200 protein-coding genes, 5 pseudogenes and 1 riboswitch (1 of these 206 cut by a window edge) are annotated in these 230686 nt (G+C 63.1%); of the genes and pseudogenes, 123 read left to right on the forward strand and 82 right to left on the reverse strand.

Going from position 1 to position 230686, the window contains the following annotated elements:
* From PQR54_RS06565 to PQR54_RS06575, 3 genes are all read right to left on the reverse strand, one after another.
* Positions 1-218, reverse strand: partial view of an ABC transporter ATP-binding protein gene (locus PQR54_RS06565; protein WP_408244593.1) — the beginning only. The gene continues 850 nt to the left of window position 1, outside the view; only the first 218 of its 1068 coding nucleotides appear in the window; its start codon is at positions 216-218; its stop codon lies off the left edge, out of view.
* Complete coding sequence (locus tag PQR54_RS06570) at positions 211-1980, reverse strand: ABC transporter permease (protein ID WP_408244594.1); 1770 nt, start codon at positions 1978-1980, stop codon at positions 211-213. Before PQR54_RS06570 ends, PQR54_RS06565 begins: the two co-directional genes overlap by 8 nt.
* A 97-nt stretch (positions 1981-2077) precedes the next feature.
* Positions 2078-3166, reverse strand: a complete 1089-nt coding sequence (locus PQR54_RS06575) for an ABC transporter substrate-binding protein (protein ID WP_408244595.1) — start codon at positions 3164-3166, stop codon at positions 2078-2080.
* A 37-nt stretch (positions 3167-3203) separates the two neighbouring features.
* Here PQR54_RS06575 and PQR54_RS06580 point away from each other — a divergent pair.
* Positions 3204-3557: pseudogene (locus PQR54_RS06580) on the forward strand (response regulator); the annotation flags it as partial.
* Positions 3558-3927: 370 nt separating this feature from the next.
* Here PQR54_RS06580 and PQR54_RS06585 read toward each other — a convergent pair.
* The 3 genes from PQR54_RS06585 to PQR54_RS06595 all read right to left on the reverse strand — a co-directional run bounded on the left by PQR54_RS06585 (position 3928) and on the right by PQR54_RS06595 (position 7088).
* Positions 3928-5079 (reverse strand): CmpA/NrtA family ABC transporter substrate-binding protein, encoded by a 1152-nt coding sequence (locus PQR54_RS06585; RefSeq protein ID WP_408244596.1) that lies wholly within the window; start codon positions 5077-5079, stop codon positions 3928-3930.
* A 10-nt stretch (positions 5080-5089) separates the two neighbouring features.
* Positions 5090-5665: an ANTAR domain-containing response regulator gene (locus tag PQR54_RS06590; protein WP_012427528.1), complete on the reverse strand. Its 576-nt coding sequence runs from the start codon at positions 5663-5665 to the stop codon at positions 5090-5092.
* Between the two features lie 181 nt (positions 5666-5846).
* Positions 5847-7088 (reverse strand): cyanate transporter, encoded by a 1242-nt coding sequence (locus tag PQR54_RS06595; RefSeq protein WP_408244597.1) that lies wholly within the window; start codon positions 7086-7088, stop codon positions 5847-5849.
* Between the two features lie 563 nt (positions 7089-7651).
* Between PQR54_RS06595 and PQR54_RS06600 the strand changes: the two genes are divergently transcribed.
* The 5 genes from PQR54_RS06600 to PQR54_RS06620 all read left to right on the forward strand — a co-directional run bounded on the left by PQR54_RS06600 (position 7652) and on the right by PQR54_RS06620 (position 13142).
* On the forward strand, positions 7652-9169 hold the full coding sequence (locus tag PQR54_RS06600) for a CoA-acylating methylmalonate-semialdehyde dehydrogenase (protein ID WP_408244598.1): 1518 nt from the start codon (positions 7652-7654) through the stop codon (positions 9167-9169).
* A 199-nt stretch (positions 9170-9368) separates the two neighbouring features.
* Complete coding sequence (locus PQR54_RS06605) at positions 9369-10550, forward strand: GGDEF domain-containing protein (protein ID WP_408244599.1); 1182 nt, start codon at positions 9369-9371, stop codon at positions 10548-10550.
* A gap of 56 nt (positions 10551-10606) precedes the next feature.
* The gene (locus PQR54_RS06610; protein ID WP_408244600.1) at positions 10607-10969 is read left to right on the forward strand and encodes a translation initiation factor Sui1; all 363 of its coding nucleotides are present in this window, start codon (positions 10607-10609) and stop codon (positions 10967-10969) included.
* A 335-nt stretch (positions 10970-11304) separates the two neighbouring features.
* A complete protein-coding gene (locus tag PQR54_RS06615; protein ID WP_408244601.1) occupies positions 11305-12324 on the forward strand; it encodes an alcohol dehydrogenase in 1020 nt (339 codons plus the stop codon).
* A 74-nt stretch (positions 12325-12398) separates the two neighbouring features.
* On the forward strand, positions 12399-13142 hold the full coding sequence (locus PQR54_RS06620) for a GntR family transcriptional regulator (RefSeq protein ID WP_408244602.1): 744 nt from the start codon (positions 12399-12401) through the stop codon (positions 13140-13142).
* A 237-nt stretch (positions 13143-13379) separates the two neighbouring features.
* On the opposite strand, the gene infA is transcribed toward PQR54_RS06620, so the two are convergent.
* The 3 genes from infA to PQR54_RS06635 form a co-directional block, all read right to left on the reverse strand.
* Positions 13380-13652, reverse strand: coding sequence for a translation initiation factor IF-1 (gene infA, locus PQR54_RS06625; protein ID WP_012427521.1), 273 nt, complete (start codon positions 13650-13652; stop codon positions 13380-13382).
* Positions 13653-13783: 131 nt separating this feature from the next.
* Entirely contained in the window at positions 13784-14065 is a 282-nt protein-coding gene (locus PQR54_RS06630; protein WP_408244603.1) for a hypothetical protein, read from the reverse strand.
* A 589-nt stretch (positions 14066-14654) separates the two neighbouring features.
* Complete coding sequence (locus PQR54_RS06635) at positions 14655-14873, reverse strand: hypothetical protein (RefSeq protein WP_106277571.1); 219 nt, start codon at positions 14871-14873, stop codon at positions 14655-14657.
* A gap of 193 nt (positions 14874-15066) precedes the next feature.
* Between PQR54_RS06635 and PQR54_RS06640 the strand changes: the two genes are divergently transcribed.
* From PQR54_RS06640 to PQR54_RS06650, 3 genes are read left to right on the forward strand one after another with little or no spacing between them, the layout of a single operon-like run.
* Positions 15067-15711, forward strand: coding sequence for a helix-turn-helix transcriptional regulator (locus PQR54_RS06640; RefSeq protein WP_408244604.1), 645 nt, complete (start codon positions 15067-15069; stop codon positions 15709-15711).
* Between the two features lie 56 nt (positions 15712-15767).
* Positions 15768-15962: a DUF1653 domain-containing protein gene (locus tag PQR54_RS06645; protein WP_408244605.1), complete on the forward strand. Its 195-nt coding sequence runs from the start codon at positions 15768-15770 to the stop codon at positions 15960-15962.
* 25 nt (positions 15963-15987) lie between these two features.
* Positions 15988-16182, forward strand: coding sequence for a YqaE/Pmp3 family membrane protein (locus PQR54_RS06650; RefSeq protein ID WP_408244606.1), 195 nt, complete (start codon positions 15988-15990; stop codon positions 16180-16182).
* 31 nt (positions 16183-16213) lie between these two features.
* Here the strand turns inward: PQR54_RS06650 and PQR54_RS06655 are convergent, their stop codons facing one another.
* Together PQR54_RS06655 and PQR54_RS06660 are read right to left on the reverse strand one after the other, a co-directional pair.
* Positions 16214-16525, reverse strand: coding sequence for a 2Fe-2S iron-sulfur cluster-binding protein (locus tag PQR54_RS06655; RefSeq protein WP_134464075.1), 312 nt, complete (start codon positions 16523-16525; stop codon positions 16214-16216).
* 76 nt (positions 16526-16601) lie between these two features.
* Positions 16602-18596: a sigma-54-dependent Fis family transcriptional regulator gene (locus PQR54_RS06660; protein ID WP_408244607.1), complete on the reverse strand. Its 1995-nt coding sequence runs from the start codon at positions 18594-18596 to the stop codon at positions 16602-16604.
* A 400-nt stretch (positions 18597-18996) separates the two neighbouring features.
* Between PQR54_RS06660 and PQR54_RS06665 the strand changes: the two genes are divergently transcribed.
* On the forward strand, positions 18997-19287 hold the full coding sequence (locus tag PQR54_RS06665; protein ID WP_012427513.1) for a DUF1488 family protein: 291 nt from the start codon (positions 18997-18999) through the stop codon (positions 19285-19287).
* Positions 19288-19442: 155 nt separating this feature from the next.
* Here the strand turns inward: PQR54_RS06665 and PQR54_RS06670 are convergent, their stop codons facing one another.
* The 7 genes from PQR54_RS06670 to PQR54_RS06700 all read right to left on the reverse strand — a co-directional run bounded on the left by PQR54_RS06670 (position 19443) and on the right by PQR54_RS06700 (position 26136).
* Entirely contained in the window at positions 19443-19973 is a 531-nt protein-coding gene (locus PQR54_RS06670) for a cytochrome b (RefSeq protein WP_408244608.1), read from the reverse strand.
* Between the two features lie 133 nt (positions 19974-20106).
* The gene (locus tag PQR54_RS06675; protein ID WP_408244609.1) at positions 20107-21408 is read right to left on the reverse strand and encodes an NCS2 family permease; all 1302 of its coding nucleotides are present in this window, start codon (positions 21406-21408) and stop codon (positions 20107-20109) included.
* A gap of 152 nt (positions 21409-21560) precedes the next feature.
* A complete protein-coding gene (locus tag PQR54_RS06680; protein WP_408244610.1) occupies positions 21561-22058 on the reverse strand; it encodes a YaiI/YqxD family protein in 498 nt (165 codons plus the stop codon).
* A gap of 192 nt (positions 22059-22250) precedes the next feature.
* Complete coding sequence (locus tag PQR54_RS06685; RefSeq protein ID WP_408244611.1) at positions 22251-22508, reverse strand: DUF4148 domain-containing protein; 258 nt, start codon at positions 22506-22508, stop codon at positions 22251-22253.
* Between the two features lie 129 nt (positions 22509-22637).
* Complete coding sequence (locus PQR54_RS06690) at positions 22638-23411, reverse strand: slipin family protein (RefSeq protein WP_408244612.1); 774 nt, start codon at positions 23409-23411, stop codon at positions 22638-22640.
* Positions 23408-25015 (reverse strand): NfeD family protein, encoded by a 1608-nt coding sequence (locus tag PQR54_RS06695; protein ID WP_408244613.1) that lies wholly within the window; start codon positions 25013-25015, stop codon positions 23408-23410. Before PQR54_RS06695 ends, PQR54_RS06690 begins: the two co-directional genes overlap by 4 nt.
* Positions 25016-25098: 83 nt before the next feature.
* Complete coding sequence (locus tag PQR54_RS06700) at positions 25099-26136, reverse strand: AraC family transcriptional regulator (RefSeq protein ID WP_408244614.1); 1038 nt, start codon at positions 26134-26136, stop codon at positions 25099-25101.
* Between the two features lie 270 nt (positions 26137-26406).
* Between PQR54_RS06700 and PQR54_RS06705 the strand changes: the two genes are divergently transcribed.
* The 10 genes from PQR54_RS06705 to PQR54_RS06750 all read left to right on the forward strand — a co-directional run bounded on the left by PQR54_RS06705 (position 26407) and on the right by PQR54_RS06750 (position 35998).
* Positions 26407-27540 carry an acyl-CoA dehydrogenase gene (locus PQR54_RS06705; protein WP_408244615.1) on the forward strand — a complete coding sequence of 378 codons (1134 nt, stop codon included), beginning with the start codon at positions 26407-26409 and terminating at the stop codon, positions 27538-27540.
* 111 nt (positions 27541-27651) lie between these two features.
* A complete protein-coding gene (locus PQR54_RS06710) occupies positions 27652-29343 on the forward strand; it encodes an AMP-binding protein (protein ID WP_408244616.1) in 1692 nt (563 codons plus the stop codon).
* Between the two features lie 72 nt (positions 29344-29415).
* Positions 29416-30927: a CoA-acylating methylmalonate-semialdehyde dehydrogenase gene (locus PQR54_RS06715; protein WP_408244617.1), complete on the forward strand. Its 1512-nt coding sequence runs from the start codon at positions 29416-29418 to the stop codon at positions 30925-30927.
* Between the two features lie 24 nt (positions 30928-30951).
* Positions 30952-31866, forward strand: coding sequence for a 3-hydroxyisobutyrate dehydrogenase (gene mmsB, locus PQR54_RS06720; protein ID WP_408244618.1), 915 nt, complete (start codon positions 30952-30954; stop codon positions 31864-31866).
* Complete coding sequence (locus tag PQR54_RS06725; RefSeq protein ID WP_408244619.1) at positions 31863-32681, forward strand: enoyl-CoA hydratase; 819 nt, start codon at positions 31863-31865, stop codon at positions 32679-32681. Before mmsB ends, PQR54_RS06725 begins: the two co-directional genes overlap by 4 nt.
* On the forward strand, positions 32678-33826 hold the full coding sequence (locus tag PQR54_RS06730; protein ID WP_408244620.1) for an enoyl-CoA hydratase/isomerase family protein: 1149 nt from the start codon (positions 32678-32680) through the stop codon (positions 33824-33826). Before PQR54_RS06725 ends, PQR54_RS06730 begins: the two co-directional genes overlap by 4 nt.
* A 47-nt stretch (positions 33827-33873) precedes the next feature.
* Positions 33874-34119, forward strand: coding sequence for a hypothetical protein (locus tag PQR54_RS06735; protein ID WP_408244621.1), 246 nt, complete (start codon positions 33874-33876; stop codon positions 34117-34119).
* Between the two features lie 100 nt (positions 34120-34219).
* Positions 34220-34402 carry a CsbD family protein gene (locus PQR54_RS06740; RefSeq protein WP_408244622.1) on the forward strand — a complete coding sequence of 61 codons (183 nt, stop codon included), beginning with the start codon at positions 34220-34222 and terminating at the stop codon, positions 34400-34402.
* Between the two features lie 78 nt (positions 34403-34480).
* Positions 34481-34723, forward strand: a complete 243-nt coding sequence (locus PQR54_RS06745) for a CsbD family protein (protein WP_116120687.1) — start codon at positions 34481-34483, stop codon at positions 34721-34723.
* A gap of 189 nt (positions 34724-34912) precedes the next feature.
* On the forward strand, positions 34913-35998 hold the full coding sequence (locus tag PQR54_RS06750; protein ID WP_408244623.1) for an AI-2E family transporter: 1086 nt from the start codon (positions 34913-34915) through the stop codon (positions 35996-35998).
* 65 nt (positions 35999-36063) lie between these two features.
* Here the strand turns inward: PQR54_RS06750 and PQR54_RS06755 are convergent, their stop codons facing one another.
* The 5 genes from PQR54_RS06755 to PQR54_RS06775 all read right to left on the reverse strand — a co-directional run bounded on the left by PQR54_RS06755 (position 36064) and on the right by PQR54_RS06775 (position 41408).
* Positions 36064-37320: an MFS transporter gene (locus tag PQR54_RS06755; protein WP_408244624.1), complete on the reverse strand. Its 1257-nt coding sequence runs from the start codon at positions 37318-37320 to the stop codon at positions 36064-36066.
* A 109-nt stretch (positions 37321-37429) separates the two neighbouring features.
* Positions 37430-38287: a siderophore-interacting protein gene (locus PQR54_RS06760; RefSeq protein WP_408244625.1), complete on the reverse strand. Its 858-nt coding sequence runs from the start codon at positions 38285-38287 to the stop codon at positions 37430-37432.
* A 96-nt stretch (positions 38288-38383) separates the two neighbouring features.
* Positions 38384-39268, reverse strand: coding sequence for a PadR family transcriptional regulator (locus PQR54_RS06765; protein ID WP_408244626.1), 885 nt, complete (start codon positions 39266-39268; stop codon positions 38384-38386).
* Positions 39269-39961: 693 nt separating this feature from the next.
* Positions 39962-41062, reverse strand: a complete 1101-nt coding sequence (locus tag PQR54_RS06770) for an alkene reductase (protein ID WP_408244627.1) — start codon at positions 41060-41062, stop codon at positions 39962-39964.
* Positions 41010-41408: an NAD(P)-binding domain-containing protein gene (locus PQR54_RS06775; protein ID WP_408244628.1), complete on the reverse strand. Its 399-nt coding sequence runs from the start codon at positions 41406-41408 to the stop codon at positions 41010-41012. The genes PQR54_RS06770 and PQR54_RS06775 overlap by 53 nt, the downstream gene beginning before the upstream one ends.
* 79 nt (positions 41409-41487) lie before the next feature.
* On the opposite strand from PQR54_RS06775, the gene PQR54_RS06780 reads away from it, so the two are divergent.
* From PQR54_RS06780 to PQR54_RS06790, 3 genes are all read left to right on the forward strand, one after another.
* Positions 41488-41844, forward strand: coding sequence for a winged helix-turn-helix transcriptional regulator (locus PQR54_RS06780; protein WP_408244629.1), 357 nt, complete (start codon positions 41488-41490; stop codon positions 41842-41844).
* Between the two features lie 543 nt (positions 41845-42387).
* Positions 42388-44490, forward strand: coding sequence for a 2Fe-2S iron-sulfur cluster-binding protein (locus tag PQR54_RS06785; protein ID WP_408244630.1), 2103 nt, complete (start codon positions 42388-42390; stop codon positions 44488-44490).
* 152 nt (positions 44491-44642) lie between these two features.
* On the forward strand, positions 44643-45161 hold the full coding sequence (locus PQR54_RS06790; RefSeq protein ID WP_408244631.1) for a DUF3331 domain-containing protein: 519 nt from the start codon (positions 44643-44645) through the stop codon (positions 45159-45161).
* 122 nt (positions 45162-45283) lie between these two features.
* Here PQR54_RS06790 and PQR54_RS06795 read toward each other — a convergent pair whose 3' ends face one another.
* From PQR54_RS06795 to PQR54_RS06820, 6 genes are all read right to left on the reverse strand, one after another.
* Complete coding sequence (locus PQR54_RS06795; protein WP_408244632.1) at positions 45284-46126, reverse strand: alpha/beta fold hydrolase; 843 nt, start codon at positions 46124-46126, stop codon at positions 45284-45286.
* A gap of 402 nt (positions 46127-46528) precedes the next feature.
* A complete protein-coding gene (locus PQR54_RS06800; protein WP_408244633.1) occupies positions 46529-47146 on the reverse strand; it encodes a glutathione S-transferase family protein in 618 nt (205 codons plus the stop codon).
* 77 nt (positions 47147-47223) lie between these two features.
* Positions 47224-47697, reverse strand: coding sequence for a nuclear transport factor 2 family protein (locus PQR54_RS06805; protein ID WP_408244634.1), 474 nt, complete (start codon positions 47695-47697; stop codon positions 47224-47226).
* A gap of 22 nt (positions 47698-47719) precedes the next feature.
* A complete protein-coding gene (locus tag PQR54_RS06810) occupies positions 47720-48538 on the reverse strand; it encodes an alpha/beta fold hydrolase (protein ID WP_408245002.1) in 819 nt (272 codons plus the stop codon).
* Between the two features lie 228 nt (positions 48539-48766).
* Positions 48767-49414 (reverse strand): isochorismatase family protein, encoded by a 648-nt coding sequence (locus PQR54_RS06815; protein ID WP_408244635.1) that lies wholly within the window; start codon positions 49412-49414, stop codon positions 48767-48769.
* 441 nt (positions 49415-49855) lie between these two features.
* Positions 49856-51301: an aminotransferase-like domain-containing protein gene (locus PQR54_RS06820; protein WP_408244636.1), complete on the reverse strand. Its 1446-nt coding sequence runs from the start codon at positions 51299-51301 to the stop codon at positions 49856-49858.
* Positions 51302-52229: 928 nt separating this feature from the next.
* Between PQR54_RS06820 and PQR54_RS06825 the strand changes: the two genes are divergently transcribed.
* From PQR54_RS06825 to PQR54_RS06835, 3 genes are all read left to right on the forward strand, one after another.
* Complete coding sequence (locus tag PQR54_RS06825; RefSeq protein WP_408244637.1) at positions 52230-53159, forward strand: AraC family transcriptional regulator; 930 nt, start codon at positions 52230-52232, stop codon at positions 53157-53159.
* A gap of 384 nt (positions 53160-53543) precedes the next feature.
* Positions 53544-54410: a helix-turn-helix domain-containing protein gene (locus tag PQR54_RS06830; protein ID WP_408244638.1), complete on the forward strand. Its 867-nt coding sequence runs from the start codon at positions 53544-53546 to the stop codon at positions 54408-54410.
* 439 nt (positions 54411-54849) lie between these two features.
* A complete protein-coding gene (locus PQR54_RS06835; protein WP_408244639.1) occupies positions 54850-55713 on the forward strand; it encodes an MBL fold metallo-hydrolase in 864 nt (287 codons plus the stop codon).
* Between the two features lie 43 nt (positions 55714-55756).
* Here the strand turns inward: PQR54_RS06835 and PQR54_RS06840 are convergent, their stop codons facing one another.
* On the reverse strand, positions 55757-57154 hold the full coding sequence (locus tag PQR54_RS06840) for a dihydrolipoyl dehydrogenase (RefSeq protein WP_408244640.1): 1398 nt from the start codon (positions 57152-57154) through the stop codon (positions 55757-55759).
* Positions 57155-57322: 168 nt separating this feature from the next.
* Between PQR54_RS06840 and PQR54_RS06845 the strand changes: the two genes are divergently transcribed.
* The 3 genes from PQR54_RS06845 (at position 57323) to grxC (ending at position 59156) form a co-directional block, all read left to right on the forward strand.
* Positions 57323-58273, forward strand: coding sequence for an AraC family transcriptional regulator (locus tag PQR54_RS06845; RefSeq protein ID WP_408244641.1), 951 nt, complete (start codon positions 57323-57325; stop codon positions 58271-58273).
* A gap of 218 nt (positions 58274-58491) precedes the next feature.
* Positions 58492-58836 (forward strand): DUF4148 domain-containing protein, encoded by a 345-nt coding sequence (locus PQR54_RS06850; RefSeq protein ID WP_408244642.1) that lies wholly within the window; start codon positions 58492-58494, stop codon positions 58834-58836.
* Between the two features lie 56 nt (positions 58837-58892).
* Positions 58893-59156, forward strand: coding sequence for a glutaredoxin 3 (grxC, locus tag PQR54_RS06855; protein WP_408244643.1), 264 nt, complete (start codon positions 58893-58895; stop codon positions 59154-59156).
* A 137-nt stretch (positions 59157-59293) separates the two neighbouring features.
* Here grxC and PQR54_RS06860 read toward each other — a convergent pair whose 3' ends face one another.
* Positions 59294-60757: an MATE family efflux transporter gene (locus tag PQR54_RS06860; protein WP_408244644.1), complete on the reverse strand. Its 1464-nt coding sequence runs from the start codon at positions 60755-60757 to the stop codon at positions 59294-59296.
* 560 nt (positions 60758-61317) lie between these two features.
* Between PQR54_RS06860 and PQR54_RS06865 the strand changes: the two genes are divergently transcribed.
* From PQR54_RS06865 to PQR54_RS06890, 6 genes are all read left to right on the forward strand, one after another.
* Entirely contained in the window at positions 61318-62466 is a 1149-nt protein-coding gene (locus PQR54_RS06865) for a branched-chain amino acid ABC transporter substrate-binding protein (protein ID WP_408244645.1), read from the forward strand.
* Between the two features lie 163 nt (positions 62467-62629).
* A complete protein-coding gene (locus PQR54_RS06870) occupies positions 62630-63067 on the forward strand; it encodes an ectoine synthase (RefSeq protein ID WP_408244646.1) in 438 nt (145 codons plus the stop codon).
* Positions 63068-63150: 83 nt separating this feature from the next.
* Positions 63151-64251 (forward strand): M14 family metallopeptidase, encoded by a 1101-nt coding sequence (locus tag PQR54_RS06875; protein ID WP_408245003.1) that lies wholly within the window; start codon positions 63151-63153, stop codon positions 64249-64251.
* Positions 64252-64272: 21 nt separating this feature from the next.
* On the forward strand, positions 64273-65133 hold the full coding sequence (locus tag PQR54_RS06880) for a VOC family protein (protein WP_408244647.1): 861 nt from the start codon (positions 64273-64275) through the stop codon (positions 65131-65133).
* Positions 65134-65419: 286 nt separating this feature from the next.
* The gene (locus PQR54_RS06885) at positions 65420-66490 is read left to right on the forward strand and encodes a Glu/Leu/Phe/Val dehydrogenase dimerization domain-containing protein (protein WP_408244648.1); all 1071 of its coding nucleotides are present in this window, start codon (positions 65420-65422) and stop codon (positions 66488-66490) included.
* 440 nt (positions 66491-66930) lie between these two features.
* Entirely contained in the window at positions 66931-67554 is a 624-nt protein-coding gene (locus tag PQR54_RS06890; RefSeq protein WP_408244649.1) for a cytochrome P460 family protein, read from the forward strand.
* 168 nt (positions 67555-67722) lie between these two features.
* On the opposite strand, the gene PQR54_RS06895 is transcribed toward PQR54_RS06890, so the two are convergent.
* Positions 67723-68637, reverse strand: a complete 915-nt coding sequence (locus PQR54_RS06895; RefSeq protein ID WP_408244650.1) for a glutaminase — start codon at positions 68635-68637, stop codon at positions 67723-67725.
* A gap of 170 nt (positions 68638-68807) precedes the next feature.
* On the opposite strand from PQR54_RS06895, the gene PQR54_RS06900 reads away from it, so the two are divergent.
* Positions 68808-69557 carry an AraC family transcriptional regulator gene (locus PQR54_RS06900; protein WP_408244651.1) on the forward strand — a complete coding sequence of 250 codons (750 nt, stop codon included), beginning with the start codon at positions 68808-68810 and terminating at the stop codon, positions 69555-69557.
* A gap of 37 nt (positions 69558-69594) precedes the next feature.
* On the opposite strand, the gene PQR54_RS06905 is transcribed toward PQR54_RS06900, so the two are convergent.
* Complete coding sequence (locus PQR54_RS06905; protein ID WP_408244652.1) at positions 69595-71172, reverse strand: DHA2 family efflux MFS transporter permease subunit; 1578 nt, start codon at positions 71170-71172, stop codon at positions 69595-69597.
* A gap of 281 nt (positions 71173-71453) precedes the next feature.
* On the opposite strand from PQR54_RS06905, the gene PQR54_RS06910 reads away from it, so the two are divergent.
* The 3 genes from PQR54_RS06910 to PQR54_RS06920 all read left to right on the forward strand — a co-directional run bounded on the left by PQR54_RS06910 (position 71454) and on the right by PQR54_RS06920 (position 74426).
* Entirely contained in the window at positions 71454-72113 is a 660-nt protein-coding gene (locus PQR54_RS06910; RefSeq protein WP_408244653.1) for an alpha/beta hydrolase, read from the forward strand.
* Between the two features lie 190 nt (positions 72114-72303).
* On the forward strand, positions 72304-73356 hold the full coding sequence (locus tag PQR54_RS06915; protein ID WP_408244654.1) for a rod shape-determining protein: 1053 nt from the start codon (positions 72304-72306) through the stop codon (positions 73354-73356).
* A gap of 281 nt (positions 73357-73637) precedes the next feature.
* Entirely contained in the window at positions 73638-74426 is a 789-nt protein-coding gene (locus PQR54_RS06920; protein ID WP_408244655.1) for an alpha/beta fold hydrolase, read from the forward strand.
* Positions 74427-74644: 218 nt separating this feature from the next.
* Here the strand turns inward: PQR54_RS06920 and PQR54_RS06925 are convergent, their stop codons facing one another.
* Positions 74645-75046 carry a hypothetical protein gene (locus tag PQR54_RS06925; RefSeq protein ID WP_012427389.1) on the reverse strand — a complete coding sequence of 134 codons (402 nt, stop codon included), beginning with the start codon at positions 75044-75046 and terminating at the stop codon, positions 74645-74647.
* A 410-nt stretch (positions 75047-75456) separates the two neighbouring features.
* On the opposite strand from PQR54_RS06925, the gene gltA reads away from it, so the two are divergent.
* The 5 genes from gltA to PQR54_RS06950 all read left to right on the forward strand — a co-directional run bounded on the left by gltA (position 75457) and on the right by PQR54_RS06950 (position 82329).
* Complete coding sequence (gene gltA / locus PQR54_RS06930) at positions 75457-76755, forward strand: citrate synthase (RefSeq protein WP_408244656.1); 1299 nt, start codon at positions 75457-75459, stop codon at positions 76753-76755.
* A 225-nt stretch (positions 76756-76980) separates the two neighbouring features.
* Entirely contained in the window at positions 76981-79254 is a 2274-nt protein-coding gene (locus tag PQR54_RS06935) for an amylo-alpha-1,6-glucosidase (protein WP_408244657.1), read from the forward strand.
* Between the two features lie 107 nt (positions 79255-79361).
* Positions 79362-80216: a MurR/RpiR family transcriptional regulator gene (locus tag PQR54_RS06940; protein WP_408244658.1), complete on the forward strand. Its 855-nt coding sequence runs from the start codon at positions 79362-79364 to the stop codon at positions 80214-80216.
* 197 nt (positions 80217-80413) lie between these two features.
* Positions 80414-81742 carry an aspartate aminotransferase family protein gene (locus PQR54_RS06945; RefSeq protein WP_408244659.1) on the forward strand — a complete coding sequence of 443 codons (1329 nt, stop codon included), beginning with the start codon at positions 80414-80416 and terminating at the stop codon, positions 81740-81742.
* Positions 81743-81774: 32 nt separating this feature from the next.
* A complete protein-coding gene (locus PQR54_RS06950; protein WP_408244660.1) occupies positions 81775-82329 on the forward strand; it encodes a carboxymuconolactone decarboxylase family protein in 555 nt (184 codons plus the stop codon).
* A gap of 259 nt (positions 82330-82588) precedes the next feature.
* On the opposite strand, the gene PQR54_RS06955 is transcribed toward PQR54_RS06950, so the two are convergent.
* Positions 82589-82897, reverse strand: coding sequence for a DUF4148 domain-containing protein (locus PQR54_RS06955; protein ID WP_408244661.1), 309 nt, complete (start codon positions 82895-82897; stop codon positions 82589-82591).
* Positions 82898-83246: 349 nt separating this feature from the next.
* Between PQR54_RS06955 and PQR54_RS06960 the strand changes: the two genes are divergently transcribed.
* Positions 83247-83672 carry an OsmC family protein gene (locus tag PQR54_RS06960; RefSeq protein ID WP_012427331.1) on the forward strand — a complete coding sequence of 142 codons (426 nt, stop codon included), beginning with the start codon at positions 83247-83249 and terminating at the stop codon, positions 83670-83672.
* 191 nt (positions 83673-83863) lie between these two features.
* Here the strand turns inward: PQR54_RS06960 and PQR54_RS06965 are convergent, their stop codons facing one another.
* Positions 83864-84976: a patatin-like phospholipase family protein gene (locus PQR54_RS06965; protein WP_408244662.1), complete on the reverse strand. Its 1113-nt coding sequence runs from the start codon at positions 84974-84976 to the stop codon at positions 83864-83866.
* 190 nt (positions 84977-85166) lie between these two features.
* On the opposite strand from PQR54_RS06965, the gene PQR54_RS06970 reads away from it, so the two are divergent.
* From PQR54_RS06970 to PQR54_RS06980, 3 genes are all read left to right on the forward strand, one after another.
* Positions 85167-85805 (forward strand): TetR/AcrR family transcriptional regulator, encoded by a 639-nt coding sequence (locus tag PQR54_RS06970; protein WP_408244663.1) that lies wholly within the window; start codon positions 85167-85169, stop codon positions 85803-85805.
* 31 nt (positions 85806-85836) lie between these two features.
* Positions 85837-87417 carry an MFS transporter gene (locus tag PQR54_RS06975; RefSeq protein ID WP_408244664.1) on the forward strand — a complete coding sequence of 527 codons (1581 nt, stop codon included), beginning with the start codon at positions 85837-85839 and terminating at the stop codon, positions 87415-87417.
* A gap of 485 nt (positions 87418-87902) precedes the next feature.
* A complete protein-coding gene (locus PQR54_RS06980) occupies positions 87903-88175 on the forward strand; it encodes a YodC family protein (RefSeq protein WP_408245004.1) in 273 nt (90 codons plus the stop codon).
* Between the two features lie 72 nt (positions 88176-88247).
* Here PQR54_RS06980 and PQR54_RS06985 read toward each other — a convergent pair whose 3' ends face one another.
* Positions 88248-88559, reverse strand: a complete 312-nt coding sequence (locus PQR54_RS06985; RefSeq protein WP_408244665.1) for a superinfection immunity protein — start codon at positions 88557-88559, stop codon at positions 88248-88250.
* A 222-nt stretch (positions 88560-88781) separates the two neighbouring features.
* Between PQR54_RS06985 and PQR54_RS06990 the strand changes: the two genes are divergently transcribed.
* The 3 genes from PQR54_RS06990 to PQR54_RS07000 all read left to right on the forward strand — a co-directional run bounded on the left by PQR54_RS06990 (position 88782) and on the right by PQR54_RS07000 (position 92721).
* Positions 88782-90242, forward strand: coding sequence for a M20 family metallopeptidase (locus tag PQR54_RS06990; protein WP_408244666.1), 1461 nt, complete (start codon positions 88782-88784; stop codon positions 90240-90242).
* A 55-nt stretch (positions 90243-90297) separates the two neighbouring features.
* A complete protein-coding gene (locus PQR54_RS06995) occupies positions 90298-91401 on the forward strand; it encodes a malate/lactate/ureidoglycolate dehydrogenase (RefSeq protein WP_012427322.1) in 1104 nt (367 codons plus the stop codon).
* Positions 91402-91836: 435 nt separating this feature from the next.
* Positions 91837-92721: a crotonase/enoyl-CoA hydratase family protein gene (locus tag PQR54_RS07000; RefSeq protein ID WP_408244667.1), complete on the forward strand. Its 885-nt coding sequence runs from the start codon at positions 91837-91839 to the stop codon at positions 92719-92721.
* An 87-nt stretch (positions 92722-92808) separates the two neighbouring features.
* Here PQR54_RS07000 and pdeR read toward each other — a convergent pair whose 3' ends face one another.
* Both pdeR and PQR54_RS07010 read right to left on the reverse strand, forming a co-directional pair.
* Positions 92809-94812 (reverse strand): cyclic di-GMP phosphodiesterase, encoded by a 2004-nt coding sequence (gene pdeR, locus PQR54_RS07005; protein WP_408244668.1) that lies wholly within the window; start codon positions 94810-94812, stop codon positions 92809-92811.
* 226 nt (positions 94813-95038) lie between these two features.
* A complete protein-coding gene (locus tag PQR54_RS07010; RefSeq protein ID WP_408244669.1) occupies positions 95039-99499 on the reverse strand; it encodes a DEAD/DEAH box helicase in 4461 nt (1486 codons plus the stop codon).
* Between the two features lie 257 nt (positions 99500-99756).
* Between PQR54_RS07010 and PQR54_RS07015 the strand changes: the two genes are divergently transcribed.
* Positions 99757-100809 carry an aldo/keto reductase gene (locus PQR54_RS07015; RefSeq protein ID WP_408244670.1) on the forward strand — a complete coding sequence of 351 codons (1053 nt, stop codon included), beginning with the start codon at positions 99757-99759 and terminating at the stop codon, positions 100807-100809.
* 79 nt (positions 100810-100888) lie between these two features.
* Here PQR54_RS07015 and PQR54_RS07020 read toward each other — a convergent pair whose 3' ends face one another.
* Entirely contained in the window at positions 100889-101260 is a 372-nt protein-coding gene (locus PQR54_RS07020; RefSeq protein WP_408244671.1) for a carboxymuconolactone decarboxylase family protein, read from the reverse strand.
* A gap of 116 nt (positions 101261-101376) precedes the next feature.
* Between PQR54_RS07020 and PQR54_RS07025 the strand changes: the two genes are divergently transcribed.
* Positions 101377-102336 carry a cupin domain-containing protein gene (locus tag PQR54_RS07025; RefSeq protein ID WP_408244672.1) on the forward strand — a complete coding sequence of 320 codons (960 nt, stop codon included), beginning with the start codon at positions 101377-101379 and terminating at the stop codon, positions 102334-102336.
* Here the strand turns inward: PQR54_RS07025 and PQR54_RS07030 are convergent, their stop codons facing one another.
* The 4 genes from PQR54_RS07030 to PQR54_RS07045 all read right to left on the reverse strand — a co-directional run bounded on the left by PQR54_RS07030 (position 102337) and on the right by PQR54_RS07045 (position 105450).
* On the reverse strand, positions 102337-102906 hold the full coding sequence (locus PQR54_RS07030; RefSeq protein WP_408244673.1) for an FUSC family protein: 570 nt from the start codon (positions 102904-102906) through the stop codon (positions 102337-102339). It abuts the gene before it with no gap.
* A 66-nt stretch (positions 102907-102972) separates the two neighbouring features.
* Positions 102973-104292, reverse strand: coding sequence for a cation:proton antiporter (locus tag PQR54_RS07035; protein ID WP_408244674.1), 1320 nt, complete (start codon positions 104290-104292; stop codon positions 102973-102975).
* 91 nt (positions 104293-104383) lie between these two features.
* A complete protein-coding gene (locus PQR54_RS07040) occupies positions 104384-104770 on the reverse strand; it encodes a DUF3175 domain-containing protein (RefSeq protein WP_408244675.1) in 387 nt (128 codons plus the stop codon).
* Between the two features lie 152 nt (positions 104771-104922).
* Positions 104923-105450 (reverse strand): PRC-barrel domain-containing protein, encoded by a 528-nt coding sequence (locus tag PQR54_RS07045; RefSeq protein ID WP_408244676.1) that lies wholly within the window; start codon positions 105448-105450, stop codon positions 104923-104925.
* Between the two features lie 364 nt (positions 105451-105814).
* Between PQR54_RS07045 and PQR54_RS07050 the strand changes: the two genes are divergently transcribed.
* Positions 105815-106108 (forward strand): hypothetical protein, encoded by a 294-nt coding sequence (locus PQR54_RS07050; protein WP_408244677.1) that lies wholly within the window; start codon positions 105815-105817, stop codon positions 106106-106108.
* A gap of 102 nt (positions 106109-106210) precedes the next feature.
* Here the strand turns inward: PQR54_RS07050 and PQR54_RS07055 are convergent, their stop codons facing one another.
* Entirely contained in the window at positions 106211-107530 is a 1320-nt protein-coding gene (locus PQR54_RS07055; protein WP_408245005.1) for a DNA topoisomerase IB, read from the reverse strand.
* A gap of 191 nt (positions 107531-107721) precedes the next feature.
* Here PQR54_RS07055 and PQR54_RS07060 point away from each other — a divergent pair, with 191 nt between their 5' ends.
* The 5 genes from PQR54_RS07060 to PQR54_RS07080 all read left to right on the forward strand — a co-directional run bounded on the left by PQR54_RS07060 (position 107722) and on the right by PQR54_RS07080 (position 110435).
* Positions 107722-108063 (forward strand): hypothetical protein, encoded by a 342-nt coding sequence (locus PQR54_RS07060; protein ID WP_012427309.1) that lies wholly within the window; start codon positions 107722-107724, stop codon positions 108061-108063.
* Positions 108064-108207: 144 nt separating this feature from the next.
* On the forward strand, positions 108208-108759 hold the full coding sequence (locus PQR54_RS07065; protein WP_408244678.1) for a type 1 glutamine amidotransferase domain-containing protein: 552 nt from the start codon (positions 108208-108210) through the stop codon (positions 108757-108759).
* A 94-nt stretch (positions 108760-108853) separates the two neighbouring features.
* The gene (locus tag PQR54_RS07070) at positions 108854-109417 is read left to right on the forward strand and encodes a DUF4142 domain-containing protein (RefSeq protein WP_408244679.1); all 564 of its coding nucleotides are present in this window, start codon (positions 108854-108856) and stop codon (positions 109415-109417) included.
* Complete coding sequence (locus PQR54_RS07075) at positions 109414-109758, forward strand: DUF1488 family protein (protein ID WP_408244680.1); 345 nt, start codon at positions 109414-109416, stop codon at positions 109756-109758. Before PQR54_RS07070 ends, PQR54_RS07075 begins: the two co-directional genes overlap by 4 nt.
* A gap of 95 nt (positions 109759-109853) precedes the next feature.
* Complete coding sequence (locus PQR54_RS07080; RefSeq protein WP_408244681.1) at positions 109854-110435, forward strand: hypothetical protein; 582 nt, start codon at positions 109854-109856, stop codon at positions 110433-110435.
* Between the two features lie 107 nt (positions 110436-110542).
* Here the strand turns inward: PQR54_RS07080 and PQR54_RS07085 are convergent, their stop codons facing one another.
* Positions 110543-110785, reverse strand: coding sequence for a hypothetical protein (locus PQR54_RS07085; RefSeq protein ID WP_408244682.1), 243 nt, complete (start codon positions 110783-110785; stop codon positions 110543-110545).
* A 369-nt stretch (positions 110786-111154) separates the two neighbouring features.
* Here PQR54_RS07085 and PQR54_RS07090 point away from each other — a divergent pair, with 369 nt between their 5' ends.
* Positions 111155-111607: a PA2169 family four-helix-bundle protein gene (locus tag PQR54_RS07090; protein WP_408244683.1), complete on the forward strand. Its 453-nt coding sequence runs from the start codon at positions 111155-111157 to the stop codon at positions 111605-111607.
* Positions 111608-111812: 205 nt separating this feature from the next.
* Here the strand turns inward: PQR54_RS07090 and PQR54_RS07095 are convergent, their stop codons facing one another.
* A complete protein-coding gene (locus tag PQR54_RS07095; protein ID WP_408244684.1) occupies positions 111813-112154 on the reverse strand; it encodes a BON domain-containing protein in 342 nt (113 codons plus the stop codon).
* 510 nt (positions 112155-112664) lie between these two features.
* Here PQR54_RS07095 and PQR54_RS07100 point away from each other — a divergent pair.
* From PQR54_RS07100 to PQR54_RS07175, 16 genes are all read left to right on the forward strand, one after another.
* Complete coding sequence (locus PQR54_RS07100; RefSeq protein WP_408244685.1) at positions 112665-114146, forward strand: RNA polymerase factor sigma-54; 1482 nt, start codon at positions 112665-112667, stop codon at positions 114144-114146.
* Between the two features lie 138 nt (positions 114147-114284).
* Complete coding sequence (locus tag PQR54_RS07105) at positions 114285-115463, forward strand: pyridoxal phosphate-dependent aminotransferase (protein ID WP_408244686.1); 1179 nt, start codon at positions 114285-114287, stop codon at positions 115461-115463.
* 186 nt (positions 115464-115649) lie between these two features.
* Positions 115650-117398 (forward strand): S10 family peptidase, encoded by a 1749-nt coding sequence (locus tag PQR54_RS07110; RefSeq protein ID WP_408244687.1) that lies wholly within the window; start codon positions 115650-115652, stop codon positions 117396-117398.
* A gap of 182 nt (positions 117399-117580) precedes the next feature.
* Positions 117581-118327, forward strand: coding sequence for a FadR/GntR family transcriptional regulator (locus tag PQR54_RS07115; RefSeq protein ID WP_168790285.1), 747 nt, complete (start codon positions 117581-117583; stop codon positions 118325-118327).
* Positions 118328-118702: 375 nt separating this feature from the next.
* A complete protein-coding gene (locus PQR54_RS07120) occupies positions 118703-119035 on the forward strand; it encodes a helix-turn-helix domain-containing protein (protein WP_408244688.1) in 333 nt (110 codons plus the stop codon).
* Between the two features lie 3 nt (positions 119036-119038).
* The gene (locus PQR54_RS07125) at positions 119039-120367 is read left to right on the forward strand and encodes a type II toxin-antitoxin system HipA family toxin (protein ID WP_408244689.1); all 1329 of its coding nucleotides are present in this window, start codon (positions 119039-119041) and stop codon (positions 120365-120367) included.
* A gap of 201 nt (positions 120368-120568) precedes the next feature.
* Positions 120569-121312 (forward strand): (Fe-S)-binding protein, encoded by a 744-nt coding sequence (locus tag PQR54_RS07130; RefSeq protein ID WP_408244690.1) that lies wholly within the window; start codon positions 120569-120571, stop codon positions 121310-121312.
* Positions 121309-122703 (forward strand): lactate utilization protein B, encoded by a 1395-nt coding sequence (locus tag PQR54_RS07135; RefSeq protein WP_408244691.1) that lies wholly within the window; start codon positions 121309-121311, stop codon positions 122701-122703. Before PQR54_RS07130 ends, PQR54_RS07135 begins: the two co-directional genes overlap by 4 nt.
* Positions 122690-123277 carry a LutC/YkgG family protein gene (locus tag PQR54_RS07140; protein ID WP_408244692.1) on the forward strand — a complete coding sequence of 196 codons (588 nt, stop codon included), beginning with the start codon at positions 122690-122692 and terminating at the stop codon, positions 123275-123277. Before PQR54_RS07135 ends, PQR54_RS07140 begins: the two co-directional genes overlap by 14 nt.
* A gap of 73 nt (positions 123278-123350) precedes the next feature.
* Positions 123351-124235 carry a LysR family transcriptional regulator gene (locus PQR54_RS07145; RefSeq protein WP_408244693.1) on the forward strand — a complete coding sequence of 295 codons (885 nt, stop codon included), beginning with the start codon at positions 123351-123353 and terminating at the stop codon, positions 124233-124235.
* Between the two features lie 155 nt (positions 124236-124390).
* Entirely contained in the window at positions 124391-125404 is a 1014-nt protein-coding gene (locus tag PQR54_RS07150) for a succinylglutamate desuccinylase/aspartoacylase family protein (RefSeq protein ID WP_408244694.1), read from the forward strand.
* A 37-nt stretch (positions 125405-125441) separates the two neighbouring features.
* Positions 125442-126857, forward strand: a complete 1416-nt coding sequence (locus PQR54_RS07155) for an MFS transporter (protein WP_408244695.1) — start codon at positions 125442-125444, stop codon at positions 126855-126857.
* Positions 126858-127131: 274 nt separating this feature from the next.
* Entirely contained in the window at positions 127132-128019 is an 888-nt protein-coding gene (locus tag PQR54_RS07160; RefSeq protein ID WP_408244696.1) for an MBL fold metallo-hydrolase, read from the forward strand.
* An 82-nt stretch (positions 128020-128101) separates the two neighbouring features.
* The gene (locus PQR54_RS07165) at positions 128102-129928 is read left to right on the forward strand and encodes a VRR-NUC domain-containing protein (protein ID WP_408244697.1); all 1827 of its coding nucleotides are present in this window, start codon (positions 128102-128104) and stop codon (positions 129926-129928) included.
* Positions 129925-132189: an ATP-dependent DNA helicase gene (locus PQR54_RS07170; protein WP_408244698.1), complete on the forward strand. Its 2265-nt coding sequence runs from the start codon at positions 129925-129927 to the stop codon at positions 132187-132189. The genes PQR54_RS07165 and PQR54_RS07170 overlap by 4 nt, the downstream gene beginning before the upstream one ends.
* Before the next feature lie 123 nt (positions 132190-132312).
* On the forward strand, positions 132313-133164 hold the full coding sequence (locus tag PQR54_RS07175; protein WP_408244699.1) for an alpha/beta fold hydrolase: 852 nt from the start codon (positions 132313-132315) through the stop codon (positions 133162-133164).
* Here the strand turns inward: PQR54_RS07175 and PQR54_RS07180 are convergent.
* From PQR54_RS07180 to PQR54_RS07195, 4 genes are all read right to left on the reverse strand, one after another.
* A complete protein-coding gene (locus PQR54_RS07180) occupies positions 133103-135772 on the reverse strand; it encodes a mechanosensitive ion channel family protein (RefSeq protein ID WP_408244700.1) in 2670 nt (889 codons plus the stop codon). The genes PQR54_RS07175 and PQR54_RS07180 overlap by 62 nt on opposite strands.
* Before the next feature lie 350 nt (positions 135773-136122).
* A complete protein-coding gene (locus tag PQR54_RS07185; RefSeq protein ID WP_408244701.1) occupies positions 136123-136473 on the reverse strand; it encodes an NIPSNAP family protein in 351 nt (116 codons plus the stop codon).
* Positions 136474-136614: 141 nt separating this feature from the next.
* Positions 136615-138366, reverse strand: a complete 1752-nt coding sequence (locus PQR54_RS07190) for an MFS transporter (protein ID WP_408244702.1) — start codon at positions 138364-138366, stop codon at positions 136615-136617.
* Positions 138367-138591: 225 nt separating this feature from the next.
* The gene (locus PQR54_RS07195; protein ID WP_408244703.1) at positions 138592-140028 is read right to left on the reverse strand and encodes a sigma 54-interacting transcriptional regulator; all 1437 of its coding nucleotides are present in this window, start codon (positions 140026-140028) and stop codon (positions 138592-138594) included.
* Between the two features lie 1346 nt (positions 140029-141374).
* Here PQR54_RS07195 and PQR54_RS07200 point away from each other — a divergent pair.
* The 4 genes from PQR54_RS07200 (at position 141375) to PQR54_RS07215 (ending at position 144832) form a co-directional block, all read left to right on the forward strand.
* Entirely contained in the window at positions 141375-141662 is a 288-nt protein-coding gene (locus tag PQR54_RS07200; RefSeq protein WP_408244704.1) for a hypothetical protein, read from the forward strand.
* 67 nt (positions 141663-141729) lie between these two features.
* Entirely contained in the window at positions 141730-142932 is a 1203-nt protein-coding gene (locus PQR54_RS07205; protein ID WP_408244705.1) for a CpaE/TadZ family protein, read from the forward strand.
* A 164-nt stretch (positions 142933-143096) separates the two neighbouring features.
* The gene (locus tag PQR54_RS07210) at positions 143097-143390 is read left to right on the forward strand and encodes a hypothetical protein (RefSeq protein ID WP_408244706.1); all 294 of its coding nucleotides are present in this window, start codon (positions 143097-143099) and stop codon (positions 143388-143390) included.
* Between the two features lie 14 nt (positions 143391-143404).
* Positions 143405-144832 carry a nicotinate phosphoribosyltransferase gene (locus tag PQR54_RS07215; RefSeq protein ID WP_408244707.1) on the forward strand — a complete coding sequence of 476 codons (1428 nt, stop codon included), beginning with the start codon at positions 143405-143407 and terminating at the stop codon, positions 144830-144832.
* On the opposite strand, the gene PQR54_RS07220 is transcribed toward PQR54_RS07215, so the two are convergent.
* From PQR54_RS07220 to PQR54_RS07230, 3 genes are all read right to left on the reverse strand, one after another.
* Complete coding sequence (locus PQR54_RS07220; RefSeq protein WP_408244708.1) at positions 144829-146682, reverse strand: ABC transporter ATP-binding protein/permease; 1854 nt, start codon at positions 146680-146682, stop codon at positions 144829-144831. The two genes, PQR54_RS07215 and PQR54_RS07220, sit on opposite strands and share 4 nt — an antisense overlap.
* Before the next feature lie 5 nt (positions 146683-146687).
* A complete protein-coding gene (locus PQR54_RS07225; protein ID WP_408244709.1) occupies positions 146688-147578 on the reverse strand; it encodes an extracellular solute-binding protein in 891 nt (296 codons plus the stop codon).
* Positions 147579-147659: 81 nt separating this feature from the next.
* Positions 147660-148586 carry a hypothetical protein gene (locus PQR54_RS07230; RefSeq protein WP_408244710.1) on the reverse strand — a complete coding sequence of 309 codons (927 nt, stop codon included), beginning with the start codon at positions 148584-148586 and terminating at the stop codon, positions 147660-147662.
* Positions 148587-148819: 233 nt separating this feature from the next.
* Between PQR54_RS07230 and PQR54_RS07235 the strand changes: the two genes are divergently transcribed.
* From PQR54_RS07235 to PQR54_RS07245, 3 genes are all read left to right on the forward strand, one after another.
* Entirely contained in the window at positions 148820-149308 is a 489-nt protein-coding gene (locus PQR54_RS07235) for a molybdopterin-dependent oxidoreductase (RefSeq protein ID WP_408244711.1), read from the forward strand.
* 168 nt (positions 149309-149476) lie between these two features.
* Entirely contained in the window at positions 149477-150022 is a 546-nt protein-coding gene (locus PQR54_RS07240) for a nitrogen fixation protein NifQ (RefSeq protein WP_408245006.1), read from the forward strand.
* Between the two features lie 52 nt (positions 150023-150074).
* A complete protein-coding gene (locus PQR54_RS07245) occupies positions 150075-150476 on the forward strand; it encodes a winged helix-turn-helix domain-containing protein (protein WP_408244712.1) in 402 nt (133 codons plus the stop codon).
* A 27-nt stretch (positions 150477-150503) separates the two neighbouring features.
* Here the strand turns inward: PQR54_RS07245 and PQR54_RS07250 are convergent, their stop codons facing one another.
* From PQR54_RS07250 to PQR54_RS07260, 3 genes are all read right to left on the reverse strand, one after another.
* Positions 150504-151856, reverse strand: coding sequence for a DUF2325 domain-containing protein (locus PQR54_RS07250; protein WP_408244713.1), 1353 nt, complete (start codon positions 151854-151856; stop codon positions 150504-150506).
* 148 nt (positions 151857-152004) lie between these two features.
* Positions 152005-152556 carry a hypothetical protein gene (locus tag PQR54_RS07255; RefSeq protein ID WP_408244714.1) on the reverse strand — a complete coding sequence of 184 codons (552 nt, stop codon included), beginning with the start codon at positions 152554-152556 and terminating at the stop codon, positions 152005-152007.
* A 226-nt stretch (positions 152557-152782) separates the two neighbouring features.
* The gene (locus PQR54_RS07260; protein WP_408244715.1) at positions 152783-153658 is read right to left on the reverse strand and encodes a LysR family transcriptional regulator; all 876 of its coding nucleotides are present in this window, start codon (positions 153656-153658) and stop codon (positions 152783-152785) included.
* Between the two features lie 122 nt (positions 153659-153780).
* On the opposite strand from PQR54_RS07260, the gene PQR54_RS07265 reads away from it, so the two are divergent.
* The 3 genes from PQR54_RS07265 (at position 153781) to PQR54_RS07275 (ending at position 156943) form a co-directional block, all read left to right on the forward strand.
* Positions 153781-155346 carry an MFS transporter gene (locus PQR54_RS07265; protein WP_408245007.1) on the forward strand — a complete coding sequence of 522 codons (1566 nt, stop codon included), beginning with the start codon at positions 153781-153783 and terminating at the stop codon, positions 155344-155346.
* A 123-nt stretch (positions 155347-155469) separates the two neighbouring features.
* The gene (locus PQR54_RS07270; RefSeq protein ID WP_408244716.1) at positions 155470-155961 is read left to right on the forward strand and encodes a nuclear transport factor 2 family protein; all 492 of its coding nucleotides are present in this window, start codon (positions 155470-155472) and stop codon (positions 155959-155961) included.
* A gap of 94 nt (positions 155962-156055) precedes the next feature.
* Positions 156056-156943, forward strand: coding sequence for a 2OG-Fe(II) oxygenase (locus tag PQR54_RS07275; protein ID WP_408244717.1), 888 nt, complete (start codon positions 156056-156058; stop codon positions 156941-156943).
* Between the two features lie 19 nt (positions 156944-156962).
* On the opposite strand, the gene PQR54_RS07280 is transcribed toward PQR54_RS07275, so the two are convergent.
* From PQR54_RS07280 to PQR54_RS07295, 4 genes are all read right to left on the reverse strand, one after another.
* Positions 156963-157613 (reverse strand): cation diffusion facilitator family transporter, encoded by a 651-nt coding sequence (locus PQR54_RS07280; protein ID WP_408244718.1) that lies wholly within the window; start codon positions 157611-157613, stop codon positions 156963-156965.
* 278 nt (positions 157614-157891) lie between these two features.
* Positions 157892-158326: a GNAT family N-acetyltransferase gene (locus PQR54_RS07285; RefSeq protein WP_408244719.1), complete on the reverse strand. Its 435-nt coding sequence runs from the start codon at positions 158324-158326 to the stop codon at positions 157892-157894.
* 37 nt (positions 158327-158363) lie between these two features.
* Entirely contained in the window at positions 158364-159803 is a 1440-nt protein-coding gene (locus PQR54_RS07290) for an MFS transporter (RefSeq protein ID WP_408244720.1), read from the reverse strand.
* Positions 159804-160167: 364 nt separating this feature from the next.
* Positions 160168-161049, reverse strand: coding sequence for an isocitrate lyase/PEP mutase family protein (locus PQR54_RS07295; RefSeq protein ID WP_408244721.1), 882 nt, complete (start codon positions 161047-161049; stop codon positions 160168-160170).
* Positions 161050-161252: 203 nt separating this feature from the next.
* Between PQR54_RS07295 and prpR the strand changes: the two genes are divergently transcribed.
* The 4 genes from prpR (at position 161253) to PQR54_RS07315 (ending at position 167140) form a co-directional block, all read left to right on the forward strand.
* Complete coding sequence (gene prpR / locus PQR54_RS07300) at positions 161253-163244, forward strand: propionate catabolism operon regulatory protein PrpR (protein WP_408244722.1); 1992 nt, start codon at positions 161253-161255, stop codon at positions 163242-163244.
* Between the two features lie 138 nt (positions 163245-163382).
* Positions 163383-163946, forward strand: coding sequence for an alkyl hydroperoxide reductase subunit C (gene ahpC / locus PQR54_RS07305; protein ID WP_116145125.1), 564 nt, complete (start codon positions 163383-163385; stop codon positions 163944-163946).
* A 152-nt stretch (positions 163947-164098) separates the two neighbouring features.
* Positions 164099-165691, forward strand: coding sequence for an alkyl hydroperoxide reductase subunit F (ahpF, locus tag PQR54_RS07310; protein WP_408244723.1), 1593 nt, complete (start codon positions 164099-164101; stop codon positions 165689-165691).
* A gap of 294 nt (positions 165692-165985) precedes the next feature.
* Complete coding sequence (locus PQR54_RS07315) at positions 165986-167140, forward strand: alkane 1-monooxygenase (protein ID WP_408244724.1); 1155 nt, start codon at positions 165986-165988, stop codon at positions 167138-167140.
* Positions 167141-167238: 98 nt separating this feature from the next.
* Here the strand turns inward: PQR54_RS07315 and PQR54_RS07320 are convergent, their stop codons facing one another.
* Both PQR54_RS07320 and PQR54_RS07325 read right to left on the reverse strand, forming a co-directional pair.
* Entirely contained in the window at positions 167239-167652 is a 414-nt protein-coding gene (locus PQR54_RS07320) for a DoxX family protein (RefSeq protein WP_408244725.1), read from the reverse strand.
* 74 nt (positions 167653-167726) lie between these two features.
* Positions 167727-168452, reverse strand: coding sequence for a pirin family protein (locus PQR54_RS07325; protein ID WP_408244726.1), 726 nt, complete (start codon positions 168450-168452; stop codon positions 167727-167729).
* A 131-nt stretch (positions 168453-168583) separates the two neighbouring features.
* Between PQR54_RS07325 and PQR54_RS07330 the strand changes: the two genes are divergently transcribed.
* Entirely contained in the window at positions 168584-169471 is an 888-nt protein-coding gene (locus PQR54_RS07330; RefSeq protein WP_408244727.1) for a LysR family transcriptional regulator, read from the forward strand.
* Here the strand turns inward: PQR54_RS07330 and PQR54_RS07335 are convergent.
* Positions 169468-170484, reverse strand: coding sequence for a 1-aminocyclopropane-1-carboxylate deaminase (locus tag PQR54_RS07335; protein WP_408244728.1), 1017 nt, complete (start codon positions 170482-170484; stop codon positions 169468-169470). The genes PQR54_RS07330 and PQR54_RS07335 overlap by 4 nt on opposite strands.
* Positions 170485-170647: 163 nt before the next feature.
* Here PQR54_RS07335 and PQR54_RS07340 point away from each other — a divergent pair, with 163 nt between their 5' ends.
* The 10 genes and pseudogenes from PQR54_RS07340 to PQR54_RS07385 all read left to right on the forward strand — a co-directional run bounded on the left by PQR54_RS07340 (position 170648) and on the right by PQR54_RS07385 (position 185560).
* The gene (locus tag PQR54_RS07340) at positions 170648-171175 is read left to right on the forward strand and encodes an Lrp/AsnC family transcriptional regulator (protein ID WP_408244729.1); all 528 of its coding nucleotides are present in this window, start codon (positions 170648-170650) and stop codon (positions 171173-171175) included.
* A gap of 164 nt (positions 171176-171339) precedes the next feature.
* Positions 171340-171882, forward strand: coding sequence for a peptide-methionine (R)-S-oxide reductase MsrB (gene msrB, locus PQR54_RS07345; protein ID WP_408244730.1), 543 nt, complete (start codon positions 171340-171342; stop codon positions 171880-171882).
* 27 nt (positions 171883-171909) lie between these two features.
* On the forward strand, positions 171910-172653 hold the full coding sequence (gene msrA / locus PQR54_RS07350) for a peptide-methionine (S)-S-oxide reductase MsrA (RefSeq protein ID WP_408245008.1): 744 nt from the start codon (positions 171910-171912) through the stop codon (positions 172651-172653).
* 369 nt (positions 172654-173022) lie between these two features.
* On the forward strand, positions 173023-173919 hold the full coding sequence (locus tag PQR54_RS07355; protein WP_408244731.1) for a MipA/OmpV family protein: 897 nt from the start codon (positions 173023-173025) through the stop codon (positions 173917-173919).
* 201 nt (positions 173920-174120) lie between these two features.
* Positions 174121-176243: pseudogene (gene katE / locus PQR54_RS07360) on the forward strand (catalase HPII).
* Between the two features lie 746 nt (positions 176244-176989).
* A complete protein-coding gene (locus PQR54_RS07365; RefSeq protein ID WP_408244732.1) occupies positions 176990-178765 on the forward strand; it encodes a cytotoxic necrotizing factor Rho-activating domain-containing protein in 1776 nt (591 codons plus the stop codon).
* Between the two features lie 605 nt (positions 178766-179370).
* On the forward strand, positions 179371-182934 hold the full coding sequence (locus PQR54_RS07370) for a response regulator (RefSeq protein ID WP_408244733.1): 3564 nt from the start codon (positions 179371-179373) through the stop codon (positions 182932-182934).
* A gap of 18 nt (positions 182935-182952) precedes the next feature.
* A complete protein-coding gene (locus PQR54_RS07375) occupies positions 182953-183798 on the forward strand; it encodes a CheR family methyltransferase (RefSeq protein WP_408244734.1) in 846 nt (281 codons plus the stop codon).
* A gap of 10 nt (positions 183799-183808) precedes the next feature.
* Positions 183809-184423, forward strand: a complete 615-nt coding sequence (locus PQR54_RS07380; RefSeq protein ID WP_408244735.1) for a chemotaxis protein CheB — start codon at positions 183809-183811, stop codon at positions 184421-184423.
* Positions 184424-184432: 9 nt separating this feature from the next.
* Positions 184433-185560: a hybrid sensor histidine kinase/response regulator gene (locus PQR54_RS07385; protein WP_408244736.1), complete on the forward strand. Its 1128-nt coding sequence runs from the start codon at positions 184433-184435 to the stop codon at positions 185558-185560.
* A 40-nt stretch (positions 185561-185600) separates the two neighbouring features.
* On the opposite strand, the gene PQR54_RS07390 is transcribed toward PQR54_RS07385, so the two are convergent.
* Positions 185601-186479 carry an alpha/beta fold hydrolase gene (locus PQR54_RS07390; RefSeq protein WP_408244737.1) on the reverse strand — a complete coding sequence of 293 codons (879 nt, stop codon included), beginning with the start codon at positions 186477-186479 and terminating at the stop codon, positions 185601-185603.
* A 143-nt stretch (positions 186480-186622) separates the two neighbouring features.
* Between PQR54_RS07390 and PQR54_RS07395 the strand changes: the two genes are divergently transcribed.
* Complete coding sequence (locus PQR54_RS07395) at positions 186623-187441, forward strand: helix-turn-helix transcriptional regulator (RefSeq protein ID WP_408244738.1); 819 nt, start codon at positions 186623-186625, stop codon at positions 187439-187441.
* A 136-nt stretch (positions 187442-187577) separates the two neighbouring features.
* On the opposite strand, the gene PQR54_RS07400 is transcribed toward PQR54_RS07395, so the two are convergent.
* On the reverse strand, positions 187578-188519 hold the full coding sequence (locus PQR54_RS07400) for a LysR family transcriptional regulator (protein WP_408244739.1): 942 nt from the start codon (positions 188517-188519) through the stop codon (positions 187578-187580).
* A 231-nt stretch (positions 188520-188750) separates the two neighbouring features.
* Here PQR54_RS07400 and PQR54_RS07405 point away from each other — a divergent pair, with 231 nt between their 5' ends.
* From PQR54_RS07405 to PQR54_RS07415, 3 genes are read left to right on the forward strand one after another with little or no spacing between them, the layout of a single operon-like run.
* On the forward strand, positions 188751-189950 hold the full coding sequence (locus PQR54_RS07405; RefSeq protein ID WP_408244740.1) for an amino acid aminotransferase: 1200 nt from the start codon (positions 188751-188753) through the stop codon (positions 189948-189950).
* A 43-nt stretch (positions 189951-189993) separates the two neighbouring features.
* Positions 189994-190785, forward strand: a complete 792-nt coding sequence (locus PQR54_RS07410; RefSeq protein WP_012427250.1) for a class II aldolase/adducin family protein — start codon at positions 189994-189996, stop codon at positions 190783-190785.
* A gap of 4 nt (positions 190786-190789) precedes the next feature.
* Positions 190790-191773 carry a 2-dehydropantoate 2-reductase gene (locus tag PQR54_RS07415; RefSeq protein WP_408244741.1) on the forward strand — a complete coding sequence of 328 codons (984 nt, stop codon included), beginning with the start codon at positions 190790-190792 and terminating at the stop codon, positions 191771-191773.
* Positions 191774-191830: 57 nt separating this feature from the next.
* Here PQR54_RS07415 and PQR54_RS07420 read toward each other — a convergent pair whose 3' ends face one another.
* The 4 genes from PQR54_RS07420 to PQR54_RS07435 all read right to left on the reverse strand — a co-directional run bounded on the left by PQR54_RS07420 (position 191831) and on the right by PQR54_RS07435 (position 197334).
* Positions 191831-192022, reverse strand: coding sequence for a hypothetical protein (locus tag PQR54_RS07420; protein WP_132377342.1), 192 nt, complete (start codon positions 192020-192022; stop codon positions 191831-191833).
* 19 nt (positions 192023-192041) lie between these two features.
* Positions 192042-193793 (reverse strand): FAD-dependent oxidoreductase, encoded by a 1752-nt coding sequence (locus tag PQR54_RS07425; RefSeq protein ID WP_408244742.1) that lies wholly within the window; start codon positions 193791-193793, stop codon positions 192042-192044.
* A gap of 162 nt (positions 193794-193955) precedes the next feature.
* On the reverse strand, positions 193956-195908 hold the full coding sequence (locus tag PQR54_RS07430) for an AI-2E family transporter (RefSeq protein ID WP_408244743.1): 1953 nt from the start codon (positions 195906-195908) through the stop codon (positions 193956-193958).
* A 136-nt stretch (positions 195909-196044) separates the two neighbouring features.
* A complete protein-coding gene (locus PQR54_RS07435; RefSeq protein WP_408244744.1) occupies positions 196045-197334 on the reverse strand; it encodes a DUF445 domain-containing protein in 1290 nt (429 codons plus the stop codon).
* A gap of 226 nt (positions 197335-197560) precedes the next feature.
* Here PQR54_RS07435 and PQR54_RS07440 point away from each other — a divergent pair, with 226 nt between their 5' ends.
* The 3 genes from PQR54_RS07440 to PQR54_RS07450 are packed head-to-tail and all read left to right on the forward strand — an operon-like array spanning position 197561 to position 202204.
* Positions 197561-198703 (forward strand): metallophosphoesterase family protein, encoded by a 1143-nt coding sequence (locus tag PQR54_RS07440; RefSeq protein ID WP_408244745.1) that lies wholly within the window; start codon positions 197561-197563, stop codon positions 198701-198703.
* Positions 198700-201324: an AAA family ATPase gene (locus tag PQR54_RS07445; RefSeq protein ID WP_408244746.1), complete on the forward strand. Its 2625-nt coding sequence runs from the start codon at positions 198700-198702 to the stop codon at positions 201322-201324. Before PQR54_RS07440 ends, PQR54_RS07445 begins: the two co-directional genes overlap by 4 nt.
* A 43-nt stretch (positions 201325-201367) precedes the next feature.
* Entirely contained in the window at positions 201368-202204 is an 837-nt protein-coding gene (locus tag PQR54_RS07450; protein WP_408244747.1) for an alpha/beta hydrolase, read from the forward strand.
* Between the two features lie 19 nt (positions 202205-202223).
* Here the strand turns inward: PQR54_RS07450 and cobJ are convergent, their stop codons facing one another.
* The 4 genes from cobJ to cobG are packed head-to-tail and all read right to left on the reverse strand — an operon-like array spanning position 202224 to position 206858.
* Positions 202224-203927, reverse strand: a complete 1704-nt coding sequence (cobJ, locus tag PQR54_RS07455) for a precorrin-3B C(17)-methyltransferase (RefSeq protein ID WP_408244748.1) — start codon at positions 203925-203927, stop codon at positions 202224-202226.
* Complete coding sequence (locus tag PQR54_RS07460) at positions 203924-204655, reverse strand: precorrin-2 C(20)-methyltransferase (RefSeq protein ID WP_310818466.1); 732 nt, start codon at positions 204653-204655, stop codon at positions 203924-203926. Before PQR54_RS07460 ends, cobJ begins: the two co-directional genes overlap by 4 nt.
* On the reverse strand, positions 204656-205282 hold the full coding sequence (locus PQR54_RS07465) for a precorrin-8X methylmutase (RefSeq protein WP_408244749.1): 627 nt from the start codon (positions 205280-205282) through the stop codon (positions 204656-204658).
* Positions 205275-206858: a precorrin-3B synthase gene (cobG, locus tag PQR54_RS07470; protein WP_408244750.1), complete on the reverse strand. Its 1584-nt coding sequence runs from the start codon at positions 206856-206858 to the stop codon at positions 205275-205277. Before cobG ends, PQR54_RS07465 begins: the two co-directional genes overlap by 8 nt.
* 84 nt (positions 206859-206942) lie before the next feature.
* Positions 206943-207121: riboswitch (cobalamin riboswitch) on the reverse strand.
* A gap of 84 nt (positions 207122-207205) precedes the next feature.
* Between cobG and cbiE the strand changes: the two genes are divergently transcribed.
* The 4 genes from cbiE to cobM all read left to right on the forward strand — a co-directional run bounded on the left by cbiE (position 207206) and on the right by cobM (position 211189).
* Complete coding sequence (gene cbiE / locus PQR54_RS07475; RefSeq protein ID WP_408244751.1) at positions 207206-208579, forward strand: precorrin-6y C5,15-methyltransferase (decarboxylating) subunit CbiE; 1374 nt, start codon at positions 207206-207208, stop codon at positions 208577-208579.
* Positions 208579-209676: a cobalt-precorrin-5B (C(1))-methyltransferase gene (locus PQR54_RS07480; RefSeq protein ID WP_408244752.1), complete on the forward strand. Its 1098-nt coding sequence runs from the start codon at positions 208579-208581 to the stop codon at positions 209674-209676. The genes cbiE and PQR54_RS07480 overlap by 1 nt, the downstream gene beginning before the upstream one ends.
* Positions 209677-209678: 2 nt before the next feature.
* Positions 209679-210401 carry a cobalt-precorrin-6A reductase gene (locus PQR54_RS07485; protein WP_408245009.1) on the forward strand — a complete coding sequence of 241 codons (723 nt, stop codon included), beginning with the start codon at positions 209679-209681 and terminating at the stop codon, positions 210399-210401.
* Between the two features lie 62 nt (positions 210402-210463).
* Positions 210464-211189: a precorrin-4 C(11)-methyltransferase gene (cobM, locus tag PQR54_RS07490; protein ID WP_408244753.1), complete on the forward strand. Its 726-nt coding sequence runs from the start codon at positions 210464-210466 to the stop codon at positions 211187-211189.
* Between the two features lie 95 nt (positions 211190-211284).
* Here the strand turns inward: cobM and metE are convergent, their stop codons facing one another.
* Complete coding sequence (gene metE / locus PQR54_RS07495) at positions 211285-213579, reverse strand: 5-methyltetrahydropteroyltriglutamate--homocysteine S-methyltransferase (protein WP_408244754.1); 2295 nt, start codon at positions 213577-213579, stop codon at positions 211285-211287.
* 135 nt (positions 213580-213714) lie between these two features.
* Here metE and PQR54_RS07500 point away from each other — a divergent pair, with 135 nt between their 5' ends.
* Positions 213715-214647 carry a LysR family transcriptional regulator gene (locus tag PQR54_RS07500; protein ID WP_408244755.1) on the forward strand — a complete coding sequence of 311 codons (933 nt, stop codon included), beginning with the start codon at positions 213715-213717 and terminating at the stop codon, positions 214645-214647.
* Positions 214648-214674: 27 nt separating this feature from the next.
* Here PQR54_RS07500 and PQR54_RS07505 read toward each other — a convergent pair whose 3' ends face one another.
* Together PQR54_RS07505 and speB are read right to left on the reverse strand one after the other, a co-directional pair.
* The gene (locus tag PQR54_RS07505) at positions 214675-215760 is read right to left on the reverse strand and encodes a polyamine ABC transporter substrate-binding protein (RefSeq protein ID WP_408245010.1); all 1086 of its coding nucleotides are present in this window, start codon (positions 215758-215760) and stop codon (positions 214675-214677) included.
* A 57-nt stretch (positions 215761-215817) separates the two neighbouring features.
* The gene (gene speB / locus PQR54_RS07510; RefSeq protein WP_408244756.1) at positions 215818-216795 is read right to left on the reverse strand and encodes an agmatinase; all 978 of its coding nucleotides are present in this window, start codon (positions 216793-216795) and stop codon (positions 215818-215820) included.
* Between the two features lie 191 nt (positions 216796-216986).
* On the opposite strand from speB, the gene PQR54_RS07515 reads away from it, so the two are divergent.
* From PQR54_RS07515 to PQR54_RS07525, 3 genes are all read left to right on the forward strand, one after another.
* Positions 216987-217883, forward strand: a complete 897-nt coding sequence (locus tag PQR54_RS07515) for a LysR substrate-binding domain-containing protein (protein WP_408244757.1) — start codon at positions 216987-216989, stop codon at positions 217881-217883.
* Positions 217884-218068: 185 nt separating this feature from the next.
* Entirely contained in the window at positions 218069-218962 is an 894-nt protein-coding gene (locus PQR54_RS07520) for an AraC family transcriptional regulator (protein ID WP_408244758.1), read from the forward strand.
* A 2-nt stretch (positions 218963-218964) separates the two neighbouring features.
* On the forward strand, positions 218965-220089 hold the full coding sequence (locus PQR54_RS07525; protein ID WP_408244759.1) for an alpha/beta hydrolase family protein: 1125 nt from the start codon (positions 218965-218967) through the stop codon (positions 220087-220089).
* 66 nt (positions 220090-220155) lie between these two features.
* Here the strand turns inward: PQR54_RS07525 and PQR54_RS07530 are convergent, their stop codons facing one another.
* Positions 220156-221649 carry an MDR family MFS transporter gene (locus tag PQR54_RS07530; protein WP_408244760.1) on the reverse strand — a complete coding sequence of 498 codons (1494 nt, stop codon included), beginning with the start codon at positions 221647-221649 and terminating at the stop codon, positions 220156-220158.
* 215 nt (positions 221650-221864) lie between these two features.
* Between PQR54_RS07530 and PQR54_RS07535 the strand changes: the two genes are divergently transcribed.
* From PQR54_RS07535 to PQR54_RS07555, 5 genes are all read left to right on the forward strand, one after another.
* Positions 221865-222131, forward strand: a complete 267-nt coding sequence (locus PQR54_RS07535; RefSeq protein WP_408244761.1) for a DUF1488 family protein — start codon at positions 221865-221867, stop codon at positions 222129-222131.
* A gap of 297 nt (positions 222132-222428) precedes the next feature.
* Positions 222429-223580, forward strand: a complete 1152-nt coding sequence (locus PQR54_RS07540) for a porin (RefSeq protein WP_408244762.1) — start codon at positions 222429-222431, stop codon at positions 223578-223580.
* A 145-nt stretch (positions 223581-223725) separates the two neighbouring features.
* Positions 223726-224034 carry a DUF4148 domain-containing protein gene (locus PQR54_RS07545; protein WP_408244763.1) on the forward strand — a complete coding sequence of 103 codons (309 nt, stop codon included), beginning with the start codon at positions 223726-223728 and terminating at the stop codon, positions 224032-224034.
* A gap of 356 nt (positions 224035-224390) precedes the next feature.
* Positions 224391-225026: a carbonic anhydrase gene (locus PQR54_RS07550; protein WP_408244764.1), complete on the forward strand. Its 636-nt coding sequence runs from the start codon at positions 224391-224393 to the stop codon at positions 225024-225026.
* Positions 225027-225145: 119 nt separating this feature from the next.
* Positions 225146-225874, forward strand: a complete 729-nt coding sequence (locus PQR54_RS07555; protein WP_408244765.1) for a carbonic anhydrase — start codon at positions 225146-225148, stop codon at positions 225872-225874.
* A gap of 94 nt (positions 225875-225968) precedes the next feature.
* On the opposite strand, the gene PQR54_RS07560 is transcribed toward PQR54_RS07555, so the two are convergent.
* The 3 genes and pseudogenes from PQR54_RS07560 to PQR54_RS07570 all read right to left on the reverse strand — a co-directional run.
* Positions 225969-226556, reverse strand: a complete 588-nt coding sequence (locus PQR54_RS07560) for an alpha-ketoglutarate-dependent dioxygenase AlkB (protein ID WP_408244766.1) — start codon at positions 226554-226556, stop codon at positions 225969-225971.
* Positions 226557-226678: 122 nt separating this feature from the next.
* Positions 226679-227143 (reverse strand): annotated as a pseudogene (locus tag PQR54_RS07565) (trehalase family glycosidase); the annotation flags it as partial.
* Positions 227144-227184: 41 nt separating this feature from the next.
* Positions 227185-227286, reverse strand: a pseudogene (locus PQR54_RS07570) (PA14 domain-containing protein); the annotation flags it as partial.
* A gap of 126 nt (positions 227287-227412) precedes the next feature.
* On the opposite strand from PQR54_RS07570, the gene PQR54_RS07575 reads away from it, so the two are divergent.
* Positions 227413-228312: a DMT family transporter gene (locus PQR54_RS07575; RefSeq protein ID WP_408244767.1), complete on the forward strand. Its 900-nt coding sequence runs from the start codon at positions 227413-227415 to the stop codon at positions 228310-228312.
* A gap of 324 nt (positions 228313-228636) precedes the next feature.
* Positions 228637-229620, forward strand: a complete 984-nt coding sequence (locus tag PQR54_RS07580; protein ID WP_408244768.1) for a DUF4148 domain-containing protein — start codon at positions 228637-228639, stop codon at positions 229618-229620.
* A gap of 46 nt (positions 229621-229666) precedes the next feature.
* Here the strand turns inward: PQR54_RS07580 and surE are convergent.
* Positions 229667-230444 (reverse strand): annotated as a pseudogene (surE, locus tag PQR54_RS07585) (5'/3'-nucleotidase SurE).
* Positions 230445-230686 lie beyond the last annotated feature (242 nt).

Below are 230686 nucleotides of genomic sequence, written 5' to 3' on the forward strand. Positions count from 1 at the left end.
CGCGTGGCGGCGTCGAAAAACGCCTTGCCGTCCAGTTCGATGCGTCCCGCCGACGGTTGTTCGAGACCGGCCACCGCGCGCAGCAGCGTGGTCTTGCCGCTGCCCGACGCGCCCAGCAGGCAGACCACTTCACCGGGGTTCAGCTCGAAAGACACGCCCTTGAGAATCGGGTTGTCGCCGTAGCTTAGAAAGAGATTGTCGACCGAGAGCTTATCCATGCAATTTCACTCCGAAGCGCAGCGCGACGCCGAGCCCGGCGCCGACCATCGCGATGTTGATGACAGAAAGCGCCGCGACCTGATCGACCGCGCCGGTCGCCCACAGCGACACCAGCAGCGCGCCGATCACTTCGGTGCCGGGCGAGAGCAGATAGACGGCGGTCGAGTACTCGCGCTCGAAGATCATGAAAATCAGCAGCCATGCCGCGAGCAAACCGAAGCGCACGAGCGGCAGCGTCACATCGAGACTCACGCGTGCACGTGTGCCGCCGACGCTGCGTCCCGCTTCTTCGAGTTCGGGGCCGACCTGCAGCAGCGCGCTCTGAATCAGACGCATGCCGTACGCGAGCCACACGACCGTGTACGCGATCCAGATGCTCCACATGGAGTTCTTCAGTTCCTTCAGTCCCGGCACGAAGAGAAAGATCCACAGGAACGCGAGACCGGCGAGCAACCCCGGTACCGCGCGCGGCAACAGCACGAGGTAATCGAGCAGACGCGTGGCCCAGTCGTTGCGGCGATGGCCAGCAAATGCCACCAGCGAATAGAAGCCCACCGCCAGCGCCCCGCCGATCACGCCGATGCCGAGCGTGTTCAGAATCGCGCGCACCAGGTTGTCCTGCTCGAACAGTTCGATGAAGTTGGCGAGCGTGAGCACTTCGGCGAGATGCACGCCTTGCCCCCAGTTGGTGACGAACGCGCGCAACGTGATGCCGGAGATCGGCACGAAGACCGTCAGCAGCAGCCATAGCGCCACGATAGCGAGCGCGACCCAGCGCCACGCGCCGAGCGGCAGCACGGTCTGGCGTCCCGCCTTGCCCTTGACCGTGACGAAGCGGTTCGCGCTCTTCAGGAGCCGCCGTTGCAGCAGCACGAGCGGGAATGTGATCGCGACGATGCACATCGCGACCGCGGCCATCAGGTGATAGGAAGGCACGCCGAGCTTGTTGGTGAGCTTGTAGAGATACGTGGCCAGCACGAGGTGTCCTTCGGGATCGCCGAGCACGAGCGGCAGGCCGAACACTTCGAAGCCCAGGAAAAACACCAGCACGCCGGCGAATAGCAGCGCGGGCAGCGTCATCGGCAGACTGACGTCGAGCGCGACGCGAAACGGCCGCGCGTCGGCGACACGCGCCGCTTCCTCGACGTCCGAGCCGAGATTGCGCAGCGCCGCCGATGAATACAGATACACATGCGGCACATGCGTGAGGCCGACGATCACCGTGATGGCGAACACCGAGTAGACGGTCCACGGCGCTTCGGCGGTGCCGAACAGCTCCATCCACCAGACCGAATAGAAGCCGACCGGGCCGGCCGCGACGACGTAGCCGAAGGCGAGCACCATCGGCGAGACGAACACGGGTGTGAGCAGCAGCGGTTCGAGCCAGCGACGGCCGGGCAGGTCGGTGCGCACCATCAGGAACGCGAGAATGCCGCCGAGGGGAATCGAGATGAAGAGCATTCCGGCTGCAATGACAAACGAGTTTTTCAGTGCGGACCAGAAGTCCGGGTCGCTGAAAATGAATCCGAAACCGGCGAGGCCGAAGCTGCGCTTCGCGTCGAAGAACGGCGCGTTCAGCACGCTCTGCAACAGGATGAAGCCGAGCGGCAGCGCCACCGCCACGGTCAGCACCGCGATGACGAGCCAGCGCAGCAGCCCCATGAACGGCTCAAGTGCGCCGCGCGGTATCGCTTCGTTGGAGCGGCCGTTTGCCGCGTGTGATTGCGCGGCGCGGTGTCCGGTTGCGCTAGTGGAAGGCATGAGGGTCCCCCTGCGGCACGCTGGCCGCATATCGACAGGTATGGAAAGAAGGGCCGCCGCGCGTCAGTGCGGCCGCGTGCGTGTCAAACGCAAATGGCTAGCGCTTGATCGACTGTTGCCACTGCTTGAGGAATTCGAGCCGCTTCGACTGATCGAGATAGACCAGCAGGTCCGCGCCGATCGGGACTGGTTTGAGCGAATTGCCGAGTTGCTTCGTGAGGCCCGCCATCGACGTTTCGCCTTCCATGTCGGCGCGAATCGAGAACAGGTTCGCCTGTTTCGCCAGCAACGTCTGGCCGCGTTGCGAGAGCAGGTAGTCGACCCACAGCTTCGCGGCGTTCGGGCTTTGCGCTTTCTTCGAAATCGTCACGAGCCGGCTCGCCACCAGCGTGTAGTCCTTCGGGTAGACATAACCGATCGACGGATCTTTCTTCGCCTTGGTCAGCGCATACGAGCCGAGAATGTTGTAGCCGATCAGGTTCTCGCCCGAGGAGATGCGCTCCATCATCGCGCCCGTGCTCGATTGCAGCTTCGGACCGGTGGCACCGATGGCCTTGACCAGATCCCACGTAACCCGCGGGTTGACGCGTGCGTCCTGGGTCAGATAGTTGAAGCCGACGCCGGACTTTTCGATGTCGTAAGTTGTGACGCGGCCTTTGAACTTGTCGGGTTTGGCTTGCAGCAGTTTGATCAGATCGGCGCGCGTTTGCGGCACGTCGCCGGCCGGCACGAGGCGTTTGTTGTAGACGATCGCGAGCGGCTCGTACGTGGTGCCGTACGCCTGCTTCTGATACTGCGCCCACTGCGGCAACTGCTTTGCTTCGGGCGATTCGTAAGTGGTCATCAGGCCGTCGTTGACGAGCTTGATCTGCAGGTCCATGGCCGAGCTCCACAGCACGTCGGCGCTAGTGCTGCTGGCCGCGTTTTCGCTGATATAGCGGTTGTACAGCTCGGTGCTGTTCATGTCGTTGTATTCGACTTTGACGCCGTAGAGGCTTTCAAAATCCTTGATGAGTGAACGCACCAGCGCGGTGTCGGTGACCGAGTAGACGATCAGCTTGCCTTCCTTTTTCGCGCCGTCGATCGTGGCCTGGTAATCGTTGGGGTAACCGGATGGAAGGGCCGCCCACGCTGAATTTGCTGCGAATGCGACAGCGACGGTTAGGGCCTTGAAGATGGTTTGCACGTCGTCCTCCAGATAATTTGGTGTTGGTTTTGTGTAGGTGAATGAAGACAGTCCGATCACGTCCCGCTTGCTCACCAGCGCGCTGACCAGCGAGACACTCGCCGTCGACTGCATGCACGAACGCGAATCCGCCGGCCACGGGTTGCGCACTCAGGACTATGCGCTGGTGATTCTCGACATCGGCTTGTCGAGGCTTGACGGAACTGGAAGTGCTGCGCCGTTTTCATTCACGTCGCAATGCAGTGCGACGTGCTGATACTCAACGCGCACGGCTCGGTGGGAGAGCGCGTGCGCGCTCTCGATCCCGGTACCGACGACTGTTTTCGCCAAGCCATTCTCGCTCACGAACCTGGGTGCGCGCGCACGTGCGCTGCTACGTCGCAGCCACGGCGATATCGATGTCGCGATGGATAGGGTGACTAACGATCGCCAGAGAGAGGGGGCATTCAAGGCGGCTGAATCGCGCTTTGCAGCAGGCGGGGCGTAGCGTGCGGTGGTTGCTCTTGCTGTCGCGGCTCGATGCGGACAGAGGCTATACACTCGGGCATGCGGCGGTGCCGCTTCATATGGTCACGCGCAGCGTGACGCTCGACTGATTGCCGCTTAGCACGCTCGCTCGGTATCGGTCCCGTTTTCGAGCAGGACGTGCGTGTGGAAGTGGCAGCCAGATCAATCTGCTAGCTGCTAGCGGAACGGGGCGGCGCGGCAATCTGATCGATAACGCCATGCGGCGTTACTCAGCCACTTAACGACCCAACCACTCAGCGGCGAATCGAAAAGCGCTGTGCGTAAGCAGTCGGTGACGTACCGTCGCCCCACGTTTCGCCGTCAATCAAAACCTGAGAAACACCTCGTTCCGGCACAGCCACGTTCACAGCGACGGCCGCCTCGCGATACAACTGCGTCTGGTTGATTCGCGCGGCAATGTCCGCATAATCCGCGCGCGCGTCGATCATGCCCCAGCGTTCGAACTGCGTGAGAAACCACGCGCCTTCGAACTTATGCGGGTAGTTGACAGCGCCGTTGTCGAAGAAGCGCATGGGTAGACCACCCGGCGCGGAAGCGGCAATCTGCTTGCCCAGACGCGCCGCAATTAACGTTTCGTCGATGCCGACATACTCGGGCCGCGCGAGCCAGCGCGCGATTTCCTCGCGATGCCCCGCGCCGTCGAGCCAGCGGCACGCTTCGAGCATGGTCTGCACGAGCGCGCGCGCGGTATTCGGATTCGCGCTGACAAAATCGCGCCGGCATGCCAGCACTTTGTCGGGATGATCCGGCCACACTTCGCTCGTATAAGCGATCGTTCTGCCGACACCTAACGCTTCCGCCTGCGCGTTCCAGGGATCGCCGACACAGAGGCCGTCGAGTCTGTCTTCGGCGAGCGCCGCGACCATTTGCGGCGGCGGAATCGCCACGCTCTCGATCTCGCGCAACGGATCCACGCCTTGTGACGCGAGCCAGTAGTACAGCCACATCGCGTGCGTGCCGGTCGGGAAGGTTTGCGCGAAGACCGGTTTGCGGCCGAGCGTCGCGAGCGCCTTGGGCAGCGTGCCGTGTTCTGCGAGCGCATCGGCGAGACGGTTCGACAGCGTGATGGCCTGGCCGTTGCGGTTCAGCACCATCAGCACGGCCATCTCCGTTTGCGGTCCGCCAAGGCCGAGTTGCACGCCGTAGACGAGTCCGTAGAGCGCGTGGGCCGCATCCAGATCGCCTGACAGCAGTTTGTCCCGCACGGCGGCCCACGACGGCTGACGCGACAACTCCAGCGTGAGGCCGTGCGCATGACCGAATTCGAGCAGCTTGGCGGCGACGAGCGGCGCGGCGTCCGAAAGCGCTACGAAACCGAGCCGTAAATGAGTCTTCTCGAGTGGCCCCGATGCGGACGTGGTGGCGAGTGAAGTAGGAGAGTTCATGGACGGCGCTTCATTTGAGCGAGTCAGCCGCCGCGACGATGGCGCGCGCGACCTCGGCGAGTTTGACGCCCTGGTTCATCGCGCGTTTGCGCAGGTTGGCGTAGGCGGCGTGTTCGGTGATTTTCTGCTGATCCATCAGGATGCGTTTGGCCCGATCGATCAGCTTGCGCTCGGCGAGTTCGTTCTCGACTTGCGCGAGACGTTCGCGCAACTGCGATTCCTGTGCAAAACGCGCGAGCGCGACTTCGAGGATCGGCGCGAGACGCTCGGTCGCGAGACCTTCGACGAGATAGGCCGTGACGCCCGCGCCGACGGCGTCGCGAATCAATTGCTGGTTGGCGTCGTGGCTGAACATCAGCACCGGACGCGGCGCGGTGGCGTTCATCACGGCAAGCTGTTCGAGCGTGTCGCGCGACGGCGATTCCGTATCGATGATGATGACGTCCGGCCGCTCGCTCTGCACCACCCGATGCAGCGCTTGTGGCGTGGCTGTGCTCGCCAGCATCTCGTAGCCGAGGCGGGCAAGGGCGTCGCGGAGGTCGCCGATGGGCTTATCGGTGTCGGTTACGAGGAGAACGCGCAGCATGGAGTGGGATTTTATCGACGGCTAGCTAACCATAAAGCAACGGTTATGCCAAGCGACCCATGCGACGGCGAAACGAAAGCAATCACAGACTTAGCGGCTGCACGGACAGCCGCCGCTGCACCTGCGCGGGGCACGCCCGGCCGATGCACCGAAGCGGCGCATGGCGGCGCGGCTCACCTCATCAGTGCCACTCGCCGTAACTGCGGGGCGAGAACAGAAAACCGACCGCGATCATCGCGACGACGCAGCCGGCCAGCATGATCCACGCGACGCTGAAGCTCCCGCTCCAACCTCGCGCGACGCCGGCCACGACCGGCGCGATAGCCGCCACGATGAAGCCGACGCCCTGGGTGAACGCGACGAGCTTGCCGGCCACACGATGGTCGGCCGAATGATCCATGGCGGTCACGAGCGTCAACGAGAAAGTCCCGCCCAGTCCCGCGCCAGCCAGGCCGACCCACAGCAAAGGCGCGGCGTCGGGCCAGACGATCAAGCCGAGCAGACCGGCCAGTTGCACGGCGAGGCCGAGCGTGAGCCACGGCCGGCGATCGCGGAACGACGCCGCCGCGAGCGGCAGCAACATGGCCGCGGCGGCCTGGAACACCGTCATGCCTGCCAGCAGCGAACCGCTTGCCGCGACGCTCACGCCGCGCTGCTGGTAAAACGCCGGCAGCCACGCGACGAGACTCGTATAGCCGCCGTTGACGATGCCGAAGTAGAGGCCGAGTGTCCATGCACGCCGCGTGCGCCACAGCGAAAGGGTGGCGGCATTCGTGGAAGCAGCGTGAGCGGCGGCGCTGTTCGAAGAGGACTGCCGGTTCAACGCCCCCCAGCAGAGCAGCGCGACGCAAGCCGGAAGCGCCCACACCGCGAGCCCCGCATGCCATGACTGCGCCGCGCGACTCACCCACGGACTCAAACTCGCGCCCAGGCCGCCGCCGCCCATCATGGACGCGGAGAACACGCCCATGGCGAGCGGCACGCGCGCATGAAAGCGCTGCTTCATCACGACGGGCAGCAGCGCCTGGATCGCCGCGACGCCCACGCCAGCGAGCAACGCCGTGGCGAGCAGCGCCGCGCCGCTCGACGCCGTCCACCGCGCCGCGCAGGCCAGCGCGATGGCCAGCAAGCCGAGCGCGACACCGCGTGTTTCGCCGATCGTGCGAGTCAGCGCACCCGCGCCGAATGCACCGATGCCCATCGCGACGACCGGCAGGCTGGTCAGCAACGACGCGCCGTAGAAGCTGAGGCCGGTTGCGGCGCGGATCGTCGTCATCAAAGGGCTGATCGATGTGAGCAGCGGGCGCAGATTGATGCCGATCACGACGATCGCCGCCAGCCAGACAACGTCCTGCCACTTCAGCGCCGTGGCGGCGTGGCGAGCGGGAGTGCGGGTCGGGTTGGCGCTGGAGGGCGAATTCACAATGGTCCTGGTGGAGAGGGATGGCAGCGTTAAAAACCGTGCGAGGCCCGGTTTTGGTCAACCATAATAACAAAAAATGGTTAACCATTTTCGTGATGCCCGGTATAACGCGAAGCCCTTTGCGAGCGCTCGCCGCTCTACCTTCCACCCGGATAGCTATTGCAGATACCGCACGATGAGCCGCGTGGCCTCGTCGACGAGCGCTGCGAACGCTTCGTTCGAAAGACTTTCGGCATGGTGCACGACCGCTGTATGCGTCGCTCCATGACGGCGCTCATGAGCGCCTCTTTGCCAAAGAAACCCCTGAGACGAGTGTGTCCTGAATCTCGGTATGACTGGCGCGTGCGTTCATGGCTGCAGGTCAAGCGTTAGCTGAAACTCGATTTGTTCCTGCTACGCAAGACTGTTTGTCGGACGAGGGTGTTCGAAATCCTAATCAATGCGCCTACATTGGCGTCTATCGGAGCGGTCGGCGCGATCGGTATTGCAGCCGGACAACCCACGTTCGAAGACATGAGGGTGCGCGGCGCGAACAGCGCCCGTATCCCGCGATAGGAGCAGACATGAGCGAAGGAAATCAAGGCGCTGTGCGCGAGTTGAGCCATTTCATCGACGGCCGACGTGCCGCTGGCGCGAGCGGGCGGTTCGGCGACGTATACGATCCGGCGCAAGGCCGCGTGGCGGCTCGCGTGCCGGTCGCAAGCTCAGCGGAAGTCGACGCGGCCGTCGCCGCCGCGAAGGCCGCGTTCCCGGCCTGGAGCGAAACCGCGCCGCTCAAGCGCGCCCGTTTGATGTTCAAGTTCAAGGAACTGCTCGAAGCGCATTCGGACGAACTCGCCGAGCTCATTACGCGCGATCACGGCAAGCTGCTTTCGGACGCGAAGGGCGAGGTAGTGCGCGGCATCGAAATCGTCGAATTCGCGTGTGGCATTCCGAGCCTGCTCAAGACCGACTTCACCGATCAGATCAGCGGCGGCATCGACAACTGGAACCTACGTCAGCCGCTCGGCGTGGCGGCCGGCGTCACGCCCTTCAATTTCCCGATGGTGGTGCCGTGCTGGATGTTCGTGATGGCAGCGGCATGCGGCAACACGTTCGTGCTCAAGCCCTCGGAGCGCACGCCGTCGGCATCGATCCGGCTGGCCGAGCTGTTCATCGAGGCGGGCTTTCCCAAAGGCGTCTTCAATGTCGTGCATGGCGGCAAGGCCGTCGTCGATGCGCTGATCGAACATCCCGACGTGGCCGCGATATCTGTCGTCGGCTCGACGCCGGTCGCGGAATACATCTACAGCGAAAGCGCAAAGCGTGGCAAGCGGGTGCAGGCGTTGGGCAGTGCGAAAAACCATCTGGTGGTCATGCCAGATGCCGATCTCGATCAGGCGGTCGATGCGCTGATCGCGTCGTCGTACGGCTCGGCGGGCGAGCGCTGCATGGCGACCTCGGTCGCGGTGGCGGTAGGGCGTATTGGCGACGAGCTGATCGAGCGACTCGCGCCGCGCGTGCGCTCGCTCAGGATCGGCGGCGGCATGGAGCCGGATCTGGACATGGGGCCGCTCATCAGCGCCGCGCATCGCGCCAAGGTGTTGGGCTATATCGATGCGGGCGTGGCGGCGGGCGCGAGACTCGTCGTCGATGGTCGCGGCCATAGCGTGCCCGGCCACGAAGAAGGCTTCTTTCTCGGCGGCTCGCTGTTCGACGACGTGAAACCCGATATGAGCATCTATCGGGAAGAGATTTTCGGGCCGGTCCTGTCGGTTGTCCGCGTGCCGGATCTCGCGAGCGCGATAGCACTCGTCAATGCGCACGAACTGGGGAACTGCGTATCGCTCTTTACATCCGACGGCGGCGCGGCGCGCGCATTCTCCCGGCAGATTCAGATCGGCATGGTGGGCATCAACGTGCCGAGTCCGGTGCCGCCGGCGTGGCATTCGTTCGGCGGCTGGAAGCGCTCGCTGTTCGGGGATCATCACGCATACGGCGAGGAAGCCGTGCGTTTTTATACGCACTACAAGAGCGTCATGCAGCGCTGGCCGGACAGCATCGCCAAAGGCGCGGAATTCGCGATGCCTGTGGCGCATTAAGCCGGTCTGGGCGTTGCGACGCCTCTCTCTACTGCATTGGCAAGCCGCTCGCCGACGGGCTCCCTCGCCCGCGCGACGAGCGGGGCCCGAAGAGGGCGGTTGCCGAGCTTCAGCCCTGCCAATCATCATGCCGTAGAAATTTTCAGCGTAAAATGCCGCTGCCACCGCGATATGCCGGTGTAAAGCTCTCCCGTCAGCGATGCATGTCGATCTCCTTACCCTCTATTTCCTCGCCATCGGAACGCTCCTCGCCAGTTCCGCGATGACCCTCTGGGAGCATCGAACTCATCCCCGCCGAAGCAGGGAATTAAGGATACTGGCAGCCGGCTACGCCACTCTCGCAATCGGCTGTGCCTTCGCTTTGTTTCGTCGCGATCTGCCCGGCGCGATGGGCTCGGGCTTGAGCAACTTCGTGATTGTCGGCGGCTATCTGTTGATCCTGCGCGGCGTTGCATCCCTGAATGGCCGGAAATACGATGCGGCTTCGATTGCCATGCTCCTTCTGGTCGCGCTGACATGGGCCGTATGGGGCGCGCGCTGGCAGGACGTCTTATGGAACTACGTGAGTGCGATTCCAATCGCGGTGGCTTCCTGCCTGACCTCGCGCGAACTGCTGCGAAGCGACGGGATGAAATCGCTGAAGTCGCGGCACATCGCCGTGATGGTGTCGGGCGGGCATGGGCTCTTCTATGCCGCCAGAGCATTCGTGTTGCCCTGGTTGGGGACGTCGTATGGGCAAGATCTGCTGTCCGTCGTCAGCAAAATCACGATGTACGAGGGCGTGCTGTATTCGGTCGTTCTGCCGATGACCTTGCTGACGCTCATTCGCGAAGAAACGCATGGCCGGCTGCTGCAGGAATCGCAAACGGATTATCTGACCGGTCTTGGCAATCGCCGATGGTTTTTCGAAGAGGGCGCGCGCGTCATGCGCGAAGTTGGCGTATCGCGGCCCGTTTCACTGCTTGCCTTGGATCTCGATCACTTCAAGCGGATCAATGATCGATACGGTCACGAGACGGGTGACGCGGTTCTGAAGTCGTTCGCGGCAATTACGCGCAGCGTGACGGGGCCCGAAGCGATGCTTGCCCGCATCGGCGGAGAAGAGTTTGCTGCCTTGCTGCCTGGCCATGACAGCCTGCGTGCCGAAGAAGTGGGCGATGCCATTGTTCGACGTTTCGCGGGAACCGTCTTGCACAGGATTAACGACGTCGACATACGAGCCACGGTCAGCATCGGCCTCGCGCAGCAGTCTGGAAGCGAAGCGCCCACGCTCGCGGACCTGCTGGCAGCCGCCGACCAGGCGTTATACCGCGCGAAGTCGCTGGGCGGTAACCGGCTTGAAATGGTGCGGACCGCCGTGCGCGGCACGGCCACCTGCTGATGGCGTTGCCTAATGCGTCGCGCTTCCCGACTTAAGTGTCTTTGAGTAAGCCAATCATGAAAAGTAGTTCGAAAGGCGGCCTTGTCTATTCCACCGACAGTGGGCGAATGTGTCCCGAATGCAGCCGGGCACTCGCGCAATGTGTCTGCAAGACGGTCGCCAAAACACGGGTGATGGGCGATGGCGTGGTGCGAGTGTCTCGGGAAACCAAGGGCCGCGGCGGGAAAAGCGTGACGCTCGTGAAGGGGCTCGCGCTCGATCCTCTAGCCCTGGCCTCGCTAGGCAAGCAGTTGCGCACGGCCTGCGGTTCAGGCGGGACGGTCAAGGATGGCGTGATCGAAGTGCAGGGCGATCATTGCGAGCGAGTCGTCGAGGCACTAAAGAAGGCTGGCCACGACGCGAAGCGGGCCGGGGGTTAAAACCCAGCGCTTGAACGAGCTTCGCCACCTGCGGATCGATTTCCGAATTGAGTGCTCGCGCCCGCGCCCACAGCCACAGGCTGGCACCCGACGCGGTTCGCAGACCTGGAAAGCGGCTTTTTTTAACGCCAATCACGTTGAACTCGCCCACCCCGATTCCGATTGCACGACCCGTTCCAAACAGACTCAACGCCGCTCGCAAGATCGGCGAGGCCGGGTCGCGCCGCCGAAAATTTGGCGTAAGCTGAGCGCTTGACCGGAGGGCGACGTCGAAGGCAAATCTGCGAACCGGGCTCGGTCAACTCGCGTTCGTCTCTTGCATAAGGAGGAAAGCGATGCGGACGATGAAGGCAGTGCAGGTGGCAAAGGCTGGCGGGCCCCTGGAACTCGTCGAACGGGACGTGCCGGAACCGGGCGCCGGACAGGTGCTCATCAAAATCCAGGCGTGCGGTATTTGCCACAGTGACGTGTTGACGAAAGAAGGGCAGTGGCCGGGTCTCGAATATCCGCGGGTGCCTGGACACGAGATTGCAGGCGTCATCGATACGGTCGGCGCGGGCGTGGAAGGATGGACGGCGGGGCAGCGCGTCGGCGTCGGCTGGCACGGCGGACATTGCGGCCGGTGCGAGCATTGCCGTCGCGGCGATTTTGTTTTGTGTAAGCACGCACTCGTGCCTGGCATCAGCTACGACGGCGGCTATGCCGAGTTCATGGTGGCCCCGGTCGAAGCGCTGGCGCGCATTCCAGATGATCTTTCCGATGTCGATGCCGCACCGCTTCTGTGCGCAGGCATCACGACATTCAACGCGCTGCGCAACAGCGGCGCGCGCGCCGGGGATGTAGTCGCCGTGCTCGGCATCGGCGGACTCGGCCACCTCGGCGTGCAGTTCGCGCGAAAGATGGGATTCGTCACGGTCGCCATCGCGCGCGGGCAGGACAAGGCAAGTCTCGCGAAAGAGCTGGGCGCTCATCACTACATCGACAGCACGGCGGCGAACGTCGCAGAAGCGCTGCAGGCGCTGGGCGGCGCTCGCATCATTCTTGCAACCGTCACCAGCGGCAAGGCAATGAGCGCCGTGGTGGGCGGCCTGGGATTGAACGGCAAGCTGATCATGGTCGGTCTCTCCGAAGAGCCCGTCGAGGTGCCGATCGCGCAGTTCATCATGGGGCGCAATTCGGTGCAAGGCTGGCCGTCTGGTACGTCAGCGGATTCTCAGGACACGCTCGCCTTCAGCGCCCTATCGGGCATCAAGCCGATGATCGAAGAATTCCCGCTAACCAAAGCCGCCGACGCCTACGACCGGATGATGAGCGGCGCTGCACGATTCAGGGTTGTGCTCAACACGGGCCAATAAGAGCGCGACTGACGGCCGGAGCCGATGCCGCTAGAATGCCTGCCGATATCGCTCCGTTCCCGACCACTGAATTCATGGCTCCACGTCCCCGCCGTTCGTCGCCTGCCGACACCGAAACGCCCGTTCAAGCCGCACGCGACGACGATGCGGTCAGCGTCGAAGAGCGCATTTATGCGTCCATTACCGCGGCGTTGTTGCAAGGGCGGTTGCGGCCGGGGGCGCAACTCGTCGAACGCGATCTCGCTGCCGCGTTCGGCTGCACGCGTGGCGCGCTGCGCAAGGTGCTGGCGAGGCTGGGCTTCGAGGGTAAGCTGGTGCTGGAGGCGAATCGCGGGGCGTTCGTGCCGTCGCCGTCGGAAGAGGACATTCGCCAGGTGTATCGCGCGCGGCAGATCGTCGAGGCGGGCATCGTCGCGGCTCTGTGCGGGGCGTTGAGCGCGTCGCGCAAGCGGCGCTTGCGCGCGCACGTGCGCAGCGAGGAGAAGGCAACGAGCGCGGGCGCCGTCGAAGAATCCGTGCGCCTTGCCGGCCAGTTTCATGTGCTGCTGACGGAGCTGGCGGGCGGCACGGAATTGCTCGGGCTGGTCGGCCAACTGGTCGCCAAGACCGAGTTGTATAAAGCGCTGTTCGACCCCTCAAAGGGCTCGACCTGCTCCGCGGACGAACACACGCAAATCATCGACGCACTCGATGCGGGCGACCTCGATGTTGCCCTGTCGGCTATGCGCGAACATCTGGCGGAACTGGAGGAGCGGGTAGTCGAGCAGGTGCGCAAAAACGCCGCCGGAGAAGATCTCGGTGCGGTGTTCGGGCGTTAAGCGTGCTTATGGGGAAGCGAGGACGGGGTGAAACCCCGCTGGCAACAGAAAGCGCCAGTGCCAGAGAAATTCAAGCAAAACCAGGCTGCGGCAAAGCGATGCCGCAGCGCGCCGCTCAGGCTCGAATCAATGGATCAGCGAGTCAAGCCGGAGAAGGCGCGCGAATGGCTTCGCGTACAACTCATCGCAATGGGTCACGCCAGGACCGTGCAGGGCGCGGTCAGCGTGCCGCCGGACTTAACGGCGACGGAATTGCGTGTTGCGAGCACCGCCGCCACCGGTGGCGCGCTCGTCTTTGTGGCGGAAATTGATCCGGCCTTTGGTCAGGTCGTAGACCGACAGTTCAAGCGTCACGCGGTCGCCCGCGAGAATACGGATGTGGTTCTTGCGCATGCGTCCGGACGCGTAAGCGCCAACCACGACGCCGTTGTCGAGCGTCACGCGGTAACGGCTGTCCGGAAGTACTTCGTCGACGATACCGTCAAGTTCAAGCAGTTCTTCTTTCGCCATGCATAACTCCTGGTCGATGGGATAAGGGGTGTTGGTCGCCCACGCCGGGCAGCACAACATCAGATGGGGGCAAAAGCGGGCTTTTCGAGCCCGCCGTAGTGCGGTACCGGCCTATGTGCCGATAATACCGCTCAAAGATCGGCGACGGACTGGCCGTCTACACGGCCGTCGATCAATTGTTCGGCGTGGGCCATGCACGCAATGCGCGCCTTGCCCGTGCCGTCGAACGGAAACAGGTACTGCAGACGGAACACACGCCCGTCGGCGGACGCATTGGCGCCCACGCGGCAGATGCGCACCGACGCGTCGTAGCCGGCGTCCGCATTGCGGCTCGTCTGACCGTCCGCCGGGCGGCGCGGATAGACGAGCGGGTGAATCTCATATCCCTTGTACGTCTTGACAACTGAATTCATGAAGCACGTGTCCTGTAATACGTGGCCGGCGTGTCACGCGTGTTACGCGCGACACGACAGGCCGGGCAGCGCAGCACCCTGGGGCGCGCCGCCATGGAAAAAGATTGGCACAGGCCCACTGGCAAGGGCTTGAGCGCGGCCGCGCAAAATCGCGGATTCGATGGAGAAGAAACACGCTGATGTCGCGCGGACACCGGGCGCGTAAATGCTGAACACTCAGCTGCACAACTCGCGACGGCTAATGCATGCGACGCATTGCCGGAGTGACGGGATCGCCGACAGGCGGCGGTCGAACAGTCGGGGGTGGTGCGCAGACGCCGGTTTGGGACTATCCAGCGTTGCCTGATGTTGCCTGGTCAAGCCGGTTGCTGCCTGGTAATGCGAATGCGGGGCACAGCTATTCCAATATGATGCACTAAATGGGGCTAATTGGATAGCAAAAAGTTCCACGCAGGGGCAAACCGCCCGGCAGGCGGGGCTTCGAGGGCGACTCAGCGGTCGCGGCCGGCATGCCGGAGTATGAGCGGCACGCCGGGTGAGGGGTTGCGCCGTCACGGCGCGGGCACTGGACGATCAACAGACTCTTGCTTCAGCGGGAAGTTTCGGCGACACGCTTCTGCAGCTCGCGCGACGCAGCCAGCGGAATGCGGGCGTCATCCCAGCCGGCCAGCCATTCGACTTCCTTCGACGTGAAGATCTGTCCGTGATTGCGCAGCGTGTATTGCAGCGAATCGATGATGTGATTGCGGATGATTTCCGGCGTGCCTTCGTCATCGAGCACGGCGCGAAACGCTTCAAGCGTGGCCATCTGTTGCTCCGTGAAATAGATGGGTCTGTTATCGCACGAAAAAAATTCGCTCGCCAAGCGGACAAAATTCGCCGCGTGAAGAAGCGCATCAGCGTTCGTTTTTTGCGGGCGTGCCCGGCGTCATGGTCGCCGTGCTCGGGCCGGGTGGCTACAATGGCGAGTTGCCGCATCCTTCGAACACTGCGACTGCTCCATGCGCAACCCAAACGTGTCTCCTGTGAAAGACCTGCTGCTCGAGCGCTACGCTCCCATTGCCGATGGCATCGCGGCGCTTTTCTACCCGTGTGCCGAAGTGGTGATTCACGACCTGCGCGATCAGACCATCGCCTACCTCGTGAACAACCTGTCCAAGCTCGAAGTCGGCGGGCCGTCGGTGCTGGACGAAGTCCATTACGCGGCGCGCGGCCGGACCATCGGCCCGTACGAAAAGCTCAACTGGGACGGCCGGCGCATGCGTTGCGTGAGCAACATCCTGTTCGACGACGACGGCAAGCCGGCCGGCATGCTGTGCATCAACTTCAATATCGCGGTGTTCGAAGACGTGCGTTCCACGCTCGATCTGTTCATCAAAGGCGGCAATCTGACGGACGCGCCCGCGGAGGAACTGTTCCGCGACGACTGGCAGGACCGCATCAACACGTATCTGCACACGTGGCTGCGCGAGCGGCAGATCGGCATCAATGCGCTCACGCGGGAGCACAAGCGGGAAATCGTCGAGGCGCTGCACGCACAAGGCGCGTTTCGCGGCCGCAGTTCCGCGAACTACGTGGCCGCCGTGCTGACGATGGGGCGCGCAACTGTCTACAAAATTCTCAAGCAGATGAAAGAGAGCGGCTGACGGTTCAGCCGTTGCCGTGCTTTTTCGTCGAGATGGGTCGATTCAGGGAGAAAGGAATGGTGCGTTACCGGCACTACAAAGGTGGGCTTTACGAACTGGTTTGCGAGGCCACGCTCGAGTCGGATCCGACGGTCACGATGATCGTCTACAAAGCGGCCAATGGTACGATCTGGACGCGTCCGGCTTCGGTATTTTTCGAAATGGTCGAAGTCGACGGCGCCAAGGTGCCGCGCTTCGCACCGATCAACTAATCGCTATCAACAACAGGAAATCTGCATGCGTCTTCTGCTTGCCATCATTCTGCCGTGGTTCCAGTTTTTCACGATCGGCCGCCCGATCGCGGGCATCATCTGCCTGATCCTGCAGATCACGTTGATCGGCTGGATTCCGGCCGCGATCTGGTCGGTGTATGCGCTGAGCCAGTACAACACCGACAGAAAAATCGCCCGGGCGATGGGTAATGGGCGGTAAGACTGGGTGCGCGGCGCGGATGCGCCGCGTTCTACTTGAGCGGCGGTAGTTCGGCCGCGTCTGGTGCTTCGATCACTACATCCGATTCCGCGATCGCTACGCACGGCAGAATATAGCCTTCCTGTTTTTCTTCCCGGCTGAGTCCGGGCCACTCGATCGTGTAGCGCACGCGTCCCGCCGTCATTTTGCACAAACACGTACGGCACGTCCCATTGCGGCACGAGCGCGGCAAACGCAGATTCGCAAAGCCGGCGGCTTCGAGAATCGTCAGCGAATCGGGCGCTTCGAAGCTGTAGCCGAGCGGCTCGACACGAACGAGAGGCGGGCGGGTGGAGTCGGACATCGTGTGAGTCTGTGACGGATTGCGATTGCGCCACACTTTACACGTTGCCGCTTCAGTTGCCTTTCCCGCCGCGTCTTCAATGAGTCGAGCTGCCACGCCGCAAATACCGGTACACCGTATTGCGCGCCAGGCCCAACTCACGCGCCGCCGCCGACACATTGCCGTCGAGCCGTTCGAGCGTTTGCGCAATCAGCGTGGCCTGCCATGCCTCCATCTTGCTGGTCGCCGGCTGCCCTTGTGTCTGCGCCGCGGCGCGGACCTCATCGCAGAACCGAGAGCCCGCACGCGTTGCCGGCGACTGCGCGCACGGCTCAGCCGCGGTGTCGATGCAATCCTGCAAAAAGTCCTCGGGCAAATCATCGAGTTCGATCTGGTCAGCGCCTTCGGCCATGATGCTCGCGGTGCGCAACACGTTGGCCAGTTGCCGCAGATTGCCCGGCCAGCGGCATTGCGCGAAGCGTTCGAGCACGTCGGCGGACACGCGACGCGGCAAGCGTTCGCCATCGGGCTGCAATTCCAGCATGCGCGTGACGAGCGCGCGAAGATCGGTGCGCTCGCGCAGCGCCGGCAAGGTCAGGACGAGTCCGTTGATCCGGTAATACAGATCTTCGCGGAACGTGCCGGCTTCGATCATTGCGCGCAGGTTGCGGTGCGTTGCGCAGACGATGCGCAGATCCACCGGAATCGCCCGCGTCCCGCCGAGCGGTACGACGTTGCGCTCCTGCAGCACGCGCATGAGGCGCACCTGCTGGGCGAGCGGCATGTCGCCGATTTCGTCGAGGAACAGCGTGCCGCCGTCGGCCTGCACGATCTTGCCGACGCTGCCGCGTTTCTTCGCGCCGGTGAACGCGCCGTCTTCGTAGCCGAACAACTCCGCCTCGATCAGCGTCTCGGGCAACGACGCGCAATTCAGCGCGATGAAGGGCGCGGCCCGGCGCGGCGAGTCGTGATGGATGGCGCGCGCGAGCCACTCCTTGCCGGTGCCGGTCTTGCCGAGCACCAGAATCGGAATATCGCGGCCGCGCAGCTTGGCGACGCGCCGCAGGATCGCGGCGACTTGCGCGTCGCCGGTATCGAGCGTTTCTAAAGTGGCAAGGGGCGCGGGATCGCCGTAGCGCGACGTGTGACGCACGTCGCCGGACAATGGCGCGCGTGCCGCCGTGCCGGCCAAACTCTCCGACGGCGCGACATAACGCGGCAGCGCATATTCGCCGCGCGCCACCACGCGCACGCCGCTTGGCAGCGTCAACAGAATGTTTTCACCGGGTGCGCGCGCGATCTGCTGCAATAGCCTCGAGAAGGCCATGCCGAACAGCGCATCGAACGGCTGCCGTTGCAGTTCGCCGAGCGGTTGCCCGAATTGAAACAGCGCACTGCGATTGGCCGACAGAAACGTGCCGTCCGGCGCGAACGCCGCGAGCCCTTCGAACAGCGTGCCGATGAATTCCCCGCGCGCGTGAAAGTGCACGCGGATCGCGTCGGCGAATTGATTGGAGAACAGATGATTTTCGATCATCTGCGCCGACATTCTCACGAGCGCGAGCGTGTGTTTGTGAAAGCCGCGCGTGTCGCCGCTCACGTCGAGCGCGCCGATGGTGCGTCCGAACGGATCGGCAATCGGCGCGCACGAGCAGGTGAGAATCCGGTTGGCGTGCAGGAAGTGCTCTCCCGCGTGCACGACGGTCGGCTGCGCATCGACCAGCGCGGTGCCGATCGCATTGGTGCCGCGATCCGCCTCGGCCCACGACACGCCCGGACACAGCGCGACGCGATTGGCCTTTTCGACGAAGTCGCTGTCGCCGAGACTATGCAGGATCACGCCGTGATTGTCGGTGAGCAGCACCATGCTTTGCGTATCGACGATCTGCGCATGCAGCGTCTCCATGACCGGAAGCGCATGCGTAAACAGCGATTGATTGCGCTCGACGAGTTCACGCAGCGCCGGCCGCGGCAGCGGATGAAAGTCCGGCGTCTCCGACGCGCGCAAGCCGATTTCGAGCGAGCGGGCGTGAGCTTGCGCGATGACAGCGGGCCGGCCGACAGCGGGCGGCGTGACGGAACGTTGGGTCAAGGCATGTCTCCGGTGAATCGGATACGGCGGGTACATAGCCCTCCGCTCGATGCCGCAGCGCAACATGCGCGCGCACGGCCGAACACCGATATTACAGGACGAATCGTGCTGCACACGGCAGGGAAAAAACGGAGGCGCCGGCGCGGCATGCCTCAAAAAAACGCGCACGGCACCAAAATCAGGCAAACGGAAAGGAAAACTTGCGCCGTGGCCGAACTCGTCTAAAGTGAATCAAATCACCTCCGCGGGCCGCGAACTATTGCGCTGCCCCATTCAGGTGACGAGCCCGCGTCGTCGGCATTGGACAAGGAGGTTGACGCTAGCGACGCGATCAGACGCAACCGGCGTGCGCACTACCCGGCTACACCATGCGCAGCACCTACCTTCCAGGTGAACACCCATGCAGATCCTATTCCCGAATGAAACTCCTGAATATTCAGGTCGCGAACTCACCTTGGCGTTCCCGGCGATGGTCGATGGGCAGAGGGTGGAATGCATGATCACGGCGGAGGCACTGGAAGACCATTACGGCGCCGCATCGCCGCGTCTGGAGGACATGGTCGGCGCATTCGACACGCATCGCGCCCGGATCGAAGCCGCTACGCGCCGCCTGATCTCGGAAACGAGAGCGCAATGTCTCGTGCTGAGAAGCGGCTATGTGCGCTTTTACGAGGCCAACTGGCGTAATTGACTGAAGGCGTTTCCAACCTCCAGTCGGTCAACGCCGCAAGCAGGGAAAGCCGCGCAAGAAGCAGAAGCCCGGGAAACCAACGCGCGGCACCGAACCCTTTCAAAGCGTCCGCGGCCATGTACGCCGCCGATGTGCGAATTTGAGCGCATTCGCGCTCAAATCATCCGCCGCAGCGTCCGATCCTTGAGCACCACGTGATGCGCGATCGCCGCCAGCGCGTGCAAGCCAATCACCCAATAGAACGCATTGCCGAGCCACTCATGCGCCGTCTTGAGCAACGGACGCGCAACAGGATCCGCGCCGACCAGCGTGTAATTGATGTTGACCCACGCCAGCGTGACCGGATGTCCGCCGGTGTTGATCATCAGAATGCCGAGCAACGGCTGAACGAAGATAAAAACGTACAACGCGAGATGCGCGGCCCGCGCCAGAAAGGCGAGCAGCCGGTTGCTGTCCACTTCGGCGGGCGCGCCGGCCCACAATCGCCACAGCAGACGCAATGAGGCCAGTCCCAGCACCAGCGTGCCGCACCAGAAATGCACGCTGCTCCAGAACGCGCGGCTGTCGCTGCCCTTTGGCCCGCGAATCTCGATCGCCAGATAAGCCAGCGCGATCAGCAGAAACATCGCCCAGTGGAAGAAAATTGCGGGCGCCGTATAGCGGTCCGAGGTGCGGCTGTAAGACATGTAGGGGACTCCCGTGTCCAGGTCGATCGTTTTTATGAATCATCGGATGATAAACGGTGCCCGACCCGAATGGGCACCGTCAATAAACCGCCGTTGATCCAGACCGGAGTTCGGCTCACGGGCGCCCGTGTTCCTATTCGCTGCCGAGATAGAAATAGCGGAACAGGAAAATCGCCGCGATGATCCACACCACCAGCTTCACTTTGCGCGCCTGGCCGGTCAACAGCTTCAGGCCCGCATACGAGATGAAGCCGAACGCGACGCCATTGGCGATCGAATAGGTGAAGGGCATCAGCAGCGCGGTGAGCGCGGCCGGCACGACTTCGGTGGCGTCGTCCCACGGCAGGTCGAGCATTTCGCGCAGCATCAGGCACGACACGTACAGCAGCGCCGGCGCCGTCGCATAGCCGGGCACCACGCCTGCCAGCGGCGCGAAAAACAGCGCCGCGAGAAACAGCACGGCAACGGTGATCGCCGTCACGCCCGTGCGGCCGCCGGCCTGCACGCCGGACGCGCTTTCAATATAAGCGGTGGTCGACGACGTACCCAGCATCGAGCCGGCCAGAATGGCGGTGCTGTCGGCGAGCAGCGCGCGGTTCAGCCGATGCATCTTGCCTTCCACCAGCAACCCCGCGCGATTGGCCACGCCCATCAGCGTGCCGGTCGCATCGAACAGTTCAACGAGGAAGAACACGAGGATCACGTTCAGCACGCCGCCCGAGAGCGCGCCGCGAATATCGAGCTGGAACAGCGTCGGCGAGATGGACGGCGGCGCGGAGACGATGCCGTGAAACTGATTGCCCCCGAAGAAAAAGCTCAGCACGGTCACGCCGACGATGCCGATCAGGATCGAACCACGCACCCGCAGATGGTCCAGCGTGACGATCGCGAAGAAGCCGATCACCGCGAGAATCACGTGCGGGTTGTGCAGGTCGCCGAGCGTCACGAGCGTCGCGGGATTACCCACCACCACGCCCGCCGACTTCAGCGAAATGATCGCGAGAAAGAGGCCGATGCCGCCGGTGATGGCAATGCGTATCGAATGCGGAATGCCGTTGACGATCACCTCGCGCACGCGAAACAGCGTGACGATCAGGAACAGGCAGCCGGAAATGAACACCGCGCCGAGCGCGGCCTGCCAGGTGAAGCCCATGCCTTTAACGACGGTGTACGCGAAGTACGCGTTCAGCCCCATGCCCGGCGCGAGCGCGATCGGATAGTTCGCGTAGAGACCCATGATCAGCGAAGCAAGCGCGGCCACGATGCAGGTCGCGACGAACACCGCGTCTTTCGGCATGCCGGCGTCGCCGAGAATCGCCGGGTTGACGAAGATGATGTAAGCCATCGTCAGGAAGGTGGTCAGTCCGGCGAGCACTTCGGTGCGCAGGTTGGTGCCGGCGGCTTCGAAGCCGAAGTAGCGTTTTATGGAGTCCATGAGGCGGGTCTCTCGTCGTTCAGAAAGCGTTTGTTGTGATTGGAGCGATGAAGGCGCCGCGTCGCCGGGCTAGGGCGCGGGGCCACGGCCGGATTGTAGTCAGGATTGGCGGCGGCGTGCCGCATTGTGTGGCTCGGCGGCCGTGTAAAGGCTCATTCGACGGGCGGTTCGTCGGGAGATTGTGGCGCCGATGCATCAGGCTGCGGCCGTTGGCGCGCGAGCCAGCGGTCCAGTTCGCCCGCGAAGCTTTTGCTGTCGCGCTGGCTGAAGGCCGCAGGCCCGCCGGTATCGACGCCGCTGCTGCGCAACTGGTCGAGCATCGAGCGCATGCGCAGCCGTTCTTCGATCGTGCCGGGCGTGTACCAGTTGCCGCGCGGGTCGAGCGCCTGCGCGTTTTTGGCCAGCACGGCGGCGGCGAGCGGAATGTCGGCGGTAATCACGAGATCGCCCGCGACGACGCGTTCGGCGATGAGATCGTCGGCAGCGTCGAAGCCGGCCGGCACCTGGATCGCGCGGATCAGCGGCGACGGCGGCACGCGCAGAAACGAATTGGCGACCAGCGTCAGCGTCGTGTTGGTGCGGCGCGCGGCACGGTACAGCATGTCCTTGATCACGACGGGGCAGGCGTCGGCGTCAACCCAGATTGACATGGTTGGGATTCCGGCAGCGGGTTGTCGAAGGGGCGAGATGATACCTTGCCAGCGCGCAGAGCGGCGCGGCAAGCGAATTTACGATGTTGCGGGGAAGGGGTAAAGCAGAAAACCAGGAAAGGCATGCGAGCCCGACCACGCCCGCGACCGTTGCGGTCGCAGGCAGCCCCGCATGCCGCGCGGTGGCTCGCGTTACTGCGTCATCGTCCCACCCGATTCCTGCGCGCGCCGTGCCGCGACGATGCGGCCCGCGCGTTGCGCGTTATCCGGATAGTTGATCCAGTCGAGCGGATCGTAGCCGGCGGCACGCCATTCGGCCAGATCGGCTTTCACCTGGGCGCGCGTTTTCGGCGCCGACGGATCGTAAGGGCGCGCCGACTGCGCAAACGCGGTGCTCATACTCACGGCGGCCAACAGCGCGCCGAGTCCAGCTAAAGAAACGATTTTCATGACGAGCTCCTATGGAGCGGTTAAAAACGACCCCGACATTCTAGTTTTGCTATGCATTTCGAGTAAGGCGATTGAAGGCAATGCACCATTTCGCCCAGTGAATCAAACCGGGCTGAATGATCCTGCGGCTTACGGTGCCGACGGCTTGCTGAATCGGTCCAACACAGCGCTCAGCAGGTCGATCGGCAGCGGGAAGACGATCGTCGAGTTCTTGTCGGCGGCAATCGTCGTGAGGGTTTGCAGGTAGCGCAACTGCATGGCCTGGGGCTGGCGCGACAGCGTCTGCGCCGCTTCCAGCAGGTGCTGCGAGGCCTGCAATTCGCCCTCCGCGTGAATCACCTTGGCGCGCCGCTCGCGCTCGGCTTCGGCCTGGCGGGCAATCGCGCGGATCATCGTTTCATTGATATCCACGTGCTTGATTTCCACGATCGACACCTTGATGCCCCACGCATCCGTCTGGGTATCGAGCACTTTCTGGATATCGGCGTTCAGTTGCTCGCGATCCGCGAGCAGTTCGTCGAGTTCGTGTTTACCGAGCACCGCGCGCAAGGTCGTCTGCGATAACTGGCTGGTCGCCTCGAAGTAGCGCGCCACCTGGATCACGGCTTTCTCCGGATCGACCACACGGAAATACACCACCGCGTTGACCTTCACCGAGACGTTGTCGCGCGTGATCACGTCTTGCGGCGGCACGTCGAACACGACGGTGCGCAGATCCATGCGCACGGCCTGCTGCACGATAGGAATGATCAGCACGAGGCCGGGCCCCTTGACCTTCCAGAAACGCCCGAGCATGAACACGACGCCGCGTTCGTACTCCCGAAAAATCCGTATCGATGAAGCAATCAGCGCGGCCACCAGCAGAATCAGAATGCTGGTGAAGCCGAATGTGAAACCGATCATGAGCTTTCTCCTTGTTGTCGTGCTTCCGTGGGCACCACGGTCAACGTCAGGCCGCGCCGCGCGGTGACGCGCACCGCATGGCCCGCCGCGACCGGGGCCGTGCTGGACACCCGCCAGCGTTCCCCATGCACTTGTGCCCAACCGCCCAGCGCGCCGTCCGCCGTGAGGTCCGCAGGCGAGAGGCCGCCGTCGAGCACCACGCCCACACTGCCGATCATTGCTTCCGAACCCGTCACCACCGGACGGCGCCGCGCACTCAGCGCGAGCCGCGAAACGCCCAGCACGAACACCACGCTGAACACGGTCACGGCGGCGATCATCGGCAGAGGGATGCCGTAGCCGGGCACGTCGGTATCGATCAGCATCAGCGCGCCGATCACGAACGCGACCACGCCGCCGAAGCCGAGCGAGCCGAAAGTCGGCAGAAACGCCTCGCCGATCAGGAAAGCGATGCCGAGAAAGATCAGGCCGAGGCCGACGTAGTTGATGGGCATCATCTGCATCGCGAACAGCCCGAGCAGCAGGCTGATCGCGCCGACCACGCCGGGCAGCACGAAGCCCGGATTGGCGAATTCGAAGAACAGGCCGTACATGCCGATCATCAGCAGGATCAGCGCGACGTTGGGATCGGTGATTACCGCGAGAAAGTGACTGCGCCAGTCGGCTTCCAGCGTGACGATCGGGGCGTTGGCTGTGTTGAGCTTGACGTTGCCCGCGCTCGTGACGAGCGTGCGGCCGTCGACCTGGCGCAGCAGGTCGGGCACATCGCGCGCATTCAGATCGACGACGTGTTGCGCGAGCGCATCCGCCGCCGACAGGCTCACGGCTTCGCGAACCGCGCGCTCGGCCCAGTCGGCGTTGCGTCCGCGCATCTGCGCGAGGCCGCGGATGTAGGCGGCGGCGTCGTGGACCTGCTTGCGCATTTCGGTCGATTGGGTGTCGAGCGGCAGGGCGCTGGCGGAGCCAGCGGGCGCGGATGCTGCGGGTTTCGTTGGGTTGCCGGCGCCGGTATCGCCAGCGCCGTTACCCGCAGCGCCGGCATTACCACCGCCCGCACCACCGCCAACACCCGGCAACCCCGGCGTTGCGCCGCCCCCCGGCGGTTCGGCGCCGCCGATGCCCATCTGGATCGGCGTCGCCGCGCCGAGATTGGTGCCCGGCGCCATCGCCGCAATGTGGCTTGCATAGACGATATACGTGCCGGCGCTCGCCGCGCGCGCGCCGCTCGGGGCGATGAAGGTGGCGACCGGCACCGGCGAGCCGAGAATCGCCTTGATGATCTGCCGCATCGACGTGTCGAGCCCGCCCGGTGTGTCCAGTTGCAGCACGGCAAGCTGCGCGCGATCTTCAGCGGCGCGCTGCAGGCTGCGCACGATGAAGTCGGCGCTGGCCGGACTGACCGCGCCGTTCACCGGAATGACGACGACGCTGTTGGGGGCGACGGCGGCGCGCAGCGGCACATTCGATTCGCACGACGCGAACCCAAACGCCAAAAGCATGCCGAGCACGGTCATGCCGCGCATCAACCGGCCCACCATATCGCCGCGGATAAGCGACATGCGCGAGCCGGACTGCCGGAACGGGAGACGTGGATACGTGCTCATCGCTGACGGCTGCCGCGCCCTGCCGACATGTATCGGCTGACGCGGGCCGATACCCCAAAGAAGGCTGGCCTGCTCCTTACAGCTTAGTCCGATTCCGCCTTGCGCGTGAAATCCGCGCGCGCCGGCCGGTAGTCGGTCGGCCGCATGCCGGTCCACTTGCGAAACGCGCGATGAAACGCGCTCGGTTCGGCAAACCCAACGGAGGTCGCGATGTCGGCGATGGTGCGGTCGGTGTCCTGCAGCTCACCGATCGCGATATCGCGCCGCAGGTCGTCCTTGATCGACTGGTAGGTATAGCCTTCCTGTTTCAAACGCCGCCGCATGGTGGCCTCGGCGACGTGCAGGCGTTCGGCCATCTGATCGGCGGCGGGCCAGCCGGCCATCGGCATGGCGCGCAGCATCTTGCGCACGCGCGCCGCGAGCGAGCCGGGATTGCGGTACTTGACGATGAAGCTGCCGGGCGCGTCGCGCAGGAAGGGTTTGACGGACTTGGTCGTCTGGATCACGGGCAACTCGAGAAACGCCGGCGCGAGATCGACGTACGACTCGGCCTGCTCGAAGCTCATGTGATCGCAGAACATCAGCCGGTACTCGTGCGCGGCGGATGGTTCGGCGCAGCGAAAGCGCGCCTCGAGCAGCGGAATGCGCCGCCCGACCAGCCAGCACAACAGCCCATACACGAGGATGAAGTAGGTCGCATAGGCGAACATGGCCGGCGGCGGCGCGTCGTTGTTTTCGACGAAGCGCAGACGGACGCGCTGCGCATCGGTTTCGATCTGCACGCCTAGATCGTCCAGCACCAGCCGCATGAAGCCGACCGCGCGCGCCAGCGCCTGCGCGCCGTGACGCGCGGTGAGCGCGGTCTGCGTCATGGCGATGAAACTGCCGCTTTTCATGCGATGCGAATCCTGGCCGAAGAACTCGTCATCGAGCGCGCGGGCAATGGCGGCCCACAGCGCGCCGTATTGCGCCGACGACACGCGGCTTTTCGGCGACGCCAGCATCGGTGCGGCGATGCCGGCGGCTTCGGCGAGCGGCAGCGCGTCGAGGCCGCGCGAGCGCGCCAGCGCGAGCGCTTCCTCGACCATGCTGACGGAAATCGTCCCTTTATCGTTTTTCATGCGTATCCGGTTTGACGGTGAAGCTGGCAAAAGCGCTCAACATTTTCCTTGTGGCAATTCGCCAAGTGCCTGAAATCGTGTACTTATGTGGATTCATATCGTACCAGTATGGCAAATGCGCTCAGTGAGAATGATCGGGCTGAGCATCGAACCTGCCGGTCGGCTTGCCTACACTGGGCCTCGACCGATCGCGCTCCGCCTGGCCTCACAGACCCGAACGTGGGGCGGCCAACCAGCCGCGATCAAACGCACAGCACAGGACCGAGCGCCATGGACAGCTTCTACACCGACGAACAACGGATGATCCGCGACGCGGCTCGCGACTTCGCCACCGAACAGCTCGCGCCGCACGCGGGCCAATGGGATCGCGACGCGCAACTGCCCGCCGAGGTCGTCAGGCAGATGGGCGAACTCGGTTTTCTCGGCATGATCGTTCCGGCGCAATGGGGCGGCTCCTACACGGACTACGTGGCCTATGCGCTCGCGCTCGAAGAGATCGCCGCCGGCTGCGCCGCCTGCGCCACGCTGATGAGCGTGCATAACTCGGTCGGCTGCGGGCCGATCCTCAACTTCGGCACCGAAGCGCAAAAAGACCGCTATCTGCAGGATCTTGCAACCGGCCGCCGCATCGGCGCGTTCTGCCTGACCGAGCCGCAGGCCGGTTCAGAGGCGAACAATCTGCGCACCCGCGCCGTGCTGCGCGACGGCAAGTGGATTCTCAACGGCAGCAAGCAGTTCGTGACCAACGGCTCGCGCGCCGACCTCGCCATCGTCTTCGCTGTGACCGATCCCGACCGTGGCAAGCGCGGTCTGTCGGCCTTCATCGTGCCGACCGATACGCCGGGTTTCAACGTCGGCAAGCCTGAGCATAAGCTCGGCATTCGCGCTTCGGACACCTGTCCGATTTCGCTCGACGACTGCGCCGTGCCGGAAGCCAATCTGCTCGGCGAACCGGGCGAGGGCTTGCGCATCGCGCTGTCGAATCTGGAAGGCGGGCGCATCGGCATTGCCGCGCAGGCGGTCGGCATCGCGCGCGCCGCGTTCGATGCCGCGCGTCTCTATGCAAACGAACGCATCCAGTTCGGCAAAGCGTTGAAGGAGCATCAGACCATCGCCAACATGCTCGCCGATATGGCCACGCGTTTGAATGCAGCGCGCCTGCTCGTGCATCACGCGGCGCGGCTGCGCACGGAGGGCAAGCCGTGTTTGTCGGAGGCTTCGCAGGCGAAGCTGTTCGCGTCGGAACTGGCCGAGGAAATCTGCTCGAACGCGATCCAGATTCACGGCGGCTATGGTTATCTGGAGGACTACGCGGTGGAACGTCATTATCGCGATGCACGTATCACGCAGATTTACGAAGGAACCAGCGAGGTGCAGCGGATGGTGATCGCGCGGCATGTGTAAATGCAAATGAAGCGGCATTTGAGTGCAAAATAGCCTGGCCGCCGGGTAGATAGCAGTGCAGCAGCGGGACAAAAAAGCGAAGCGGATACACCGCGCCAACTGGAGACGACGATGACTGCAGCGAAGGCCTTTTTCGACGCGCGTGACCTGTTATTGCGCCATCGAACCGACTACGACCGCGCCTACCGCGAATTCGCGTGGCCGGCACTAGGCGAGTTCAACTGGGCGCTCGACTACTTCGACGTGATCGCGCGCGATAACGACAACCCGGCGCTGTGGATCGTCGACGATCCCGCCACCGACGGCCTGCGTCTCTCCTACGCGCAGATGTCGGAGCGCTCGGCGCGCATGGCGAATTTCCTGCGCGGCGTGGGCGTGGGCCGCGGCGACCGCCTGCTGCTGATGCTGCCGAACCGCGTCGAACTGTGGGACGTGATGCTCGCGGCGATGAAGCTCGGCGCGATCGTGCTGCCCGCCACCACCCAGCTTTCCGCCGATGACGTGCGCGATCGCGTGCAGATCGGCGGCGCGAATTTCGCCGTGGTCGATAGCGCGGAGCTGGGCAAATTCGATGCGCTCGAAGCGCCGCTCACGCGCCTGTCGGTGGGCACGCCGCGCGACGGCTGGATCGACCTGGCCGCAGCCTATGACGCATCGCCGCAATTCACGCCCGAAGGCGTCACGCTCGCCACCGACCCGATGTTGCTGTACTTCACATCAGGCACCACCTCGAAGCCCAAGCTGGTCGAACACACGCATCAAAGCTATCCGGTCGGCCATCTGTCGACCATGTACTGGATCGGTCTGCAACCGAACGACATCCATTGGAATATCAGCTCGCCGGGCTGGGCCAAGCACGCGTGGAGCTGCTTCTTCGCGCCGTGGAATGCGCAGGCCTGTGTGTTCGTTTTCAACTTTCCGCGCTTCGTGGCGAAAGACACGCTGAACGCGCTGGTGCGTTTCAACATCACCACGCTGTGCGCGCCGCCGACCGTCTGGCGCATGCTGGTGCAGGAGCATCTGAGCGACTATCCGGTCAAGCTGCGCGAAATCGTCGGTGCCGGCGAGCCGTTGAATCCCGAGGTCATCGAGCGTGTGAAGCACGCGTGGGGCATTACGATTCGCGACGGCTTCGGCCAGACCGAGACCACCTGCCAGATCGGCAACTCGCCGGGCCAGCCGGTGGTGGCCGGTTCGATGGGGCGTCCGCTGCCAGGCTACACGATCGAGCTCATCGATGCCGATGACCAGCCCGTCACCGAAGGCGAAATCGCGCTGCCACTTGCGCAACGGCCGCTCGGTCTGATGACCGGCTATGCGAACAACGCCAACGCCACCGCGCAAGCCATGCGCAACGGTTTCTACCGCACGTCCGACGTGGCGCTGCGCCGTGACGACGGCTACTACGTCTATGTCGGCCGCGCCGACGACGTCTTCAAATCATCCGATTACCGACTCAGTCCGTTCGAGCTCGAAAGCGTGCTGATCGAACACGAGGCGATCGGCGAGGCCGCCGTGGTGCCGAGCGCCGACGCGCTGCGTCTGTCGGTGCCCAAGGCGTTCGTCACCGTGCGCCAGGGTTACGAAGCCGGCCCCGAACTCGCGCGCGCCGTCTTCGCGTTCTCGCGCGAAAAGCTCGCGCCGTACAAGCGGATTCGGCGCCTGCAATTCAGCGAATTACCCAAGACCATCTCCGGCAAGATTCGCCGCGTCGAATTGCGACGCCGCGAAATGGAGCGCGAGGCCGAACCCGCGCGCCTGCCCGACGAGTATTGGGAAGAAGATTTCCCGGATCTGCGCTGATTCTCTGCGTCGATCGTTTTTGTTTCCAGTCACTGTCCGGCCGCTTCGCGGCCATCGCAGAGGAGTTCCAGCATGAGCGCAAATGCAGCCGTTGCCACCGTCAAGTTGCTGATCAACGGCGAGTTCGTCGAATCGAAGACCACCGAATGGCGCGACATCGTCAATCCCGCCACGCAAGAGGTGCTGGCGCGCGTGCCGTTCGCCACCGCCGATGAAGTGAACGAAGCCATCCGTTCCGCTCACACCGCGTTCAAGAGCTGGAAGGACACGCCGATCGGCGCGCGCATGCGCATCATGCTGAAGTACCAGGCGCTGATTCGCGAGCATTCGCCGCGTATCGCCAAAACGTTGAGCGCGGAGCAGGGCAAGACGATTCCCGATGCCGAAGGCGATATCTTCCGCGGCCTCGAAGTGGTCGAGCATGCATGCTCGATCGGCACCTTGCAGCAGGGCGAGTTCGCGGAGAACGTGGCGGGCGGCGTGGATACCTATACGCTGCGCCAGCCGATCGGCGTATGCGCCGGCATCACGCCGTTCAACTTCCCGGCGATGATCCCGCTGTGGATGTTCCCGATGGCGATTGTCTGCGGCAATACGTTCGTGCTGAAGCCTTCCGAACAGGACCCGCTGTCGACCATGCAACTGGTCGAACTCGCGCTCGAAGCCGGTGTGCCGAAGGGCGTGCTGAATGTTGTGCACGGCGGCAAGGAAGTGGTCGACGCGCTCTGCACGCACGAACTCGTGAAGGCTGTTTCGTTCGTCGGCTCGACGGCGGTCGGTACGCACGTGTACCGCCTCGGCAGCGAACACGGCAAGCGCGTGCAATCGATGATGGGCGCAAAGAATCACGCGGTGGTGCTGCCCGATGCGAACCGCGAGCAGACCTTGAACGCGCTGGCTGGCGCCGGTTTTGGCGCGGCGGGGCAGCGTTGCATGGCGACCTCGGTGGTCGTGCTGGTGGGCGCCGCGCAGCAATGGTTGCCTGACCTGGTGGCGAAGGCGAAGACGCTCAAGGTCAACGCCGGCAACGAACCGAAGACGGACATCGGCCCGGTGGTTTCGCGCGCGGCGAAGCAGCGCATTCTCGGCTTGATCGAAGCGGGCGTGAAAGAAGGCGCGACACTCGCGCTCGACGGCCGCGACGTGAAGGTACCGGGCTACGAACAAGGCAACTTCATCGGCCCGACGGTTTTTTCCGATGTCACCACCGAGATGGAAATCTATCGCCAGGAGATTTTCGGCCCGGTGCTGGTGGTGCTGAACGCGGCCACGCTCGATGACGCCATCGCGCTGGTCAACCGCAATCCGTTCGGCAACGGCGTGGGCCTGTTCACGCAGAGCGGCGCGGCGGCGCGCAAATTCCAGAGCGAGATCGATATCGGCCAGGTCGGCATCAACATTCCGATTCCGGTGCCGGTGCCGTCCTTCAGCTTTACCGGCTCGCGCGGCTCGAAACTCGGCGACCTCGGCCCCTATGGCAAACAGGTCGTGCAGTTCTACACGCAGACCAAGACCGTCACCGCGCGCTGGTTCGACGACGACACCGTCAACGACGGCGTCAACACGACCATCAGCCTGCGCTGAGTTCAAGAGCCCACGGGAGACATCATGAAAATAGGCTTTATCGGACTCGGCAACATGGGCGCGCCGATGGCGCACAACCTGCTCAAGGCGGGTCACGCGGTCAACGTATTCGACCTCAACGCGCAAGCCGTGCAGGCGCTCGTGGATGCGGGCGCGAAAGCGGCCGGTTCGCCAAAAGCCGCGGTAACCGACGCGGAATGCGTGATCACCATGTTGCCCGCTGCGGCGCATGTGCGCAGCGTACTGAGCGCGGACGACGGCGTCTTCGCCGGCATCGCGAAGGGCGTGACGATCATCGATTCGAGCACGATCGATCCCGCGAGCGTCAAGGCGTTCGCCGAACTCGCGCAGCAGAACGGCAACACTTTCGTCGATGCGCCCGTTTCAGGCGGCACCGGCGGCGCGGCGGCGGGCACGCTGACCTTCATGGTCGGCGGCAGCGCGAGCGCGTATGAGCAGGTCAAGCCGGTGCTTTCGGCGATGGGCAAGAACATCGTGCATTGCGGCGACACCGGCACGGGCCAGGTCGCGAAGATCTGCAACAACCTCGTGCTCGGCATCACGATGGCGGGCGTCGCCGAAGCCATGTCGCTCGGCGAGGCGCTCGGCATCGACGCGAAAGTGCTGGGTGGCATCATCAATACATCGACGGGGCGTTGCTGGAGTTCAGACACCTACAATCCGATGCCCGGCGTGATCGAGACGGCGCCGTCCACGCGCGGTTACACGGGCGGCTTCGGCACGGATCTGATGCTCAAAGATCTCGGCCTCGCCACCGACGCCGCCAAAACCGCGCGTCAACCGGTCTATCTCGGCGCGCTGGCGCAACAGCTTTATCAGACGATGAGCGCGAAAGGCGCGGGACGTCTCGACTTTTCCGCGGTCATCAAGCTGTATCGTCAGGACGGCCAGGGCGGCAAGGACGGAGGCGCGGCATGATCGAACTCGACTATGTTCATGACGGCGCCGTCGCGCAACTCACGCTCAAGCGGCAGCCGGCCAACGCGTTTACGCCCGAAGGCTTGCTGCAATTGCAGCAGACCGTCGAGCGCCTGAACGGCGAGGCGCGCGTGCGCGCCATCGTGATTACCGGCGACGGCCCCAAGTTCTTCAGCGCGGGCGCCGACCTGAACACCTTCGCCGACGGTAATCGCGACGTCGCGCGCACGGCGGCGGCGCGCTTCGGCGCGGCGTTCGAGACCTTGCAGAACGCGCGGCCCGTGGTGATCGCGGCGATCAACGGTTATGCGATGGGCGGCGGTCTCGAATGCGCGCTGGCCTGCGATATCCGCATCGCCGAACAGCATGCGTTGCTGGCGTTGCCCGAGACCGCGGTCGGCTTGCTGCCCTGCGGTTGCGGCACGCAGACGCTGCCGTGGCTGGTCGGCGAAGGCTGGGCCAAGCGGATGATTCTGACCGGCGAGCGCGTCGATGCGGCGACGGCGTTGCGCATCGGTCTGGTCGAAGAAGTGGTGGAAAAGGGCGCGGCGCGCGAGGCGGCGTTGGTCATGGCCGCGCGCGTCGCCACCTTGAGTCCGCAGGCGGTCGGCTTCAGCAAGACGTTGATTCATCAGGGCCGCAACGGCGTGCCGCGCGCGGCGGCGCTGGCGCTGGAGCGCGAGCGCTTCGTCGATCTGTTCGACGGCGCGGATCAGCGCGAAGGCGTGAATGCGTTCCTCGAAAAGCGCCCGCCGCGCTGGCAGGTGACGCAGGGCGCGCAGACCGACGCCTCGCAACCGGAGACGCGTCGATGAGCGCCTTGCAAAGCGTTGCGCACGACACGAGCGTCGAAGCGGAACGCGAGATTCTGTTTCGCGTGGTGAACCGCGTGGCGATCATCACGCTGAACCGGCCGGCCGCGCTCAATGCGCTTTCGCATGCGATGGTGCGCGAACTCGCCGTGCTGGTCGAACATTGCCGCACCGACGACGGCATCGTCGCGCTCGTGCTGAAAGGCGCGGGCGCCAAAGGTTTCTGCGCCGGCGGCGACGTGCGCGAAGTGCAGCGGCTCGCGAAGAACAGCGACAGCCGCTGGCTCGCATTTTTCGTCGACGAATACCGGCTGGACTATGCGTTGCACACGTTCCCGAAGCCGGTGGTCGCGTTGCTCGACGGCATTACGATGGGCGGCGGCATGGGGCTCGGCCAGGGGGCGCGGCTGCGCATCGTGACCGAGCGCAGCAAGATCGCCATGCCGGAGACGCGCATCGGCTTTCTGCCGGACGTCGGCGCGACGCGTTTTCTGAGCGTCATGCCGGCGGAGCTCGAGCTGTATGTCGGGCTGACCGGCGCGACCTTGTCCGGCGCCGACGCGTTGCGGCTGCAACTGGCGGATCTGTGCGTGCCGACCGAATGGCTCGCCAGTTTCGAAGAGCGTCTGCAGCGCATGCCGCTCGAAGGCGATCTGATGGCCGCCTTGCGCGGCGTGTTCGAACCCCCGTGCAACATCATTCCGCACGCGCCGCTGGCGGCGTTCACGCAACTGATCTTGCGGCATTTCGATCGGCGTTCGAGCATCGACCGGATGGTCGCGACGGTGCGCCATGATTTGCTGCGCGAGCCGCCGCGCGAGGTGAAGCAGTGGTTGCAGTCCACCTACGACGCGCTGACCGGTCATTCGCCCACCATGCTCTACGTCACGCGTGAGGCGCTTTTGCGCGGCCGGCAGATGACCTTGGCGGAGTGCTTCCGCATGGAGTTGGGCATCGTCAAACGCGTGATCGAGGAGGGTGACTTCTGCGAAGGCGTGCGAGCCCAGTTGATCGACAAGGATCGCAAAGCCCGCTGGGCGCCTGCTACGCTCGCCGAGGTGCGGCCGGAGCGCGTGAGGCATTTTCTCGCCTCGCCGTGGAAGAGCGACGCGCATCCGCTGGCTGCGTTGGGCGCGGAGCAGGGCTGAAGTGGCATTGCGCTAAAGCGGGGCCAGCCGCTGCGCCGGCTCCCCGCATGCAAGCCGACGAACCGGGCGCCATGCCGCTCGACAACGACAACGTTCTGCGCTCGCAGACGGACCGGCACGAGTTGCCGCAGATCTTTTCACTCATTGCCGGCGATCTTTTCTACCCCATGCCCGGCGCCGCGCCGCACAGCCTCAAGGTCTGGAAGCGTCGAAACCTCCCGCTCTCCGGGCTCGAAGTCCCCAATCTCCAGTCTCCAAACTGGCCTTTACGCCGCTTTTCGCACGGTTTTTAACAAGCGGACGGCGCTCGGGAACGAACCATGCTGATGAGTTCCGGCTGACCCGACGCGGCCGGCGTCTTTCGTGCAATTCAACCATTTCAAGGAAACCGTCATGGACAGGAATCGTGTCGAAGGTGCGGCGAAACAGGTCAAGGGTTCCGTGCGAGAAACGATCGGCAAGGTCACCGGCAACCGGACGACGCAGGCCAGTGGCGCGGCGGAAAAGTTGACGGGCAAGGTGCAGTCGAAAGTAGGCAAGTTCGCCGATGCCGTACGCGCTCGCGTGAAGTGGTAACAGTATCGACGGTAAGCAGGATCGAGCGCCGGCTTCCGCCGGCGACAGCTTGTTGACCCGGTTCAAAGGAGAAGATCGATGAATTCAAATCAGTTCGAAGGTACGGTGAAGGATGCAGCGGGCAAGGTGCAGGACGCCGTCGGCGGCCTGACCGGAGATGCGGAACTGCAGGCCGAAGGCAAGGTCCGCCAGTTCGCCGGCAAGGCGCAGGCGAAATACGGCGAGAGCGTCGATCAGGTTGCCGAAACGACGCGCAACAATCCGATCGGCGCGCTGCTGATCGCGGTCGGCGTGGGCTTTCTGCTCGGCAAGCTGATCTGATTAAGTCGCCCGCCGCGCCTTGCGTTTATTGGGCGAGTGGGCGTCGGCGCGTCATTTCTACCCTGCGTTTACGCTGCTTTCATTGCACGGGCGCCCTGGGACACCAGGGCGCGCTGTGTCTGCGATACCTGTCCGATGTTCCCGGCGCGTTCGAGGCGCCGGATCTCATCGTCTATTCGAGGAAGGTTCATGCTGGGATTCGACGTTCGCACGGCCAGACAGGTCTGGACCGCGCTGCTGATCGCGCTGCTGTTTTTCTGCATCTATATGGCGTCGTCCACCGTGCTGGTGGTGGTGTTCGCGGTCTTCTTCAGCTATCTGATCTATCCGATGGTCGATCTCGTCGAGCGCATCCGGCCGCGTCGTATGCCGCGGGTGGCGTCGATTGCGCTGGTGTTCGTCGTGGTCGTCGCGGTGATCGCGGTGGTCGGATCGATCTTCGGCGTGCAGTTGCAGGACGAGGCGACACATCTGCTCGCGCAACTGCCTCAGTTGATGAAGTCCGATGTGCCCAACCGCTTTCCGTTGCCGCATTTTCTGGAGCCGCTGCGCGAGCGGATCGTCGATTTCGTGCGCGGCCAGATCGAGACCGGTTCCGACAAGGCCGTGCCGATGGCGCGCAGCGTCGGCCTCGGCGTGATGCACGCGGCCAGCAATCTGATCTACCTCGTGCTGATTCCGATTCTGAGCTTCCTGTTGATCAAGGAAGGTCCGCAGATGCGCGAAGACTTTCTCGATCTGCTGAACGACCGGCATCGCACGTTGTGGGCCGAGATCGTGACGGATCTGAACGTGCTGTTGTCGAAGTACGTGCGCGCGTTGCTGTTTCTGTCGCTGGCTACGCTGATCTGCTATGGCGTGGCGTTCTCGCTGCTCGGCGTGCCTTACGCGTTTCTGCTGGCGGTGAGCGCCGGTTTGCTTGAGTTCGTGCCGTTTGCCGGACCGCTCGCCGCAGTCGCCATCACGTTGATCGTGGCTGTGTTCAGCGGCTATGCGCATCTGCTCTGGCTGGTGATCTTTATCGCGCTGTACCGGCTGTTTCAGGACTACGTGCTCAATCCGTATCTGATGAGCGAAGGCGTGGAGGTCAGTCCGTTTCTCGTCATCGTCGGCTTGCTTGCCGGCGATCAGCTGGGCGGCGTGGCGGGGATTTTCCTGGCCGTGCCGGTGATTGCCATGCTGAAAATCATCATCGGGCGGGCGCGCGTGTTCTATGCGGCTTCACACGATGAAGGCGAAGCCGCGCGCCGCGCGCTGACCGGCAAAACCGACTGACGCATGAGTCGCGCGCGGCGCTTTGCAAGACAGCGCCGCGCGCGACGTGCGATCAAGACGTGCGATCAACTTTCGCCGATCGCTTCACCGTGCATCATGCCCGGCGCGGGCGCATCGCCTTGCGCGCCGCGCACGCGGGAAACCCACAACACGCCGGCCAGCGCGACCGCAACCGAGGCCCAGCCGACAGCCCCGTACCCCACGATCTGACCGCCCGGCGAACTGCTGAGCATCAAGCCGCCGATCCACGCGCCGCAGCCCGTGCCCAATGCCTGGAGCGCGCTGTTCGCGCTGAGAAAAGCGCCGCGCCGCGCAGGCTCGGGCACGGTGGTCAACAGAGCCTGCATCGGCACCATGCGTCCCGACATCAGCACCATGAAAACCGGGAAGAACATCACCAGCGCGTAGAACGGCAGATTCGGCAGATGCGTGACGAACAGCACCGGCAGAAACGCGAGCACCGCTGCGATTCTGAAGATGCGCCGCGTGCCGTACTTGTCAGCGAGCTTGCCCACGCGACGCGAAGTAAAGAACGTCGCCGCGCCGCCGGCCATATAGAGCCATGACAATTGCTCGGGCGCCACGCCGTGATTGGCGACCAGCACCGGCGAAATGAACGGAATCACCAGCATGTGAGCGACCATCATCATGAAGGTCAGCGCAAATGCATTCAGATGCCGCGGGTTGCTCAGGAGCCGCCACAAATCCGGCAAGACCTCCGCGAGCGGCGGCTGATGACGGCTCAAATGCTCTGCCAGCGACGGCACCAGTTGCCGTCCGGCAGTCCACACGAGCAGCGACAGCGCCACCAGCAGGAAGAACGGTGCCGCCCAGCCGAAGTGCGCGCCCAGCATCACGCCGGCCGGCACGCCCGCGATCGCCGCGAGCGAGAACGCCGTCATGATCGTGCCGGTGGCGGCGCCACGGCGCTGAACCGGGATCACGTCGCCGACGATCGCCATGATCACCGAGCCCAACACGCCGCCCGTGATGCCGGCGAACGCGCGTGCGGCGAGCAGCAGCGGAAAACTGCTCGCCAATGCGCACGCCAGGTTCGACAGCGCGAACAGCGCATACATGGTCAGCAGCAGACGGCGCCGGTCAAAGCGGTCGATATAGGTTGCCGCGAACAGGCCCGACAGTCCCGAGCACCACGAATACGCCGACACGGCCGTCGCGAATGCGGCCGGCGTGATGGCGAACGCGTGCATGATCTGCGGGCCGAGCGGCATCATCACCATGAAGTCCATGATGATGGTGAACTGCGTCAGCGCGAGCAGCCACAGCAGGCGGCGTTCGTGCTTTGGGCCTATTGAGTACATCGATCGATTCCTTGTTGTTGTTTTTTGGAAGCACGGTGCTCGCGCGATTCGCGCCGCCGCCGGACCGCACACGCCCCGCGGCGTATGCGATCACGCAGACGGTCGACGCTCAATCGTCGAGCGTTTCGTGCACCGCCTCGGCGCCCTGTTTCCAGTAGCTGGCCGCGCGAATGCGTGATTTGGCGACGCCGCGTTCCGTGCACAGGTGATAGCGCACCGCACGCATGGTCGCGGATTCGCCGGCTGCCCACACGTAGCCTTCGCCGTCCGCGGGCAGGTAGGTGTCGCGCACCGCCTGCAGCAAGGCCTCGCCGCGCACACCCGCTTCGCTGCGATAGCGCCAGACCAGATGCAACTCGGCTTGCGTCGTGAATTCGATCCGAGCCGACGGATCGGCCACTTCGATCACCGCCGCGACGCGCGTGCCGGCCGGCAGCTCTTCGAGACGCCGGGCAATGGCGGGCAACGCGGTATCGTCGCCGATCAGCAGATGCCAGTCGAAACCCTTAGGTATCACGAGCGAACCGCGCGGGCCGCCGATACCGAGATACTGGCCCACTTTGGCTTGCGCCGCCCACGTCGCCGCGGGGCCCGCTTCGTGCATCGCAAACTCGATGTCGAGTTCGCGCGCCTCGCGATCGAAGCGGCGCGGCGTGAAATCGCGTGCGACCGGACGCGGCTGGCCGGCGGGAAAGACCGGACCGTCGGGGCCCGCTTCCGGCAGCACCGGTTTGTCCGCGCCGGGTTCGGGGAAGAACACCTTGAGGTGGTCGTCGAACGACGCGGAAACGAAGTCGTGCAGATCGTCGCCCGTGAATGTGACGCGGATAAGATGCGGAGTCAGCGCGCGCACCTGCTTGACTTGCAGCAGACGGAATTTCAGTGGATGGCGCACGCGGCGGACGGCGAGGTCCGTTTGGCTGTCGGGTTGGTTCGCGGCTTGTTGGTCTTTGTCTTTAGTCAGCATGAGAGTACTTTTCCTGTTCGTTCGATAGGCGAGCGTTCACGCGCGCAAGCGGGGCTCGCGGCGCGCATGAGCGCGCCGGCAACGGGCGGTGCGAGGTCAGGCGGCCGGCTCGACGTTGTCGCCGTTTTCGCTGCTGTCCGGTTTGATTTCGCTTTCGATTTCTTTGGCCGCGCGCAGCAGAATTTCAGCGATGCGGCGCTGTTCCGCCGCCGGCGCGTTGTCACGGCGCAGCAACGCATGCTTCAGCGCGCGGCGCGCTTCGCTCAGCTCGGGCAACCAGCCGCCTTCGCTGATGTCGGCCGGCTCTTCGCCGGCAAACGCGCGGCGCACCGAATCCATCTTGCGGGCGATATGGCTCAGCTTGGCCAGCATCAATTCGACTCGGTCGCGGTTGGCGGCCAGATATTCGCGGCCCGTTTCCGACAGTTCGTAGCGCTTGCGGTTGCCTTCGAGCTGCACGGTTACGTAGCCGAGTTCTTCCAGATACGTGAGGGCCGGGTAGACCATGCCCGGGCTCGGGCTGTAGAAACCGTTCGAGCGCGTTTCGAGCGCCTTGATCAGTTCGTAGCCGTGGCTCGGCTGCGAGCCGATCATCGACAGAAGCAGCAATTGCAAGTCGTCGGAGCTGAATTTGCGGCCGCGCGGAAAACCGTCCCCATCGCCGCCGAAGCCGCCCGGGCCGCCGCCAAAGCGCCCGCCACGCCCGCCGCCGCGATGCTCGTGATGTCGGCCGATGGCGTGCCACAGCGCGTGCAGGGCGAAGCGGTCGTTGTCGTGACGGGCTGGGCCGCCATGGGGGGCAGCACGGAATTCGTCGCGGAATTCGGCGCGGGCATCGCGGCCGCGTTCGCCGCGTTCTCCGCGGTAGTCGTAGCGGTGGGCAAAGGCATGCCAAAACGCATGGAGTGTGCCGCGGTCGTGGCCGGCGGGGAGACTGTCGTCCGCCATGCGCGGACGGGAAAAACGGTGGTGATGACGCATCTGGACTCTCGCTTGTGTCTTAAGATGTGTCTTAAGATATATATCTAAAGATAGTTTGTCAAATTCCTTTTTTGCGATGTATCGCGGGCATCAGGGTCTGCGGGAGGTGGCAGAACGCCGGTTCAGCGCAAAAAGTCTGCAGCAACACGATTTTTTTCGGTGAGCGACGCACAGATTTTTGAGCGGTGATTGGCCTGTCGTGCGCTTTGCGGAAAGACAAGATCCGAGCTAGCTGAAGCGTGTGCCAGAGTCAATCGAACATGCCAGGTAACACGACGACAACGCAAAGCAGCGAAGTATTCGATATCAATCCAGGTTTTATTGCGGTTGGACGTGTGGAACTTCTCCAATCTTTCTAGTCAGGCCGAACCAGGAAATCGATCTACCCGGAGACATGCCGGTGCTGATGTGTCCAGTTGCAGGTTCCTATACGCATCGCTTCGCAACGAAAGGGGGAGCGGCCGGTGCATGCGATTTGCCTGAGCCACTGATCGGCCAACTGGGGACATTAGACGAACCCCCGTACTTATTCGACGATTCTGACTTCTGGACACGAATTAGCCATTCCGCAGAGCGCGCAAATTGAATTTCTTCACCAACGGCGAGAAAGCAACGAAGCCGTCGCACATCCATGACGTGCTCTATTTGTGCTCCCCGCCGGCTGCTAACAAAGTTTATCGACTTAGCTTCTCATCAAATTGCTCTCGGATAATCCGCATATCCACGAGAGCCACCCTGATAGTACGTATCCGGGTCTCCCGACGATAGCGCGATGCCTTGCTGGAAGCGTTCTACAAGGTCGGGGTTTGCGATGTAAGGGGCACCAAACGAAACAAGATCGGCAGCGCCGGAACTGATAACAGCCTGTGCAGACTCCTCCGTCAAACCACCGTTGGCGATGATCAGGCCATCGTAGAACTTGCGGAAGTACTGAACGGTTCCGCCTCCGAGTGCTTCGATTGGCGTGCCGGTCAAGTCACCAGGGGGATGGTAGAACTGCAGGTATGCGATCTTCAGCTTCAAGACCTGCGAAACCAGGTATTCGTATGTGGGCAGTGTCTGCTCGGTTGGCTGAAACTTGCCCGAGCGAAACGCGGGGCTGAGCTTGAAGCCGATCCGACCCGGTCGCCATTCGGAGATCATCGCTTCGAGAACATCGAGCGCAAACCGAGCCCGGTTTTCGATACTGCCACCGTAGCGATCTTCACGCAGGTTGAAGCCATCGTGCAGAAATTCCGGGAGCAGATAGGTGGCAATTCCGTGCAACTCGACTCCATCGAAGCCTGCATCCCGCGCGAGCCGTGTCCCACGCGCGTAGTCGCTGATCGTGCGCGCGATGTCGCCGAGAGTCATCGCCTTCGGCGTTGGCGACGTCTGGAAGCCAGTGGGTGTGAACACCTGCTGTTCGAGGCTGACTGCCGACGGAGCAAGAGGCAGCGCGCCGCCGAGCAGATCCGGGTGCGAGGCCGCTCCAAGGTGGCCGAGCTGCACGAAGATCCGGCCGCCAGCATCATGGACGGCATCTGTTACGCGCTTCCAGCCTTCGGCTTGCTTTTCGTTGAATAAGCCAGGTACGTGAATCGCACCGATTGCCTCATCGCTCGGCCAGGTGCCTTCGCTCATGATCAGCCCCGCCGATGCGCGCTGGCGGTAATACTCAGCCTGCAGAGGAACCGGAACCAGTTCCGGATTTTCCGTCCGCGCTCGCGATAGCGAAGCCATGACAATGCGGTTCGGCAACTCAATATCGCCTAACTTGATTGGCTGAAACAAAATACTGCTGGATAATTTCATTGCTACTCCGAATTAGAATTTGAGAAGGACGGTTACCAGCGCCGAAGCCATTAATCGAATCGATGAGGATCTGTCCGCGCCACGGCGGCAGTTTGCGAAGGACAGTTTCAACCCGAGGCCAGGAAAGAGTGAGCAGAACAACTAAATGATTCACTGCATCCCGAAGCGTCCCCTCGCATGCCAATGGTCCAAACTCTCCTGCAAGCGATGCGCGGCTGTACGGCCCATGACTATTGCGGAAGACATGTTGTGTCCGGCATCGACAGCCTTGCGGGCGGATGACTGTGCCGCCTGCCCGGCACCGATAAGACCTATCTGCATGTCGCGTCCTGAACCGGTAGACCACGTCTTACCAGGATGTTAACCTTGGGACAGTTTATGTTCCAGTACGCACTATTTGGTAAGTATAGAAAGGCGAGGGTCAAATGCGCGAAGTTTCGTTCAGTTGCGGCATGGAAGCGGTGCTCGACCTGGTTGGCGGCAAGTGGAAGCTTCTGATCCTCTACCACTTGATGCATAGCAAGCAGTTGCGTTTTGGTGAATTGAGGCGACTTGTCGGCAATGTGAGCGAGAAGATGCTAAGCCAGCAGCTCAAAGAAATGACCAGCGATGGCTTGGTTCGGCGTATCGACTTCCGCACGGTCCCACCCCATGTCGAATACGAATTGACCGCGTTCGGCAAGGATTTTGGCAAGAACCTCCAGCCTATCTGTGAATGGGGCAGCCAGAACATGGAAGAGATCAGCGCAATTTCGGCCGCTCGCGCCATTCGCAACACGTAGTTCACTTACTTCATGCGGTCCTGAGAAGAAATAGCGACCTGGTACTTACTTTTAGGTAAGTACCAAGGCAAGCGTCACTGTGTTAGCGCCAAATGTCTTTAGTGCGCATGCCTGTTGATATTGCCTCGATGTACACAGAGCGTGCGCGAGCCGAACCCGCGGATGTGCGCGTCTTATCCGGGCAGACATTGCGGTGGGCCATCGCAGTCAAGTAAGCAGGGCGGAGGCTGACTGAGGCATCTGGGAGTTGTCTGGCTTTCGATCGCAGACGCATCGCGCGCGGCTTACAGCGCGCGGAGTGGCAGAACGCTCGTCGGAACGGATTAGCGACTTTCTCACCGTGCGTAAGTTGGCTAAGACCGTGCCGAAGTGAAATAGCTTTCGATTTTGATCTGCCAAACTACGAACGCCAGCAGGTTGGCCGTCGACGACAACTGCCTTGCAGGAGCGTGCGCGATATTTGGGGCCGGTCAGCAACGCGCAGGCGTTAGCCTGACCACCGGCGGCCGATCGGACAACCATGGCACGCATGGGAGCATTTTCATGAGCAAGCCAGCCGTTCCCCCGTCGCCAGGATGGGATCTCGAACGTTCACCTTTCCATCGCGGCGAAATCGCAATTCAGGAGCGAGTCGGTGTTCGCGAGAAAATAAACGCACAGGGCAGACACGCCGTTCGTCGCTACCTGACACCGCAGCAAAAGGAGTTTTTTCCGATGCTGCCGTATGTGTTCATGGCTTCAGTCGATTCGCAAGGGCGGCCGTGGGCTTCGATGCTGCTCGGTGAGCCTGGATTCGTTAACCCGACCGGTGATGTCGCCGTTGTCGTCCGCGCGCGTCCCTTGTATGCCGACCCGCTCAACGAATCACTAGTTCCAGGTGCTGAGGCCGCATTGCTGGGTGTCCAGTTCCATACTCGCCGCCGCAATCGAATAATCGGCACTGTCGGTGCTTTGACGTCCGATGGATTCACGATTGACGTCCGTCAGACTCTGGGTATCTGCCCGCAATATATTCAGGGCCGCGAAGTAACGTTCGATCGTGATCCGCTCTTGCCCGAACCTCGCCCGGTTCACCGGGCTACGCGACTTGACGCTGCTGCGCAAGCGATCATCGCTAAAGCGGACACCTATTTTGTCGCAAGCGTTGCTCCGAAAGAGGAGGACGACATCGCAGCGGGCGCTGATATCTCGCATCGTGGGGGCCGTCCCGGCTTCGTCCGCATCGACGACGACTGCACTTTGACCGCACCGGAATTCGTTGGCAATTTTATCTTTAACACCCTTGGCAACTGGCAGCTCGACAATCATGCAGGCCTGATGTTCATTGATTTTGACAACGGCGATATGTTGTATATCGCTGCGCATGCGGAAGTAATCTGGGAGGCGCCCGAGATTCGGGCCTTTACGGGTGCACAGCGTCTCTTCCGATACCACATCGATGAAGTCTTCCGTGTCGAGGCAAGTCTGCCCGGCCATTTTTCTGCACCCGACTACTCGCCGCTGCTAGAGCGCACCGGACACTGGGATGAAGTAGCGAAAACGCTCGAGGCAGAGCGCCTTCGCACTATTTGGCGACCGTTCAAGCTTATCGAGACGATCGACGAAAGCGCAGTGATTCGTTCATTTGTTTTTGCGCCTGCGGATGGCGGCGGCCTGGTCACCCACCAGGCGGGTCAATATCTGCCGATTCGAGTGCAGCCTGGGGGCTGGGCGGAGCCGACGACGCGCACCTACACACTTTCTGACGCACCCAACGGCCGGACGTACAGGATCAGCGTCAAGCGCGAAGGCAAGGGCGGCGTTTCTGACTGGCTGCACGACCACCTAAGTGTTGGAGACAACGTCGAAGCACTGGCGCCGCGAGGCACGTTTGTGTTCAACGAGTCTGCAGGCCGTGCCGTCGTGCTGGTATCCGCTGGTGTTGGAATCACGCCCATGATAGCCATGCTTAACAGCCAGCTCGTCAACGATGGTCGTACCCTCCTGCACAAGCCAATTCGCTTTATCCATGCCGCAATCGACAGCAAGAATAGGGCGTTTGCAGCCCATCTTGCCAAGAAAGCAGAACTTCACGGAAACCTTAATCTGCACATGGTGCTCAGCCGGCCATCGGCAGACGACGTGCTCGGCAAGACTCATCATAGCGTTGGCCACATCGACCGCCTGCTGCTACAGAGGCTATTGCCGCTCGACGACTACGAGTTTTATCTTTGTGGTCCGGCACCCTTCATGCAAAGCGTGTATGACGCGATTTTGTCGCTCGGAGTGCCGGATAAGCGTATTCATCTTGAGACCTTCGGCCCTGCATCGATTTCAAGGCGGATCGAAAAGACAGTTGAACAGGACTCTAGCGAAGGCGTCGTGGTCGAGTTCGTCAAGAGTCGCAAGACCGTTGTGTGGCGCCCCAAAAGCGGCAGCCTGCTCGAATTGGCTGAGACCAATGGCATCCAGCCGCTCTACTCGTGTCGGTCAGGAAGTTGCGGCACCTGCGCGACGCGGGTTGTGAAAGGGACGGTCGACTATGCCGAGGATCCAATTCATGAAGTAGGGCCGGGCGAAGCGCTGATCTGTGTTGGTCATCCTCACCCCGGTCTCCATCTCGAAGATGGCACGCTCAACCGTGAGGGCGTCACGCTTGACCTCTGAGACGGCGACCGAAAGACAGAGTGCCCCGTCAGAGATCGCTCGCTCCGTGCAATCGTGAAATACATGGAGATTGCCGCCGTGCATCCTGGATTCGACAACTTTTTCAAGCATGCCAACTGTCCGCTTAACTTTGGACTATGAGGATTTGCGCCATGGATCAAGTTTTCGAGAGGGTAGACGCCTGGCAGGGCATCTTGAGGCAGCTGCGAGCGATGACCGGCGATCTTTGCGACGAGTTTCGAAAAGCAGATAACGCTGGCTTTCGGCCCGCGCCGCCCGGAAGCTGTGTTGAGGAGCCGAACTTCGCTGCCCGCTCGGAGGCAGCCCAGACAGGTCAATCCGCCAGCGTCAGGATCGTCGAATGGTCAGACAAAAATTTGACCATCGTGTGGCACGATCCCACAGCGTGCAGCTATGACGACCAGCGTTGGCGACGTGCCAAATCTAGCAGGGCGGGCGTGTGCGCCCTGACTGGTATGGCCATTCACAAAGGTCAGGAAATTTTTAAACCGGGGCGCACCAAGCCCCCGCCCGCAAACGCTGATGCCATGATTCTGGTAAGTGCATTAGCGGTCGCCCTAACGGCCCCTTGGCCATTCGAACGCGTGAACAACGAGATTGCCTGGCCGCCGCATAACGCCCTGACGTCAAAGGTGCCCGATGCGCGATAAGTTCGCGGCGATTCTGGTATTACGGGGTCATCGTCTAACGAATCGCGACGGCGTACTAGTGCACCCGGTTTTGATGTGGAGATTTCGCGCGCGCATGCCGCTCACATAGATGCGGTGTTTGTTCATTCGGATGTGGCAGCGGCGGCCTCTTCGATAACCCTTGCGACGGCGTCGGGGTGTGAAATCATGACGACGTGGGAAGCGCCCGGGATTTCGACTATCTTCCTGGCATGCGCTCGCTCCGCCATAAAAGGCTGAAGTGCGGGTGGAATGTTCTTGTCGCGACTACCGTATATGAAGTATGAGGGAATGGTCTTCCATGCAGGTGCGCCAGAAGGCTCCTTGAGTGCTGCCTCGGTGATCGGCCGCTGGGCAACCGCCATTTGGGCAGCCTGTGCGGGCGGCACGTCGGCGGCAAACTGCGCGTGGAAATTCTGTTGCTTGATGTATAAGTCTTTTCCACCATCTGCAAGGGGGACCGGGGGGGCGAGCGTCGGCCCCAAAGTGCTTCCTGGATATTTTCCCGACAAAGTTGCGGCGCTTTCGCCCAAATCTGGTGCGAGGCCGGCAACAAAGACGAGAGCCTTTACATTGCTTTTGCCGGCAGCCGCGTTGGTGATGACATTTCCGCCGTAAGAGTGTCCCACGAGGATCACCGGGCCGTGAACGGAGTCCAACACTCCTGCGACGTATTTACCGTCGCTCTCAACGCCTCGCAACGGATTAGCGACGGCGACAACCGTATATCCCTTCGCAAGAAGCCGGCTCGCCACTCCGTTCCAACTCGAGGAGTCAGCGAAGGCGCCATGCACGAGGACCACTGTCGGCTTTTCTGAAGACGGCGCTGCGCGGACATGCTGTGCCAGGCCGGTAAAAAACAGAGATGCCATCGCGAGGAAACAAAGGGCGATGGTGCGAGCTTTCGGGAAAACAGCGTAATTGGCGAGGCGGCTCACTGGGCGCATGACGGAATCCTGTGGGTGATGTTTGCTGAGCCGGGGACGCCTCGCCGCCATCGGGATCGCAGTTGATGGTTCGCTAATGACGAAATCTTGCGGCAGTTTGCGGGCAGCGATTTTTTCGAAGAGATTTGCGGTCGCGATTCGCCGCCTTGGCGGCCATATCGACTATTGCGTAATTGCGACGTTGATCAAGCGCTAACGTTTGTTTAAAGAACATACCGGGATCAATTATCTGTCGCCCGCTACAGCGGTGCTATGTCCCGTAGCATGCAGTGGAGACGCTATTGACGAGTCGGCCGTCGGGCTCTCGCATTCGATTTAGAGCTACATAGTCTTTGCGAGAGTATTCGTCTTCGTCCAGGTATCGCGATGCTGCGAGTGAGCGACAACATCGCGAGATGGGGGCTAAGCGTCTACTGCCAGGCCGACTGGTGTCTTCTTGAACTCGACAAAGCCAGGCAATTCCTCTATCCGGCGTAGCCAGGCGTTAACGTTTGGATATTCGGACAGGTCGACGTTTCCTTCTGGAGCGCGGGCGATGTAGCTGTACAGCGCAACATCTGCAACCGTCGGGCCGTTCATCGCGATAAATTTTCGTCCTTCGAGTTCTGCATCGATAAGCTTGAGCACACCATGGGCCCGTGTTATCACTTCCTCTGGATTTCGATTTGCGCCAAAGACTGTGATCAACCGAGCTGCGGCCGGCCCATAAGCGATTTCGCCGGCGGCAACAGAAAGCCAGCGTTGGATCGTTGCAGCTGCCTCCGGCTCTTCTGGCAACCAATCGGTTTTGCCGAGTTTTTTTGACAAATAGACAAGAATCGCGTTTGAGTCGGCGATCTTCTTTTCACCGTCGACAAGTACCGGCACTTGCCCGAAGCGATTGAGCTTGAGATACTCGGGAGACTTATGTTGCGCGGTCATCAAGTCGACTTCAATAAGCTCGTGGTCGATGCCCAGTAACGAAAGGAATAGACGCGCGCGGTGCGAGTGGCCCGAAAGCGGATGATAGTAAAGTTTCACGGCAGTGCTCCTTCTAGTGGGTTTCAGGATGTTGCGACATGGCCGGCAATTTCATGTGTGTCAATTTGGGCTTGGGGCTACAGTCCCAGACTACTCAAACTTGGGTGGTCATCCGGGCGTCGCCCTAAGGGCCAGTGAAACAATCGGTCTGATTCCCTAATCGGAAGGTCATTGATGCATGCATAGCGATACATCATCAAACCGTCTGGATTGAACTCCCAGTTTTCATTTCCGTATGATCGGTACCAGTTGCTCGAATCATCATGAAACTCGTAGGCAAATCGCACGGCGATCCTGTTCCCGGTAAATGCCCATAGCTCCTTGATCAGGCGGTAATCGAGTTCTCGTCGCCATTTTCTTGTTAATAGTGCGACGATTTCACTGCGCCCGTTAGCGAACTCCGCCCGGTTGCGCCAGCGGGAGTCGACTGAATAGGCTAGGGAGACACGCTCTGGATCGCGAGTATTCCACCCGTCTTCGGCGAGACGAACCTTCTGGGTGGCGGATTCCGCAGTAAACGGTGGAAAAGGTGGTCGTGATTCGGATGGCATGATCGATCTCTTCTGCGCGCGTTCAGGACTTGACGAATGCCAGCAGGTCAGCATTCACCTTATCGGCCAACGTCGTGCACATTCCATGGGGCGCGCCGGGATACACCTTTAGCGTGGCCCCTTTGATGATCTTGGACGAAAGCATGGCGGAGTCGGATATCGGGACAATCTGATCGTCGTCGCCGTGCAGAATGAGTGTTGGGATGTCGACTTTCTTAAGATCTTCGGTGAAGTTGGTTTCAGAAAATTGCTTCACGCAATCATATTGGCCCTTGATGCCTCCCAGCATTCCCTGGAGCCAGAACGCGTCTATCACCCCTTGCTTGGGCGTGCTGCCTTGGCGATTGTAGCCATAGAAAGGCATCGCAAGATCCTTGTAGAATTGCGCGCGGTCCAGTACTCCTGTACGGATTTTGTCGAACACGTCAAGCGATAGTCCGCCGGGATTTTCGGCAGTCTTCAGCATGGTCGGAGGTACCGCGCCGATCAGTACCGCTTTTGAGAGCCGCTTTGTTCCGTGTCGTCCGATATAGCGGACTACTTCGCCGCCGCCGGTCGAATGGCCCACCAGCATCGCATCTTTTACGTCGAGCATGTCCAGAAGTCCGGCGAGGTCATCGGCGTACGTGTCCATATCGTTGCCGTCCCACGACTGACTGGAGCGGCCGTGGGAGCGCCGATCATGAGCAATAACGCGATACCCTTGGAGGCCCAGAAAGAGCATCTGCGGGTCCCATGCATCGGCATCGAGAGGCCAGCCGTGCGAAAAAACTATTGGTTTGCCTTTGCCCCAATCTTTAAAAAAAATCTGTGTACCGTCCTTCGAGTTGAATTCATGCATTGCTTCTGCTCCCGGGCGTTTGGTGCGGTTCGCCGCACTACCTGCAATCGAACCAGTGGCGGCGAATGAGATTGCCGGGAGGCTGGCAACTGCTGCACTAACAGCCATAACGCGACGGCGAATTGCCGAAAACTCGCGGGTTTGGTTCGTTCCGTTCACGGTTAGCTCTCGGTAACTATGGAGATGACGAGTCAACGCCTTGCGACTCGCAGGACGCAAGACGACCTCCTAGGTCATTGCCTTGACGACTTCATCGGTGGACAGTACGGCGTGGGCGAGGAATTGGTAGTTGACCATGGCTGCTTTGTAGCCGTCGCCCCACACAGGATGTCGTGGTCCGGCTGTTGCGTCCTTAACCACAGACACCTCGAACCCCTGCTCAAGGAGCTCGCGTAAATGAGATTCGACGCACATGTTGGCGAGCATTCCGCCGAGCACGATTTTGCTGATTTGACGCTTGCGCAGTTGGAGAGTCAGGTCGTTGGTCTGATTGCCAAAGACTTTATGTGGACTAACAACGATCGTCTTTCCGTCTTCGATGTAAGGTTTAAACGTGTTGAGCCAGTCCGCACCTGAGTTTTCAAACCCATCCAACGTCAACGCTCCGGTGCGGCCGAACGTGCCGGTCTCGAACTCCATTGCCTCCAGCGGGCCATTCATCTTCCAACCTTTGTCTGTTGGAAAGAAATAGTGCGGGGAGATGAACACCTCAAAGCCGCCGGCCTTGGCCGCCTTAAAAATGCGTTCCATGTTCTCAACCGTGTGATTCTCAGTGACGCTCGCGCCGACAACTCCCCAATTCAGACCCGTTTTACTAAGGACATCGTTTTGCGGATCGATAAATACCACTGCAGTGTCACTCTTATTGATGTCCATCTCGTGCTCCATGGCGTAATGGTGAACTGAAGAAGACAGATCGCCGAAGCGCTGCTGCATAGCAATCGATAGCTGACCCACGTGGTCTTGAGCAGACGCTAAACATGGGAATGGCTTTCGCTACTCGCCATCTCATCTGTGTAGCGAGAGGTCGCCTGTCGGATCGGCGCAGTTGAACTCCGTGACGCAACTATCTGCTTTGCGTGTCGGGAGGTCTTACAGTTTCGCACTAGGCTCTGTTGAAATGGCACGGAGAATACGAAGATGGAGGCTTCGTATGTGAGCGTGCGGAGAATTTACCTGCAGAAGCAACATGGCGGAGTGCACTTTCCGAGTGCACTATCCAGTTTTTATCAGGTGAACCGTCTGCTTCCGGAGCAGGGGAGATGGGCTGCCTGAACCGTCGCAACGTGTGGCGCTGCACCCGGTCGGACTTAAGATTCAGATGACTTGCCTGTGAGCGGGGGACTTAAGATGCAAGATATCGGCGATTCGTTGCAGGCAACCATCCAGGTCTGCACGTGTGTCCGGCGCGCCCAGGCACAGACGGACGCCTTGAGGTGCTTCGGAAACGGAAAACGCCTCGCTACCGGCGATCGAAATGCCGGCAATCCGCAATTGGGTAGTGAATGTGCTTAGTGTCCAATGTGAGGGCATTTGCAGCCAAAGATGGAATCCTTGAGTTTGCGAGTTGGTCAAATCTGGCCCTAACCATTGCGAAGCGATTGCCTGTCGTGCATCGCTTTCAGCACGTATCGCGTCGAGCATAGCGTCGGCGACTCCGTTCTCTATCCAGTAAGACGCTAGTGCCGCGCTGAGTGGAGCGGCCATTGATGCTGTGGCCCGAATCATGACGTCGGCTCGATCCGCCATTTGTTGGTTGGGTACAGCAAGGTAAGCGATTCGAAGTGCAGGGGAGACGCACTTTGCCAAGCCCCCAACGTAATAGACAAGTTCTGGGGCAAGTGAGGCCAAGCTTGGAAATTGCGCGAGAGCATCTACCGCATCGCCGCGCGAGGCAAACAGCGGCCAATAGTTGTCGTCTTCGATGACCGGAAGCTTATGGCGGCGGGCAACCTCCAGGAGCGCGAGACGTCGCTCCAGCGGCATAGTGACTGTCGTTGGATTGTGCAGAATGGGTGTGCAGTAGAACGCCTTGGGTTGTTCCTTGCGGCAAACAAAGTCGAGCGCGTCAGGCAAAACACCATGCTCGTCCATCTTTACTGGGACAAGCCGTATCCCTAATTCTCTGGCTAATAATATATATCCCGGGTAAGTCAGTTCCTCAATGCAAACGGTATCGCCGGCGTTTGCGAGCATCATTGTCGTGGCTAAAAGCGCCCCTTGCGCGCCCGGGCAAACGAGAAGCCGTTCAGGGCCAAGACCGGGCAACCGCCGCGCGAGCCAGTTAGCGCCAATGGCGCGATCCTGCATCGCTCCGCTAGGGACCTGGTAACGCATCAGCATATCCAGTCCGCGCTGTGAAAGGGCAGTTGGAATGCCGCTCCAGATTCGTTCCTCGAGCGTGGCGTTGATAAAGCGGGGAGGGTGATTGATTAACATGTCGATAGGCGTCGACGCGTTGGACGTCGCCAACCTTAGTTTTGCCGCTTTGACATAAGTGCCTCTCCCTACGCGAGCCTCGATCAGGCCCCGCCGTTGCGCCTCCGCGTAGCCTCTGCTCACTGTTGTGAAATCAATCTCTAGCGCGGCCGCCAATGTGCGTTGTGGCGGTAGGCGATCGCCAGCACGCAAATTTCCTTGGGCGATGCTTTCTGCGAGGGAGTCGGCAATGGCCAGATAGGTTGGGCCACTGACTTCCTCGAGGTTCGGTTTCCAGTTTGAAGTGCGCATTGTGTTCCCCTGTTCGCGGGAGCGATTTTTCATTGTATGCACAAAATCCATTCACCGGACAGATATCGCGCGAATGCACGTTGGCGTTGGGAAGTTTAGCATCCATGCATTTGGAAGTGCGGTGGGACGGCAAATGGCGCCTGATCGCGTCTGAGTGGCTTTTCTGCAGACATGCAAGCTGATTCCCGTGCTGGCTCAGCCGTCGGCAGCCGAGCGCACTCCAGATCCTCCGCAGGATTTACGCTTTTATAGAAAGACTTAATTCGTCTGCTCATATTTGTTTTTATTGAATGTATGGTTCTTTTAAGTCATGAAATCCAATCAAGATGCGATCATTAAAAAATTGTTTGTACATTTTAAAAATTGTTTGTATTGTATGGATATGGGTTCGAGCTGCTTGTAGCCAAGGTACGGGAACGACTGAAAGATGTGCCGACGTGTACGAGAACTCGGTGCGCCGGAGCTCGACCAGCGCATGAAAGAAGCCGAGTGCGGCGGCCCAGATGGTTGTTCCGAGGATGTGTGACCTGGCACTCGCAAGCGCACATCAGAGGTCCTGTGGAGGCATTGCAATGCGACATAAGCGATGTTGGTCTGACCCAACTCACCTATTAGCCGGATGACGGCAATGCTTGCACTGTACTGCGACCGACTGCGAGCGACGCCAAGGAGCGACGGATTTTAATTGGCAACCGTTATTTCCTGCAGTTCGGAGTTAGGCCTCTTCATGAAAATCGCTTTAAAAGCGGAGTTTCTACACCGGGGGGCGGACTTGTTTCGCGTCGCGCACAGTTTTAATTTTATTCTTCGAAATGGTAGATTAAAGATGAGGTTGCGTAATTTTAATGCTTCTGCAGTCGGATTAAAGGATTTAAAGATAGGCCGGGTTTATTTGAATGGAATTCAATCGTGATAGGTGACGACTATGCCTTATAGAGGCGAATGTTCCGGTGGACGAAACGTGAGAGTGATTAACGGCGATCCGCCGGTTGAGGACGAGGTTTCGTGGCGCAATTGTTCGCGACTTGGTGAAACGACTACGACTTCGTGCATCGCTATTGCGCACTGGCGTGACAACAGAGAGACCGATCGAGAAATGGTTGCGCCGGTCTTCGAAAATCATTATGTCATTGAGGTCATGCTGAGGAACACGGTCGTTGAATGTTTCAGAGGAGGACGTCGTATTAGTAAGGGATCAGTCGGTTTCGGCGGGACACAAATCTGTGCGCCTGGAAACCGGATTACATGTCGTTTCAAGAAGCAGGTAGAGGCGATACATATTTATGTGCCGGCAGCAGAGGTGCTTAGAATATATACCGAGCTTCATCGACAGTCAGACGCGACTGAATTTCAATTGATAGATCCAGCATTTTCCGCGGATCCGATCATGGGAAAACTGGCATGGACTCTGCTGGAAACGAACGGGTTGCGGAGTCCGTTCTCGAGATTGTATTGCGAGAGCCTTGCGATGGCGGTCTTAGCCCGTGCAATGGAGTTCAAAGACGGTGAATTGGCGGTGGTCGGCAGCCGATCCGGGCTCTTGCCCTGGCGCTTACGGCGGTGCATCGAATACATTGAAGACAATCTGGGAGCGGCACTCACTCTTAATGATATCGCGGAGCATGCTGGCCTGAGTCGCATGCATTTTGCGGCGCAATTCAAGCAAGCAACGGGACTGAGCCCGCATGCGTATCTAATGAACAAGCGCCTTGAGATGGCCAAGGCAATGCTCCTCGAAGAGGAGGTCCCGATCGTTCAAATTGCGTTTTCGGTCGGGTTTCGTTCTCAAGCCCATTTTACGAGTGTATTCCGCAAGGTTACCGGAACAACCCCAGCGCGCTGGAGAAAGCAGGCGGTACTGGCGGCGTCGCTGGTTTCCCCGCCAGAATGAAGGCTCGGGTTCGCTAGCCTGGATAATCACGATGAAAATCGAGTCGAGATTCGACGGTCCTGCAGCATGAGCCACTTTTATCATGTCGATATCGGCTGTTGAGCATAGGGTTCAGTGCGAGTGCTTGATGGCAGCCAGTTATTTCCGGGTATATAGGCTATTTTCGGGCTCACCGTTGGCACGCGGCCCACTGTCTGTATAGAACGTTTTTGCGCTTCATGGTGCGCAGTGCGTGACTATCTAAAGACGTGTATCCTCGGGAGCGATTTGCTCTGCGGCATGCCAGGAAAACCAGCCAGTGCGTACCGCACGACCCGGTGGAATCAGTTGTCGCGCGGCGCTATCTTGGCCATCCAGTGATGGGTTTGTGAGAATTTTTTTATTATGAACATCCACAGAAAGCAACCTTCGTCGTCGGAGTTTGCGCGATTCGGCTACTTTGAGGAGTCGCTTCGAGTTGAAGTTCTTCACGCGAAGTTTGATCAACATGTATTCGCGACTCACACACACGACACGTGGGCCATAGGCGCAGTCCTGTCGGGTGCAAAGGATATCTCCGCAAAGCGGGACCCCAAGCAGATTGTGAGCGCGGACGAATGCTACTCCGTGCCTCCATTCCGGCCGCACGCGGGAAAATCCGCTGCGGACCACACCGAATATGTGATGCTGTACGTGCCGGATGTGGAATGGCGGGAACAATGTTCGGTCTACGGCGTCGATCCGATGCTACTTTCGAACGCTGCATGGAAGCAACCTCGGTTAGCGAAGAACCTGGCGTCGTTTGTCAGTCTCGTGCTTGCGCATCCAGAAATGCTCGCCAGATGGGTTGGCGAATGGGCGGTTTTCTGTGAGGCAATCTTGTCGCCGTACAGGCATGTCGAATCTCCCCGGTATTCTCTCCCTCACGGTCGTGTAAGGAACGACCCAGCGATATCACGCGCGCATGAATATCTACGACAATTCTGGGATAAAAACGTGACCTTGAACGATCTCGCTCGCGAGGCGTCGATGTCCACCTACGAATTATGTCGGCGATTCCCCATTGCCTACGGATTGACCCCGCACCGTTACCAACTTGTTCTTCGAGTGATGAAAGCAAAGGCCGCGTTGCTACAGGGTGCAGGTATCTCGGAGGTCGCAAGCGACACTGGATTTTCAGACCAAAGCCATCTTGGCCGGCACTTCAAATCTGTGTTTGGTTTAACTCCAGGTGCAGTTTTAAAAGAAGTGGAGCGCACCAAAAAGAGATAGCGTCGTACTGTTGCAGTCTGGTCTTTGCGAGCTTGGGACTGGACCGTACTTTCGTGAAAAAAACGTCTCCTTTGGCAACATCAGCACTAAGCATCGTCGACTGCCGCACAAGAGCCGCGTCGAAGTCCGTGCAGAAAAGTCCGTCGTGCTTTAGTACGCAGCGATAGTGCGAAACTGATAGACCGGTTTGTCAGCGCAGGTGCATTCTGGCTTCGAATCAGTTCGACAGTCGGAATGTGTTGTTCTGTGTGCGGACATGTTTTGGGTCCAAACTCTGTACTACGCGGAGATAGTCACGATGCCTGAGATAACGAGGTTGGAGGCTGGAGGCGCAGAAGGGGGCACAATTGCGCCACGGCTTCATTGTGCGGGGTCCGGTGGGTTGTTCGCAGCCGTCCCTGCTGCATCGCGAGGGAAAGCTCCAGGACCTGAAGGGTACGTGCTTGAGGAAATAAAGCCGGGAATCTTCTGGATCAGCGCTGGTGGCTACGACACTATCTTCATGCCTACCGGCATGGGCGTGATTGTCGTGGATGCGCCACCTGCGCTGGGGCCACACATGCTAAGTGCAATCAGATCGAAAACCGCAGAGCCTATCAAATACGTTATTTATAGCCATTCTCATTTCGATCATATCGGCTCAGGAGACATCTATCCAGACACGGCCATTCGAATCGCTCATGCTGCGACTGCAGAGTTGCTGGCAGGGTATGCTGATCGGCGCAGACCGATGCCTAACGTCGTTTTCAAGGACGAGTATCTGCTGGAAGTCGGCGATAAGAAGCTTGAGTTGCGTTATCGCGGCAACATTCATCAGCCAGGAAATATCTTTATCTTCGAATCGACCCAGCGGGTCTTGATGCTGGTTGACGTAATTTTTCCGGGGTGGGTACCCTTCAGGAATCTGGCGGTCGCGAACGATGTTCATGAATTTATAAACGCCCACGACACTATTCTTGCGTATGACTTCGAGGTTCTGGTTTGCGGCCATTTAACGCGTCCGGGTAACCGCGGTGATGTCGAAGCACAGCGTGAATATGTACTTAATCTTCGGGACGCATCGAAGTCAGCACTTGCAACGGTCAAAATAGAAGACGTCGGCGCAAGAACCGGATTCGATAACTTGTGGGGGCTTATGGATGGCTATCTTAACGACATGATCGAGATGGCTACTCAAACTGTCCTTACAGTTCCGACGTCGAACGGGCAACTGTGGACTGAACGCCTGGGCGGTGCAGACGTGTGGACGAAGCATCATGCGTTTTCTATGATTCAGGCATTGCGAGCGGAGAATCCTGACTGAAGCGTCGCCCGGTAGTCAGAATGCCGGGCGACATGTCGCAGTACTATGCCGTCGCCTTAAGGGCCGCAACCGAGTTACGTAGCGCAGTACGAAGCCCCTCCTCAACTACCGGGTGATAGAACGGCATTTCCAATATCGCATCTACGGTCAACTTCATTTGCAAGGCCCACGCTAGAAGATGAGCGATATGTTCGGCGTCGGGTCCAATCCATTCGGCCCCCAACAGCTTGCGAGTCGTCTTGTCCACGTACACGTGCATCAACCCACGATTGCGGAGCATCACGCGGCTGCGGCCCTGATCCTCGAAGCTGACCTCGCCCGTCACAAAGCTTCCCGGTGCGAGATCGGCGTGACGTGCTCCAACCATCGCAATACCCGGGTCGGAGAAAACTATTGTTATGGGAGCGCGGCGAATCAGCGGAAACACCTTGGGAAAGTTAGCCGCATTTGTACCTGCGGCGCGTCCTTCATCACTGGCCTCATGCTGTATTGGCAGCACGCCATTTGCGTCTCCGGCAATGAAAATAGGGTGGTCACCTACTTGCAGCGTATGCGGATCAAAAATAGGATTTCCCTGAGGATCAAGTTTGATGGACGTGTTCTTTAGCCCCAATCGGTCGAAGTTCGGCTTGCGACCTGCCGCAACCAATACGTAGTCGAAAGAGTCGTCTACGATTTTGCCAGCGTCTGTGCGGAATCGAATGTGAACACTATCGCCAATACGATCGGCGGCTTCGACTTCGGCGTTTTTTTCGAAACGGAAGGAAGTGCTAAATATTCTTGCAGCGTAATCCTTGATGTCCGGATCGCTAAGAGGACCGACTCGTCCGCGCGCTCCGATCACTGTTACGTCGACGCCGAGATAGGCAAGTGCCTGACCGAGTTCGAGGCCAATGACGCCAGCACCCAGGACCGCGACTTTGCGTGGCAAATCGGTCCATTCAAATACATCGTCGTTGATAATTGCCCGATTGCCAAGTGCACGATACTTCTGCGGGATGACCGGTGAGGATCCGGTAGCAATCACAATGCTACGAGCTCGAACTCGAGTATGGTCGCCGACCTGAAGAAGACCGTCGTCGATGAAGTGAGCATATCCAGTGAGTTTTTCGTGAGCAGGAATTGCATCTACGCTATCGAGCACGAAACCAACAAGCCGATCGCGTTCACTTCTAACCCGGCGCATGACTTCCCGTCCATCGATACGGATTGTCCCATCTACGTGCACGCCAAACGGCGCAGTGTGAGACGCAGCATGTGCCGCTTCGGCGGCTGCAATGAGAAGTTTCGATGGCATACAGCCGACACGAGCACATGTGGTGCCGTGGGGGCCGCCTTCAATCAGAATGACCGACGCGCCTGCCGCTTTCGCCGCACGGTATGCAGGGAGCCCAGCACTGCCGGCGCCGATTATCGCTACATCGATTTGAACCGTGTTCATGACTTGCTCCAAATTGTTAGCGCATTGACTCACGATAGGCTGGGCGGCAGCGTAATAGACCTTCGGGCGCTCAGGTAGTATCGTGTTGACTACGTTGTCGTTACTTTATGCGTCGGTGGCGGCCGTGCGAATTCTCGAACGGCGCACAAACCTGCTCAATCGGCTCAAATGGATTTGCTCAGTCGAGTTCTTTCGCTTATTCCCGTCAGTGGGCGCCTTGACGTGCGCTGTCATTTCGGAGCGCCGTGGGCTATTTCACAGGGGCCTGCGGCTGAGCGCGAGATTCCCTATCACGTTTTGCTGTCCGGTGATGCGGTGCTCGATCACGGTGTCGGGGCCCCGGAGAGGTTGGTCGCCGGCGACATCATTGTTTTTCCGGCGGGTGGCCCGCATCGCATTCATGACGGTGGCGGAGAGGCGGTACGGCCACACATCGAACGCCGCAACGTGTCTTTGACGATTGCGGAAAATGACGGCGTCGGTGCGCAAGCGGACGTCCTTTGCGGGCGCTTCCTGGTCGGCGCAGTGCCAGACCGCCTATTGCGCGATCACTTGCCAGACCGACTCGTGGTGCGCACCAGGCCACGTACAGGTATGGCTCCAGCTACGAGCACCGCGGATTCGCGGCTTACGCGGCTGATCGAGCTCATGAGAGAGGAGTCGATTGAGGAAGGGCCGGGCAGTGAGACGCTGGTAAATCATTTATCCGCAGCCCTATTTGCATTGACGTTGCGCTTTGCCAGCGAGGGGCCTCAGGCGCCGCACGGGTTGCTTTCGCTGGCATCGCGACCGCGCTTACAGGCCGCCGTGTCGGCAATGTTTGAGTCGCCGGAGAAGCAATGGACGCTGGAGCAGTTTGCTGCACTCTGCAATATGTCGCGTGCGACATTTGTTCGCCAGTTCCAGGATGCCATCGGCCGTTCGGCGACCGATGTGCTGACGGAGGTTCGCATGACGATTGCAGGTCGCATGCTAGTACAGTCGGCCCTACCTGTTGCCGACATCGGTGAAAAGGTCGGTTATCAGTCTGACGCTGCGTTTCAAAGGATATTTAAGCGTCTCATAGGCGCAACGCCTGCGCGGTATCGTGCATCACGCGGAAAATCGAACGCCGGCTAGACGGGAAGCTTCCGTATTCCGTCCGCGACTTCGGATCCAGTCCGTGGCGTCGACTGGGTTAAATCTCAGGCGGTATCCCTCAAGATACAGTCGGTGACCCGAGTGTGATTGATCCGAACGAGCATGTTGCTGATCCGTTTGGTCATTAACGCGGCAAGGTGGGGGTTCTATAGTTTGGTCACCCCGTCGATGACGGCGACCATCTAAGGAGCTTCATCATGAAACGCATCTACCTTGCTGCGATCGCGGCAACAGTGCTGACACTTCCGCTGCTGAGCCACGCTGAAACAACCGGCACGCCTGCAACACGCGCTCAGGTGCGCGTCGAGCTTATTGCGGCAGAGCGAGCCGGCGAATACCCACAGAGCGAAGCACATTACCCTGACGCAGCTCCGGACGCCGGGCTGGAATATGTCGCCGACCGTGCAGCTGCTCGAGCCGCGGTTGGCGGATCTTACGGCTCGGTCGGCTCCGGCCGAATCGAATCAGGGGTGGGTCATTTCCGTCATCATTTTGCCGTTCGCGTGCAGCCGGACAATTTCGATATCTATCGCGGACAGTAATTCAGCTTGTCCTGGATTCTGGCATCTGACCAAACAGACATTTTTTGGTGAACACCATGAGCACTGTAACGATTTACACGACGCCGACTTGCCCGTACTGTATTGCTGCCAAAGCGCTTTTACGCCGTAAGGGCATAGTCTTCACGGAAATCGGCATCCAGGGCGATCGCGCAGCCGCATTTGCGCTCGCAGGCCGAACTGGCCGGGGCACGGTGCCACAAATTTTCGTCGGCGCCACGTATGTGGGAGGTTTTGACGACCTGAACGCACTTGAGCAGGCAGGTCATCTCGATGAGATGCTCAATCGGACCAGTCAATAACAGTGACGCAATGCTCCGGAAAATCGTCATTTGAAAACGAAGCGTCGCACGCATGTCGAAGGTGCTAGTCAGTGCATAGAGAGCTAAGCTGCACGACTCGTCTTCAGCTTTGCGTGCGAAAATTCAGGCTCGCACCTTCATCTTTCTATTTTCCAGATTGCCCCGGACGCTGCTGCAGCAGCGCACACCACAGCCGCGGCGACTGAGGCGAATGCGGTAACCGCAAAGAGAAGGTACATATTTGCACCGAAATGCGCGACTAACGTCCAGCCGACGCATCCCGCAATGAGTAGTCGAAGCGTGCCGGCCAACGTGGGCCACTTTGGCCGTCCCGCTCCCTGTGCCGCAAATCCCAGAATGAAGGTCGCTCCGACCGCGCCGTAAAACGGCCCCACGATGTGGAGGTATGCCGCGCCAGTTTCTGCAACTGACGGATCTTTGCTGAACAAACCTATCCATAGCCGGGGGAATATCGCAACGAATGCACCGATTGTCTCCATGAAAATGCCGCCCGTCAGGACTCCGGTCCACGCGATGCGTCTTGCTCTCGCGAGGTTCCCTGCGCCGCTGTTGATGCCGACCATTGTAAGGACCGAGGTTCCGAGACCAAACAACACTGGGATCAGAGCGTAATCAAGACGCGCGGCCATACCATACCCGGCCAGCGCAGTCGTGCCGAAATGACCTACGGCAGCAGTAACGACGATAACCATTGAATTCAGTTGAACCGTACTGATCGAGGCCAGAGCGCCTACGCGCAGGATGTCCCGGAACAGCCGCCGTTCGATCTTCGACCGTCGCAAATGGAGTTCTGATCTGCCTCTCAACAGGTGGCGGACGAGTACGAGACCGGCAATCGTGTAGTAAAGGCCGATCGACATTCCTGCACCCGCAATGCCAAGTCGAGGGATCGGCCCAAATCCGAAGATCAGTGCCGGAGACAGAAAGATGAGAAGGACGGAACCCGTCAGCGTGGTGATAGCGGGCAGCCTGACATTACCGGAGCCTCGAAGTGCAGCGGAGCACAGATTAACAATCCAGACCGGCACTGACGCCGCGAAAACATAGTTTGAATATTGCAGCGCCGCGCGATGCGCCTCTGGGCTTCCTCCGAAAGTGCGGTATAGCGCTGGCCCCCCAAGCAATGCAGCGGCAGTAAATAGAAGACCAAAAACGACAGCCAATACGAGCGCATGCATCACCAAAGCGTTCAAGTCGTCACTTCGCCCTGCACCCTTTGCCCTTGCGATCGCCGATGCTACGCCACCTCCTATTCCGCCGTTCGACATCATGGTCATTAACATCGAAAACGGGAACACCAGCGCAACGCCCACGAGTGCCTCGGTACCAAGAAACCCGACGTAGTAGGTTTCCACGACACCGACTAGCGTTTGCGCGAGCAGCACTACGATAGTGGGAATCGCCAGTCGCATCATCGTGGGCAGAATAGGGCCCTCGAGCAATGTCGTGGAGAGAGATGATCTTTGTGTCAATTTGTCCAGGCGCGGGTGGGCGGCCCGGTCTTCTAGTGCTACTTGCGGGGTGACATGTTTTTCTGGTCGACGTGACGTGACAGGGCGTCCTGCTTCAATATTTTCCACTTGAGATTTTTAGAACCAGAATGCTTTGCGTGGATGGATAACGCGGTTTCTGTTAGTTCGCGTAACGTGTACCTCGGAAACCCCATGAAGCCCGAGGGCATCAGAGGAATTTGAATCCTTGCCACGGGGGAATAAATGGCGCAGGCGATGCCTTCTTCAATGCCACCCGGAAGGCCCCGAGATGCTCACGCCTGCCCTCAAGTTGACTCAGAGTAGAACAATCAATGGCACAGATATAGAACGTTTTTGCTCAGTTGGTGCAAGGATGCTATTCCGACAAACCTGTTGAAGTCATCCGGCCGCTCAAGGTATGGTAGGTTTGCGCAATCGCGCATAACCATGATCTCCGACAGAGTCAGGCGACCAGAAACATAGCTTGCGCAGTATGCTGATACAAGATGGTCGGCTTCACCTGTTATTTGCAAGGCGCCGGTTCTGGATGGACAATTGATCAGACAGTGTATGCATTCGGAGATACATACAATGTTTGGCTAAGGTAGGCGAAGCGGTCGAAGAGGCGTCGGCGCGCCGCGCCGCCCTCAATTTCTGGAAGATCAAAAATGAAGCGCTTACTCGGTGTGTTACTCGGAACGCTTTGCTTGTCCGTTACGTTAGGAATCCCAATGCATGCGGACGCTGCCGGGCAAGTCGTTAAGATCGGCTTTGCGGCGCCCTTGACCGGTCCGTCAGCATCGGATGGCAAGGAAATGGAGAACGCAGTCCGCCTGGCGATTGACGATGCGAATCGTCGGAACCCGACGATTGACGGGCAACCCGTGAGATTTGAAATTGATGCCCAGGATGACCAAGGGGATCCTCGTCTCGCGACCCAAATTGCACAGCGCTTTGCGGACCTGGGGGTGGCGGGGGTGGTGGGGCACTTTAACTCGAGCTGCAGTATCGCAGCGTCAAAAACATACGACGGTGCGAGTATTGCTGAAGTAAGCCCCAGTTCAACAAACGCTTCCTATACACAGCAAGGCCTCAATACAACATTCCGCGTGGTCGGCCAGGATGCAATAGCAGGCGAGTCGCTTGGAAATTACCTGGTAGATGTACTCGGCGCCAAACGAATCGCGATCATTGACGACCGGACCGATTTCGGTCAGGGCCTTGCGGACCGCGTTCAGGGTGCAATTGTCAAACGGCACGGCGCGATCGTTGCACGTGAATACGTAACGGACAAGACGGTAGATTTTAGTGCCGTCCTGACTTCCATTCGCGCAAAGAACCCAGATGTCATTGTTTTTGGCGGGTTCGATGCACAGGCGGGTCAACTCGTCCGCCGTATGCGCAGCCTCGGGATTAAGGCGCCGCTCGTGGGCGAAGGATTCAACAACAACATCTTTGTCGATCTCTCCCATGGCGATGGAGAGGGAACGATCACAATTCAGCCGGGACTGCCATTGGAGAAATTGCCGGGGAAAGATTTTGGCGCACGGTACGCTGGCCGCTTCAACGCAAAACTGCAAGGTTTCCAGGGGCCGTACGCCTATGACGCGGCAAATGTCATCATTCAGGGAGTGCTGAAGGCTCAGTCCGCGAAACCATCGAAAGTGCTCGCGGCCGTTAAGACGCTGCGAATCGACGGGATGACAGGTCCGATTTCCTTTGATAAAAACGGAGATCTCGCAGACTCACCGTATACGGTCTATCGTCTGAACGGCGGTCGGTGGGAAGGCGTGAGCGTGATTACCGCCAAAAAGTGACGAAGATGCATTCTGGAGTGGCGTCGCCGTCGAGCTGGCAAATCGCATCGACTTTCCGGGGAGTTGTTTTCCCGACAAAGCTGGCGGCCGCGGATAAGTCATTTGGTAACCGGGTATCGTGGGGAGGGACCGGCACCTGTTGTAAATCGCAGCACAAGTCGAGATGGCGCTCGTTTCCACTCAAACCTTTCTTGGGAGCACAACTGTGATTGTTCGCGATGTTGAATCGACTAAGGGCACGGGCCGCCACGCGAGTGGCGAAGGCTGGGATAGCAAGCGGCTGATCGTGGCCGGCGACGGCGTAGGCTTCTCTGTGCACGACACCACCGTGCCAGAGGGCAGTGTGCTCGAGATGGAATACAAGCACCATATTGAAGCGAATTACTGCTACGCGGGCGAAGGAGACGTCACCGAGGTGTCCACCGGGAGGCGTCATCAGCTCAAACCTGGAACGATTTATGTTCTAGACAAACATGATCGTCATGTTCTGCGCGCGATCAAAGGTGACCTGAGGCTGGTGTGTGTTTTCAACCCGCCGCTTGGCGGCAATGAAACGCATCAGGATGACGGAAGCTTTCCACCTTTGGACAGCGTCAAATAAGTCGAACGTTTGTGGCTTGCAACGGTCCCGCTCAGCTAGTGCGCTGTAAACCGTGCGCAAGTCGCGAAAAAAAACCGGAAAGGATTTTGCTTTTGATATTCACTGATTGCTTTTCCGCTACCTATGCGTCCGCACGAAACAAATTTGTGGACGCAGCTCAAGCGGCAGGGGCCACGCTGTCCCAATACATTCATCCTTCAGCTGTGGGCAAGATTGGCGAGGCTCTCACTATTGATGTCGCGCACCTGGGAAACCGGAGCGCGGATCGCCAGCTTCTCGTTATCTCTGGCACGCACGGCCAGGAAGGTTATGCAGGCTCCGCTGCTCAGGTCGGCTGGCTATTGTCGAGCCCGGCCAAGCCGGTGCTTGGTGACGTCGGTGTTCTGCTCGTGCATGGTTTAAACCCGTATGGCTTTTCACATGGCTCGCGCACTAATGAGAACAACGTAGACCTCAATCGCAACTTTGTCGACCACACTCAACCCTATCCTGAGAATCCAGGCTACGACAAGCTTCATCAAGCGCTGACACCGTTGGTGTGGAACCGGGAATCATTCGACTCGGTTTCGCGTGCAGAAGCTGATTTCCTTGCGGAGGAGGGCGCTGATGCGTTGTTCAGTGCGCTTGTCGCGGGACAGTACAACCATCCGGACGGTCTTATGTACGGCGGCAACGGGCGCGAGTGGTCGAACCTCACGCTCGAGCGGATTCTCTGCGAGCACATTGGACATGCTTCCAAAGTCGGGTTTATTGAGTGGCATACCGGGATCGGTGAATACGGTAAGCCGTTTTTCCTTTCGTTCAATGAACTGCACTCCGACGAAAGGCGTCAGGCGGAAAACTGGTGGGGAGAGGGCGTCTCGGATGCACGTCCTCATGGCATGGAGCGACCGACCTATAGCGGACTCGTCTTCTACGGCGTGCAGGAATTTCTTTCCAATTCGCGAGTTGCAGGCGCTGTCATCGAGTTCGGCACACGGGGCCCGGAAGCGGGTGCAGTGGCAATGCGTCAAGACCGCTGGCTGCGCTTCCACGGAGAGGCCGTTAATGCAGAAATACAGACCTTGATGAGGGCGGACCTCCGAGACTCGCTCAACCCGGCGTCTTATTTATGGCGGCATGCAGTACTCGACCACGCCGTGGCCCTTACCGATTCCGCTGTCTGCGGGTTGGCGCGGTGGTAAAACTTCGAACGGGAAGAACCAGTGACTTCTGAACTTCAGCTTGATCACTTTGTCATTGCGGTGGCGGATCTGACTGGTGCTGTGGCCGACTACAGCGCACTTGGTTTCAAGGTCCTTCCCGGTGGGAAACATCAGCACGCGCCGACTCAAAATGCGCTCGTTGTCTTCGAAGATGGGACTTACTTCGAACTCATCGAATGGACGCGCGCTGATCCTGGCGACCGCTGGTATCGAGAGCTATCGGAGCACGGCGAGGGCCTTGTGGATTTCGCCCTGGTGCCGCGTGACATCAAGGAGGTGCTCGCACAAGCAGAAGCTCATCAACTCGGATACAAAGGGCCCATTGATGGTTCGCGCGTGACTCCAAAGGGCGATCTCCTTGAATGGCAACTCGGGCGACCGGAGTCTGCCGAACTTCCGTTCTTTTGTGCGGATATTACGCCACGTTCGCTGCGAGTCGCGGGAGGCGAGATACGAATCCAGCCAAACCGGGTGCAAGGAATCGTATCGGTGGCGGTGGCTGTCGCCGATGCGGCGACAGCGCTTGCCCGCTACCGGCAACTGCTCGCTTCGCAAGCTGAGTCAGTCGCTTTTGCGGATGCCAGGTCAGTTGGCCGTCTCGGTGTGGATGCATCCATCATAACGATCAATGGCGCCGAGATAATTCTTGTGTCTTCACAGCGATCCGCGACCACGCCCGCCGCCGAGTGGATCAACTCGCTCCTCACCAGGCGCGGCCCCGGAGCGTACGCGTTGGCGTTGCGCATTCCGGATGGGACGGCACCTCGCCTGTACGGTCCAGAGAAGGCACGAGGAGTCTATATCGAACTTTCAGTTGATGACGTGCCGCTTGCGCGCCGAGTCTTTCCAGCAGGCGCATAGGAATTATCGGTGGCGAAGCAATGACTAAGACGCCTCATCGAGAATGTCAATTGAACGGTTCATTGTCCGCTGCATAAAATCGGAATAGGGTGCGACGAACGCACAAGATCGTTCTAGACCAAGCTGACCGCTGCCAATAGGCTAGACACTGATCGCAGTTGCTTGTTCACCGGCGAACGGCGGAACTCTAACGAGCAGCCAGTTCAATGTGACTGTCAATAGACATGCACGAGTTTCGTTGGATGAGCAGCTTTGCGATAAGTCAAACGTCACTTGAGAGCCTTCTATGAGCCAGATTCAAATTCCGACCGATCACGAACACGTTCAGGTCAAGCCCGGCCGCCGCACTGGTTTGCCTGTCATGATCGCTGTCCACTCCACCGTTCTTGGGCCGGCAATCGGCGGGTTGCGCATCAAACACTATGAACATGCGTCGGATGGTTTGACAGACTGTCTGCGTCTCTCGCATGCCATGACGTATAAGGCGGCTGCGGTCGACAATGGAACAGGCGGCGGAAAGGCTGTCGTGCCGTTGCCGGGCGGCGTGACGTTGAGCCCTTCGCAGCGCTCCGCTTTGCTGCTGGATATCGCCGAGCATATCCAGTCGCTCGACGGGGCCTACCTTGCGGGCCCTGACGTTGGCACCGGCCCCGAGGACATGGACTTCATGTACCGCCGTACGCGCTGGACCGGCGGACGGTCGAAAGCTGCTGGTGGGGCAGGCGGCACGACGTATGGGACGTTCGTGGGCTTGTTGAGCGCGATCAACACAGCAATCGAGGTTACGCTCGGTAGAAACTCTGTGGCCGGCTTGCGCTTCAGCATTGTGGGGTTGGGCGGGATAGGTGCTTTGCTAGCAAAGACTCTTAAAGAGCAGGGCGCCGAACTCATCGTGTCGGACATCGATCCGACCAAAGAAGCAACTGCCAGAGAACTGGGTGCGCAATGGCTGCAGCCTGAGGAAGCGTTGCTTGCGAAGTGCGATGTGCTTGTCCCTTGTGCGCTGGGCGGTGTTTTCACGATCCAGAACATCAGCAGCTTGCGTTGCAAACTGATCTGCGGGGCCGCCAACAATCAGCTGGCCGTGGATAGCGTGGCGACTGCGCTCCTTGAGCGCGAAATCGTCTACGTTCCTGACTTCATCGCCAGTGCCGGCGGCCTGATGTACGCTTCCGGTGTCGAAGTGCATAACCGCTCGGAAGAAGCAGCAGAAAAGCATGTGCGTGAGGGTATCGCACAGAACGTGCGCATGGTCTTGCTGGAGTCGAGGGAAATCGAGATTCCGACGGTTGACGTTGCGCTTACACTGGGCCAGCGCAGGCTTGACGCCGCCCACGCACGTCTGGCAGTTGCATAAGTGCGGAGGTGGCACATAAGCGCCTAATCCTGCGGAGAGCGCCGGCAACGTGTGGTTAGCGATCGAGAGTTCGGTCGGCTTAGGTCAAGCTGGGTCGATCTGTGCTGCCGTTTCTTGGAAGCGGCAGCCTCCCTGGAGCAGACTGAATAGTCGATGTCCGAAACCGCGCGGCTGCGGCTGCGAAGATAATCTATACGTTATGGCATGTACTACGGAAAAACACGATCTGGAGCCGTCGTGCGCAAGCGGGCAGTGTTCGTGCAAACATGAAAGAACGTCGCGCGAAAAAAGCGCAGCATTTCTTTGCGCGACGCTCGCCTGTAATGGATGGATGGAATAGGTCTTTGACGGGCTACTCGGAAAAATGACGGCATGATTTTCCGGCGCAATCTACGCATCCAGGAAACTCGCGATGTCGCAAGCTCGTACAGCGTCAGGGTGTGACGCAACTGACAAACAGAAAAATCGTCAAACTATTTAAAATTGATTGTGTACGCGCGCATCAATTTTGGAGAATCGTGATGAACGGAAAGGTGTTTTTCCTCGCCTCAATGTCGACTGTTCTCTGTGCAGCAATGGCTCTATCAGTTACAGCTGAGGAAACTACGGAACCGATTTCCAGCACGCAAGCCTCCCCGGTGTTCGGCGTGACTCTTCCACCAGGATACCGAGAGTGGCAGTTCATCAGCGTTGCTCATGAAGCCGGAAACAATAACGACATTCGCGGGATTCTGGGTAACAGCATTGCGATGAAAGCGCTAAGGGAAGGAACGCTGCCCTTTCCGGACGGATCGATCATTGTGCGGCTCGCGTATGAGTATGTGCCGTCTGCTGAGAACAATGCTATTTTTGGTCGGGAGCAGTCGTTTATTGCGGGAGCACCAACTAATGTTCAGGTTGAAGTCAAGGACTCCAGGCGCTACGCCAGCACGGGTGGATGGGGATATGGCCAGTTTGAAAACGGTAAGGCTAATCCGAGTCTAAAAATAATTAATAGCTGCTTTGCCTGCCACGCAAAATTACCGGCGGCTGCGGATATGATTTTCACCAAATATTCCCCGTAGTGTTGTGGTTGAAACTGCACGGCTTGCGTAGCAGTTCCTTTATTTGGGGGCAGCGACACCATGGCGGGATGCGCGGGGAAGTGGCACCGGCGCGCTAAGCGACGGTTCGCTGGACCGGCCGGAACGGCTAGGAAGGTCTCGGACAAAGGTCTTGCCCGCCCATCACCCTCAAAAAATCGACTGCCCCGTATAAGTCGTCAACCACTCTAGCGCCAGCACCCCCGCCGCCGAGTTGCCATTGCTATCCAGCGCCGGCGACCACACGCACGCCGCCATCTCGCCCGGCAGCACGGCGACGATCCCGCCACCCACGCCGCTTTTCGCCGGCAAGCCGACCCGGTAGACGAAATCGCCCGCCGCGTCGTAGGTGCCGCACGTCAGCATCAGCGCGGAAAGGCGTTTGGCCGAACTCGTGTCGAGAATCCGTTCGCCGGTGGCCGGCGCCACGCCGTGATTGGTCAGGAATAGCGCCGCCTTCGCCAGCTCGACGCAACTCATCGAGATCGCGCATTGACGGCAATAAGCATCGACCACCACTTCCGGCGGCATCTCCATGTTGCCGAAGCTCGCCATGAAGTGCGCCATCGCGCGGTTGCGGTGGGCGTGCTGCAGTTCCGACTGAGCGACGCGCGAATCGTAGTCGATGCCCGTTTCGCCCGTCAGCCGTCGCATGAATTCGACTAGCGCGGTCTCGGCCTGCACGAAGCGGCGGCACAGCACATCGGTGACGACCAGCGCGCCGGCGTTGATGAACGGATTGCGCGGCTTGCCGCGCTCGCTTTCAAGCTGGACGAGCGAATTGAACGCCGTGCCCGACGGCTCCCGGCCGACGCGTTCCCACAGTGCGTCGCCGAGCAACTGGAACGCGAGCGTGCAGGCGAACAGTTTGGAAATGCTCTGAATGGAAAAGCGCGTGTCGGCGTCGCCGGTGCGAAAGACCTCGCCGGATGCCGTGACAATCGCCATGCCGAAACTGTCGGCGGGCACCGTGGCGAGTTCGGGAATGTAATCGGCCACCTTGCCGGTGCCCAGATAAGGCTGCAGATCGCCGCGGATCTGTTCGAGGATGGATGCGTAGTTCATTGGGCTCGGACCGTTGGAGCCGCAATTCTACTGGCAAGCCGGAGCGAATTGCTGGTGCGGCACATTGCCGTGCGCCGCAATCTGGCACGAGCGACGTTCGGCGAGCGCCTCGACCGGCTATGCTAATCTTGCTGCCTTTCCGGCAACAACCGGGCAAAACGGACTCCCCGATGGAGACTTTTGATCCAGACGGCGTCGAACAACCGGTCTTCGTGACCGGCGAGCGGTACGAGACGCTGGACGAACCGTTGGCCGCCTATCGTCGCGCACGGCTGATCCACGTGAGCGCCGGGGTGCTGATCGTGCGCACCGAAACCGAGCGCTGGGTGGTGCCGCCGGGTCACGCGGTCTGGATGCCCGCGGGTCTGCTGCACCGCTTGTCCGCCGCCAGTCCCGTCGAATTTCATTCGCTCCATGTCGCGCCGGACGCCGCGCCGCTTCCGCCGCACAGCGGCGCCGTGGTGCCCGACGCGCTGGTGGCGGCGTTGCTGATCGCCGCGGCCGAACTGCCGCACGACCACCCGTTCGATGAACCGGCCGCCCGTCTCGTGCAAGTGTTGCTGGACCGGCTGCCGGGTCTGCGCACTGCGCCGCTAGGCTTGAACTGGCCGCGCGATCCACGCGCCCAGCGGATCGCCGACGCGCTGAGCGCCAATCCGGCCGACGCCGCGGTGCTCGAAGAGCTGGCCGCGGCCGCCGGCGTAACGGCGCGCACGGCGGCGCGCCTGTTCGTCAAGGAAACGGGGCAAACCTTCGGGCAGTGGCGCCAGCAACTTCGCCTGCTGGTCGCATTGGAACACCTCGGCGGCGGCGCAAGCGTCACGCAGGTGGCGCTCGAAGTGGGCTACAGCGACGTGTCGTCGTTCATTGCGGTGTTCCGGGACGCGTTCGGCGACACACCCGCGCGTTATTTCCGCTAACGCATCGCCATAGCCCACCTTGCGGTCACCGTCGCGCTCAATGCGCGCCGGCCGCATCCGGACCACCACCGCCCTTGGACGGCCGCGTAATCCAGATCAGCGGAATGATCAGAATGAAGATGACCGCCGAGACGAAGAAGATATCGTTCAGGCCCATCATGGCCGCCTGCGTGTTCACGGTGAAATCGAACAACGCATGGGCCGATTGCGGATTCAGATGCAGCAGCGACTGGCTCGAGTCGATCTGCTGATTGAACGTCGGGTTGTTGATGGAGGCCTGCTCGGTGAGCCGCGCGTGGTGCAGCACGGTGCGGTTGTTCCATTCGTTGCCGGCGATCGAAGTGCCCACCGCGCCGCAAAACACACGGGCGAAATTCGACAGACCCGCCGCCGCGGGAATCTTGCCCGGCGGCTGGCCGGACAGGATGATCGCGGTCAGCGGCACGAAGAACAGCGCCATCGGAATGCCTTGCAGCAGCGTCGGTATCACCAGATGCCACGTGTCGATCTCGATCACGTACTTCGAGCGCATGTAGAACACGATCGCGAAGCCGACGAACGCCATCGTGGCGATCACGCGCGCGTCCGAGCGTGGCAGCACGCGGCCCATCACCGGCGCGAGGATCACCGCGAATATGCCGAGCGGGGCGGTCACGAGACCGGCGTCGACGGAGCGGTAATTCAGATACTCCTGCATCCATTGCGGCAGCAGCACGAGATTGCCGAAGAACACGCCATACGCGACCGAAATCGCAATCGTGCCGCCGAGAAAATTGCGCTGTTGAAACAGCCGCAAATCGACGATCGGATTTTCTTCGGTCAATTCCCACACGAGGAAGAACGCGAAGCTGATGAGCGCGGTGATGCCGAGAATCACGATCACCGGCGACGAGAACCAGTCGAGATCCTTGCCCTTGTCCAGCATGATCTGCAGCGAGGCGACCCACGTGATCAGCAGACCGAGCCCGACCACGTCGATGGGCGGCTTGCGGGTCGGCGATTCGCGGGTCCGATAGATCATCCACGTGACGCCGGCCGCGAAAATGCCGACCGGAATGTTGATGTAGAAGATCCATGACCAGCTGTAACTATCCGTGATCCAGCCGCCGAGCGCCGGGCCCGCAATCGGGCCGACGGTCGCGGTCATCGCCCATAAGGAAAGCGCGGTCGAGGATTTCTCCTTCGGATACGAGCCGAGCAGAATGGCTTGCGACAGCGGAATCAGCGGGCCGGCCACGGCGCCCTGGAAGACCCGCGCGAGCAGCAGAATCGGCAGCGTCGGCGCAATGCCGCACAACCACGATGCCAGCACGAACATCAGGATCGCGCCGACGAACAGCTTCACCTGGCCGATGCGTTGCGTGAGCCAACCGGTGAGCGGGATCGACACGGCATTGGCCGCGGCGAACACGGTGATGACCCACGTGCCTTCATCGACCGAGACGCCGAGGTTGCCCGAAATGGTCGGAATCGCAACGTTCGCGATCGACGTGTCCAGCACATTCATGAAGGTGGCGAGCGCGACGGCAATCGTGGCCAGCACCAGTTGGCCGCCCTTCAGCGGCGGCGGTGGTGCGGGCGGCGCCGCGGCGGGCGAGGGAGTGGGTTGGCTCAAGCGGTTCTCCGGATCGGTGTGCCGCGGACTGGCTGCGTTGAGGTTTTGTTTCATGCCCGCGCGATGCGCCAGGCCGCAGGTCCGCTGAATGCTCGCAAAAGCATACCTGTATTCGCGTTTGGACGTCGTCGGCGCGCGCAAAGGCGGCGGCGAAAACAAATCCGGCAGCGTATGCTCGCGGCTGAGGCTGCACGCATCGCCACGGCGCGATCCATTGCCGCGCGTCGTGCAGCGCGGGTGCGGGACGACCATTCACGAATCGACAGAGAAAAGGAACCAATATGGCCTGGGAGCAATTCGAACACGGCTGGCGGCGCGCGCCGGTGAGCGCGCCTGCCAAAGGGCTGGTGGTGCTGATGCACGGCGTCGGCAGCAATGCGCGCGACCTGATGCCGCTGGCGGACATCTGGAGCGAGAGCCTGCCCGATGTGGCCTTCACCTCGCTCGACGGCACCGACGCCTTCGACGGCGGCTTCGGCGGACGCCAGTGGTTCAGCCTGCGCGACGTCAACGAAGGCAACCGTGAGGCCCGCGTCGCCGCGGCTTATCCGGCGTTGCGACGCACGCTCGAAACCGAACTGGCGCACTGGCAGGTGTCGTTCGGGCGCCTCGCGCTGGTCGGATTCTCGCAAGGCTCGATCATGGCGATGCACCACGTGGCGACCAGCGCGGAAGGCGCGGCCGGTGTGGTCGCATATTCGGGGCGGCTCGCCTCGGTGATCGTCGCGCAAAACGGCACGGCGCTCACGCTGATCCACGGCGAGGACGACGAAGTGATCCCGGTGCAGGAACTCGAATCCGCCGCCGACGCCTTAAGCGGCGCCGGCTATACCGTCGACGCCTATGCGCTGCCCGGCATTGGCCACACGATCAACGCCGACGGTGTCGCGCTCGGCCAGGAGGCGCTGGAACACGCGCTGGGCGCTTTGTCGCGCGGCTGACACGCTCCGCTCGAAAAGCGGCGCTAAAGATTCTGATCTGCTTGCCGTTAACTGCTCATAAGCATGAAAATCACCCCCGCCGCGCGGACCGCGGAACGCCCGACAGGGCGGCCCAAGCGGCTCGGGTGACCGGGGGCGCATTTTCCAGACTGCCCGGTACGGGCGGATAACGACACATCAGAGCCTTCCTATGGCCAGACCGACGCCGCATTACCCGCTTTTCGATCGCTTGTTCCGTCAATCCGTGACGGTGGACCTCGGCACGGCCAACACCCTGATCTATACCGACGACGGCGGCATCGTGCTGAATCAGCCGTCCGTCGTGTGCTTCCAGAAAGACACCGCCGACCGGCCGAAACGCGTCGCCGCGGTCGGCACCCAGGCGCGCCAGATGCTGGGCCGCGCGCCGATCAACCTCGAAGCGGTGCGGCCGATGCGCCACGGCGTGATCGCCAACTTCTCCGCCGCCGAACACATGATCAAGCAATTCGTCGAGATGGCGCGCCCTCGGCCGCTGTTCAGCCGCCGCGCGGCGTTCACCTTGTGCGTGCCGGCCGGCGCGACCCAGGTCGAACGCCGCGCGATCAAGGAAGCGGCCGTGGCGGCCGGCGCTTGGAAGGTGAGCCTGATCGGCGAATCGCTGGCGTCGGCGGTCGGCGCCGGTTTGCCGGTGTCGGAGGCGACCGGTTCGATGGTGGTCGATATCGGCGGCGGCACGACGGAAGTCGGCGTGATCGCGCTCGGCGGCATGGCGTATAGCGGCTCGATCCGCGTGGGCGGCGACAGTTTCGACATGGCGATCGTGAGCTACGTGCGCAATCTGTACGGCGTGCTGCTCGGCGAACAGACCGCTGAGCACGTCAAGAAAAGCATCGGCTCGGCCATGCGCGACGTGCCGCGCGAGCATATGAACGCGACCGGCCGCAGCGTCGACGACGGCCTGCCGCGCACGGTTCAGCTGAGCAACCACGATATCGCCGATGCGATCGAGGGACCGCTGCGTCAGATGATCGGCGCGGTCAAACGCGGCCTCGAAGAAGCGCCGGCCGAACTGGTGACCGACATCGCCAACAACGGCATTGTGCTGACGGGCGGTGGTGCGCTGCTCGGCAACCTGAGCCGCCGCCTGACGGACGAAATCGGCCTCGACGTGCGCGTCGCCGATGAACCGCTGACCTGCGCGGTGCGCGGCGCGGGCACGGCGGCCGCCGCCGGTCTGCTGGACGAATTCGCTTACGAATGATTTTGCGCGCGGCGCTTGCCGCGTTGCTGCCGCGCTGCTGCTATCGACATGCTCGCGTCCGGCCACTGAAGCAGGCTGCCACGCCGATCGACCGGCTATGTGACAATACGCATCACGTCCCAGATGCAGGGACGTTTACGCGTTTTCCTTTTCCCCATTCCATGTCGAGCCGACAGCGCTGCACTCAGGCGTTGCCGCGCTACCCGTAACTACTCGTGAATCCATCTGCGCGCGCTTCGTCTTCTTCGGCATCTTTCATCGAATTGCGAAGCGGTTTGCGCATGCCTTACGTTGAAGCCGGCGAGGGTGAATTGCTGCTGTTCGTGCATGGCTCGTTGTGCGACTACCGCTACTGGCAACCACAACTGGCGGGCCTATCGAAGCACTATCGTTGTGTCGCGGTGAGTCTCACGCACTACTGGCCGGCGGCCGATACCGAGCCCGGCCTGCCGTTCAGCTGGAGCGAGCACGCGAACGAAGTGGCGGAATTCATCGAGCGGTTCGGCGTTGGGCCGGCGCACGTGGTCGGACATTCGCGCGGCGGTTGCGTGGCGTTTCATTGCACGCGGCGTCATCCTCAACACGTGCGGACGTTGACGCTCGCCGACCCGGGTGGTCCGTTGCAGATTGCCGGACGCCCGCCCGCGAGTTTGCCGGAGACGGTCAATGCGTTGCGCGCGAAAGCGGCGCAACTGATCGAAAGCGGTGAAGTGGAGGCCGGCCTGCAACTGTTCGTCGACTCGGTTAGCCGGCCCGGATTCTGGGCAATGAGCACGCCGGGTTTTCGCAGGATGGCGACCGACAATGCACACACGCTCGCGCGTCAATTCCGCGATCCGTTGCCCGCCTATGTTCCCGAGCAAGCCGCCGAGGTGCGTTGCCCGGTTCTGCTGATCGACGGAGAAAAGAGTCCCGACATGTTTCGCCGTACCGCGGCCGCGCTGCAAAACTGGCTGCCGGATGCGCGCCGCGAAACGGTGCGTGGCGCATCGCACGGAATGAACCTCGCGCATCCGTCGGCGTTCAATCGCTATGTCGACGAATTCATTCGCTCAGTGAGCGGGCAATGAGCAGGCAATGAGCAGGCAATGAGCAGGCAATGAGCGGGCAATGAGCGCAATGAGCGCAATGAGCGCAATGAGCGCAATGAGCGCAATGAGCGCAATGAGCGCAATGAGCGCGTAATAAACGTGCAATCAATGCACGCCAGCACCGCGCCGGGTGGCTCGCGCTCGCGGCGATGATCCGCAAGCTGGCTCGATCCCGGCAACACTTCAAACGCTCGACCTCATGCCTTGCGATGCGCGTCTTTATCGAGCGCGCGTTCCGCCGCTTCGCCAACGAGGCCGTGATAGTACAGATGCACGCCGATCGCGAGCGAGTCGTTGCGAATTTCGTGGAACGCTTTCCACGCTTTCACGGGGTCTTTGAACAGCAGATAGTGCGCTTCCTGCGCGATCAGATCGGCGACTTCATGCAGGCCGTGACCATGCAGCACATCCACGAGCGCATCGAGGCTGCGATGCGTGCGCGCGTCGGTACGCGGGTAGAGCATATGCAACACCGCCACGTCCTGCGTCTTCAGCGCTGCCGAGAGCGCGACGACGATGTCCTGGTGATTCAGCGCGGTGACGATGTTCTCGTCGGTGTGGACGTGATCCGGAAACAGCGTTTCGAGCGAGGCGTTCATGTGGTCCTTCCTGTTCTTCTGGCTGATTAAAAAAGCCCGCCGCAGAACGGCGGGCCAAACACAGCGATGTGTTCGCAGGGGAAGCAAAACACGAATGCAGTATCGCAGATGGACCGTTGCCTTCGCAGCCTGACTGCCGCAAAACATTGTTGCAGTAAGTGCTCAGCTTTCATTTTGCTGGCAGTTTGCGCAGGCGGGCGGGCGGCTGATTTTCCCGCGACGCCGAGCCTTGTAGGAGGAAATACCGTTAATGAATGTTGCGCCAGCCGAGATGCATTGTTGCGGTCAATCGTCGCAATGGGAGGGCCGCGGGACTTTAAAATGCCGAGCGGAGCCTGAGCATGCCAACGCGCTTATGACGATCGAGCATGCCGGCACGTGTGCGATGTGAAAGTAAAAGGAACGTGTAGATGAACTCGAAGACACACGCAACGCTGAGCTTTTCCGACAGCGACCAGACTATTGATTTGCCGATTTATCAGGGCACGCTCGGACCGGATGTGATCGACATCCGCAAGCTATATGGCCAGACCGGCAAGTTCACGTACGACCCGGGCTTCATGTCGACGGCGGCATGCAACTCCGAAATTACCTATATCGACGGCGACAAAGGCGAGCTGCTGTACCGCGGTTATCCGATCGACAATCTGGCGCAGAACGCCGACTTCCTCGAAACCTGCTACCTGCTGCTGAAGGGCGAATTGCCGAACGCGCAGCAGAAGGAAGAGTTCGTCAAGACCGTCACGCAGCATACGATGGTGCACGACCAGATGCACTTCTTCTTCCGCGGCTTCCGTCGCGACGCGCACCCGATGGCGATTCTGGTCGCCGCGGTCGGCGCATTGTCGGCGTTCTATCACGACTCGCTCGACATCAGCAATCCGCTGCACCGCGATATCTCCGCGATCCGCATGATCGCGAAGCTGCCCACGCTGGTGGCGATGGCTTACAAATACACCGTGGGTCAGCCGTTCGTTTATCCGAAGAACGACCTGTCGTACAGCGCGAATTTCATGCGCATGATGTTCTCGAACCCGGCGGAAGAGTACAAGGTCAACGACGTGCTGGTGCGCGCGCTGGACCGTATCCTGATCCTGCATGCGGACCACGAACAGAATGCATCGACCTCGACCGTGCGTCTCGCCGGTTCGTCGGGCGCGAATCCGTTCGCGTGTATCGCAGCCGGTATCGCATGTTTGTGGGGCCCGGCGCATGGCGGCGCGAATGAAGCCGCGCTGAACATGCTGGAAGAAATCGGCTCGGTGGACAACATCCCCGAATTCATCGCGAAGGTGAAGGACAAGGATTCCGGCGTGAAGCTGATGGGCTTCGGTCACCGCGTCTACAAAAACTACGATCCGCGCGCGAAGCTGATGCGCGAGACCTGCCACGAAGTGCTGGAAGAGTTGGGCCTGCACGACGATCCGCTGTTCAAGCTCGCCATGGCGCTCGAAAAGATCGCGCTGGAAGACGAATACTTCGTGTCGCGCAAGCTGTACCCGAACGTCGACTTCTATTCGGGTATCGTGCAGCGCGCGCTCGGTATTCCGACTGCCATGTTCACGTGTATCTTCGCAATGGCGCGCACGGTCGGCTGGATTGCGCAGTGGAACGAAATGATCGCCGATCCGGAACAGAAGATCGGCCGTCCGCGTCAGCTGTTCGTCGGCGAATCGCAACGCGAAGCCACGCCGCTGGCCAAGCGCTAAAGCGTCGAGGCGCTCACCGCCTCACGCCCGCGCGGCGCTCTCACGAGGAGCGCCGCGCCCTTCCTCTGCACGTCCTGTGCCACTGAAAAAAAACCGAAACTCCTCTGTGATAAGTTCGTCTGACGCGGACAGACCCTCTACAATCGGAAGCGACTCAGGTAGCAACCGGATATAGACCGAACGCAACAGCGTGAACGCAACAGCGAACCCATAGGAGTGACCCTGATGCAGCAGCCAGAAGCCCTCGGCGGCCTTTCGGGCGGAATCGATCACCGCGAACCCGAGCCGGACGGCGTATTCATCCCGACAGAAAACCTCAATGTGGCGAGCGCCACTCAGCACGTGCTGAAGTCGGGCGACACCTTCATCGTCAACGATCCGCTTGGCGATATCACCGGTCACGACGACGGCCTGTTCGTCAACGACACCCGTGTTCTCTCGCAACTGCGCCTCACTTTCGGCGGACGTGCGCCGTCGCTGTTGTCGGGCAGTGTCAGCAGCGACAACACTTCATTCACCGCGCATCTGACCAATCGTCCGTTGCCGCCGCTCGGCGGCGACAGCACGCCTGAAGGCGTGATCCACGTCGAGCGCGTGCGGGTGCTGTCGGGCACCGTGCTCAACGAAGCCATCGAACTCACCAACTACGGCACGAGCGACGCCATCGTGCCGCTGTCCATCTCGTTCGCCAGCGACTTCCGCGACATGTTCGAAGTGCGTGGCCTGAAGCGCGAAAAGCAGGGCCGTGTCGAACCGGCGCGCGTCGAGAATCGGGAAGTGCTGCTCGGCTATGTGGGCCTGGATGACGTGGCGCGCAATGTGCAGATCGCTTTCTCGCCCGAACCGGACAAACTGTTCGCTGACCGCGCCGACTACACCGTCAAGCTGCCGGCTCAGGCGTGCGTGTCGATTTATCTGTCGGTGTCGGTGCAGGTCGTCGCGCAATCGAACAAGCTCAGCGCCGACGTCTCGCAGCCCACGCTTGCATTGAGCGAAGCGCACCTTTCGCAGATCGGCGCCGAGCGTCCGCGTGTCGGCCGCGCGGCCGTCCGCGCCGCGCTCGTCGACGCCCACCTCGTGATGCGCGAGCGCCGTCGCGTTACCGCGCGCGTGCGTTCGAGCAATCCGCTTTTCAATGCGTGGATCGACCGCTCGCTCGCCGACCTTGGTCTGCTGACCACGGACCTCGTGACCGGCCCGTATCCGTACGCCGGCATTCCGTGGTTCTCCACGCCGTTCGGCCGCGACGCCGTCATCACATCGCTTCAAACGCTATGGCTGCAGCCGCAATTGGCCGCGGGCGTATTGCGCTTTCTCGCCGAGCATCAGGCGCGCGAGAACTCGCCGTTTCGCGATGCCGCGCCCGGCAAGATCATGCACGAGATGCGCAAGGGCGAAATGGCCGCCACCGGCGAAGTGCCGTTCGCGCTGTACTACGGCGGCGTCGACACCACGCCGTTGTTCATCGTGCTGGCCGGGGCCTATGCGGCCCGCACAGCCGACCACGCATTGATCGACGAATTGTGGCCGGCGCTGGAGCGCGCGGCGCAGTGGGTCGCGGGCGTGTGCGACAAGAATCGCTACGGCCTGCTGGACTATCAGCGCGAGTCCGATGGCGGTCTCGCGAATCAAGGCTGGAAGGACAGCCACGACTCCGTCTTTCACGCCGACGGCCGCTTCCCCGACGGCCCGATTGCGCTCGTCGAAGTGCAAGCCTATGCGAGCGCCGCCTTCGACACCATGGCGCACTTCGCGAAGCTGCGCGGCCTGCATGACGCAGCGGCGCAATACAGCGAGCGCGCGAAGAAAATCCGCGAGTGCGTCGAAGAAAAGTACTGGATGAAAGAGGCCGGCTTCTATGGCATCGCGCTCGACGGACACGGCGAACTGTGCCGCGTGATGGCCTCGAACGCGGGACACCTGCTGGCCTTCGGTCTGCCTTCGCGCGAGCGTGGCGAATCGGTGGTGCGCGCGCTCGACTCCACGCTGTTCCACACCGGCTGGGGCGTGCGCACGCTGGCCGCGAGCCAGTCGCGTTTCAACCCCATGGCGTATCACAACGGCTCAGTCTGGCCGCACGACAACGCGCTCTGCGCGCGCGGCCTGTCGCGCTATGGCGGCAAGGCGGCGGCGGTGCGTCTGTTGCAGGCGCTGTTCCAGGCGGCGGTCAACTTCGACATGCGCTTGCCTGAACTCTTCTGCGGCTTCCCACGGCGGCGCGGCGAGCCGCCCACCGCGTATCCGGTCGCCTGTCTGCCGCAAGCATGGGCGGCAGGCTCGCCGTTCATGATGCTCGAAGCATGTCTGGGCATCACGATCGACGCCGAGCGGCGCGAAGTGCTGATCGAGCAGCCGATGCTGCCCGAAGGCATCGACTGGCTCGAAGTGGGTGATCTGCGGGTTGGGGATGCCTCGGTGTCGATCACGTTCCGACGCATCGGCGATAAGGTCGTGGCCTCGGCGGAGCAGGGCGACGTGCGGGTGATCGCGCTTCTTTAAACAGGCGCTGAAAGCGCGCCGAGCCTGCCGGAACTGCTGTTGGATGCGAGGTGCCGGGTGGTAACATTTGTTGTCATCCTTATCGACCGTTCGCCCGGTACCTCCGCATGCCAGACAGTTTCGACCAGCTCGCCGCCCTGATCCGGGCGCGCTTTTCCGAACTGAGTCCGCAGTTCCAGATGGGAGCGGGTTTCCTGCTCGATCATCCCGACGAGGTCGCGGTCTCGTCCATGCGCAAAGTGGCGGAAAGGGCGCAGGTGCAACCGGCTTCGCTGGTGCGCCTGTCGCAGCAACTCGGTTTCCCCGGCTGGAACGAATTGCGTAACCTGTTCGTGGCGCGCGTGCGCACGCGGCCCGAGCCGCTCACGAGCCGCGCCCGTTCGCTCGTCAAATCGAAAGACGCGCTGGCGAACGACCTGCTGGTCGCGCAGCAGCACAATCTCGAGGTCACCGCCGCGCATAACGGCCGCGTGATCGTGGAAGCCGCGCGTTTGTTGCGGCGCGCGCCGCATGTGCATGTGGCCGGCTTTCGCTCCTGTTACGCGGTGGCGTTCGGTCTCGTGTACGGTTACCGGCTGTTCCGTTCGTCGGTGTCCTTGCTCAACGGCGAGGCCGGCACGCTGGAAATGCAATTGCGCACCATCGAGCGTGACAGCGCGACCATCGTGATCAGTTTCGCGCCGTATTCGGTGGAGGCCGCGCGCGTGGCCGAAGCCGCGCTGGAAAAGGGCAGCAAGCTGATTGCCATCACCGACAGCGCCGTCTCGCCGATCGCCTTGAACGCCGACAAGGTGCTGATCTTCTCGCACGAGAGTCCTTCCTTCTTTCCGTCGCTGGTGGCGGCTACGGCGCTGGCCGAGTCGCTGGTCGCGCATCTGCTCGCGCTGGAAGGCGCGGGTGCGGTCGAACAGCTCGCCATCGCGGAGCAGTCGCTGCATGCGAAGGGCGCATACGTGCCTTGAACATTCCTGTCTGATTGGCCGAGGTCTTGTGTGAAAGCAGGACCGCTCGATCTGGATCGGCGTTACATCGTTTGACAACAAATGTTGTTTTAACGTATAAATACGTACCGATTGTTGAGGTAGTGCGAGCGGTGGCGTCGAAGCATGAACGAGCCGGCGCTTGAGCGCTTGCCGCCATCACAGGAAACCGAAACACCATGTCCACCGTTTTTCATCGATCGCCCAAACAGGCGCTGCCGGTTGCCGTCGCGGGCGACGGCATCGAGATCATCGATTCCACCGGCAAGCGCTATATCGACGCGTCCGGCGGCGCCGCCGTCTCGTGTCTCGGTCACAGCAACCAGCGCGTGATTGACGCGATCAAACGGCAAGCGCAGCAGTTGCCGTATGCGCACACGTCGTTTTTCACCACCGCGCCTGCCGAAGAACTCGCCGACCGGCTGGTCGCGAGCGCGCCGCAGGGGCTCGAACACGTGTATTTCGTGTCGGGCGGTTCGGAGGCAATCGAGGCTGCGCTGAAACTCGCGCGCCAGTATTTCGTGGAGAAGGGCGAGCCGCAGCGCCGCCATTTCATCGCGCGTCGGCAGAGTTATCACGGCAACACGCTCGGCGCTCTGGCGATCGGCGGCAATGCATGGCGCCGCGAGCCGTTCCTGCCGATTCTGATCGAAGCGCATCACGTGAGTCCGTGTTACGCGTATCGCGAGCAGCGCGCCGACGAAACCGAAGAGACTTTCGCGCAGCGTCTCGCCGATGAACTCGAACAAAAGATTCTCGAACTCGGCGCGGATACGGTCGCGGCCTTCGTCGCGGAAACGGTGGTCGGCGCGACGGCCGGCGCCGTGCCGCCGGTGCGCGAGTACTTCCGCAAGATTCGCGCGGTGTGCGATCGCTACGGCGTGCTGCTGATTCTCGACGAGATCATGTCGGGCATGGGCCGCACCGGCTACCTGTACGCCTGCGAGGAAGACGGCGTGGCGCCGGACATCCTGACCATCGCCAAAGGGCTCGGCGCGGGGTATCAGCCGATCGGCGCGACGCTCGTGAGCGACCGGATCTATCAGGCGATCGTCGGCGGCTCGGGGTTCTTTCAGCATGGCCATACCTATATCGGCCACGCCACCGCTTGCGCTGCGGCGCTCGAAGTGCAGCGCGTGATCGAGGAAGACAAACTTCTGCCCAACGTGCTGGCGCGCGGCGAACAGTTGCGTGGCCAACTACGCGAGCATTACGCGCAGCATCCGCATATCGGCGACGTGCGCGGCCGGGGGCTGTTCGTCGGCGTCGAGCTGGTCAAGGACCGTGCGAGCAAAGCGCCGTTCGACGCCCGGCTCAAGCTGCACGCGGCGATCCGGCGCGAGGCGTTCGCGCGTGGTTTGATGGTGTATCCGATGGGCGGCACCGTCGACGGCCAGATCGGCGATCATGTGCTGCTGGCGCCGCCGTTCATCTGCACCGGGCGCGACATCGACGAGATCGTCAGCCGGTTCGCGGATGCGGTTAGCGGCGCGCTCGCCGCCGTTTGAACATTCCGACACCATCACTCAAGAGAACGATCATGACCGAGCGTTTGCCTCACTTCGACCCGTCCGCCGCCACGCCCGAACAGAAGGCGGTGCTCGACGAAATTCTGTCCGGCCCGCGCGGCAATCTGAACGGGCCGTTTCTCGGCTGGATTCATAGTCCGGAACTGGCGCAGCAGGCGCAACGTCTGGGCGCGTTCTGCCGTTATCGGACGGGTTTGCCGCTGCGCTTGTCGGAGCTGGCGATTCTGGTGACCGCGGTGCGCTGGCAGGCGCAGGCGGAGTGGTACATCCACTATCCGATCGCGTTGCAAGCCGGTGTGTCCGAAGCGGATGCCGAGACGATTCGCCAAGGAAAGCGCCCGGATTTCGCGGACGCCGACGACGCGTTGATCCACGACTTCGCGAGCGAGCTGTACGACACCAGGCGCGTTTCGGACGCGATCTATGCGAAGGCGGTCGAACGCTTCGGGCATCAGGTGGTCATCAACCTGGTGGGTCTGCTCGGCTATTACGCGTTGGTGGCCATGACGCTGAACGTGTTCGGCATGCGCGCGCTCGGGCAGGAGAGCTTGCCGTTCGCTGAATAGGCGGGCAGTTATGGCGGCGCCGTTGTGCAAATGCGCGCGTGCTGCGAGAGGCAGCTTCGGCGTGGCCGGACTCGGCATCGAACGCCGCCTCTTGTACGACAGTCGCCCCACTTTTCCGCCGCACAGTACGCACAATGCAAAGCGCCCCGATTTACGAACTTCGCAAATCGGGGCGCTTTTTTACTGCGACTACAGCTTCACCTTCCGTCCACTACCTGCATCGATAAGAGCCACACCGCGAACCGTGCGGCTTACCGGCTTACTGACCGCGATACGTCGAGAACAGGCCCTGCTGCACCGAATCCCGCGCGCCGGCATCCGACGAAACCGCCTTGACGCCGCCGACGTCCTGCGAACCCTGCGCCACGGCGGCCACGGTCGTGGCACTTTGCGGCGCGGTCTTCGGATAGTCGGTGTCGTTCTGGTTCAGGAGGCCCGCTTTTTGCGCGGCAACCAGTTCGGCGCGCACTTGCGCGCGGCTCACCGGACCATTCGCCTGCTGGGCGAACGAAACAGCCGGGACGATCAGCGCCGAAGCGATAACGATTGCGGAAATAAGCGATTTCATGATGACCTCCAGTATTCGAGTGTTGGTGAGATCGGTTGAGTGCTGTGTGCCGATCCGTTGAGGCGAATCTATTTCTTACGAGGTCGGTGAAAAAGCCGCTTTCGAGGTAAAGATTATTACCGTTACTGAAATAGTTTCCGAGGCGGCTTCTGTTTGGCCGATTGCCGGCATCGTCACGACGCTGGCACACGGAAGCGCCTATGATGAAGTTCGGTCCACGCCCGCGCCGGCGACGCCGCGCGACACTCGCGACCGATGCCCAAACCGCAAACCACCCGGGCGGGACCATTGCGGCAGGCATCAGATTCGGTCGTGCAGCGCGCGAAGCAGGCACAAACAGGAGAGAGCGATGAAGCGCAAGGCATCAGCAGTCTGGCAAGGCGGCCTGCAAGACGGCAAGGGCTCGATTTCCACCGACAGCGGCGTCCTCAAGGAGACCCAATACTCGTTTTCGACACGCTTCGCGGACGGCATCGGCACGAATCCGGAAGAGCTGATTGCGGCTGCGCATGCGGGGTGTTTCTCGATGGCGCTGTCGGCGGAACTGGGCAAGGCCGGCATTACGCCCGAACGCATCGGCACGACGGCCACCGTCACGCTCGACAAGGACGGCGGCGGTTTCGCGATCACCGCGGTGCATCTCGACGTGGCCGTGAAAATCCCCGGCGGCGACAAAGCGGCCTTCGACAAAGCGACCGCCGACGCCAAGGCCGGTTGCCCGGTGTCGAAAGTGTTGAACGCCACGATTACGATGGACGCGAAGCTCGAAACCTGAGTTCGGGATTTTCCGTGGTGATTGACAAGCGATAAAGCCGGCGTACGGGTCAAACCCTGCGCCGGTTTTTGTTTGCCGGCCTTGGAGCGGGACGCCTATGCCGTCGCACCTTGGCCTTCTCGCAGCGCTACGAAGCAAAGCCTTGGCGCGAAGACGAGCCGCCTTCCTCCGGCTCGATCAGATAAGCCGCCTCAAACCGTTTTACCCTCGGCCTGCTGAACGGTGCGCATCGCGGCAGGCGTTCCTTTGACCCGGTTCCTCACGAGCTTGTCGAGATCGAAAGTGGAGGTCTTGCCGACGCTCGGCAGGCAATCGCGCACCCATGTGTCGGCGGCGGCGTGGCCCGCCTCGCGCAACGCGCGGAAAAATTCGATGGAGGGCGTGTTCTTCGATGCCGCGCCGATTTCGTCCATGAAGCGGTCGGCGCGAATCACGTGAAAGCGCTTGGGCAAGTACGGCTTTCCGTGGTGCTCGAGGCCAGGGTTTTCGGCGGCGAGTTCGTTGATCAACTGGATCTGACGGACTTCCGCGACCCACGACGCGCCGAAGCTGATTTCGTTGATCCGGTTGTTGATCTCGCTGGGGCGCTCGGGCGGCCCATGCTTCGTGCAGAGCGGATCGATGAGAACGCTCAGGATGTCGTCGGCCCAGTCGACGAGCGGAGCGAGTGCCGGATTGGCCAGGTAGCCGCCGTCCCAATAGAACTCGCCGTCGATTTTCACCGCCTCGAAGAGCGTGGGAAAGCAGGCGGAGGCCATCAGCGCCTTCGCTGAAATTTCGCCCGGCCCGAAGATACGCAGCGCGGTCAGGTTGACGTTGGTCGCCGCCACGTAGAGTTGGGGCACGGCGTCTTTCGGATGATTGACGACCCCGAAATCCGGTATCACCGTTTCCATGATGGAGCCGAGCGAATTGGTCAGCCACGGCATTGCGTACGGAGAACTCAACGGCTCGAGCATGCTTTGGGCGAGCACTACCGGATTGAGATCCACATTCCAGCGCTCGGGCGACTTCAGCAGATTCGTGGGGAAGTTGTAGAACGGCTGCCATTTCGACGCGGCGCCGACCAGCGTCCAGAGTTGTTCGAGCGCCCGTTTGGCATCGGTCGGACTTCTGCTCAGGCCGTACGTGCAGGCCGCGGCGTTGAGCGCTCCGCCGCTCGCGCCGCTGATCGCGAGAATCGACAGCTTTCCGCGCCCGGCTTCGTCGAGCAGGCGGTCGAGCACGCCCCACGTGAACGCCGCGTGCGCGCCGCCGCCCTGGAGGGCGAGACCGATCGTGGGAATGTCTTTCGTCGTCGCCATCCTGACCTCCGTTGTGCGGTCGCGCAGCAGTCGTCGAACTCATAGGGGAAAACGAAAGTGCCGACGCGGTTTTAACCGTTGTACTGCACCGCACGAATTTCCGCCATGGCGCGTTCTGGACGCACCTTTGCACTGCCTCCTACGGAAACTCGTCTTGCTTTCTTGAACGGTTAGTCATAATATCCGCTGCATGAAGCAATCAGGCGATTCGAAACAATCCGCGAAGAAAGCCGGCGAGGTCTGCTCGCGGGGCCGGCCGCGCGAGTTCGACACGGACACGGTATTGGCGAGCGCGAGCCAGGTGTTCTGGAACCACGGCTACCACGCCACCTCGATCGACGACCTGTGCAAAGCCACCGGTCTGCTGCGCGGCAGCCTGTACGGCGTGTTCGGCGACAAGCACGGCATCATGCTGGCCGCGCTGGATCACTACGCGGAAGGGTCGGTCGCGCGGCTCGCCGAACGGCTGAATGCACCCGTGCCGCCGGAAGAGTCGCTGCGCAACGCTTTGCTGCATTACGCGCGGGTCGCGTGCGCCCTGACCGGCGAGCGTAGCTGTTTCATCACCAACACCACGCTTGAAATGCAACCGGGCGACGAAGAACTGCGCACCCGCGTCGCCGCGATCCAGCGCCGCATGGCCACGCTGCTGGCGGCGTCGGTGATACGCGGGCAGGCGAGCGGCGCCTTCAACTCCACGCTCGACGAAAAAGCCGTCGGCGATTTTCTGCTCTGCGTCATGCAAGGTCTGCGCGTGCTGGGGCGGGTCGCCCACAAAGAAGACGCGCTGACCGGAATCGTGGACGTCGCCATGCGCGCGCTCGTCTAAATTTTTTTGCCGAATTTTTGAACGATCAGTCATGAAAAGCGAAGCGATCAAGTCCGCTCCGGCGGCATTCGTTGGACCTCAAGGCGCCGCAGCCTCAGCGGTGATCTGTCCTGGCACTGCGGCCGCGAGTCTGGCAACGGGTTCGGCAAAGGGCGTGGCAAACGGCGTGGAAACTTCGGCCGACAAGACCCAGCCGCGCTTCGAACGGCAAGGGCTTGCGCTGGCGGTGCTGTTCGTCGGCGCTTTCCTTGCGCCGCTCGACTACTTCATCGTCAATCTCGCGCTGCCCTCGATTCACACCGGCCTGAACGCCACCGACGCGCAATTGCAACTCGTCGTTTCCGCCTATGCGTCGGCGTACGCGGTGCTGCTGATCACGGGCGGGCGGCTCGGCGACCTGTTCGGCCGCCGCCGCATGTTCATGACGGGCATGGCGGCGTTCGTGGTCGCCTCGGCGCTGTGCGGCTTCGCGACCAGCGGGCACATGCTGGTGATCTCGCGGATCGTGCAGGGCATCGCCGCCGCCGTCATGGCGCCGCAAGTGCTTGCCACGATTCGCGCGGTCGTGCCGCTGCATCAGCAGACCAAGGTGATGAGCCTGTATGGTTTCGTGTTCGGCTTGTCGTCGATCGTCGGTCAGTTGGGCGGCGGCGCGCTGATCACGTATCGCCCGTTCGGGCTCGACTGGCGCATCATCTTTCTGATCAACATTCCGATCGGCATCGCCGCGTTTCTCGGCACATGGAAGTTCGTGCCGGAAAATCAGCCGGCCACGCGAACCGGCATCGACGTGAAGGGCGTGGCGCTGCTGTCCGCCGTGCTGCTGCTGGTCATCTACCCGATGACGCACGGCCGCGAAGCGGGCTGGCCGGCGTGGACCTTCGTGATGTTCGCGCTTGCCGTGCCGGCGTTCGCGCTCTTCGTGATGACCGAGCAACGCGTGGAGCGCGGCGGCGGCCATCCGCTGGTGGACCTGCAATTGTTCCGCAACCGGGCCTTCGCGCTAGGTCTCGTGCTCGCCTTCCTGTTCTACTGCAATAGCGCGTTTTTCCTCACCTACGGGATCTTCCTGCAAACCGGCTTGCACTGGACGCCGCTCGCCTCGGGCATGGCGATCATGCCGTTCGCGATCGGTTTCGTCGTCGGGCCGCTGACCTCGCCGGCGGTGGTCAAGCGCATCGGTGGCCATGTGCTTACGCTCGGTTTTTCGATGATGACGGTCGGCTTCACGGTCACGGGCTGGTCCGCCACCCAGTCGGCCACGCCGGATCTGCTTTTCTATTGCGGACTGGTGTGCGCGGGCGTCGGTCATGGCCTGCTGCTGCCGTCGATCATGCGCACCGTGTTGCTCGAGGTGGTGCCGGAGAAAGCCGGGCTTGCTTCCGGCGTGGTGTCGTCGACGCTGCAGATCGGCTCGGCATTCGGCACGGCGGCCATCAGCGGTGCGTTCTTCGGCGCGATCGGCGGCCGCGCGGCACCGGGCGACTACGCGCACGCGTTCCAGATCAGCCTCGCCATCAACGCGCTGCTGATGTTCGTATGCATCGGCTTGAGTGTGCTGCTCGTGCGGCACCAGCAACTCGCGTTGCGCCGCGCCGCGCAGCCGGTTTGAAAATCCGGCGACGGCAATCGTTTTCAACAAAGTTGCCGAAGTTATTAGGCATTTTTTTAACGAGACCGATTTCAAGCAATTCGCATTTACCGGTGAGTTCGTTATTCACAGGTAATTCTGCTATGGCGGGTCGGAATAAACCCTGAATATCTGTCTGCTGGCGCATTAGATATGACGAAACCGCGATCGCATTTTCGACTTGCGGCGCAGGCGTTCCGGAGTAACTCCTGCGATCGTGCAGTGCGGCATGAAGCGTCGGCCTGACGGCGCATTTGAGGGTTTTCCCGGTTTTTACCCTTCCACAGCCGGCGGTGGAAACCATTCCACTGCCGATGAAAACGGTATCAATTAAAAATGCTTGCAGCCATTAATTTCGATTGTTAATCTTGCCTGACCTTTTCAGCGTTTTCTTTCAGCAGGTCCAAAGTCGAAAAATCCGGCGCAATGACTTAAATACCGTACAACGGTTCCGTAGGGGGTTGAATATGCTGACCGCTACCATTGACGCATTCCAGACACCGCTTACCGCCCAGTTCAATGTCGGCGACGTCGTCACCTTGAAGGAAGGCGGCTCGCGCATGACGGTCACCTACGCAGGCCCGGTGGCGCTCAATCCCGGCGACTGGCTGATTTGCGAATGGTTTGATGAACACGGCGAACTGCGCCGCGAGATGTTTTCACCCGCGAGCGTGCGCGTCGAGCCGCGCTCCATTCCCGCTGGTTCCGTCTTGTGGAACCGCATGAGCCGCGCGGCCTGAACGGCCCGCAGCAATGGTCGGCCGCGACCTTAGCCGACCAGCCCTGTTCCGCCTCGCCACACCACGCCTGATTTACTTGTCCGAGCGATCCCGCGCGCTCGCGCGACGTTGCACGCGCACCAGCAGCGCGGACGAAAACGCCCGCATCCTCACGATCTTGCGCGTCTCCACGACCTCGCCCGCGATGTTCTTCGGCGGGTTCGGTTGCAACGACCAGTAGAGCGCGAGCAGCCAGCCGAACACGGTCCAGCCGAGACAGGCGTTGAAGAGCGCCAGCGTCAGCACGTCATGACGCTTGCGCCGGTCCGCCACTACGGCCGGCAGGAAATAGAGCGCCAGCGCCAGCACCGCGGCGATGGCCTGCACGACGACGTTGCCCCCCATGAAGCGGCTCCCTCCCGATAGGCGACCTATGCCGCGATTGTCGCGCGATTGTTTTGTTTGCGTAAGCTCGCCGCAAAGGCGTTGCCACGCGCGCGAGATCGCCGCAACCCGGAGTTACGCCCCGGGCGATTAACGAGCGGATGCACTGCAAGGGGTTCAGCCAATCCCGCATCGGGACTATCATGATCGTTTCGACAGAACAGATCCCCACGGACCGCCATCATGATCTCCGACGATACCCAGCAGGCTCAACGCATCAACCCCGAGACGCTACGCGAATTCGTGGACCGCAAGTGGAACGACGAGATCGTGCCCGCGTTGACGGACTACATCGCCGTACCGGCCAAGAGTCCGGCGTTCGACTCCGAGTGGGTCAAGCACGGCTATCTGGAGCGCGTGATCACCGACGCGGCGCAATGGGCCGAACAGCAACCGGTGCGCGGACTGAAACTTGAAATCATCCGCTTGCCGGGCCGCACGCCGGTGATCTTCTTCGAGTCGGCGGCGACGCGTTCGGGCAGCGAGGAAACCATCGTGCTGTACGGGCACCTCGACAAGCAGCCCGAGTTCGACGGCTGGCGCAACGACCTCGGACCGTGGACACCCAAGCTCGAGAACGACAAGCTCTACGGCCGCGGCGGCGCCGACGACGGTTACGCGATCTACGCGAGCATCACCGCGCTCGCCGCATTGGACGCGCAAGGTGTCGAGCGTCCGCGTTGCGTCGGTCTGATCGAAACGTGCGAGGAGTCGGGCAGCTACGATCTGCTGCCTTATGTCGACGCGCTGCGCGAGCGGCTCGGCAAGGTGGGTCTGGTGGTGTGCCTGGATTCGGGCGCGGGCAACTACGATCAGCTGTGGCTCACTACGTCGTTGCGTGGACTCGTCGCCGGCGATCTCGAAGTGCAGGTGCTCGACGAAGGCATTCACTCGGGCGGCTATGGCGGCATCGCGCCGTCGAGTTTCCGCATCATGCGGCAACTGTTCGACCGGCTGGAGGACTCCGCCAACGGCACGCTGCTGCCGAAGGGCTTCCATATCGACATCCCCGCGGACCGTCTGCGCGAAGCGGAAGCCACCGCCAGAATTCTCGGCGACGACGTCTGGAAGAAGTTGCCGTGGGCGTGCGGCCAGGACGGCCGCCAGGTGCTGCCCACCACCACCGATCCGAAGGAGGCCTTGCTCAATTCCACATGGCGTCCGTCGCTCTCGGTGACCGGCGCGGCCGGCTTGCCCGCGCTCGCTGACGCCGGCAACGTGCTGCGTCCGCGCACGGCGTTCAAGCTGTCGCTGCGTCTGCCGCCGATGATCGAAGCAGAGAAGGCCGTCGCCGAACTGAAGGCGCTGCTCGAAGTCGATCCGCCGTACAACGCCAAGGTGACGTTCAAGCCGGACGCGGGCGCGGCAAGCGGCTGGAGCGCGCCGGATCTCGCCCCGTGGCTCGCCACCGCGCTCAACGACGCGTCGCGCCAACACTACGGTGCCGACGTCGCGTATATGGGGCAGGGCGGCACCATCCCGCTGATGAACGTACTGAAGGCAGGCTTCCCGAAATCGCAGTTCATGGTGTGCGGCGTGCTCGGACCGAAGTCGAATGCGCACGGGCCGAACGAGTTCCTGCACGTGCCATACGGCAAGAAGCTCACGGCCGCGGTTGCCGAGGTGATCGCCGCCGCGCCCTGAACGTTTCCTTCAACTATCGCTTGCCCTGAATCCGTCACGTCCGCCGACTTTGTGAATGACCGATAACTCGACCGCTCAACCCGTCACGCCCCGGATTCCGGCCGATCAATTGCACGCCTATGTGAGGGCGATCTGGGAGCAGGCGGGCAGCACGCCACGCGAAGCCGAACTGGTCGCCGATCATCTGGTGGCGGCGAATCTGACGGGTCACGATTCGCATGGCGTGGGGATGATTCCGCGCTATGTGGCGTCGCTCGCCGACGGCGAGCTTCAACTGAACCTGCACGCCGACGTGGTCAAAGACGCGGGCGCCGTGCTGACCGTCGAAGGCGGCCGAGGCTTCGGCCAGGTGGTGGCGTTCGAGGCCATGGAGCAGGGCATCGAGCGCGCCAAACGCCTCGGCATCTGCGCGGTCGGCTTGCGCGGCGCGCATCACATCGGGCGTATCGGTCATTGGGCTGAACAGTGCGCGCGTGCGGGTCTCGTGTCGTTCCACTTCGTCAACGTGGCCGGAGATCCGCTCGTCGCGCCGTTTGGCGGCGCGGATCGGCGCATCGGCACGAATCCGTTTTGCGCGGCTTATCCGCGGCCCGGCAAACCGCCGCTCGTGCTCGACTTCGCGACCAGCACGGTGGCCTATGGCAAGACGCGCGTCGCCTATAACCAGGGCAAGCAGGTGCAACCCGGCGCGCTGATCGATCACGAGGGCCGGGCCACGCTCGAACCCAAAGTCATGCACGAAGCGCCGTTCGGTTCGCTGACGCCGTTCGGCGGCCATAAGGGCTTCGGGCTCGCGGCCATGTGCGAGATCTTCGGCGGCGCGCTGTCGGGCGGCTTCACCACGCACTCGACCACGCTCGGCACGACCAACGCGATCATCAACTGCATGCTGTCGGTGATCATCGATCCGGCCGCGTTCGACGCGCCCGACGCACAAGCCGAAGCCGACGCGTTCATCGACTGGGTGAAGGCCTCGCCGCTCGCGGCGGGCGCCGACCGTATCTATGAGCCCGGCGAACCCGAGCGCGTGACGCGCGCGCAGCGCGAGGCCGAGGGTATTCCCGTGGATGCGGCCACGTGGGCGCAGATTCTCGCCGCGGCGCTCGCCGTCGGCATGAGCGCGGAAGAAGCCGGCCGCTGGTCCGCGCGTTTGCAATAAACGACTCTGATAGAACGGCGCGGGCGCGATGGGTCGCCCGCGTTCCGCGTTCGATCATGCGTAGCGGATATACCGTCTGTTAGCCCACCCACTCACAGAAAAACCTATTCGCCGCTCAGCATTTTCGATTGCATTTTCTAATCGAAGCATATTTCTTTCTCTTCCCCTATCCCCCAAGGAATTACATCCTGCGCCGCGTTTGAATTGATTGCCGCCGCGCGCCTTTTTATGGGTCAATTTCGCCCATCTTCGGTGCGCAAGCGTTTGCGTCGATGCGACATGCCGCCGAACGTACTCTTACGCGCAGAAGCCCGGCTGGCGGGCTTTTGAACGCGGCTTGCATTCATCTGTTGGTTACCCCGCTCCCATCCGATTCCGGTCTGCTTTAGGCTCGCATAGCAATACCAGTGTTTAACCTTAAAAGGACCGTTCAAAATGAATCTGCATAACCATCACGCCTGCCGCCCGTTCCTCGAAGCCGGCAATCTTTCGCAAATTTCGGCTTACTACGAAGAAGGCCGCAACGTCATGTGGATGATGTTGCGGGCGCAGCCGCGTCCCTGTTTCAATCTCGATCTGGTCCATGACATCCTGGAACTCGCGCAGGCAGCACGAGAGTCGGGATTGCCGATCGATTTCTGGGTCACCGGTTCGTTGATTCCGACCATGTACAACGTCGGCGGCGATCTGGACTTTTTCGCGGACGCGATCCGCGCCGGCAAGCGTCAGGCGCTGATGTCGTATGCGCGCGCATGTGTGGATTGCGTGCACGCGGCGTCGCGGGGATTCGACACGGGGGCAATTTCGATCGCGATGGTGGAGGGCACGGCACTCGGTGGGGGCTTCGAGGCCGCGCTCGCGCATCATTTCCTGCTCGCGCAGAGCGACGCACGCATGGGCTTCCCGGAGATCGCGTTCAATCTGTTCCCGGGCATGGGCGGTTATTCACTGGTGGCGCGCAAGGCCGGCATGCGGCTCGCGGAGGAGTTGATCGGCGTCGGCGAATCGCATACGGCCGAATGGCACTACGGCAAGGGTCTGGTCGATCAACTGTTCGAACCCGGCGAAGCGTATATGGCGACCCGCACTTTCATCGACACGCTCAAGCCGAAAATGAACGGCATCCGGGCGATGCTGCGGGCGCGCCAGCGCGTGCTGCAACTCTCGCGCGCCGAGCTGATGGAAATCACCGAGGATTGGGTGGACGCCGCCTTCACGATCGAGGAGAAGGATCTCGCCTTCATGGAGCGGCTGGTGATGCTGCAGAACCGCCGTACCTCGAACCTGCGTCAGACGGCCAGCACGGCGAATTTCGCCTGAACTGACCGGAGGTCGGCCACGGGCTCAGCCACGGGTTTGGCCACGGGTTTGACCACAATAAGCCGCAAGGGGGGCGGCGCCGGAAGCTCAGGCAATCAGCCTGAGCTTCTGTCTATCCTGCAACCAGCGTTCGAATTCAGCCGCCGGCATGGCCTGACCGTACAGGAAGCCCTGCACGTAATCCACGCCCAGGCCCTTCATGAACACTTCTTCCGACTCGGTCTCGATCCCTTCGGCGACCACCTTGAAATTCAATTCCTGCGCGACGGCCACCATGGAGCGCACCAGTGCCTGCGCTTTGGTGTCGGCGTTGATCGAGCGCACGAAACTGCGGTCGAGCTTGATGACGTCGAGCGGAATCCGGCCGAGCTGCGACAACGACGAATAACCCGTGCCGAAATCGTCCAGATGAACCTGCGCGCCGAGCTGGCGGAACTGCTTGATCAGATCGATCGCGGCCGTTTCGTCTTCGATCAGGCAGCTCTCGGTCAGTTCGAGATCGATCAGGCAAGGGTCGAGCCTGGCGTTCTGCAGTGCCTCGCTGAAATGGCGGACCACGGCCGTATCGACCAGTTGCCGCGCCGACACGTTGATCGCGATGCGCAGGTTGTAGCCGTCCGCCTTCCATTTGGCGGCCTGTTTCGCGGCCGTTTCCATGACCCAGCGGCCCAGCACGCCGATCAGCCCGGACTCTTCCGCGTAACGGATGAACTCGCTCGGCATGATCTGCCCGCGCTCCGGCGAATTCCAGCGCACCAGCGCTTCGACGCCCTGCACCACGCCGGTGGCGAGCGACAGTTTCGGCTGGTAGTGCAGCGTCAGCTGACCTTCTTCGAGCCCGCGCCGCAGGTTGGTGTCGAGCCACATGTATTCGGCGACGCGGCGGTTCATTTCCGGCGAGAACACGCGGTGCGTGCGTTTGCCTTCGTCTTTGGCGACGTACATAGCCGTATCCGCCGAACGGATCAGCGATTCGAGGCTGTCGCCGTGTTCCGGATACAGCGCGATGCCGATCGAGCATCCCGTGTAGACCTCCACGAGCCCGAGGGCGAACGGCGTGCGCATGCGTTCGAGAATGCGCTGCGCGGTGGCTTCGAGTTCGTGCGCCGTGCCCTTGGCGGCGAGCACGATGAATTCGTCGCCGCCGAGCCGCGCGAGCGTATCGCCTTCGTTCAGGCACTCGCTGATGGCCGCCGACACATCGCGAATCAGGCGGTCGCCGAAGACGTGGCCGTAGTGGTCGTTGACCTTCTTGAAGTTGTCGAGATCGAGGAACAGCACGCCGACCGCTTCGCCCGGCGCTGCGTCTTCGATAGCGGTGCGGATTTTGTCCTGGATCGCGTTGCGGTTCGCGAGGCCGGTGAGCGAGTCGGTGTTCGCCAGTTCGGTGAGGCGTTGCTGCGCGAGCCGTTCCTCGGTGATGTCGGTGCCTGAGCAGATCAGGAATTGTTCGTCGATGCCGCTGCCGCTCTGCACGAACTTATTGCGGAACAGAAACAGCCGCTCGCCATGCACCGTCTTGACGCGCCGCTCGACCTCGTACGACACGCCGCGATTGAAGAAGCCTGCAATGTTCTGGCTGGAGGCCGCGCCGTCTTCGGTGGACATGAACAAAGCCCAGACGTTGCGGCCGACGATGTTCTCTTCCTTGACGCCCGTAAGTTCCTCGGCAAGACGGTTGAAGCGCTGTATTCGGCCGTGACGGTCGACGATCACGACGACCGAATTCACTTCGGACACGACCTGTTCGGCAAACGAGAGGCCGTGGACCAGATCGCGGGCGACGGATTCGGTGTCGTCATACGCCGACGCGGTGCCGGCCCAGCTGTTGCTGCTGAGCTTTTTACCGACCAGATGCAAACGCAACGGTTCGCCGAACAGCCGCACGTCGAGGACGAGGTGCGAGGTCACGCCAGTGAGGCAGCGGATTTGCGAAGCCTGCTGAGGATTCAGCGGAATGGCGACATTGGCCGGCACGTCGCCGGTTACGGGCGTGAGTTCGAGCGCGTTGCTGTCGTTCGACAGACGCCAGCATGGGCTGCTTGTGCCGAACTGGGCAAATAGCACCTGCTCGTGTTGGTCGTCGTTCATGAGATCCCCGGGCGGTGTGTGCCGGTGGCCGCCTTGAAGGCGGAGTCGGCAAACAGTCTTCATCATACTTAAGACTGTCCCCATTGTAGCGAAGCGTTTGGAATTAAGGCTTATAAAGATTAACGGTTAGTAAGCCTTGTGCCTTTAGCCTTTTCTACGCCTTTTTTACATGCTCTTTTTCGGCCATACGGAGGTAATTTACGGCAATCCGTGGACATTCTTAACGCTAAAACCGCCGCGCCAGCCACGAGCGAGCCTTTTCCCTTTCGACGGGAACCGCTTCCAGCGACGCTTCGAACCAGAAAGTCCCCGCCACGAGCGTGGCCGCCACGACGCCGTCGCGATACAGAATCCGGTTTCCCGCTACTGCGGGCACGCGTTCGCCGACCAGCAACGTGCCCGCGAGATTCAACGGATCGGTCCCGGCGACGCAGACAAAAGCACCGTCGTTCGCATGCCGCCGAACTTCTCGCAGCACGGGAATCGCTTCGGGCAGCGCAAATTGCTCGCCGGCGAGGCCATTTACAAAGCGTCCGCCGCGAATCACGCCACGCGCTTCGAGGCGCTGAAAAACGCGCAGCAGGTCTCGCCACGGCGGCAGCCACTCGGCTTCGCGTTCGAGCAGACGCCAGAACACCACGCCATAACGGCGCAATAGCGTCATCGCGACATGTTCCAGCACTTCAGGCGGCAATTGCCGGCGGCGCTCCGGCACATTCTCCGCCGCGGCAGCGGTGGAGGGGCGATTGACCAGCGCCCAGCGTCCCGCGTCGTCCATGCCACCGATCAGCGCGCTCGAGCGCGCGCGCCGGTTGCTGGAAAATGCGTTGCGTTTGGCGACGGGCTTCAGCAAGGCGCGCAAGCCCGCGAAACTGTCGGAGTTCACGAGACCCGCCGCCACCAGCTCGCCCAGCGCGCTCTCCAGTTCCATACGCAATACGCGAACTTCGGCGAGCAATTCGTCGAAGAACATCGCGCCGTGTTGCACGAGCGTTTCATACACGCTTTGTGCGCGCACCGACAACTCCGGTTGTTTCGACGGATCCAGCAACGCGCTCCACACGCGCACTTGCGCCCGGGGCAGCAGCACGATCGGCGTACTGCGGATCGGCCCGGCGGCGCCGCGCGCGCGTTCCGTCAGGCGCGTCCAGACGATTTTGCCGGCCCGGCATAGTTCGTCGAGCGAAGTATTCGCGTAGGCCTTCACGCGCGCGGGCAGGATGTCGTCCTCCCACGCTGCCGCCGCGGCCTGGAAGCCTTCGAGCTGTTCGAGGACCGCGGCTAGCGCGTCGCGCCCCTCGCTGCGCGTGTCCGGCGTCAGATGCTGCCACTCGAACAGAAAGCGCATGAAGTCGTGCCGTTCCACCGGCTCGATTTCGCGCCGCAAGCGTTTCACGGTGTAACGGTGAATCCGCGCGAGCAGATGCCGTTCGCACCATTCTTCTTCGGCGGCTTGCGGCGTGAAGCGGCCGCGCATCACGTAGCCTTCGGCTTCGAGGCGCGTGAGACTCTGTTCGACCGATGCGGCCGGCAGCTTCAGCGCTTCCGCAATCGCGCCGACAGGCAGCGGGCCGAAACCGGTCAGACGCGCACGCAGCACGTCGATCAGGGCGTCTTCGGCGTCCCAGCTTTCTGTGTAGCCTTTCGGCGCGGCGAGCGGCGGCGCGAATTCAGCGTGCGGATACAGCGCCTGAAAGCAGGTGACGCGTTCGACCGGCAGCCACAGCGCGCAATCGTGGGCGAACTGCAAGCGGGTGGCGCGCCCGGATTCGGCCAACGACGCGAGCCAGGCCGGCCAGCCTTCGTTGCGGCGCGCTTCGGTCTCGGTGATGCAGGCAAGGCCCGTCAACGCTTCATGCATTTCATCGGCGTTGCGCGCCAGCGGCCACGCTTCGTCGCGTACGCTTTCGATCGCTTCCGCGTCGAGCGCGCCGAGATCGTCGGCACTCGACGGGTCGGTCCAGCGGCGGTTCAGCACGGCTTGTGTGCGGCGTTCCTCGATCGGCGCGTCGTCGAGATACGCGTACGGTTTCGCGTTGAGGATTTCGGCGGCGAGCGGCGAGGGCGTCGGCAAATCGCGCGCGACCAGCTGCACGTCGCCCTGTTCGATACGGCGCAGCAGCGCGATCCAGCGTTCGCTGTCCATCGCTTCGTGCAAACAGTCGTCGACGGTTTGGTCCACTAAAGGATGATGCGGCAGTTCCCGTTCGCCGACCACGTTCTCAAGACACGCGGCCTGTTCCGGAAACACGTTCGCCAGTAAATCCTCGCTGCGCATGCGCTGCAATTGCGGCGCGGTTTTGCGCCCGCCGGTGTAGCGCGGCAGGCCGAGCGCGGTGGTCGCGTTCCAGCGCCAGCGCACGCCGAACAGCGGCGCATCGAGCAGCGCCTGAATCAGCAGATGCTCGGCGCTGTTCGAATGCAGATAACGCCACACTTCGTCGAGCACGAAGGAATGGCTGCCGGTCAGCGACAGCACGATCGCATCTTCGGTGGCGGCGGCTTGCAGCTCGAAGTTGAAAGTGCGGCAAAAGCGTTTGCGCAGCGCGAGGCCCCAGGCGCGGTTCACCCGGCTGCCGAACGGCGCGTGGATCACGAGCTGCGTGCCGCCGGATTCGTCGAAGAAACGCTCCATGACCAGCGTATTCTGCGTGGGCAGCACGCTGAGCGCGGCGCGCGCGCGGGCGAGGTAGTCGACGATCTGGCGCGCGGCGGCTTCGTCGAGATGCAGGTTGTCGACCAGCCAGTCGATCGCGTGGTCGATTCGGGCGGCAAGCATTTCGGCTTCGGTGCCGGTTTCGTCCGTTGCCTTTTTATCGTCGAGAAGACGCCCGATCTGTTCGCGCAAACGCGCGACGCCGAACGACAATTCGTCGCTGCGCCCCGGCGCTTCGCCGAGCCAGAAAGGAATATTCGGCGGCTGTCCTTGCGCGTCCTCGACCCGCACACGCCCGCTCTCTATCCGCAGAATCCGGTACGACGCGTTGCCGAGCTGAAACACGTCGCCGGCCAGACTTTCGACGGCGAAATCCTCGTTGACCGTGCCGATATTGATTGCCTGCGGTTCGAGCACGACGGCGTAGTCGGCGTTTTCGGGAATCGTGCCGCCCGACGTGACCGCGACCAGCTTGCCGCCGCGCCGGCCGCGCAGCGTGCCGCTCACCACGTCGCGATGAACGTAAGCGCCGCGCGGACCGTTGCGGCTCGTGTAGCCTTCGGCGAGCATGCGCAGCACGGCGTCGTACTGCTCGCGCGTCAGGTCGGCGTATGGGGCGGCGTGCCGCATCAGTTCGAACAGCGCGTCTTCGTTCCATTCGGCGCTCGATACTTCCGCGACGATCTGCTGGGCCAGCACATCGAGCGGCGCGCGCGGAATCCGCAGCGCGTCGAGTTCGCCGCGCCGCACGCAATCGAGCAGCGCGGCGCATTCGATCAGATCGTCGCGCGAATTCGGAAACAGCCTGCCTTTCGGCATGCCGCCGACATGGTGGCCCGAGCGTCCGACCCGTTGCAGGAACGGCGCGATCGCGCGGGGCGAACCCATCTGGCAGACCAGATCGACGTCGCCGATATCGATGCCGAGTTCCAGCGAAGCCGTGGCGATCAGCACGCGCAGTTCGCCGCGTTTCAGGCGCTGTTCGGCATCGAAACGATGCTCTTTCGCGAGGCTGCCGTGATGCGCGGCGACCACGTCCTTGCCCAGCCGTTCGGTCAGATGACGCGCGGCGCGTTCGGCCATGCGGCGCGTGTTGACGAAAATCAGCGTGGTGCGATGCATCGCCACCAGTTCGGCGAGACGATCGTAGACGCGCTCCCACACTTCGTTGGGCATGACCGCTTCGAGCGGCACCGGCGGAATCTCGAGCGCCAGATCGCGTTCGCGAATATGTCCTACGTCGACGATCGCGCAATCGGCGGGAATGCCGCTATCGATGCTGCCGCCGCCCACCAGAAAGCGCGCGACCGCGCTCACCGGCTTTTGCGTCGCCGACAGGCCGATCCGCGGCAAGCGCCGCTGGCACAGCGCGTCGAGCCGCTCCAGGCTGAGCGCCAGATGGCTGCCGCGCTTGCCGCCGGCGAGTGCGTGAATTTCATCGACGATCACTGTGCGCACGGTCGACAGCATGCGGCGGCCGGAGTCCGAACCGAGCAGCACGTAAAGCGATTCCGGCGTGGTAACGAGAATATGCGGCGCGCGCTTTTTCAACGCGTTGCGTTCTTGTTGCGTGGTGTCGCCGGTGCGCACGGCGGTGCGGATATCCAGCGGCGGCAAGCCGCGCGCGTCGAGTTCCGCGGCGATACCTTGCAACGGCAGTTGCAGATTGAGGCGGATGTCGTTGGAGAGCGCCTTTAGCGGCGACACGTAGACCACCAGCGTTTCGTCCGGCAGTGCGCCGCCGTTGGCGAGGCCTTGCTGGACCAGGTCGTCGAGCGCGGACAGGAAGGCGGTGAGGGTCTTGCCCGAACCTGTGGGTGCTGCCACCAGCGTCGAGCGGCCGCGACGAATCTGCGGCCACGCGGCGGCCTGGGCGTCGGTCGGCGCGGGGAAGGTTTTGAGAAACCAGCTCGCGACCGCGGGATGGAAATCGGCGAGCGCGCCGGCCGTCGAGAGCCCGATGGCGGGCGTCGCGACGGATGTGGCGGCAGGCGCCGCGCCCAGGGCAGCAGTAGTGGAAGCCGAAGTCATGCCTGCGTAGTTGGGGGCGGGGCGTGCCATATCCAGAGGGGCGGCGAATGCAGCCGGTTGCAAGGTTCAGGAATCAGTCTGGCAGGTTTACTCCGCTTTTGCCGAAGGCTATATGTCGGCATTTTTGTCGCAATTGAAAGCCGAGTTGCGGGAATTCTTGCCGCGTGACACGCGCCTGAGTCGCTCGCTGCCGGATTCAGCCGATTGCAGTACTCTCTACGCCTCACCCATCCACGAACCACGTTGGAGTCTCGACGATGCGATACAACCAGTTGGGCCGTACCGGTGTGTTTGTTTCAGAGCTTTGTTTGGGCACGATGACCTTCGGCGGCGGCGGGGGCATGTGGAAGCAGATCGGCGATCTGCAGCAGGCGGACGCGGAGCGGCTGATCGGCCGGGCGCTCGACGCGGGCATCAATTTCATCGATACAGCCGACGTCTACTCAGAGGGCCTGTCCGAACAGATCACGGGCCAGGCGCTGAAAAACCTCAAGGTGCCGCGCGACAAAGTCGTGGTGGCCACCAAGGTCTTCGGCCAGACGGGCGAGTTTCCCAATGCGCGCGGCGCCTCGCGTTATCACATCATCGACGGTGTGAAGGCGAGTTTGAAGCGTCTGCAACTCGATCACGTCGACCTGTATCAGATCCACGGTTTCGATCCGGCCACGCCGATCGAGGAAACCATGCGCGCGCTCGACACGCTGGTGCAGCACGGCCATGTGCGCTACGTGGGCGTGTCGAACTGGGCCGCGTGGCAGATCGTGAAAGCGCTCGGCATTTCCGAGCGCCTCGGGCTCGCGCGCTTCGAAACGCTGCAGGCGTATTACACGCTGGCGGGCCGCGACCTCGAACGGGAACTCGTGCCGATGCTGCACAGCGAAGGCCTCGGCCTGATGGTGTGGAGTCCGCTCGCGGGCGGCTTGCTGAGCGGCAAGTATGGACGTGAGCAGCAGGGCGAGGCGGGCAGCCGCCGCACGACGTTCGATTTTCCGCCGGTCAATCGCGAGCGCGCTTATGACTGTATCGACGTGATGCGCGGTATCGCCGAGGCGAAGCAGGTGTCGGTCGCGCAGATCGCGCTCGCGTGGCTGCTGCATCAGCGGGTGGTGACCACGGTGATCGTCGGCGCGAAGAAGGTCGAGCAGCTCGACGACAATATCGCCGCGACGGGCGTCTCGCTCACCGCGGATGAGCTTGCGAAGCTCGATCAGGTCAGCGCGCTGCCCGCGGAATATCCGGGCTGGATGCTGGAGCGTCAGGGCGAGCCGCGCCGCAAGCAGCTTGAAGAGGCGCGGCATCCGGCGGCGTAGCGGCGGCGGTTGGCGCAAGCGGCTACAGCCGGCCGCTTACACCGCTTCAATTACCGCAAGCATCTCGCGATGCCGCCGCTCATTGTGCGGCGGCCTGCGCTGCGTCAGCGGCCTGCGCCGTATAAGCCGCGGCGGCATCGATCGTGCGAGCCGAGTACACCATCGCGGCCCCGGCATTGACGGCGATCGCCACGCCCAGCGCTTCGGCGATTTCCTCGCGCGTCGCGCCGTGCTTGAGCGCTTCAGCGGTGTGCACGGTAATACAGCCGTCACAACGCAGGCTGACTGCCACCGCGATTGCGATCAGTTCGCGCGTCTTGGCGCCGAGCAGATCCTTCTTCTGACCGGCGCTCGAGAGCGCCTGATAGCCCCTGACGGTATCCGGCGACAGTTTGGCGATCTCGCCGATACGGCCGAAAAGTTCTTGACGGTAATCGATCCAGTTCAACATGGCGGTGCTCCTTGGTCTGATGCGCGCTGGCGGGTGCCGGCGTCGTGAGACAAGTATTGCGCCGCGCCGCGATATCCTGAATACTCGATTCGCTCAACTTTTAGCGCGAACGTCTCATGGATACGCTCAGCCGACTGATCGACCTCGCCCGGCCTCAGGCGACCCTCGATCTGCGTTGCCTGCTTTCGGGCGCCTTCGATATCGACCATGATGCGCTGGAAGCGGGCATTGCGCCGTTTCACCTGGTGCTGGACGGCGCGTGTGTCGTCGAAACCGCCGACGGCGCGCAGCGTGAGTTGCGCGCGGGCGACTTCATGCTGTTTCCGCGCGGTGCGGCGCATCGCGTGCGCGATGTGCAGCGTTCGGCCGCCACTGCGCCTTTGACGTTAAGCCATGACGGCATGCTGCCGCTGCGACGCAACGACGGCAACGACGGCCAAGACAGCGCGCGCATCCCCGCCGACCTCGATCTTCTTTGCGGCCGCTTCGTTTATTCGCCCGGTTCGTCGGCCTTGCTGCTGAACGCGCTGCCCGATCCGTTGCATGTCTCGCTGAGCGGCATGGAAACGCTGGGGTCGTTGCAAACGGTGATCGCGCTGATGCGCAGCGAGGCCGAACGGCGCCAGGCGGGCGCGCTCGCCATAGTCACCGCCTTGAGCCACGCGCTGCTCGCCATCGCGCTGAGGGTGCACGGCGAGCAGAACGCGTCGGCCTCGGGCGTGCTCGCGCTGCTTGCCGACGCGCGCCTCGGCGCTTCTGTGCAGGCCATGCTGAGCGCGCCCGAACGGGCGTGGACCATCGCCGAACTCGGCGATCTCGCCGCCATGTCGCGCGCCACTTACGCACGCCATTTCAACGAGCGCGCGGGCATGACGGTGATGGACTTTCTTACGCAGATCCGCATGACCATCGCGTGCGATCTGCTGCGCCGCACGCAGCGCAGCGCGGCCGAGATCGGCGAGGCGGTGGGCTATCAATCGGAAGCCGCTTTCGGCAAGGCGTTCCAGCAAAGTGTCGGTGTGCCGCCGGGACGCTACCGGCGTCGTCCGCAAGAGAACGATGGAGCGGAAAACTAGCTACGGCTTGCCCGGTTTGCCGAACCAGCGATGCTCGATCCACGACATCAGGAAGGCCACCAGCAGCGCGCAGATCGTGCCGAGCGTCACTTCGCCGAGGCGCATGAGGGCTTTGTCCCACGCGGGCCCTATACCCGGCACCAGCAGCATGATCGTCGCCGTGATGCCGCCCAGACGCGCCGCGCTGCCCACATTCAGAATCCAGCACAGGGCGATCGCCACGCCCACCGTGGCCGCGTAAGCCGCGAAATAGCCGGCGCCGAACGTGGCGCCCAGCAGTCCGCACAAGCCGCCCACCATCGCGCCGATGAATTGATCGCGCGACAGATTGCGGGTGTCGACATAGCTGTGCTGGCTGACCGCGATCGCCGTGATGGCGGCCCAGAAACTCTGCTCCGTATGCAGCAGCCGGCCGATAGCTACCGCGAGGCTCGCGCCGGCGACCGCCTGCACAGCCATGAAGCTGCCCTCGACCAGGCGCTCGCCGAGCGGCAACGACTTGAGAAAGGCAAACAGCGAGTTGGCGGCGCTCGTCCGTGCCGCGCGTCGGGAATCGTCGGGTGGGGTCATCGAATGGGAGAAGCCTGGTTGCGGCATGAAGGTCCCGTATTCTAGCGACTCCAGTTGACGGTCGAGCTAGCCTTCACGACTGCGCAACCGGCGATACCAGCTCATCAACGGCGTCGCCGAAACACCGTGAATCACCACCGACGCCGCGATCACCGCCAGCGTGAGCGGCACGAGCGCGGCGACGTCCGCAGCGCCGCGATTTTCGAGCGCGTACGCCAGGTAGTAAAACGAACCGATGCCGCGTATGCCGAACCAGCTCATCAAACGGCGCTGCGTCGGCGTCGCGCTCGACCCGAGCAGCGACAACTCCACCGATACCGGCCTCACGAGCACGAACAGCGCCGTGGTCAGCGCGACGGTGTGCCAGGTGAAGAGCGGCGTGTGCATCGTGGCGAGCACATTGCCCACCATCGCCATAACGGCGACCTCGGCGATGCGTTCGAGTTCGATCGTGAAGCCGAGCACGGATTCCGTCATATACGCGTGCGCTTTGCTTGGATTGGCCGCGGTCGCGTCGACGTCTTCGGAATCGACGGTGCCCAGGGTTTCGCGAGGCGACTGGCCGCCGCTCGCGCGGTGTTCGACCCGGCGCATCGCGACGCCGGCCGCGAACACGGCCAGAAAACCATATGTATGCGCGAGCTGCGCGGCGCCGAAGGACAGCACGATCAAACCCAACGCAAAAAAACCTTCGAGTCCGAGTGCCTGCGCGTGGCGCGTGCGCAGCCATGTCACCGCGTGGGTCGTGAACCAGCCGAGCGCACCGCCGATCGCGATTCCGCCCGCCGCGCCCCACACGATGCTGCCCGCGAGCGCCAGGTTCAACAGATCGCCCGCTTCGGCGGCGGGTGCCGCGCATAGCGCGAGGCCGAGCATCGCAAAGGGCAGCGCGATCCCGTCGTTCAGTCCGCCTTCGCCGGAGAGCGCGAAGCGCAGCAGATCGTGGTCGCCGGGGTTGTGCACCTGCACGTCGTGGGCCAAAACCGGATCGGTCGGCGCGAGGATCGCCGCCAGCAGCAAGGCCGGGCCCCAGCCGAGATGCAACACGTACACGCCGAACAGCATCAGCAGCGGAATGGTCGCGAGCATCGCAAGAAAGCCGAGACGCAGCGGCACGGTCCAGAGTTTTTCGAGCATACCGAGCCGAAGCCGCAGGCCGATGGCGAACAGCGAGACGAGCAGGGCGACTTCGGTGACGATACGCAGCAGATGCGCGTCGGCGATCATATCGAGGCGCAACAGGCCGACACCGGGCGGCCCGAGAAAATAGCCGATCGCGAGATAAAACATCGCGGCGCTGATAGGCAGCCGCCGCAGTGTCGTCGCCGCCAGGCCCATAAAGACGAGCACGGCGCCAACGATGAGAAACCACAAAGTTTCTTGCATGAGCATCCGGTGAATGCCTGCCTGCGCATGCGGCATGCGTGGCCGGTTGTAGAAAGATGCGCCCGGACGCGTCAGTGACTGACGCGTCACTTCAAGGCGCGCGTCCGAATGCTTCGCGCAGCTTGCGCTTGGCCTGCTGCAAGGTGTCGCGGCGCGCTTTCGGCAGGTTTTTGCCGGCGCGATTGATATAGAAGTTCAGCATCGACATGGCCGACTGGAACGGCGTGCCTTTGCGGCGGCGGCTTTTCGTGGACGACTGTTTGAGCGATTGCGCGATCGACTCCGCGCTGCCGGTCTTGAACACATCGTGCTCGATATCCATCGCGTCACTGGTTTCCATCACGTGATGCGACCACTTCTGCGGGCTTTTCGCGCGATGCGCCGCGTGGGCCTGCGCATGCCGCTGGCGCGGCGGGCGGCCTGACTTGCCGCGCGAGACTGGGCGTTTGGACTTGCCGGGGGATTTTCGAGTGGCCATGCTGCCGCTCCTTATCAAGTCGTGCGCGCGCTGATTGCGCTTATTGTGCGCTCAAAGTGAAACGCGCCGGCTGCCGCGATGGCGGCATGCCGGCGCATGGGTGTCGGCACGCGTACCAGCTGATGGCCACGCGTGCCCACAGCGAGCACGCGTTACAACTTCAGCCCGCCAGCCTCCGGCGCGTCCGACGACGCGGGCGGAATGTCGCCCACGCCGTAGTCGTCGCGACGCAAAGCCGTGTCGCGACCCCAGTAAGGTTCGCTGCCGTAGTACTGGTGCACGGACGTGGCCCACGTCTGGTCGGCCATGGATGGCCAGTGGTCTTTGTCGAAGCCCGGTGCGTTCTTCACGCGTTCCGCGGTCATGTTCAGCACGAAGCACTTGCGGCCGGTATCGAGCGTCAACGCATGCCATGGAATGGCGAGCAGCTTGTCGCCGATGCCGAGAAAGCCGCCGCTCGAGAGCACGGCATACGCCACGCGGCCCGAGCCGACGTCGAGCATGATGTCCTTGATCTTGCCGATGTCCTCGCCGTCGCTGCTGAGCACCTTGTTGCCGTCGAGCGTGGCGGCGGCCATCACGTCCGGGCCGGGGCCGTCCGCGCTCGCGCTGCCCTTGCCGACGATCCGGGCGCCTTGATCCTGGCGCATGCCGGCTTGCGTTTGTGTCTGGTTCAGCATGATGAGGCTCCTCTACAGGTTGGGTGTGAAGGATTGAGCAACCGGCGTTCCTTCATGAGCCGGAAGGCATGCAGGCGATAACGCGGCGGGTGATCCATGCATCGCCGATGCGTGCGTTTTGCGCGAAGCGCGTGCGCAACGTTGTGCCGACCGCGTAAAGCGTGCTGACGCGATTGAAAATATTTCGTCTGGAGAGAGGAGGGCCGCTGACGAGCAGGCGCCGACAGGCTAGCGATGACCAGTTACGCGATCAGGATGGCGACATGCCCTTGCCATGAGCATGAGGCATAGCCCTTGCGGAATGTTCGACCAGCAGCGCGATCAATCACATACGCGCGCTGTCCATCTATCCTCGGAGACTTTGATGAAACATACAAAAGCATTGCTGGTGTCGGCACTCATTGCCATGTCGGGCGCAGCGTTCGCACAAGCGGGCGGTGGCAACGGCAACGGCGGCAACAGTGGCTCCGGCGGCTCGGGTAACGCTCACGGCGCGGCGACCGCGGCACCGACCGCGGACGGACAACCCACGTCGGGAGCGATGAGTTCCAGCGGCTCCAAATCGCAGCACATGTCCAAGTCGAAGACGAAGAAGCCGAAGACCGACTCGACCAATATGCCGGGCGCGGACGCGAGCAGCGATACGAAAGGTCAGTGAAAACGTCAATGAGCGCGCGGTAAAGCGGCGGGGCTAACGCGACAAGTCGAGAAGCGCGAAGCGCCCTGAGCTGCGAGCTCTCCAGGTCCAGGTTCCAACGTTCTAAGGCGCGGTCTGTTTCACTGCACGTGATGCAGCGGCTGCGCGCGCGCGCGCAGCCCGAGGTGCGGCCGCTCGCCGTTCGGTTTGCGCACCGGACTTCGCATCGACCTTCGCGGCTGCCGCCTTGCGCACCACGCGCGACTTCTTCAGCAAACTCGTAATCGAATCGTCGATGCTTTCCGCCACCGCCGTTTCACGCGCCCGGCGACCTTTCGCGCCGGCCTGCCGCGCGAGTTTCGCCGCGCGCTTTTCCGCCTGCGCCAGCAGCGTGGCGAAGGCGACTTCATCCACTCTTAATCCGCGACGCGATTCCGCGGGTGCAAGACGTTGCAATTCGTCCGCTTCGAACGAGCTGATCACGGCGGGATGGATGTAGCAACGCCTGCACACGGCCGGCGTATTACGCAGTAACGCCGCCACGTCCTTTACGGTCGCGACGATATGCCGGCGGGCTTCCGCCGCACTGCTGCACATCAGCCGTCGCAGCGCGGCGAGCGCATAGACGCTGCCGGCCCACGTGCGATAGTCCTTGGCCGTGAAATCCGCACCGCTCGCGCGGCGCAGATAGTCGTTGATATCCGCGGACCCGACGGTGCGGCGCGCGCCGTCTTCGTCGAGATACTGGAACAGGTCGTGGCCCGGCAGTTCGGCGCAACGCCGCACGATGCGCTTGATGCGCGGGTTGTTTACCGTCACGTCGTGCTCGATGCCGCTCTTGCCGCGAAACTTGAAGCGCAACTGGCCGGCTTCGATCTTCACGTGCTTCTTGCGCAGCGTCGTCAAACCGTACGACTGGTTATCGCGCGCGTATTCGACGCTGCCGATCCGGATCAGCGTCGAATCGAGCAACTGCACGATCGCGGCGATGACTTTGTCGCGCGGCATGCCCGGCAGAATCAAATCGCGCGCGACACGGGCGCGGATCTTCGGCAACGCGCGGCCGAACTCAGACAGGCGCTCGTACTTGTCGGCGTCGCGCGTTTCACGCCAGCGCGGGTGATAGCGGTATTGCTTGCGGCCGCGCGCATCGCGACCCGTCGCCTGAATATGGCCGCGCGGATCCGGACAGATCCACACGCTTTCATACGCCGGCGGAATCGCGAGCGCGTTGATGCGTTTGATTTCGTCTTCATCGTCGATGCGTTTGCCTGCCGCGTCGAAATACGCGAAGCCGTCTTTTTCGCGCTGACGCGTGATACCGGGCTTCGTGTCGTCGGCGTGGCGCAAGCCCGGCGGCATGGCGGTGGGCGTGGGCTGCTTCGCGCTGTCGTCGTCCGTGCGTGCAGGGCGGCGTTGAATCGGGGTGGTTGTGGCAGCCATCGTCGAAGGTAGAAATTTCAAGCAGAAGGCGCATGGCGCCGGTGACCGTCCCTGCAAGCAAAGGCAGTGCCCAGCACTGGCGCTGGCGCAGGGGGATGGGGGGTGACGGGTCGCTTCACGGCTGAGCGGAACAGTCCTTGCGAACTCTCCCTGTGCGTAACGAACGAAGCGAGTCAACCAAGGAGAGCGCCATGAGCAGCACCCTGAATCCCGATGAAGAGCCGCAACAGGTCGTCAAGCAAACCGCCGGCACCACCGGCGCGCTTGGACCAAGCGATTCGTCCGACAGCGGCAGCGATGTCGCCGGCGCGAAGCGTCATGAGTTCGACGTGGATACCGAACTGGACAATCACGCGCTCGAAACCGGCGACACCGAACTCGGCAGCGATACGGATCGTGCCGGCACGGGCGAGCGCGCCGCGGCCGACGGCGATTCCACGCTGGTGCCGGACGCCGATATCGAGCCCGACCGCGTGATCGATCCACTAGCTAACGACGATGACGGCCTCGACGACGACCCGCAAGGTCTTTGAAGCGCAGTCGGGCAGCAGACGTTTAATGAGCATGTGAAGCGATTGCGCGACCCGGCTGCATGGGCACGTACTTTGCTCACAACCAGTTAATCGAAGGGCCGGTCAGGCAGCACCGGCCCAGCAATGAAATGATGGAGATCAGGCATGGCAAGCACGCTGAATGGTTACAAGGTGGCAGTACTCGCGGTGGACGGATTCGAGCAGGCCGAACTGATCGAACCGCAACGCGCGCTCGTCGAGGCGGGCGCAACGGTGCATGTCGTTTCAGCGAAGCCCGGCAAGATTCAGGGTTTCCAACACGTGGATAAGGGCGACGCCGTCGAGGTGGACGTGACGTTCGACAAGGCAAGCGCAGACGACTACGACGCGGTGGTGTTGCCGGGCGGCGTGGTCAACGGCGACGCGATCCGTCTGTTGCCGCAGGCGCAAGCCTTCGTCAAGTCCGCCGACAGCGCGAAGAAGCCGATCGCGGTGATCTGCCATGGCGGCTGGTTGCCGGTGTCGGCTGGAATCATCAAGGGCCGCACGCTGACGAGCTGGCCGAGCCTGCAGGACGACATTCGCAACGCGGGCGGCACGTGGGTGGACCAGGAAGTTGTCGAGGACGGCAATCTGATCAGTAGCCGCAAACCCGACGATCTCCCGGCCTTTAACAAAACGCTGATTGCGCAATTGTCCAAGCGCAAGGCGGCATGACTGCGGTGATGAACCGCTCGCGCAGTTTGAATGAAGGCTGCGCTCCGTCTTATCGGTTCCGCTTCGGCGTATCCGTCGACCTGGGAGAAAATGCATGAAATTCCGGTATTCCCTACAAGCGATGACTGTCGCGCTGAGTTTGAGCGCGGCGTCCATCGGCATGGTCTACGCGCAAGCGAGCGACGCGCCGGCGAGCGATGCGCCGGTCAGCGGCACGAAGCTTTCGCCCGCGGATCAGCAATTCGTGCAGGACGCCTCGAAGTCCGACGCCACCGAAATCGCGGCCAGCAAGGTCGCGCTGAAGAATTCCAGCGATCCGCACGTGAAGAAATTCGCGCAGCAGATGGTTACGGATCACACGAAACTTTCGCACGCCATGGCGGCGCTCGTTTCGAAGAAGGGGTTCACCCCGACGCCGTCGGCGGATTCCGCGCTGGTCGGCAAACTGCAGACGCTCAAGGGCAAGGAATTCGATCAGGCCTACGTCGAGCAGGTTGGGGTAGAAGCGCACCAGCGAGCGGTCGATCTGTTCCAGCAGGAAAGCACCAGCGGCACCGACGCGCAACTCAAGGCCGCGGCCCAGCATGCGCTGCCGACCATCAAACATCATCTCGCGATGGCGCAGCAACTCGCCGGCGCAATGAAGGGTTCGCCATGAATGCGATCCTGCCGCGGCCGGCCTATGAGGACTCTCTTATGCAGATCACTTTCCCCGACGACAAGCCGGTCTTCGACGGAGCGAATCTGACCGTGCGCTTCATGGCGCGGGTGGACGGCGAACCGGTCGTTTGCACGATTACCGCCGAGGCGCTCGAGGATCATTTCGGCGCCGATTCCGCTCTGGAAGCCACGTTGATGTCGGCCTTCGACAAAGGCCGTCAACGTATCCGCTCGGTTTGCGCCGAAGCACTCGACCTGAACGCCGGTGAAGGCGTAGTGTTGCATAGCGGACTGTTCAGAGTGGAAGGCATGGAACCGGATCGCGGCACCACGGCGTAGGGCCGGCGCGTGCTGTCGCTCGCGCGCGCTGTGCAAGCGCGGCGAAATGCGGCGGCATGGTCCGCAAACGCTATCCAACGATGCAAGGAGGCCTCATGTCACTCATCGTCGCAGCACGCTTTACGACTTTTCCCGCCGCTGAAGACGCGGCAGCCAAGCTATTCAACGCGGGTTTCGTCGAGGAAGACGTCACGCTGTTCTTCGTCAATCCGCGCGGTCAGCACGCGCGTTATCCGATCGGCGGCGACACCGGCACCGATGCCGGCGCGAAGGATGCGCCCAAAGGTGCCGGCATGGGCGTCACGATCGGTGCGGTAGCCGGCGCCGTGGTGGGCGTCGGGATCTTCGCGGCGTTTTCCGCGCCGATCATCGTGTCGTTGATTGCCGCGGGCGTCGGCGCATATGTCGGCTCCCTGGTCGGGGCTATGTCGCGCACGCGCGACGCCGGCCATACTGGTCATCGTTCGGCATTCCATGAAGAGACGCGCGATTCCGGCGTGCTGGTCGCCGTGCACGTCTCGCCGGACAATCAGTTCGATGCCGCGCGCGTGCTGCGCGAAGCCGGCGGCACGGCGATCGAGCGGGCGAGCGGACGCTGGCAGCAGGGGCGCTGGGCCGACTTCGATCCGTTGAAGAAACCGGTGCCGCTCAGCGAGTTCAGCGAGAAGAGCGCTTGAGCCGCTGAACGTTTTTATCGCGGTAATCGGCAGAGCGGCCCGACATCGATCGGGCCGTTTTTTTTGAGCGCTGTTTGCCAGTACTCAAACAGCGCTCAGAGCGCTGCTTAAACCCAGATCTGCGACGTATTGCGCGGCGGTTGAGGTGCGCGATCGACCTGACGTTTGTCGTGCGTCGGTTCGCAGGCGGCCGACACCAGGCCGTCATGCGTCGAGCCACACGAAGGCGACGTAGCCTGCGCTTGCGAAGCCGGTGCTTGCTGCGCCAGGACATGCTCACGAATCTGCAACACAGTCGCCGAGCTGATGATCGCGACGGCGGCCAGAAATTCTGCGCTCCTGATCTTCATGGTGATTCTCCCTGTCGTTGTTGCCTGCCCATTCTTTTCAATCCGTTGGCACGTCTTGCAGTGTGTTGTTGCGCTGCATGCGTGCTGGGGCGGCACATATTAAGCAACCGCTGTGCCATCCGGCAGAAGCCCGCTGCGTGGGCCTTTGCCGCCAATCGAGCCGCCTTGCCGCGGGCAACATTTACGCGTGTTGGCAAGAACGGACGCGCGTGCTTCGGCGCGGCGCGCAAACGTCCACGGCGAGGTGTACCGGGCACGCCCCGTGCGAATAGATGCATGAACTCCGTCGCCGGAGGGCGAGTGCCTCGCACGAGGCAGCTCACTTCTATCGGCGGATTCCATGACTAACGAAACCCTTGGAGGTATTGGATGGCTACGAACGTTGTTTCCGTGCTGAACGATCTGGTCGAAACGTCGAAGGATGGCGAGAAGGGCTTTCGCAAGGCAGCCGAAGATGCGCACGACGCACAGTTGAAGACGCTATTCCTGTCGCGTGCCGAGGACTGCTCGCGCGGCGCGCGTGAGCTGCAGGACGCGGTACAGGCATTGGGCGGCAAACCCGAAACGGGCGGCAGCATGAGCGGCGCGCTGCATCGCGGTTGGGTGGACGTGAAGTCGGCCGTGACGGATCGCAGCGACCACGAAATTCTGGCCGAGTGCGAGAAGGGCGAGGACGTCGCAAAGAAGCGCTATCACGATGCACTCGAAAAGGAATTGCCGGCCGATGTGCGGGCAATTGTCGAGCGGCAGTATCAAGGTGTGCTGCAGAACCATGACCGCGTGCGTGATCTGCGCGATCAATATGCGGCGGCAAAGCCTTAAAAGCAGGTGAGTAATCGGCGCCCTGCGGGGCGTCGATTGTTTGCTGCTCGTATTCGAGATTGCAAGCGGCTCGATTCCCTAGTGAGCTACACATGGCTACACGTAAAAAAGCCATCCGCAATACGGATGGCTTTTCTCTTTCCTGAAACGGTAGCATCAGGAAGCGCCAACCGAAGTCGGCGCTCCCCGCACAGACCCGCCGGTTTTATTCGGCCGCGATCTTCAGATGGTTCTTCACGCTCGACACGCCCTTCACGGCTTCGACGACTTCGCCAGCCGCTGCCTTGTCGTCGGCCGAAGGCACCGTGCCCGTGAGCCACACCACGCCCTTGCGGGTCTTCACGTGGATATGCGTCGACTTGACGTTCTTCGCGGCCAGCAGATCAGCCTTGGCCTTGGTGGTGATCGCGCCGTCGTCGACGTGCTGGCCGACGGTTTCCGACGCCGCCGACGGAGCGCTGCTTTGCGCCATGGCGTTCGTCGCGTTCAGTGCGAAAGCGACACAAGCGATGCTACCTGCGGTCTTCAGAAGTTGGATGGTCTTCATGGTTTCTCCTTCGGGTGTTGATCAAAATTGCGGTCTTGTTGCCTGCGGTCGATCGCGGTCGAAACCGCTGATGACACGCGTGGGATCGTTGCCGCTACGGTTCCGTCAGGGCCCGTTATCGACACCGGCCGACGGTCTGTGCATGCGTTGCGCCTGAGGTTGCTTCGGCGTCTCGCATGCATGGACCGGCGTCCGTCCACATAGTGCAAGGACGCAAGCGGTGTGCCCGGTATGGCGTGAAAAGCCTGGGCGTCACAGGAAAGCCGTTACGGCACAGGTATTTAGGCTGAGGAATAAGACGCCGCGATGCATCGACGCGAGGCTCGACGGCTCGCCGCGGCAGGGACCGGAATTTGCCGGGTACTTGTAAAAAAGCGCCAGGCGGCCTGCGCAATTGGTGGGCCTGAAAACACAAAGCGTAGAAAAAACAGGGCTTTGCGCGAGTTGGTACGACAGTTGCTCTAGAGAGGCTGCTCACCATTTTTCGGCTTTCAAAGGGACCTAACTCCAATGCCTTCTATTGAACTACGCACAAGGCAGTCTCTCGCACTCACGCCGCGTCTTCAGCAATCAGTGCGACTGTTGCAGTTGTCGTCTCTGGAGTTCCAGCAGGAACTGCGTACCGCGCTCGACACCAATCCGTTCCTCGAATACGACTCGTCGGAGACGGAAGATGTGGCGCTGGCAACCGCGACCTCTGGCGAAGACGGCGGCGCGCTGCCCGCCACCGACACTGTTGCGACCGCTGAACCCGATTCGCTGCCGGCTGAATCCGGCAACAACGACACGCTGGAAGGTGCGGGCCAGGACGATATGCCCGGCGACTTCTCCGGCGACTACAGCAGCCGCAGTTCGACCCGCCAGAACGGCGACTCGGACAGCAGCGACCCCGCCGAATGGGCACGCTCGCAGCCGACCTTGCGCGAGCAGTTGCACGATTCGCTGCGCCTCTACCGACTCGACGACCGTGACCGCGCGGTGGCCCGCTTCATCATCGAAGCGCTCGACGACGACGGCTATCTGCGGCAGGAACTCTCCGATCTCGCGGACAGCGTCGATCTCGAACCCGAACTGACGGAAGAAGAATTGCTGGTGGCGCTGCGGCTCGTCCAATCGCTCGACCGTCCGGGTCTGGGCGCGCGCTCGTTGTCGGAATGCCTTTTGCTGCAGGTGAATGCGCTGCCCGCCGACACGCCGGGGCGCGATGTGGCGCGGCAAGTCGTCGAACATCATCTGGAGCGCCTGGCGCGCCGCGAGCAGGCCGAACTGCAAAAGCAGATCGGCTGCAGCGCCGAAGAATTGCGCGTGGCCTGCGCGCTGGTGCGCAAGCTCGACCCGAAGCCGGGCAACAGCTACGGCCGCACCGAAGACAACTACGTGGTGCCGGACGTGATCGTGCGTCAGGTCCGCAACAAGTGGGTCGTGGCGATCAATCCGGCGGTGCAGCCGCGTGCGCGCATCCATCGCATGTACGCGGAACTGTTCGCGCAGTCGGCTGGCGCAAGCCGCTCGCCGCTCGCGCAACAATTGCAGGAAGCCCGCTGGCTGATCCGTAACGCACAGCAACGCTTCGATACGATTCAGCGCGTGGCCGAGTGCATCGTCGCGCATCAGAAGGCCTTCTTCCAGTACGGAGAAATCGCGCTCAAGCCGATGGTGCTGCGCGATGTCGCCGACGAACTCGGCTTGCACGAATCCACCATCTCGCGCGCCACCGGCAACAAATATATGGCCACGCCGCGCGGTATTTTCGAGTTCAAGCATTTCTTCCCACGCGAACTGGGCACGGAAAGCGGCGGCACCTGTTCAGCCGCGGCCGTACGCGCGCTGCTCAAGGAAATGATCGCCGCGGAAAACACTCACGATCCGCTCTCGGACGTGACGCTCGCCAAAATGCTCGCCGATCAGGGCGTGCTGGTGGCGCGCCGCACCGTGGCGAAATACCGGCATCTGATGAAGGTGCCGCCGGCGGAGTTGCGCCGCCAGATCTAAACGCGCCGCGCCCCGCGAATAAGGGGCAGCGCTTGAGCGCCACGCGAGACTGTCCGTTCGCGTGGCGCTTTTTCGTATCTGGACGTTTCGCGCGCGCCCCTTTACATTGGCGGGTCCATGGGAAACAGGGCGCAGTCAATGAAGTACTCGAATCTGGTCGAACGCCTGCAAGGCCGGCGCACCTCCGCGTGGGAAATTCATCGTGTCGCGCAGCAGGCGGAGGCGAGAGGTGAAGACGTCATCGTCCTGAGCGTGGGCGACCCCGACTTTGCCACGCCCGCGCCGATCGTCGAGCGTGCCATCGAGGCCTTGCGCGGCGGCGATACGCATTACAGCGCCGTGTCCGGTCGCGAACCGGTGCGCGCGGCGATCGCCGCGGAACACACGCGCATGACCGGCTGCGCCGCGAGCGCCGCCAACGTGATCCTGACCGCGGGGGCGCAGAACGGCGTGTTCGCCGCGTCGCTGTGCCTGCTGGAAGCGGGCGATGAAGTGATCGTCCCCGAGCCCATGTATCTGACCTACGAGGCCTGCGTGCGCGCGGCCGGCGCCACGCTCGTGACGGTGCCGGTCGATCGGGCGCGGGCGTTTCACGTCGACTGCGACGCGCTCGAAGCCGCCGTTACGTCGCGCACCAAAGCCATCTTCTTCGCGACGCCTTGCAATCCGACCGGCGTGGTCATGCAACGCGCCGATCTCGAACGGATCGCGCGGCTCGCGTGCCGGCACGACCTGTGGGTGCTCTCCGACGAGGTCTACGCCGAGCTGACGTTCGAACGCGAGCACGTGAGTATTGCTTCACTGCCCGGCATGGCGGAGCGCACCGTGACGCTCGGCAGTCTGTCGAAATCGCATGCCATGGCGGGTTGGCGCGTGGGCTGGGCGATCGGGCCCACGGAGCTGATCGAGCACATGGGGCGGCTCGCGCTGGCCATGCTCTACGGCTTGCCGGGCTTCATCCAGCAGGCCGCATTGACGGCTGTGCAGCACAAGGCGCGGATCGCCGCCGAGATGCGCGAGATCTACCGGCGCCGCCGCGACGTGGTGTTCGAGCGTTTGCATCGTGTGCCGGGTTTGCGATGCCTGTTGCCCGAGGCGGGCATGTTCATGATGGTCGACGTGAGCGGCACCGGCCTCGATACGGTCGACTTCACCTGGCAGCTGTTTCGCGCGCACGGCGTGTCGCTGCTCGACGCGAGCGCTTTCGGCGAGACGGCGAACGGTTTCGTGCGGCTGGGTTTCGTCGTCGACGAAGCGCGTCTGATCGATGCGTGCGAACGTATCGCAGCGTTCGTCGGCGGGTTGCCGGGTCGTTGAGTCTTTCGCCAACGTTTCGTTTGCTTTTCGATTGGCGTAACGCGGCGATGCGTCGTGGGAGGAATGGGCGTCGTCGCCAGTTTTAGATTGACGCCGCAAATGCTTGCGTCAAAAATCGAGCGCCGGGTTTGTCTTCCGCTTTGACCTTCAGGACATCGGCGCCTATCGACTCCCGGTTGAAATCCCATGGGCCTTCGCTACACCATCTGGTTGCGTCAATCCTCGATGGCGCTCGTGCTTATCGCGCTTGCCACGTTCAGCACGATGTGCGCGGCGGCTGAACCAGACGACTCGCCACAAGCCGCCGCGAGCGCCGAAACCGCGGCATCGGCGCCGGAGGCGCCCCGTGTCTTGAGCGGTCAGCCCAGCCAACGTGCGGAGCCGAACGGGCAACCGCTGCAGGACTCGCACGCGGCGCCAACACGCACTCCTCGGCAGTCACGCACGGCCGCGCCGGCGCAGAACGAAGCGTCGGGCAGCGCGGCGCAGCGCAACGCGAAAGCGGAGCCGGCGGCGATTCCCTTACCGCCGGAAACCTCGTCGGTCACGCAGCATTCCATCCGGCTCGACGGCCGCAAGCTCGACTACACGGCCACCGCCGGCAACCTGCTGTTGCGCGACAAGACGGGGCAGGCCAACGCGAGCGTCTTTTACGTCGCCTATACCGTCGCCAGTAAAACGCCGCAGACGCGGCCGGTCACGTTTCTGTTCAACGGCGGTCCGGGCGCCGGCACCGTGTTTCTGATGATCGGCTCATTCGGGCCGAAGCGGGTGCGCACCGCGAGTCCCGATATCACGCCGCCCGCACCGTATACGCTCGCCGACAATCCCGACAGCCTGCTCGATAGCACCGACCTCGTCTTCATCGACGCCGTCGGCGCGGGCTTGTCGCGCGTCGTTGGTCATGGCACGGGCAAAGACTTCTGGGGCGTCGACAAGGACGTCGACGCGTTCTCGCAATTCATCGACCGCTATCTGACGGTGAACCAGCGCTGGAATTCGCCGAAGTACCTGCTCGGCGAATCGTATGGGACCGCGCGCGCCGCAATGCTCGCGTATCAGTTGGGGCAGGACAATATCGCGCTCAACGGCGTGATCCTGATGTCGTCGGTGCTCAATTCGGCCGCGTTTTCGGCGGGCTCGGATTTCAAAAGCGAAAGCTATCTGCCGAGCTTCGCGGCGATCGCCTGGTATCACGACAAGATCGTGCCGAAGCCGGCCAGTCTGCCGGCTTTCCTCGACGAAGCCCGCGCATTTGCACGCGGGCCTTATGCGCAAGCCCTCGCGCAAGGCGATGCGCTGCCCGACGCCGAGCGCGATGCGATCGCCGCGCGCGTCGCGCAATTCACCGGACTCGATGTCGCCTATGTGAAGCGCAGCCGCCTGCGTCTCTATCCGTCGCGTTATCGCAGTGAATTGCTGCGGGATCAGGCTCGCAGTGTCGGCCGTTACGACGCGCGCTTTGAAGGCATCGACTTCGACAGCGTTGCCGATCGCCCTGATTACGATGCTTCGGTGAGCAGCGTGTCGAGTGCTTTCGACGCCGCGTTGCATCAGCATTTCGCCGAGGACTTGCACTTCACGCCGGCCGACCGCTACCGCGTCTTCAACGACGAAGCGTTGACGCAATGGGACTGGAAGCATCGCGAATGGTGGGGCGAGCGTTTGCCCGTACCGTATGCGGCGGGCGATCTGGCTGAAGCGATGCGGCAGAATCCGCAATTGCGCGTGATGTCGGTGAACGGCTATTTCGATCTGGCGACGCCGTTCTATGCAACCGAATATGCGCTCGCGCATCTGGGCGTGGACGGCCCGCTGCGCGCCAACGTGCGCATCGCCTACTATCCGACCGGTCACATGATCTATCTCGACGACGCGGCCTTGCACACGCTCAGGCGCGATCTGGCGAGTTTCTATGCGGCGGGTGCGCGCTAGCCGGTTCCGAGCAACGCGCAGCGCGGCCGGGCTTGGCTGGCAACCGGATTCGGCGTGTTCCGTTGAACGGTATAATTCGCTGTAACGTTCAAGCGTGACTGCAACGTTGCAATGCATCGTGTTTGGACACTCTCCCATGGCCTGAAAACCGCTCGCTCAACCGGCTTCACTTACCGCTGCCCATGCCATTTCTCCCGATCCAGTCCTTCACGCGCAAACGGCTCTCCGACGTGGTGTCCGACCAGATCAAGCAACTGATCTCGGACGGTACGCTGATGCCCGGCGACCGCTTGCCGGCCGAACGCGATCTGGCGACGCAGCTCGGCGTGTCGCGGCCGTCGTTGCGGGAAGCGCTGATTCGGCTCGAAGCGGACGGCTACATCGAGACATCGGGGCGGGGCGGTTTTACGGTGGTCGATGTCACGGCGCCGATCATCTCCAAGCCGCTCGCCGAGTTGCTGCTGCAGAATCCGCGCACCAGTGCCGATATTCTTGAATTGCGTCAGGGGCTCGAATCGATTTCGACGGTGTATGCCGCGGAGCGCGCCACGGCCGCCGACCTGAAAAAGATCAGCGTGGCGTTCGAGGCTTTGAAGGCCGGCTCGCAGTCGCAGGACCGCGTGAATCTGGCGGAACTGGACGCCGCGTTCCACCTCGCGATCGCCGACTCCACGCACAACATTGCGCTCGCGCATGTGATGCACGGCATCCATACGCTGATTCGCGAGGGCATGCGCCAGTACCATCGGCTGATCGATTACGACGACGCGATGGAAAAGCAGCTGATGAGCCAGCATCAGGCCATCTACGACGCCGTCATGGCACGCGACGCGCAAAAGGCGCGCAAGGCCGCCGAGCGTCATCTCACGTTCGTGCGCGAGATGTACAAGGAAGACGCGGCGAAGCCTTCGTCGAGTGTGGTTTCCTGATTGGGCGGCCGCCACAAGTGGCCGCCGTTTATTGCCTTTAGTCATCGCGCTCAATCATCGTTGCCCCGCGCGGCGGCCCATCAACGCGCGACGTGACGCGCCTGGACCCTCCCTCCCTGCCTGCTGATGCATGACCGACCCTTCCCTGAAGGGTCAGGCGTTTGGCTCCCGCCAGTTGCGGTCAGTGCAAAAGGAAACCGGCACCGCCGTCACGGCGGCTGACGTGGTCAAGCGGCATCTTAATGTGTCTTATAAGTTACATTAACAGGCAAAGTCACGTTAAAGTGCAATATACGGAACATAATTTCCAATTAATAAAGTGTCGCTTGGGATACAATATGAACTTGACTGCCCTTAACGTATCGCAGGTGGCACATGGACCTCTTCGAACTTGGAGAAACATTTCGCCTCGCCCGGATAGCCGCAAACAAGACTCAGCAGCAGGTTGCCGAGCAAAGCGGCGTCACTCGCGCGCGCATCAGCCGGTTTGAGACCGGACTGCTTCCGGAACTCGGCACGGTCAAGCTGCTGAGTCTCTTCGAGGCAGTGGGGCTCGAGCTTCTGGCTCGTCCAATAGGCCATCGGCGGACGCTTGACGACGTTCTGACCGAGCAGCGAACGCTCGCTGTTTCCGTCGACGAAACCCGGCGGCGCGTTCGGCTCCCGCGCTCTGAAGCCAGTGTCAGGACTACCGGGAAGGGCGACTAGCTCATGGCCGTACTCGACATCTACTGCAACTCCACGCTGGTTGGGACGCTGACGGAAGAAGCGCACAGTGGCGTCTTCACCTATCTGCCCGGTACGCCCACGGCCGATGTCGTCTCGCTTCTCATGCCGGTGCGAAACGGGTCGTACACCTGGCCCGGAGGCATCATGCCTTCGTTTCCGATGAATCTGCCGGAAGGTTTCAAGAAGGACCTGATTCGTCAACATCTCGGCCCTCACGCGGACGTGAGCGATATGGGGCTTCTCGCACTAACGGGAGCAAACACCATCGGGCGGGTAAGAGCAATCCCGCACGGGGCGCCGCTTGATACTGCGAGGTCCAGGTTCGACATGGCGACACTTCTCGCGAGTCCGAACTCCAGAGATAACCTGCTCAAGCACCTTGAGGCGGGCATCAGCGAGGGTGTTTCGGGGGTCATGCCCAAAACACTGGCTTCCGGTGACGAGAAGGCGACCGTCTGGACGGACGAGTACATTTTGAAGACTGGCCCGGCTGACCTGCCGGGGCTCAGCATCAACGAATACCTCTGCCTGGAGGTCGCGAGGAACACGGACCTGAATGTTCCGGAAACACACCTTTCAGACGACGGCCGTGTGCTCGCGATACGGCGTTTCGATCTGGAAGCGGGTGGCACGCGCGTCGGGGTCGAAGATTTTTGCGCGTTGAAGGGCTTTGATCCTGTACGCAAATACCAGGGCACCGTCGAAGACCTGGCGAAACTCTGTAATCAGTATCTCGGCGTGGATCACCGGAAAGACAGCAAGCGCAAGCTGTTCCTGCTGTTGCTGCTGAACTATGCGCTGCGTAACGCTGACGCGCACATGAAGAACTACGCGCTGACGTACACGACCGAGCGGGACGCTCGCCTTTCTCCTGTGTACGACATCGTAACTGTCACCGCCTACCCTCGCTATCAGGATGACGCACCGGCGTTGTCGCTGAAAGGCAAAAAACTGTGGTGCTCCGGTAAAGCGCTGTTCGAATACGGCGGTGCGCGACTGAGTCTCTCGCCCACGGATATGAACGCAGCACTCGAGCAGGTGGTGAGCGCGGTGCAGAAAGTGCTTCCGCTGGTCAGCGCATACACGGACCGCTATCCCGAGTTCAGGAATATCGGCAAGCGAATGCTTGAAGTCTGGGCGCGAGGGCTCGAGGACATCAAGCCGGATGCCAAGCCTGGAAAGGGCGTGCCCGCGCCTTTGCGGGAACAGGCGGGATTGTCCGAAACGCAGTCGGACGTGAGGCGAGAAACCGATAACCCGTATATCGACCCGAACGACCGTTTGGCCACAAGTCGCGATAACTGGGCGTAGCGCGTCCGATTCCCGCGACGCCATTGACACGCTTTCGCGACTTCCTTATATTCTTGGTCAGACCAACCTTACCAGTCTGGCTAAAGCGGCTGAAACTCTGTCAAATGGCAGACGCCTTCACCGCGCCACACTCGTTTTCCAACGCGATTCCGCAGTAGAGTAGGTGAATCGCCGGCTGCTGCTTTTTCTTTCAAAGAGCCTATGAAAGTCGCCCTGTTCATCCCATGCTTCATCGACGCGTTCTATCCCGAAGTGGGGATCGCCACGCTCGAATTGCTCGAACGCTTCGGCATCGAGGTCGACTATCCGCAGGAGCAAACCTGCTGCGGCCAGCCGATGGCCAACAGCGGCGCGCATGCCGAGGCCGCCGGCACTGAGCGTGTGTTCGCGCGCAACTTCGCGGGATACGACTACATCGTCGGGCCGTCGGCGAGTTGCATCCATCATGTGCGCGAGCATTTGACCGCGCTCGAACAAACCGACGAGGTGAAGCAGGTCCGCGCGAACGCGTATGAACTCGTCGAGTTTCTGCACGACGTGGTCGGCGCGCGTGAATTTCCGTGGGCCGAGTTTCCGCATCGCGTGGGCTTGCATAACAGTTGCAGCGCGTTGCGGCATCTGAAGGAAGCATCGATTTCGGAAGTGGCGGGTACGCCGTTTTCGAAGCCGCGTACCTTGCTCGAAGGCGTGAAGGGCATCGAGTTCGTCAAGCCGGCGCGGCCCGACGAATGCTGCGGTTTCGGCGGCACGTTCTCCGTCACCGAAGAGCCGGTGTCGGTGCGCATGGGGCAGGACAAGGTGCGCGATCATCTGAACGCCGGCGCCGAATACATCGTCTCGGGCGACATGTCGTGCCTGATGCATCAGCAAGGCTGCGCGGAACGCATGAAAGCCGACGCGCGCTTCATCCATATCGCGCAGGTTCTCAATGGAGCACGCGCATGAGCAACCGGATCGATCACGCGAAAGCCGCGGGCGCTTTCATCGAGAAAACCGAGCACGTGGCGTTTCATGACAAACGTCTGTGGGATTTGCGTGAGAAGCGCGACGTGCAGGCGCACGGCATCGCCGAATGGGAGACGATGCGCGAGCTCGCATCCGGTATTAAAGAGCACACGCTCTCGAACCTCTCGCAGTATCTCGAACAGTTCGCGGCGGCCGCCGAGGCGAACGGCGTGACGGTCCATTGGGCCGCCACCGCCGAAGAGCACAACGCGCTCGTGCATAAGATCATGTCGGAGCACGGCATGACCACGCTCGTCAAAAGCAAGTCGATGCTCACCGACGAATGCAAGATGCGCGAGTATCTCGAACCGCGCGGCATCACGGTGATGGAAACGGATCTGGGCGAACGCATTCAGCAACTCGATCATCAGGACCCGAGCCATATGGTGGTGCCCGCGGTCCATAAACTGCGCGCTGATGTCGCCGAACTGTTCGGCCGCACCATCGGCACCGATCCGAAGAACAGTGACATCCACTATCTCGCGGAAAGCCAGCGGATGAACACGCGGCCGTATTTCGTGCGCGAGAAAACCGCCGGCATGACCGGCTGCAATTTCGCGGTGGCGGAGACCGGCACGGTCGTGGTGTGTACGAACGAAGGCAATGCGGATCTGTCGGCGAATGTGCCGCCGTTGCATATCGCGTCGATCGGGATCGAGAAGCTGATTCCGAAAGTGTCGGACCTCGGCGTGTTCATCCGCATGCTGTCGCGCAGCGCGCTCGGCTCGCCGATCACGCAATACACCTCGCATTTCCGCGCGCCGCGTCCGGGCACGGAGATGCATTTCATCCTCGTCGATCACGGCCGCTCGGAGCGGCTCGCGATGGAGGACTTCTGGTACTCGCTCAAATGCATCCGCTGCGGCGCGTGTATGAATACCTGTCCTGTGTACCGGCGCAGCGGCGGCCTGTCGTACGGCGGCACGTACTCGGGGCCGATCGGCGCAATCATCAATCCGACTTTCGATCTGAAGCGCTATAGCGCGTTGCCGTTTGCGTCGACGCTCAATGGCAGTTGCACCAACGTGTGTCCGGTGAAAATCAATATTCACGAGCAGATCTATAAGTGGCGCACGGTGATCGCCGAGCGCCATGAAGTGCCGTTCGTGAAGCAGGAAGTGCTGAAAATGGCGGGGCGTTTGCTGGCGAGTCCAACGTTGTATCGCGCGACGGTGTCGTCGATGGGCAGCGCGCTGCGGCGGCTGCCGAATTTCGTGCTGTATAACCCGCTCAACATCTGGGGCAAGCAACGCGAGTTGCCGGAGGCGCCGAAGCTGACCTTCCACGCCTGGTACAAAAAGAATCGTGGAGACGGCAATGGCAACGCGTGAGGCTTTTCTGGACAAGGTGCGGCAGGCACAGCCACCGTCGCGGCCACGGCCCGAGGTGCCGCTCTTCGATGCGGCGGGTGGCGACCTGCGCGCGCGCTTTACGGCCGCTTTGCAGGCGATGGGTGGCACCTGCGTCGAAGCCATGTCCGCGACCGATGTGAGCGGGCTGATTCGCGAACGCTTCGGCGCTGAGGCGTCGGTGGCCTCGGCGACCGCTGAGGTGCCGGGCACGCGCGCGCTCACCGCCGACACGGAACCCGCATCGCTACAGGATATCGACGTCGGCGTGGTGCGGGCGCGCTTCGGCGTCGCCGAAACCGGCTCGGTGTGGTTCAGCGAACGCGAGTACGTGGTCAACGCGCTGGGCTACATCGTGCAGCATCTGGTCGTGCTGCTCGATCCGGCGCAACTGATCGACGGCTTGCAGGACGTGTACCGGCGTGACGATTTCCGCGACGCGCGTTACGCGGCGCTCGTCACCGGACCGTCGGCGACGGCGGATATCGAAGGCGTGCTGATTCGCGGTGCGCAAGGCGTGCGTTCATTGACGGTAGTGTGGCTCGCGGCGGTATGAAAATGCAGTAGCGGCGGCACGATCGAATGGCACAATGCGGCATCCCGTTCGATAAGCCTGCCACTCTGCTGACATGGAACTCCGGCATCTCCGATACTTCGTCGCCGTTGCGGAGCACGCGAGCGTACGCGGCGCCTCCGAGCAGCTTCACGTGACCCAGCCGGCCATTTCGCGGCAAATCCAGGACCTCGAGGAAACCTTGGGCGTCGCGCTATTCGAGCGCACGCCGCGCGGCCTCAAGCTGACGCTCGCGGGCGACGCCTATTTGCGCGAGGCGCGCGGCATTCTGCGGCAGGTCGAGTCGGCCGCGCGCGTCGCGCAACGAATCGCGGCGGGCGTCTCGGGTCACGTGCGCATGGGGTTCGTCGAAAACGCGGTGTGGGGCGGCCTCGTGCCGAATGCGCTGCAAGCATTTCAGCAGACGGCGCCGCAAGTCGCCATCGAACTCACGCCGATGAACACGCCCGAGCAACTGGACGCGATCGAAGCGGGCCAACTCGACGGCGGCTTTATCTATCACTTCGGCGCGCTGCCCGAGCAGTTCGTCAGCTTGCCTTTGCTCGAAAACGGCGTAGTGCTGGCCGCGCCGGCCGCATGGTCGTTCGGCCGGCGCAAGACGGTGCGCGCCGCGCAACTGGCCGGCAAGCCTTTCATCACGTTTCCTCGCCATGTCTATCCCGCTTATTACGACCGCCTGATCGGCGCGTGCGAGCGCGCCGGTTTGACGCTCGATGTCGTGCAGGAAGTGTCGACGGAAGCCGCGATTCTCTCGCTGGTCTCGGCGGGCGTGGGCGCGGCGATCGTCAACTCGGCCAATCGCGAGCGGCCGCCGGCGCTGGTGCAATTCCTTGCGCTGTCCGATCTGTCGATCGCGCTGCCGCTGCATTTTGCGTATCACGAGCAGCACCGCAATCCCGCGCTCGCGCAGTTCATCGCCTTGCTCAAGGCGCAGAAGTGAACCGCTGCAATGCGTCGCCGCGATGCCTTTAAGGCATCGGCTTCCCTAAAAATCGGCATTGGCGCTGGTTTTTTGCCTCGACGATATTGAATGCACGACCTCGGCGCGTCATCCGACGACAGCGCCGTGGCCCGCTTTCTTATCGGGAGACAACCATGCCGTCCACACAATCGCTGATTTCCACCGACATCGACTACGAGCGCCCCGGCCTGCAAAACGGCACGTTGCGCGTGCCGTATTCGCACGACCGCTCCGCGTACGGGCACATCCCGATTCCGATCACCGTGCTCAAGGGCGGTGACGGCCCCACGGTGCTGCTCACCGGCGGCAATCACGGCGACGAATACGAAGGCCCCGTCGCGCTGATGAAACTGCTCCGGCGCTTGCCGTCGATGTCGATCAAAGGCCGGTTGATCGTCGTGCCGGCGCTGAATTTCCCGGCTTTTATCAACGGCTCGCGCACCTCGCCGATCGACAAGGGCAATCTGAACCGCGTTTTCCCCGGCGCGCGCAACGGCCACATCACCGAGATGATCGCGCACTATGCGGACACCGAACTGTTTCCGCGCGCCGACGTGGTGATCGATCTGCACGCGGGCGGCGCGTCGTTCAATCATCTGCCGACCTTGCTCGCGGCGCCGCCTGCCGACGCCTCGCGCCGCGCCGAATACCGGCGCCTCGTGCAGGCGTTTGCCGCGCCGCAAACCATGCTCATGGACCTGCTCGGCGAGGACCGTACATATGGCGCGGCCGTCGAACGGCACGGCAAGCTGTTCCTGTGCGGCGAATTCGGCGGCTATGCGGCCTGCGATCCGGACGGCGTCGCGATTGTCGAGGACGGTCTGCGGCGTGTGCTGCACACGCTGGGTGTCACGCCCGACGATCGCCCGCCCGCGCCGCGGCACGACACGCGCTGGTTGAAAGTGGAAGGCGCGCGGCATTACGTGTTCGCCTCGCGGGCGGGCGTGGCCGAACCGGTGTTCGGGCTCGGCGATCAGGTCAAAAAAGATCAACTGGCCGCGCGGGTATTCGATCCATACGCGCCGTGGAGCGAACCGCAGGAAATCCGTTTTGCGGGCGACGGCGTGGTGGTGTGCATGCGTTCGTTTGCACGCGTCGAGCCGGGCGACTGCATCGCCGTGCTGGCCGCGGATGCGCAATGGCAATGACCCCGTCCATCGAACCGAAACCAGCCGGAGATTCGCCATGAATGCAGTCACCACCGTGTCCACTGCCGACGACGCCGATGCGCGCCGTGGCCACAGCTACGTCGTCGTCCTGTTCTTCGTCTGCTTTGCGTTTTCGTATCTCGACCGGCAGATCGTGAGCATTCTCGTGCAGCCGATCAAGGAAACGCTGGCGCTCACCGATACGCAAATCGGCTTGCTGCAAGGGTTTTCGTTCACGCTGTGCTATGCGACGGCGGGTGTGTTCATCGCGCGGCTGATCGACCGTTCGAATCGCGTGCGGTTGATCGCCGTGTGCGTGGCGATCTGGGCCGTGTCGACGGCGCTTTGCGGGTTCGCGCACAACTTCGGCGAACTGCTCGCGGCGCGCGCGGGCACGGCGATCGCGGAAGCGGGCTTGAGCCCGGCCGCGCTGTCGATCTTCAGCGATCTGTATCCGCCGCGCAAAGTCACGCGGGCAAGCAGCGTGTTCATGCTGGGACCGTATATCGGCGGTGGCGTCGCGCTGTTCGGCGGCGGCATGCTGCTCGGTTCGATCGAGCACGGCGCGGGCGCTGCGTGGCTCGCGGGCACCGGTTTGAGCGGATGGCAGGCGGTGTTCGTCGCGGTCGGATTGCCGGGGCTCGCGCTTGCGGCGATCGTTGCGTTGTCGGTGCGGGAGCCGCAACGGCGGGGCTTGTCTTCCTCGGTTGGGGCGAGCGCCGTCGAGCCGGCCGCGCGTGGTGTCGTTTCGACTGACCATGTGTCATCGGCCGCTTTCGTAGCGGAGGCCGCGCAGGACAGTACGCCGCCGCTGAAAGACGTGCTGCGCGAACTGTTCGTGAAGAACCGCTTCTGTCTCCCGTACTTCGCCGCTTATGTCGCGCTGATCACGTTGTTCTACTCGCACGCGGCGTGGTTTCCGACGCTGCTGATCCGTCATTTTCATCTGACGCCGCGCGTAGTCGGACAGATGGCGGCGCCGGCCTATATGTTCGGCGGCATACTCGGTGTGCTGAGCGCGGGCTGGCTGGCAGGGCGCGTCAGCGATGCCGCCGCCGTGCGCAAGGTGCTGGCGCTGTCGGCGTCGGCGGCTGTGTTGCTGGTGCCGGCCGCGATTGCGATGCCGCTCGTCGGCGACGTGCATATCGCCGTGGTCCTGTACGGCGCCTGCGCGTTTGCGGCGAGTGTCGCGATGGCGTTGGCGCCGGTGCCGATCCAGATCGCGATTCCGAATCGTATGCGCGGGCGTTCGATTGCCTTGCTGGTGTTCCTCACCAACGCGATCAGCGGCGGAGTCGGGCCGTTCGCGGTCGGCTTCATCAACGAGCGGCTCGGCGGGCAGAGCGAAGGTTTGGGCGTGGCGCTGGCGTGCGTCGGCGGCGTGGCGGCCGCGCTTAGCGCGCTGCTTTACGGAGTAGCGGCTCGCCGGACGCCTGGGTTGGCTCGCGCATGATGCAGTTTGCGTCGCGATGTCTGCGTGAACCGGAGCATAGTGCGGCTTGCGTCGCGATGTCTGCGTGAACCGGAGCATGAAGCAAGCTTGCATGGTAGCGCCCGAGTGGACCGGTGCATAACGGAGCTCGCATCCCGATGCCCGCAAGGCATCGCCGCACGCAGAAAACGGCATTGGCCGGCAAGCCATGGATTTGCGATAGTAAAGCCATTCATCGCGGCAGCGTGACATAACCACCCATTCGCTGCCGCGGCACTTTTCACGGAGTCACATCATGCCGACCGAGGTTGTTACGCACCGGGTAGGCGACGCGCGCATCACCCGCGTCAGCGAAACCTGTTTTCCGTTGGCGCCCGCCGTGCTTTATCCCGAGTGGGCGCCGTCCGCGGCCGATGAATTGAGCCGCCGTCTGTCGAAGGCGAGCCTCGATCTCGAACGCAACGAAGTGACGCTGAGCGTGCACACCTGGGTCGTGCAGATGGACGGCCTGACGGTGCTGATCGACACGGGCATCGGCAATTTCAAGGAGAGGCCGTTCAGCAAGCTGTTCCATCAGCTCAACAACCCATACCTGGAGCGCCTCGCCGACGCGGGTATCCTGCCGACGCAGGTGGACGAGGTGCTGCTCACGCATCTGCACGCGGACCACGTCGGCTGGAACACGCAGTGGCTCGACGGCCGCTGGCAGCCGACTTTCCCGAACGCGAAATACGTGTTTCCGCAGGTAGAGCAGGATTTCTTCGCGACCCCGGCGGGCGATAGCCGCCGCATGGTCTTCGAAGACAGCGTCGTGCCGGTGATCGAATCAGGCCAAGCCGTGACGATTCCCGCCGAGGGCGGCACGTGGCGCGAAGGTATCGTGTTTCATCCCACGCCGGGGCATAGCGCCGGCCATATGTCGATCTCGATCCGCTCGCGCGGCGAGGAGGCGCTTTTTACCGGCGATGTGATGCATAACCCCATCCAGGTCTACCGGCCGGAATGGAACTCGACGTTCTGCCTCGATGCGGCATCGGCGCGCGACTCGCGGCGGTGGGTGCTGAACTACGCGGCCGATCGCGACGCCACACTCTTCACCGCGCATTTCCCGCAGACATCGGCTGGGCGGGTGAGGCGGGCCGCCGGCGGATTCGAATGGGAGTACGTCGGCGCCGCGCCATGACGTTGCCTTCGGGCAATCTGGCCGGCCTCGCCACGGATTTTGCTATCATCACTGTATAAACATACAGGTTTCATGAAAGTCCGTGGCAACAGCTGCATCTCCTTACGCTCTCTACTATCTGCTGAACTTCGAGCGCGCCCTCGCGTGGCTCGCGCAGCGTTACGACGATCTGTTCGACGCGCATGAGCAAGCGTTTCTGCGCGAGTTCGCCGCGTTGCCGCAGTCATCGCGCGCGCTGCTGGTTCGCATGCTGATGCGCAAAGGCACGCTGTTTCGCGCAAGCCGCCTGTCTTACGACGAGATCGGCTGCCCGTTGCAGGCGGCCGCGCCGATCGCGGCGCTCGGCTGGGTCGACACCGAACCGGGACTCACGCTCGACGAACTGTTCGCGCTTACCACGCGTCCCGAGTTGATGGAGATTTTCGCGGATGCCATCGCGATGATTCCGGGCGCAAAGAGCCTGCGCAAGCCGGATCTGCTGGAAACATTGCGCCCGTTTTATGCAAGCGAAAGCGACGAGCAAGACGCCATGGCGCGTCCACTTTCGGCATGGCACGGCCAAACCGAAGACCGCGTTTTTCACGTGGCGATCGCGCCGCTTTGCGAACGCTTGCGGTTGATGTTCTTCGGCAATTTGCAGCAGGAGTGGTCGGAGTTCGTGCTCGCCGATCTCGGTGTGTTCCAGTACGAGAAAGTGGCGTTCGCGCCTTCGTCGCGCGCGTTTCAGCAGCGCGCGGACGTCGACGTCTATCTCGCGTTGCACGCGTGCCGTGAGGCGCTCGAATGGCTACCCGGTGGCGAGACGGAAGCCGTCGCAATCGACGAGCTCGTCGCCACTGTCGCCGCCATTGAAACTGCCAACCCCTGGCTTGAAACACGACGCGCGAAACTGCTGTTCCGCATCGGTCACCTGTGCGAGCGTCGGCAGAACTGGGCGGCCGCGCTCGCCGTTTATGAGCGTTGCGGGTGGCCCGGCGCGCGTCATCGGCGCATGCGCGTGCTGGAACGCAGCGAGCGTTTCGACGATGCTTTCGCGCTGGCCTCGCAAGCCGCCGCCGCGCCGGAGAGCGAAGAAGAGGCGCAACGCGTCGCGCGCATGCTGCCGCGTTTGCAGCGCAAGCGCGGCGAACCGGTCGCGCGCGTGCCTGCCGCTCGCCCGGTCGAGCGCAGCACGCTCGTGTTGCCGCGACCCGAGGCGCCGATGCCGGTCGAATACGTGACCCGCGATCATTTGACGTGCGAGACCGCGCCGGTGCACTACGTCGAGAACGCGCTGATCAACTCGCTGTTCGGGTTGTTGTGTTGGGAGCCGGTTTTCGCGGCGTTGCCCGGCGCGTTTTTTCATCCGTTCCAGCGCGGACCAGCCGATCTGCACGCGCCGGACTTTCATGCGCGCCGCGCTGAGCAGTTCGCCGCGTGTCTCGAACAACTCGATAGCGGTGTTTATCGCGAGACGATTGTGCGGCATCTGCATGGCAAGGCAGGGCTGCAATCGCCGTTCGTGTTCTGGGGGCTGCTCACGCCGGAACTCGTTGCATTGGCGCTCGACTGTCTGCCGGCCGCGCATCTGAAGCTGTGGTTCGAACGCTTGCTGTGCGACGTGCGCGGCAACCGGTCCGGTTTGCCGGACCTGATTCGCTTCTGGCCGGCCGAACGCCGCTATGAGTTGATCGAAGTGAAGGGCCCGGGCGATCGCTTGCAGGACAACCAGATTCGCTGGCTCGCGTATTGCGCGCAGCACGGCATACCAGTGCGCGTGCTCGATGTGCGCTGGGTCGATGAAGCGGCAGTCGCGGAAGGTGGCGCGGCGGAAGATGCCGCCGAAGTCGCCGCCGAGGCAACTATCGAGGTCGCCACCAAGCCCGCCACCAAAACCAGCATCACCCCCACCCCCGAGGCCCGCGCATGACCTACACGGTCGCCGTGCGGGCGATGTGCGAGTTCACCGCGAGGCGTGGCGATCTGGATCTGCGCTTCACGCCGGCGCCGACCTTGCTCGAAGGCATGGCGGGCCACGTGACCGTCGCGGGCCGGCGCGCGAGCGGCTACGAAACCGAGATCACGCTGACCGGCACGCACCGCAACCTTACCGTGCGCGGGCGCGCCGACGGCTACGATCCCGTCGCGAACCGCGTGGAAGAGGTCAAGACGCATCGCGGCGATCTCGAACGCATGCCGGCCAATCACCGCACGCTGCACTGGGCGCAGGCGCTCGTCTACGGTCATCTGCTGTGCCGGACGCGCGAGCTGACGGAGCTGACCGTAGCGCTGGTGTATTTCGATATCGGCACGCAAAAAGAGGTACTGCTGACGCAAACGCACACCGCGCGCGACCTGGAAATTTTCTTCGTCGAGCAATGCGAGTGCTTTCTCGATTGGGCGGCGCAGGAAGAAGCGCATCGGGCCGCGCGCAACGCGGCGCTCGGCGCGCTGCAGTTTCCGCACGGGCAGTTTCGCAGTGGGCAGCGCGAGCTGGCGGTGTCGGTGTATCGCGCGGCGCGTGACGGCAAGCCTCTGATGGCGCAGGCGCCGACCGGCATCGGCAAAACGCTCGCGACGATTTTCCCCTTGCTCAAAGCATGCGCTTCGGACCAGATCGAGCGAATATTCTTTCTGACCGCCAAGACGCCGGGCCGCGCGCTGGCCTTGGACGCGATCGAAACACTCCATCGAGGCGCCGCGCGTCTGCCGTTGAGAACCCTCGAACTGGTCGCGCGCGACAAAGCCTGCGAGCATCCCGACAAAGCCTGCAACGGCGAATCCTGTCCGCTCGCGCGCGGCTTCTACGACCGGCTCGACGCGGCCCGCAGCGCGGCGCTGGCCGGTCCGCGGCTCGACCGCGCGGCGGTGCGCGAAGCGGCGCTCGCCAACGAGGTCTGTCCGTACTATCTGGCGCAGGAACTGGCGCGTTGGGCCGACGTGGTGGTCGGCGATTACAACTACTACTACGACAGCAGCGCCATGCTGTACGCGCTGACGCAGATCAACCAGTGGCGTGTCGGCGTGCTGGTGGACGAGGCGCACAACCTGCTCGACCGCGCGCGGCGCATGTATAGCGCGTCGCTCGATCAGGCCGCGTTCCGGCTCGCGCGCAAGACGGCGCCGGCCACCTTGCGCAAGCCGCTCGAGCGGCTGCAACGCGAGTGGAGCGCCGTCAAACGCGCACAGACCGCGACCTATCAGGTCTACGCCGAGGTCCCCGGCAAACTGCTCTCGGCCGCGCAGAATCTGATCGGCGCCGTCACGGATCAACTGGCGGAAGCACCGCTTTCCATCGACGAAGCGTCGCTGCGTTTTTTCTTCGATGCGATGCATTTCGTCGCGCTGGCCGAGCAGTTCGGCGAGCATTCGATCTTCGATATCACGCTCGCCACAGACCGTTACGCGCCGCGCGACAAAACGAACGCTACGCTGTGCGTGCGCAACGTGATTCCCGCGCCGTTTCTCGCGCCTCGTTACGCGGCCGCGCGCACCACGGTGATGTTCTCCGGCACGCTGAACCCGCATCATTTCTATCGCGACACGCTGGGCCTGCCCGAACAGACTCAATGGCTCGACGTGGAAGGGCCCTTTCGCGCCGAGCAGTTGCAGGTGCGCGTGGCCGGCAACGTATCGACGCGTTGGCGCGACCGCGAGCGTTCCCTGATGCCGATTGTCGATCTGATCGCGAAGCAATACGCCGCGCAACCGGGCAACTATCTGGGCTTTCTGAGCAGCTTCGAGTATCTGCAGCGCGTGGTCGCGCTGATGCGTGAGCGCCATCCGGAGTTGCCGGTCTGGGCGCAGGAACCCGGCATGGACGAAACGGCGCGCGACGCGTTTCTCGCGCGCTTTCGCACCATGAACCAGGGCGTGGGCTTCGCGGTGCTCGGCGGCGCGTTTTCGGAAGGCGTCGATCTGGTCGGCCAGCAATTGATCGGCGCGTTCATCGCCACGCTCGGTTTGCCGCAGATGAACGAGATCAACGAACAGATGCGTCGCACGATGGAGACGAGGTTCGGCAACGGCTACGACTACATGTATCTGTACCCCGGCTTGCAGAAAGTGGTGCAGGCGGCCGGGCGCGTGATCCGCACGGAGCAGGACCAGGGTGTGGTGCATCTGATCGACGACCGTTATCGGCGGCCAGAGGTGCGGCGCTTGCTGCCGCGCTGGTGGGACGTGCAATAAATAGCGCGAAAGCTTTGCGCTTCAGCAGCGCCTCTTTACCTCTCAGGTAATCGACCTGCCTACCGCCGCCCGGCACAGTGGCGGCACGGCATCACGATTCCCACCACAGGCAACGAGGCTTCCATGAACGCAACCGCCCCCTATCTCGCCGACGAACCGAACACCATCCGCACCGCCGACAACACGCGCCTTTTCTACCGCGACTGGGGGCAGGGCACGCCGCTCGTCTTCCTCTCAGGCTGGACGCTCAATTCCGACATGTGGGCATACCAGATGGAACCGCTGTCGCGCCTCGATTGCCGCTGCATCGCGTACGACCGGCGCGGGCATGGCCGTTCGAGCGACCCCGGCCGCGGCTACGACTTCGACACGCTCGCCGACGATCTGGAAAGCGTGCTGAGCGCGCTCGATCTGAGCGGCGTCACGCTGGTCGCACATTCGATTGCAAGCGGTGAAGCGGTCCGCCACCTGACGCGTTACGGTTCGGCGCGCGTCGCCCGGGTCGCGTTCGTCGCGCCCGCGGCGACGCCGTATCTGCTGAAGACCGACGACAACCCGAACGGCATCGACGCCGCCTTGTTCGAGCAGGGCGGCCGCGCGCTGAGCCGCTCGTTTCCCGACTGGATCGAGGCGAATGCGGCGCCGTATTTCGGGCCCGGCGTGTCGCGCGCGCCGATGGACTGGACGATCCGCATGATGCTGCAAACCTCGCATCAGGCGATGCTCGAACTGGCCCGCGTGCAGACCATCACCGATTTTCGCGCGGAACTGGCGCGGATCGAGGTGCCGTCGCTGGTCCTGCATGGCGATCGCGATGCGTCGGCGCCGCTCGAACTGACCGGGCGGCCCACCGCCGCGCTAATACCCGGCGCGTCACTGCATGTCTACGAAGGCGCCGGTCACGGCTTTTACTTCACTCATGCGGAGAGGTTGAACCAGGATTTGCTGGCGTTCCTGGGCCGCCAGCCGGCTTAGGATCGACGGGCAACTGGTCTTCCACCGGCGCGTCGGCTTTGGTGGGGGCATCGGCGGCGTCGGCGGACGGCGCCGCAGCGGGCGGTTCGTCCTGCGTTGCGTTAGATGAGCCGGGTGCGTCTTTGTGCACGTCATCCGCTTCGATCCTGGCCGGTGCGCTTTCCGGATCCCACGTCAACAGATTGCGCTGGGGATTCGCGATCTCGATGCCGCGCTCCTGGAACTGGAACAGGATGCGCCGGTTGAATTCGCGCTGCACGCCCCAGCGCGCGCTGTCGCGGCACTGAATCTGGCCGGCCAGCGTGATGGCGGAGCCGTCGAGCGCATCGACGCCCCAGAAGCTGAAGTCCGACAGAATGCCGTCCTTGAACTTGTCGTCTTCGCGCAAGGCGGCGCCGATTTCCTTCAAGGTGTCGATGGCGAGATCGACATCCTGGCCGAACACGATGTTGACCTTCACCGCCGCATTGCCGATGCCGCGATTCGTGTTGTTCACCGTCGACACCGAACTGAACGGCACGGTGTAGAGCGAGCCGTCGCCGCCGCGCAGCCGCACGGTGCGGATCGACAGATATTCGACGGTGCCGGACACGCCCGCGAGCGTGACCCAGTCGCCGACCTGCATCGCGTTTTCCATCAACAGGAAAATGCCGGTGATGAAATCCTGCACCAGTTTCTGCGAGCCGAAACCGAGCGCCACGCCGAAGATACTCGCGCCCGCCAGCAGCGGCCCGATGTTCACGCCGAGTTCGCTCAAACCGGTCAACACCACTACCAGAGCGATCGCGCAGAAGAGCGCGCTGCGCAGCATCGGCAGCAGGGTGCGCAAGCGCGCGGCGCGCACCAGGTCGCCGCTGGTGGTCCAGCGGTCCAGCCGCTGTTCGACGGAGACATTGACGCCTTCCCACACCAGCAGCGCGATCACGGCGGCCACGCCGATCGTGATGATCGCCGATGCGAGCCGGTGCCCGATCGTGCCCGTACGGAACAGGTCGACCACATGCACGCCCCACACCTGCAATAGCGCGAGCGCGGTCACGATGCCGATGATCCACGCCACCGCCCGGCGCAGCAGCGGGTAATAGCGGTACGCGTGCTGATGCACGAGCGACTTCGTTGCGTCGTCCTGCACATTGAAGAGCCGGGCGAGCGCACCGAACACCACGATCGACACGACCCGCGCGCCCACCAGCACCGCCAGCGAAATGCCGCCGAGGTGCAGCAGCGTGTGATAACCGTTCTGCACGTCGAGCGCCCAGATGAACCACAGCGCCATCACGACGAACACGGTGGCCCACGCCCAGACTTCGGCGAAGACGTTGCCGAACATCTCCAGCGATTTGCGCTCGGCGACGCGCTTGCGGATCAGTTCACCGACCGGGGTCGCGCATTGCAGCACCAGGATCGAGATCATGACGTGGCCGGCGAGCGCGACCACTTTCATCAGGGCGAGATGCGCCGCGTCGTTCAGGCCGAGCGACTGCGCGATCTCCGCGACAGCGGAACCCGCGCCCACCACGCTGACGATCCGCACGACCCAGCGCTGCACGAAGGCGGCCCACGCATCGCTCATGCGCAGCAGGCGCAGACGCGGCGCGGCCGGTTGCAGGAAGAAACCGCTGACGATCACGATCACCCGGCACAGCACGTAGATGTCGACCAGCGAATCGAGCGCGCGGTCTTGCGGCGTGCCGTCGTCGGTGAAGATCGACATCAGCGCGCTCGCCGCGCCGACGAACACCACCAGCGGCAACAGCCGCAGCACCATCGTCAGGAGCGCGCGCGGCAGGCGGCGCAGGAGCGTCCAGTGATGTTTGGCGTTCTGTTTGCCTTTGGCTTCGGTGACCTTGCCTTTGGCCTTCGTGGCGGCCGAGGTGCCCGGCGGCACGGCCTCGGCTTGTGCCTGCGCCGCGCTTACCGGCGATGCCGGCGAAACGGGCAAGGGTGGCGCGGCGTTCGGCGCGTCGGCGGGTTGGGGCGCGACGTCGACGGGGAGGTCGGCGCGCGCGGCGTCGTCTTCGTCTTCCAGTTCGCGGCGCGCGGCCAGCGCCCGGTAGGCGCGACGCAGCAGGCGGCGCGCGAGCCATTCGAGCACGAGCGCGGGAATCAGCGCGGCCAGCAGCGACCAGGCGACGTGGCCGAGCACGGCGCGCGCTTGCGGGTTGGTCGATTGCCAGTTCCACCAGGCGCGGACCGATGCGACGTCGAGCAGCGCGGCGATCGAACTGCGCAACGACGTACCGAGGTGGACGGCCCAGTGTGCGCCCTGACGGGCCAGTTGCGAGGCGAGGCCGTTGGACTTGAACGCCGCCGGCACGAGCGCGGCGGCGCCGCTTGCCGCAGCGGGCGCCGAGGCGGCCGCGGGCGCGGAAGCGGGCGGCGCGCTCAGCGCGCCGGCGGCGGCGATGGCCTGCAGCGTGTCGGCGACTTGCGCGCGGCGCTTGGGATCATTGAGAACGGCGAGCGCCTGGCGGGCCTGCTCGGGCGTCAGCGTGACGCCGACGCCGGAAGCCGACGATGCGGGCGTGGCCGGCGCGGTGGCGGCGAAAACCGGCGCGGCGACGAAAGCGAGAAGGAAGAAAAGCCAGATTGGGAATAGTTTGCGCATAGGGTGTAAAGCGGGGGACAGATGCGGAAGGCTGGGCCGATACATACGGACAGGTTCGGCGGCGTGACCATGAACCGACACGCGTTGCGTCGCACAAGTTCCTTGGGCGGCCTTGGCGCGAGGTGCCGGAAAACCGGCAAGCCCCCGTGCGGCGGCATCTTGCGGTAGCAAAAAACCTGCCTGTCGGAAAGAGCCGCATTGTCCCATGCCGGCCGCGACGCGCCGGAATTCCCGCTCATCTCGCCTCTGCGAAGGAGCGCTTGCGCGATTGCAAACTTCTCTGCAATCGCACTCGCACCCGCTCCACCCGCGCAAATGCCGCTGCCGCCGCTACGACCACCGCCTCGCCATCACTCCGTCGCCGCCGTCATGCGCACCGGCGGCACACCCAAGGTGCCTTCCACGACTTCGGTGAAGGTGCGCTCCTCGCGCAGAATGAAGCGCTTCGTTTGGGCCAGCTTGAAATTGTCGCGTGCCTCGGCATCGGCGCGCAGTCTCACCCGATACGCTTCATAGGCCGCGAGACTGTCGAACGCGATCAAGCCCCACGCAATGTCGTTGGTTCCTTCGTGCGGTAGGAAATAGCCGATCAGATGGCCGCCGCAGCGCGGGATAATGCGACCCCAGTTGCGGGCGTACTCGTCGAAGGCATCGCGCTGAAACGGATCGATCTGATAGCGGATGAAGCAGGTAATTGCCATGTACAAGCTCCCGGTTTAGTCGAAGGTCGTGGTGTGAAGCACCGTGACTGCAGTATGGAGCGCGCCGGGCAGCGATGTTTCAGCGCGGTCTGAACTGTGGATGGGTGACCGTGCGCGAGGCGTGAATCAGGCGCCGCGCAGCTAACGCGGCCGTTGCGAGCGGATCGTCAAGAACGCAAGCGCCGCCCCGGCCAGCGCGCACAACGCCGACACCAGCGCCACCGCGCGCAATGCCGCGCCTAGGGCGTCGGCTTGTGCCCGCGCCACTTCGGGCTGCGTCCGTGTTGTATCCACGTTTGTGTGGACCGCGTCGGTTTCGGTGTGCGCCGCAGTCACATCTGCGCCGCTCAGTTTCCCTTCCGGCGCACCGGTCCCAGCGGCCGGCGACGCCGCGCCCGCATCCATGCCGATCTGCGCCAGGCTCGCCGCCTCGCGCGCTGCCTGCGGCACATGCAGCGCATCGAGCCGCGCGTCGAGTGCCGCGTCGTGCGACCACACGAACACGATTCCCAGCACCGCGATCGCCAGCAGGCTCGCCACCCGCGCCACCGCGTTGTTGATGCCCGAAGCGACGCCCGTGCGCGCGGCGGACACCGAGGTCATCACGGTCGTCGTCAGCGGCGCGACGGTGACGGTCATGCCGAGCCCGAGCACGGCCAGCGCAGGCAGAAAGCCGCGCCAGTAGTCGCCGCGTACCCACGGCAGCGCGAGCATCGCGAAGCCGGCCGCGGCGACGACCGGGCCCGCGGTCAGCAAGGCCCGCGCGCCGTAGCGGCTCGTCAGGCCGCCGGTGAAGCGCGACAGCAGGCCGATGATTACCGGCACCGGCAGCAACGCCGCGCCCGCCTGAGTCGCGCTGTACCCGTAAGCGCGGATGAGCGTGAACGGCAGGAAGAACAGCGCACCGCCCAAGCCGAAGTAGAGCAGCAGCGTGACGAGATTGGCGCCGACGAAGTCGCGTGAACGGAACACGTCGAGCGGCATCATCGGATTGCGGGTTCTCGCTTCGAGCGCGACGAAGGCGATCAGCACCAGCAGGCCGCCGAGGATCGACGCCAGCACCCAGCGGTCGCCGAAGCCGCGCGCCGAGGCAAGGGTCAGGCCGTAAGTCAGGGCGGCGAGTCCGGCGGTGGCCGTAGCCGCGCCCGGCCAGTCGAGTCCGGCCGCCGCGTGTCCGGTGGTCGCGCCGGCAAGCGTGGACGGATTTCCCTCATCGTCCTGCCGGCTATCCGGCACGGCCATGACCGCCAGCGCCACCGTTGCGCACGCAATCGGCACGTTCAGGAAGAAGATGGCTCGCCACGAAAACGCATCGACCAGCCAGCCGCCCGCCACCGGCCCGAGCGCCGAGGTGATCGCGCCGACGCCGGCCCAGGTGCCGATCGCCTGGCCGCGCTCCTTGTCGTCGAACACCGCGCCGATGATCGAGAGGCTGCTCGGCACCAGCAGCGCCGCGCCCACGCCTTGCACGGCGCGCGCCGCGATCAGGGCGGCGGCGCCCGGCGCGAGGCCGCAGCCGATCGAGGCCAGCGTGAACAGCCCGATTCCCGCGATGAACACCGTGCGCCGGCCGAGCTTGTCGCCGAGCGAGCCGCCCACCAGTACCAGCGCGCCGAGAAACAGCAGATAGGCGTCGACGACCCACTGGATCGCCGCCACGCTCGCGCCCAGTTCGCTCTGGATGGACGGCAACGCGACGTTGACCACGGAGCCGTCGATGAAGGCCATGCTCGAACCGAGGATGGTCGCGGCCAGCGCGAGTTTTTTACGCCGGCACGGGTGGACGAGATTGGTAGGTTGCGCGCGGATGACGAGCGCATCGCACGGGCTGGCCTGCGCGGGCAGCACGGACGGGGAACGGCGCTGTGGCGCCGGTGCGTGCGGGTCGGCCAAGTCCGCTCCCGGAGGATGGATGAACGGCCTTCAGCATAGCAATGCCGACGCATCGGCGAAAGGCGCGAGGGATGCGGGCGATGCTGCCGACGGATCGAGTCGCGCCATTGCGCGCCATGGTGCGCGTGGAGTGGCGGCGTGCGCAGCCCTTGACCTCCAGCCGGCGGGGTCCGCACCGGGCCCGCAAGAACAGGCAACGCGAAAGCCGACGCCGAACTTACCCGCTCACACCAGCGAAGGCGCCCGCCGCTCCGCCTCGCCATCGGCATCCGCTCCGCCGGCCGTGTTGGAAGCGCGCCCGGCCGCCGGCTCCTGATGCAGCCGGTTGGCGTGCATCAGCCGATACAGCGTGGCCCGCGAAATGCCGAGTTCGGCCGCCGCTTCGGACAACTTGTAGCCATGCCGCTGCAAAGCGTGTTCGATCGCGTCTTTCTCGGCCTTGCTGCGGATTTCCGCCAGCGTCACGGCCGGCCCGTTGTCGGCTTCCGGCAGACCCAGATCGCTGGCCGTGATAAAGCGGCCCTCGCTCATCACCACGGCGCGGCGCACGCAGTTGATCAGCTCGCGCACGTTGCCCGGCCACGGATAGTTCGACATGGCGACGATCGCATCGCTCGACAGGCCGCGCAGTTTGCGCGCGCCGTCCTGTTTGTACATGCTCAGTGCATAGTTGGCGAGCAGCTTGATGTCGCCGCCACGCTCGCGCAACGGCGGCTCGACCAGACGCAGCACGCATAGGCGGTGATACAGGTCGGAGCGGAAGCGCCCGTCTTCGACCGCCTTGTCCAGATCAACGTGGGTCGCCGAAATCACCCGCGCATTGACGTTGATCGGGCCGTTGCCGCCCAGCCGTTCGATCGTGCCTTCCTGCAGGAAGCGCAACAGGACCGCCTGGCATTCATGCGGCATATCGCCGATTTCATCGAGAAAGAGCGTGCCTTCGTGCGCGCTCTCGATCCGGCCGATCTTGCGCTGGAGCGCGCCGGTAAACGCGCCGCGTTCATGGCCGAACAGTTCGGCTTGCAGCAGGCTTGGCGGAATGGCCGCGCAATTGATCGCGACGAAGGGGCGGCCGGCGCGCGGCGAGCGTTCGTGAATCGCCTTGGCCGTCAGTTCCTTACCCGTGCCGGATTCGCCGGCGACGAACACCGGCGCGTCGGTCACGCCGCATTTGTCGATGCGCCGGTACAACTGCTGCATCGCCTCGCATTGTCCGACCATGCCGTGCCGGCCGGCCGAAGGCTCCGGCGCGACTTCCACATGCCGCAGGCTCGACAGGCCATGCGCATGGCCGAGCGCGAATACGAGCCGCTCGTTGAGCCACGGCCGCGTCACGAAGTCGAAGCAGTAGTCGAGGATGAAGCGGCTGACCAGTTCGTTTTCCGCCTGACCCGGAGCGATCTGGGCGACCCAGTTGGTTTCGACGCGCCGCATGCAGGACGCCAGCGCGGACAGATGTTGGGACGTGCAGTCGCCAGGCAGTTCGACCAGGCCGACCTTGATGTTGCCGCGCTCGAGCATACGCTCGGCGACGGCCGTGCTCTTGGCATGCACCGCTTGCCAGCCAGAAGCCGCCAGGAAAGCGGCGAGTTTCTGATCCGGCGAATTCGACACATACAGAACGGTGCGTTCCGTGTCGACAGGCGTGCAAGTCGTGTTCATGTTACCCCCGGTTTGATGCAACTCTCAGGACTGTTCTGCGACGTACGCGACAGACCGGCAAGACGCCGGCTTCCGGCCAACGGAGCCAGCCGGTCCGCTTGCGCGGGCCCGGACATGGATTGATCCACCGCTTTGGGGTTCTGCTCCTCCCAGCCCGGCGGTCACGATTCACGATAGCGGCAATCTCGGGGGGCATGGAGCAGGCGGCGCAAACCGCGAGGTGCTACATATCGGACGAATGGCGGAAACGGTGTTCACCGTTGTAACCGTCACGCGATCTTTTCCCCGAATCACTCAAACCGTTTTTAACCTCGTTGGCCTGATACAGGCGCTCTTGTTGGCGCATGGGCTTAACGATAAGCGAAACCGCATTGGAGCGCCATACAAACAAGTCTGGATTCAGAAACGTTTTTTACGATACGCCTATGTCCTTGCGGGTCAAAAATGTACGGTCAAGTCCTGCTATGCGTGGCATCCAACATAGCGCCTCAATTCGTTTTACGGCAAATGTCAAACGGAACTGTAGGTCGGGATTTGCCTTGTCTCACGCGTGCGACACATTGGGCATAGGTGCGTACGCCACCAGGTAGGGTTCCGAAGCGTCGGCCTATTTGCCGGGATGCGACGCAACGCCCGGCCACGCGTGGGACGTGCTGCCTGCCCGGCGTGCAGACGGCCGCGCATACCTTGCTACGGCGCATCGCAGGGCTCCAGAACACGTGTCGAATTCGAATCAACGCGTGCTGCGAAGGAGGCCCCAACCTAGTGCGCCGCAGCGACTATCACGGCGCCATAAGGGTTTGAGGGTGCATGGCATAGCCGTTGCAATATGCTCTGCACAGCGAAAGCTGGTGCCGCCCGGTCCCTGGGTTCAGGGAAGCCACAATAAGAAGAGACCGGCGGCAAAAAGACTTCGTAGGCGCGGCCGGGGAAGCCAATGCGTTCTACGAGGGTGCGGCGGGGCCACTGAAAAACAGATGTCATAAAAGAACGGCGCAATGGTCGGTACAACGTACCGGTCATTGCGACCGGACGATGTAAAGGTTGACCTCGCCACTTTTTCCGTCTGTTCCGGCGGATATGAAGGGGATGGCAAAACAACACGTACCGCGCTAGCGGAGTTGGCGAGCGAACGGTATGCACAACAACAAGAAAACAGCGAAAGAACAGCGACGGGGCAGCGCGCGGTCGAGGACCAACCGGGCGCGATGAAGCGGGGAGGAAAGGCCAGAGTCTCCATAGAGAGGCGGGGTTACGAGGTGGACCGGGCGCCGTGTCCGCGAAGTTGCGGACACGGCTCACCTGGACAGAGCAGTAGAAGAAGCACCTTTTTTTCGGGGGTTGTCATGACCAGACAGATCACCAAACCGGTCGGCGCAGCACGGTCGGATCGACAAACCACGACTCGCTCAGTGAGCGTCTCCTACCAACGGCATATCGCCGCGCCGCGTGCCTTGTTCGCCGCGCCGCCGGTCGATCTGACGACGCTGGTGATCGCCGAGGCGATCAGGCGCCGGGCGCAAGCGGAAATCCAGCGCGAGGCGCTGCGCGACTCGGTGTATGAAATGCCGGTGTCGCAGGAACGAAACTACGAACGCGGTGCGGACACTTACCCGTCCGATGCCGACGAATAAAAAGAACATTGACTGCTATCGAGGTGGCCTCGCCAACCGAACGGCGTCAGACCGGCGGAGAGCCGACATGATCGACATCTTCCTGATTTCATCCAGCCTGGAGCGTGCGCCGCAAATCGTCGCTCGCCTCGAAGCAAGCGGCGTGGCTTACCGGTTGCGGACCGCTCACGGCACGGCCCGGCAAGTGCGCTCGCACGACCGTGCGATTCGGAGCGCCGATATGCTGATCGTCGACGACGCCGATCTGGGCACACGCGATCTGGACGGCGTCGAGGAAGCGCTGGCTTGCACGCCGGCCCTGCATTGCGTGCTGATGACAGCGGCGCCGTCCACCGCTTTGCTGGGCGTCGCGATGCGCGTCGGCGTACGGCACGTGCTGTCGTGGCCGGCCGACGCGGACGAGATCAGCACCATTCTCATCCAGGCAGACGCGCGGAAAAACGCCGTGAGCCGCCGCGTCGGCCGCGTCGTCTCGCTTGCTTCGAGCAAGGGCGGCAGCGGCACCACGCTGATCGCCGTGAATCTTGCGTATTCGCTTGCCGCGCTGAGCAACCGGCGTGTGCTGCTGATCGACCTGAGCCAGCAATTCGGCGACGCCAGTCTGCTCATGGCCGACAAACCGCCGCCCACCACGCTTGCCGATCTCTGCTCCCAGGCGGAGCGCCTCGACGCCGCACTACTCGAATCATGCGTGATGCACGTCCACGCGAATCTCGATGTGCTGGCGGGTGCGGGCGATCCGCTCAAGGCTGCCGAACTGCTGCCCGCGCAGTTGGAGCGCATTCTCGCGCTGGCGCGCGAGCGCTATGACGCGGTGCTGATCGACGTCGGGCAGAGCCTGAATCCGATGACGATCCACGCGCTCGATCGCAGCGACGCGATCTGCATGGTGGTGCGTCAGAACCTGCTCTACCTGCACGGCGGGCGCCGCATGCTCGATATTTTCAGGGAACTGGGCTATCCGGCCAGCAAGGTGCGGGTGGTGGTGAATCACTACGACAAGAACGCCCAGATCAACCTGTCGAAGCTCGAACAGACGCTCGGCGCGAAGGTGGCGCATCAGCTTCCGCGCGACGACAAGCAGGCCAACGACGCGCTCAGCCGCGGTGTGCCGCTGGTGACGTCGGCGAGAGACAGCACGCTTGCGCAAGGCATCAGCCTGCTGGCGGACATGCTGTGGCCGTGCAGCGCCGAGCGCCGCAAAGGCGTGCTCGGCCGGCTGTTCGCGTCGCGGCCGAACGTGCCGCCGCAGCTCAAGCCGGGGCATTGAAACCATCCTGTCGAGCGGGACAGACTCGTTGGAAGCGAATCCGCACGTCCGTGGCCTGATCTGGACAGCGGACCCGTGCCGCTGCTACGCTGCCACACTGGCAGGCCGGCAGCCCGTGGCGTAGCCGGCTCGAATAATAATTCGCATATCGAAACGAGTCTGCAATGACATGGACCACTCCGCCGCCAGAGCGTCATGGCGAGCATTGTCCCGCGAAAAACAAGAGCGGTGAACCGGACAGTGCGGTGGCTCGCCACGACGCGCAGCCGCGCGCGATCACGGCGAGCGGCATGCGTGCGGCCTCGGTGGAAGTGCTCGCGCGTTGCGCCGCCGTGCTATCGCGCTTATCGATGCAAGGTGCGATTCCGCGTGATTCCCGGCGTGTTTTGACGGTGTATCGTGTCGATGTGGCCGGCTGGATGCGCGGCCCGTCTGCCTACTTTCCAGCGCGCCCTTGAGCGCGGCATCGCCCATGCAAAACGAGTCCAGCGGTCTCAACGATATCGCGTCGATCCTGTCCAATCCGATCCTCAACACGGATTCGTACAAGGCGTCGCACTACCTGCAATATCCGCCCGAAGCGTCGGCGATGTTTTCATACATCGAATCGCGCGGCGGGCGCTACGACCGCACGCTGTTCTTCGGCCTGCAGATGCTGATCAAGGAATATCTGTGCCGCCCCATCACGCCGGCCATGATCGAGCAAGCCAAGGCGTTTTTCACGGCGCACGGCGAGCCGTTCAACGAAGCGGGCTGGCGCTACATCGTCGAACATCACGGCGGCTATCTGCCGGTGCGCATCCGCGCGGTGCCTGAAGGCTCGGTCGTGCCGACGCACAACGTGCTCGTCACGGTGGAATGCGACGACCCGCAGGTGTTCTGGCTGGCGTCGTATCTGGAGACCATGCTGCTGCGCGTGTGGTATCCGATTACGGTCGCGACGCAAAGCTGGCATCTGCGCGAGACGATCCGCGTCTATCTGCTCAAGAGCAGCGACGACCTCGCGCAGTTGCCGTTCAAGCTGCACGACTTCGGCGCGCGTGGCGTGTCGAGCGCGGAGTCGGCGGCGATCGGCGGCGCGGCGCATCTTGTCAGCTTCATGGGCTCGGATACCGTGCTCGGCGTGGTCGCGGCGAACCACTACTACAACGAGACGATGGCGGCGTTTTCCGTGCCGGCGGCGGAACACAGCACGATCACCTCGTGGGGCCGCGAGCGCGAAACCGACGCGTTTCGCAACATGATCGCGCGCTTCGGCAAGCCGGGCGCGATCGTGTCGGTGGTGTCCGACTCCTACGATCTGTTCGCCGCGCTGAACGCCTGGGGCACGGAGTTGAAGCAGGCCGTGCTCGACTCCGGCGGCACGCTGGTGATCCGGCCCGACTCCGGCGATCCGCAAACCATCGTGCTGCAAACGCTGCGGGCATTGGAGGCGTCGTTCGGATCGGTGGTGAACGGCAAAGGGCGGCGCGTGCTCAACAACGTGCGGGTGATCCAGGGCGACGGCGTCAATCCCGATTCGATCGAAGCGATTCTCGCCGCCATGGACCAAGCCGGTTTCGCCGCGGACAACATCGTGTTCGGCATGGGCGGCGCGCTATTGCAGCAGATCAATCGCGACACGCAGCGCTTCGCGATGAAATGTTCGGCGATCCGGTTAGGCGACGAGTGGCACGACGTGCTCAAGGACCCGGTCACGGACGCAGGGAAGCGCTCGATGAAGGGCCGGCTAACGCTGCTGAAGAATCGCCACACGGGCGAGTATCGAACGACGACGCTGCCCGTTGCCGTAGAAGGCGATTGGGAAGAAGCGTTGGTGACCGTGTTCGATTCCGGCAAGCTGCTGGTCGATATGTCGCTTGCCGAAATCAGGAGCCGCGCACACGCGCACGAAGGCTAATGCGCCGCATTGCTCGCCGGCCATACCGCAACGCCCGAAGCGCGGATATCGATGCGGCACGGTGCGCCTTCGCGCAGGAGGTTATCTTCATTGGCAATGTCGAAGCGGACGCCGGCGATATTCACGCGGACATAGCGCTCGCCGCGTCGTAGTTCGACTGCGTCGACCACACCGGCATGCGTGCCGTCCTGCTCGACAACAATCGCATGTGACGATACGCGCCACATGACGCGCTCGCCGGCGCGCAAATCGAGCCCACTGTCGCCGGTTCCGATCACGAAGCCCGGCGCGATCTCGAGCTGGCCCGACGCGCTCATCACGCCTTCGCCGACGTTATGCAAGCCGAGCAGGCCGGCCACGCGCATCGACGCCGGCCGTTCGAACACCGCGTCGATAAACCCCGCTTGCAACACGCGGCCCTGTTCGACCACCAGCACTTCATCAGCCAGCAACGCAGCTTCGTCCGGATCGTGCGTGACGATGATCGTCACCGCGGCGATCTCGCGCTGCAAAGCGCGCAACGACTGCTGCAGGCGGCGCCGACGCGGCGTATCCAGCGCGGCGAACGGCTCGTCGAACAGCAGCAGTTCGCTATGCCGTGTCAGCGCGCGGGCAAGCGCGACGCGCTGCCGCTGGCCAAACGACAGTTGATGCGGCAGTCGCGCGACCAGTTGCGCGAGACCCAGGTGATCGAGCCAGTAACGCGCGCTCGCCGGATCGGCATCGACGGGAAAGGCCAGTTGCTGCGCGACCGTCATGTGCGGAAACAGGCCGTAGTCTTGCGGCATATAACCGATCTGCCGACGCTCCGGCGGCAGCGTATTCAACGGCGTCGCGCCGAGCGTCACGTTGCTCGTCGCGTTGGATTCGAGTCCCGCGATCAGACGCAGCGCCAGCGACTTACCCGAACCCGACGGTCCGATGATCGCGAGGCGCCGCGTGGCCGGCGTCCATGCGAGGTCGAGATCGAATGCGCCCAGTTGTCGTTGCAAATGGAAAGCGAGGCGCAGGTCCGCTGTTTCGCTGCCATTCGAAGCCGTCAGATTTGCGCCCGGTTCGAGCGCGTCGTCGCCGTGTTCGGTCTGCTCGAGCGTGGTCTTTTGCCGAAGGCTATAAATCGACAAAGCCGCGCAGACGATCGCGATGGCGAGCGTCGGCAGCAGCAGGGGCATCATCGCCGGCAGCCCCTGGCCGCCGAATACGACGTACGTATAGACCGGCAACGAATACGGGTGATAGGCGACCATCACGGTCGCGCCGAATTCGCCGAATGCGCGCAGCCACGCGAGCGCGAGTCCCGCGCGAATCGCCGGCCACGCGACTGGCAGCATGACGCGGAAAAAGCGGCTGCCGGCGTGATGGCCGAGCGTCGCGGCGACGTCGTCGAGCACCGGATCGACGGCGGTAAACGCGGACTTGGCGGCAATGATCAGAAAGGGCGCGGCGACGAAGACTTCCGCGAGCACGATGCCGGCGAACGAATCCGTCAGCACGCCGTTGGTGAAGCGGCCGACCCAGCTATACGGGCCGAGCAGAAACAGCAGCAGCACGCCGCTGGTGAGCGGCGGCAGCGCCAGCGGCAACTGCACGACAAAGCCGAGCAGCGCCACCTTGCGCGACTGTGAACGCGCGAGGAAATAGCCGAGCGGCACGCCGCCCAGCAGAATCGCGAGCGAGGCCACGCTGGCGCTTGCGGCCGAGATACCGACCGCCGACCATGTCGCGCGCCAGTCGACGTTCGCCCAGTCCGCCGCGCCGAGTTGCGGCACGCTCGCGACAAACGGAGCGCACAGATAGACGGCCAGCAGCGCCGCCAGCCACAGCAGCGGACGCGCCGCGGTACGTTTCACCGCGCTTACTGCGTGGCGGCGTCGATCACGGCCTGCACCGAAGGCGGCATGGCTTGCCCGTTGCCGCTCACGGTCGGTTTGATGACGTCGACACCATGTTGCTTGAGCAGCGCGCGGCCTTTCGTGCTCAACAGGAAGTCGACGAAGCTGCTCGCACCTTCACGATTCGGCGCGTCGCTGAGAATGGTCAGCGTGTAGCTGGCCTTGGCCTGCAATTCGGGCGCGGGGCGGATCGCCGGAATCTTCAGGTCGGACGTTTCGGTGGAATAGAAAAAGCCGGCGTCGAGCTGGCCGGATTGCAGACGGCCCACCAGCGTTTCCTCAGGCAACACCTGTTCGGGGTTTTCCGCGGCGCCGAGCGTTTTCTCGACGAGATCCGGCTGATGGTAGAGCTCAGCCGCCCTGGTCACCATCTCGACGGTGAACGCGCCCTTCGGGTCGAGCTTCGGATCGGTCCGGCCGATGCGGATGCCCGGCTCCTGCAACACCTGATCCCAGCGCTTGCTCCTGAACTGCGGCGCGAATTTGCTCTGCGGGTTGTAGCCGATCATCAACGGCGATTCGGCGAAGTTCACATACCACGTGACGTGATCGCCGTTCGCCGCGCCCGTCAGGCTGTCATTCACCTTGGGGCTCGCGCTGATGAACACGTCGCCGCGACGCAGCTTGCCCTTGATCTCGTTGGCGATCTTGTTCGAGCCCGCCGCGTAGCCGCGGAAATGCTGGCCGGTGGCTTTCTCGAATGCCGGGCCGATGCTGCGCTCCATCAGATTGACGAGCGAGCCGGCGTACAGCACGTTGACCGTGTTGTCCTGCGCGAAGGCGGGCGCGGCCGTCACGATGCCGGTAACGACCGCGACAGGCGCGACGAGAGAAGCGAGCAGCTTGCGAATCATGCGATAACCCCGATGCGTTATTAAGAGCGCTATATTACGACGTCATCGCGTTGTCTTGTGTGACGACGACGTCGTTACGCTTCAGTTGAGTGGGAAGCTGCGCACGTAGCTGGTGCCGCTCGCGCTGGCGGCGCGGTCGATCGCGTAGAGCTTGCTGCGTGGCGTGTCGACGGCTACGCCGCGGGCGTCCTGAAAGTCGTTTGCAAGCACGCTGATCGTGCCGTCCGGCGCGATGCGGCAGAGGCCGGTTGCATTGCATTTGGTGTACAGCTTGCCGCTCGCGTCGACGGCCATCAGGTCCGGGCTGTTGATCTGCACGAACACGCCGCTCGGCGCCACGGGCTGCGATCCGCCGAGCAACGCGCTCAGGCTTGCTTTGACGATGTCGTTGTTGGCCTGGTCCGACACGTAGACCGAGTCGCCCGACACGGCGATGCCGACCGGCTTGCCGAGTCCGTTCAGCAAGTCGCGCTCCACCGCCGTGTGAGCGGCCGGATCGTACGTGATCAGGCTCAGTCCACCTTGCAACGGATTGCTGCCGATCTTGACGAACCACGTCGAGAGCAATCGGTTCGAGCCGATCGAGATCAGGCCAAGGCGCCGGCGCGCCGGATCGGGGCCGCTCAGCGCCGCGATCGCATTGACGCCCGTGATGCTGAACACCGCGCTCGCCGTGCCGAAACCGAAGCGTTCGATCATCAGCGTGGACGCGTCGGCGAAGCTCAATTGGCTCAGGCTGTTCGACTGGCCGGCCACCACCGGCACGCTCGCGTAATGCGCGAAGCTACGGCCGTCGGGCGAGGAGAGCACGCTGTTGGTCTGGTCGTCGGTGATGAAGACGGCGCCGTCCGCGGCGCGTACCGCGATGCCGTTCGGCGACGCGTTAACCGCGTTCTTTTGCGGCGTGGCGGTGACCTCGTCGCCGCCGCAGCCGGCGAGCGCCACGATCAGGCCAAGGGAAATGAAAGCGAGACGCGTGCTGCGTTGCCAGGCGGGTGAGAAGCGCATGTGATCTCCTGAGTGGGCCGCCTGCGCACCGGCTGGACGCCGGCGCGCCCACGCGTGCCGTGATTGTTATGAGTGTGGATGTGGCCGGCCGCTTGGCCGATTCGTCCGATATGTCCGGCGATATAGTGCGTATCGGCGCAGTTTCGTGCGCAAGCCGCCGTCGCAGCGTAATATACACATGGATATAACGTGTGAACAAGCCGCTCAGGCACACATGCTGGAGATAATCGGAAATGGATAGTGTGAATGTGATTAACGCGCCCGCCGTCGACTGCGCGCTCGTCCTGAGCGGACGATTCCAGCGGCCGCTTTCATTCGGCCTCGACGAACTCAAGCGCTACGAAAGCGTGACAGCGACGCCGTTCGATCTGCGTTGCTACACGACCAACCGTTTTATCCGCAGCGTCGAGCCGTACCGCGGCGTGCGCCTGACGACGCTCATCAAGGAAGCCGGCCTGCCGGATAGCGTGCCGGGCGAATTCAAGCGCACGGTGTTCGTCGCGGTGGGGCACGACGGCTATGTCGTGACGTTCTCGTGGCACGAACTCTTCAACACGCTGATCGGCGAGAGCGTGATGGTCGCCTATGAATGCGGCGGCCGCGCGCTCGACGCTGAAGACGGCGCGCCGATTCTGTTTTCCGGTGCGGATATCCTGCCTGCGCCGCGTCATGTCAAACGGCTCGCGCGGATCGAGGCGCATGTGTTGAGACCGTTGGTGTAAGCGGACGCGAGACGCGGCCGGCAGGCGTAACATGATCCGCTGGTCCACGCCGCATTGACGCCCATGTCTGACGATCCGCTTGCACGCGCTACGGGTATTGCCGCATCGGACGCGGGAGCGCCGCTGTGGGCGCTGTCGTTGCCGCGGGATGTGCAAACCTCGGCGCGCATGGCCCACTGGCTGGATGCTGCCGCGAACCCCGCATCGCCCGATACGCAACTCTTCGCCAAACTGATCGCCGAGCGCGACGCGCGCAACGAACTTGCGCTGCTCGGGCTCGAACAAGCGGCGTGGCGCGCGCTGCTGGCGCGGCACTTTGCGCGCGCCACAGTTTCTGTCGCGTCGCCGTTCGCGGTCACTTCAAGCGAACACGCGGAATTCGTCCGCACGCTCCACGCGCTTCTGCTCACGCACGCCAGCGCCACGGTTCATGCGGACGACGCGCAGTGTCTCGCGGCGATCATCGCTCATGCCTGTTTGCGCCCGGATCACCTGTGGCGCGATCTCGGTCTCGCCGGCCGCGACGAAGTCACGTGGATGCTGACGCGCTATTTCCCCACGCTCGTTGCATTGAACACCGCTAACTTGCGGTGGAAGAAATTCCTCGCTGAACAACGCGCGCTGTCATTGGGTTTGCAACCCGGCCCGGCGCCAGGTTGTCCGGGCTGCGAAGACTACGGGCATTGCTTCCCGGATCTTCAACGAGGACCGTGACGGCCATTCGGCCAGGGTGGCAGCGCGAGGCGGTTCGTGTATGCTTTCGCGCATGGCTGACACCCCCAAAACCACATCCGCGCCCGCGGCAAAAAAAGCCGCGAAGACGCGCCCCGAAGTGCGCTTCAGAATGCGCATCCGTAGCGGAGACGCGGTCGCGCTCGGGCCGGGCAAAGTCGAACTGCTCGAAGCCGTGCGCGAATTCGGCTCGATCTCGGCGGCGGCGCGCAGCCTCGATATGTCGTACCGGCGCGCCTGGCTTTTGATCGACGAACTGAACCGCTCGCTCAAGTCGCCTGCCACGCATTCGGAGCAGGGCGGTCAGAGCGGCGGCGGCTGCACGCTCACGCCGGTGGGCGAAACCATCATTCGCCTTTACCGCGACGTCGAAGTCGAAGCGCAGCGCAGTTGCGCGAAACAGATCGCCGAGTTGACCAGGCTAATCCGCTCCTGAGCTGCCAGGTTCCTGAACAGAGCGCGCTCAGCCGTGCCGCAGGCAAAACGCCGAAGGCGGCGGATTGCCGAGTTGCGCGAGATGCTCCGGGTGCAGGCGGGCCATCAATTCGACGAAGCTCGCCACGCTCGCCGTGCGCAGCGGGAAATAACCGATCTGATGGCGCTCGCAGACGCGCTTGAGCGTATTCATCGAATCGTGGTCGATGCAGTCGACCGGAAACACGACGAGATCCGCGCCCGGCAACGCCGCGGCAAGCAGCCCCTTGCGATCTTCCACGCCGCCGTCGTGCACGATGAGTTCGCCGCCCGCGGCTTCCACCAGCCGCTTGAGCGCGGCGTTCGAGCCCGGCCTGCCGCCTACGTACACGATCCGTTTGCTTTGCACGCTGTCGAGACTCGCCCGGCGCGTGCCGGTTCCGCTCGCCGCGTCGGCTGCATCCAACGTCGCGCGTTCGAGGGCGTCGCATTCGCTTTGCACCAGCTTGAGCAGCGTCAGCGTCTGATCGTGGCTCCGGCGTAGCGCGAATGCCGCGTCCTGTTCCTGCAGCGCGCGCTGTTCCGCGGCCTCGCGGCGGATCGTGTGCAAGGCGACGCGCTGATCCGCGTCGGTCAGTTTGTCGCGCAACCGTTGCGCTTCGGCTTCGAGGCCGGCGGCGTCGGCGGGGATCTGGCGGGTTGCCTGCGCCGTGAGCTGGGCGATCTGCTCATTGAGCGCCGCAATCGTCGCGTCGCGTTGCACGCTGAGTTCGTGCAATCGACTCTGCTGACGCTCGATTTTCTCCTTCAGCGCGGCGTTTTCCTCTTCCAGCGCGACGAGGCGGCGAATGTCCGCGCGATTGGCCGCGCCCACCAGATGCGACAGCATGTGCAGTTCGCCGAATGCTTTCTGGCGCACGGGTAGGGTCGCGAACGGATGCGTCATCAACGCCCAATAGGCCGGCGGGATGTCGCCGCTTTTCAGCGCTTCGTCCCAGAGCTTGAGCAGATCGACGTCGTCGGTGGCTTTGTCGAAGCGGCGAATTGCACTCGCATAGTGTTCGTCGAGCAGCTTGTGCAGCGCCTTGGCGGCCGCGCCGCCTTCAATCGCGAGTTCGACCGCCGCGTGATGAATCTCGAGATCGCTCGCGTCGCGGCGGTCGAGTCCTTTGAATTTGGGCACCAACTTGCGCAATTCATGCGTGCTCAGACACGTGCCGATGATCGAGCAATGCAGATGACTGTCGAGTTCGGCGAGACGCGCGCGCCGTTTGGTATTCGAGAACGATACTTTGGCGGGCGCGCAGCACGCGTCGGCGGCGTGCATGCCGGCGCCGGCGAACTCGTCGCCGGACAGTTTCAGACGCGTGGGCTGGGCGAGGCGAAACGGGGGCGTGTGCATGGGAATCTCGAATCCGGTTCGGTGTCAGGCGGGTTGAACGCGCCCGTTAAGCGCATGGCGCACGTTCGCCGCGCGAGCGCAGTCGTCGACATATTCGGAAAGATATAACGAAGGACGAAAGAGAACGTTCATCTGCGGTTGTCGCGAATCAGTCGGTGAACGCGGCGAGGGTGGATTCGGCGACGCGCGCTTTGCGCCGGGGCGCCGTGCCGTCCGCCGGGCTTCGACCAGTGGCGACCCGCTGGCCGGCCGCGGGGCTCGTCTCGCTCGCCGCGCGTGCGTGCTGTTCGAGCACATGCCCGACGCACAGGCCCACGAAAGCGGCGTCGAGCCGTTCGAGTTCGGCGACCACCTTGCGCAGAGCAGTCAGGTCATTGCTGAACGTGTCGGAAAAGATCGCGTCGCGCAGTTGTTCGGCGGAGCGCGCTTCTTCGATCGCCGCTTTCAGGTCGCGCAGACGCGAGAGCGCCGCGGCTCTCGCGCGCTCGGCAAGTATCGACAGCAACTGGTTCAGCGAATGCGAGCCGGACGTGCCGACCGAGGCGAAATTCAACTGGTCGTCGGTGAGCATCAGCACGAAACGCTGCACGCTGCCGTAGAGACGCCGGTAGGCGTCGACGACATCGCGGATCGATTCGGCGCGGCCGCGCTCGGACGCCGACTTCACCGCGACGATGGTCGACGAAAGCTCGTTCGGCAAGCGCCCGGGGCGTCCTGCCGGGGCGGATGAAATGGGTCGACTGCGCACCGCTACTGGCTCCTGCTGGCTTGTTTGACCTCATCGCGCGTGGCTCACGAACGCGCCGAAAGACGCGCAGCCAGACACCACGAAGCCTACCGTGATATTCGGCAGGATATAACGAAACGCGTGCCGCGTGTTAAACAGAAGCCGTTTCCCGGCCCGTTGCGCCGCTGTCAGACCGTTGTCACTTGCGCCGCGCGAAGTCGAGAAACGCCTTGACGGCCGGGGCACGCTCGTACTTGCGGAAGGCAATCGCGATCTCCGACGCGATGGATGGCCCGGCGATATCGCGGTACACCACACCCGGCAACGCGATGCAGTCAGCCAGCGTATGCGGCACGACGGCGACGTAGCCGCCCAGCGACACGCAGGCCAGCACCGAGGCGAGCGTGCCGGGGCGCGGTCCGAGGCGCGCGGAGAAGCGTCCGCGGCGCGCGACTTCGAAGGTGCCGGCTTCCTGTTCCGGCAGCACGAAGCACTGGTCGCGCAGTTGCGCCGGTTTGATGCTCGCCGAGGCCGCCAGCGCGGAATCGGCCGGCAGCGCGAGCACGAACTGGTCGCGATGCACGGTCGTGGCCTGAATGCCGTCAGCGAGCAGCATGGGCGGGCGCACGTAGGCGGCGTCGAGCAGGCCGTCGCGCAGCATGGCGGCAATGTTGTCCATGGGCACCTCGCGGATCGAGATATCGACGCCCGGATGCGTGCCGCGAAATCCGCCGACGTCGCGCTGCAATACGCCCGCATACGCCGCCGACGCCACATAGCCGACTTCGACGCGCCCGAGCTCGCCACGCTCGGCCAGCACCGCGCGCTCCTCGCCGCGCGCGAGGTGATCGAGCGCAACCAGCGCCTCGGCGAGATAGGCGCTGCCCGCCGCGCTCAGCGTGACCGAGCGCTTGGTGCGATGAAAGAGCCGCACGCCGAGCAGCCGTTCCGCTTCCTGGATCAGCTTGGTCAGCGACGGCGCGGCGATCCCGAGTTCGTCCGCGGCGCGCGAGAAATGAAGCTGTTTCGCGACGCAAACGAAGGCGTGGATGTGACGGAGTTCGAGTTGTCGCATGATTTTCTGTATTGCAATTCAGGTTAATTATTTTGTGATTTTATGCCAATGACAGGCAATACACGGATCGCTACGATGAGGTGACTTCGACCCACCGCTATCTCACCGCCATTTGCCTCGCTATGCCGCCTCCTTCCCCAAATCAGCGCCCAACACCCGTCAATCCCGCATTCGTGCTGGCCACCGCCTCGGCCACTTGCGCGCTGATCGTGCTGGACACCAATGTCGTAGCGGTCTCGCTGCCGTCGATCGCGCGCTCGTTCCACGCGAGTTTCGCCGACGTCGAATGGGTCGTCAGCGCGTACATGGTCGCGTTCGCGTCGTGCCTGCTGCCCGCGGGCGGTCTCGCCGACCGCGTCGGCCGCAAGAAAATGCTGCTGCTCGGGCTCGCAGTGTTCTTTCTGGCGTCGCTCGGTTGCGGCGCGGCGCCCACGGCGACGGCGCTGAACATCGCGCGGGCGGTCAAGGGCGTCGGCGCCGCGATGCTGCTCACCGCCGCGCTCGCCGTGATCGCGAACACGTTTCACGAAGGCCCCGCCCGTGTGCGCGCGTGGGCCGTATGGGGCACCTGCATGGGCCTCGCGACCACGGTGGCGCCGCTGGTCGGCGGCGTCATCACGCAATGGTTCGGCTGGCGCTGGATCTTTCTGCTGAATCTGCCGGTGTGCGCGGTGCTCGCGTGGTGCGCGTCGCGCGCGATCGTCGAGTCGCGCAATCCGAAAGCCGGTCCGCTCGATCTCGCCGGCAGCGTGTTGTTCGGCAGCGCCCTCGCGCTCGGCATCTGGGCGTTGATCGAAGTGCCGGCCGACGGCCTCGCGGGCTGGCCGACCGTCGCGCGGCTCATGGCCTGTGTGCTGCTGTTCGCCGCCTTCGTTCAGGTGCAACGAGTACGGGCACATGCGATGGTCGATCTCGCGCTGTTCCGGCAACCGCGCTTTGTCGCCGCCGTGCTCGCCATGTTCGGCTACGCCGCCTGCGCGCAAGTGATGATGACGTTCCTGCCGTTGTATCTGCAGAACGCGTTCGGTTTGTCCGCGGTGGCGGCGGGCGTCGGTATGTTGCCGTTCGCGCTGTCGATGGTGGTCGGACCGTACATCGGCGCCGCGCTCGGCAGGCGTGTGTCGGGCATGGCGGTGCTGTCGGCGGGCCTGGTGCTGATCGCCATCGGCAATCTGCTGACGGCGTTGGTTGCGGGCGACGAACGCTATGCGCTGGTCGCGTTCGGCATGATCGTGACGGGGCTCGGCGCCGGGATTCTGAACGGCGACACGCAGAAGGCGATCATGGCCTGCGTGCCGCCGGATCGGACCGGCATGGCCTCCGGCATCAGCACGACGACGCGCTTCACTGCTATCGTCACGTCGGTGGGGGTGCTCGGCGCGGTGCTCGCGGCGCGCACGCACACGGCATTTCTCGCGGCGACGCCGCTCACACCCGAGGTGAAAACCGCGCTCGATGCCGGCTTCATGTCGCGTGTGCTGGCCGGCGATACGGCGCAGGCCACGACTGGTTTGCCGGCCGCGGTCCGAACCACGCTGATGTCGGCCGCGCACGCGAGCTTTGCGAGTGGTTTTGCCGCCGCGCTCGGTCTGGCCGCGCTCATTGCGGTGTCGATTGCGGCGGGCGTGTGGTTGCTGGCCGGCCGAAGCGAGGCCGCGCGGATGCGTAGCTCGGCCTCGAACGGATAGGTGCGCCGCGTCGCCCGTTGGGCCCGGTTTTCCGATATCGTGTGCGGCGTGCCCGCCGTCGAATGATCGCCGGGCGCTTTTCCGGATCGACTTCAAAAACGGCCGACGCACCGCATCAAAACAATGAGCCATCCCAACGCCAACACCAACACCGAACTGATCCGACGTTTCTACACAGCGTTCCAGCAACGCGACGCCGAAACCATGGTGGCCTGTTACGCGGACGACGTCGTCTTCAGCGACCCCGCGTTCGGCGAGCTGCGCGGCGAGGAAGCGCGCGATATGTGGCGCATGCTGGTGGCGCGCGCGCAGGATTTCTCGCTGACGTTCGAGGGCGTCGAAGCGGACGACCGCAGCGGCCGCGCCCGCTGGGTTGCAAGTTATCTCTTCAGCCAGACAGGGCGCGCGGTGGTCAATCGCATCGACGCCCGTTTCGTGTTTCGCGACGGCCGCATCGTCGAACATCGCGACAGCTTCGATTTGTGGAGCTGGACGCGCCAGGCGCTGGGCCTCAAGGGGACGCTGCTCGGCTGGTCGCCGCTCGTGCAGCGCGCTATCCGGGCGCAGGCGAGAAAGGGCCTCGAACTCTACCGGCGCCGTCAACAGCGCACTTGAGCAGCGTGTCGCGCAGTCAGGCCTATGACCGCCTGCTTGCTATCATTCAGCCACGTGATGCTGAATTTCTTCAAGCGGACGAATGAGGAATGCTATGCCAGTAGTGGATGCCGCATGGGAAGAGTGGCTGAGCAGCAACGTGGCGCGCGGCTGCAGTCCCGATTCGATGGTGGACGCGATGGTGCAGGCCGGTTTTGCCACCGACGCCGCGCGCGCGGCCGTGCACAAGACCTTCGGGCAAGACCCGGCTAAACTCGCGAATCCGGCCTTTGCCGCAGCGGCCGCGACCGAGGCGGCCCTCGCCAAAGCCGCGCCACGAACATATGACTACGACGATCCGCCCGTCGCGCGCGGCAATCTGATCCGCGCGCACGATCGCGACGTGCGGGTGCTGATGCGCTGCGAGCGTCCTCAGGTGATCGTGTTCGGCGACGTGTTGTCGCCGGACGAATGTGCCGAGATGATCGAGCGCTCGCGTCATCGGTTGAAGCGCTCCACCACGGTCAATCCCGATACCGGCAAGGAAGACGTGATCCGCAATCGCACCAGCGAAGGCATCTGGTATCAGCGCGGCGAAGACGCGTTCATCGAACGGATGGATCGGCGCATTTCGAGCCTGATGAACTGGCCGGTCGAAAACGGCGAAGGGCTGCAGATTCTGCACTACGGCACGACCGGCGAATACCGCCCGCATTTCGACTACTTCCCGCCCGATCAACCCGGCAGCGCGGTGCATACCGCGCAGGGCGGCCAGCGCGTCGCCACGCTGGTGATCTATCTGAACGACGTGCCGGACGGCGGCGAAACCATCTTCCCCGAAGCGGGCATTTCGGTCGCGGCAAGACAGGGCGGGGCGGTGTATTTCCGCTATATGAACGGTCAGCGCCAACTCGATCCACTGACCTTGCATGGCGGCGCGCCGGTGCTCGGCGGCGACAAATGGATCATGACGAAGTGGATGCGCGAACGCGCCTACGGCTGACGCACACCGACTTCAGATGCTATTCAGCCGGCTGGCCGGCGGTGGCAGTCGCGTTGCCCGGCGAGCCGGCGAATAGCTGCTTGAACGCGCCGCGCCCGCTTACGTAACCCATCCGCATGATCATCAGGCCGATCGCCGCACCGGCGATGTGATCCAGCATCGGCATGCCGGCCAGACTGCCGGCGAGGCCCAACGTCGCCACCAGCGCCGACACCGCATCGACGCGCGCGTGCCACGCGCTGGCCAGCAGAATCGCCGAGCCGGTGCGGGCGCCTTCGGCGCGCATATAGCGAAACAGGGCTTCTTTGGCGAGCATCACGAAGCCACTGACGGCCAGCGCACCGATATGCATCGCGGTGCCGCCGCTCAGTGTCGAGGTCTGCGCGACGCTGGTCCAGAGCATTTCGGCGGCGGTGATCATCAGGATGGCGGCGATGAACAGCGCGGCCAGCGCCTGTTCGATGCCGGTCTCAGCGCTGGTTTCGGCAGCGCGCGGGTGTCTTGTGGTGAGGTAAAGCACGATCAGCACGACGCCGTCGGCGGCGAGGTCGCTCAAGGTATGGACGCCGTCGGCAAAGAGCCCGTCCGAATGCGCTATCAGGCCGATGGCGATCTGCATTGCCGAAAGGAACGCATTGAGCAGCGCGCTGGCGGAGGCGGCCTTAAACAAGGCGGCCGCCGTCGACGGAATCGCTGCGGGGCGCGCGCGCGGAATGCTGTGGCATGGGCTGGGGACGGTTTTTGCTGTTGTGCGGTTTCTGTTCCCGCAGCAAATTAACCGTCCAACGTGGCACGCCGATGACAGCGTCGCGAGGGTTCGCGGCGCCAGCGCGCCGTGGCCTGCCCTTGCGATTCGCTATCAGGTCTTTTTGTCCGGAAGTGCCACATGCCTGACGCGAGTTTGTGCTCGCCCTTGGTCGCTATTGTTGTACTTCGCGTGCGCCGCGCTCAAGTCGTTTTATAGACGTCAGGGTTGTGCACCTGCATGAAGAGCTCCGGATTCGTGAGCCCCTTGAAACCATGCGACGCATATACGTGGTGCGCATCGGTCGTCGCCAGCATGATTCTGCGCAGGCCCTGCAGCGAGCGGCTCGCGAAAACGTGCTTCATTAAAGCGGACGCGTATCCGTTGCCGCGATACGCCGGCAGCACGAACACGTCGCACAGGTACGCGAAAGTCGCCTCGTCAGTGATCACACGCGCGAACGCGATCTGCGTGCCTTCGATATACCCGCCGAAACACAGCGAACCCGCGACCGCCCGCTCGAACGTCTCGCGTGGCATGCCCTTGGCCCACGGCGTTTCTTGCGACAGGAACGTGTAGACCATCTCGATGTCGAGATCGGCCTTGTCATGCGAAATCGTTAGCTCTCGTGCTTGCACCGCGTATCTCCGCCCGTGTTATCAGCGTGCTTCGCCGTCAACCCTTCGCCGGATCTTCGCTGCCGCGCGAACCGCCGCCGATGCTCTGGCCGGCATCGCGTGCGAGACCCATGTAGCCGATCACGGATGCCAGCGTCACTACGCCCGCGAACAGAAACGCGAGACGGAAATCGTCGAGCGTGAACACGCGGCCCGTGACCTCGCCGTTGAAGAACGCCGCCGCGCGCAGCGACACCGCGCCGAACGCGATGCCGAGGCCGATCGTCATCTGCGCGGCCGCGCTCCATAGCGTGCTGGCCGCGCTCATCTGCGGTTGCGCGACGTCGGCATAGGCGAGCGTGGCGAGGGTCGAAAATTGCATCGAACGCGCCACGCCGTAGATGAACACGACGAACAGCACCAGCGCGAGCGGCACGTTCGGGCTCAGCAAGCCGCACGCGATGATGAACACGCCGGCCACCGTCACATCGACGATCGACACCATGCGAAAACCGTAACGCTGCAGGATGCGTGTGGTCAGCGCCTTCATGCCGAGGTTGCCGAGCGCGCTCGCGAGCAGCAACAGCCCCGACCTGAACGCCGACAAGCCGAAGCCCACCTGGAACAGCAGCGGCATCAGATAAGGCACCGCGCCGATGCCGATGCGCGTGAACGAGCCCGTCACCACCGTCACGGAAAAAGTGGGGATTTTCAACGTCGAGACGTCGATGAGCGGATGCGGATGACGCTTCGCATGCTGAAACGCCACCACGCCCGCAAGCAAACCGCCGAGGATGATCGCCCCGGCGATCCACGGATTCTCGCCGGGCTGGCTTGCCAGCTCCGCGCCGTAGAGAATCGCCGTCAACGCCGCGCCGCTCAGCAGCAGGCCGACCACGTCGAGCGGCTTGCGTTCGGTGCCGCGCAGGTTCGGCACCAGCGCGAGCGCAACGGCCATGGCCGCGAGGCCGAATGGCACGTTGAGCAGAAAGATCCAGCGCCACGACGCGTAAGTCGTGATGAAGCCGCCGATCGGCGGCCCGACCACCGGCGCGGCAATCGCCGGCCACGTGATGGTCGAGATCGCCTGCATCATGCGGCTTTTTTCGGTGCTGCGGACCACGATCAGCCGGCCCACCGGCACCATCATCGCGCCGCCTATGCCTTGCAGCAAACGGGCGGCGGTGAACTCGACGACGTTCTGCGACAGGCCGCACAGCACGGAAGCCACGGTGAACACGCCGATCGCGCTGAAGAACACCGTGCGCGAGCCGCAGCGGTCGGCGACCCAGCCGCTCGCGGGGATGAAGATCGCCAGCGCCAGCATGTAGGCCGTCATGCCGAGACTGAGGCTGTTGGGGCCGACGCCGAACGAGTGCGCCATCTGCGGCAACGCGGTGGCGATCACCGTGGTGTCGAGGTATTCCATGAAGAAGGTGGCCGCGACGATATACGGCAGCCAGCCGACGTGCGCGTTGCGTGTCTCGGTGCCGCTCATTGCGCGGCTCCCGTCGCGCTGCTTGCGGTGTCGTGCGAGCGCGTTCCAGCGCCGATGCTGTGCCGGCGCCTGGCGCGCGATGGTTGGGCCTTCATGTTCTTGCGACTACCTTTTGAAAACGTGTTTCCGGCATCCGGACGAGGCGGACGAGCGACGGGATCGTGGCCGCGGTTGGGGCGAATCGGCGCAGCCATCGAGGATGGCGTGCCGATGATGGCCAAACGACTGCTAGCCCTAAATCCTAACGCAATAAGTGGCGCCATATCGGTGACGACGGCAGGTGGGGTAGGTGGAGCGTCCGCGGGGGTGGACGCTCCACCGGGCCGCTAAACCACCTACCCAAAACACAGTTTCCCTCCACCGCTCACTCTTTAGCGGCGTACTCCCGATCCAGCTTGTCATACAGCGGCTTGTTGACCAGCCGCTGGCGTTCGCTGAACGGCGCGACGAGCGTGGCATCTTCATCGAGACGACCATTGCTCTTGAGCGTGCCGAGCGCGCGCTGCATGCCGAGCACCGCGCCTTGCAGCGCCGCATTCGCATACAGCACGATGCCGTAGCCGAGCTTGGCGAGCGCCTCGCGCGATTGCACCGGCGTCTTGCCGCCGATCACGATATTGATCAGCTGCGGCTTGTCGAACAGGCCCGGCAAACGTTCGATGTCGGCCAGCGATTCGGTCGCCTCGATGAACAGAATGTCGGCGCCGGCTTCGATGAAGCGATGGCCGCGCTCGATCGCGTCCTCGATGCCGTGAACCGCGGCCGCGTCGGTGCGCGCCATGATCTGCAGATTGCCGTCTTCGCGGGCATCGACGGCCGCGCGGATCTTGCCGACCATCTCGCTCGCGCTCACCACTTCCTTGCCGGAAAAGTGGCCGCATTTCTTCGGCATGATCTGGTCTTCGAACTGGATCACGTCGGCGCCGCTGCGCTCCAGCACGCGCACCGTCTGGCGCACGTTCAGCGCATTGCCGAAGCCGGTGTCGGCGTCGACGATCAGCGGCAGCGCGACCGCGTCGCGAATCCGCGCCGTATGTTCGGCGACTTCGGCAAGGCCGATGAAGCCGAGGTCGGGCAGACCGAGCGACATATTGGTGACGCCCGCGCCCGTGATGTAGATCGCCTCGAAGCCCGCGTCCTCGATCACGCGGGCGCTCATCGCATTGAAGGCGCCGGGCACGAGCAGGCCCTGGCGTTCGTTGACTTTGGCGCGGAAGGCTGCGCGGCGGGTGACGGATGTGGTCATGACGGTGTGTCTCCTTTCAGGAAAGTCGGATAAATAGCGCGAGCGAGAGTTTGCAGGAAGCGTGCCATTTTGCGAGCTCGGCGGTTTGTCCCAGACAATCAGCAAGTTAGCTAGCAAACGGCGGCGCGGCGTTCCGTGGCACAATGGGAAGACCGTTCCATGAAACGTTTCGTGGAACGTTTCAACGTAAACCGGAGCGTTGCGTGTCCACTTTCACGTCGTCCTTTGCGAATCCCGATCCAGGCCGCCCAGGCATTGCATTGGTGAGTATCAGCCGGTTGCAGTCACTTTGCGAGACCGTCGCACCGCGCTACGCCGGGCGCGCGAAAATCTTCTCGGTCCGGGAAGGCTACGGCGCGGCTGTCGCCGCCTTGCAGGCTTACGTGGACGCAGGTTCGGTCGACGTCGTGCTGGCCGCCGGTTCGAACGGCGCTTACCTGCGCGACAACCTGAACGTGCCGGTCGTGATGGTGAAGGTGAACGGCTTCGACGTGCTGAGCGCGATTACCCGCGCCACGACCACGTGGCCCAACGCGCAGATCGGCCTCGTGCTGCACGAAGCGATCTCGCACGAACTGGCCGACCTGAGCGCGTGGCTGAAAGTCAGCCTGAAACAGCGCGCCTACCGTTCGATCGACGAAGTGCGGCTCGCGGTCGACAGCCTCGCCGCCGAAGGCTGCAGCGTCATCATCGGCCCCGGCATGGCTTGCGACTTCGCCCAGCAGGCCGGCCTCGCGAGCGTTTTCCTGTACTCGCTCGGCGCGGTCGAAGAAGCGTTCGAGCGCTCGGTCGAACTGGCGCGCGTGAGCCGCCAGAAGGAATCGAAGCGCGTGCGCCTGAACACGATCGTGGCGCACCTGCGCGACGGCGTCGCCGCTTTTGACGACGCCGGCCAGGTCGAAGCCGTCAATCCCGCCATGCTCGACTTGCTCGGCCTGGATCGCGAGCAGGACGTGTCGGCGCAAGTCGAGCGCGCTGTCGGGCCGTTGCTGCGTGAGACCGTCGAGCACGACCTGCCGATCGAGGAGCGTGTCGAGCAGATCGGAGGGCGTGCGCTGATCGTCAATTGCGTGCCGATCGTGGAGCAGGGCGTGCGCTCCGGCTCGGTGATCACGTTGCAGGACGCGCTGGTCGCGCAGCGGATCGACCGCTCGCTGCGCACCAGCCAGCGGCCGAAGCATCTGGTCGCGCGGCATCAACTGGACGATCTGGTCGGCAACTCGGCGGCGCTCGAGCGCGTGCGGCGGCTGGCGCGCGCGGGCGCCGCGCACGACGCCACCGTGCTCCTGAGCGGGGAAAGCGGAACCGGCAAAGAACTGGTCGCCCAAGGCATCCACAATGCGAGCCGGCGGCGCGGCAATCCGTTCGTCGCGTTCAATTGCGCGGCGTTGCCCGAAGGGCTGATCGAAAGCGAACTGTTCGGCCACGAGGAAGGCGCATTCACGGGCGCGCGGCGCGGCGGCAAGCCGGGGCTGTTCGAAATCGCCCACACGGGGACGATTTTCCTCGACGAAATCGGCGAGATGCCGGCGGCGCTGCAAAGTCGCCTGCTGCGGGTTCTGCAGGAGCGCGAGGTGATGAAGCTCGGCTCAGGGCGCGCCACGCCGGTCGACGTGCGGGTGATCGCCGCCACGCACCGCGATCTGCACGCGCTGGTCGAGCAGGGCGCGTTTCGAGCGGATTTGTATTTTCGACTGAATCTGCTTCAGCTAAAATTGCCGCCGCTGCGCGAACGGCGTGACGATGTGCCGCAACTGGCGCGTTACCTGTTGAGCCGCAGTGCGCTCCAATTTGGCTTGTCGGAAGGCGCGTTCGAGCGGGTGCTGGCGTTTCTCGCGCCCCTGTTCGAGCACTACGCGTGGCCCGGCAACGTGAGGGAGCTGGAAAATCTGCTGACGCGCGCCGCGATCTATTGCGGCGATGCAGCAGGCGACGCCGGTCAGGATTGGCAGGCGATGTTTCCGGAATTCGGGCGCACGAAGGCGGCGGCCGTGAAGGCGAACGTACACGGCATGAGCCGGACAAAAAACGGCGCAAACGGCGTGAATGCCGCCGCTGAGCCCGCCCCGGGCCGCATCAGCCCGACCCGCGAGGACGTGCTTCACGCCCTCCAACGGGCCGGCGGCAACCGCGCTGCGGCGAGCCGGGCGCTGGGCATTGGCCGTACTACCCTCTGGCGGCTGCTGAAAGACTGAGCCACAGCGCGATAGTCTTCCGCAGTGCGATAAATAGTGTCAGACTATCGCCATCATTAAAACACTCCGCTTTACCTATTAAGCGTCGTCTGACATACTGACTCCACTTTCCAACCACTCCGAAAGAGGACTCAGCAAATGCCGATCATCAACAGTCAAGTCAAACCGTTCAAGGCGCAGGCTTATCACAACGGCGATTTTCATACCGTCACGGAAGAAAGCCTGAAGGGCAAGTGGTCGGTGTTCGTTTTCTACCCGGCTGACTTCACGTTCGTGTGCCCGACCGAACTGGGTGACCTGGCCGACCGTTACGACGAATTCAAGAAGCTCGGCGTCGAAATCTACAGCGTGTCGACCGATACGCACTTCACGCACAAGGCATGGCACGACACGTCGGACACGATCCAGAAGATCAAGTACCCGATGATCGCTGACCCGACGCTGGCAATCTCGCGCAACTTCGACGTGCTGATCGAAGAAGAAGGCCTGGCACTGCGCGGCACGTTCGTGATCAACCCGGAAGGCGAAATCAAGCTGGCCGAAATTCACGACAACGGCATTGGCCGTGACGCCGGCGAACTGCTGCGCAAGGTGCAAGCTGCGCAATACATCGCGGCTCACCCGGGTGAAGTGTGCCCCGCCAAGTGGACGCCGGGCGCAGAAACGCTGACCCCGTCGCTCGACCTGATCGGCAAGATCTAAGGTCTCACGACCTTTCGTAGTCGGCGCCTCGCGGCGCATCACCGTGCGGATCGCTTTTTACAGGGATTCGCACGTGCCCGGGCCGCACCCGTCCTATCCGGATGCGTGCGGCGCCGGGAACCCAACACCCATCGTCACGGAATCGAATAGCCATGCTTGATGCCAATCTCAAGACTCAGTTGAAAACGTACCTCGAAAAGGTTAGCAGGCCTATCGAGATCGTCGCGTCGCTCGACGACAGCGCAAAATCGCAAGAGCTGCTGGCATTGCTGAACGATATCGCGACGTTGTCGGAGCGCGTCAACGTGATCGAGCGTCGTGGCGACGCCGAGCGTAAGCCGTCGTTTTCGATCGGCGAGCCGGGCAAGGACACGGGCATCCGTTTCGCCGGTATTCCGATGGGTCATGAATTCACATCGCTCGTGCTTGCGTTGTTGCAGGTGGGTGGTCATCCGGTCAAGCTCGAAGACGCCGTGATCGAACAGATCCGCAATCTCGACGGCGACTATCAATTCGAAACGTATTTTTCGCTGTCATGCCAGAACTGCCCGGAAGTCGTCCAGGCACTGAACGTGATGGCGCTGATCAATCCGCGCATCCGCCACGTGGCGATCGACGGCGCGCTGTTCCAGAACGAAGTCGAAGCGCGCCAGATCATGGCGGTACCGACCATGTTCATGAACGGCGAAGTGTTCGGCCAGGGCCGCAGCGGCGTGAAGGAAATTCTCGCGAAGCTCGACACCAACGCCAGCGCGCGTGCCGCGAAGGAACTGGAAAAGAAGCCGGTGTTCGATACGCTGATCGTCGGCGGCGGCCCCGCGGGCGCGGCTGCGGCGATCTACTCGGCGCGCAAGGGTATCGCGACGGGCGTGGTGGCGGAGCGCTTCGGCGGTCAGGTGCTGGACACGCTGGCCATCGAAAACTTCGTCTCCGTGACGGAAACCGAAGGACCGAAGTTCGCCACGGCGCTCGAGCAGCACGTGAAGACTTATGAAGTCGACATCATGGACGTGCAGCGTGCTGAAGCGCTGATCCCGGGCCGCATCAACGAAGTGCGTCTGGCGAACGGCGCGGTGCTCAAGGCCAAAACGATCATTCTGGCGACGGGCGCACGCTGGCGCGAAATCAACGTGCCGGGCGAGCGCGAGTACCGCAATCATGGCGTGGCGTACTGCCCGCACTGCGACGGTCCGTTGTTCAAGGGCAAGCGCGTTGCGGTGATCGGCGGCGGCAATTCCGGTGTCGAAGCGGCGATCGATCTGGCGGGTATCGTGCGTGAAGTGACGCTGCTCGAATTCGGCGCCACGCTGCGTGCCGACGAAGTGCTGCAACGCAAGCTGCGCAGCCTCCCGAATGTGACCGTCATCACGCAGGCCCAAACCACGGAAATCACCGGCGACGGCAAGAAGGTCAACGGTCTGGTCTACAAGGATCTGCGTTCGGGTGAAGTGAAGCAGATCGAACTGGAAGGCGTGTTCGTGCAGATCGGTCTCGTGCCGAACACGGAATGGCTCAAGGGCACGGTCGAGTTGTCGAAGCACGGCGAGATCGTCGTGGATGCACGCGGCGCGACGTCGGTGCCGGGTGTGTTCGCCGCCGGCGACGTGACCACGGTGCCGTTCAAGCAGATCGTGATCGCCGTGGGCGAAGGCGCGAAGGCATCGCTCTCCGCGTTCGATCACCTGATCCGCAATAGTGAAGAAGTGGAAGTGGTTGGTGAAGCTGAGGTTGCAGTATCGGTTTGATGCAGTTGTGTGAGTAGTGGAAGTAGACGGCGGCCTTTGGGCCGCCGTTTTTATTTGGCCTTGGCGCCGCCTCAAAACAGCCGTTTCATTCATCCGCTCGACCCCATACCGCGCCTGTCGCGCCCGTGCTCCCTCCGTTTGGAGACTTCCGCCTGGCCAGATTCCTTGGCTATCCAGCCAATCAGGCCATATAAATCCGGGAGTCGGAAAGAAGAACAGTCCCGCCGGCCCATGCGCGCACGATACCGCCATGCGCAGGCACTGGGCGGGCTACACAAAAAAAGGAGAGAGACAATGGCAACATCGCAAGCGGCCCCCGCGCGCTGGGTCGACGGCAAGCGCTATCTTTGGCTGCTCGGCGCGCTGACAATCACGCTGCCGCTGCACGCCGCAAACCTTGCCCTGCAAACCGGCTGGCACATTTTCTGGTGGTTCGGCCCGATCTTCGTGTTCGGCATCATTCCGGTACTCGACCACCTGATCGGCGACGACCCCGGCAATCCGCCCGAGCACATCGTCTCCACGCTCGAAAAAGAGCGCTATTACCGCCGCGTCGTGTATCTCGCCACGTTCATCGAATATGTGTCGTTCTTCGGCGCGGTATGGATCGTGGGCACGCATGCAATGACGTGGTACGACTATCTGGGCTTCGCGCTCTCGCTCGGCGCGGCGACCGGCGTGTCGATCAACACGGCGCACGAACTCGGCCACAAGACGGACCGCTTCGAGCGCTGGCTCGCCAAAATCACGCTGGCGCCGGTCGCTTACGGCCACTTCTTCGTCGAACACAATCGCGGGCATCACGTGCGGGTGGCGACGCCGCACGATCCCGCCAGCGCGCGCTACGGCGAATCGTTCTGGGCCTTTTTGCCGCGCACGGTATTCGGCAGCATCGCGTCCGCATGGCGGCTCGAAAAGCAGCGCCTGGCGCGTCTCGGCAAGTCGCCGTGGACGTGGCGCAACGAGGTGCTGCATTCGTGGGCCATGACCGTGGTGTTGTGGGGCGCCATGATCGCGCTATTCGGCACGACCGTGGTTCCGTTCCTGCTGATCCAGGCGGTGTACGGTGCGTCGCTGCTGGAAGTGGTCAACTATCTGGAGCACTACGGTCTCGGCCGCAAACAACTCGCGAGCGGCCGTTACGAGCGTTGCCAGCCGCAGCACTCGTGGAACAGCAATCGCATCGTCACCAATCTCTTTCTGTATCAGCTGCAGCGTCACGCCGATCATCACGCGAATCCGACGCGTTCATATCAGGCGCTGCGTCACTTTGACGGCGCGCCGCAACTGCCGTCGGGCTATGCCACGATGATCATGCTCGCGTACGTGCCGCCGCTCTGGTTTCGCGTGATGAATCCGCGCGTCGTCGCGCACTACGGTGGCGACATGGCGCAGTCCAATATTCGACCGGCCATTCGCGAGCGCGTCCTCGCGCAGTTCGCGGGCTAGTGCGAACGGTTCGACGCGAAAAAAAGCCGCCCGCCATCGAACCGGGCGGCTTTCTTGGTGGCGCACCGAACCGCCTCGCACCGCTCAATACAGCAACATCAGCGCCGATCGATCGAATACTTCCCGGCGCCCGTCACACACAACAGCAACAGTCCGCCGATGATGCTGATGTTCTTGTAGAAATGAATCATATTGTCGTACTGCACCGCGCCAGTCATGTTCCAGTAATGATGGCCAATAAACGCGGTGCCGAGCGTATAAACCGCGAGCAGCAACGCAAGCGGCCGCGTAAAGAAACCGACCAGCAGCGCGATACCCACGACTAACTCCATCACCACGGCGATCGCCGCCGACAACTCGGGAACCGGCGCGCCGCTCGACGTCATGTAAGCCACGGTGCCGGAGAAACCGGTGAGCTTGGACCAGCCGAACATGACGAACAGCACCATCAACAGAACGCGGGCGACGAGAATCACCGCGTCTTTCTGATTTTCAAACAGCGTATAGCGCATGATTTTCTCTCAGCAGGTAGGTGGCGGCTCGCCGGACTGTTTCCGGCGAGCCCGTACTTAGCTCATTCGGCCGTTCAAGCCCACAATTCCGACATCTCGATGTTGCGCAAGTCGAACACGAGGACTTCCGCATCGTGGCCGTGCGTAAAGGTTAGCGCTTCTTCGCCGCGCACACGCGCTCCATCGCCTTCCTTGAACTCGACGCCGTTCACAGTCACGCTGCCGCGCGCCACGTGGACATACGCATAGCGGTCGCTCGCCAGTTCGAGCCGCGCCGTTTCATCGCCGTCGAAGAGACCCGCATAGACCCGCGCGTCCTGCTGCACAGTCAACGAATCGTCCGCACCGTCCGGCGAGATCACGAGGCGCAACACACCGCGCTTCTGGTCCGCGCCGAAGTGACGCTGCTGGTAACGCGGCGTCGTACCTTTTTGCCCCGGCGCGATCCAGATTTGCAGAAAGTGCACCGGGTCGCTCTTCGAATGGTTGTATTCGCTGTGCGCGACGCCGGTTCCCGCGCTCATCAACTGGATGTCGCCGGGCACGATCACCGAGCCGGTGCCCATCGTGTCCTTGTGCTCCAGCGCGCCTTCCAGCACGTACGAAAAGATTTCCATGTCGCGGTGCGGGTGCTTGCCGAAGCCCTGCGCCGGCGCGACGCGGTCGTCGTTGATCACGAGCAGGTCGGAGAAGCCGTTCTGCTTCGGATCGTGATAGTTAGCGAAGGAAAACGTATGACGCGAGCTGAGCCAGCCGTGCTCCGCGCGGCCGCGTTGATTGGCGTGTCTGATTTCAAGCATCTTTTTTCTCCTTGGGTTGTGCGATCCGGCCAGATGTTTGTCCGCGATCCATGAATGAGAGTGTAGGTCAATCCACACCGGTATAATCGCCGTGGAATCGGAAACACTGTCACTGTGGAGTGGACAATACGATGCAGCTCGATGATATGCGGATCTTCGTCGCCACCGTCGACGCGCACAACTTCACGGCCGCCGCCAACCGGCTGTCGCTGTCGAAGCAGTTCGTCAGCCGCCGGGTGATGGCGCTGGAAGAAACGCTCGGCGTGCAGTTGCTGATCCGCAATACGCGCAAGCTGGCGGTGACCGACCTCGGGCAGGAGTTTTACGAGCGCGCCAAACGTATCCTCGGTGAAGTGGAAGACGCCGAGCAGGCCATGTCGCTGCGGCGCGCCGGGCCGCGCGGGCTGCTGCGCGTGAGCGCGCCGATGTCGTTCGGCATGGCGCATCTGTCGCCGCTGGTGGCGATGTTTCTGCGCGAGCACGGCGACGTGCGCTTCGAGATGGAATTAAGCGACCGCACTGTGGACGTGGTCGGCGAGGGCTTCGACATGGCGATCCGGATCGGCGCGTTGCCGGATTCCACGCTGATCGGGCAGAAGCTCGTGGATATCCGGATGGTCGCCTGCTGCAGTCCCGGTTATGTGCGGCGGCGTGGCGCGCCCAAGGCGCCCGGCGATCTGGAGCGCCATGCGTGTCTGTTATACGGGCACGGCGGGGCGGTGAGCTGGGAGTTCGTCGTCGATGGCGTGACGAAGGGCGTCGAGGTCCACGGTCCGCTACGCGCCAACAATGGCGAACTGGTGCGCGATGCGGCCGTTGCCGGCCTGGGGATTGTTCGGCTTCCTGATTTCATCGTCGCCGATGCACTCAGAAGCGGCCAGCTCGTGCCGGTGCTCGAAGCATTCCTGCCCACCGCCACGAGCGTCTACGCGGTGTATCCGCAGCACAGGCAAAGCTCCCTCACGATTCGCGCGTTCGTGGAATTCCTGAGGGAGCGCCTGAGGAAGCGCCTGGCTTAGCCGTTGCGGAAAATGAAGCTGTAGCCGTTCAGCGCGGGCACGCCGCCGAGGTGCGCGTACAGCACGCGTGAACCTTCGGGGAATTCGCCGTTGCGCACCATCTCGCTCATGCCGTGCATGGATTTGCCTTCGTAGACGGGATCGGTCAGCACGCCTTCCAGGCGCGCGCACAAGCGAATCGCTTCCAGCGTGCCGTCATTCGGCAAGCCGTATTCCGGGCCGCCGAAGCGCTCGTCGAGCACCACGTCCTTGCTGGTGATATCGCGTCCAAGACCGACCTGTTCCGCGGTTTCCTTCGCGATGCGGGTGATCTGCTCGCGCGTCTGCGCGGGCTTCGCCGAAGCGTCGATACCGATCACACGCTCGGCGCGGCCGTCATCGGCGAAACCCACCACCATGCCTGCCTGCGTGCTGCCGGTCACGGAACACACGACGATGTAGTCGAACTTGAAGCCCAATTCCGCTTCCTGCTGGCGAACCTCCTCCGCGAAACCGACGAAACCGAGTCCGCCGAGCGGATGGTCGGAGCAGCCGGCCGGAATCGCATACGGCTTGCCGCCGGCGGCCCGCACGCTTTCCAGCGCATCTTCCCAGCTCTTGCGAAAACCGATGTCGAAGCCGTCCGCGACGAGGCGTACGTCGGCGCCGAGAATGCGCGACATCTGGATGTTGCCGACCCGGTCGTAGACCGCATCCGAGTAGTTCACCCAGTTCTCCTGCACCAGCACGCACTTCATGCCCAGATGCGCCGCCACGGCGGCCACCTGGCGGGTCTGGTTCGACTGGATCCCGCCGATCGACACGAGCGTGTCGCAACCCTGCGCGAGCGCTTCGGGGATCAGATATTCGAGCTTGCGCGTCTTGTTGCCGCCGAAAGCAAAGCCGCTGTTGCAGTCTTCGCGCTTCGCATACAGATGCACTTTGCCGCCGAGGTGGTCGCTCAGGCGCTTGAGCGGCTGGATCGGCGTCAGCCCGAAGGTCAGCGGGTAACGAGGGAATCGTTGCAGGTTCATGGCAGCTCCGTGGTCGGGTAGGTGGGACGCGAACGGCATCCGGTCGCGTTCAACAAATGGTAGGGAAAACAGCTGGAAATGAGCTTGCAAAAAAATTGGCTTAGACATACTTTTGAAACACCAAAACCGTGATGCGCTTAAGAAAGCGACCGTATAGGAACCCATGAACGCAACAAAAATTCGCAGCACCCCGACAGTGGTCGCAACCGCCGCGGTCCCGGCCGATCCGCTGCAGGCGCTCGACCGCATCGACCGCGCGATCCTGCGGCAGTTGCAAACCGATGCGTCGATATCGAACGTCGCGCTCGCGGCGAAGGTCAAGCTGAGCGCGCCGGCGTGTTTGCGGCGGGTGGAGCGGCTCAAGGAGTCCGGGCTGATCCGCGGTGTCGTCGCATTGATCGACCCGAAGGCGGCGGGGGCGGGCATGCTGGTGATCATCGGCGTGGTGCTGGACCGCTCCACGCCAGAGTCGTTCGCCGAGTTCGAGAAAGCGGCGCAGAAGGTGGCCGGCTGCATGGAATGCCACGTGGTCACCGGCGAATTCGACTACTTCATGACGATCCGCACGCGCGACAGCGACAGCTTCAACCGCCTGCACGCGGAGCAGTTGCTCTATCTGCCGGGAGTCCGGCAGATCCGCTCGTTCATGGTGCTCAAGGAAATCCTCTCGACCACGAAATTTCCGCTGTGATTGTGATTGTGATTGCGATTGCCATTGCGGCAGCCACCGTGACACGAAAAGACGCGCATGCTGTCATTTATCCCGCTCTCGTGCGACCAAGCATCGGACCACTCGCGGGCGGCGCGGTCAGCGCCGGAACGGGTGAACGGTACGCATTTTCCGGAGCGATCATCATGGATTGCAACAGACGGATATTCTTCAGGTTGATCGGCGCACTGTCGTTGACCGGCGGCGCCTCGATGTGGCGCACGGCGCGCGCGGCACAGCCAGTGCAAGGGGCGCAACCAGCTCAAGCGCCAAACGGCAGCGCGGCAGCCGCCTACGAGGTCACGCACAGCGACGCCGAGTGGCGCAAATTGTTGACCGACGCGCAATACCGCGTGCTGCGCGACGCGGGCACGGAGCGCCCGTTCACCAGTCCTTTGAACGACGAGCACCGCGCCGGCACGTTTGCCTGCGCAGGGTGCAAACTGCAGCTCTTCTCGTCGAAGACCAAGTTCGACAGCGGCACGGGTTGGCCGAGTTTCTGGCAACCGCTCGATCACGCGGTCATCACGCATACCGACAAGTCTTTCGGCATGACGCGCGACGAAGTGCTATGCCGGCGCTGCGGCGGCCACCTCGGCCACGTGTTCGACGACGGCCCCAAGCCGACCGGTCTGCGCTACTGCATGAACGGTCTGGCGATGACATTTACGCCCGCATCGGGCGCGTGAGTTCAGCGAAGCAGGGTGACCCATATGATGAAGTTCGAAAAACGCATTGACGGCAAGCCGGCGCGCTCGCGCGTGGCGGCGATTTCACTCTCGGTCGGATTCGGCGCGCTCGCGCTGCTGCTGGCACAGCGCGTGGCGTTTTCATCGGAGGCCGCCGTCGTGATCGCGCCGCCGGCGCTCGACGAACCGGTGTCCGCCACGACCGCGCACGAAGAAACCGCGGTCTTCGCGGGCGGCTGCTTCTGGGGCGTGCAGGGCGTGTTCCAGCACGTGCGTGGCGTCACGAAGGCCGTCTCGGGATACTCGGGCGGCCAGCGCGACACCGCGCAGTACGAAACGGTCAGCGGCGGCGAGACGGGGCACGCGGAGTCGGTGCAAGTCACGTTCGACCCGACCAAGGTCACTTACGGCCAGTTGCTGCAGGTGTATTTCTCCGTGATTCAGGACCCGACGCAATTGAACCGCCAGGGACCGGATAGCGGCACGCAATACCGCTCGGCGGTGTTTCCGCTGAACGACACGCAGCGGCGCGTCGCGCAAGGCTATATCGCGCAACTCGACAAGGCGCGCGCCTTCCCGGCGCCGATCGTCACGAAGACCGAGCCGTTCAAGGGCTTTTATCCGGCCGAGTCGTATCACCAGAACTATCTGACGCTGCATCCCAACTCAGCGTATATCGCGATCAACGACATGCCGAAGGTCGCCAACCTGAAACGTCTGTTCCCGAATCTGTATCGCGACAAGCCGGTGCTGGTCGAAGCATCGCAGTAGGCCACGTGTGTGCCGGCGCCGCTTCGTACGGTGCCGGACGTGTCTTGTTCATTGCATCCGCATCTGGATCCGCGCATTTGCGCCCTTGTCTTCCGCCAATCCGAGCCCGTTCTCCAGCGACTAGGCCCGCATTTTGCACTAGTGCGTCCATCGGCAAATCTTTCGTACCGCTCTGTTCAGACAAATGCCCCTATTTACAGGCTTCTGATCAAAGTGGGTCGTGTGATTCGCCGAGCAGTGCGTGTCAATCACTGAAAAAATTACATGCCGTAAGTAGCAACGCGGTGGTCGCCCGGGTGCTTTTTGTCCCTAGCGGATCCCGGGGCGAGAACATAACCCCTTCGCGATATGCGAGATCGGAGGCTTCTGGTGTTTAACAGCCGTAGAAAGCGGGGCGGCAAGCTCCGCAATAAACAAACAGGCATCGCGGCAACTTCTCTCGTCGCCGTAGCCATCGGCGGCATCGCCGTCGTACCGGAACCGGCCTCGGCGCAAACGCCCTCGCCACTGGGCGAATGGCAGTACTCGGTCGGCATTCCACTCCAGAAGATGTGGCAGCCCAATGTGCCGGACTGGCAGGTGCGGGTTGGCGCGGCGACGTCGTTCCAGCCGCGCTATGAGGGTTCCGACCGGTATCACCTGATGGCGGGACCGAGCATCGACGTGCGCTACAAGGATCTGTTCTTCTTCTCGAGCGGCGAGGGTCTCGGGGTCAACTTCGCGCAAGGCGAGAACTGGCGCGCAAGTCTTGCCGCCGTCTACGATCTCGGACGCCGCGGTCACGACGACCCGCAAGAGTTGGACGGCCTCGGCAATATCAACCTGGCGCCGGGCGTCAAATTGTCCGGCGAGTATGTGGTCTCGAAGGATTTCCCGCTCGTGCTGCGTGCGGACGTCAGGCGCTATTTCGGCGGCTCGAACGGCTGGATCGGCGATCTTGGCGCCTATATGCCGATGCCGGGCAGCACCAGGAAGTTCTTCTGGTTCGCCGGTCCGAACGTGACGCTGGCGGACTCCACTTACATGAATAGCTGGTTCGGCGTGAATCAGACTCAGGCGGCGAATTCGAAATACTCGCAGTACCACGCGAGCGCGGGCTTCAAGTCGGTGGGCTTCGGCATTAGCGCCGTGTGGCTGTTCGACAAGCACTGGTTCGCCACCGCGGACGGCGCCTTCCAGCAACTGGTGGGCAGCGCGGGCAATAGTCCGGTCACGCACCGCAAAGCCAATGGCGTAGCCGATATTTCGGTCAACTACCGCTTCTGATCGCGCGCTTTGGCGCTTCCATGAATGACGGCGGCGCGCGTTCCGCGGCGTGCCCGCCGCTTCGCGCGTCCGGCATCGCTCATATATCAGCAAGCGTGAATAACGACGAACCAACGCGGGTATATCGATTGCTGCCTTGTTTCGGTGCGTCAGCCCGGATTTCCCCACCGGCACGCCCCCGAACGCAAGGAGCAGATTCTCATGGCAGGTAAAACGACTACACAGAAGCCCGCAGCGAAGAACGCGCAGGCGACGAACCCGCAAGCCGATCCGAAATCGAAGGATCTCGAACAGTTTCGAGTCAGTCCGGAAGGCCAGGCGCTGAGAACCAATCAGGGCGTCAAGATCTCCGACAACCAGAACAGCCTGCGCGCCGGTCCACGCGGCCCCTCGCTGCTCGAAGACTTCATCATGCGTGAGAAGATCACGCACTTCGACCACGAACGCATTCCCGAGCGCATCGTGCATGCGCGCGGGTCGGCGGCGCACGGCGTGTTTCAGGTGTACGAGTCGATGAAGGAATACACCAAGGCCGCGTTCCTGCAGGACCCCGCTGTCCAGACGCCGGTCTATGTGCGCTTTTCCACGGTGCAGGGTCCGCGCGGTTCCGCCGACACGGTGCGCGACGTGCGCGGCTTCGCCGTGAAGTTCTACACGCAGGAAGGCAATTACGATCTGGTCGGCAACAACATGCCGGTGTTCTTCATTCAGGACGCCATCAAGTTTCCCGACTTCGTGCACGCGGTCAAACCGGAAGCCCCGAACGAAATGCCGACCGGCGGCTCCGCGCACGACACCTTCTGGGACTTCGTCTCGCTGGTGCCCGAGTCCGCGCATATGGTGTTGTGGACCATGTCGGACCGCGCAATTCCGCGCAGCCTGCGCACCATGGAAGGCTTCGGCATTCACACGTTCCGTTTCGTGAATGCGCAAGGCAAGGGACGCTTCGTCAAATTCCACTGGCGCCCGGTGCTGGGCTCGTATTCGCTGCTGTGGGACGAAGCGCAGAAACTGGCCGGCAAGGATCCTGACTTTCATCGGCGCGATCTGTGGGAGTCGATCGAAGCGGGCAACTTCCCCGAGTTCGAACTCGGCGTGCAGATCATCGAGGAAGCCGACGAGCACAAATTCGATTTCGATCTGCTCGATCCAACCAAGCTGATTCCGGAAGAACTCGTGCCGGTCAAGATCATCGGCAAGATGACGCTTAACCGTAACCCGGACAACTTCTTCGCCGAGACCGAACAGGTGGCGTTCCATCCGGGGCATATCGTCCCGGGCATCGATTTCTCGAACGATCCGCTGTTGCAAGGCCGTTTGTTCTCTTACACGGACACGCAGATCAGCCGGCTGGGCGGCCCGAACTTCCACGAAATTCCGATCAACCGGCCGGTGTGCCCGTTCAATAACAACCAGCGCGACGCGATGCACCGCCAGACGATCAATGTCGGCCAGGCCTCGTATGAGCCGAATTCGCTGAGCGGCGGCTGGCCGAAGGAAACCGATCCGGCGCCCTCCGACGGCGGTTTCGAAAGTTATCAGGAGCGGGTGGAAGGCACCAAGATCCGTGTGCGCAGCGAATCATTCGCCGATCATTTCTCGCAGGCCGCGCTGTTCTACAACAGCATGTCGCAGCCTGAGAAAGACCACATCGCCGCGGCCTATCAGTTCGAACTCGGCAAGGTGACGAAGCCCGAGATTCGCGCGCGCGTGGTGAACGAGATTCTCGCCAACTTCGACGCGGGACTCGCGGCGCAGGTGGCCGAAGGGCTCGGCTTGCCGGCGCCGAAGAAAGGCACGGCCAAGCTGACCGGGCCCAAGGAATCGCCGCGCTGAGCTTGCTCAACCGGGTGCAGCCGGGCATCAAGACTCGCAAGATCGCGTTGCTGGCCGCGCCGGGTTCCGATGGCGCCGCCATCAAGAAACTTCAGCAGGCGCTGCAAGGCGAGGGCGCGACACCCATGCTGATTGCACCGACGCTCGCCGCGATCGACGGCATGGCGCCGGACGCCACGATTGCCGGCTTGCCGTCGATCATGTTCGACGCGGTGATCGTCGTGGGCGGCGACAAGGGCGCGAAGACGCTCGCGCAGTCCGGCGACGCACGGCATTTCGTGCTCGAGGCGTTCAAGCATCTGAAGGCGATTGCGGCGATCGGCGCGGGACGTGACGTGCTCGCTGCCGCGCACTTGCCTGACAACGCCGACGGCGTTGCCACCGGCGACGACAAGCAATCCGCCGACGTGCTGAAGGCCTTCATCAAGACGGCCGAGCAGCATCGCGTGTGGTCGCGGGCGAAGCAGGCCGAGACCGTGCCGGCCTGAGCGTGCGGTGAGTCGTTAAAAGACCTGGCCGGTTCGCACCGGCCAGGTCTTTTTTATGTTGCAGCGGAAAGAGCCTAAAGAACGTAGAGAACGTTAAGGATCTACCCGCGCGCCATGCAGCCGATGCGTATTCGTCGGCGCGGCGGCGGAAGCGGCGGAAGCGGCGGAAACGGCAGCCGCCGACACGCCCGCCAAACCTTCGGGAATATCCCACCTTCAGCCGATCTGCCCGGCCTTTTTGAAGTGGCCTCCTAGCGTACTTTGCGATTCGTTTTCTGAGGCGTCCCCCTTATTCGGCGAAGCTTCGTGGGTGGATGCGGACCTTGAGCAGTCACGGCACGACAGGCCGCGACCATCGCCAGTTTATGTGCGATGACGGAGCATCACCGTGACGCTATCGGGTGACGTACGCTGGACCTGCAATGGACGTGCGTACAACGCGTGCTTTTCAAGGAGAACGCATCATGCAGGTAAGCGGACGGTCTTTATACATACCGGTTGTTTCGCGTGAGGAGTCAGACATTCAGCGCGATTGGCTCTCCCCCGAACAGCCTCAGGCAGATTCTGCACCTTCGGTGCCGGACAAGATGTCTCTGCGGTCCGGGGCGAAGATGGGAGTGACTCGGGAACGGCGACATGCTGCACCCCCAGGAGAGCGAAGGCCGGATTCACCTTCGCAGCAAGTGCCGGCAGGCGGTGGTGCCGGGACGGCCGGGGACACACAGACTTCCCAATCGATCGGGCCATTGACCGATCACGGTCAGGGCGTCTTCACCCGGCGAACAGCCAATGGTCATTACGTGTACGTCAAAGGAGGTACGTGGCTCAACCTCGATCCCGCTCAAGTCACGCAGATCATCACGGACCGCTTCGCACGGCTCGGACACACCGTTCTCGCCATAGAGACGAAGCTGCGGTCCGGAAAGCAGCTCACGACAGACGAGGTCACCGCGCTCAGGCGATTCGGCCTGATAGCCGGTTACCTTGCCTTTATCGACCCGGCAATGATGCGGATGCTGATCGATCCTGCTCCCGGCAACGACGACGTGCAGATACAGTACATCGGCGGCGTGAAGGTCAGGACCGACTATACGCTGAAAGAGGTGGCCGAAATTACTTCGGACGCCTTAAGAAAGCCGTTTTCTTCCTTCGTCAAGAGCGCGCAGGACATGGCCAAAAAACTCAACGAAGGGGAGGCGCTCACGGCCGAGGAAGCTGAAAACGTCGAGCGATACGCGGGGCTGGTCGATCAGTTTACTGGATTGACGCCGCAGGGCCAGGCCATGCGCAGTGCGGGCACGCTCATAGATGGGCTCATCGAAACAGTCGAAGGCCGGCCGCTAACAGCCGAACTATCGGAGGGAATAATGAATACCCTGAACACACGGCCTGCCATGACTGGGGCGCTCGGAAGCGGGACACGGACGGTCCCCGTCAAGGGGCGTCCTGCGTCAGTTCCTCCCGTCAGGCCGGGAAAGAGATTCAAGGATCCTGTGCGGTTGCCCGACGGTCGTACTGGGTATTTTTTGGGTCCAACGAAGCCGCCTCGTCTGGCAGTGCCAGGGCGGGCCGGCACTTCGGGAGTCGGAAGAATCCGCGGGGATGCTCGGCCTGGTAGCCGCGAGGCCAAAAAGCTGGCCGGGAAAGGGCCGATCAACCTTCGCCCGTTATCGGATTCGCCGGTAAATCAGGAACGCATTCGCAACCTGCGTATTCCATTCGGATACTATCGGAACGACAGGGACGTGCATATGAACGAACCGCGCGACGTCACCGAATCCACCTATGAGGATCGACGCGACGTTGTGACGGTTGGTACGCCTGAGGAAGTCACCTCATGCGACAGCAAATCACGGCTCAATACCGGCAAGGCATGGGACAGAAAGGGCAAGTCCCTTAAGAGAACGGACGAAATAATCAAGATCGATAATGGCCGGGAGGGGGTTGGAGCGATTGCGGTGCCGTTTTCGAAGATTCCGCCCGGCGGGTCCGTTATCGTGACGTCTGGAATGCTGAGCGGGTGCTCCGTCGTGATGGCGGCGGATCGAGATGGCTTCTACGTCTACCATGCGGGATCCGATCGCGGTGGTCCGGGCTGGCAAACCGCCACCGATGGCGCGGTGGCAATCGCTACCGCCCATAACGCGATGCGGCCCGACAGGCGTGTGCCGGTGGCGCCGACAGCAGGCAGTGAGAATCTTGTTGCTGTGGGGGACGCCTATCCGTTCTCGGTGATTGTCCACAATAGTGAGTCCCCGATAGTGCAACCGGGAACATCCAGCAGCCGCGTCAACAATATGACGACCTTCAATTATCACGAGTCCGACCCGAAGAAGTCGACAATCGGCACAGCTGAAGCCGTCATAACGAAGGACATGAACGGCGATGTGTTTGTGCACGTATGGGCTGAGAAGGGAACACTGGGTAAGTCGAAGTCTTCGGGTAATGCGATGGAAGTCGCGTACAAGATGGACTACGGGCACTCGAGTCAATATTCGACCGCCGCGCCTCAACCCAATTGATGCGCGTCCGGAACGTTCGATGCCGTTACGCGGGGAGTCCTGCAAAACGGGCTATCGCCTGAAGCGATCTGCGCAATTTTCCTCAATGTGTTTTCGATGGCGCTGCAACTCGTCGTGCGCCGTCGAAAACCGAGGCCGCGCTTGCGGTAGCGAACCGGCAGCGCTCCGACATGAAAAGTGCTCGTGGATGAACTCGTTGAAGCGCGATAGTTCTGCGTATCGGGATAGGTATAGCGACTTGAATTCTAAACCGTCGGCCCTTGCAACCGACGCGGTTTCCTACTCGGATTAACCGCAACTGACGCCGCGCAGATCGACAATACGCGGACGGCAGCGGCAGCAGCGAGAACACGGACTCGTGGTCGCACCCGGGTCGCGGCGCAGCACGCGGATTTGCATTCCTCGCGCGATGACCCACATGGGTGGCGCAAAGGTGCGCGAGTCGGCAACAGGCCCGTCCAGCAAGCCTAAACTGCCATGTACACGTCTCAAAAACAAACCCATCCTGTATGATTACGCGCGTCGCTTCGCGAGAGAATGAATCACGCGAAATACCCGAAAAATATTCCGAATCGACTTGATTCGCCACGCCGAAGACAGAAAAAATGACCGGATCCCAGGCCGTCGACCAGAATCGTTTTCGCAGCATCCTTCGTCGCAATATTGCCTTGCCCCTGGGTGTCGGCCTGGTCACGATGGCCGTCTTCGTCGGCCTGATTGCCTACCTTGTCTCGACCATGAACTGGGCCGAGCATTCCGAGCGAGTGATCGGCCAGGCCAATGAAATGCTGCGTCTCGCGGTCGATCGAGAATCGTCGATGCGCGGCTTCCTGATCACGGGCGACGAAACTTTCCTCACGCCGTACGAAACCGGCGGCCCGCGCTTCAAGACGCAGATTGAAGCCTTGCAGGAGATGGTCGCCGACAACCCGCCGCAAGTCGAAAAGCTCAAGCAGATCCAGGCGATCCAGCAACGCTGGAGCCGTTTCGCTGAAGAGATGATCGACGCGCGCCGTCGCAATCAGAACTTCGAGGCCGCAGTGGCGAGCGGGCGCGGCAAGATCGAATTCGACGAAACGCGCCGTGAATTCGGCGATTTTCTCGATGTCGAGTTGCGCCTGCGCCAGGAGCGCAGCGAAGCCACGCGCCGCGTCACCACCACGCTGGTGAGCGTGTTCCTGCTCTTCAGCCTGGGCGTGAGCGGCCTGCTCGCATGGATGGGCCGCCGCGAATTGATGAGCCTGTCGGCCTCCTATGACGGCGCGTTGCGCCAGCAGGCCGAACAGACCGAGATGCTGCAGGAGCAGGTGTGGTTGCGCTCCGGGCAGCGCCTGCTTGCTGAAAAGGTAGTCGGTCAAACCACCTCGCCGATGGTCGGCCGCGCCATGCTCGACTTTCTCGCGCAATATCTGGACGCCGTCGTGGCCGCGCTCTATGTGCGCGATAAGCAGCACGGCACGCTGCGCCGCATCGCAACTTACGGTTTTAGCCGCGAAAGCGAGCAGGCCGCCGCGCGCAGTTTCGCCGAGGGCGAGACACTGGTCGGCCAGGCGGCTTTGGCGCGCCGCACGCTGGTCTTGCGCGACGTGCCGGCGGATTACGTGCAGGTGGTGTCCGCGACCGGCAAGAGCGCGCCGAAGAACCTGCTCGTCATGCCGATTGAAAACGACGGCCAGGTCAACGGGGTCGTCGAACTGGGCTTCATTCGCGAGCTGGGCGTGCGCGACCAGGAATTCATGGAACTGATCGCCAGCAGCATGGGCGACTTCGTCGAAGCCGCGTTGTACCGCGAGCGTCTGCAGGACGCGCTGGCCGAAACGCAGCAGTTGAACGAAGAACTGCAGGTGCAGCAGGAAGAATTGCGCGTCTCCAATGAAGGACTCGAAGAGCGCGGCCGTGCGCTGATGGAATCGCAGACGCGTCTGGAAGCGCAGCAAGCCGAGCTCGAACAGACCAATGTGCAACTCGAAGAATACGCGCAGCGTCTCGAGCGGCAGAAGTCCGATTTGCTGCGCGCGCAGGACGATCTCGCCGCCAACGCGGCGCGCCTCGAACAGTCGAGCCGCTACAAGTCCGAGTTTCTCGCCAATATGTCGCACGAACTGCGCACGCCGCTCAATAGCTCGCTGATTCTCGCCAAGCTGTTGCAGCAGAATCGCACCGGCAATCTGACCGAAGAGCAGGTGCGCTACGCGGAAACGATCCACGCGTCGAACAGCGACTTGCTGGTGCTGATCAACGACATTCTCGATCTGTCGAAGGTCGAAGCCGGTCAGGTAACGGTCGAACTCGAAACCGTGTCGATCGACGCGACCCTGCAGGCGCTCGAGGAAACCTTCAAGCCGTTGGCCGGCGCCAAGCATTTGAGCCTTGCGTTCGACCGCTTGCCGGGCACGCCGGACACCTTCATCACCGACGGCCAGCGTGTCACGCAGATTCTGCGCAACCTGCTTTCGAACGCGGTGAAATTCACCGAGCGCGGTGAGGTGGCGCTGTCCGTTGCGCCGGCTGAAGGCGGCACGCTGCGCTTCGACGTGCGCGATTCCGGCATCGGCATCGCGGCCGACAAGCTCGATATGATCTTCGAAGCGTTCCAGCAGGCCGACGGTTCCACCAGCCGTCAATACGGCGGAAGCGGGTTGGGTTTGTCGATTTCGCGGGAGTTTTCGCGTTTGCTGGGCGGCCGCATCACCGTCGCCAGCGAAGTCGGCAAGGGCAGTGTGTTCACGCTGTGGTTGCCGCTCGATGCGGAGGCGGCGCTGAGCGCAAGCCAGGACGCGCACCACGCAGCGGCGCCGGCGTTAGCTCCGGCTCAGACACCGGCTGGCGCGCAGGCCGTGGCCGAACCGCTGCTGGCGCACCCACCTTCGGGCCGCAGCCAGCCCACCGTGATCACGCCGGCCAACGGCCTGACTAACGGCTTAACCAGCGGCAACTCGCCCGAAGCTACGCACGGCCCGATTGCCGACGACCGCGACAACCGCACCCGCGCCGGCCGCTTGATCGTCGCCGTGGAAGACGATCTCGCCTTCGCCGAAATCCTGCGCGATCTGACGCATGAGCTCGATTTCGACTTCGTCCACGCCAGCAGTGCCGCCACCGGTCTCGCCCTCGTGCGCGACATGCGTCCCGCGGCGGTGCTGCTCGACGTCGGCCTGCCTGACCGTTCCGGCCTGACCGTGCTGGAGTGGCTGAAGAACGATCCGCTCACGCGCCACATTCCGATCCACATCGTCTCGGCCACCGATCACGCCGACAAGGCGCTGCACCTCGGCGCCATCGGCTATACGCTCAAGCCGACCGCGCGCAGCACGATGGAAGCCGCGATCCGCCGCCTCGAAGCGCGTCTGCAACAGCGCCTCAAACGCGTGCTCGTGATCGAGGACGACGCGCCGATGCGCGAGAGCATCCGCGCATTGCTGCAAAGCGAAAACACCGAGATCGTTGCAGTCGCAACCTTGGCCGAAGCGCTGGAGTACTTGGCGAAGTTCAGCTTCGACTGCGTGGTGACCGATCTCGCGCTGCCCGACGGCACCGGCTACGATCTGCTCGAACGGCTTGCCGCGAACACCGCGCATGCCGCGTTGCCGGTGATCGTCTACACGGGCCGCATGCTGTCCGACGAGGAAGAGCACCGCCTGCGCCGCTATTCGAAATCGATCATCATCAAGGGTGCGAAGTCGCCGGAGCGCCTGCTCGACGAAGTGACGCTGTTCCTGCACAGCGTGGAGTCGTCGCTCGCGCCCGAGCAGCAGCGCATGCTGCGCACGGTGCGTCAGCGCGACAATGCCTTCGAGGGCCGCACGATCCTGCTGGCCGAAGACGACGTCCGCAATATTTTCGCGCTCTCGCACGTGCTGGAGCCGCTCGGTGCGAAACTGCAGATTGCGCGCAACGGCCGCGAAGCGCTCGAAGCGCTGGAAAGCGGCCCCGAAGTGCATCTGATCCTGATGGACATCATGATGCCGGAGATGGACGGGTTGACCGCGATGGGCGAGATTCGCCGCGATCCGCGTTTTGCTCATCTGCCGATCATCGCGCTGACGGCGAAGGCCATGGCGAACGACCGCACGCGCTGCCTCGAAGCCGGCGCGGACGACTACGTCTCGAAGCCGATCGACGTGGACAAGCTGGTGGCGCTGTGCCGCGTCTGGTTGCGGCAACGGTAGAAGGAACACGGGAACACGATGAGCCAGTCCGAATTCGACGCACCGCAGCGCATCAGCGACTTCGACATCGAGTTGAAGCTGCTGCTGGAGGCGGTTTACCTCAAGTATCAGCACGACTTCCGCCATTACGCGATGTCGTCGCTGCGGCGCCGGCTGTCGCAGGCGCTCGAGGAATTCGGGCTGAAGACGCTGTCGCAGCTGCAGGACCGCATCATGCGCAACGGCGACGAGTTCTCGCGGCTGTTCCAGTACCTCACGGTGCAGGTCAGCGAGATGTTTCGCGACCCGGCGTATTTCCTCGCGCTGCGCGAACACGTGCTGCCGCGTCTGCGCACCTATCCGTCGATCAAGGTGTGGGTGGCGGGGTGCAGCACGGGCGAGGAACTCTGGTCGCTGAAAATCCTCTTCGACGAGGAAGGCCTCACCGAACGCACGCTGTTCTACGCGACCGACATCAACCCGGACGCGCTCGCGCGCGCCGAGTCCGGCATCTACGCGCTGGAGCGGATTCAGGGCTTCACGCAAAACTATCTGGCGGCCGGCGGCAAGCGTTCGCTGTCCGACTACTATCATGCGGCCTATGGCGGCGCGCGCTTTGCGGGCTCGCTGAAAGAGCGCGTGGTGTTCGCCGACCACAGCCTGTCCACCGACGAAGTCTTTCTCGAAGCGCATCTGGTGTCGTGCCGCAACGTGCTGATCTATTTCGATCGCGGCTTGCAGGATCGCGCGCTGGGGCTGTTCGAGAACGCGCTCGTGCGGCGCGGTTTTCTCGGCTTGGGCAGCAAGGAAAGTTTGCGGTTTTCCAAACACTACGAAGCGTTCGACGAATTCCGTCCGAGCGAACGCATTTATCAGAAGCGCTAGACCGGTCATCATGTCACGCTCAACTGTCCAGCCCAATGTCGATGCCGAAGCGGCGCGCGGCTATGAGCTCGTCGTGATCGGCGGCTCGGCGGGCGGCATCGAAGTGCTGAATGTGCTGCTCAGTGCGCTGCCCGCGGACTTTGCGCCGGCGGTGATAATCGTCACGCACCTGCCGCCGGATCCGCGCAGCTATCTGGTGGATGCGTTCGCGCATCGTTGCGTGCTGCCGGTGCTCGAACCCGACGCGGGCGAGCGCATCATGCCGGGCCGCGTGCACATTGCGCCGCCGGGCTATCACATGCTGGTGGAAGTGGACCGCACCGTCGCGCTCTCGACCGACGCCGCCGTGCGCTTTTCGCGTCCCTCGATCGACGTGCTGTTCGAATCGGCGGCCGCCGTGTACGGCGAACGCCTGCTGGCGGTGCTGCTGTCCGGCGCCAACGACGACGGCGCGCAAGGCCTGAAGCGCGTGCGCGCGTTGGGCGGCACCGCTTGGGTGCAGGCGCCGGACACCGCTGCTTCCCCCGAAATGCCGCGCGCCGCGATTGAACGCGGCGCGGCGGATTCTATCTACACTCCCGAAACCATGGCCCGGCGGCTTGCTGCATTGCCGGCCACTTTCTGACGCGATGCCATGACGAACTCACCCGTGAACATTCTGATCGTCGACGACATCGTCCACAACATCACGGCGCTCGAAGCCTTGCTGGCGCGGCCGGATCTCGCCGTGCTGGTGGCCGACTCGGGCACGGCGGCGCTCGACCTGCTGCTCAAGCACGAAGTCGCGCTAGCGATTCTCGACGTCAACATGCCCGGCATGAACGGCTTCGAACTGGCCGCGCTGATGCGTGGCAGCCCGCGCACCTCGCACGTGCCGATCATCTTTCTGACGGCGACCGCGCAGGACGCGTCGCGCACGTTCCGCGGCTATGAGGCCGGCGCGGTCGACTTTCTCTACAAGCCGTTCGATCCGCGGATCCTGCAATCCAAGGTCGATGTGTTCGTGCAGCTCGAACAGCAGAAGCGTCAGCTCGCGGCGCAACTCGTCACCACGCGGCAGATGCTCGAAGCCAACGAAATGCTGATGGCCGTGCTGAGTCACGATCTGCGCACGCCGCTCGGCGCGGTGCTGGCGTCGGCGGAATACCTGATGCGTACGGCGGCCGACGAACAGTCGGCCACCGTCGCCGCGCGCGTGAAGAACAGCTCGCTGCGCATGGCGCGCATGGTCGACCAACTACTCAACCTCGCGCGCTTGCAGGGCGGGCGCTTGCCGCTGCAGCCGCGCTCGATCGAACTGGCGACGCTATGCCGCTCGGTGATCGACGAATTTGCTTCGCGCGAGAACGGCAAGCAGATCGTGTTCGCTAGCCGCGGCAATACGTCGGGCGCGTGGGACACCGACCTCGTCTGGCAAGCCGTGTCGAATCTGGTGAGCAATGCACTGCATCATGGCGCGCCGGGCGGCGATATCGGCGTCGAGGTGGATGGCGAGGCGGTCGAATCCGTGCGTCTGAAAGTCGCCAATCGCGGCACGATTCCGGCCGAGGTATTTCCGCATCTGTTCAAGGCGTTCGGCCCGAACAACAGCGGTGGGCGCTCGCGCGAGGGGCTGGGGTTGGGCCTGCATATCGTGCAGGAAATCGCGCGCATGCATGGCGGCAGCGTCAGCGTGAATTCCGACGAAGCCGTAGGCACGGTCTTTACGATCGAGTTGCCGAGAATGGTGACGTTCCAGCGCGGGTCGTTTACGGGGAAGTAGGCTGCGAGCGTCTCGCGCAGCGTTGGACGGGCCCCCGCAACTAACGCGCGAGGTGCGTCGCGAGAAACTGCCTCATCAGATCGGCGACCTGATCGGCTGCTTCGTCCAGCACGAAGTGACCGCCTTCCAGCAGATGGACTTCGGCGCCGGGCACGTCGCCGCGATACGCGTGAGCGCCCGCGACTTCGAAGGACGGGTCGTACTGTCCCCACAGCACCAGCGTCGGCGGCTGATGCTCGCGCAAGTACCGCTGCCACAGCGGATAGCTCGCGACATTGGTCCGATAGTCGTAGAACAGTTCGGTCTGGATATCGATCTGACCCGGCCGCGATAAAAATGCGAATTCGTCAGTCCAGGTATCGGGATCGTAGCGATCCGGATTCGGACTGCGGCCGACATGCCGCAAGCGCGTCGCCTCGAACGAGAGCAGATTGGCGCGCAGCGCCGCTTCGTGCGTCGCGCGGTCTTTCCAGAAAGCCTTGCGCGTTTCCCATAACGGACCGAGCCCCGCTTCGTGAGCGACGGCGTTTTGCACGATCAGTGCCTCGATTCGTTCCGGTCTGGACAATGCCACCCGGAAACCGACGGGGCCGCCGTAGTCCTGCATCATCAGCGTATAGCGCTGCAATCCCAAGGCGTCCGTGAAACGCAAGGTCACGTCGGCGAGGTGGTTGAAGGTGTACTCGAATGCGTCGGGCGAGGGCGCGCTGCTGTGGCCGAAACCGGGGTAGTCCGGCGCGATTAGCCGGTAGTCGGTTGCGAGCAGCGGCATCAGCGTTTCGTACATGCGCGATGAGGACGGGAATCCGTGCAGCAGCAGAATCACCGGCGCGTCGCGCGGGCCGGCCGCGCGGTAGAAAATATTCAGGCCGTCAATCTCGATGCTGCGATAGCGCATGTCCGCGCGCGTGGAAGTCATGGCAATCCTCCTTGATCAGTCTGAGAGTCGATCATGCGTTCTCGACAACTGTAGGCGTTTTCGCAGACCACCGGAAACAGTCTCCTGTTCCGCTGTGCTACGCTTGCCGGACCGAACCACAGCACGGCGACCCGAATTTCATCATGCGTTCCTGGCGCATTTCTCCACCGCATCGCAGCGAACAGATCAGCACTTCGCGTGCGACCGAGCTCGTCATGTCGATTTCGCACGCGGATGCCGACGCGCTCGCGGCCAGCATTTTAAGGACTGTCGGCGATACGCTGCCGGTCTCGCAGTGCACCATCTTCGCCTATGAATTCGACGCGCGGCCGCGCACGGTTTCGGCCGCCGATCATCGCGGCGGCCGCTTTCTGCGCGACGTCGCCGATCGCTACACCACGCATTTCTATGCGCTCGACGGCAATCGCGCGATCATCGGCCGTCCACACGACAAACCGGCGCGCGATGCGTTGGTGCTGCATCAGCAGCAAAGCGAAGAGATCGAAAACGAAGCCTATCGCGCGGCCTGTTATGCGCAGCCGAACGTGTCCGACCGGCTATCGCTGCTCGTGCAGCCCATGGAAAGCGTCTGGCTGTCGATCAATCTGTATCGCGACCGTGCCTATGGCGTGTTTCAGCCGGGCGAACTGGAACGCGTGGAAAGCCTCGCGCATTTGTTCGCGCACGCGGCGAAGGGCCATTACGCGTTGATTGGACAGCATCAGCAGGGTTCGGCCGCCGCGATGCTGGCGCGGGTCAGGCGCGCTTGCCCGGCACTCACGCCGCGCGAACTCGATGTGCTGCGCGGCACGCTCGAAGGCGCCAGCGCCGCTGAAATCGCGGTGCAGATGGGCGTCAAGCCGGCGAGTGTGGTCACGTACCAGAAGCGCGCTTACTCGCGGCTCGGGATTTCGAGCCAGAGGCAGTTGTTCGCGTTGTGCATGGCGCCCGAGCGGGCTTGATCCTGAAACGGAGCGCGGCCGGCTTGCAGGATTCACGTTAAGGCGGAGCGGCTGTCACTGGCGTTTGTCTTTTGAACGCAGCCACCGCTCATCGCAGCCACCCCGCAGCGCAACTACCCCTCACCGCAGCCACCAATTACGCACGCTTGCCCCGTGCCTGCGCCTGCGTCTCGCGATCCCAGCGCTTTAACCACGGCATGATGAAATCCGCGAAACCGTCGGCGGGCGGCGACAGCGCGCGCTCGGTGGAGCGATACACGCACACCTCGCGGATCGTTTCGGGATCGACGATGCGCTTCATTACAAGCCCGAAGGTGCGCGCCAACGGCGCGACGTAGGCGGGCGCGAGCGTGACGGCCAGCCCGTGTGAGGCGAGGCCGAACGCCGTGGTGACGTTGTCCACCACGTCCACCGGAATGATGCGGGCTTCCACCGGCAGATTGGCTAGCATCTGCCCGACCGCGCGTTCATGGTCGCGGCCGGTGGCGACGATCGGCACGTCGCGCAAATGCGGCCACAACACGCGGCGGCGCGCGTTCAACGGATGGCTCGGCGCGCACCACATCACCCACGGACTCGCGAACGCCGGATCGGAACGCACGCGCGTGCCACTGGGCCGGTCAGGGCCGATCGCGAGATCCACGTCGCCGCTTTCCACGCGCTCTACCAGCTGCTCGACCACGGTATCGCAAACGCGCACGACCACCTTGGGCTTGTCGCGCGCATATTCGGCGATAGCCGCGGGCAGCGCGGTCGCCGCCAGCACCAGCGGTGCACCGATCCGCACGATGCCGGCGGCACGGTTGCGGATATCGTCGGCGGATTGCGCGGCGGCGCGCACGTGCCGCAACACCGATTCCGCCGACGCCAGAAAATCCTGCCCCGCGCTCGACAGATTCACGCGCCGCGTGGTCCGGTCGAAGAGGCGAAAGCCGAGTTCCGTTTCGAGATCGGCGAGCAACTGGCTGACCGCCGACGAAGTCAGGCCGAGCCGTTCCGCCGCCGCGCCGATGCTATGCAGATCGACGATGGCGAGAAACGCTTCGAACTGACGGATGGTGACGCGTGTGAGTGGCATTGGGCGATTCTAAAGAAAAACTAACGAATCGTGAAAAATCGATTGATTGTGTAGCGTGCCGCATGCGGGGAGACTTGTCCCAATCGACGCACCCGGCCAAACCCGCTTAGACTTCCGTCTCGCCAGTCTGAGACAAGCCGGTTCACGCGGGCTGTCGCTACAGCTAAATCACACTGAGCGCCTGACGAGCGCCACCCGAGGCCGCGCTGCGGCCACATTCAAGGAATTGCCATGTTCGACCACATTCCCGCTTATCCAGGCGACCCGATTCTGAGCCTGAACGAAGACTTTCAACTCGACCCGCGCACCAACAAAGTCAATCTGAGCATCGGCATCTATTTCGACGACGCCGGCAAGCTGCCCGTAATGGACGCCGTGCGCCGCGCCGAAACCGCGCTGCTCGATTCGATCGGCCCGCGCTCCTATCTGCCGATGGCGGGCCTCCCGCTCTATCGCGACGCAGCGCAAGCACTCGTATTCGGCGCGGACAGCGAGGCGCGCAAGGCGGGGCGGATCGCGACGCTGCAAACCATCGGCGGATCGGGCGCGCTCAAGGTGGGCGCCGATTTCCTGAAGCGTTATTTCCCCGGGTCGCAGATCTGGATCAGCGACCCGAGCTGGGAAAACCATCGCGTCGTGTTCGAAGGCGCGGGGCTGACGGTCAACACCTATCCGTATTACGACGAACACACCGGCGGCTTGCGTTTTGCCGACATGATCGAAACGATCGGCCGCTTGCCGGAAAAAAGCGTCGTGCTGCTGCACGCGTGCTGCCACAACCCGACCGGCGTGGATCTGAGCCCGGCCCAATGGGCCGAGCTGGTGCCGGTTTTGCAGCGCCGCAAGCTGATCGCGTTCGTCGATATGGCTTATCAGGGTTTCGGCGCCGGTCTTGAAGAAGACGCCGCTTGCGTGCGTCTGCTGGCCGACGCGGGCATTCCGTTGATCGCCGCGAATTCGTTCTCGAAGAATTTCTCGCTGTACGGCGAGCGCGTCGGTGCGTTGAGCGTGGTCTGCAGGAGCGCGGAAGAGGCCGGCCGCGTACTCGGTCAATTGATGTCGACGGTGCGCGCGAACTACAGCAATCCGCCGACGCACGGCGCGCGGCTCGTCGCCAACGTGCTCGCGGATGCGTCGTTGCGCGCCTCGTGGGAAGCTGAACTCGCTACCATGCGCGAGCGGATTCTCGCCATGCGCGGCACGATTTACACCGGACTCGCGGGCCGTGTGGATGAAGTGATGCGCGCGCGCTACGTCGCACAGCGCGGCATGTTCACCTACACCGGCTTGAGCGAAAGCCAGGTAGAGCGTCTGCGCAGCGAATACGCGGTGTATGTGCTGCGCTCCGGGCGCATGTGCGTGGCCGGTCTGAACGAACGCAATGCGGAGTATGTGGCTTCGTCGATCGCGGCCGTGGTGTCGGGCGCGTAGAGTCGGACGTTTGATCGACACAACGATAACCAGGGAGACCCAAATGACCACCCTCGATATACCAGCGCCGAGCGCGCCGAAGGCCCACGCAATGCATCCGGACGAATGGCATGCGCGCGTGCAGCTTGCGGCGTGCTACCGGATCTTCGACATGCTCGGCTGGACCGAGATGATCTACAACCACATCACGCTGCGCGTTCCCGCCAGCGTGAGCGGCGGCGAGCGGCAGTTCCTGATCAATCCGTTCGGGCTGCATTACAGCGAAGTGACCGCGAGCAATCTCGTGAAGATCGATGCACAGGGGCGCGTGCTCGATCACTCGCCGTATCCGGTGAATCCGGCCGGCTTCGTCGTGCATGCGGCGATTCATGAAGGCTTGCCCGACGCGCACTGCGTGATGCATACGCACACCACGGCGGGCGTCGCCGTGGCCTGTCTGGAAGACGGTCTGCAGCAGACCAACTTCTACAGCGCGCAATTGCACGACCGCATTGCGTATCACGACTTCGAAGGCATCACCGTGCACGCGGAAGAAGGCCCGCGTCTGCTGGAACATATCGGCAACCGGCAGGCGGTGATCTTGCGCAACCATGGGCTGCTTGCGTGGGGCCACACCTTGCCGCAAACTTTCGCGGTCCTGTGGACGCTCAACCGCGCCTGCGAAATCCAGATGGCGACATTCGCGATGGGCCGCGCGCGGCCGGTTCCGGAAGACGTCGCGATTCGCTGCTCGCGCGACGCGCTGCAGTTCGATCCGCGTCACGGCGCGGGCCAGGATGTGTTCGACGCGTTGGTGCGGCGAGTGGACCGCATCGACGCCAGTTACAAGGATTGAAACGATGAAAGCAGCAATCTACGGTGCGGGCGCGATTGGCGGCTGGATGGGCGTGAAGCTCGCGCAGGCCGGTCATGACGTGAGCGTGGTGGCGCGCGGCGAGACGCTGAACGCGTTGCGCGAGCACGGCCTGCGTTTGATCGAAGGCGGCGCGACGCATGCCGTGAAAGTGAATGCGAGCGAGAATCCCGCGGATCTCGGCGTGCAGGATCTCGTCGTGGTCGCCGTCAAAGGTCCGGCAATGGCGTCGGTGGCCGCGCGGATCGCGCCGCTGCTTGACGCGCAAACCATCGTCTTGACCGCGATGAACGGCGTGCCCTGGTGGTTCTGCGACGGACTCGGCGCGGACTTCGCCGGCAAGCGCCTGAAGTCGATCGATCCGGACGGCGCGATTGCCGCCGCGATTCCGAGCGCGCAAACGGTGGGTTGCGTGGTGCACGCCAGTTGCCTCGTCGAAGCGCCGGGCGTCATCCGGCATCATCAGGGTAATGGGCTGATTATCGGCGAGGCGTCGGGGCGGGCGAGCGAGCGTGTCGCGGCGCTCACGGCCACGCTCGTGGCGGCCGGCTTCAATGCGTCGGGGTCGGCGCAGATTCAGCGCGACGTCTGGTACAAGCTGTGGGGCAATATGACGATGAATCCGATCAGCGCCATCACCGGCGCGACCACCGACCGGATTCTCAGCGACGAACTGGTGCGCAACTTCGTCACGAGCATCATGCTGGAAGCGAAGGAAATCGGCGCACGCTTCGGCATTCCGATTGATCAGGACCCGGAGGACCGCCACGCAGTCACGCTGAAACTCGGCACGATGAAAACCTCGATGCTGCAGGACGTGCAGGCGGGTAAAGCAGTCGAGCTTGACGCGCTGGTGGCCGCGGTGCGCGAACTGGGACAACTGACAGGCGTCGCTACGCCGTATACGGATGCGTTGCTCGGTCTCGCGCGCCTGCATGCGAGGACGCTGGGTTTGTATCCGAAGCAGTAACAGTAACCTCAAGCGAAAGCCGCCGCGCCTCACATGGCGTGGCGGCTTTTTTACGCCTTATGCCGTCACCGCAGTCGAAGCCGGCAGCCGTGCCGCTTCGATCAGAGACAACGCGCGCCGCGGGTTGTCGAGTTCGGTCAGACACAGCATCGCGAGGCGGGCCAGATACAACGGCGCCTGAGCCTCGCCTTCGTTCGTGAGCGTCTTGCAGAGCGTCGTGTAGACGAGGTCGAGATCGCTATCGGTCATGTTGTTTGTCTCCTTTGTATTAGATCGTCAGCGCCGCGTTGATGGCGCGTTGCGTGGCTTCTGCGCGGCCGTCGCGCCAGCGGGCGAGTACATGGCCATCGGGACGAATCAGATAGACCGTGCCGGGCGTGGCGTCGAGCATGTCGTGCAAACGGCTGGTGTGATCGATCACGTCTGAGTTCGCGACGTTATGCGTGTCGTTCCTGACCAGCTTGACGGCTTTGAACGGGATACGTTGTTCGGCAAGCGTGTCATGCAACCGCTGCCACGCTGTGTCTTGCGCGGAGTCGTCTTTCGCGTTCGCACCGAAGCGCAACGCAGTGAAGCGTGCCCCGAGCAGATCCGTCAGATGGATATCGACCAAGACGCCTTCGTCGCTATGTTTGAGTCTGCATTCCGGAAGCACAGTGCCAGGCGCGGGGCCTTGCGCAAAAGCGTCGCTCGCTTCACCAGCGGCGTCGTTCAGCGGTGACTGCACATAGGCAATCGCATGCGTCTGCCGCGGATTGATCAACGGACGCACCGCCGCATGATGCTCAGCGAGACCAAGCACGGCCTGGCGCATCAGATCGAAGGCGAACGAGGGCGGCGCCATGAACTCCGTGCTCTTCATGCCGTAACTCAGATTCTCGCGCGCGGCGAACACGCGCTCGTCGCTGTAGCTATCGAGCAGACGCGGCGACGCCACGCCGTTCACCACGCAGCCCAGTTTCCAGCCGAGGTTGTCCGCGTCGTCGATACCGGAATTAGCGCCGCGCACGCCGAAAATCGGCACGAGATGCGCGGCGTCGCCTGCGAACAGCACCGGGCCGTGCCGGTAGCGTTCGAGCGTCAATGCGTTGGCCTTGTAGACGGTGATCCAGATCGGCGACCATGCGCCGGTTTCGCCCATCGAATCGAGCACGCTCTGCACGCGTGGCATGACGTTCTCGGGCTGCACGGCGGCGTCCGGGTCTTCGTCGTCGCGAAGCTGGTAGTCGATGCGCCAGACGTTGTCGGGCTGCTTGTGCACCAGCACCGTCGAGCCGGGATTGGACGGCGGATCGAAATAGGCGAGGCGCTCGGTGGCGCGCGCGCTGTCCAGTTCGATATCCACGATCACATAGCGGCCTTCGTACGTCGTGCCTGTGAGCTTGAGGCCGAGCGCCTCGCGAATCGTGCTGCGGCCGCCGTCGCAGGCCACCACCCAGTCGGCGTGCATCTGCCATGCGGTGTCGCCGGTGCGCAGGGCGAGCGTCGCGCCGCCCGCGTTGTCGAGGTTGGCGCGACCGCCTTCGTCCGTATGTTGCTCAATGCCGGTCACGCGCGTCTGCCAACGGATATCGATCAGGTCGGCATGCCGTTCCACTTCGTCGAGCAGCAACTGCTCGATCTGATATTGCGCGATGTTGATCATCGGCGGCAGCGATTGCTCGTCGTCCTGATGCATGGCGAAGCGGAACACTTCGGCATCGCGGTAGAAGCTGCGGCCACCGGTCCACGGCAAGCCTTTTTGCAGGAAGCGTTGCACGACGCCGAGCCGTTTGAAGATTTCCAGGCTGCGCCGCGAAATGCAGATCGCGCGGCTGCCGGTGCAGACGCCGTCGTCGGCTTCGATCAGCACCGAGCGCACGCCCTGGCGAGCCAGCGCGAGCGCCAGCGTCATGCCGACCGGGCCGCCGCCGACAATCGCCACCGGCCGCCTGACAGGATCGCGCCCATCGACGAGTGGTGGCGCCACGCCTTCATAGTGACGAGGCGAAAACGGATAGGGTTTAAAGGGGCGGCTCATGCGGGTCTCCTGGAGCTTCGATGCCGGGATCGACCGCCGGGGCTGGTTAGCTCTTCGAGGCGGTGCGAATCGATAGCGAAGTATGAAGGAGGGTGCGCGCGCGGCTGTCCTCATTTTGGGTACAGCGATGCCGCCGGGCGGCTGTACCCACGGCGAAGGCGCCTAGTCCGCTCCGCCCACGTGCGAAGCGTTGCGCGCGTGCGCCACGCTCGAAGCCGCCTGGCATTCCTCGACCATCGCGCGGAAGGTGGGCGCCGCGTGCGAAGCGCCGGTCGCGCCCATCTCCGGGGCGCCTTCCGGCGCGCCGCCCACGCCGACCACCAGCGTCGCGCGCGGCCGCCACTCGCGCGTGCGCCGCAGCATGTTGCGCAGATACGGCGGCGATTCCGGCGCATCGAGCGAGACGATGCAGATGATCGGCGCGTCCTTGAAGCTCGGTTCGTCGGCGCGTGCGCTGCGATAGCCCGAATGCGTCGCCATCATCGGCGCGAGGCCCTGGCGGGCGAGCAGTTGCACCGCGATCGCGGTGGTGACTTCGTCGAACGAACCGCGTCCGGGTACGCACAGCACCGAGGTTTTTTCTGCTTCGCGGCGCATCTGCGGGTGCGCCGAAATGTGGCTGTCGTGCCGCTCGGACAGATCGGCCGAGGCCGAAGCGAGCAGCGCGCTCGCGGTATCGGCGGGTTCGCTGCGCGCCAGGCGGTCCGGCAAACCGTCCGCGATTTCCAGGTTTTCGACGATGTCCACCAGCGCGTCGTTGATGCGCTGTAACTGGTCCGGCATCAGCACGCCGCGCATTGCATCGTTGCGGGCGAGCTTGAGCCCTTCGAGCGCGACCTTGTCGTAGTAGTCGATCAGCGACATCTCGCGCAACAGGCGCTCCGCCTGCACGATGGCCTCATGCGGATCGTCCGCCAGCAGCCGCTGATAGAAGTTCTGCGCGGGCGTGAGCGCGGGCTGATCGCCCAGCAGCACCGTGAGAAAGTTCAGCCGGTCGGCGTAGCGGCCGAGCGTGACCACGCACAACGTGAGCGGCGTCGAAAGCACGAGGCCGATCGGCCCCCACAGCCAGCTCCAGAAAATCGCCGCCACCACCACCGCGAGCGGCGACAGGCCGGAGCGGTGGCCGTAAAGCAGCGGCTCGGCGATCTGCCCGGCCACCACGTCGACGACGATGAACAGGATGAGCGTATAGACCGCCATGGTCCATTGCGGCTGGATCGCGGCCGCGAGGAACACGGCGAGAATCGCGGCGATCCAGATGCCGATATACGGCACGAAGCGCAGCAGCGCGGCGATCACGCCGAACAGCAGCGCACCCGGCACGCCGATGATCGCGAGCCCTATCGCGATCACACCACCCGCACTCAGATTCACACCGAGTTGCGCGACGAAGTAGCGGGACAGACGCACGGCGGCGTCGTTGATCGCGGTGGTGGTGCGGTGCAGATCGCGCGAGCCGAACAGGCTGATCAAGCGGTCGCGCAAATCCTCGCGTTGCAGCAGGATAAAGATCGTCACGACCAGCACGATAAAGGTCGTTTCGATCGGCGCGATGGCCGGCGACAACGCGCGCTGCGCGAGCTGCATCGGCGTGGGCGAGGGTTCGTGCACTTCGACTGGCTGAGGCACGGCGGGCGCGTTGCGCGCGGCGCGTCCGGTGGGACGCGGCGGGTTCGGCTTGGGCGGGGACACGCGCTGCAACGCGACGGCGGCGCGGCTCATCAGCGAATCGGCGCGGCCGACGGTTTTCTCCTGCACCGTCTCGATCTTCTGCTCGATCGCCTCCTGATACTGCGGCAGGTCGGCAGCGAGTTGCACGAGTTGCGCGGTGATCAGCGCACCGACGGCGAGTAAGCTGGCCAACGCGAACAACACGGCGATGAAGATCGACGGCAATTGCCCCATATGGAAACGCCGCAGCATCTGTACGAGCGGAGCGAGCAGGAAGCTGAGCAACACCGACAGCGTGATCGGGATCAACACCGCGCGGCCGAAGTACAAGCCGCACACCACCACCACGCCGGTAATCACCGACGCTAAGCCGTGCAGACTCGGCGTGCCCGGCGGGTAAACGCGGTTCGGCCGCCCTGACGGCGGTAACGAGATTTTCATGAGCACACTTTCCGATTGAGACGCGCTGTCGTTTTTATAAGGGCCGCTCGCGGACAGGGTGAGGGTGTCCGGGCACAGCGCATGAGCAATTCATATGCCCGGATTGTAGGCGCTTTGAAGCAGGGCGGCCTATCGCTCATCCCATGTGCAGACGCAGCAAGCCCAGCAATTGCGAGCTCGCGTACAGCAGCAGGCCGATAAAGCCGCCCACAATCGTCCCGTTGATGCGGATGTATTGCAGATCCTTACCAATGTTCAGTTCGATCTGCCGTGACATCTCATGCGAATCCCAGTTCTTCACGGTGTCGCTGATATGGCGCGTCAGGAAACGCGCGAAGTCCGGCGCCATGGTGCGCGCGGCCTCTTCGAGGTGATCGTTGAGCGACTGGCGCAACGCCGGATCGTGCGCGAGTTCGCGGCCGACCCATTGGCCCATCGCCACCACGCGTGCGTGCAGGGCCGAGTCGGTGCTTTGCAGATCGCGCTTGAGCCACGCCCGCAATTCGCCCCACATGTCCTTCACATACGAACTGAGCGCGTCGCCTTCCACCAGATAGCGCTTCAGTTCCTCGCCTTTTTGCAGGAACGCGGGATCGGTTTTGAGTTTGACGATCAGCTTGTGCGCGGCGTCGTCGAACTTCTGACGCAGCTCGTGCGTGGGATTTTCGCTGATCTGTTCGAGCATGCGATTCACCGCGTTGGCGATTGTTTCGGCGCCTTTGTCGCCCAGCCACGCAGAAAACGTCGAGGGCAAAATCTTTTCCATCTTCGGGTATTCGCTCTTCACCCATTCGACGATCCGCTCAGCGATGAACTCGCGCGCGTGCGGTTCGCGCAGCAGCGCCACGACCTGTTCGATGCCGGCGTCGAGCAGCTCCTGATGGCGGCCGTCCTTGGTGAGCGTGTCGAGAATCGAGCCCATCGATTGCGACAGGTCCACCTTGGCGAGCACGTCGCGCAGCGCGTCCTTGATGAAAACCTGAATGCGCACGTCGTCGGTCAGTTCGAGAATGCCGCTGGTGAGCTTGACGACGTAGTCGCCTAAACGAGCGGTGTTTTCCGGCTGCGTCAGCCACGCGGTGATGCTGCGCGCCGGGTCGTGCTTCTGGATCAGACCGACCAGCGATGGCACATCCAGGAACTTGTCCTGCACGAACACCGCGAGGTTGTCGGCGATCTTATGCTTGTTCCTCGGAATGATCGCGGTGTGCGCGGAGACGACCGGGATCGGCACGCGGCGAAACAGGGCGGCCACCGCGAACCAGTCGGCGAGCGCGCCCACCATCGCGGCCTCGGCGACCGCCTTGATGCCGTCCACCCAGATGCCGCGCGGCATGAACGCGGTCACCACGAAAACGCAGGCGGCGGCGAACAACAGCAGGAGCGGGGTGCGCTTGGCCTTCTTCAGTTCGATTGCTTTGTTCATCGGCGGCAGGCAACGGGTCCAGGTCGATTGAAATCATGCGGCGCGCTCAGCGAGCGCAGCCGGAAACCACGAGTGTAGCGCCGCTCGCGGGCGCATGGGCCAGGCCCCGCTCGCCGTCGAGGACTAGCTTTGCCGCGCGGGCACGGTAACATCTGCGGTTAGACTGCGCTGCCTTGCCTGGCGAGGCAGCTTGCAATTGAACGGAATGAAACGGAAGGGAGGCACAGTGATCAGGTTTCTGCACACCGCGGACTGGCAGATCGGCACGCAATTCGGCCAGTTCGAGCCGGACGAGGCGGCGCATCTTGCCGAGGCGCGCTTCGAGACCGTGCGCCGGATCGCGGCAGAAGCCGCCGCGCGCAATGTGGATGCGGTGCTCGTGGCCGGCGACGTCTTCGATCTGCAAACCGTCTCCGACACGGTGATCCGCCGTCTGTTCGGCGCGCTGCAAGCGTTCGCGGGGCCGTGGATCATGTTGCCGGGCAATCACGACGCCGCGCTCGTCGAGAGCGTGTGGACGCGCGCGCAGCGCCTGAACTGCATCGCGCCGAATGTGCGCGTGGTGCTCGAACCCGGCGTGGTGCTGCTGGACGACTGCCGCTGCGCGCTCTTGTGCGCGCCGCTCACGCAGCGCATCACGTATGACGACACCACCGGTTTCTTCGACAGTGCGGAGACGCCGCCCGGCTATCACCGCGTCGGACTCGCGCACGGCAGCGTGAGCGGGATTCTGCAGGAAGGCATCGACTCGTCGAATCCCATCGCGCCGACGCGGGCCGCGAGCGCGCGTCTCGACTATCTGGCGCTCGGCGACTGGCACGGGCATCTGCGTGTCGATGAGCGTATCTGGTACGCGGGCACGCATGAGCAGGACCGCTTCCGCGCCAACGATCCTGGCTTCATGCTCGACGTCACGCTGAGCGAGCCGGGCGCGTCGCCGGTGGTCGAGCCGGTGCGGGTCGGTCAATATCAATGGCATCGGTGGGAGGAAACCATCGGCGTTCCGACCGATGTGGATTCGCTCAAGGCGCGCCTCGCCACGCTAGGCAGCCATGACGTGCTGCGCGTGTCAGTCGGCGGCACGGCAGCGCTGGCCGACGCCGAAGCGCTTCGCGTCGCCGTGGAAGAAGCCCGCGCGCGCGTGCGAGCTTTGCGCGTCGACCTGAGCGGCCTGCAAGTGCTCCCCACCGACGACGATCTCGCCGAACTCGGCGCGCAAAGCGGCTACCTCGCGAAAGTGGTGGCGCGTCTGCGTGGCTTGCAGGAGGACCCGCAGTCCGACCCGCAAGAGGTCAAGCGCGCGGCCGAGGCATTGCTGCTTCTGGCGCGTTTCCAACGTGAACTGCCGCGCGAAGCGAGGTCCGCATGAAGCTGCAAAGTATTGCGATTCAGGAGTTCAAGCAGTTCACCGGCAAGCTCGTCATCGACGATCTGCAGCCCGGTCTGAATCTTTTTGTCGGTCCGAACGAAGCGGGCAAGAGCACCATTGCCGAAGCGGTGCGCGCGGTGTTTCTGGAGCGCTACAAGGCCTCGCATCTGAAAGACCTGTTGCCGTGGGGCAAGGCGAGCGGGCAGCCGTCGGTCGAAGTGAGCTTCGAGCTGGATGGCATGGCGTGCCGCTTGTCCAAGCAGTTCGTCACACGGCAGCGCTGTGAACTGAGAATTGGCCAGAGCGCGTTCGGTGAAGATGAAGCGGAAGACAAGCTCGCGGCCTTGCTCGGTTTTTCGCGCCCCGCGCGCGGGCCGTTGAAGGCGGAGAACGCGGGCGTCCCCGGTTTGTTGTGGGTGCAGCAAGGCGGCACGCAGGAGATGCGCGATTCCACCGGCCACGCGGCGCAGTATCTGCGCGATGCGCTGTCGCAACTCTCGGGCGGCCGCGAATCGGCAGGCGAGGATGCGTTGATCGCCGCCGTGCAGCGCGAGCTTCGGCAACTGCTCACCGCGCGCACGCAGAAGTCGACTGGGCCGCTCGCCGAGGCCGAACAGACTCTCACGCGCCTGATCGAGGAGCGGGCTGATCTCGAACAGCAGCGTCAACAGTTCGAGGCGAACATTGCCAGTCTCGCCACGCAGCAGCAAACCTTCGACGATACGCAGCGCAAACGCCCGTGGGAAATCCACGAGCAGAAGGCGCTGCAGGCGCAATTACGCGCCGATGCCGTCGTGCAACTCGAGAGCAGCCTGAAGGGACTTGAGCAGTCAGTGAAGGCGAGCGAAGCCGAACTGGCTTTGCCATTGCAGCAGGAGCAGAACGCGCTCGACCTGGAAGCGGCCGTCGCGCGCGAGCGCCAGCAACTCGATGCGTTGCGGGCGAGTGTGGCGGCGGTCCAGGCCGAGCACGCGGATGCCGCGGCCAGCGTCGCGCAATTCGAGCAGGCGTCCGCGAATGCCAACCGCGCGCTCGAACTGGCTAACGCAGCCGTGACCGCGGCCGATCTGCGCAGCCAGATCGGACTCTTTCGCGCGGAAAGCGAGCGGCTCGAAGCGTCGATTGCCGCAGCCAGCAAGGCGAACGATGCCGTGCTCGAAGCCGCGCGCGAAGCGGCCACGCTCGAAATCGACGAGGCGAAGCTGAAGCGGCTCGCCGCGCTCGGCGGCGAGTTGAGCGTGTTGCGTGCTCGCACCGAAGCCGCGATGACCCGCATTGAATATCGCCTGAACGGCGCGATTACCGTTGACGAAAAACCGGTAAGCGGCGAGGGCGTGCTGCGTGTGGACGAAGAAAAGCGGATCGGCCTCGGCGCGCTAGGCGAATTGCGGGTGATTCCCGGTGTCTCGGATCTGCCGGCGCGTTTGTCCGAACTCGCGTCGCTCGAAGCCCAGCATGCGCAGTTGTTGCAGGCGCTCGGCGTCGCGTCGCTCGGCGAGGGCGAAGCGCGGCACGAGTGCTGGAAGGCGGCGCTCGCGCAGCAGAAAAGCCAGGCGAAGATTCTCGACGTGCACGCGCCGCAGGGCATCGAAGCGTTGCGCGCAGCGTCGGCGACGGCCGTGGCGCGCATGCAGGCCGCCAATGAGCGGCTCGCGGGTCTGCCCGACGTATCGGCGGCGGCGCCGCTCGACGAAGCGCGCCGCAACGCCGAGATCGCGCGCGACGCGTTGGAAGCCGCGCGGAAAGTGCTGACGCAGGCGGCCGATAAAAAATCGACCGGCATGGCGAACGCGGAATCGCTCGCTGATCAATTGCAGCGCAAGCAGGCGCAACTGGACGACGAAGCGTTCCGCCGCAACCGTGCGCAATGGCAGGCGAAGATCGTCGAACAACGCGTGCAGGTCGAGGCACTGCGCAAGCAGCGCGAAGGGCGCGAGCGCGAACTGGAAGCGGCACGGCTCGACGACCCGGCGGCTGAGGCGAAGCGCTATCGCGCGTCGGCGGAACTCGCGCGCGGCGAGCAGAACGATCGCCAGGTGAAGATCGCCGCGTTGCGCAGTCAACTGGAGACGGTCGGCGCGTCCGGTCTCGGCGAGCGTCTGGCGGCGGTGCAGGCCAAGGTCGAACAGGCGACGCGGCGCAAGGACGAACTCGGCTTGCGCGCGAGCGCGTTGAGCCTGCTCGACGAAGTGCTGGTCGACGAACGCGACGCCGCGGTCGCGCAATTGCGCGCGCCGTTGACCGAGCGGCTCGGGCATTATCTGAAGCGGATTTTTCCGCAATCCACGATCGCGCTCGGCGACGATCTGAGTCCCGCGACGTTGGACCGCTTTGGCCGCGCGGACACGCTCGAGGCGCTCAGCTTCGGCACGCGCGAACAACTCGGCATTCTGACGCGGCTCGCTTACGCGGATCTGTTGAAGGCGTCAGGCCGGCCGACCTTGCTCATGCTCGACGACGCCGCGGTGCATACCGATGCCGCGCGGCGCGACGCGATCAAGCGCGCGCTGATCGACGCGGCCACGCGCCATCAGATTCTGGTGTTCACTTGCCACCCGGAGTTGTGGGATGACCTGGGCGTGCGGCAGCGGGCGATTGAGGATTTGAAGGTGGCGGCTTAGCGTTCTTCAAACGCTTCTCTTCGACGAACGGTTCAGGGACATCATGAGCGAGCTTTTCCGAGGCATGGATCAAACGGCGCTGCGCGCCGCCTACGACAACGTGGCAGCGGTCGAGGATGTCGCCGAGCGCATGCTCGGGTTTCAGGCGCGCAGTGCGGCGTTATATGAAAGCGTGCCATGCAGGCGCGATATCGCTTATGGACCGCGTCCTCGTCAGCGCTTCGACTGGTTGCCGTGCGGCAAGCCCGATGCGCCGATTTTCGTGTTCATTCACGGCGGTTACTGGCAGGCGCGCAGCAAGGAAGATTTTGCGTTCGTGGCAAGCGGGCCGCTCGCTTGCGGTTTCAATGTCGTGCTGGCCGAGTACACATTGGCGCCGGAGGCATCGATGACGGAAATCGTCGGTGAAATCGAGGCGTTGCTGGCAGCACTTGCCGACGATCTTAATGGTCTCGGCACGCGCGCTCCCATCTGCCTCGCGGGACATTCAGCGGGTGGGCAACTGAGCGCGCATTTTCGCGCGCACGAAGCGCTCGTGCATGCCATGCCGATCAGCGCGCTGGTCGATCTAGAGCCTATCGCGATGTCGTGGCTGAACGACAAGCTGCAACTTATGCCGCTCGAAATCGACGCTTATAGTCCGATGCGGCATATCGGCCGCGGCGTGCCGATGACAATCAGCGTCGGCACGGCGGAATTGCCGGAACTGATTCGCCACTCGGAGGAATATGCGGCGGCGTGTCGGCAGGCGGGCGAGCGGGTGGAATTCGTGCCTTTGCCCGGATGCAATCACTTCACGATTCTGGAAGACCTGGCGCGGCCGGATGGCGTGCAGTTGCGAGCACTGGTCACGGCCATGAACATGCAGCGCGCAGGCTGAGGTCAGCCTGCCCACTCATTCATTCATACCACCGCGGCGTGTAAACCCACTCACCGCCTTCGGCCGCGTTGCCGAACCGCCGCGTCGTGGACGACCCCACGATCACCATCGTGCGCATATCCACATCGGACGAACGCAGTTCGCCTAGCGTGAGCGTGCGCAGCGTGCCGCCTGGGCGACCTATATCGCGGCCGAGCACCACCTGAGTCTGCGTCGCACGATACTCCCGCACGATATCCAGCGCTTTATCCAGCTGCCACGGCCGTGCGCGCGAAATCGGGTTGTAGAACGCCATCACCAGATCCGCTTCGGCGGCATGCTTCAGACGCTTTTCGATGATCGCCCAGGGCTTCAGATTATCGGACAGCGACAGCATGCAGAAGTCGTGGCCCAGCGGCGCGCCCGCTTGCGCCGCCGTTGCCAGCGCCGCCGATACACCCGGCACGATCGCCAGTTCGACCGCAGCCCACTCCGCGTTATCCGACGCCTCCAGCGCTTCGAGCACCGCCGCCGCCATCGCGAACACCCCCGGATCGCCCGACGACACCATCACCACGAAACGTCCCTCGCTCGCCAGTTCGAATGCGTGCCGCGCGCGCTGCATTTCCTCGCGATTGTCCGTGCCGTGCACGCGCTGGCTGGCGCGCAATGGGCCGGCCATTTTCACGTAGGTGTCGTAGCCGAGAATATCGGTGGCTTCGTTGAGCGCCGTGCGCGCGGCCGGCACCATCAGATCGGCGCTGCCGGGGCCGAGGCCGATCACGGTCAGGCGGCCACGCGCGCGGCCGATCGTGTCGGGATCGATGGCGAGCGGCGCCAACGCGAGCGCGACGCCTGCCGCCGCATCGTTGTGCAGCGTCTTGTACGGAATGCGCAGCGCGGCATGCAGCAGATTGGCCGGCGGCTCGCCATCTTCGGGACGTGTCAGCGCGAAACGCAACGGCACGTTCAGGTTCGCCGCGGCCTCTGCAAGCGCCGGGTCGGCCATGCGTTCAGAAGAGGCCAGCAATGCCGCGAGCGACAGCGGCGCGAGACCCTGCGCGTCCAGCGCCTCGCGCACGCGTGTCGCGATCTCCACATCCACGGCCGTCACCGCCGCGACCACGCTGCGCGGATGAATCACCAACTCTTCGTCGCGCCCGTCCCACGCCCGCGGCGTGACGCGGATCGCGAGACGCGCCGAGTCGGAGCGGGGCAGTTGCGCGTCATCGAGCCACGGCGCTTCGCCTTCGATGCGCGTGCTCTCGCCGGCCAGCAGATCCGAAACAAAGCGCTTGCCTTGGCCGATATCGGCGAGCGTGTAGCCCTCGGGCGGATTCAGCACGCAGGTGCCGAAACGCAATTCGCCGCTCGTCGTGATGGCCGGCGGCACGGCCAGCAGCGCGGCAATCTCGCGCGCCATCAGGTTGACGCCGGCAAGACCGCCGAGCAGCGGCACGACCGCGCTGCCATCCTCAGCGACGGCCAGCACAGGCGGCTCGACGCCCTTGTTCGACAACGACGGAGCCAGACAGCGAATCACGATCCCCGCCGCGCACAACGCGACGATCGGCGTGCCGCGCGCATACAGTTCCCGCAGATGCGCGCCGAGTTCGCTGTACGACACGTCCGCCTCGACGCGTCCCTGCAATGCATGCACCTGGCTATCCGCATACAGCGCCTGAATGCGCCGCGCCGTCGCCAATGCGCCCGCGCCCAGAATCACGATCGCGGGTGCGCTCATCCTTGCCATTTTTCCCCCGGCACCACGAGCAGCGAAAAATACGGCGACGCCATCGGATCGACTTCGGCGAGCGGCACGATGCGCTGATTGCCCATCGTCGCGCGTTCGACGTAGAGCGCGCGGTCCGCGAGACCGAGTTCGCCGAGCACGCGCCGCACCTTGTCGAAGTTGCGGCCGAGTTTCATCACGACGGCGGCGTCGGCATCGGCCAGACGGCGGCGCAATTCGTCTTCGGGCAACACGCCCGAAAGGACCGAGAGGCTCTGGTTGCGATACACCAGCGGCGCGCCGAGCACGGCGGCGCCGCCGAGCATCGAGCACACGCCGGGCACCACTTCGCTTTCGTAGCGCGCCGCGAGCCGGTCGTGCAGATACATGTACGAGCCATAGAAGAACGGATCGCCCTCGCAGATCACGGCGACGTCGCGGCCCGCATCGAGATGCGCGGCGACGACTTGCGCGGCGGTGTCGTAGAAGTCGGCGATGATCGCTTCATACGAAAGCGGCGGTTCGAGCGCTTCGGTGGTGACGGGATAAACGAGCGGCAGATGCTGCTGGGCATCGTGCAAATGCGCTTCGATGATGCTGAACGCGTTGCCTTTCTTGCCCTTGGCGACGAAATACGCGACCACCGGCGACGCCTTCAGCAAGCGCAGCGCCTTCAGCGTGATGAGTTCCGGGTCGCCGGGGCCGACGCCGAGTCCGAACAAACGTCCTTGCGCCGTCATTTATTCGACCTCCGTGGCGAGCGCGTTCACGGCGGCCGCCGCCATCGCGCTGCCGCCGCGCCGGCCATGCACCACCACGAAGGGCACGCCGCAGCTGTCGTCCGCGAGCATCGCCTTCGATTCGGCCGCGCCGACAAAACCCACGGGAAAGCCGAGAATCAGCGCGGGCTTTGGAGCGCCGGCGTCGAGCATATCGAGCAGATGAAAGAGGGCGGTCGGCGCATTGCCGATCACGACGACGCTGCCCGCCAGATGCGGCCGCCACAATTCGAGCGCGGCCGCCGAGCGCGTATTGCCGAGTTCGCGTGCGAGCGACGGCACGTCTGGATGCGTAAGCGTGCAGATGACCTCGTTGTTCGCCGGCAGCCGCGCGCGCGTGATGCCTTGCGCGACCATGCCGGCGTCGCACAGGATCGGCGCGCCTTGCGCGAGCGCCGCACGGCCCGCCGCGCCCGCGCCCGCGGAAAATTGCAGATCCTCGATCACATCGACCATGCCGCATGCGTGAATCACGCGCACCGCGAGTTTTTCGAGGTCGGCGGGTATGCGCGACAAGTCGGCCTCCGCGCGGATCGTCGCGAAGGATTGGCGATAGATCTCCTGACCGTCGCGAATGTAATCAAGCATCGGTGTCACTCCGGGCGAGGCGTTCGAGCATGTCGAGGGCCTCGCCGATCGTCAGTTGGCGCGCGACGCACTGGCCGAAGCCGGGCCGGCCGTCGCGTCGATAAAGGTCGTAGAGGCCGGGCGCCGCGGCCAGCAGCGTGTACGGCGCGCAATGCGCGGCGGCGCACGAGCGCGAGCAGCCGCTCAGATGCACGTCGACGCCGGCGGGCAGGCGAGCCGCGAGGCGCAACGCGTCGGTCTTGGTGTCGGCGAGGCCCTTCGCGCAGCCGCTCGATCCGGCGCACGCGATCAGGTGCGTGATCGCTTGTGCGGGATCGCAGGCGAGACCGAGCGTGGTCATCGCGGTTAGCACGGTCGGTCCGGCTTGTGTGGCGATGTCGGTTAAGAGCACGCTTTGCCACGGGGTGACATGCAGCGTGCCGTTGCCATGCTGCTGCGAAAGCGCGGCGAGACCGTTAAGGGTGTCGGCGTCGACGCGTCCCAGCGGTGGCTGGCCGCCGACGTGCGAGGTTCCGGGCACGCGTTGGGCGTGGGTGCCGAGGCGGAGGTTGGCGTCGGCTGGCGTGGCGCGATGCCAGTTGCTCAGTTTCGCGTTCTGGGTGAGCGGGAAGTCGAGATATTGCTCGGCGTGATGCAGTATTGCTTCGACGGAATGCGTGGTCAGCAGGTGGCGCATGCGTGTGGCGTCGGCGGCGGCGAGGTCGAGGAACGTGAGGAGCAGCGCGCGTACTAGTGCCGGGACTTGTGAAGGCAGGATCGCGGCTACTGCGCCTGTGTCGTTCACGCCCGGTTTTCCAGGCGCGGTGCTTTGGCTTTGCGTAAGCGCGCCCGCATAGGCGCCCACAGGCGGACAACCCGCCACCCCGAACACGAACCGCACGCCGTCCGCCTCTTGCGATGCCGCCAGCCACACATCGTGCGGATGATCCACTCTCGCGAGCCGCTCGCCCCCGTCCAGCAGCAGCGCGAATTTCGGCGACAGCGCCGCGAAACGCGTTTCGCTTTGCAGCATCGCGAGTAGTTCGGCGCACAGCGGGCGGGTGTCGAATAGCGCGGATGGATCGCGCCCGGCTGCGGGGCTGATCATGACGTTGCGGACGTCGTCGGCGGTGGCTGCCGCTGCGGCGGAGAGTGCGTCGGCAATGCACGCCTGCTGCGCTGCTGCGTCTGCGGCGTTCGAAGCCCATTCATTCACTGCGTTGGCAGCCCCGGCATCCGCAGCGTTCTCCGCAGCCGTCGTGTTCGCATGGCTCGCCACGCCGTTCGCCGGCATCGGCCCAAGACCCGCATCGATCAACGCTGCGATCAACGCCGCCTCTTCACCGCGCTTCACGCCACGCACCTGCACATTCGCGCGATTGGTCAACTCGATCACCCCGGCCGCGTGCCGCGCGCTAGCGTCCGCGATCGCCCGAGCCTGCGCGGCGCTCAATTCACCGCCGGGCAGTTTGATCCGGCAAATCCCGCCGTCGCGCGCGGCGACGATGCGCAGCAGCCCCGGACACGCCGAGGGCCGCAGCGTGGCGGCCGCGTCGGATAAAACGGAGGAAGGCGAAACTTGATTCAAGACGGACACCGGGTTGAGCGTCGCGCGACGGCCCGAGCATGCCGTGAGGCGGGCATGGCTGCGGCATCGGTACACCCCGCCCGATGTTGGCTGGCACGAACAGTCTTGCCGGCAGGTCTCCTGGCTGGCAGGTCATGGTCCGCTGCGGCCTTCCCGGTCGAACCAGTGGCGTGGAGCGCAGGCGGACTCGCTGCATACAGTTGCGGGGGCAGCCACAGCGACACTGTGTTCCCTCTTCGGCCCCGAAGGGCACCGGCGGCTGTATTATGCCTTTTTTCGAACAGCACAACGAGGCTGGACGCTTTGACCGGCGTGGCACAGCGCATTATTTGAAGACACAGAATGAGGATGGATGCATGCCCGCGTGGCTGACGGTGGTGGGCATAGGCGACGACGGCTTTGCCGGTTTGGGGCGGCCCGCGCGGCGCGCTTTGCTGGAAGCGTCGGTGGTGTACGGCGGCGAGCGTCATCTGGCGATGCTGCCCGCGCGTCTCGGCGCGCGCCGTGCCGCCTGGCCGCGTCCGTTCGATCTCGCGCCCTTGCTGGCCGAGCGCGGCGCCGCCGTGTGCGTGCTGGCGAGCGGCGACCCGATGCTGTTCGGCGTCGGCGCGATGCTCGCGCGGCAATTGCCGGCGGGGGAATTGCGGGTGCTGCCCGCGCCGTCGTCGCTGTCGCTGGCGGCCGCGCGGCTCGGCTGGCCGTTGCAGGATGTCGCGACGGTGTCGCTGGTGGGGCGGCCGTTGCCCACGCTGAACGCGCATCTGCACGACGGCGCGCGCGTGTTCGTGCTGAGCGCGGACGGGCGCACGCCCGCGGCGCTCGCCGAGCTGCTGAACGCGCGCGGTTTCGGGGCGACCCGCATGAGCGTGCTGGAGCACCTGGGCGGCGAACTGGAGCGGCGCATCGACGGCCGTGCGGATCACTGGTCCGCGGGCGACGTGGCCGCGCTGAACCTGATCGCGCTCGATTGCCGTGCCACCGAAGGCGCGCCGCGTCTGCCGCTGACCTGCGGTTTGCCCGACGATGCGTTTCGTCACGACGGCCAGTTGACCAAGCGCGACGTGCGCGCGATCACGCTCGCGCGCCTCGCGCCGACGCCCGGCGAATTGCTGTGGGATGTGGGCGCGGGCAGCGGCTCGATCGGCATCGAATGGATGCGCGCGCATTCCAGCTGTCGCGCGATTGCGATTGAAGGGCATGCGGAGCGGCAACGCTTTATCGAACACAATCGCGATGCGTTGGGCGTGCCGGGGTTGCAACTCGTGGCGGGGCGCGCGCCTGAAGCGCTGCAGGGATTGCCGGTGCCGGATGCTGTGTTCATCGGCGGCGGGGTGACTGTGCCGGGCGTGCTGGAGGCCTGCTGGGCCAGTCTGCGCGAGGGTGGGCGGCTGGTTGCTAACGCGGTCACGTTGCAAGGCGAGGCGGTGCTGGCGGCATGGCGCGAGCGGCATGGCGGGACGTTGACACGGATCGCGTTGGCGGACGCGCAACCGCTTGGCGGTTTCGATACGTGGCGGCAGGCGTTGCCGATCACGCTGCTGGAGGTGACGAAGCAGGCAAGCGGCGTGGGTGTCGACGCGATTCGAGCGAACAAGCTGGCTAACGCTACGAGTGATATGAGCGCCCCGAGTGCCATGAGCGGGATGAATGATGTGCGCGCTGGGAGTGTCACGCCGAACACGCCGAACACGACCAACGCCACCACCACCGACCCATCCCCCGAACCCTGATGCGCGAAGAAACCCCCGACCACCCCGCGCCGCTGCGTAGCGGCTACACGACCGGCAGTTGCGCCACCGCGACGTCGCTGGCGGCGGCGCGTCTGTTGCTCGCGGGTGTCGTCAGCGAAGTGGCGGAGATCGTGTTGCCGAAAGGCCAGCATGTGCCGATGCCGCTGGTGTTCTGCCGCCTGATCGGGAATGGCGATGAAGGCGCTGAAGCCGGCACGGTCAAGGACGCCGGCGACGATCCCGACGTCACGCACGGCGCGGTGGTCTTCGCCCGCGTGCGGCTCGTCGCCGAACCGGGCGTGATATTTCGTGCGGGGCCGGGCGTCGGCACGGTGACGCGCGCGGGGCTGACGCTGCCGGTCGGCGAACCCGCCATCAACCCGGTGCCGCGCAGAATGATGACCGAGCATCTGGCCGAACTCGCGGCGGAGCACGCGTACGGCGGCGGCTTCGAAGTGACGATCGGCGTGGAAGGCGGCGAAGCGCTCGCGCTGAAAACGATGAACCCGCGGCTCGGTATTCTCGGCGGCCTGTCGATCCTCGGCACCACCGGCATCGTGCGTCCGTTTTCGTGCTCGGCGTATATCGCGTCGATTCACCAGGGGATCGACGTCGCGCGCGCGAACGGCTACACGCATCTCGCCGCCTGCACCGGCAACGCGAGCGAGGACGCGATGCGCGCGCACTACGGCCTGCCGGATATCGCGCTGATCGAAATGGGCGACTTCGTCGGCGCGGTGCTCAAGCATATGAAGCGCGCACCGGTCGAACGCCTGAGCGTGTGCGGCGGTTTCGGCAAGCTCAGCAAGCTGGCGGCGGGTCATCTCGACCTGCATAGCCGCAATTCGAGCATCGACCTCGAACGGCTCGCGCAATGGGCCGCCGAACAGGGTGCCGACGACGCGCTTCAAGCGTCGATCCGCGCGGCCAATACGAGTCAGCAGGCGGTCGCGTTGGCGCACGCGCAGCAGGTGCCGCTCGGCGATATCGTCTGCCGGCATGCACTGGCGGTCGCGCGCGAGATCGTGCCGCCGCAGGTCAACGTCGAAATGTTCGCGATCGACCGGCAGGGCAAGCTGATCGGAGCCGCGCAATGAAAATGAAGCGGATTCTGCTGCTCGGCGGCACTGGCGACGCGCTGCGGATCGCGCGGCAACTCGGCCCTGAGCACGTGTATAGTCTCGCCGGCCTCGGCAAGGTGCCGGAGGATCTGGCGTGCACGGTGCGCGTCGGCGGCTTCGGCGGCAGTGAAGGTATGGCGCGCTACATCGTCGATGAAAGTATCGACCTCGTGATCGACGCGACACATCCCTATGCCGCGCAAATCAGCGCGAACGCGGCGCAGGCGAGCCTCGCCGCACGGGTGCCGTATTGGGCACTGCATCGCCCGGCGTGGCAACCGCAAGCCGGCGACGATTGGCGCATGGTCGGCGGCTGGGACGAACTCATCGATGCGCTGGCGCCGTTCAGAAAGCCGCTCTTCACGCTCGGCCGCGAACCGCTCGCGCATCTCGACGAGATCCCGCCGCATCAGTTCTGGGTCGTGCGTTGTCTTGAAGCGCACGAAGACACAGCACGTGCGCGGATACTCGCGGCGCGCGGTCCATTCACGCTCGAAGGCGAACGAGCGCTATTCGCTCTGCAAGCCTTCGACGTCGTGGTCAGCAAAAATAGCGGCGGCCAGGCGACCGAAGCGAAGCTCGAAGTCGCGCGTGAACGCGGTTTGCCGGTCGTGATGCTGCGTCGTCCTGAGTTGCCGGCGGCAGAGAGGGAATTCGAGAACGTGGCCGACCTGCTCGATGCGCTGCAAGTCGCCGATTGAACCCGCGCCCGAACGGATTACGCATGCATGCCATGCCGCCTCAACGAATCATGGAGTAACGAATGACGGTGTTTTTTATCGGCGCGGGTCCGGGCGACCCTGAACTGATCACGGTGAAAGGGCAGCGCCTCGTGCGCAGTTGTCCGGTGATCCTGTACGCGGGTTCGCTCGTGCCGGCTGCCGTGCTCGAAGGTCACGCGGCGCAGCAGGTCATCAATACCGCCGAACTCGACCTCGATCAGATCATCGCGTTGCTTGCGGCCGCGCATGCCAAAGGCTACGACGTGGCGCGCGTGCATTCCGGCGATCCATCGTTGTACGGCGCGATCGGCGAACAGATCCGCAGACTGCGCGAACTGGACATTCCCTACGAAATCGTGCCGGGCGTTACCGCCACTGCGGCATGCGCGGCGACGCTGGGTTGCGAACTGACGTTGCCGGATATTTCGCAGACGCTGATCCTCACGCGCTTCGCCGCCAAAACCAGCATGCCCGAAGGCGAACAACTGGCCGACCTCGCCCGGCATCGCGCGACGATGGCGATTCACCTCGGCGTGCGGCACCTTGCGCGCATCGTCGATGAATTGCGGCCGCATTACGGCGGTGCGTGTCCGATCGCGGTGATCTATCGCGCGAGCTGGCCCGACGAGGAGAAGATCACCGGTACGCTCGACGATATTGTCGGCAAGGTGCAATCGACATCCATCGAGCGGACCGCGCTGATTCTGGTCGGACAGGTGCTGGCCGCCGAAGGTTTCGCCGACTCGACGCTGTACGCGAAAGACTGAACCCGTCTACGTGAAAAAGCTCGTCCGCGCACCAAGACACAGTGCGCGGATGGGCGATCAACACCAGATCAACATCAGATCAACGGTCGATCCTCTCACGCCGTCACTTCATCCCGCTGCTTCGCAGCCAGCTTCGCACGCAATGCCCTGGCGGCCCGAACCATGTTCGTCAGCGCCGCTTCGGTCTCCGGCCAGCCGCGCGTCTTCAGCCCGCAATCCGGATTGACCCACAAGCGTTCAGCGGGAATCACTTCGCACGCACGTTCCAGCAGACGTTGCATGGCTTGCGCATCCGGCACGCGCGGCGAGTGGATATCGTAGACACCCGGGCCGATTTCGTTCGGATACGCGAAGGCGCCGAAGCCGTCGAGCAGTTCCATCGCCGAGCGCGAGGTCTCGATGGTGATCACGTCGGCATCCATGGCGGCGATCGACGGCAAAATATCGTTGAACTCCGAATAGCACATATGCGTGTGAATCTGCGTTTGATCGGCGACGCCCGCGGCTGAAATGCGGAACACGCGCGTGGCCCATTCCAGATACGCGGCCCAATCGGCGCGACGCAACGGCAAGCCTTCGCGGAAAGCCGGTTCGTCGATCTGGATGATGCGAATGCCGGCCTTTTCCAGATCCACCACCTCGTCGCGGATCGCGAGCGCGAGTTGCAGCGCGGTGGTCGAGCGCGGCTGGTCGTCACGCACGAACGACCATTGCAGCATCGTCACCGGACCGGTCAGCATGCCTTTCATCAGACGCTGCGTGAGCGATTGCGCGTAGCGTGTGGTTTCGACCGTCATCGGTTCGGGACGATACACGTCGCCGTAAATGATCGGCGGTTTCACGCAACGCGAGCCGTAGCTCTGCACCCAGCCGTTTTCCGTGAACGCATAGCCCCACAACTGTTCGCCGAAATATTCGACCATGTCGTTGCGTTCGGCTTCACCGTGCACGAGTACGTCGAGGCCCAGTTCTTCCTGTTTGCGGACGGCGATTTCGATCTCGGCGCGCATGCGCTGCAGATAGTCGAGCGCGCGCAGTTCACCGCGCTTGGAGGCGGCGCGCGCCTGGCGGATCGCCGGCGTTTGCGGGAACGAGCCGATCGTGGTGGTCGGCAGGAGCGGCAGGCCGAGCGCTTCGCGTTGCAGGCGATTGCGTTCGGCGAACGGGCTTTGCCGGTCGGCCATCGCGCTGCTCACCGCGGCCACGCGTTTTTGCACGAGCGCGTTGACCACTGCGCTTGAGTTGCGGCGCGCTGCGAGCGCGCGGTCGGCGGCGGCGAGTGTTGCTTCGGCCGCGGCGGGGTCACGCAAGGCGAGGGCGAGCGTGGCGACTTCGTCGAGTTTTTCGGTGGCGAAGGCGAGCCATGATTTCAGATCGGCGTCGAGTTTCTTTTCCGCGTTGAGCGAGACCGGCACGTGCAGCAGCGAGCACGACGACGAAACCCACAGCCGTTCGCCGAATTCCGCATGCAAGGCCTGCAGCGATTCGACGATCTCGCCGAGATTCGCCCGCCAGATATTGCGGCCATCGATCACGCCGGCCGACAACACCGCGTGCTTAGGCAAGGCCGCGCGCCACGCGTCGAGTTGTTGCGGGGCGCGCACCAGGTCGAGATGCACACCGGCGACCGGCAGCGCAGCCACGCGCGGCGCGTGCTCCGCGGCGCTTTCGAAGTACGTGGCCAGCAGCACTTTCACACCCGATGCGCCGAGCACGTCATACGCGGCGGAAAACGCGTCGAGCCATTCAGCGGGCAGATCGACGCACAGGGCCGGCTCGTCCAGTTGCACCCATTCGATGCCGCGTTGCTTGAGCTTGTCCAGCAAACGGCTGTAGCGGATCACGAGCTTCGGCAGCAACGACAAACGGTCGAAGCCGGCAACATGGCTCTTCGACAGCCATAGATAAGTGATCGGCCCGATCAGCACGGGCTTGACCGGCAGATTCAGCGCGAGCGCTTCGTCGATCTCGTCGAACAGCCACTCGACGCCGCCGTCGAAACTCGTCTGCGGGCCCAGTTCCGGGACGAGGTAGTGGTAGTTCGTGTCGAACCATTTGGTCATTTCCATGGCCGGTTGCGCGGCGTTTCCTCGCGCGAGCTCGTAGTACTGGGCAAGCGACAACGTCTTCGCATCGAAGCCGAAACGCTGCGGCAAAGCGCCGAGCAGCGCGCTCAGATTGAGCATCTGATCGTAGTAGGCAAAATCGCCGACGGTGACGAAGTCCAGTTTGGCATGCTGCTGCAATTGCCAATGACGGGCGCGCAGTTCGCGCGCGACGCCGCGCAGATACAGTTCGTCGGATTCGCCGCGCCAGAACGATTCCTGCGCGAATTTCAGTTCGCGCTGCGCGCCGATGCGAGGAAAGCCGGGAATATGCGTGCGGGCCATGTGATGTCCTGTTGTTCGTTGTGTGAATTGACGCCCAGTGTGAAAGTCACGCTATGATTCATCAAGCGACATGTTTTCACCAATGTATGAGCCACATTCATATCAAGCTTTATTCGTTCAATGCGGAGCCATTCCATGCTTGAGCTTCGCCACCTGCGTTCGCTGATCGCCATTGCCGAGTCGGGCAAGCTGGTGGCGGCCGCCGAGCGCGTGCATCTGAGCCAGTCCGCGCTCTCGCATCAGATCCGCGATATCGAGGCGCATTACGAGGTGTCGCTGTTCGAGCGCACCAAGCAGGGGTTGCGCTTCACTGCCGCCGGCGAGCGACTGCTTGCGCTCGGCCGCGAAACGATCGCGGCGGTGAGCGCGGCGGAGCGCGATCTCGTGCGGTTGAAAGGCGACACGCGCGGCGAGTTGCGCATCGTGCTCGAATGCCATACCTGCTTCGACTGGCTGATGCCGGTCATGGACGAATTCCGCCGGCGCTGGCCGGAAGTCGAAGTGGACCTCGTCGCGGGCTTCCATGCGGATCCGTTGCGTTTGCTGAGCGACGGCAAGGCCGATGTGGTGATCGGCTCGAAACCGGCGACGCGGCGCAACCTGCATATCGCGCCGCTGTTCCGCTTCGAGATTCTGGTGGTGATGGCAAACGAGCATCGGTTGCGCAACAAGCGTCGCGTGAGCTCGGAAGATCTGCGCGACGAGACATTGATTACCTATCCGGTGCCCGAGGCGCGCATCGATCTGATCCGGCAGGTGCTGGAGCCGGCCGGCATCAAACTCGAACGGCGCACGGCGGAACTGACCATCGCCATCATGCAGCTGGTGGCGAGCCGCCGCGGGATCGCGGCGCTGCCGAACTGGGGCGTGAAAAACTACGTCGATCACGATTACGTGCTGGCCAAGCGCGTCGGCACCCAGGGACTGTGGAGCGAGCTGTACGCGGTGGCCGGGAAAGGCCTGGCGAGCCGGCCTTATTTCGACGATTTCGTCAGGATCGTTCGCGATACCTGCGCGGCGCAACTCGACGGCATCGAGCTGCTGACGGAAGACGGCCAGACGTCGTGACGAATGCGCGGCTCATTCAACGACGCTTCACGAACCCGACTTCAACTGCGCCCACAAGCGGCCTTCCAGACGCTTGATCTGCGCGGGCAAAGGCTTGAGCAGAAACAGCGTCTTCAGTACGGGCTCAGGCGGATACACGGTCGGGTCATTGAGAATTTCGGGCCGCACGAATTTGCGCGCGGCGGCATCCGCGTTCGGATAGAACACCGTGTTGGTGATGTCCGCGTGCACTTCGGGGCGCTCGATATAGTTGATCCAGTTGAGCGCCGCTTCGGGATGCGGCGCATCTTTCGGGATCGCCATCATGTCGAACCAGACCGGCGCGCCGCCTTGCGGAATGAAGTACTTGACCTCGTAGCTCTTGCCGGCTTCACGCGCGCGATGGCTCGCCATCGAGACATCGCCTGACCAGCTCAGCGCGAAGCAGATATCGTCGCCCGCCAGATCGTTGATGTAGCTCGTCGCGTTGAACTGCGTGATATACGGGCGGATCTTTTTCAGCGCGTCGTACGCGGCCTGATAGTCGGCGGGGTTCTCGCTGTTTGGGTCGCGGCCGAGATAGTGCAGCGCGACCGCGAACACATCGGACGGTGCATCGAGCACGGAGACGCCGCAACTCTTCAGCTTGCTCAGGTACTCGGGCTTGAACAGGATGTCCCAGTTATCGAGCGGTGCTTCGCTGCCAAGAATCTTCTTCACGCGGGTGACGTTGTAGCCGAGCCCCGTCGTGCCCCATGCCCACGGCACCGCGTACTGATTGCCGGGGTCCGCGTCGGCAACCAGCTTCAGCAGATTGCGGTCGAGGTTTGCCAGATTTGGCAGCTTCGATTTGTCGAGCTTCTGATAGATGCCGGCTTCGATCTGTTTGGCGAGAAAGTTCGAGGTCGGCACCACGACGTCGTAGCCGGTCGAACCGGTCAGCAGTTTGGCCTGCAAGGTTTCGTCGCCGTCGTACACGTCGTAGCGCACGTGGATGCCGGACTCTTTTTCGAAGTTCGGCACCGTGTCTTTCGCGATGTAGTCAGCCCAGTTGTACAGGTTGAGTTGTTTTTCGTCGGCGTGCGAGGCGGCACTGAATGCGCCGAGCAGCAAGGCGGCCAGAAGCGGTTTCATCGTGGTGCGGGGCATGGTGGGTCATCTCGTCGGGAAAGGGTTCAACGGGTCGCGGGCTTATAGATTCGTGAGGCGTTGCAGCTTCTGATTGCGCATCAGGCACAGCATGTCCGACGCGAGATGCGCGGCGGCGAGGGCGGTCACGTCGCTGTGGTCGTAGGGCGGCGACACTTCCACCACGTCCGCGCCCACCAGGTTCACGGCGCCGAGCGCGCGCACGATCTCCAACGCTTGCGCCGAACTCAGGCCGCCCGCTACCGGCGTGCCCGTGCCGGGCGCGAACGCCGGGTCGAGGCAGTCGATGTCGAAGGTCAGGTAAGTGGGCGCGCTGCCGACAATCGACAGCACTTCGTCGATCGTGGCTTGCGTGCCGTTGCGGTGGACCCACGGCGCGTCGAGAATGCGCATGCCCATGAAGTCGTCGTTCCATGTGCGAATGCCGATCTGCACCGAGCGCGCGGGATCGATCAGCCCTTCACGGATCGCCTTGTAGAACATCGTGCCGTGGTTCAGCGAGTCGGGGTTATCGTCCGGCCAGGTATCGCAATGCGCGTCGAAATGGATCAGGCTCAGCGGCTTGCCGTATTTCTCGGCATGCGCGATCAGCAGCGGATACGTGATGTAGTGGTCGCCGCCGAACGTCAGCATGCGCGCGCCGCTGGCGAGTATGCCGCGGGCGTGCGCGACGATCGCGTCGCGAATACCGGACGGGTTGTGCGCGTCGAACCAGCAGTCGCCGTAGTCGACCACGTTCAGATGATCGAAAGGATCGACGCCCCACGGAAACGCGCCGAGTTCCGCCAGTTGTACCGAGGCGGCGCGCACGCCCGCCGGGCCGAAGCGCGTGCCGGGGCGGAAGGTCGTGGCGAGATCGAGCGGAATGCCGGAGACGGCGACGTCCACGCCGGCGAGATCCCGCGAGTAAGGGCGGCGCATGAAAGACAGCACGCCAGCATAGGTCGGCGCGGCTGGCTGGCCGCCGTCCTGGGCGGGGCTTTTTAAATACGGGTGCGGCGCGTTCAGATTCAGGGTCATACGGAGCAGTCCAGTCGGTTTGAATGAGGCGCCGTCACACAAATATTTCTCATGTCTGCCGGCATGGCGCCAGCGCGGTGAGTGATGCGTAACGGGCAACTGGCGCTATGATTGCGGGGAAAAATTCTTGCGAAAAGCGAAGAATTTTGCTGGAAGTATCGATATTTCTAATATCTCACCCAACCAGTCCCATGCGCAGACTTCCACCTTTGCAAGCCTTGCTCGCATTCGATGCCGCAGCGCGTCTGGGCAGCTTCACGCGCGCCGCGCAGGAACTGGCGCTGACGCAGTCGGCGATCAGCCATCAGATCCAGCAACTCGAGGAATGGACCGGGCAGCCGCTGTTTCGCCGCATCGGCCGAGGCGTGGCGCTGACGGCCGCCGGCACGCTGTACGCGCAAACCGTGACGACGGCGCTCGCCACGCTCGCCGACGGGCGCGATCGCATCGAGCCGTACGGCAATCCGGATTCGGTAATTCTCGTGTGCGCGCCGCAGTTCGCTTCAGGCTGGCTGATGCCGCGCATGCGGGCGTTCGCGGAGGCATTGCCCGCGCTGGAGCTTTGGCTCGTGACCGGCGAAGAAGTCAACGAGATCGACCGCGTCGATGTCGATCTGGTCGTGTCGTCGAAGGCCATCCGAACGCCGGAAGTCGTGTGCGAGCCATTGCTGGAAGAAGCGGCCGTGGCGATTTGCGGACCGCTGACGGCGCGCCGTCTGCGTGACGCGCCGTTTCCCGATGTCTTGACGCAAGCGCCGTTGCTGGTGCACGAGGCGCATCCCGAATGGGCGCCGTGGCTGCCCGAATTGAAGCGCGGCGGCTTGCGCACGCGCCGGGCGATCACGGTCAGCGATCCACGTTTTCTCGTAGCCGCCGCAGAGCAGGAAGCGGGCATCGCGATGGTGTCGCGACTCGACGCGAGCGACGCGTTGACGAGCGGCCGTGTCGAAGTTCTGCCGCAAGTGCCGGGCTTCGCGCTCGCGCCGCTCTGGTTGATGCGCTCGGCGCAACCGGCGCGCTCGGCCGCGGTGGATGCGGTGCACGCGTGGATCATTGCGTTGTGCCGCGATGAGCAAGGAGCGCAATGAGGCAATGAGCGCAGTAAGCGCAGTAAGCGCAATGAGGATGCTCGCGATCGCCGGCGCGACCGGCAAAGAGCATGCGGCATCGCCGGCGCGAGCGACAAAGAGCATGCCGCATCGCACTGCACACACCGCCTAAATTCGGCAAGCTCTGCACCGTCTTGCAGCCGCGACGCCGCTATCCTAGCGCCATGATGAAGCCCAGCACCGAACGTGATTACCGCCGACGGATCGCCCGCGTGGTCGAGGCGATTCTGCTCGAACCCGGCGCGCACCATACGCTGGAGAGCCTCGCCGCGGTCGCGCATCTGTCGCCGTTTCATTTCCATCGGGTCTACCGGGCGTTGACGGGCGAGAGCGTCGTCGAGACCGTGCAACGCCTGCGGCTTGCGCAAGCGGCGCAACGGCTGACCGATGCCGCCGCGTCGGTCACCACGGTCGCGCACGATGCCGGCTACAACAGCCCGCAAGCCTTCGCGCGTGCGTTTCGCGGCTTCACCGGCGTCTCGCCGAGCGAGTTCAAGGCGCGGCAGAAACGTCTGGCCGCGCCGTGCATGGGCCGGGCGGCGGAGGCACAACTCGTTGCTTCAAGGAACAATGCCCCGGCTCCGGCGTTGCCTGCCGTCGAACTCACGGAGATCGCGCCGTTCGATGTGCTCAGTCTTCGGCACGACGGGCCGGTCGCAACTATCGGCCAAACCTTTCGCTCGCTCATGACGATGCTGCGCTGCGACGAAAACGCCGTGATGGATCAGCGCGTGGGGATCTGCGTGCGCGATTCCGCAGTGAAGGACAGCTTCAGCTATCGCGCGGCGATTGTCGCGGGAGCGCATGACGTGCCGGTCGAAGCGAGCGGTGTAGTCGAACCGTTGCGGCTCGAAGGCGGGTTGTATGCGGTGCATCGGCTGATCGGGCCGTATGCGCTGATCTCGCCGACCTTTCGCGCACTTTACGGCGGCTGGCTGCCGCAAAGCGGTTATCTGCGCGACCGGCGTCCCGCACTCGAGCTGTATCGCAATCCGCTGGTCGCCGGCTTGCAGCAGACGTGCGTGACCGACCTGATGATTCCTATCCGCAAGGACTGACCATGTTTCGTGTGAGCTGTGCCGTCATCGCCAGATTGGCGTGCGCGGCGGCGTTGTGCTGCGCGGGCGCCGCGTCGGCGGATCAGGCCGACCTGCATGTGGGCGAGACGATGCGCGTATTCCATCCCGCCGTGGTTCGCCATTGGCGTGGCGCGAAAACCGAGGCGCTGGTCACGCGCATCTGGTATCCGGTCGATGCGTCGGTGCCGCAGACGCCACGCGAGATCGGCGCGCCCGGTCAGCCGATCTTTCACGGCCATGCCGCGGCCGACGATGCGCCGCTTTCCACCGCGCGCGCAAGCTACCCGCTGCTGGTGCTCTCGCACGGCACGGGCGGCACCGCCGACAGTCTCGACTGGCTGGCCGCGGCGCTCGCCGCGCAAGGCTATATCGTGGCGGGCGCCAATCATCCGGGCAACAGCGCGGCGGCGCCGATGACGCGCGACGGCTTCATGCTCTGGTGGGAGCGCGCCACCGACGCGAGCGAAGTGCTCGACGGCGTGCTCGCCGATCCGCTGCTCGGGCCGCATGTGGACCGCGAGCGGATCGGCGCGGTGGGTTTTTCGCTGGGCGGTTATACGGTGCTCGAACTGGCGGGCGCGCGGACCGATCTGCAGGCGTTCGAGCGTTTCTGCGCATCGCCCGAGGCCGACGCGATCTGTCATCCACCGGAAGCGGCGCGGATCCGTGATGCATCGGGCGCGGCACCTTTGACGCTCGACGATCTTTCACCGGCAACGAAGGCGTCGCGCGCACGGTCGGGCGCGTCGTATCGCGATCCGCGCGTCAAAGCCGTGTTCGCGATTGCGCCCGCGTTGGGCGAGGCATTCGATAAAAACTCGTTTGCCGACGTGACGATTCCCGTCTCGCTGCTCGCGGGCGAGGCCGATGTCACCGCGCCGGTGGCTACCAACATTCACCGCATCGCGGGCTTGCTGCCCAACGCGCATGTGGAGATGGTGCCGGGCGCGTCGCATTACACGTTCCTGGACACCTGTCTCGCCGACGTGGTCGCGCATCTCGCGGGCATCTGCCAGGACGGACCGGGCGTCGATCGTGATACGGTGCATGCGCTGGCAACGGATCGGGCGATCCGCTTTTTCGCGGCGACCTTACCGGCGCGCTGACGCTAACAGTAGTGCGTCAGCGTTATCGAACCGAGCGTGGCAGCGCGCAGTACGCCGCCACGCATCTCAATCCTCCAGCGGCGCCAACGCTTCGATCGGCATCTTCTTCTCGCCGCCGATCTTGATGGCCGGCACGAACATCAGCAGCACGACCACGAAGATCGCGATGACGAAGAGCGAAATGAACGTGAGGTGCAGCGATTGATGCAGGACAGAGCGGATCATGTCGCTGTCACCGAGACTCGCGGCCTGATTCTGCAGCAGCGCCCTCAACTGATCCGACGTGACCACGGCCACGCCCTTCGAGTGACTGAGCCCGAAGTTGAGCACCGCGCCGAACAGCGTCGCGCCCAACGTGCTGCCGAGATTGCGCGAAAACAGATTCGACGCGGTGGCGCTGCCGCGTTCGTCCATGCGAACGATTTCCTGAATCAGGATCAGGCAACTGACGCTCGACGTGCCCATGCCGAAGCCCATGATCAGCGAGCCGAACGCCGCGACGAGCGGCGAGCCGCCGGGCGACAGGAACAGCAGCAACAGCGCGCCGAGCGGAATGAACGCGCTGCCGCCGATCAGAATGCGCCGCAAGCCGAGGCGATGAAACGACTTCGCGGCGAGCGTCGCGCCGGTCGGCCAGCCCACCATCATCATCGTCAAGGCGAGGCCGGCGATCACCGGCGAGCGATGCAGCACGCCCTGCACGTACATCGGCAAAAACGTGGTCGCGCCCATCAGGATCATGCCGGACAGCAGCGTAGAGCCGTTGGACGCCGCGATCGGCCGGCGGCTCCAGAGCGCGAACGAGATCATCGGTTCGGCCGCGCGGCGCTCCTGCCACACGAACAGCAGCACGCACAGCGCGAACACGCCGCCCGCCATCGACGCTTGCGCGACCTGGTCGTCGCCGGCGTAGGTGAGCGCCATCATGAGCGCGGCGATCGCCGCCATGAACAGCGCCGCGCCGCCGAAATCGATCGAAGGGCGCGCACGCCGTTCCGATTCGCGCAGGAACGCGATGAAGCCCGCCGCGGAGGCGAGGCCGATCGGCACGTTCATCCAGAAGATCCATGCCCACGACATGTTGTGAATGATGAAGCCGCCGACCATCGGGCCCACCACTGCGGAAATCGCCCAGACGCTGGCGAGGTAGCCTTGCACCTTGCCGCGTTCGCGCGCGGGATAGAGATCGGCGACGATGGTCAGCGTGACTGGCTGGATCGCGCCCGCGCCGACGCCCTGAATCAGGCGGAACGCGATCATGGCCGGCATCGACCAGGCGAAGCCGGCCAGCACCGAGCCGATCAGAAAGATCGCGATGCCGGCCAGCATGACGGGCTTGCGGCCGTACAGGTCGGCGAGTTTGCCGAACACCACGGTCATCGCGGTCTGAGTGAGCAGGAACGACGAGAAGACCCAGCTATACAGATGAAGATCGCCGAGCTGCGCGACGATCTGAGGCATGGCGGTGGAAACGATGGTGGCTTCGATGGCGACCATCGCCATGGACGCCATCACGGCGGCAATGACGAGAGGACGCGACGATTGCGGGTTGCGGGACATGGGCCAGAAGTTAGTATTAGGATATAAGGCGCGTCAGGCAGCGTGGCCATGGGCGGCCAGCCGTGACGCATCAGCACGACCGTACGAGGACGGCCGGTGTCGAGTATGCACCCTGCTGAGAATGCGCGCTCAGCCCCGGTCGGCCTTGCGGACCACGCCGCCGTGGCACAGCGTTTGCGCGTTCGAAGCTTTCTTTCGACAAATGGAGGGTCATCATGAGGATCGAATTCACCGGACGCCGTGAAGTGGTTGCAGCGGCACGCGTCGCCTTCGAAGCCAATGTCGACGGGGCCGACGTCTGGTGCAGCGTGTCGCTCGATGCGCTGAACGACCATTTCGGCAACGACGGCCCATCGGCCCATAACCTTGTCAACACGTTCGAGGCGAATCGCGCGCAGATTGAAAACGCTACACGCAAAGTCCTCGAAAAAAACGGCGGGCAGTCCGTGGAACTCGAGACTGGCGACTTCAACAGAAGCTAAGCGGCCCGGTTTCTGATTGAGAATGAGTCCGGCGCACACGCCGGGCTCGCAAGCGGCTCTCAACTGCTGTTGTTCACACACAACCCGTTCATCGCGCGCAGACCCATGGTCGCGCGTCTTCAGCTTTCAAAATACCTCGTCGAAGCGCGGCGCATCGCGATTGCTGCGTTTAGATGACGGATTCTTCCAGATTCCATAAAGGACTGCTCCAGAGCACGGGCATTCGTTCTCGATGCCCGCGTTTCTATACTCGCGTCGCTGTTCAACCCGACATTCCAGCTACGCAGGAGCATTGACGTGAAAAAGATTTCCGCCGCGGTCGCGGCGTTCGCAGGACTTGCCGCCGCCACGGCGCATGCGCAAAGTTCAGTCACGCTGTACGGCCTCATCGACGCCGGGGTGATGTACACCAACAACGTGAAGAAGGGCGGTTCGCAGGGCGCCCTGGTTCAGGCGACGAGCGGCAACATCAACGGCAGCCGCTTCGGCTTGCGCGGCGCGGAAGATCTCGGCGGCGGATTGCAGGCGATCTTCGTGCTGGAGAACGGCTACAACGTGCAGAACGGCAAGCTCGGCCAGAACAACCGGCTGTTCGGCCGTCAGGCGTTTGTCGGCTTGAGCAGCAAGCAGTACGGCACATTCACGCTGGGCCGCCAGTACGATTCGCTGGTCGATTTCGTCGCGCCGCTCTCCGGCACGGCGGGCACGTTCGGCGATACCGGTTTCGCGCATCCGTTCGACAACGACAATCTGAATCACTCGGTGCGCATGAGCAACGCCGTGAAGTACACGAGCGCGAACTACGCCGGTCTGAAGTTCGGCGGCATGTACGCGTTCTCGAACAACACGGATTCCGCGGTCAATCGTGCCTATAGCGCGGGCGTGAGCTACGCCAACGGTCCGTTCAAGGCGGCTGCCGGCTATTTGCAGATCAACGGTTCGAACTCGACCGCCAACACGGCCGGCGCGGTCGATCTCGGCGAATCCGCCGCCAACAGCACGGGCGGCTTCCAGCTCGGCGCCGATGTGCAGCGCACCGCCGGCGCCGCGTTGAGCTATGGTTTCGGTCCCGTGACGGCGGGCTTCGTCTATACGCATAGCCAGTTCGAGAACACCGCGTCGTTCGGCGCCACGCATGGCTCGATGCGCTTCGATAACTACGAAGTGAACGGCAAGTACGCCGTGACGCCCGCGCTGAGCCTTGGCGCGGCCTACACGTATACGGACGTGCATGTGGGCGGCACCTCGAGCTTCGGCTCGGATCCGAAATGGAATCAGGTGAACCTGCAGGCCGTCTATGCGCTGTCGTTGCGCACCGACGTGTATGCCGAAGCGATGTATCAGCACGTGAGCGGCAAGGGCTACACCGCGTTTATCAACACGGCGGGCGGCGCGTCGTCGACGGGTAATCAGGTGGTCGGCACGGTGGGGATCCGCACGCGCTTCTGAGCGTGATTTCTCCAGATTCAGGAACAATCCCTTCGACGGGCGGCCATTATTCTCTGGGGAATCGGCGCCTATATTGAATTCAACGGTGGCGCGAACAGTGATTCGAAGCGCCGCCGATCACCAATTATCGGAGGTTGTTTCTATCATGAAGTCCCTCATCAAGGCTGTCGTTATCGTCGCTTCGCTGGCTGCTTCGGCCACTGTATTCGCCCAATCGAATTCCGGCATCACGCGCGAGCAGGTGCGCGCGGAACTGGTTCAACTGCAAGCGGCCGGCTATCACGTCGGCGACGGCGATCAGGCGCGCTACCCGGAAGCGATTCAGGCCGCGCAAGCGCGCGTCGCCGCGCGCAGCGGTGAGACCAGCGGCTATGGCGGCAGCGTGGCGGGTTCGTCGCAAAGTGGCCGCCCGGCTGTGTCCGCCGCCGACTGGAATTCGATGTATAGCCGTTGATCCCACGGGCCGCGCGTAGTGTGGGGCGGGCCGCGCTGGAAGGGACTCTTCCAGCATGGCGTATATATCCGCTTCGGCGGTATCGGTAAAGTAGTCAGGCACGCACGGTTTCCGGTGTGCGAGCGAGAGAGTTGGCCCCGGCTGGTGACAGCCGGGGCTTTTTTTATTTCGCCGCGCATGCGTGAAAATGTTCTGACGACGGCGCCTCGGCGGCGCTCGCGCCCTGCATGTTTGTCCAGTTCGCGGAGCGGTTGAGGCTGCGGTATAGTCGCGCCAATAGATCGCATGTATGCTCGCGGGTTTCATATTATCGTGAGCACTGCAGGCTCAGGCTTCGATTTATCTGGAGAACAACCGTGCAGGAAATCATCGAAGGTCTCATCCGCTTTCAACGCGAAGTCTTTCCGCAGCAAAGCGCATTGTTCAAGCGTCTGTCGATGGCGCAAAGTCCCAGTACGCTTTTCGTGACGTGCTCGGATAGCCGTGTCGTGCCGGAGTTGCTGACGCAGACCGAACCCGGTTCGCTTTTCGTGATCCGCAATGCGGGCAACATCGTGCCGTCTTATGGCCCGGAGCCGGGCGGCGTGTCGGCGACCGTCGAGTACGCCGTGGCCGTGCTGGGCGTGCGCGACATCGTGATTTGCGGCCACTCCAATTGCGGCGCGATGACGGCGATCTCGACCTGCAAGAATCTCGACCATCTGCCGGCGGTGGCGGGTTGGCTGCGTCACGCGGATGCGGCCAAGGCCATCAACGCATCACGCACTTACCATTCGGACGCCGAGTGCCTTTCCGCGCTGGTCAAGGACAACGTGATTGCGCAACTTGCGAACATCCGCACGCATCCTTCGGTGGCAGTCGGGCTCGCGAACAAAGCGCTGCGGCTGCACGGCTGGATCTTCGATATCGAAAGCGGCACGATGCTCGCGCTCGACGGAGCTAGCGGCAAATTCTTGCCGCTAGTGGACAACCCGGACATCTACGCCGTCTAACTTGATGTTTGAACGTGAGAGGCGCACGATGAGACGTCGCGTGCGCGGCCAACTTTCACGGCTCATGCCGGCTCGAACGGCACCGCTGGGGGCGTTGCTCATGACATAGGAGGCGAGCCATGTGCGGCCGTCATCTGTCTTCCCCCATGCGGCGCAATCTGCTGCTGGCCGGTGCATCGTCGATCACGCTGGCGGGTTTGTCGCAGCGCGTTGCGGTGGCGGCGGAACCCGTGTCCGCGAATGCGCCGAATTCGATTCCACCTTCTGAAGCGCTCGACCGCCTGATGCAAGGCAACGCCCGCTACGCCGCGAATACCCCTTCAAACAAGGACTATTCTGCTGACCGCGCGGCGCGTGTTTCGGCGCAGTATCCGATTGCCGCGATCGTAGGCTGCGCGGATTCGCGGGTCGCGCCGGAGCTTGCCTTCGATCAGGGACCGGGCGATCTGTTCGTGGTGCGCGTGGCCGGCAATTTCGTCAACGACGATATTCTCGCGAGCCTCGAATACGGCGTCGAGTTCCTCGGCGTGCCGCTCATCATGGTGCTCGGGCATACGCAGTGTGGCGCGGTGACCGCTACCGTCAAGGCGCTCAAGGATGGCGTTCATTTGCCCGGCCATCTGCCCGAACTGGTTCGCGCGATCAAGCCCGCCATGCAGATGGCGAAAGTGGCGAAAGGAGATCGAGGCGAAGATCTCGTCATGCAAACCACGATCGAAAACGTCAGGTTGAATGCCAACCGGCTGATCGTATCCCGACCGATGATCGGGCCGTATGTGAAGAGCGGGAAGGTCAAGATTGTCGGCGGTATCTACGATCTGGCGACGGGGAAGGTCACGTTGCTCTGACGCGCCTCTCGCCTGGATGTCACGCCGACTGATTCCGTGCATGTCCGGAATGGGCGGTTCGAAGCCGTTAAGCCCGAACCGCTGCTCGCGTTCGTCAACCGCTGAAGCAGCGAAACGCGAGGCTGATGCGCGGCTCCGTTACGCCGGCCAGCTTGGGAATGCCGTGCTCATGCGTGAATTGCGACGCATAGCTCATGACCAGACAACTGCCGGGCTCCAGTTCGACATGCACGATGCGTCCGGCGCCGGCGCCCGCCTTTGGCCTGATGGACATGCGGCGGCTCGCGCCGAGCGAAATGATGGCGATCGGCTGAGCGGGCACCAGCTTCTCCGTCTTGTCGCTGTGCGGCGCGACGCTGTCGCCGCCGTCGCGATAGAGATTGAGACCGACGCGATTGAACGGCGCGCCCACGAGCGCGCGCACGGCTTCGAATGCTTCATCAAGCGGCGCGGGCAGATCGCCAGCGTCGCGTGCGAAGGTGGCGAGCAGACGCGGCACGGCGACTTCACGGTCGTACATCATGCGCTGCTGACTGAGCCAGCCGACATTGCGCAGCGCCGTCTCGAACCACGCTTGCGCCTTGGCAGCCGGGATCGACTCGGGCAAATAGCGGATGCCGCCTTTTTCGTCATGGAGAAGGGCTACGGGCTCGGGCGCGAATAGGGCTTGCTGGGACACCATGATTCCGACGTGGACTAGGTGCCGCGCGGTCGGAAAACGAAGGGCGGCTCGGGCAGCCATTATACTGTGTTTTTATACAGTGTTATGGGCTGCCCTGACGTGGAACCGCCCTCCGTGCAGACTCACTCGCCCGGGCTATACAGGTCGAGCAGCTTGAGCGTCACGCCATTGGTCCAGCCGAAGCCGTCCTGCAGCGGATATTCGCCACCTCCGCCGCCACCCGTTCCCGCGCCTTCCACCACGTACTTCTCGACCAGTTTCTGATCGGACGCATAGACGCCTTTCACGTCGGTAAGAAAGCGCGTGCCGATCTGTTGCGCGAGCGCGTCCTGCCCATAACGCTTCAAGCCCTGAATGGCGGCCCAGTGCAGCGGCGCCCAGCCGTTCGGCGCGTCCCACTGCTGCGTCGTGTTGTAGGTCGTCGTGACGAGGCCGCCCGGTTGCAGCAAGGTGGACTGCACCTGCTTCGCCGTCCTGAGCGCGCGATCCGGCCACGCCGCGCCGACGAACAGCGGAAACACCATCGCCGCCGTCTTGTTGTCGCGCGGCTTGGCAAGTTGCCAGTCATAGTCGCCGTAATAGCCGTTGGGACACTGACGGTGGCATGCGCCGAGGTCTTCTTGTCGATGATTTTCACGCCGTTGATCCACCGGCGCGCAACGTTATCGCTGTCGATCGAGAACGTATAGAGGCCGTTCTGCGCCGCCTGAAAAGAGCCCGTCCAACGCACACCGTAGTTCGTTGCGTCGATCCTTCACGGCGCCGCAGGCATAATCCGTTTTCCACCGGTGCGAGCCGCGCAGCCGGCACGCGAGACCGGGGCGACGCGTCGTTTCGCGCACTCCCAGGAAAGTCCATGCCGCCCATCACCGCCGTCCGCACGAGCGCCGTGCCCCTGCGCAGCGTTGCGCTGATCCTTGTGTCGATGTTCTGTTTCGCGCTGGTCGATGCGCTCGCCAAATCCGTGGCGCTCGCTTATCCGGCCAACGAAGTGACGTTCTTTCGGATGCTGTTCGGCCTGGTGCCGGCTGTCGCGGTGTGCCTGCGCGGCAAGCCGATCGTCGAGCGGATCCGACACATGGACGTGCGCGGGCAGACCCTTCGCGCGCTGACGTTGCTCGGCGCGTCGGGACTCTTCTTCGCCGGTTTGCCGTACATGCCGCTCAGTGAAGCGGTGGCGATCGTCTACTCGGAGACTTTGCTGGTGATCGTGCTCGCGCCGCTGTTGCTGAAGGAAGCGTTGAAGCCGCGCGATGCGCTCGCCGCCGCGGTCGGCTTTGCCGGCGTGCTGTTCGTGGTGCGTCCGGACGGCTCGCATTCGAGTTGGCTCGGTCCTGTCCTGCTGATGTCGAGCGCCTTCTTCGGCGCGCTATCGATCATTCAGATCAAGCGCATTCGCGCCTCGGACGATTCGGGCACGACGGTGCTGTATTTCACGGTGATCGGCACGCTCGTCACCAGCGCTTCGCTGTTTTTCGCGTGGCGCGCGCCCACGCTCCAGGCGCTCGGGGTGATGGCCTTGCTCGGCGGCTTCGCAACGGCCGGGCAATTGCTGATGACCATGGCGTTTCGCCAGGCCGATGCCGGCGCGCTCGCGCCGTACAACTACACGAGCATCGTGTGGGCGGCGCTGTTCGGTTATGTGGCGTGGGGCGAGACCATCGGCGCCATGTCGCTGCTCGGCATTGCATTGATTGTCGGCAGTTCGATTGCCGTTGCGATGCGTGGGAAGCAGCAAGAAGGGCCGCTCGTTTAGATACGTGTGGTGAATCCGCGAGTACGGTCCGGTCTTGCCGGATTGCCTGGTAGTTCCAACCATCGTCGGGAAGAAATACACGTTGAAACTGGCTTTTTCGGCCAAGGTGGCATGCGCAATCCGACGATTCGACGCCTGAAGAATATAAATAGAAAATGAGCGCATCCAGTTCCCGTGCGCCTCACGTACGTAACTTGATCGGCCGAACTCGCGGTCATCGTAGCGGCGTCGGATAGACACATTCGCCGCTAACCTTCCGATGAATCAGCGCATGTTTGCGAAGCCGCGGACGCGCACGTAACACGACTGGAAGGGAAAGACGTCATGTATAGCGAACTCAGGAAGATCGTTTTCGCAAGTCTTGTAATCAGCGCTGTTGCAATCGCTGCGTATGTGTCGCAGGCCGGCAGACCCTGGCAGTCGACGGACGAATTCGGTTCCGCGCGAGGTGATGCGGCGGCTTACCGCACGCGCGGCGACACTATCAGCGGCGCGGTCATATCCGCTCCGGTCACCGCCCGCGACGATTCGAGCAGTGCTTCGGCCAGCAGCCTGCAGGCGGCGCGCAATAGTCTGCAACGCAACGATCTTGCCGCCGCGCAGGCGCAACTGGACGCGGTCCGTTCCGCTCATCAGGACGACGATCAGGTGCGCGCGTTGCAAAAGGAAGTGCAGGCGCGCGCGGATAACGAGCTGCGCGCAGTGAACACGGCGCGAGTCGAGAAGACGCCGCAACCGGCTGCGAAGCCGATGCGGATGTCTTCGTCGGCGAAACATGGCCGGTCGCGTGAAAGCCGCGCTGTGGCCCGCGAAGAGACGCACCGCGAGACGAACCGCGAGACGAGCTATGCGAAGAGTCAGGCGGCGTTGGACAACCTGGTAGCGAGCGTCGACAGCAATAGCGCGCCGGGCGCGAGAACGCCGGTCAGCGATGGAACGGCTATGGCGAGGCAACCTTCATCTATGCAGGCCGGGCTGAAAGCGGTGCAGAGCGCGAGCAGCGCACCGGGCGTCGTGACGCCGCCGCTGGTCCAGCAAGCACCGCAGAAACCGCCGGTGGTTTCAACAGTGCCGACGGAGCCGCAAGCCGAGCTGACCACGCAAGCCACGCTGTCGTCACCGCCGTTGGTGCAAGCCATGCCGTCCGGCGGCACGGTGGCGAGAACGGACGACGGCCCAAAAACACGCTCGCAGGTGCGCGCCGAAATCGCCCGTGCCCGGCAAAACGGCAGCCTTCCCGCGTTCGGCAATCCCGACCCCGCGGGGCCGGGCGGGGCGCCGAGTCTCACCGCCGCGCCGCGTCCGTAACGCCGGGCAAACCGACCGGCGCCTGGCAGAAGCGCCGGTCACAGTTTCAACTCAGCGAAGCAGCGAGCCGCGCGAAGGTGGGCTCGTCGGTGCGATCGAAAGCAAGCGGCGTGACCGACACGCGCCCCGACGCCACCACGGCCGTCTCGCTATCGGGATCGTTCGCGCGTGCGCCGCGTTGAAAGCGCAACCAGTGATACGCCATGCCGCGCGGATCGACCTGCGGCAACACGTCGATATCTTCGACAAGTCCAACGCCCTGGCGAGTCGGCGTGAGCGGACCGGCAAGTGCCGCGTCGACATCGGGAAAGTTGATGTTCAGGCACGTGGGCGCCGCCTGCTCGATTGCAAGCAACTGACGGATCACGCCGGGCGCGAGTGCGCGCGCGGTGTCCCAGCGCACGTTGTCGCGATTGCTGAAAGTCTGGCTCAGCGCGAACGACGGCAAGCCGAGCAGCAGGCCCGTCATGGCGGCGCCGACGGTGCCTGAAAACATCGTTTCCACACCGAGATTGCCGCCGCGATTGATGCCGGAAAGAATCAGCGTGGGCGGCGTGTCGCGCATCAGATGGCGCACGCCCATCACGACGCAATCGCCGGGCGTGCCGGCCACGCCGAAACGCCGCTCGCCCTGGCGGCTCACGCGCAACGGCGAATGCAGGCTGATCGAATGCGACGTGCCGCTCTGATCGTGCTCGGGCGCAACCACCCAGACTTCATGCGCGAGCTCGGCGGCCACGGCTTCGAGTACGGCGAGGCCGGGCGTCGATACCGTCGTCGTTCGTCAACAGTACTCGCGGCACTTTGGATTCGTAGGCAGACATCGCGGCAAACTCCTCTGGGTGGGTAGGGGAAGGGATGCGTCATTATCCAGCCATCGGCCAACTCGTGCCTCGATGCAATCCGCCCAGCGCTTTTATCCGACTGAGACAATCTGCTTTACGCGCTTTTTTGAAGCCTTTTAAAATAAGAAAAGAGTAATTGCGATTCGAGCAATAATTGCTGAATTGATTTCCATTGCTGACGCCTTATTACTTACTCTCTCGGGCGGAAATTATATGCAATC

It is taken from the genome of Paraburkholderia phytofirmans (assembly GCF_046028095.1).
Classification (GTDB): domain Bacteria; phylum Pseudomonadota; class Gammaproteobacteria; order Burkholderiales; family Burkholderiaceae; genus Paraburkholderia; species Paraburkholderia phytofirmans_A.

Coding starts and splice junctions, on each gene's coding strand:
- PQR54_RS06570 (WP_408244594.1), bottom strand. CDS start 1,980: ATGCCTTCCACTAGCGCAACCGGACACCGCGCCGCGCAATCACACGCG.
- PQR54_RS06585 (WP_408244596.1), bottom strand. CDS start 5,079: ATGAACTCTCCTACTTCACTCGCCACCACGTCCGCATCGGGGCCACTC.
- PQR54_RS06590 (WP_012427528.1), bottom strand. CDS start 5,665: ATGCTGCGCGTTCTCCTCGTAACCGACACCGATAAGCCCATCGGCGAC.
- PQR54_RS06600 (WP_408244598.1), top strand. CDS start 7,652: ATGAGCGAAGGAAATCAAGGCGCTGTGCGCGAGTTGAGCCATTTCATC.
- PQR54_RS06605 (WP_408244599.1), top strand. CDS start 9,369: ATGCATGTCGATCTCCTTACCCTCTATTTCCTCGCCATCGGAACGCTC.
- PQR54_RS06610 (WP_408244600.1), top strand. CDS start 10,607: ATGAAAAGTAGTTCGAAAGGCGGCCTTGTCTATTCCACCGACAGTGGG.
- PQR54_RS06615 (WP_408244601.1), top strand. CDS start 11,305: ATGCGGACGATGAAGGCAGTGCAGGTGGCAAAGGCTGGCGGGCCCCTG.
- PQR54_RS06620 (WP_408244602.1), top strand. CDS start 12,399: ATGGCTCCACGTCCCCGCCGTTCGTCGCCTGCCGACACCGAAACGCCC.
- infA (WP_012427521.1), bottom strand. CDS start 13,652: ATGGCGAAAGAAGAACTGCTTGAACTTGACGGTATCGTCGACGAAGTA.
- PQR54_RS06630 (WP_408244603.1), bottom strand. CDS start 14,065: ATGAATTCAGTTGTCAAGACGTACAAGGGATATGAGATTCACCCGCTC.
- PQR54_RS06635 (WP_106277571.1), bottom strand. CDS start 14,873: ATGGCCACGCTTGAAGCGTTTCGCGCCGTGCTCGATGACGAAGGCACG.
- PQR54_RS06640 (WP_408244604.1), top strand. CDS start 15,067: ATGCGCAACCCAAACGTGTCTCCTGTGAAAGACCTGCTGCTCGAGCGC.
- PQR54_RS06645 (WP_408244605.1), top strand. CDS start 15,768: ATGGTGCGTTACCGGCACTACAAAGGTGGGCTTTACGAACTGGTTTGC.
- PQR54_RS06650 (WP_408244606.1), top strand. CDS start 15,988: ATGCGTCTTCTGCTTGCCATCATTCTGCCGTGGTTCCAGTTTTTCACG.
- PQR54_RS06655 (WP_134464075.1), bottom strand. CDS start 16,525: ATGTCCGACTCCACCCGCCCGCCTCTCGTTCGTGTCGAGCCGCTCGGC.
- PQR54_RS06665 (WP_012427513.1), top strand. CDS start 18,997: ATGCAGATCCTATTCCCGAATGAAACTCCTGAATATTCAGGTCGCGAA.
- PQR54_RS06670 (WP_408244608.1), bottom strand. CDS start 19,973: ATGTCTTACAGCCGCACCTCGGACCGCTATACGGCGCCCGCAATTTTC.
- PQR54_RS06675 (WP_408244609.1), bottom strand. CDS start 21,408: ATGGACTCCATAAAACGCTACTTCGGCTTCGAAGCCGCCGGCACCAAC.
- PQR54_RS06680 (WP_408244610.1), bottom strand. CDS start 22,058: ATGTCAATCTGGGTTGACGCCGACGCCTGCCCCGTCGTGATCAAGGAC.
- PQR54_RS06685 (WP_408244611.1), bottom strand. CDS start 22,508: ATGAAAATCGTTTCTTTAGCTGGACTCGGCGCGCTGTTGGCCGCCGTG.
- PQR54_RS06690 (WP_408244612.1), bottom strand. CDS start 23,411: ATGATCGGTTTCACATTCGGCTTCACCAGCATTCTGATTCTGCTGGTG.
- PQR54_RS06695 (WP_408244613.1), bottom strand. CDS start 25,015: ATGAGCACGTATCCACGTCTCCCGTTCCGGCAGTCCGGCTCGCGCATG.
- PQR54_RS06700 (WP_408244614.1), bottom strand. CDS start 26,136: ATGAAAAACGATAAAGGGACGATTTCCGTCAGCATGGTCGAGGAAGCG.
- PQR54_RS06705 (WP_408244615.1), top strand. CDS start 26,407: ATGGACAGCTTCTACACCGACGAACAACGGATGATCCGCGACGCGGCT.
- PQR54_RS06710 (WP_408244616.1), top strand. CDS start 27,652: ATGACTGCAGCGAAGGCCTTTTTCGACGCGCGTGACCTGTTATTGCGC.
- PQR54_RS06715 (WP_408244617.1), top strand. CDS start 29,416: ATGAGCGCAAATGCAGCCGTTGCCACCGTCAAGTTGCTGATCAACGGC.
- mmsB (WP_408244618.1), top strand. CDS start 30,952: ATGAAAATAGGCTTTATCGGACTCGGCAACATGGGCGCGCCGATGGCG.
- PQR54_RS06725 (WP_408244619.1), top strand. CDS start 31,863: ATGATCGAACTCGACTATGTTCATGACGGCGCCGTCGCGCAACTCACG.
- PQR54_RS06730 (WP_408244620.1), top strand. CDS start 32,678: ATGAGCGCCTTGCAAAGCGTTGCGCACGACACGAGCGTCGAAGCGGAA.
- PQR54_RS06735 (WP_408244621.1), top strand. CDS start 33,874: ATGCAAGCCGACGAACCGGGCGCCATGCCGCTCGACAACGACAACGTT.
- PQR54_RS06740 (WP_408244622.1), top strand. CDS start 34,220: ATGGACAGGAATCGTGTCGAAGGTGCGGCGAAACAGGTCAAGGGTTCC.
- PQR54_RS06745 (WP_116120687.1), top strand. CDS start 34,481: ATGAATTCAAATCAGTTCGAAGGTACGGTGAAGGATGCAGCGGGCAAG.
- PQR54_RS06750 (WP_408244623.1), top strand. CDS start 34,913: ATGCTGGGATTCGACGTTCGCACGGCCAGACAGGTCTGGACCGCGCTG.
- PQR54_RS06755 (WP_408244624.1), bottom strand. CDS start 37,320: ATGTACTCAATAGGCCCAAAGCACGAACGCCGCCTGCTGTGGCTGCTC.
- PQR54_RS06760 (WP_408244625.1), bottom strand. CDS start 38,287: ATGCTGACTAAAGACAAAGACCAACAAGCCGCGAACCAACCCGACAGC.
- PQR54_RS06765 (WP_408244626.1), bottom strand. CDS start 39,268: ATGCGTCATCACCACCGTTTTTCCCGTCCGCGCATGGCGGACGACAGT.
- PQR54_RS06770 (WP_408244627.1), bottom strand. CDS start 41,062: ATGAAATTATCCAGCAGTATTTTGTTTCAGCCAATCAAGTTAGGCGAT.
- PQR54_RS06780 (WP_408244629.1), top strand. CDS start 41,488: ATGCGCGAAGTTTCGTTCAGTTGCGGCATGGAAGCGGTGCTCGACCTG.
- PQR54_RS06785 (WP_408244630.1), top strand. CDS start 42,388: ATGAGCAAGCCAGCCGTTCCCCCGTCGCCAGGATGGGATCTCGAACGT.
- PQR54_RS06790 (WP_408244631.1), top strand. CDS start 44,643: ATGGATCAAGTTTTCGAGAGGGTAGACGCCTGGCAGGGCATCTTGAGG.
- PQR54_RS06795 (WP_408244632.1), bottom strand. CDS start 46,126: ATGCGCCCAGTGAGCCGCCTCGCCAATTACGCTGTTTTCCCGAAAGCT.
- PQR54_RS06805 (WP_408244634.1), bottom strand. CDS start 47,697: ATGCCATCCGAATCACGACCACCTTTTCCACCGTTTACTGCGGAATCC.
- PQR54_RS06810 (WP_408245002.1), bottom strand. CDS start 48,538: ATGCATGAATTCAACTCGAAGGACGGTACACAGATTTTTTTTAAAGAT.
- PQR54_RS06815 (WP_408244635.1), bottom strand. CDS start 49,414: ATGGACATCAATAAGAGTGACACTGCAGTGGTATTTATCGATCCGCAA.
- PQR54_RS06820 (WP_408244636.1), bottom strand. CDS start 51,301: ATGAAAAATCGCTCCCGCGAACAGGGGAACACAATGCGCACTTCAAAC.
- PQR54_RS06830 (WP_408244638.1), top strand. CDS start 53,544: ATGAACATCCACAGAAAGCAACCTTCGTCGTCGGAGTTTGCGCGATTC.
- PQR54_RS06840 (WP_408244640.1), bottom strand. CDS start 57,154: ATGAACACGGTTCAAATCGATGTAGCGATAATCGGCGCCGGCAGTGCT.
- PQR54_RS06845 (WP_408244641.1), top strand. CDS start 57,323: ATGGATTTGCTCAGTCGAGTTCTTTCGCTTATTCCCGTCAGTGGGCGC.
- PQR54_RS06850 (WP_408244642.1), top strand. CDS start 58,492: ATGAAACGCATCTACCTTGCTGCGATCGCGGCAACAGTGCTGACACTT.
- grxC (WP_408244643.1), top strand. CDS start 58,893: ATGAGCACTGTAACGATTTACACGACGCCGACTTGCCCGTACTGTATT.
- PQR54_RS06865 (WP_408244645.1), top strand. CDS start 61,318: ATGAAGCGCTTACTCGGTGTGTTACTCGGAACGCTTTGCTTGTCCGTT.
- PQR54_RS06870 (WP_408244646.1), top strand. CDS start 62,630: ATGGCGCTCGTTTCCACTCAAACCTTTCTTGGGAGCACAACTGTGATT.
- PQR54_RS06885 (WP_408244648.1), top strand. CDS start 65,420: ATGAGCCAGATTCAAATTCCGACCGATCACGAACACGTTCAGGTCAAG.
- PQR54_RS06895 (WP_408244650.1), bottom strand. CDS start 68,637: ATGAACTACGCATCCATCCTCGAACAGATCCGCGGCGATCTGCAGCCT.
- PQR54_RS06900 (WP_408244651.1), top strand. CDS start 68,808: ATGGAGACTTTTGATCCAGACGGCGTCGAACAACCGGTCTTCGTGACC.
- PQR54_RS06910 (WP_408244653.1), top strand. CDS start 71,454: ATGGCCTGGGAGCAATTCGAACACGGCTGGCGGCGCGCGCCGGTGAGC.
- PQR54_RS06915 (WP_408244654.1), top strand. CDS start 72,304: ATGGCCAGACCGACGCCGCATTACCCGCTTTTCGATCGCTTGTTCCGT.
- PQR54_RS06920 (WP_408244655.1), top strand. CDS start 73,638: ATGCCTTACGTTGAAGCCGGCGAGGGTGAATTGCTGCTGTTCGTGCAT.
- PQR54_RS06925 (WP_012427389.1), bottom strand. CDS start 75,046: ATGAACGCCTCGCTCGAAACGCTGTTTCCGGATCACGTCCACACCGAC.
- gltA (WP_408244656.1), top strand. CDS start 75,457: ATGAACTCGAAGACACACGCAACGCTGAGCTTTTCCGACAGCGACCAG.
- PQR54_RS06935 (WP_408244657.1), top strand. CDS start 76,981: ATGCAGCAGCCAGAAGCCCTCGGCGGCCTTTCGGGCGGAATCGATCAC.
- PQR54_RS06940 (WP_408244658.1), top strand. CDS start 79,362: ATGCCAGACAGTTTCGACCAGCTCGCCGCCCTGATCCGGGCGCGCTTT.
- PQR54_RS06945 (WP_408244659.1), top strand. CDS start 80,414: ATGTCCACCGTTTTTCATCGATCGCCCAAACAGGCGCTGCCGGTTGCC.
- PQR54_RS06950 (WP_408244660.1), top strand. CDS start 81,775: ATGACCGAGCGTTTGCCTCACTTCGACCCGTCCGCCGCCACGCCCGAA.
- PQR54_RS06955 (WP_408244661.1), bottom strand. CDS start 82,897: ATGAAATCGCTTATTTCCGCAATCGTTATCGCTTCGGCGCTGATCGTC.
- PQR54_RS06960 (WP_012427331.1), top strand. CDS start 83,247: ATGAAGCGCAAGGCATCAGCAGTCTGGCAAGGCGGCCTGCAAGACGGC.
- PQR54_RS06965 (WP_408244662.1), bottom strand. CDS start 84,976: ATGGCGACGACGAAAGACATTCCCACGATCGGTCTCGCCCTCCAGGGC.
- PQR54_RS06970 (WP_408244663.1), top strand. CDS start 85,167: ATGAAGCAATCAGGCGATTCGAAACAATCCGCGAAGAAAGCCGGCGAG.
- PQR54_RS06975 (WP_408244664.1), top strand. CDS start 85,837: ATGAAAAGCGAAGCGATCAAGTCCGCTCCGGCGGCATTCGTTGGACCT.
- PQR54_RS06980 (WP_408245004.1), top strand. CDS start 87,903: ATGCTGACCGCTACCATTGACGCATTCCAGACACCGCTTACCGCCCAG.
- PQR54_RS06985 (WP_408244665.1), bottom strand. CDS start 88,559: ATGGGGGGCAACGTCGTCGTGCAGGCCATCGCCGCGGTGCTGGCGCTG.
- PQR54_RS06990 (WP_408244666.1), top strand. CDS start 88,782: ATGATCTCCGACGATACCCAGCAGGCTCAACGCATCAACCCCGAGACG.
- PQR54_RS06995 (WP_012427322.1), top strand. CDS start 90,298: ATGACCGATAACTCGACCGCTCAACCCGTCACGCCCCGGATTCCGGCC.
- PQR54_RS07000 (WP_408244667.1), top strand. CDS start 91,837: ATGAATCTGCATAACCATCACGCCTGCCGCCCGTTCCTCGAAGCCGGC.
- pdeR (WP_408244668.1), bottom strand. CDS start 94,812: ATGAACGACGACCAACACGAGCAGGTGCTATTTGCCCAGTTCGGCACA.
- PQR54_RS07010 (WP_408244669.1), bottom strand. CDS start 99,499: ATGACTTCGGCTTCCACTACTGCTGCCCTGGGCGCGGCGCCTGCCGCC.
- PQR54_RS07015 (WP_408244670.1), top strand. CDS start 99,757: ATGCGATACAACCAGTTGGGCCGTACCGGTGTGTTTGTTTCAGAGCTT.
- PQR54_RS07020 (WP_408244671.1), bottom strand. CDS start 101,260: ATGTTGAACTGGATCGATTACCGTCAAGAACTTTTCGGCCGTATCGGC.
- PQR54_RS07025 (WP_408244672.1), top strand. CDS start 101,377: ATGGATACGCTCAGCCGACTGATCGACCTCGCCCGGCCTCAGGCGACC.
- PQR54_RS07030 (WP_408244673.1), bottom strand. CDS start 102,906: ATGACCCCACCCGACGATTCCCGACGCGCGGCACGGACGAGCGCCGCC.
- PQR54_RS07035 (WP_408244674.1), bottom strand. CDS start 104,292: ATGCAAGAAACTTTGTGGTTTCTCATCGTTGGCGCCGTGCTCGTCTTT.
- PQR54_RS07040 (WP_408244675.1), bottom strand. CDS start 104,770: ATGGCCACTCGAAAATCCCCCGGCAAGTCCAAACGCCCAGTCTCGCGC.
- PQR54_RS07045 (WP_408244676.1), bottom strand. CDS start 105,450: ATGCTGAACCAGACACAAACGCAAGCCGGCATGCGCCAGGATCAAGGC.
- PQR54_RS07050 (WP_408244677.1), top strand. CDS start 105,815: ATGAAACATACAAAAGCATTGCTGGTGTCGGCACTCATTGCCATGTCG.
- PQR54_RS07055 (WP_408245005.1), bottom strand. CDS start 107,530: ATGGCTGCCACAACCACCCCGATTCAACGCCGCCCTGCACGCACGGAC.
- PQR54_RS07060 (WP_012427309.1), top strand. CDS start 107,722: ATGAGCAGCACCCTGAATCCCGATGAAGAGCCGCAACAGGTCGTCAAG.
- PQR54_RS07065 (WP_408244678.1), top strand. CDS start 108,208: ATGGCAAGCACGCTGAATGGTTACAAGGTGGCAGTACTCGCGGTGGAC.
- PQR54_RS07070 (WP_408244679.1), top strand. CDS start 108,854: ATGAAATTCCGGTATTCCCTACAAGCGATGACTGTCGCGCTGAGTTTG.
- PQR54_RS07075 (WP_408244680.1), top strand. CDS start 109,414: ATGAATGCGATCCTGCCGCGGCCGGCCTATGAGGACTCTCTTATGCAG.
- PQR54_RS07080 (WP_408244681.1), top strand. CDS start 109,854: ATGTCACTCATCGTCGCAGCACGCTTTACGACTTTTCCCGCCGCTGAA.
- PQR54_RS07085 (WP_408244682.1), bottom strand. CDS start 110,785: ATGAAGATCAGGAGCGCAGAATTTCTGGCCGCCGTCGCGATCATCAGC.
- PQR54_RS07090 (WP_408244683.1), top strand. CDS start 111,155: ATGGCTACGAACGTTGTTTCCGTGCTGAACGATCTGGTCGAAACGTCG.
- PQR54_RS07095 (WP_408244684.1), bottom strand. CDS start 112,154: ATGAAGACCATCCAACTTCTGAAGACCGCAGGTAGCATCGCTTGTGTC.
- PQR54_RS07100 (WP_408244685.1), top strand. CDS start 112,665: ATGCCTTCTATTGAACTACGCACAAGGCAGTCTCTCGCACTCACGCCG.
- PQR54_RS07105 (WP_408244686.1), top strand. CDS start 114,285: ATGAAGTACTCGAATCTGGTCGAACGCCTGCAAGGCCGGCGCACCTCC.
- PQR54_RS07110 (WP_408244687.1), top strand. CDS start 115,650: ATGGGCCTTCGCTACACCATCTGGTTGCGTCAATCCTCGATGGCGCTC.
- PQR54_RS07115 (WP_168790285.1), top strand. CDS start 117,581: ATGCCATTTCTCCCGATCCAGTCCTTCACGCGCAAACGGCTCTCCGAC.
- PQR54_RS07120 (WP_408244688.1), top strand. CDS start 118,703: ATGGACCTCTTCGAACTTGGAGAAACATTTCGCCTCGCCCGGATAGCC.
- PQR54_RS07125 (WP_408244689.1), top strand. CDS start 119,039: ATGGCCGTACTCGACATCTACTGCAACTCCACGCTGGTTGGGACGCTG.
- PQR54_RS07130 (WP_408244690.1), top strand. CDS start 120,569: ATGAAAGTCGCCCTGTTCATCCCATGCTTCATCGACGCGTTCTATCCC.
- PQR54_RS07135 (WP_408244691.1), top strand. CDS start 121,309: ATGAGCAACCGGATCGATCACGCGAAAGCCGCGGGCGCTTTCATCGAG.
- PQR54_RS07140 (WP_408244692.1), top strand. CDS start 122,690: ATGGCAACGCGTGAGGCTTTTCTGGACAAGGTGCGGCAGGCACAGCCA.
- PQR54_RS07145 (WP_408244693.1), top strand. CDS start 123,351: ATGGAACTCCGGCATCTCCGATACTTCGTCGCCGTTGCGGAGCACGCG.
- PQR54_RS07150 (WP_408244694.1), top strand. CDS start 124,391: ATGCCGTCCACACAATCGCTGATTTCCACCGACATCGACTACGAGCGC.
- PQR54_RS07155 (WP_408244695.1), top strand. CDS start 125,442: ATGAATGCAGTCACCACCGTGTCCACTGCCGACGACGCCGATGCGCGC.
- PQR54_RS07160 (WP_408244696.1), top strand. CDS start 127,132: ATGCCGACCGAGGTTGTTACGCACCGGGTAGGCGACGCGCGCATCACC.
- PQR54_RS07170 (WP_408244698.1), top strand. CDS start 129,925: ATGACCTACACGGTCGCCGTGCGGGCGATGTGCGAGTTCACCGCGAGG.
- PQR54_RS07175 (WP_408244699.1), top strand. CDS start 132,313: ATGAACGCAACCGCCCCCTATCTCGCCGACGAACCGAACACCATCCGC.
- PQR54_RS07180 (WP_408244700.1), bottom strand. CDS start 135,772: ATGCGCAAACTATTCCCAATCTGGCTTTTCTTCCTTCTCGCTTTCGTC.
- PQR54_RS07185 (WP_408244701.1), bottom strand. CDS start 136,473: ATGGCAATTACCTGCTTCATCCGCTATCAGATCGATCCGTTTCAGCGC.
- PQR54_RS07195 (WP_408244703.1), bottom strand. CDS start 140,028: ATGAACACGACTTGCACGCCTGTCGACACGGAACGCACCGTTCTGTAT.
- PQR54_RS07200 (WP_408244704.1), top strand. CDS start 141,375: ATGACCAGACAGATCACCAAACCGGTCGGCGCAGCACGGTCGGATCGA.
- PQR54_RS07205 (WP_408244705.1), top strand. CDS start 141,730: ATGATCGACATCTTCCTGATTTCATCCAGCCTGGAGCGTGCGCCGCAA.
- PQR54_RS07210 (WP_408244706.1), top strand. CDS start 143,097: ATGACATGGACCACTCCGCCGCCAGAGCGTCATGGCGAGCATTGTCCC.
- PQR54_RS07215 (WP_408244707.1), top strand. CDS start 143,405: ATGCAAAACGAGTCCAGCGGTCTCAACGATATCGCGTCGATCCTGTCC.
- PQR54_RS07225 (WP_408244709.1), bottom strand. CDS start 147,578: ATGATTCGCAAGCTGCTCGCTTCTCTCGTCGCGCCTGTCGCGGTCGTT.
- PQR54_RS07230 (WP_408244710.1), bottom strand. CDS start 148,586: ATGCGCTTCTCACCCGCCTGGCAACGCAGCACGCGTCTCGCTTTCATT.
- PQR54_RS07235 (WP_408244711.1), top strand. CDS start 148,820: ATGGATAGTGTGAATGTGATTAACGCGCCCGCCGTCGACTGCGCGCTC.
- PQR54_RS07240 (WP_408245006.1), top strand. CDS start 149,477: ATGGCCCACTGGCTGGATGCTGCCGCGAACCCCGCATCGCCCGATACG.
- PQR54_RS07245 (WP_408244712.1), top strand. CDS start 150,075: ATGGCTGACACCCCCAAAACCACATCCGCGCCCGCGGCAAAAAAAGCC.
- PQR54_RS07250 (WP_408244713.1), bottom strand. CDS start 151,856: ATGCACACGCCCCCGTTTCGCCTCGCCCAGCCCACGCGTCTGAAACTG.
- PQR54_RS07260 (WP_408244715.1), bottom strand. CDS start 153,658: ATGCGACAACTCGAACTCCGTCACATCCACGCCTTCGTTTGCGTCGCG.
- PQR54_RS07265 (WP_408245007.1), top strand. CDS start 153,781: ATGCCGCCTCCTTCCCCAAATCAGCGCCCAACACCCGTCAATCCCGCA.
- PQR54_RS07270 (WP_408244716.1), top strand. CDS start 155,470: ATGAGCCATCCCAACGCCAACACCAACACCGAACTGATCCGACGTTTC.
- PQR54_RS07275 (WP_408244717.1), top strand. CDS start 156,056: ATGCCAGTAGTGGATGCCGCATGGGAAGAGTGGCTGAGCAGCAACGTG.
- PQR54_RS07290 (WP_408244720.1), bottom strand. CDS start 159,803: ATGAGCGGCACCGAGACACGCAACGCGCACGTCGGCTGGCTGCCGTAT.
- PQR54_RS07295 (WP_408244721.1), bottom strand. CDS start 161,049: ATGACCACATCCGTCACCCGCCGCGCAGCCTTCCGCGCCAAAGTCAAC.
- ahpC (WP_116145125.1), top strand. CDS start 163,383: ATGCCGATCATCAACAGTCAAGTCAAACCGTTCAAGGCGCAGGCTTAT.
- ahpF (WP_408244723.1), top strand. CDS start 164,099: ATGCTTGATGCCAATCTCAAGACTCAGTTGAAAACGTACCTCGAAAAG.
- PQR54_RS07315 (WP_408244724.1), top strand. CDS start 165,986: ATGGCAACATCGCAAGCGGCCCCCGCGCGCTGGGTCGACGGCAAGCGC.
- PQR54_RS07320 (WP_408244725.1), bottom strand. CDS start 167,652: ATGCGCTATACGCTGTTTGAAAATCAGAAAGACGCGGTGATTCTCGTC.
- PQR54_RS07325 (WP_408244726.1), bottom strand. CDS start 168,452: ATGCTTGAAATCAGACACGCCAATCAACGCGGCCGCGCGGAGCACGGC.
- PQR54_RS07330 (WP_408244727.1), top strand. CDS start 168,584: ATGCAGCTCGATGATATGCGGATCTTCGTCGCCACCGTCGACGCGCAC.
- PQR54_RS07335 (WP_408244728.1), bottom strand. CDS start 170,484: ATGAACCTGCAACGATTCCCTCGTTACCCGCTGACCTTCGGGCTGACG.
- PQR54_RS07340 (WP_408244729.1), top strand. CDS start 170,648: ATGAACGCAACAAAAATTCGCAGCACCCCGACAGTGGTCGCAACCGCC.
- msrB (WP_408244730.1), top strand. CDS start 171,340: ATGGATTGCAACAGACGGATATTCTTCAGGTTGATCGGCGCACTGTCG.
- msrA (WP_408245008.1), top strand. CDS start 171,910: ATGAAGTTCGAAAAACGCATTGACGGCAAGCCGGCGCGCTCGCGCGTG.
- PQR54_RS07370 (WP_408244733.1), top strand. CDS start 179,371: ATGACCGGATCCCAGGCCGTCGACCAGAATCGTTTTCGCAGCATCCTT.
- PQR54_RS07375 (WP_408244734.1), top strand. CDS start 182,953: ATGAGCCAGTCCGAATTCGACGCACCGCAGCGCATCAGCGACTTCGAC.
- PQR54_RS07380 (WP_408244735.1), top strand. CDS start 183,809: ATGTCACGCTCAACTGTCCAGCCCAATGTCGATGCCGAAGCGGCGCGC.
- PQR54_RS07385 (WP_408244736.1), top strand. CDS start 184,433: ATGACGAACTCACCCGTGAACATTCTGATCGTCGACGACATCGTCCAC.
- PQR54_RS07390 (WP_408244737.1), bottom strand. CDS start 186,479: ATGACTTCCACGCGCGCGGACATGCGCTATCGCAGCATCGAGATTGAC.
- PQR54_RS07395 (WP_408244738.1), top strand. CDS start 186,623: ATGCGTTCCTGGCGCATTTCTCCACCGCATCGCAGCGAACAGATCAGC.
- PQR54_RS07400 (WP_408244739.1), bottom strand. CDS start 188,519: ATGCCACTCACACGCGTCACCATCCGTCAGTTCGAAGCGTTTCTCGCC.
- PQR54_RS07405 (WP_408244740.1), top strand. CDS start 188,751: ATGTTCGACCACATTCCCGCTTATCCAGGCGACCCGATTCTGAGCCTG.
- PQR54_RS07410 (WP_012427250.1), top strand. CDS start 189,994: ATGACCACCCTCGATATACCAGCGCCGAGCGCGCCGAAGGCCCACGCA.
- PQR54_RS07415 (WP_408244741.1), top strand. CDS start 190,790: ATGAAAGCAGCAATCTACGGTGCGGGCGCGATTGGCGGCTGGATGGGC.
- PQR54_RS07420 (WP_132377342.1), bottom strand. CDS start 192,022: ATGACCGATAGCGATCTCGACCTCGTCTACACGACGCTCTGCAAGACG.
- PQR54_RS07425 (WP_408244742.1), bottom strand. CDS start 193,793: ATGAGCCGCCCCTTTAAACCCTATCCGTTTTCGCCTCGTCACTATGAA.
- PQR54_RS07430 (WP_408244743.1), bottom strand. CDS start 195,908: ATGAAAATCTCGTTACCGCCGTCAGGGCGGCCGAACCGCGTTTACCCG.
- PQR54_RS07435 (WP_408244744.1), bottom strand. CDS start 197,334: ATGAACAAAGCAATCGAACTGAAGAAGGCCAAGCGCACCCCGCTCCTG.
- PQR54_RS07445 (WP_408244746.1), top strand. CDS start 198,700: ATGAAGCTGCAAAGTATTGCGATTCAGGAGTTCAAGCAGTTCACCGGC.
- PQR54_RS07450 (WP_408244747.1), top strand. CDS start 201,368: ATGAGCGAGCTTTTCCGAGGCATGGATCAAACGGCGCTGCGCGCCGCC.
- cobJ (WP_408244748.1), bottom strand. CDS start 203,927: ATGAGCGCACCCGCGATCGTGATTCTGGGCGCGGGCGCATTGGCGACG.
- PQR54_RS07460 (WP_310818466.1), bottom strand. CDS start 204,655: ATGACGGCGCAAGGACGTTTGTTCGGACTCGGCGTCGGCCCCGGCGAC.
- PQR54_RS07465 (WP_408244749.1), bottom strand. CDS start 205,282: ATGCTTGATTACATTCGCGACGGTCAGGAGATCTATCGCCAATCCTTC.
- cbiE (WP_408244751.1), top strand. CDS start 207,206: ATGCCCGCGTGGCTGACGGTGGTGGGCATAGGCGACGACGGCTTTGCC.
- PQR54_RS07480 (WP_408244752.1), top strand. CDS start 208,579: ATGCGCGAAGAAACCCCCGACCACCCCGCGCCGCTGCGTAGCGGCTAC.
- PQR54_RS07485 (WP_408245009.1), top strand. CDS start 209,679: ATGAAGCGGATTCTGCTGCTCGGCGGCACTGGCGACGCGCTGCGGATC.
- cobM (WP_408244753.1), top strand. CDS start 210,464: ATGACGGTGTTTTTTATCGGCGCGGGTCCGGGCGACCCTGAACTGATC.
- metE (WP_408244754.1), bottom strand. CDS start 213,579: ATGGCCCGCACGCATATTCCCGGCTTTCCTCGCATCGGCGCGCAGCGC.
- PQR54_RS07500 (WP_408244755.1), top strand. CDS start 213,715: ATGCTTGAGCTTCGCCACCTGCGTTCGCTGATCGCCATTGCCGAGTCG.
- PQR54_RS07505 (WP_408245010.1), bottom strand. CDS start 215,760: ATGAAACCGCTTCTGGCCGCCTTGCTGCTCGGCGCATTCAGTGCCGCC.
- speB (WP_408244756.1), bottom strand. CDS start 216,795: ATGACCCTGAATCTGAACGCGCCGCACCCGTATTTAAAAAGCCCCGCC.
- PQR54_RS07515 (WP_408244757.1), top strand. CDS start 216,987: ATGCGCAGACTTCCACCTTTGCAAGCCTTGCTCGCATTCGATGCCGCA.
- PQR54_RS07520 (WP_408244758.1), top strand. CDS start 218,069: ATGATGAAGCCCAGCACCGAACGTGATTACCGCCGACGGATCGCCCGC.
- PQR54_RS07525 (WP_408244759.1), top strand. CDS start 218,965: ATGTTTCGTGTGAGCTGTGCCGTCATCGCCAGATTGGCGTGCGCGGCG.
- PQR54_RS07530 (WP_408244760.1), bottom strand. CDS start 221,649: ATGTCCCGCAACCCGCAATCGTCGCGTCCTCTCGTCATTGCCGCCGTG.
- PQR54_RS07535 (WP_408244761.1), top strand. CDS start 221,865: ATGAGGATCGAATTCACCGGACGCCGTGAAGTGGTTGCAGCGGCACGC.
- PQR54_RS07545 (WP_408244763.1), top strand. CDS start 223,726: ATGAAGTCCCTCATCAAGGCTGTCGTTATCGTCGCTTCGCTGGCTGCT.
- PQR54_RS07555 (WP_408244765.1), top strand. CDS start 225,146: ATGTGCGGCCGTCATCTGTCTTCCCCCATGCGGCGCAATCTGCTGCTG.
- PQR54_RS07560 (WP_408244766.1), bottom strand. CDS start 226,556: ATGGTGTCCCAGCAAGCCCTATTCGCGCCCGAGCCCGTAGCCCTTCTC.
- PQR54_RS07575 (WP_408244767.1), top strand. CDS start 227,413: ATGCCGCCCATCACCGCCGTCCGCACGAGCGCCGTGCCCCTGCGCAGC.
- PQR54_RS07580 (WP_408244768.1), top strand. CDS start 228,637: ATGTATAGCGAACTCAGGAAGATCGTTTTCGCAAGTCTTGTAATCAGC.